Below are 223942 nucleotides of genomic sequence, written 5' to 3' on the forward strand. Positions count from 1 at the left end.
CTGCTCCATGTGCGGGCCGCATTTCTGCTCGATGAAGATCACCCAGGATGTGCGCGATTACGCTGCGCAGCAGGGTATTGACGAGCAGGCTGCGCTCAAGCAGGGGATGGAGGTGAAGGCGGTGGAGTTTGTGAAGCAGGGCGCTGAAATCTACCGGAAGCAGTGACATGAACACGATCCAGATCGAACTCAACGGTCGGCCGCATCCGGCCGATGCCACATACACCCTGGCCGACCTCGTGGCCAAACTCGGGCTGGCCGGAAAGAGCCTGGCCATCTCGATCAACCGCGAGGTGATCAAGCGCGGCGATTGGCCGCAACGCCGCATCGAAGCGGCCGACCGTATCGAAATCGTCCACGCCATTGGCGGCGGCTGAACCGGAGACACCAGCATGAACCTGAACGATCTGCCCGCGGGCGCTGACACTGATCACCAGCTGACCGTTGCTGGCAAAACCTACAACTCCAAGCTGCTGGTCGGCACCGGCAAGTACAAGGACTTCCAGGAAACCCGCGACGCGGTCGTGGCCAGCGGCACCGGCATCGTCACCGTGACGGTGCGCCGGGTGAACATCGGCCAGCATCAGGACGAGCCCAACCTGCTCGACTTCGTGCCGCCGGGCGAATTCACCATCCTGCCCAACACCGGCGGCTGCTATAACGCGGCCGACGCGGTCTATACCTTGCAGATGGCGCGCGAGATGCTGGGCGGCCATTCGCTGTGCAAGCTCGAAGTGCTCGGCGACGAGAAGACGCTGTTCCCCAACATGCCCGAAACCCTGAAGGCGGCGGAAACGCTGATCAAGGACGGTTTCGACGTGATGGTCTACTGCAGCGACGACCCCATCCAGGCCAAGATGCTCGAAGACATGGGCTGCGTGGCGATCATGCCGCTGGCCTCGCTCATCGGCTCGGGCATGGGCATTCTCAACCCGTGGAACCTGTCGCTGATCATCGAGCAGACCCAGGTGCCGGTGATTGTCGACGCCGGCGTCGGCACCGCCTCGGATGCCGCGATTGCCATGGAGCTGGGCTGCGACGGCGTGCTCATGAACACCGCCATCGCCAAGGCACGCGACCCGATCCGCATGGCGCTGGCGATGCGCGACGCAGTACGTGCCGGGCGCAACGCCTATCTGGCCGGGCGCATGCCCAGGCGCTTTGCCGCCTCGCCCTCGTCGCCGATGGCCGGTCTGATGACCTGAGCACCGCGCTGCGCCGAGACACAGCAGTTTGCGAGCGCAGCGCAAAGCATTACTCTCGGAGCCTGCTCACACGGAACCGCCAACGCGAGTCAATGCCATGTCCTTGAAGCCGCACACCACGCAATGGCATCAGTTCTTCCAGCGCTGGGCCAACACCGGCCTCAGCCTGCAGGGGCAGATTCGCCAGATGCTGGTGTCGGTCATTCTCGACGAACAGCACCCCGTTGACGCGCCGATTCCGTCCAGTCGCGAGATGGCGGCGCAACTCGGCGTGGCGCGCAACACCGTGGTCATCGCTTACCAGCAACTGGTCGACGAAGGCTACCTGGTCTCGCGCGAGCGCAAGGGCTACTTCATCAACACCAACATCCTGGCCGGCCGGGTCGAGCGCACCGCTGGCCCGCGCGAGGCGCCGCTGGCGCCGCCGGAGTGGTCGCGCCGCTTCCGTTTCCGACCCACCGAACAGCGCAACATCCAGAAGCGTGCTGACTGGCAGCGCTTCCCCTACCCCTTTCTGTACGGCCAGTTCGACAGCTCGCTCTTCCCCATCGCCGACTGGCGCGAATGCTGCATGAAGACCCTGAGCGTGCTCGAAATCAACGAGTGGGCGCAGGACATGATCTTCCGCGACGACGCCTCGCTGGTCGAACAGATCCGCACCCGCGTACTACCACGTCGCGGCGTGTGGGCCACCAACGACGAAATCATCATCACCGTCGGCGCACAGCAGGCGCTGTATCTGCTGGCCGACCTGCTGGTCAGCAGCGACACCCCGGTGGGCCTCGAGTCGCCGGGCTACCCGGACGCGCGCAACATCTTCAGCAGCCGCAGCCAGCGGATCGTCAATCTGCCGGTCGACGACGGCGGCCTGCAGGTGAGCGACACGCTCTATACCTGCGACTACATTTACGTGACGCCCAGCCACCAGTGCCCGACCACGGTCACCATGCCGATCGAGCGCCGCCATGCCTTGCTGGAAATGGCCGAGAAGGCCGACTTCATCCTGATCGAGGATGACTACGAAAGCGAAAACCGGCTGCACGGCGACCCGCTGCCCACACTCAAGAGCCTGGACCGCAGCGACCGGGTGATCTACGTCGGCAGCCTGTCCAAGAGCATCGCGCCGGGTCTGCGCCTGGGCTATGTGGTCGGCCCGGCGGAGCTGATCACCGAGTTGCGCGGCATCCGCCGGCTCAACCTGCGCCATCCCACCGTCTATATGCAGCGCGCCTTTGCGCTGTTTCTATCGCTGGGCCATCACGACGCGCTGCTGCGCCGGCTCTCGGCGGCCTACCGCCAGCGCGCCCAACGCCTGCTCGAGGCACTGAAAGAACACCTGCCCGAAGTGCAGGCCACGCCGGTGTCGGGCGGCGCCTCGTGCTGGGTACGCGGCCCCGGCTGGCTGGACGCGGCCGAACTCGCCCGTGCTGCCGCCGAACTCGGTGTGCTGATCGAGCCGGGCAGTGTGTTTTTCAACCAGGACACGCCGCCGACCAACTACTTCCGGCTGGGTTTCTCGTCGATCGACGATGAACAGGTGGCGCCTGGCATTGCCTTGTTGGGCCAGGCGCTTCGCGCCTTGGCACCACGCGAAAAAGGCTGATGCAACGCATATTTTTCGCGTTTTTCATCAATGCATTACGACGCATCTCTGCCGTCATCGCCTCGCCCTCAGCGAGCCTGATCGGCCGGACGGCAACACCTCTGGCCATGTCGGCGCATCGCGCTGGACCAAACGATTCCATCCAACTGGCTCTAAGCGTTTGGGCCAGCGCCCCGTAGTCTGAACTCCACAACATTCCGGCGATGTCGCCAGAGCGCCCCCACAGAAGCGCCCGGCCATCGTCGCAGCCCAAGGAGATTCAGATGTCGAACACAACCCAACCCACCGCCGAATTTCTCGCCGCCTTTGCCGAGGCCTGGAACCGTCACGACCTCGACGCCCTGATGACTTTCATGGCCGACGATTGCGCCTTCCACGCCACCGCCGGCCCCGATGAACTCGGCCGCAGCTTTGTCGGCCGCGACGCTGTCCGTCAGGGCTTCGAGCTGGCGTGGCAGACCTTCCCCGACGCCGCCTGGCTCAATGGCGACCATTTCGTGGCGGGCGACCGCGGCGTGTCCGAATCGACCTTCTGCGGCACCAAGGCTGACGGTACCCGCATCGAGGCGCGCATGGTGGATGTGTTCACCTTCCGCGACGGCAAGATTGCGGTAAAGAACGCCTTCCGCAAGGATCGTCCGCCGGTCGCCACGGCCAGCCGCTAAGCCTCGCCCCCGACGCACCGCCAAGGACACCATCATGGATGCCAACGCTGTATTGCGCGACGCTGCCGCCGGCAACGCCACCGCGCCGTCCCGCCCCTACGATCCGGCCTACGATCCGCTGGTCAGCCCGACCCCGGGCCAGGGCACTGACTATGCGCCGACCTACTGGATCGGTACCGCAGGCGAGCCGCCGGCCGATGATGGCCCGATCACGCATGACATCGACGTCGATGTGGCGATCATCGGCTCCGGCTTCACCGGCCTGACCACCGCCATCCATCTGGCGCAGGAATACGGCATCAAGGCCACCGTGCTCGAAGCCAACCGCTCCGCCTGGGGTTGCAGCACGCGCAATGGCGGTCAGGCGCAGTGCGCCTCGGGGCGCCTCAAGCGTTCGCAATGGATCACCCGCTACGGAATGGAAGGCGCGCTGGCCCTGCACCGCGAATGCGTCGATGGCATGGAGACCTTCAAAGGCCTGATCGCCGATATCGACTGCGATCCGCAACCCGGCGGTCACCTGTACATCGCTCACCGCCCGCGCATCATGCCGATTCTTGAAAAAGAAGCGAAGCTGCTGCGCGAGACTTTCAAGTACGATGCGCGCATCTTTGACGCCGCCACGGTCAAGAACGAATGGATTGGCGACACCGAGGCCTGCGGCGCCATGCACGAGCCCGAAGGCATCGGCATCCACGCGGGCAAGCTGGCTTTCGGCTATCTCAAGAAAGCCCGTGCGCTCGGCGCCACGGTGCACCCCGCCAGTCCGGTACAAGGCTGGGAGACCCGCAACGGTGTGCATTACCTGAAAACGCCGGGCGGCATCGTCCGCGCCCGTGCCGTAGGTGTATGTACCGGGGGCTATACCTCGAACCAGCTGCACCGCGAACTGAAGAACCGGTTACTGCCGATCCTCTCGAATTCGATCGTGACCCGGCCGCTGACGGCAGCCGAGATCGAAGCCTGCGGGCTGCGCACCACCCAGGTGATCACCGACACCCGCGTGCTGCGGCACTACTACCGCCTGATGCCGGACAACCGCCTGCAGATCGGCAGCCGCAGCGCCATCACCGGTATCGATGCGCCGCAGAAGCAGTATGAGCTGCGCCTGATTGCCGACATGGAGCGCAAGTTTCCCGCGCTCAAGGGCATCCAGGTCGACTACTCATGGTGGGGCTGGGTGGATGTGAGCCACGACATGATGCCGCGCATCCATCAGCCCGACCCGAAGGAGACGATCTACTACGCCCTCGGCTATGGCGGCAACGGCGTGATGTATTCGGCCCAGGCCGGCAAGCGCCTGGCGCAGTGGATCGCCGGCAAGGGACAAGAACTGACGCTGCCGATCTTCACCTCGCGACTGCCCTTCCCAAACGTACGCGAGATGGTTGAATCGCAGGCCTTTGCCCCCTTCCGTCGCTTTGGCCAGCGCTTTTTGTACCGCTGGTACGCCTACAACGACGAGCGCCCGTAAACCGCACTGCGCTCACTCACACGGAGATCCTGGCAACACCGACGATCTACACCGCGCGGCCACCGCAGCGGAAAAGGCATTCAGACCCCGTAGCGAAGCAACACAAACACAACGCAACAGACAATACTCAGACCCTTGCAGGAGACAAACATGAACATCAAGAAAACCGTATTGCTGCCCCTGATCACCGCCGGCCTGCTGGCCGCCGCACCGGGCGTGATGGCCGCAAAATTCAAGATGGCGCTCGGCGACGCTGCCGGCGGCACGCAGTGGGAACTGGGCCAGACCTTCAAGACCCTGTTCGAACAGAAGGCCGCCGGCAAGCACACCGTGGATCTGTTCCCCAACGGCCAGTTGGGTGACGAGCAGAACACCGTCAACAACGCCGCACTCGGCACGCTGGACTTCTCGGTGCTGGCCATCAACAACGTCACCCCGTTCTCGCCCTCCGTTGGCGTGCTGACCCTGCCCTATGTAATCCAGAGCGCAGAAGACGCGAAGAAACTGACCCTGGGCCCCCTGGGCAAGGAGCTGACCGAGAACACCATTCGTGACGCCGGTGTGCGTATCGTCGGTTGGGCTTACTCGGGCTTCCGCGTGCTGACCAACTCCAAGCGTCCGGTGACCACCCTGGCCGACCTGAAAGGCATGGTTATTCGCGTTCCGAAGAACGAGATCATGATCGCCACCTATCAGTCCTGGGGCATCAACCCGACGCCGATGGCCTGGTCCGAAACCTTTACCGCCCTGCAACAAGGCGTGGTCGACGGGCAGGACAACCCCTACATCACCGTCTCGGCGATGAAGTTCAACGAGGTACAGAAATACATCACCAACGTGCGCTACCTGTTCTCGCTCGAGCCGCTGATCGTGAGCGAATCGGTGTTCCAGGAGCAGAAGCCTGACGTGCAGAAAGCCATTCTCGAAGCCGGCATGGAAGCGACCGAGCACAGCTACAAGTACCTCCTTGAGACCGAAGACAAGATCAAGAAGGAGCTGGCCGCCAAGGGCATGCAGATCAGCGACGCGGCCGATGGCGAGAAAGAGTTCATCGAAAAGGCCACCAAGGCCGTGTGGCCGAAGTTCTATGAGAGCATCGGTGGCAAGGCAAAACTCGACCAGGCGCTGAAGAGCCTCGGCCGATAAGCATCGATCGCCGGGGCGTCCGCCCCGGCCCGGTTGCCCGCCGGAGGCCATCCCGCCGGCGGCGCCACCGAAACGGATTGATCGACGCATTCGCGTATTCACGACACCGTGGAGCCTGCCATGTCCATCAAGAAATTCATCCTCAATCTGCTAGGCAACATCGAGGAGTATCTGGCAGAAGCCCTGCTGGCCTGCTTCGTGGTGCTGTTGTTCGTCCAGATTCTGTTGCGTCAGTTTTTCCAGTACTCCCTGCCCTGGGGCGAAGAGCTGGCCACCTACATGTTTGTCTGGTTCGCCTATCTGGGCGCCACCGTGGCGGCCAAGATGTCGGCCCACAACCGGGTGACCTTCCAGTTCAACTACACCCCACCCATCGTACGCAAGGTCTGCATGGCCCTGGCCGATCTGCTGTGGGTGTGCTTCAACCTGTACTTCGTCTACCTGAGCTACATCTTCGTGTTCAAGAAGATGAACCTGTTCTGGAAGTCGCAGACCCTCGGGCTGCCGATGAAGTACTTCTACATGATCCTGCCGATCGCTTTCACGCTGATGTCGATCCGCATTCTCTGGAACAACTACCTCACCCTGGTCAAGGGCGTGAACCTGGTGGATCCGGAGACCGAAGAGATCGAGAAGCTCAAGCACAGCGCCACAGCACAACAATAAAGCGGCCCACCGCAGAGAGACAGTCATGGAAGCCTATATCGTAGAGATCCTGTTCGGCAGCTTCTTCTTCCTGATGCTGCTGGGCGCGCCGATCACCATTGCCCTCGGCGGCGCAGCGCTGGCCACCTTCATGGTGGTGGAAAAGAACCCGATCGCCTTCGTGCAGATCGCCTTCACCTCGGTCGGCAGCTTTCCGCTGATGGCCCTGCCGGCCTTCGTGCTGGCCGGCGCACTGATGGAAGCGGCCGGCATTTCGAAACGCCTGGTCGACATCGCCGAAACCCTGGCCGGCCCGATCACCGGTGGCCTGGGCGCCGCCACCGTGATGGCCTGTCTGTTCTTCGGCGCCATCTCGGGCTCGGGACCTGCCACCACCGCTGCGGTCGGCATGTTGATGATCCCGGCGATGACCAAGCGTGGCTACGCCCGTCCGTACGCCTCTGCGGTCACCGCGGCGTCCGGCGGTTTGGGCATCATCATTCCGCCCTCCATCCCGATGGTGATCTTCGGCATCGCCGCGCTCGGCCTCGCCCCCCCGCCCGAAGCCATTGCCAAGCATGGCGAATTCGCCTCGATCTCGATCCCGAAGCTATTCATTGCGGGCGTGATTCCGGGCATCGTCATGGCCGGCAGCCTGCTGATCATCAACTACTTCACATCGAAAAAGCACGGCTATGTCGGGCTGACGGACAAGTGGTCCTTTGGCGATGTGCGCACATCGCTGCGCAAGGGCTTCTGGTCCATCCTGGCGCCGATCATCATTCTGGGCGGCATCTACACCGGCATGTTCACGCCGACCGAGTCGGCCATCGTCGCCATTTTCTATACGCTGTTCGTGGGCATCGCCCTGCACCGGGAGCTGAAATTCCCGGCGCTGCTCAACTCGCTACGGACCACCACCTGGATTACCGGCCGCGTGCTGCTGATCCTGTTCACCGCCACCGTCTTCGGCCGGTTGCTGGTCGAGCAACGCATTCCGGCGATCATCGCCGAGTCCATGCTCAGCTTCACCGACAACCTCTACCTGATCTGGGCCATGATCATCGTCTTCCTGATGTTCGTCGGCATGTTCATGGAAACCCTGGCCGCCATCATGATCCTGGTGCCGGTGCTGCTGCCGGTGATGTACACCATCGGCGTCGATCCGACACACGTGGGCATCGTCGTTATCTGCACGCTGTCGGTCGGCTTCATGACGCCGCCACTGGGGGAGAACCTGTTTGTCGCCTCCGGCATCGGCGGATCCAGCATCGAGGAGATCGTCTCCCGCATTCACCCCTTCGTCTTCGTGTCGGTGATCGCCATTTTCCTCATCGCCTACGTACCGCAACTGTCCCTCTGGCTACCGAGCCTGCTGGGCTATTGATGAGCGCATCGCCGCCGGGTCTGACCCACACCCCGGCGGTGACGCGCAACTTACTTCAGTGCGCTCCGGCACGGCCCGCGAGCGCACGCTCAGGGAGAAACACCATGCTCTCAATCGTGCGCCAGTCTCTTCATTCAGCGCTGATAGCCATTAGCTGCGCACTCGCGCTGGGCGCCTCCGCGGCAATGGCCGACACGCCGCCACGCGAGGCTCTGCACGGCACCAGCGTCGAACGACGCGCCATGGCGCTCCTCGACCGCGCCGTCGCCCATATCGAAGCCACCGGCGAAGCCGGCACGGCCGCCTTCAACCACGGGCCGGCATTCATCGACCGTGATCTCTACGCCTATGCGCTGAAAACCGACGGCAGCTTCCTGGCCAGCGGCGGCGGCTCGGCGGCCCTGGTGGGGCAGAATGTGCTGAACGAGGTCGACCTGAACGGCAAACCCTTCTTTCGCGAAATCATCGAACAGGCCAAGGCTTTTGGCGCAGGCCGGGTGGAATACCGCTGGTTCAATCCGGCCGATGCCCGAGGCGAACCCAAGGTGGCGGTGTTCCGGGCGGTTGGCGATGTCATCGTCGCCGCGGGCTACTATCCACCGCGCGCCACCGCCATGCAGGCCAAAGTACTCCTGCGCGACGCGGTGACCGCCATGGCCGCCAATCCGGCGGCCGCGCTGGAACACTTCCAGCGTCTGAACGGCCCCTTCATCCGCGACGATCTGTATGTCTTTGTGGTGCGCCTGGCCGACGGCATCTTTCTCGCCCATGGCGCCACACCCTCGCTGGTGGGCACCAACAGCTATGAACTGATCGGCCCGGACGGGCACCACATCGTGCGTCGGATGGCCGAGATCGCCAGAAAGGCGCAGGACGGCGAAACGGAATACGCCTGGCGCAATCCGGTCAGTGGCAAGGTGGAAACCAAGCACACCTATTTCAAGACAGTGGGCGATACGCTGGTGGCGGTGGGCTACTACCGCCGATAAGCACCAGCGGCCTCAGCAGACTCAGTAAAGCAGGTCATTCAGATACCGGACCGGGATCGCATAGCTGATCCCGGACGGCTTGCTCAACACGTTTTCCTTGGTGTCCTTCACGAAAACCATGTTGAGCACACCCAGCACCGCGCCCGACACGGGGTCGAACAAGGGGCTGCCGCTGTTCCCCGGGTACGCCGTCGCATCCAGTTGATAGACCGAAAATGGATCACTCCCCAGGCTGCGGATCTGCCGTGCGTTGAGTTCGCGAGCATTGCCCCGCGGTATGCTGATCGGCGTAATCGCCGACACGATGCCACGGTGCGTGGCCGGCTTGAGCCCCAGGGCGCTGCCAATCGGAAAGCCGGTAAACGCCACCGACTGCCCCTCTTCGGCCTCACCCGACGACAGCACCAGCACCGGCAAAGCCGGACCAACAATCCGCAACGTGGCCAGATCATGCGACGGATCGGAGCGTAGCTTTTCGGCCGAGCGCACATTCACCTTGTCGCCCAACGGAATCGCAATAGCCAGGGTCTCTCGCCGGTTGGCGTCAACACTTGCGGGCAATACATGCGCATTGGTGGCCACGGTCAGTCCGTCGCCGACGACAAAACCCGTACCCAAAAAACGGAAGGCCGGACTGCGGGTCGGTTCATACGTGCCAACAGCCACGATCGATGGCTTGACGCGCGAGACGGTCGCCGGCAAATCGGCCTGTACGGAGACGCTTGCAAGCATCATCAGTGCCGAAACGGCAAAACAGAGCCAACGGCTCATGGGCGTGCTCCCTTATCGATCAGCCATGAACAAGGGCGCCATGACCGCAGACGATTCAACCACACTCGCGTCGTATGGGTGCGTCTGTTCGCTGAAATAGGCTTGAATTCGAGTCACGTAAGCCTGCGTCTCAGGGAACGGCGGTACGCCTTGATAGCGCTCGACGGCGCCCTCACCTGCGTTGTAGGCGGCGGCGACCAAGCGCACCTCGCCCCGAAAATAGGCCAGCAGCCAACGCAGATAGGCCAGCCCGCCGCGGATGTTCTGCGCCGGATCATAGGCGTTGCGCACATTGAAACGCGCCGCCGTATCGGGGATCAGCTGCATCACGCCCATGGCATTGCGCGGTGACAAGGCCAATGGATTGAACGCCGACTCGGTCGACGCAATGGCCAGCGCAAAGCGGGCATCCACGCCGAACTCCGGCGCGGTACGCGCGACCTGCAAAATGATGGCGTGGCGATCGGCGGGCAGGCGGGCCATTAAACGGCCCACCAAACCTTCGTCTTGCTCCCAAGCGGGCGCCAGCAAACACGACGGCACCGCTCCCGTATAGGGGCCGGTATAGCGCATCATGCGCTCAGCCTGGGGGTGCGAGAGCATCGACGCCATGGCGAACAGCGTCCCGGCGTAGGCGTCGTCGCGCGGCACGCCTCGACCGTTGGCATACATCCAGCCCAGGGCGTACATACCCTCCGCGTTGCCCTGCCGGGCAGACTCGCAATAACACGCTGCCGCACGCTCGGGCTCTCGCGGCACGCCTTCGCCATGCTCAAACGCCAGGCCGGCCTCGTGGAGATAGCCGGCATGCTGGCTCAGTGCCGCCAGCTGCGCCGGCGACAGTGGCTGCTCGCCCGTGGCCGCCTGCACCGCGCTGGTCAGCGATAACAGGGAACCACACAGGACGATGGCGCGCCACATCGCCACATGCCTCAGAGGCGCCAGACGCGCAGGCCGGCATCCGCCAGCGCCTTGCGGTCGAAGGCCGACTTAACGTCGATGAACACGCCCTTGTCTTCAAGCACGCCGGTCAACGTCGACAGCGGCATCTCCGAGTACTCCCGGTGCGAGACCGTCGCCACCATGGCCTGCGCACGCGGCAGATCAGCCCAGTCGACCAGTTTGACGCCGTATTCGTGCATGGCTTCGGCCGCCTCGGCCACCGGATCGTGCACCACCACATCGCAGCCAAAACTCTGCAACTCGCGGATGACGTCGATAACCTTGCTGTTGCGCAGATCGGGGCAGTTTTCCTTGAAGGTAAGACCCAGCACGATCACCTTGCAGCCCTTGATCGAATGGCCCGCCTGAATCATCTGTTTGACGGTCTGCTCGGCCACATACTTGCCCATACCGTCGTTAATGCGCCGTCCGGCCCGGATCACCTCGGGGTGCAGACCGAGCATTTCCGCCTTGTGGGTCAGGTAGTAGGGATCGACGCCAATGCAGTGACCACCCACCAGACCGGGACGGAAAGGCAGGAAGTTCCACTTGGTGCCAGCCGCTTCAAGCACGTCCAGCGTGTCGATACCGACTTCATGGAAAATCACCGCCAGCTCATTGATCAGGGCAATGTTCAGGTCGCGTTGGGTATTCTCGATGACCTTGGCGGCCTCGGCCACCTTGATGGTCGCGGCCGGATAGACGCCGGCGGTAATCACCGCGCCGTAAATTTCCTTCACCTTTTCGAGCGTCTCGGGCGTGTCACCCGATACCACCTTGACGATCTTGGTGACCGTGCGCTCCTTGTCACCCGGGTTGATCCGCTCCGGCGAGTAGCCGACGAAGAAGTCCTGCTTCCACTTGAGCCCCGAGGTCTGCTCGAGAATGGGAATGCAGACCTCTTCGGTGGCGCCCGGATAGACCGTGCTTTCGTACACGACGATCGCGCCCTTCTTGAGGTATTTGCCCACCGACGCCGATGACTTTTCGAGCGGTGAGAGATCCGGCTGGCGCGCTGCGTCGACCGGGGTCGGCACGGCCACGACGATAAAATCGGCCTCAGCGATCACGGAGGGATCGGAATGGCAGCTCAACTGGCTGGCGGCACGCAGATCCTCGGTGCTGACTTCTCCGGTCGGATCCCGGAAGTCGCGATACGCCGCGACTTTTTCCTTGGACAGGTCAAAACCCAGCGTTTTGAACTTCTTGCCAAACTCAACGGCCAGCGGCAATCCGACATAGCCCAGCCCAATCACGGCAACGGTGGTCACGAATAGTTTCCTTCTGAAACAGATAGTAAATTATGGCTCAAAGCGTCTTGCGGAGCGTGTTGGCTTCTTCGTAGAAGCGGTTTCCGACCGGGTACTCCCCCGTCAATGCGTTCAACACGGTACGCGCATCTTCCTTGCGCCCCGCCTTGATATACGCTTTGGCGAGATTCAAGGAAATCATCGCCGCCTTCGGCGCGAGCTTGCTGGCCTTCTCAAGCTTCTTGACGCCGGCCTCGACGCTGCCGCTCTCAACTTCAATCATCCCGACGGTGTCCAGAATCGCAGGACTCTCCGGTGCCAACTCAAGTGCGCGTCGGCCGAACTCCATCGCTTTCGGGTCTTTGTTCTGACTCGCAATCCACGCCAGATTGTTCAGCACCAGGGGCTTGTCTGGCGCCATCTCGTTGAGTTTTTTGTATAGCGCGTAGGCCGTTACCAAGCGCCCTTGCGTCAGGTCATACTCGGCAACATACGCGGTCATCGGCGTATCGTTGGGATTCGCCTTGAGCCAGCTATCGGCCAGCTTGTCCGCCTCTTTGCCGTTCTCTGTGCGCGCCAATGCAGCGTGCAACTTGACGGCCGTCTGCGAATTGGGCGTCAGCGCATGCGCCTTGCGGAACAACGGCAGAGACGCCTTCCAGTCATTCCTGGAGACGTGGACATCGCCCTCGAAAATGTACCCCAGGCCCGACTCCGGCAGTTGCTTCTGAAGATCGCGCGACATGCTCAGCGCCTCGTCGAAGCGCTTGTCGTCAATCAGGATGGAAATCAGGACGCGCTGCACTTCGTACAAATCCTGGCGCATGGCCAGTGAGCGCCGCAAGTTCGCTTCAGCACTCTTGGGGTCCTGGTTCATGAACTGCGCGCGCCCGAGATCCATGAACGCCTCGGCATTTTCCGGCTCGAGCGACGCGCGCTTCTGGAATGCTGACACCGCCTGCTGGACGTCGCCATTGGCGATCTGGGCATGTCCGAGCAGCTTGAGCACCGTTGGGTGTTCAGGCGAAAGCGCCGCGGCTTCACGCGCAACAACCAGCGCTTCTGTCTTGCGCTGACTGCGCAGCAGAAAGTCGGCGAGTTGCAGTTTGGGTACCAACAAGGTTGGCGCATTGCTCACGGCTTTGCGCAGCAGCGCTTCAATGGTCTCGAAGCTGCCGCCGGCGGCCTTCTCCAACTCAGCCGACGCGAGGTAAACATCAGCGCGTGTGGGTGACTTTTCGATAATCCGCTTGTAAATGGCACGGGCGGCATCGATCTTGCCGTCTCGGAAATCGAGCCGTGCCAAATTGGTGGCGGCTGGCAAGAAGTCCGGCTGAATCGCGAGCGCTTCTTCAAACGCCTTGCGCGCGCCGGGCAGATCGCCCTTGCCCAGCAAAATGCCGCCGCGCAAATTCTTTGCCAACGGATTGTCCGGCATCTTCTTTTCAAGCGTTACCTGCGCACTCAAGGCCTCGTCGAACTTGCGCTCACGCAAAAGCGCGGTGACGCGTGCGAAGTCGGCATACCCGCCGGTGCTGTCCAGGTCGCTGGCCTTGCCCAGGTCCTTCAAGCCTTCCTGCACTTCGCCGCCCGCAAGGCGGCTGATCCCGAGCCGGGTGCGTGCGCGGGCGTCATCCGGTTGTTTGTCCACCTGTTTGGCGAAATAAGCGGATGAGCGCTCGAAATCGCCGGCGAGCAGGTAGGCCTGCCCGGCCAGGGTCAACACTTCAGAAACATTTCCGTGTGACTCAAGCAAGGGCTGCAAGGCTTCAATGGCCCGCGTGCCATCGCGCTGTGCCAGATAGGACATCACCAGCAGACGCCGGGCGACCGGGTTGGCGTGGTTGGCCTCTAGCACCTTATTGAGGTTGACCTGTGCCTGCAACTGGTCGTCCAGGCGGTAGAAGATGGAGCCCGCGAGCAGGCGGCCCGGCAGATACTCCGGTGCCAACTTGATCACCTCCTGAATGCCGTCCCGAGCCGCGGGAAGGCGGTCTTCAAGAAAATCGACATAGGCCTGCAGGTAGGTCACCACCGGTGACGCACCGATGGCCGTCTTCATCTCGCCCAGTTGCGTCTTGCCCTCATCAACGCGCTGCGTCTGGAGCAGCGTGTTCACCAGGGCGAAGCGATAGTTGGCGTCTTTAGGCTTGAGCGCGATGGCCTTTTTCAGTGCTGCCAGACCCTCATCGAGTTGCCGGCGCGCAAACAGAATCTCGGCCTGTGTCGCATGCGCCTCGGGCACATCCGGCGCTTTGGCCAGCACGGCTTCGATGGCCTTGAGCGCCTCGTCATACTTGGCGTCCAAGGCGAGCACCCGGACCAGGCCGACGCTGGCCAGCGCGTTATCCGGATTGGCCTTCAGCGCTTCGGTATAGTCGCGTGCGGCCTCGTCGCGGTTGACGCCAATCCGCGCATCCCCCAAGACCGTCAGCAGATCCGACAGCGCCTTGGGATCTTTCAGCGCCGTGCCGGTGTAGGTTCGAATCACCTCCTCACGCTGCCCCTGGCGCACCAGCGCCCGCGCCAGCATGGGCGTCACCTGTGATTCGTCGTAGCCCAGGCGGAGGGCAAGCTGGAGTTCCTTGACCGCCCCGGCCATGTCGTCCTGCGCGTAGTAGACCTTACCCAGCAAATAGCGCGCCTCGGGAAAATCCGGCTTTTCCTGCAAGGCATTCTTGAGCTGGATGACGGCCGCGCTGGCATCGTTTTTCTCCAGGTAGGCACGCGCCGAAGCGACCATTTCATCAGGATTGCTTCCGCACCCGGCCAACAAGGCAGCGGTCAACAGCAAGGTCATCAACCGGCTGGGTCGGACACGGCGAGACTGGGTAAGCGCTAAAGGCACGATCAGGCCTCCTTCTTGATTCCGTATCGGTTCATCAGGTCGTACAGCGTCGGCCGGCTGACGCCGAGCACCTCTGCTGCACGTGCAATATTTCCATTGACGCGCGACAACACCTTGGTGACCGCCGAACGCTCGGCCGCTTCGCGCACCTGGCGCAAATTCAGCACATCCAGGTCATCTTCGACGGCCTCCAGCCCCAGATCATCGGCGGCCACACGATTGCCGTCCGCCATGATCACGGCCCGCTTCACGCAGTTTTCCAGTTCGCGCACATTACCCGGCCACGGTTGCGCTTCAATCGCTGCGATCGCGTCATCGGTCAGACGCATGCTGCCCCGACCGTTTTCTTCGGCAAAGCGCTGGACAAACGCATGCGCCAGCAAGCTCGCATCGCCCGGACGATCACGCAGCGGCGGAATTTCGATCACGATCTCGGCCAGTCGATAATAGAGATCCTCGCGGAACCGGCCCGCTTCGATCAAGCGTTTGAGGTCCTGGTGCGTCGCACACACAACACGCACATCGACCGGAATTTCGCTACGCCCGCCAATGCGCTCGATGACGCGCTCCTGCAAGAAACGCAACAACTTTGCCTGCAATGGCATCGGCAGATCGCCGATTTCGTCCAGGAACAGCGTCCCCTTGTCGGCCGTTTCGATCTTGCCCTGCGTTTGCTTGATCGCCCCCGTGAAGGCGCCTTTCTCGTGGCCAAACAACTCGGCTTCAAGCAAGGCATCCGGAATCGCAGCGCAATTGATGGCAACGAAACGCTGCTTGGCGCGCGACGACAAGGCATGCAAGCCCCGGGCAATGACTTCCTTGCCGGTGCCACTTTCACCGAACAAGGCGACTGTCACGTTGTTGGCCGACGCCACCTTTTCGACGGTACGGCAAACTTTCAGCATACCGGGGTCGCGTGTGAGCATGCCGCTCAATGCCGAGCCCAATTCTTCTTGCAGGCGAACATTCTCCCGCTGCAGATCGTAAAGCCGGAAAGCCCGATCGATCGTCAGCGTTAGAAACTCCGGCTCAAACGGTTTGGCAAAAAAATCGTAGGCGCCCATGCCAATTGCGCGGACCGCATTTTCGCGGTCATGCTGCCCGGTGAGCACAACGACTTTGGTGTCCGGCGCCAAGGTCAGCATTTCCTGCAGCAACTGAAACCCCTCACTCACACCGTCCGGATCCGGCGGCAATCCCAGGTCCATGGTCACGACAGGCGGCTCATGCCGCCGCAACTGCGCCAGGGCACTTTCACGGTCACTGGCCAGAACGGTTTCATAGTCGCCAAACGCCCAGCGCATCTGCTTTTGCAGCGCCGGGTCGTCTTCAACCACCATCAGGGTGCGTTGTTTCTCGGTCATGGTTCTGAGTCTGAATGAGCAAGCGCCACAGCGTCGGCATCTGGCCGCGGCTGTGTCGGGAGTGTGAGTTGCATCGTGGTGCCAACACCGGGCGTACTTTCAACACGGATGTCGCCGCCCAGCTCTCGCACGTATTGTCGCGCCTCGAAAACGCCGATGCCCATGCCGCTCGCCTTGGTGGTCTGGAATGGCCGGAACAGTTGGTCGCGCATGAACTCAGGCGACATGCCGCATCCGGTATCTCTGACCTCGATCAGTGCCTGGGTCTCGTCGAGACGACGAAGACATGCCGTTACCATACCATCGTCACCGGTCGCGTCGAGGGCATTTTGCACGATATGCCCCACGACACGCTCAAGTCGTTCGGCATTCGCGCGCACCTGAATGGCGGGCGCTTCGACACGGACCGACACGGCCGGCTGAAGATGCGCTCTCTGCTTCCGGATCCGCTCCAGCAGCTGCCCCAGATCCACTTGCCGGTCGCGTTCGATTGCGGTCTTTTTCTGGAGTTGCTGCATCAGGTCGCGCATCTTCTGCTCGACATGCGCCACGGTTTCGAGCATGTCAGCCTGAAATTCAGGGTTGTCCTTGTGACGCTCGGCGTTCTTGAGCATCAACGACATCTGGGCGACCAGGTTTTTCAGATCATGCACCACAAACGCCGACATCCGATTGAAGGCATCGAACTTACGCGCTTCGATCAAGGCTTCGGCCGCCTGCATCCGGGCCAGATAGCTCGCCGCCTGACGCTGGGCACTCTTGAGCAAATCGAGCACTTCCCAGTTGATATCGACGGGCGTACGCGGGGCCAGCAGCACAACAAAACCGATCAATGTTTCGCCCGCGGTCAGCGGCACCACCAGCCAACCGTCATCCAGCTCTGACAGCCAGCGTGGCGGGGTCAGCTCGCCGTAGGTCTTGGGACGCATTCGATACTCTTCGAGGTTGAAGACCCAGCCCTCGTCGGCCAAAAAACGGCACAGCGGCCCGTCGGCCGACTCCTCAATCGAAGACTCAGCCATATTGAGGCGGGCCCGCATCACGAACCGCCCCTGCCCGTCGTCAAGCCACAAGCCGCCACCCGAACTCTCCACCAGATCCGCCAATGCCCGAATCGTCGTCTGGCCAAGATCCTGGTGGTCCCCGTGGGTCGATAGCGCACGGGTGAATTTCAGCCACTCAATCCGGTAGTCGTAGCGGTAGGGAAACAAATGCTTGTTGAGCCAGACCCGCAGCCGGGCGCGCTGCGTGCCCGACACGGCGACGACCCCCAACAGCAGCAAAGCCGCAAAAAACAGTGTGACCTGAAGCGCCCGCCCCCAGTCGCCGCCAAAATAGCGTACGTAGTAGCCCGCCGCGGCCACCAGCAGCAGATACAGGCCGGACGCCGCCAGGGCCGTCGAATGGAACACCATTTCCCGCGACACCGACAGCCGGATCGCCCAACCTGGTACCCGCGACGCCGAAATGGCAATCAACGGCAAGACCAGCGCATGGGCCAGACCGCGAATACTCCAGATGTCGCGATCAATGGCGCCGAACAGGAAGGCATCGGCATACAGGTAGAGGTCGAAAACCGCCGAGGCCGCCATGGCCAGACAAAATGGCTTGAGCCCCCAGCGCGACGCCGCTGGCAACAAGCGATAGAGCTGCTCAACCAACACCAGCGCATACACCGCCGCGACAAGGTGGAGGAAAATCAGGGCGCGCTGAGGGTCAATCGGCCAAGACAGGTCCAGCACGGTCATCAGTGCTGTCAGCAGACGCAACGCGATCACGGCAATTGCCACCCGCGCGGGCCAGGCGCGGCGACTGCCATCGATCTGATGAATCAGCCCGACCACGAACGCGAGCCAGGCGGCGTCACGTGCCACCGCCAGCAACACAGCGGCGGCTCCTGCAAAGGCGAGGCCGGAAATCATGGCGGCATTGGCAACACACCAGGCCGCGCTGACCCCGACCGCCAGCAGCAAGCGGCCACCTGCCCCCTGCCCACGCCAGGCCGCCGCGAGATACACGCCGAACAGCCCGAACGCCGCCGCAGCGAGGGCATAACCCCAGACTGCCACGCTCGTCAGTTCAAGCATCTCGAATCACCTTGGCCACAGATCCGGCCGGAAGAGTCAGATGCGCCCTACTGCGCACCTTCGCCGGTAAGCACCACGCGCACCGTTTCGGCCAGCACAACGATGTCCAGCAACAGGGTGTGGTTTTTGACGTAATACAGATCGTACTGAAGTTTTTGCACGGCATCATCCACCGATGCGCCGTACTGGTAGCGAACCTGCGCCCATCCGGTCACGCCAGGCTTTACGCAGTGACGCACGGCGTAAAACGGGATCTCTGCGGTGAGCTGATCGACAAAGAACGGCCGCTCTGGGCGGGGTCCGACCAGGCTCATTTCGCCCAGAAAAACGTTGAACAACTGTGGCAACTCATCGATACGCAACTTGCGAATCAGCCGGCCGACGCGGGTCACCCGATTGTCGTTCGACTGCGCCCAGCGCGGCTTGCCATCCTTTTCAGCGTCGGTGCCCATGCTGCGAAACTTGATCACCTTGAACTGGCGGCCATTCTGCCCGACGCGCAGCTGGCGATAGAACACCGGCCCGCCGTCTTCAAGCAAAATAAGCAAGGCGGTCAGCAGCATCACCGGCACAGCCAGAATCAACAACACTAGGGATGCCGCCAGATCAAAGCACCGCTTGACCAGCGAGCGAAAAAACCCCTGACGAAAGCCGTCACCAAAAATCAGCCAGCTGGCTTTGAGCGCGTCGATACGCACCTGACCGCGCACGCGTTCATAGAAGGTCGACAAGTCGTAGACCTTGACGCCACGCATCTTGCAGTCGAGCAACTCACGCAGAGGCAGCACGCCACCACGACGCTCACGCACCGCAACGATGACCTCATTCACCCCAAGCTGATCAACCACATCGACCACCGCGCCACGATTGCTCAGAATCAGGTCAGGCGCGACCGCCCGATCATCATCATCACCGGTGGGCAAAAAACCTACGAATTTGAGCCCTCGGGACGCCGGATCGCGCAGCACCCGCTCGACCGACTCGGCCTCGCTTCCGGTCCCCAGGACCAACACCCGACGCGACATGAAAGCACCAAGACGCCCACGATTGGCAAACCCGCGCATCACCAAGATCAACCCCAGCAAGAGGATCACAGACACTTCGGCGGCCTCGGAAGCGAATTCGCCCCACGGCAACACGCGAAACACGCCATAGGCCACAGGAATACTGACGATCACGCCGACCAGAACGCGCGCCAACACATCCTTCAACTGCCGACCCGCGACAGGCCGGTAGAAACCGGTGATGGTATTAAGCACGATCATGGCGATCGCAAAGAGCAGCGCCGACGGCAGAATCATACGCCACGACTCGATGCCGACATCAGGCTGCAACACAATGGCAACAACGACGCCCGCAAACAGTACGAATGCATCGAAGATGATTTGATACAAGGTCGTCGCGGGAAAATAGTGGCTGAACACTTTGAGCATGATTCGTCCTCTCCGGTCCACCCTGCCCTCGCATGAGGCGAGGCGCGGAAGAAACCTGATACGGACTGAACAATACCCGAGCCCGGATAAACAAGGCGTGAATCACATCACACAAGACAGCGCCATGCGAGAATGCCGGCGGACCAAAGACCGCCAGCAAACCTCAAAAGCCTTTTATAACAAAGACTTGAAAGCCACCTCGCTCAGTGGCTTGTCCCTGACGAACGTGTGATTTTGTTGTGGAGGTTGTACTTTCCCACTGGCCGACGGGCCGGCAGCCGCTTGACCTCCTTGAGCGTGACAGCGTCATAGATGATCAAGGCGCCGTCGTCCTCCCACAGACTGGCAATCGCGTAGCGCCCGTCGCGGGTGAACTCGATATGCGCCAGCGTCTTGCCGGGTTCCGGCTTGAGCTGTGCGACCACCTCAAGGGTTTCCTTGTCGATCACCTGCAAGGTGTCACGCGCGGTCGGGCTCATCATCGAATCCGTCCAGGCATAGCGCGAATTTTCGTGACTGCGCATGAAGAAGCCGGGGCCGAGCGTCTTGATCTCCTTGACCACCGACCAGTCCTTCACGTCGATCACCGTGATCTTCCCGTCCTCCAGGTTGGGGGAGGCCATCACTGTGCGCCCCTGCCACTCCCAGGTAATGCCAGAGCCCAGATGCGGCATACCACCCAGATCCAGGTCGGCAATTTTCTTGCGCACGTCGAGATGAACAACCTGCCCCTTTTTGCCCACGCGGGTGGCGCCAATCAACTCGGAGTAATCCTGTGTGAAGAAAAAGTCATCCAGGATGTCGTCCAGCGGTGTGCGGCGCGGATTCAGGTAGCCGCGCAGGAAAGCACCTTCCTTGTATTTGAAGTCATGAATCAGCCCAACGGGGATGTCCTCGACGGTCGGGTCGTAGCTGATCTCCCACACCTCAGGCACATCCTTGAGCGCGGCCACAAAGCTCTTGCGCGGCGCCGCATCATAGACGGCCGACACGCGGGACGACGTCTTGCCCGCCTTGTCGGTCACGTCCATCACCTTGATCATGTTCAGATCGCTATCGAGCAAGACCAGCGAATGCGGCAGATAGTTGGCCACCGCCACCACCTTGCCGTCGGACGATACGGCGAGGTTGCGCGTATTGATCCCGGCGCGCACCTCAGCCACCAGCGTCAGGTTCCAGATGTCGTATTTCGACACCCAGCCGTCACGCGAGGCGAAATACACAAACCGCCCCTCGGGGCTGAACTTGGGTCCGCCGTGCAAGGCGAAACGCGAGGGGAAGCGGTGGATGCGCTCCAGCTTGTCGCCATCGAGAATCGACACATGATGGTCGCCCGCCTCAACGACGATGAACAGATTCATCAGGTCGGCGTCGAACTTCGCCTTGGCCGGCAATGTGGCGACATCCGCATGCACGATACGCGATGCCACGATCTGTTCGACATCCCACTTGGGCGGGGTCAAGGTCGGCTGGTAGATCATGGCCACCAAGGCGTCGATCTGCGCATCGTCGAGCGCCGCGCCAAAGGCCGGCATTTGCGTCGCGGCGCGGCCATTGACCACCACCTCGCGCGCAGCCTTCTTGCGCAGGCGAGAGAGGTTGTCCGGCAGCAGCGCCGGCCCCATTGCTCCGAGGCGGTCCGCGCCATGACAACTGGCGCAATGCTGGGCAAACAAGGCTGTCGCATCGGCGGGCGCTGCCGATGCGTGGCTGACGAATAGCGACACCCCGAGCAGGATGATGACGTGAATCAATGTATGCATGGCGAACTCAGGCGCGACGGCGCTCAAAGGGCGTAACGGTCAGCCGCGGGCGAACGGCATCATCCGGGCTCAGGCCGATTTCGGCATCGTCCAGATAGCAGGCGGGATCCTCTTCCCACGGATCGCCACTCGTTTGCTGAGCGCGTACGCGGGTATTACCGCCGCAGATATCGAAATGCGCACAGGCGCCGCAACGCCCCTTGACCTGTCGCGGGCGGGCCTTGAGGCCAGCCATGAGCGGGTCGGAGGTATCGGACCAGATCTCCGAAAACGGCCGCTTGCGCACATTGCCAATGGTGTGGTGCCACCACATGGTATCGGGGTGCACATTGCCGAGGTTGTCGATGTTGGCCACATTGACGCCGCTGGCATTGCCGCCCCACTGCACCAGCTTGGCGCGGATGTGCTCGGCCTTGTCGGGGAAGCGCCGTGCCACCCATTGGTAAAAGTACACGCCATCGGCATCGTTGTTGCCCGTAGTGAACTCGCGCACGCGGCCGGTTTTGACGTCGTCCAGACAGGTCTCGAACAACAGATCCATCGCCCAGCGGGTGAGCTGGTGCTGGGCGTCATCCTTGCGGTTCTTGTTGCCGCGCCCCGCGTAGTTCAGATGGGAAAAATAGAATCGATCGATGCCCTCGTCGGCCACCAGTTGCAGCAAGGCGGGCAGATCGGCCGCATTGTCCTGTGTCATGGTGAAGCGCACGCCAACTTTAAGACCGCGATCGCGGCACAGGCGGATACCCGCCAGCGACGCCTCAAACGCGCCTTTCATGCGGCGGAATTCGTCGTGGGTATCGCGGATGCCATCCAGGCTGACGCCAACGTAGTCGTAATCGATCTCGGCGATCTGATCGATGTTCTCATCCGTAATCAAGGTGCCGTTCGATGACAGCGCGGTATAAAAACCCATCGCCTTGGATCGGCGCGAGATCTCGAAAATATCGGGTCGCAGCAAGGGCTCGCCGCCCGACAGGATCAGCACCGGCACCCGGTAGGCCTTGAGGTTGTCCATGACCGAAAAGACGTCCTGGGTATCGAGCTCACCCGGAAAATTGGTGTCGGCGGAAATCGAGTAGCAGTGCTTGCAGGTCAGGTTGCAGCGCCGGATCAGGTTCCAGATCACCACCGGACCGGGCAGGTCACGACGCGGCCCCACGGGCGTGGGGTGCTCAAGTTCATGCATGTATTGCGACAGTCGGAACATCGGTGGGACTCCAATTTCGGGCTTCGGCCATTCTTGCCCGCCCCCCATTCGCCCGCGTTGATTGCGGTCAACCGCATGGTCAGAAGCCCGCGTTGGTGCTACCGTACTGCAAACTCAACAAGACGTATTCGCAGTACGGGACCCCACTCCACCATGGACTCACGGCGCCTGTCGCCCATCGACCACATCGATAGCACGCTGCTTGACGCCTTCGTCCAGAACGCGCTACCCGATCTGCTCGCGCCACTTCAGCGCACACTGGTCGAGCGCCTGCCCCATCCGTGCCGGCTGGCGGCGATCTGGCTGGGCGACAACGCAACCCGCATTACGGCCAGCGTCGACTCGATGGGCCGGCGTAAAACGCCGGGCGAGAACGAGCTCTCGCATGTCATCGACAGCCCCACGCTGCACCAGTGCCTGAGCCGCAATGCCGTTGTACGCTCACCGGCGATGACCGACCCGCTGGTCCGCTGGGTTGCCGAAGACACCTGCGAACCCCTGCTCTGCCTGCCACTGATACGCAACGCAGAACGCCTTGGCGCGCTGATGATCATGCAGCGCGCGGGCTTCGAGACGCCTGAAGCCAAACTGACCGAACTGGCCAGCTGGGCCCCTTTGATGGCCAGTTTGCTGGTGCACGAAATCGACGCCATTCACGGCCTCTTTGGTGCCGTGCGTTTCGCGCGCGATTTCACCCTGATGCGAGATACCGAAACCGGCCAGCACCAACTTCGCATCGGCGGCTACGCCGGCCTGCTGGCCCAGGTGATGGGCAGCGCCAACGGACTGGACGACGGCTTCGCCCAGGAGATCGCGCTTTACGCGCCGCTGCACGACATCGGCAAGATCGGCATCCCGGACGAAATCCTGCTCAAACCCGGAAAATTTGACGACGCCGAGCGCGAGCGCATGAAAGCACATGTCACCAATGGCGCGGCACTGATCGACCGACTGGTCGAAGACTTCCGGCTAGAGGGCAATCCACGCGTCAACGCGCTACGGGCCGTGGTGGCCTGGCATCACGAATACATCGACGGCAGCGGCTACCCGGAGGGCCGCGCGGGCGACCAGATCCCGCTGGAGACGCGGATCATCACGGTGGCCGATATTTTTGACGCGCTCACCAATGTGCGTGCCTACAAGCAGCGCTGGTCGCTCGACGAAGCTTTCGAGCTGCTCCAGTCGATGGCGGGCAAGCAACTGGACAAAGAATGCGTCCAGGCCTTTGTCAGTGAACGCAAGCAAATCACCGAAATATGGGGGCATTACGCCGCTAACGGCGCGTAATACGCTTCCGCCTCAACCGACGAGACGCAGGCCGGTCTTCTTCAGAATCTTCGAACTGAACAGCACGTCACGCGCGCGCACGGCCGCGCCGAGTCGCTCGGCGATCTGCTCGGCCTGCGCCAGCACCTCGGCCCGATCATGGCCATGTACCATGGCGAACAGGTTGTACGGCCAGTCCGGCATATGGCGCGGCCGCTTATAACAGTGCGTCACACACGCCATCTGCCCGACCGCCTCGCCCAGCGCATCGATCTGTGCGTCGTCGACATCCCACACCGTCATGCCATTGGCCACATAACCCAGCGCATAGTGATTGGGCACGGCGCCCATGCGGCGGATCACGCCGGTCTCAAGCAAGCGCGCCATCCTGGCTTGCACCTCACTGGCCGGCAAGCCGAGTGTTTCGCCGAGTGCGTCATAGGGGCGACTCACCAGTGGCAAGCCGCCTTGGGTTGCCACAATCAGCGCGCGATCTATCGAATCAATGACTTCCATTCTCAGGCCTTGAGCTTCATTTCGACGAAGTATTCCTTCAGCTTCGGGAAGGGGTAAACCGGCAGTTCGGTCTCGGCCTCGATCCGCGCAATGGCCGCGTCGATGCCGCCGGGCGTTTCAGTCGCCAGCACAAACCACATATTGAAGGCGTGATCCCGGCGATAGTTGTGCGCCACCTCGGGCAAGGCATTGACCTGCGCATTGACCGCCTCAAAGCGCGACTCGGGCACCGCCATGGCCGCCAGGACAAAGCGGCCGCCCATGCGCTCGACCTGAAACATCGGGCCGAAACGGGTCAGTACCCGCGTCGCGAGCATCTCCTTCAATCGATCGAGAAGCGCCGCTTCCGAAATACCCAGTGTCGCCGCGACATCGGCATACGGCGTATCGGTCAGCGGAAAGCCGCCCTGCAAGGCGTTGATGATGTTGCGATCCAGGTCGGACAGGGCGACAGGTGCCTGGCGTTCAGTCATTCGTCGACTTCTCCGCAACGTATCGCGCCCCACACTGCTTGAAGCGGCGGGTCGAAAACAAGACTTCGGACGGGAAATCGGCCAGCTCACATTGGGCGACGATTTTCGCCAACTGCTCGCGCACCTCGGCCTGATCATGGCCGTGAATCATGCAATACAGGTTGAACGGCCAGCCCTCCGCGCGCGCCCGGCGGTAGCACAGATTGACGCCATCAGCGGCCGCCAGGCGTTCGCCCAGCGCATTGGTCTGATCATCCGGCACATCCCAGACGCACATCGCGTTCGCCCGATAGCCCAGCTCGTGGTGGCGCACCACCACGCCGAATCGCTTGACGATGCCACGGGCAACCCAATCACGCACCGTGCTCAGCACCTCCGACTCGCTCACCCCGGCTGAGTTGCCCACACTGGCAAACGGCCGGCTGATCAGCGGCAGTCCGGACTGCAAGACCTGCATGATCGCCACTTCGGCGGGGGTCAGCACCTCCGGCGTCACGGGCCCATAGCTTACCTGGGTGGTGGTTCGCCCCTTTCCTGCCAGATCGAAGCCGAGGTCGATGTGGTACTCCTCGCGCAGCGGCAGCGCGATGACCGGGCAGCCGGTTTCACGGCGAATCTCGCGAAGGACGCGGGCCAGCGCGACCGCATCGGGCGCCGCCACCACAAACCACAGATTCCACTCGTGCTCACGCGCATAGTTGTGGTTGATTTCGGGGTGGGCGCTGACGACCGCCGCCGTTTCTTCGAGATGCTCGGGGGGTGCTTTGAGCGCCGCCAGCGTGCTCGCGCCAATGCGTCGCGGCGAAAACACCGGGCCGACCCGGCTGACGGTGCCGCCCTCACGCAGGCTGGTGAGCCGCGACAGCACGCCGGCCTCCGTCACGCCGAGATCGTTCGCGATCCGGGCGAATGGCCGGGTCATCAGCGGAAAATCGCGCTGAAAATCATTCAGCAAGCGGAAGTCGGCTTCATCGGAGAAGACCGGCTTCAAGCTCATGATCGGCGCACGAGGATCTAGCAGCATGGCGGCCCCCTTAGAACCCGATCCGCGCAGCACGATGGCTGAAGAAGATCCCGGAAGGTGCCGTCGCCGGCAAGGTCTTGCGCACTTCAAACGTATCGGTGTCGAACACCGTCACGCGATTGTCGTCGCGCGCGGACACCCAGACGTTGTCACCACGCGGCGTAAATTCCATGTGCAGCACAGCCTTGCCCGGCGCCAGCGTCTTGATCACCTCGCGCGTCGGGGTATCAATCACCTGCACCCAGCCATTATCGGGGAAGGCGAAATTCACCCACACCTGGCGACCATCCGGCCGCGCCATCACAAACACCGGCTGCCCCTTGACCGGCACGCGCGCGGCTTCGGTCCAGGTCTTGGTATCGACCACCAGCACCTCATGACGCCCGATCGCAGGCAAGAAGGCAAAGCCCCCCGCCATCGCCCAGCCGCGCAGGTGCGGCATTTTGTATACCGGCAGCTTTTCTTCGCCGCGGCCGTAGCCATCGAGAATCTTGCGCACCCCTTTCTCGGGATGCCACAGATCGAGCAGGGCAATGCCATCCTCACCAAACAGCCCGGCCATGAAGTAGCGTCCATCTGGCGTCACCAGGCCGTCGTAGGGCTGCTGCCCGGCCGGAAAGCGCGTGGTCTTGGGATGCTTGGGATCGGAAAAATCCGTCACCCAGATTTCACCCGCATCGAACAACGCATAGACAAACTTCTGTCCAGGCACATCCGCCAGACCCACCACCTTGGAGAACTTCCCCGGCGCGTACTCTGCGGGCACTTCGGACACCAGTTCCAGCGTATCGGCATCAAAGGCCTTGATGCCGCCCGGCTGATAATTCTGAGCGACCACCAGGCGGCCATCCTGCGACACCGAACCGCCAATCGAATTGCCGGCCTGGATGATCCGCTTGACGATGGTCCGGGTCAGCAGATCAACCTTGGTCAGCCCACCGTCCCGGCCAAACACAAAGGCATAGCGCGCATCGCGCGAGTAGGTCACATGGGCATGCGACAAGTCGCCCAGGCCCGGCACCGAACCGAGGCTCGTGCGCCCCGAGTGCTCAACCACCTGCACCGATCCCGTTGCCCGCTCGATCACCACACCCAGGTCGCCCGTGCCGCGCAGCACCGGCGTTTGCGCGCATCCTGCCAGCAATCCCAAAGACAAAAGGCTGGCACCCAACATCCGAACCGTCATTTCGACAACTCCATCTGTGCAGCAACCGGCGGGAAACCCTGCATCAACCGCTGCACGATCCACGCTGCTTCGCTTTCATTCATAAACGGTGCCCAGCCCGGCATCGCCGTGCCTGGGCGTCCCATCATTACCGTGGCAACCAGAGCGTCCGCCGGCTTGTCGCGCAGCGTCTCCGGCAACAAAGCCGGCCCGAGGCCGCCCTTGAGCGTCAGCCCGTGGCAGGACCCACAGTCCTGCCGCACCATATTGACCAGTTCGCGCTGCCGTTCGGTGGCGGGCTCGGCCTGCGCGGACGCGGCCACGGCAGCCACCCCGAGCAACACCAGCACATGCAACCACAGCGATCGATCAAAGCCCATTGACGCCTCCTCTCCTTCAATGTCCGCCACCTTAGGCCATGCCCCACCGGCCGCCCTTGACAGTTGTCAAAGCCCCCTCTTTTGCCGTGGATATCTGCCACCAAGGCCCTGATTGCACAATAAAAAAGGCGCCCGAAGGCGCCTTTTCAACACACTGCAGACAGGTCGCTTACTGCTTCGCAGCGACGATATCTGCCTTGGCATCAATCCCCAGGGTGTAGCCCATCGACACCTGGTGGAAACGACCCTTGGCGTGGTCGTCATGCACCGCGAAGCCGAAGTTATAGGTCTTGCCCGTGGCCAGGGCGATATCGCCCTCGCCACCACCGGCCAGCTTACGAGTGAACACCACGGTCCAGGTATCGCCGTCCTTCTTGCCCTCGGCCTTCACCAGCCCCTTGCCGCCGTCCATAACGCGCTTGTCGGCGACGTAGCCGTCATGGGCTTCGCCCTTGCCGCTGCGCCACTGGATCAGGTCGTAGAACTTGCCGCTGGCCAGGTCGCCGCCTTTGACATACTTGGTTTTCTTGTCGTCAGCGCCCGGCATGGTGCGGGCGTCGCCGTGACAGGTTTCCCAGCAGCCGGACTGGTCCGCACGCTCGACCTTGTTGCCTTCAAGCATGACAGCCACTTTGACCTGGTTGTCGGCATCCATCTTGGCGGCGCCAGAGGCCTTCGGTTCTTTCCAGTTAAAGCGCAGATAGAGATTCTCGCCGTCGTGAGCGGCCTGCACATTCACAGGAATGGCCGGGGCCTTGCCGGCGATGGGCGTCGGTTCGATCTTGCTGCCGCTGGCCATTTTCTGGCCCATATCGGCGAGCTCTTCTTCGTGACAGCCGACACAGGTCTCGCCCTTCTTCAGCAGACGGGCACCACCGTGGTCGCTGCCCTTGGTGATCCACTCAATCGGCGACACACCCGGATAGAACACGGTGATCTTCTTGGCAGCGACCTTGCTCCAGTCGGCAGGCTCGGCGGCACTGGCCACGCCGGCACCGAAAGACAGTGCGACGCCCAGTGCGATTGCGGAAAACTTCATGCTCATGTTTTGTCCCCTGTAGGTCATTGGGTTTGCTACAAACCAGCGGTTGCCCGCCGATCAACCTTCATCTTCTTCGGTCATGCCTTCGGGTTTATGGTGTGCAATTCCCTTGTGGCAGTCGATGCAGGTCATGTTGTCTTCGATGGCGTACGTATGACTCTTCTGCGCACGCTTGGCCTGCGCTTCCGGATTCATGCCATCAAAACTGTGACAGTTGCGGCACTCGCGCGAATCGGAGGCTTTCATTCGGGCCCACTCGTTACGCGCCAGACGCAAACGATTCTCTTCGAATTTTTCCTTGGTGTCGATGACGCCGGTGATCTTGCCCCACACTTCCTTGGAAGCCTGGATCTTGCGGATCATCTTGTGTGTCCAGTCCCTGGGCACATGACAGTCGGAGCACACGGCACGCACGCCGGTGCGGTTCGAGTAGTGAATGGTCTGTTTGTATTCTTGATACACGTTGTCCTTCATCTCGTGACACGAGATGCAGAACTCCAGCGTATTGGTGGCTTCCATGGCGGTATTGAATCCGCCCCAGAAGAAGACACCCGAGAAAAACCCGACGACAAGGAGTGTCAGGAGGGAATACTTGGCACTCGGACGGCGCAAGCTCGCCAGAAAGCCCGTTTTCCGGCCCGAGTTGTCGCTGGATTGATCCGTCATTTTCTATCCTTCTTGGGCTGCCCGGAACGGCAACCGTTGCAATCGCTATCAGTGATAAACCGGGGGCCGAAGCCCCCGGAGTCAAACGTCTACCCGATGTTGCTTAGTAGATATCGTGCTGCGTGTTGTGCAGGTTGAACTTGCCGGTCGGGGTGATCATCTTCGGATCGGTGATCACTTTCTTGACCTTCAGCGTGGTGTCGTCATACACAACGATGGCGGACTGGTCAGCCTTGCCGCCCCACAGGGAGATCCACACTTCGTTGCCGTCGGCGTTGTATTCCGGATGCACGGCACGACGAATGGCCTTGGTTTCCGGCAGACCGGAATCCTTGGCAACGTTCAGCATGACCGGCGGCTTCGACAGGTCGGCGATGGAGTACACCGCGACCGATTCAGCCAGTGACTTTTCCGGGTTCTGCGGCGCGTCAGCCCACAGGTGCTTGGACTTCGGGTGGGTCTTGACGAACAGGTTGCCAGCACCGACGTGCTTGATTTCCTGAACGACTTTCCACGCGTTGTCCTTGTGCTTCTCCGGATCGGTACCGATCAGAGTGATCACGTCGGCACCCAAGTGACCGGTGGTCCACACGGGGCCATAGGTCGGATGCACGAAGTTGGCGCCGCGACCCGGGTGGGGGATCTTGGCGGTATCGACCAGCGCGGCCAGCTTGCGCTCGACGGTATCAACCACAGCCACCTTGTTGGAGGCGTTGGCGGCCACCAGGAAGTAACGCTGAGTGGAGTCCCAACCGCCGTCGTGCAGGAACTTGGCGGATTCGAAGGTGGTTTCCTTCAGGTTCTTCAGGTCAGAGTAGTCGACCAGACGAATCTGACCGGTTTCCTTGATGTTGACAACCCATTCCGGCTTGGTCTGCGAAGCCACGATGGAGGCCACACGCGGCTCCGGGTGATACTCGCCATCAACGGTCATACCACGGGTGCTGACGATCTTGAGCGGCTCAAGCGTTGCGCCGTCCATGATCGAGTACTGCGGCGGCCAGTAACCACCGGCGATCGCGTAGGTGTCCTCGTAGCCCTTGAACTTGGAGGTATCCACCGAACGTGCGTCGAAAGCCACCTTGACTTCAGCCACAACAGCAGGCTTCTCGAGCCACAGGTCGATCAACGACAGACGACCGTCGCGGCCGATCACGTACACGTAGCGACCCGATGCCGAGATACGCGAAATGTGAACCGCATAGCCGGTCTTGACGATGCTGGTGATTTCCTTGGTGTCGCCGTCAATCAGAGCCACTTCGCCGGTATCACGCAGGGTGACCGAGAAGATGTTCTTCAGATTGATCTTGTTCATCTGCTTGGTCGGACGCTTGTCGACCGGCATCATGACTTTCCAGGTGGCCTTCATTTCGGCCATCGAGAACTCAGGCGGGACATCGGGCACGTTCTGGATGTAACGGGCCATCAGGTTGATTTCATCCTTGGTCAGGATGTCGTCGAAGTTCACCATACCGCCTTCGGTACCGTAGGCGATGATCTTCTCAAGACGATTCTGACCCAGCTTCAGCGTACCGCCTTCCAGCTTGGAGCCATCCTTCAGGGTCTTTTCCCAGTGCGGCTCGAGGTTCTTGCCGGTTGCGCCTTTACGCAACACACCGTGACAGCCGGCGCAACGCTCAAAGTAAATTTTCTTGGCGGTTGCCTTCTCGGCATCCGTCATGCTCGGTGCATCAGCTGCAAAGGCACTGCTGATGGCAAACGGCATTGCCGCCATCGCCAGCGCGCTCGCCAGCCAGGTTCCACGGGTCTTCATGCTCGGTCTCCCTTCTAAGAAAACGCAGTTGCGGGTCATTCCGCTGGAGACGAAGGTTGAACCTCGTAAACCGCTGCGTCTTTGACTCCAATCAATCTTGATCCGATAGAAGGGTTGTTACAGTCATACCCCATCGAACCCGAGGATGACGAACATGGCCGGCCAAAACACCAGTTTGACCTGTAACAGTGGATTGACCGCCCCGGCCCTGTCGTCGCTACTGCAGCGCATCGTCGACCGACTCGAAGCCCGCGGCATCAGCGGCCGACCCATTCCGCCGCGAGACCGACGCATCACACCACCAGACGACACGCCCGCACAACAAGACAAGGCGCCCGACGGCGTCGTCAGCCTGGTCGGCGCGGGCCCGGGTGACCCCGAACTGCTTACATTACGCGCCGCCCGGCTGATCGCGGCAGCCGATGCGGTGGTCTATGACCATCTGGTCGGCGAACACATCCTGACCCTGATCCGCGACGACGCCGAGCGCGTCTACGTGGGCAAGGAAGCCGGCAACCACACCCTGCCCCAGGGTGAAATCAACACCCTGTTGGTACGCATGGCACAGGCCGGCAAGCATGTCGTCCGCCTCAAGGGCGGCGACCCGTTCATTTTTGGACGTGGCGGCGAAGAAATTGAAGAACTGGTGCAATCCGGCGTGCGCTTCGAGGTGGTACCCGGCATCACCGCGGCCTCCGGGGTGTCGGCCTACGCCGGCATTCCGCTCACGCACCGCGACTACGCCCAATCCTGTACCTTCGCCACCGGCCATCTCCAGGACGGCACCGCCGACCTGGACTGGGCCGCGCTGGCGCGACCGCATCAAACGGTGGTGATCTACATGGGGATCGGCGCGCTGCCGCAGATATCAAAGCAGCTGATCGCGCATGGGGTACCGGCTGACACGCCAGCGGCCGCGGTACAAAACGGCACCACCGATCATCAGCGCACGGTCGTGGCCACACTCGGCACGCTGGCCGACGCGCTGGCCGACGCCGGCCTGCGCCCGCCGGCACTGCTCATCGTCGGGCAAGTGGTCAAACTGCATCACCGCCTGGACTGGTATCAGCATGCGCTGGCCGAAGAAACCGCCTGATCCGGGCGCGTCGTCCAGCCATCAGCGCCGCACCGATGTGCGGCGTTTTTATGTGAGCGACAGCGCCTCGGCCAGATCGGCGGCCACTTGCGCCACCGCGACATTGGCTTGCGGGAAGTAGCCCCCCAACGTGAAGAAGCCGTGCACCATGCCGTCGTAAGCATGATGGCGCACCGTGACGCCCTCCGCCTGGGCCCGCTCGGCAAACGCGAGGCAGTCGTCAGTCAGGGGGTCACAGCCTGCCGTCACCAGCGTCATCGGCGGCAAACCGGCCAAAGACGAGGCGCGCATCGGCGAGGCGCGCCAGTCTTCGGACTCACCATTGGGCAGATAGCGCTCAAAGAACCACTGCAGGGTTGCGCGATCCAGAAAATAACCATCAGCATAAGTCTCGCGACTGGGCCGCGTGCTGTGGATTTCGGTGCACGGATAAATCGCTGCCAGATAGCGCAGCGGCGGCACGCCGGCGCGGTCGCGCCAGGCCAGTGCCACGCCCAGCAGCAAGTTACCGCCGGCGCTGTCGCCACCCAGGGCGACGCGGTCAGGATCGACTTCCAGCAAATCGGCATGGTCGATGGCCCAGTCCGGCGCCAGCAAGGCATCGTCAAAAGCCGCGGGAAATGGGTGCTCGGGCGCCAGGCGGTACTCCACCGACAACACCGCGCAACCCGCCTCATTGGCCAGCTCGCGGCACACCACGTCGTAGGACGGCACATCGCCCACGCACCAGCCGCCGCCGTGATAGAAAACCAACAGGGGCAGCACCTGACCGGACTTAGCCTGCAAAGGGCGGTACAGCCGGGCCATCAACACCGATCCGTCGCGACGGCCGATCGGCACCTCGGTGACCGAAGCGACCGGCGGCGCATCAGGCCTGAAGGCAAACAGCAGCTTTTCAGAGGCGCGGCGCGCCTGAGAAACATCCAGCTCATGAAAGCGCGGCACACCCACACGCTGAACCATGTCGAGCAGTCCCCGGGCTTTGGGGTCGAGCGCCATGAAAGCATTCTCCGCTGGATTCCGTCAGGGCCTGTGCCGCTGTACTTGGCAAGGCCGTCGTGTGACGGATAAGATTCGGGGCTTTTCGCCCACGATGAAGCGCTGGTGCCGGGAGGGGGACTCGAACCCCCACAGTGTCACCACCGGCGGATTTTGAATCCGCTGCGTCTACCGATTCCGCCATCCCGGCTGGCTAGCGGCGCATTATCACCAAAACATGACCCCGTATCAAGCACATGACACTGACTCTCGACGATTTTGATTACGCGCTGCCCGACGCGCTGATTGCTCAGGCCCCGCTCGCCGAGCGCAGTGCCAGCCGTTTACTGGTGGTCGGCGACGACGCATTGAGTGATCGCGGCATCACCGACTTGCCGGAACTGCTCGGCGCCGATGACCTGCTCGTCTTCAACGACACTCGCGTCATTCACGCCCGCCTGTTCGGCCAGAAAGCCACCGGCGGTCAGGTCGAAGTGCTGATCGAGCGCCCGGTGGGCGAGCACGAAGCCATTGCCCAGGTACGCGCCAGCAAGTCGCCCAAGGCAGGCAGCACGCTGCGACTGGCCGATGCCTTCGACGTCGAGGTGCTCGGCCGAGTGGGCGACTTCTTTCATCTGCGCTTTCCGGCCGACGCCACGGTCATCGACTACACCGAGCGCTACGGCGCCCTGCCCCTGCCGCCCTACATCACCCGCGCCGCCGGCGAGGCCGACGAGGCGCGCTACCAGACCGTGTTCGCGCGCCACCCCGGCTCGGTCGCCGCGCCGACCGCCGGCCTGCATTTCGACGACGCGCTGCTCGCGCGCATCCGCGACAAGGGCGTACGCACCGCGGCGGTGACCCTGCATGTGGGCGCCGGCACCTACCAGCCGGTGCGCGTGCAGAACCTGGCCGAGCACCAGATGCACCGCGAGCAGTACATTGTGCCGGCCGAAACCGTGGCTGCCATCGAAGCCACCCGAGCGCGCGGCGGCCGCGTGGTCGCCGTTGGCACCACCAGCCTGCGCGCGCTGGAATCCGCCGCGCAGTCCGGCCTGCTAGTGGCCGGCTCGGGCGAAACCGAGCTGTTCATCATGCCGGGCTACCGCTTCCATGTAGTCGATGCGCTGGTCACCAATTTTCATCTGCCCAAATCCACGCTGCTGATGCTGGTGTCGGCGCTGGCCGGCATGGGCCGCATCCGCGCCGCCTACGCCCACGCCGTGGCGCAGCGATACCGTTTCTTCAGCTATGGCGACGCCATGTTTCTTTCCCGGAGGGCGTCATGAGCCTGAATTTTGAATTGCTGGCCACCGATGGCGCCGCACGGCGTGGCCGGATGACCCTCAACCACGGTGTGGTCGAAACCCCCGTCTTCATGCCGGTGGGCACCTACGGCACGGTCAAGGCGATGACGCCCCAGGCGCTGAACGACATAGGTGCGCAAATCTGCCTGGGCAACACCTTCCACCTGTGGCTGCGCCCCGGCACCGAGGTGCTCGACACCTTCGGTGGCCTGCACGGCTTTATGGGCTGGGACAAACCGATCCTGACCGACTCGGGCGGCTTTCAGGTGTTCAGCCTGGGCGCGCTGCGAAAGATCACCGAAGAAGGCGTCAAGTTCGCCTCGCCCATTGATGGCAGCAAGCTGTTCCTCACGCCCGAAGAGTCGATGCGCATCCAGCGCTCACTCAACTCCGACATCGTGATGATCTTCGACGAGTGCACGCCCTACCCCGCCACGCTGGATGAAGCGGCCAAGTCGATGCAGCTGTCGCTGCGCTGGGCGAAACGCTCGCGCGACGCCTTCGACACGCAGGAGAACCCCAACGCGCTGTTCGGCATCGTCCAGGGTGGGATGCATGAAACCCTGCGCGACGACTCGCTGGCCGGCCTGATGGACATCGGCTTTCATGGCTTTGCCATCGGCGGCCTGTCGGTCGGCGAGCCCAAGGAAGACATGCAGCGCATCCTCGCCCACACCGCACCGCGCCTGCCGCAGGACAAACCGCGCTATCTGATGGGCGTGGGCACGCCGGAGGATCTGGTCGAATCGGTGGCCGCCGGCATCGACATGTTCGACTGCGTGATGCCGACGCGCAACGCGCGCAACGGCTGGCTGTTCACCCGCTTTGGCGACCTCAAGATCAAGAACGCTAAGCATCGCAACGACACCCGCCCGCTCGACCCGACCTGCAGTTGCTACACCTGCCAGAACTTTTCGCGCGCCTACCTGCACCATTTGCACCGCACTGGCGAGATCCTCGGCGCCATGCTCAACACCACCCACAACCTGCATTACTACCAGGCGCTCATGGCGCAAATGCGCAAAGCACTGGAGGCCGGCAGCTTCGCCGAATTCGTGCGCCGCTTCCAGGATGAGCGCGGGCGCGGTGCCGAGGTGTGAGTTGCCTGCAACTGCTATACTTGCCGCCTTTTCAATGAAACGTGATCGGAGTCCAACGTGCTGATTTCCAATGCCTACGCTCAAGCCGCCGGAGCGGCAGATCCCAGCGGCGGTCTGATGGGCCTGCTGCCCCTGCTGCTGATGTTTGCAGTGCTGTACTTCGTCATGATCCGTCCGCAGATGAAGCGCGCCAAAGAGCACAAAGGCATGGTCGAAGCGCTGGCCAAGGGCGACGAAGTCATCTTCGCCGGCGTCATCGGTCGCATCACCAGCGTGGGTGACACCTACTGCGAGGTCGAGGTCGCTGAAAACGTGAATCTCAAGATTCAGAAACTCGCCGTTGCCAATGTGCTGCCAAAAGGCACCATCAAGAGCATCTAAGTCTTTGCATCGTACGGGCGGCCTGGCCGCCCGCTCCGTTTCTGATTCACGCCAGACCAGGCGACTCGCCCATGAACCGTTATCCCCTCTGGAAAAACCTGCTGATCGCCCTCGTGCTGATCTTCGGGTTCATCTACACCCTGCCCAACTTCTACGGCGAAGTGCCTGCCGTTCAGGTCTCCAGCGGCAAGGCAACCCTCAAGCTCGAACCGGCGCAGGTCGAAGCGCGCGTGGCCGAGATCCTGAGCGCGGCGAAGCTCCCGCACACGGGCATCTTCTCCGACGCCAACAGCGTCCGCGCCCGTTTCGAAACCACCGATCTGCAGTTGCAGGGCAAGGACGCCATTGAACGCGGCCTGAACCCGAACGCCACCGACCCGAGCTATGTGGTGGCGCTCAACCTGCTCTCGGCCTCGCCGAACTGGCTGACCGCCATCGGCGCCCTGCCCATGTACCTCGGCCTCGACCTGCGCGGCGGCGTGCACTTCCTGCTCGAAGTCGACATGGACGGCGCGCTCACCAAACGCATGGACGCCACCGCTGGCGACCTGCGCACCCTGCTGCGCGACAAAGACGTGCGCCACTCGGGCATCCGCCGCATCAGCAGCGCGGTTGAAATCCGCTTCCGCGACACCGACGTCCGCGAAGCCGGCCGCAAAGCCATTCTGGCCAGCACGGCGGATCTGCTCCTGGTCGATCGCGATGAAGACGGACAGGCCAGCCTGACCGCCACACTGACCCCGCAAGCGGCCAAAACGCTGCAGGAATTTGCGATCAAGCAAAACATCACCACCTTGCACAACCGGATCAACGAGCTCGGCGTGGCCGAACCGGTGATTCAGCAGCAAGGCGCCAACCGCATCGTGGTGCAACTGCCCGGCGTGCAAGACGTGGCCAAGGCCAAGGACATCCTCGGCCGCACCGCCACCCTCGAAGTGCGCATGGTCGACGACACCGCCGGCCGCCTCGAAGAAGCCCTGGCCGGTCGCGTACCCTTCGGCACCGAGCTGTACACCGAACGCGGCGGCAGCCCGCTACTGGTCAAGAAGCAGGTCGTGCTCACTGGTGAGCGACTCACCGACGCGCAACCCGGCTTTGACGGCCAGACCCATGAGCCGGCAGTCCACCTGACGCTCGACTCGGCCGGCGCCCGCATTTTCCGGGACGTCACGCGCGAGAACGTCAACAAGCGCATGGCCATCCTGCTGATCGAAAAGGGCAAGGGCGAAGTCATCACCGCGCCGGTCATCCGCGGCGAAATCGCCGGCGGCCGGGTGCAGATTTCGGGCCGCATGAGCACCCAGGAAGCCACTGACGTCGCCCTGCTGCTGCGCGCCGGCTCGCTGGCCGCGCCGATGGAGATCATCGAAGAGCGCACCGTCGGCCCCAGCCTGGGCGCCGAAAACATCGAAAAAGGCTTCAACTCCACGCTGTGGGGCTTCGTCGCCATCGCGGTGTTCATGATCGCCTACTACGCTCTCTTCGGCCTGGTGTCGGTGCTGGCGCTGTCGGCCAACCTGTTGCTGCTGGTCGCGCTACTGTCACTGCTGCAGGCCACGCTCACCCTGCCCGGCATCGCGGCCATCGCGCTGACCCTCGGCATGGCCATCGACGCCAACGTGCTGATCAACGAGCGCATCCGCGAAGAACTGCGCAACGGCTCCAGCCCGCAAGCGGCCATCACCGCCGGCTACGACCGCGCCTTCGACACCATTCTCGACTCCAACGTCACCACGCTGATCGCGGGCATCGCGCTGCTGGTATTCGGCTCCGGCCCGGTGCGCGGCTTCGCCGTGGTGCATTGCCTGGGCATCATGACCTCGATGTTCAGCGCGATTCTGGTGTCGCGTGCGCTGGTCAACCTGATCTATGGCCGTCGCCGCAAAGTCGCTGCCCTGTCCATCGGGCAGGTGTGGAAGCCGAGCAACAACTGATAACACTGGCCGGCGCTTGCGCCGGCAGCAAGGACTGCGAACATGGAATTCTTCCGCATCAAGAACGACATCCCGTTCATGAAGCACGCGTTGATGTTCAACATCATCTCGTTTGTCACCTTCGTGCTGGCGGTACTGTTTTTGCTCACCCGAGGGCTCAACCTGAGCGTTGAGTTCACCGGCGGCACGCTGATGGAGGTGAACTACGCCGAAGCGCCGCAAGTGCAACTGATCCGCGACGCACTGGGCGAAGGCGGCTACCCTGACGCCCAGGTGCAGAACTTCGGCAGTGCCCGCGACATCCTGATCCGCCTGCCCAACCGGGACGGTCTGGACTCCAACCGGGTCTCCGAACAGGTGCTCGGCATGCTCGCCACCGTCGACGGCCCCAAGGGCGAGATGCGCCGAGTCGAATTCGTCGGCCCTCAGGTGGGTAAGGAACTGGCAGCCGACGGCGGCATGGCGCTGCTGCTGGTGGTGATTGGCATCATGATCTACCTGGCCTTGCGCTTCGAGTGGCGCTTTGCCGTGTCGGCCATCATCGCTAACCTGCACGACGTCATTATCATTCTTGGCTTCTTCGCCTTCTTCCAGTGGGAGTTCTCGCTGGCCGTGCTGGCCGCCGTACTGGCCGTGCTGGGCTATTCGGTGAACGAATCCGTGGTGGTCTTCGACCGGGTGCGTGAAACCTTCAAGAAGAAGCGCGCCATGGAAACCCCTGACGTGCTCAACCACGCCATCACCCGCACCATTTCCCGCACCGTCATCACCCACGGCAGTACGCAGGTCATGGTCTTGTCGATGCTGCTCTTCGGGGGCGAGACGCTGTACTACTTCGCCCTGGCGCTGACTATCGGCATCCTGTTCGGCATCTACTCCTCGGTGCTGGTCGCCAGCCCGCTGGTGATGTGGCTGGGCGTGTCCCGCGAGCAATTCATCCAACCGAAAAAGACCAAGGAAGAAGCTGTCGTTTAAGGACGACGCGCTAAGATTCCGCGACAAGGAAGCGCCCGATGGAAGTCAATTTCTACGTTCTGCCGCTCTATCTCGGTTTGTTTGCACTGGCCGGCCTGATGCTGTCCCGCGCCTGGCGCATCGGCAAACGCAACCGGCTCGACCTGGTCGCCAACTGGAGCAGCGTGCAACTCGAGAACCCCGAGCGCTACAAGCCGATCTACATCACCATCAACCTGATCGGCGGCGTCTTGCTGATCGCCCTCGCCGGTTTGGTGCTGCTGGTGGGTCTGCCGTTTGCCACCTGGGTATCGCTCGCCGCGTTCGTCTTCTGGAGCTACTTCTTTGCCTACCAGTTCCTGTCGTGGAACGCCAAGAAGAACGCGCAGAACGAAGCCAAAGCGGCCGAAGAGGCCAAGAAACAGAAAGCGTGAAGACAAAGCAATACGAAAAAATGGGATGCCTCGGCATCCCATTTTTTTCGACTCAAGCTCGCGCAGGCAACGCCGCCATCAAACGGCAAACACCTGCTTGACCCGTAAAGTCTCATCCCGCTCGATCAAACCAATCAGTCGATCGATATTCGGATGCTTGCCAGGATTGGCGCGGGCGTCGTCCGTATGCTCGGCATATAGCTCCAGCCCCTTCTTCGCCGCATCGGGCGAAATCGCGCCGTACAGCTGCGCCAGATGGTTGTAGACCACCAACGAGCCGGCCTGCCCCGCCTTGTTTTCGATGCTCGCCACCTCGCCGCCGTCCGCATCGATCAGCGTCAGTGCGGCCAGATGCGAGACTTTGGGCAGTTGCTTGAGCGTATCCGCAAAGCTCATGTTTTCTCCATTGCATCAAAAGAAACAGGCGCCCGTGGGGCGCCTGTAGTGGTATCGAATGCGCTCAGATCGCGCGTGCGAGCTGCGCCGCAATACCGATGTAGCTCGCCGGCGTCATGGCCAACAGGCGCGTCTTCTCGGCATCCGGAATCGCCAGCGTCTGAATAAACGCATGCAGGCCTTCCCTGGTGATGCCCTTGCCGCGCGTGAGCGCCTTGAGCTGCTCATAGGGGTTCTCGACCCCGTAGCGACGCATGACGGTCTGCACCGGCTCGGCCAGCACTTCCCACGCCTGATCGACATCCGCCACCAGTTTGGCCGGATCGGCTTCCAGCTTGCCCAAGCCCTTAAGCAAGGAGTCGTAAGCCAGCAGCGTGTGCCCAAAGGCCACACCCATGTTGCGCAACACAGTCGAATCAGTCAGATCGCGCTGCATGCGCGAGATTGGCAACTTCTCGCTGAAGTGGCGCAACATCGCATTCGCCACCCCCAGGTTGCCCTCGGCGTTCTCGAAGTCGATCGGGTTGACCTTGTGCGGCATGGTAGAGGAACCGACCTCGCCCTCCTTCAAGCGCTGCTTGAAGAAGCCCAGCGAAATGTAGCTCCAGATATCGCGGCAGGCATCGATCAACATCGTGTTGCAACGCGCGGTCGCGTCAAACAGCTCCGCCATCGCATCATGCGGCTCGATCTGGATCGTGTAGGGGTTGAAGCTCAGCCCCAGCGACTCGACAAAGCGCTGGTTAAAACCGGCCCAGTCAAAGTCGGGGTAAGCCGACAGGTGCGCATTGTAGTTACCCACCGCGCCGTTGAACTTGGCCGTCATCTCGACCTCGGCGATCAGCTTGCGCGCCCGCTTGAGGCGGTACGCGATGTTCGCCATCTCCTTGCCCATCGTCGTCGGGCTCGCCGGCTGACCATGGGTGCGCGACAGCATCGGTGCGTCCGCCAATTCATGCGCCAGCGCCACAAAACGCGCGATCACCCGATCCAACGTCGGCAGCATCACCTGCTTGCGCGCATCGTTCAGCATCAGCGCATGTGAGGTGTTGTTGATGTCTTCGGAAGTGCAGGCAAAGTGAATGAACTCAGACGCCTTCGCCACCTCGGCGTTGTCAGCAAAACGCTTCTTCAGCCAGTATTCGACCGCCTTGACGTCATGGTTGGTCGTCGCCTCAATGGCTTTCACCGCCTCGCCATCCTGCGGCAGGAAGCTCTCGACAACACCGTCGAGCTTGACCTGGGTCGAAGTTGAGAACGGCGCCACCTCGGCAATCGCCGGTTCGGCAGCCAAGGCTTTCAGCCAGGCGATCTCGACCTTGACGCGATTGCGGATCAAGCCGAATTCGGAAAAATGGTCGCGGAGGTCGACGACTTTGGGGGCGTAGCGACCATCGAGGGGGGAAATAGAAGAAAGACTAGTAAACATTAGCTTATTGGCGGCAAATGGAATTGCCAATTTTAGCGTCATTGGCGACGCTCCGCTTAACCATGATAAAACGCATCCACAAAAGTCAGTCGGCGGGCTAAAGCCCGCCGACTGACTTTGTTTCGCGCTACTTACAGGTTAGGCTCCGATACGATTCCGGCCGCAACCTGCTGTGGCGCTGGCAATATTCCATTGAATTGCAGACCCGCCGCCAGCGACTGCCGGCGTCAGAGTAACTACGCAAGCACCTGCGGCTGCCGCACCCGTAACCGTGATAGCCGCGCCATCCCAAGCAACCGCGGTGGCAAATCGACCAATACCGGTAAAGCCCGCCGGCAAAAATGCGTTGGCGGCCGCACTCATCGTGGCAATAGCATCACATGGTGCTACTGCTGGAATAGCTGTTTGGGCGTTCGTTTGCATACACTCAGCAATACCCAATTTCAGCGGCTGAACAGCCGCATAGTTGTCGGCCCACCGCGAACGCGTCACATAATCCTGATACTGCGGAATCGCGATGGCGGCCAAAATACCGATAATCGCAACCACGATCATCAGTTCGATCAGGGTGAAGCCTTGCTGGGCGCGCTTGATGGTCTTGTTCATGATCATGCTCCTCAGAGAGAGATTCAGTCAGTCACGGATTGGATCCGCTCGGGAACATATACGCACTGTGCGTGCCAGTTTTCGCAAAAAACATTTTTTCTCAATATTTACAACTAGTTAAAACTTGCCGCCAAATTTTATCGTGAGAATCGTCACAGCCGATTCGGCGAGGAGTGACGATTTTCGTCACCCATGTTGACGTCATACGTCAGCGCACGCAGACCTTGCGGACCTGCTTGATGTCGGTGGTGCCGTCCAGAACTTTCTCGATGCCGTCCTGCCGCAGCGTGCGCATGCCTTCGTCGAGGGCGAGCACCAGCAGGGCTGCAACCCGGGCGTGCTCCTGGATGAGTTTTTTGGCGCTATCCGAGCCGAGCATCAGCTCGTGCAGGCCGACGCGGCCGCGGTAGCCGTTGGTGCAGTCGTTGCAACCGACAGGCTTGTAAAGCGTGAAGTGCCCGTTTTTATCGGCGAAGTCTTGCTGCCAACGACGGGCGACGGCCTTGCGGGCGGCTTCGGCATCGGTGATGAAGGGCGGGGTACCTTGCAAGTCAATGCAATATTCGTCGAGGAGGTTGGAGAGTTCTTCGCTGTCGGGGTGGTAAGCGCTCTTGCACTTGGTACACAGCCGCTTGGCGAGGCGCTGGGCGAGCACGCCGAGCAGGGCGTCGGCGAAGTTGAAGGGATCCATGCCCATGTCGAGCAGGCGGACGATGGACTCCGGGGCGCTATTGGTGTGTAGCGTGGAGAACACGAGGTGGCCGGTGAGCGAGGCCTCGAGGCCGACCGAGACGGTTTCACGGTCGCGCATTTCACCGACCATGATCACATCCGGGTCGGCGCGGAGGAAGGCGCGCATCATGGTGGCGAAGTCCAGCCCGGCCTTGCGGTTGACCTGCACCTGGCGCAAACCTTTCTGGGTAATCTCCACGGGGTCTTCGGCGGTCCAGATCTTGGTCTCGGGTGTGTTGATGTGGCCGAGGATGGAGTGCAGCGTGGTGGTCTTGCCGGAGCCGGTGGGGCCACACACAAAGAAGATGCCGTAGGGCTGGGCGATGGCGCCTTTGAGGCGCTCGAGGTTATGCGGCGACAGGCCGAGTTTGTCGAGCGGAATCGGCTCGCTGTTGGCGAGGATCCGCATCACCACGTCTTCCATGCCGCCAGCGGTAGGAATGGTGGCAACCCGCAGTTCGATATCGAGCGCGGCGTATTTACGGAACTTGATCTTGCCGTCCTGCGGCTTGCGACGCTCGGAAATGTCGAGGTCGCACATGATCTTGATGCGCGTCACCAGCGGGTTGCGGTAACTGGCCGGCACTTCGATGTAAGGCACCAGCGTGCCATCCTTGCGGAAACGGATGAGGGTTTTGACCTTGCCAGGGCGTGGTTCGATGTGGATGTCGGATGCGCCCTGCTTGTAGGCGTCGATAATGACCTTGTTTACGAGTTTGACCAGCTCGTTGTCGGCGGCGGCAGAGATGTCTTCGGCCACCGAACCATCCTGCTCTTCGTCGCCGAGATCCAACAGCAGATCGTCCACCGACCCGAGATCGAGACTGGCTTCAAAGAACTGATCGACCGTGCGCCGAAAATCGCGGTGGGTAGTGGCCCGGAACGCAATCTTCTTGTTCGGGAACACATTGTGCGCGACGCGCGATGCGCGGGTCTGCTCGGGGTCGATCGCCATGACGACGATCCCCTCCTCCGTTTCTTCGAGCGGCAGCCAGTGGCTTTGCTCAACGAAGTCACGCTTGATGTTCCGCAGCAGATCGACCGGCTTGATGCGGTCTCCGCGGAAGGGCTCGTAGGACACGTTGAAGCAGCGCGCAACAGCATTGCCGACATCAGACAGCGCCAGCCCCATGTCATCGAGCAGTACATCTTCTGTATTTACTTTTCGGTCACGCGCTTTGCGCCCGGCGGCATCGAGCTCCTGAGCCGACAGGTGCCCGTCAGTGACCAAGGAATCGTAACGGCTCCGGGGTTTTCCCTGTGTGCGCGCGCGCTGGGCAAAGGCCACCCCGAGCGTTTGCGCCAGGCCCAGCAGCCCCTCTTCGGCAACGGGTGAAAACGGTTTGCTGTCGACGGCGTTGATGAGTTGAAGCACCCCGACCAACTCACCATTTTCACCAGTGAGAATCGGAGCGACCAGCATCTGTTTGCTGCGGTAGCCGGTGACCTCATCAACCTCGTTGCGGAATTCCAGGCGCGGCGAGATTTTTCTAAGCGCCGGCGCATCGTACACGTCCGGCAGATTCAACATCTTTTTTGTGTGCGCGACATAGCCCGCAACACTGTTTTCAGAAATCGGCAGGCGAATGCTATTGACCGAATGCAACCCGGTCTTGACCTTGGAGACAATGGCGGTACGCGACTCGTCGAGCGTGTAGATTGTGAGCCGCTCCGCGCCGAACAGCTCACACAGGTCAGCAGACAGCTCGAAGATGATCTCGTCGATGTTCTGGGTGGCGTGAATGCGATTGGTCGCGGCCTGCAGGCCTTTGAAGAAGGCGAGGCGGCTGCTTACATCTCCGCTCGAAGGGCTTTTGCCAGCAGCTTTCATGGCGTTTGATCCCTGCTCAATGTCGTCGGTCCGATCGGCGCAAGCGCGCCTACCTGCGCCATTCTAGCGGCATCCGGAGAATGCGGCAGCGCTCAGAACTCCAGTTCTTGGCCATTGACCAGCATATTCGGTCGAAACGCGCCACCAGAAACACCGATCTCGGCCATGGTTCGCTCACCATGCCCGGGCTTGAGATGGCTGATGTGCACCTCGGGGCGACACGTCAGCGCCTCCAGGAAGCCGGACAGCAAACTGGGGCACAAATGCCGCGACGCCATGGCCAGCGCATGCTGCGCATCGGAAAAGGCGGTCTCCACCACCAAATGTCGTAGCGCCGGCTGCTGATTGATTGCCGCGATCAACGCCGGGCAATAGGTTGTGTCGCCCGTGTAAATCAGCTGTCCGTCGCCGCTATCCAGGCAATAGGCCGCCGCGGGGACGGTATGCAGGGCCGGCAGCGCTGAAATCTTGCGACCGTCGAGTGCAATGGTTTCGCCCACCTTGAGGACCTGAAACCGCATGAAAGGCCGATGGCGGTCCGGGATGGCGCTGAAGTCGGGCCACACCAGCCAGTTAAAGATATGGGAACGCAAGATTCGGATGGTTTCGACCGTGCCGTACACCGTGATCGGGGAACGACGATCATTCCCGACGGTATCGACCAGCAACGGGATGAAGCCAATGTGATCAAGGTGGGCGTGGGTCACGAAGATATGGTCGATACGCAGCAGCGCGTCGTACTCAAGCGCACCCACGCCTGTGCCGCCATCGATCAGCACATCATCGTCGACCAGAAAGGCGGAGGTCCGCATTTCCTGACCACCGATGCCGCCGCTACACCCCAATACCCTGAATTTCATTGCTGAAGCCCGCGCCCGGCACGTATTGCCGCCCTTCGGGAATACCCCGTACCTGTCGAGGCTAGCATTGCCGCAGCACCACGACCGAGAACTACGTCACGGCCAGGCAAGGTCCTTGCCGAAGCCGGTGGGGCTCAGGCGGTGTTGCGCAGGAAGAATTCCATTTTTACGCCAGCGATCTCGATGATGTCATGATCGCTCAGGTGATGCGCCTGCGCCCCCAGGGGGCTGCCATTGACCACCGGAAAGGTCGAGCCTTCCACATGCGTAATGAAATAGCCATGCGGCCGCCGTGTGATGACCGCCACCTGCACACCGGGCTTGCCCAGCGTCGTCAGCGACTTGGTGAGTTCCAGCTCACGACCGACGTTCGGCCCGGACAACACCTGAATCATCCCGCCAGCGCCTTCGCCGCTGGGCGCAGGTGCGGCGGCCTTCGCGGGCGACACCGCCCGCTCTGCGGCGGCTCCCGCCCCCGCACGGTCGAGAATCTGCGTAGCTTCAGCGTCAATGGCGGGAATGGCGTCATCTCCGCCCACAACCGTATTGGTGGCGCCCACATCAGATTCCGACACATCCACTTCGGGCTCAGCCATCACCGGCTTGAGCGCTGCGGTATCGACAAAGTCAGTCAGAGGGCCGGAGGCCGCCACGGCATCGGCAACAAACTTGATGCGATATTTACCCAGCTCCACCACATCGTTGTTCTGGAGCGCGCACTTCTTGACCGGCTGACCATTGACATAGGTGCCATTGGTGCTGTTGCGGTCTTCAAGAAAGGCATCGTCGAGAATCGCGGTGATCACCGCATGCTCGCCACTGATCGCCAGATTGTCGATCTGGATGTCATTGTGCGGCTTGCGCCCGATGGTCGTTCGCTCCTTGTTGAGCGGAATTTCCTTGAGCACCAGCCCGTCCATGCTGAGGATCAACTTCGGCATCGTATCGTCCTGTCCCTGTTGTTGCCCTGCTACGTTCTGCGCGCCGGGAAGGGCTGCAGAACCTTGATCAAAACCACGGTGATGTTGTCACGACCACCCCGGTCGTTGGCAAGCTGGATCAGATGATCTGCCGCCAGCGTCAGATTAGCGGACAAGGTCTCGCACACCAGCGCGATGTCTTCGTCATCAAGCATATCGGTCAAACCGTCGGAGCACATCAGATAGACATCACCCACCCGCGCCTCGTGAAGCGCCACATCGGGCACAACGGCAGGCTCCACACCCAGCGCGCGCGTCAGCAGACTGCGCCCCGGCGCTACCCGCGCTTCATCAGCGCTCATCATGCCGCCATCGACCTGCTCCTGCAACAAGGAGTGATCGCGCGTCAGCTGCACGAGTTCGTCGGGCCGATAGCGATACATCCGCGAATCGCCGACGTGAGACACCAGCAAGGTGTTGTCATGAAAACGCGAGGCCACCACGGTCGAGCCCATGCCGTGCAGGTCCCGGTCTTTTCTCGCTGCAGCAATCACATCCGTATTGGCACGCATCGTTGCCTGACGCAATTCGGCCAGCATCTGGGAGACCGACGTTGCTTCGCTCCCCCGCAGACTCGCCGCCAGACTATCGACGACCAGCCGGGAGGCCACATCGCCCCCCTGGTAGCCACCCATGCCGTCGGCCAGCACCGCCCAGCGAGACGCATCGTCGAATAGACACGCATCTTCGTTGCGCTGACGCATCCTCCCCGTATCGGTGCGCGACGCCATTTGCAAAGCAGACTTCTCCCGATCCAGTGATTCCATCAACACGCCACCTTACCAGCGCGCATGGCGCGTCACGCCTGGCCGCTAACTTGACTCGGCCATCGCCAAAACGGCTTCGACCACGAGGTCTACGGCATCCGACCGCAAGACTTCACCCGCCTTGCTCGACGAGAGTGACACATTTTCACACAACAATTGGCCATCGGGCGGCCAACAATATAACGAAAGTAGAATATCCAGTCGAAAAAAAACGCCGGCCAAGGCCGGCGCTTTTTCATCTGGCGACGCTCAGAGCATGGCTTTGAGCAGCTTAGCCATTTCCGACGGGTTGCGCGTCACAGTGAAACCGCATTCTTCCATGATGGCAAGCTTGGCGTCAGCCGTGTCCTCACCGCCCGAAATCAACGCGCCGGCATGGCCCATGCGTTTGCCCGCAGGTGCAGTCACACCGGCAATAAAGCCAACCACCGGCTTCTTCATGTTGTCCTTGCACCAACGCGCCGCTTCGGCTTCGTCCGGACCGCCGATCTCGCCGATCATGATGACCGCATCGGTATCCGGGTCATCATTGAACATGCGCATCACATCGATGTGCTTGAGGCCATTGATGGGGTCGCCACCAATACCGACAGCAGACGACTGGCCCAGACCGATTTCGGTCAGCTGACCCACGGCCTCATAGGTCAATGTGCCCGAACGGGACACCACGCCAATCCGACCTTTGCGGTGGATGTGGCCCGGCATGATGCCGATCTTGATTTCGTCCGGCGTGATCAGACCCGGGCAGTTGGGACCGAGCAGCAGCGTTTCCTTGCCGCCGGCAGCAACTTTCTGCTTCATCTTGTTGCGCACTTCCAGCATGTCGCGAACCGGAATGCCCTCGGTGATGCAGATCGCCAGATCGATATCGGCTTCGCAGGCCTCCCAGATCGCAGCAGCAGCGCCCGCAGGCGGCACATAGATGACCGACACGGTCGAGCCGGTTTCAGCCGCGGCTTCCTTGACGGACGCGTAGATGGGCACGCCAAAGATGGACTCGCCCGCTTTCTTCGGGTTCACACCAGCGACAAAGCAGTTCTTGCCGTTTGCGTACTCGATGCACTTCTCGGTGTGGAACTGACCGGTCTTGCCCGTGATGCCCTGGGTGATAACCTTGGTGTCTTTGTTGATCAGAATAGACATTCGAAACTCTCCTTACTTGACCGCTTCAACGACTTTCGTCGCGGCTTCGGCCATGCTGTCGGCGGAAATGATGGGCAACCCGGACTCGGCGAGAATCTTCTTGCCGATGTCTTCGTTGGTACCCTTCATGCGCACCACCAGCGGTACGGAGAGATTGACTTCCTTGGCTGCTGCGACCACGCCGGTGGCGATGGTGTCGCAACGCATGATGCCGCCAAAGATGTTCACCAGAATGCCCTTCACCTTGGGGTTCTGAAGCATGATCTTGAAGGCTTCGGTCACCTTCTCGGTCGTTGCACCACCGCCAACGTCCAGGAAGTTGGCCGGCGAAGCACCGAACAGCTTGATGGTATCCATGGTCGCCATGGCCAGACCGGCGCCGTTGACCAGGCAACCGATGTTGCCGTCCAGGCTGATATAGGCCAGGTCGTACTTGGAGGCCTCGACTTCGTCTGCGTCTTCTTCGTCCAGATCGCGGTACTCGACGATCTCCGGGTGACGATACAGCGCGTTGGAGTCGAAATTGAATTTGGCGTCCAGCGCCTTGATGTTGCCGTTACCTTCCAGAATCAGCGGGTTGATTTCCGCCAGCGAGGCATCGGTTTCCATGTAGCAGGTATAGAGCTTCTTGAGCGCGTCGACAGCCTTGTCGACGGAGCCGGCCGGAACACCAATTCCGGTCGCCAGTTCGGTCGCTTGCGCATCGGTCAGGCCGACGAGCGGATCGACGAAGACCTTGATGATCTTCTCCGGCGTCTTGGCAGCCACTTCCTCGATGTCCATGCCGCCCTCGGAGGAGGCCATCATGGCAACCGACTGAGTTGCACGGTCGGTCAGCGCCGCAACGTAGTACTCTTTCTGGATGTCAGCACCTTCCTCGATCAGCAGACGACGGACCTTCTGGCCCTCTGCGCCGGTCTGATGCGTGATCAACTGCATGCCCAGAATCTCTCCGGCCAGCGCTTTCACCTCGTCGATCGACTTGGCGAGCTTCACACCACCGCCCTTGCCACGGCCACCGGCGTGAATCTGTGCCTTGACCACCCAGATCTTGCCGCCCAGCTCTTCGGCCGCTTTGACCGCATCGTCCACCGAGAAGCACGGAATGCCACGCGGGGTGACGACGCCATACTTTCTCAGCAGCTCTTTTGCCTGATACTCATGAATCTTCATGGTTGCCCTTCGATAGAAGCCGCGTCTCCACACAGAGAACACGGACATTAGGTTGAACGGGTCAATTCGGGGCACTCACCCCACGACATCTGCCGATCTCCCTCGTCCGGCATATGCCGTTGCCTCAGCGACAAAGCGCCGATGCGCGACACGCATCCGCGGCGTGCGCGAACCCACGCACGGCGAAAGCCCTGTAATTATAACCGAATTCCGACCGACCGCGCCCCCTTGCCGCGGCCCGAAATCAAGCACCCAACGCTCACCTCGCGTCCGCGCCTAGACGTCGCCGTCTTCGGCGTCGCCCGAACCCGCTGCTGGCGGCCGATACCACGTCGGGTAATACTGACGAACCGTCTCGCCGTCGGTCGCCAGCGCATGGCAACGGTCCAGCTGAAATGGTTTCTCGCCCGCGTCGGCGGAGTCCTTCATGAACGTTGCAAAGGTCTGCACTGCAGCGGTCGGCAAGCTCAACAGCAATTCAGAGACATGAGTACACCCCCTGGTGCCAAAGAACGCCGCGCGAATGGCTTCGCGAAACCCCTTCATCAGGTTCATTCCGACCAAGGCATCGTAAGCCGGTCCGATGCGCTCACACCCGCCCGGATACGGCACCCACGCCAACTCGGCATGGGCATCCAGAATGGTGAAACCATGATCGATCAACACCGACACATGCATGCGATGCACCGGATCACCCTTTTTGCGAACGCCGGCGGCGAGGGGGTAATCGACATCCTTGAGATCGACCAGTGTTGCGTCGAGCTCCACGAGGCCGTCGTCCCGAAAAAAACCTTCAACCTCAATGCGCCGAACCTGCGCGCGCTGGCGACCAACGCCGCCTGACAATTTGGCATTCATAAAAACGTACGCAATCGTATGGAGACCGCTACATGATACCGCGTCTTCACAGCGCCCCCTGCCGCTCGCAATCACCCCGATGTGTGCAATTTTGTGCACGAGCCCATGACAAAGGGCCAAAACGCGCGCAAGTTCATTACAATGTTCTTCAAATAATTTCGCGATCGCCAGAATTCATAAGGCTTTTCCGACTGAACGATGAAGTCGTTATCGAGCAAGTCCTCACTGCTGCTTTGCGCCCTCGCGTCGATTCCCGGCGCGTCGCACGCTATCGGGTTTGGCGAAATCCTCAGCCAATCGGCCATCGGAGAACCCTTTCGCACCGAGGTCCGGCTCTACGGCGTCGGCCCCAAAGACGACAGCAGCTGCCTGCGGGTCATCCCGGGCGCCGACCCAACGGACGGCATCCCCGCCGTGCGCAATGCGCTGGTCAGCCTCCAGATGCGCGCCGGCAAGCCCGTCGCTGTCGTCACACGGACGCAAGCCGTTCTCGACCCCATCGTCCGGCTCACGCTTGAAGAAACCTGCCAAGCGCGCCTGAAACGCACCTATACCCTGCTGCTGCCCTCACCGGTCCGCACCATTGCAACCCCACAGGTCGCAGTTCCGGCATCTCGCCCAAGCCCGCCCGCAGCGCGCGCACCCGCGTCGCCCGCCTTGTCGGCGAGCGAACTCGGTGGCACCTGGACGCTGCCTGATAGCGCCTCCATCAACCAGCTTGCGCGCCAGCTATACCCGTCAAGCCGAAAAGACCGGATCGGTTTTATCCGGGCAACACGCAAACTCAACAGCGGTGACCGCAGCATTCGCTCATCGCAGCAAACCCTTGGCGCGGGCACCACGCTCGTCCTGCCAGACCGTGAAGCGATCATCGCAGCCCATCCGGCCCCCACTGCGCCAAAGCCTGTCGCACGCGCACCTGAGCCCGCGCCCGTCGAGCCCCCGGCACCTGAGCGTGCCGCTACACCGCCACCGGCGCTTGCGGCCGAACCGGCGCCAGCGCCGGTCGAGCCCCCCGCCGCCGACAGCGGCGACCGACTGACGCTCTCCGGCGATGTGCCGGACTTCGGCGGCTTCAAGCTGTCCCGCCAACTGGGCGACCCCGGCCTGATTGATCGCACCTCCGACGCCGAGCGCGATCTGCTGCGCCGCGAGCAGCAACTGATCATGTTGCTTGACGAACAGATTACCGCCCGGCTCGAACTCACCGACCGCATCGAACGTATCGAGGCCTTGCACAAAACGCTGTCCGACGAGGTCGTCAAACAAGACGCCCCGGCGCCGGCTGCGCCAGCGAGCACACCAGCCCCGACCGCACCCACGGTACCAGCGGCTGCGCCGGCGCCCGCACCCGCACCCGCCGCCGACTGGCTGGCGACCGCCCAATCCTGGCTGCCTGCCGGCCTCGCCGCGCTTCTGGCCGCGTGGGTGGTCATCTGGCTGCTCCGCCGACGACGCGCGAGCGAAGACGCAGACGGCTTCCTGAACGAAGACAGGGCGACGAACGCCGAGCCCCGCTCCGTCAAGCCCCTCGTGACCCAGCCAGCGCCGAGCACCGAGAGCTTTGATTTTTCGCCAATCGACTGGGACGGATCCGCCCCCGCCGAACTGCAACACAGCGTTGCCCCCATCACGATCGAAGAAGCCGATCTTTCCGAAGAACACGAATCCGCTGTCGAGCTCGCCGACATCATGATGTCTTTCGGCCGCATTCAAGGCGCCGCCGAAACCCTGGCCGAGTTCATCCGCAACAACCCGAAGCAGGCGGTTGCGCCGTGGCTGAAGTTGCTGGAGGTCTACCGTACTGCCGACATGCGTGAAGACTTCGAAGTCATCACCCGCCAGCTCAACCAGACCTTCAACGTCAAGGTTGTGGCGTGGGACGACTTCGACCTTGCACGCCAAACGAGTGAGTCGGTCGAACAAATGGCGCACATCGTCAAGGCGCTCACTAGCAGCTGGATGACCGTCGACTGTCAGGCGTATATTCAGCGCCTGCTGCGAGACAATCGCGATGGCGCGCGGCAGGGCTTCCCCATCGCCGTGATTGACGATCTGCTGATGCTCATGGCGGTACTCGAAGACCAACTTGGCCCCTATACCGGCGCCGTCGACATCCCGGTGGCAGCTGTCGACGCCGAGCCCAATGCAGAAACGCCGGAAGTGGCGACGTCAGCGTCAGACGCGCCGGAAGCCAACGAGGCGCCAATCGATTTCAGCACGCCGCTCGACACAGCCACCGCGGAGCCGATCTTCAGCCTCGACGACGCCGACATCACGCCTTCGATGACCGAAACCACACTCCCCGATCTCGACTTTGCACTCGAGTCAGGCGATACACCCACGCTCGAGGACGACGAAACGACCGTGCCCGAGGACGAAGAAAAGACCAAGGCCGACATTCCGCCGCGGCCGGAATCCGACGAAACACCCCCGCCCGCCAGGCCAAAAGGGCTGGATACCGACGCCAATGCTGATGACGGCTTCACCGCCACCGAACTGCTCGGCGGCTTCAACCGCAAGCGCGACGACTGAGCCAATCCGCCCGCGCATGCGCGGCGATCCCGCGGCTGCCGCCACTCTTGACTTGCGGCACTCAGACCGGATTGTCGATATCCACAAACGGGCAGTCCAGACCGAATTGCTCGGCCAGATGCTCGCCTAGCGCCTGAATCCCATAGCGCTCGGTGGCATGATGTCCCGCCGCGATATAGGGCACACCTGACTCCCGCGCCAGGTGCACCGTCGGCTCGGAGATCTCCCCCGACACGAACGCATCGCAACCCGCCGCCACAGCAGATTCAAGAAAAGACTGCGCCGCGCCAGTGCACCACGCCACCCGCCGCACGATCCGGCCACCATCGCCGACCAACTGCGCCTCACGCCCCAGCGTTGCGCCAAGCTGCGCTGCGAGTGCGCTGGCGGGCTGAGCCACTGGCACATCACCGATCAGGCCCAGCGACTGCTCACCGAAGCTTCCGGTCACCATCCAGCCCATTCGACGGGCCAACTGTGCGTTATTGCCCAAGTCAGGATGCACATCCAGCGGCAAGTGATACGCCAGCAAGCTGATGTCATGACGCAACAGCGTGCCCAGCCGCCGCTTGCGCAGACCGACCACCCGCGCGTCTTCACCCCGCCAGAAATAGCCGTGATGCACCAGCACCGCATCGGCCTGCCGTTCGACCGCCGCATCAAGCAAGGCCTGACTGGCTGTGACACCACAAACCACGCGAGCGACCTCAGCCCTTCCTTCCACTTGCAAACCGTTTGGGCAATAATCCTTCATCGCGGCCACATTAAGCAGCACATCCAGATAGCGCTGAAGCTCCGTCAATTGCATATGTCCGTCCTCCTTCCCGTCGTTCGCGCGGCCAAGCTGGCGCGCCACCCATGATTCATCGTCTCTGGTTGACCTTCGCCCAGGCGGTCACCATTGCAGTGGCGGTCGTATTCGTGCTGTCCACGTTCAAACCTGACTGGCTCAGACCACAAGCCCCGGTGGTTGTAGTGCAAAACGAGGCGCCAGCCGCCGCGACCCTGGGCGCAGCGACAGACTCCCCCGGATCGTATGCCAAAGCCGCCCGCACCGCGCTCCCCTCCGTGGTGCATATCTTTACCAGCAAAGAGATGCAGTCACAGCGCAGCCCCTTCCTCGATGACCCGATTTTCCGTCATTTCTTCGGCGACCGTCTCGGTCCGCGGCAAGAACAACGTACTTCGGGTCTCGGCTCGGGCGTCATTGCCAGCGCCGATGGCTACATTCTGACCAACAACCATGTCATCGAAGCCGCCGATGCCATTGAAGTCGCGCTGAACGATGGGCGCAAGTTCGAGGCAAAACTGGTAGGCCGCGACCCCGAAACGGATCTGGCCGTCCTGCGCATTGAAGCCGGCGGCGCACTGCCGGCAGTAAGCTTCGCTCCCACCGAGTCGCTGTCCGTCGGCGACGTTGTGCTGGCCATCGGCAATCCGTTTGGCGTTGGCCAAACCGTGACCATGGGCATCGTCTCGGCGCTGCAACGCAGCCATCTGGGCATCAGCACTTTCGAGAATTTCATACAGACCGATGCGGCGATCAACCCCGGAAACTCGGGCGGCGCGCTGGTCAATAGCGATGGCGCCCTGGTGGGCATCAACGCCGCCATCTATTCCCGCTCGGGCGGCTCGCTCGGCATCGGCTTCGCCATACCGGTCACCTTTGCCAAGGATGTCATGGACCAGATCATCCGCACCGGTCGTGTGACGCGCGGCTGGATCGGTGTCGAAATTCAGGACATCACGCCGGAGCTGGCCGAATCTTTCAATTTACCTGACACCGAAGGCGCCTTGATCGCCGGCGTCATGCGCGGCGGCCCCGCCGACAAAGGTGGAATTCAGCCCGGCGACGTATTGATCGGCATTGGCACTCACCCCATCGCCAGCCCTCAACGCATGCTTGAACTGGTGGCTGCGCTCGCACCGGGGGCGGACGCGCGCTTCACGGTCCGCCGCAAAAAAAAGGTGATTGAGCTGCCGGTCAAGATCGGCCGCCGACCGACGATTCCCCGCCCTCAGTAGGGCAAGGCTCCCCAATCGACCGATCAGTTCCGGCTCACGTCGCTGGCTGGCTCGGCCTCGTCGGGCGCACCCTCTTCGCGCACCGCAACAAAGCGGGCGCACAAAATACCGACCTCATACAGCAGCCACATGGGCACCGCCAGCATGAACTGCGAGATCACATCGGGCGGGGTCACAATGGCCGCGATGACAAAGGCTCCGACGATCACGTAAGGGCGCGCTTCTTTCAGTTTGGCCTGATTCACCACGCCAAACTTGGACAACAGCACCACGGCAACCGGCACCTCGAAGGTGAGCCCGAAGGCCATGAACAAGGTCATGACAAAAGACAGGTACTGCTCGATATCCGGCGCGGGCGTAATGCTCTTCGGTGCGAATTCGTTGATGAACGCAAACACCATTTTGAACACGAAAAAGTAGCAAAACGCCATGCCCGCCAGAAACAACAAGGTACTGGCCAGCACCAACGGAACGCCGAGACGCTTTTCATGGGCGTAGAGGCCCGGCGCGATGAAAGACCAGGCCTGATACAACACGACCGGCAAGGCGCAAACGAAGGCGACCATCAGGGTCACTTTCACCGGCACGAAGAAAGGCGTGACCACACCGGTGGCGATCATGCGCGTGCCTTCGGGCAACGCCTGCATCATTGGCAGGGCGAGCAAGTCGTAGATCTGACCGGCCCAGGGCATCAGGCAGAAGAACACCAGCAAGACTGCGCCAACCGCGCGCAAAAGGCGGTCGCGCAGCTCGACGAGATGCGCAACAAAGGTTTCCTGGGTCTCGGTCACGCCTTGGACTCCTTGGGCGCACCGGCGGGCGCAACATTGTCGAGGCCGAGCGCCATCTGGTTGTCGTCGCGCGGGGTCACAGCGTGGCCGGCCGCGATATCGTCGGCGACGGTCTGGGCGATCGCCCGTTCGGCGTCCTTGAGCGCGGCTTCGGCATCGGCGTCGGCGGTGGCCGTATCGATCACTTTAGGCGCCGCCTCTCCGCTCACCGCGGAATTCACCGATTTGGCGGTGTCGTCAAGGTCCGCCTTGACGGCCGCGGCCTGCCCACGCAGCCCGCTTTCGAGATCGCGCGCCGAATCGGTCATTTCTTTCTGAAGCTTCTTGAGGTCTTCCAGGTGCATTTCGCGCTGGATATCGGACTTCACATCGCCGACATAGCGCTGCAAGCGCCCCAGCATGTGACCGACGGTTCGCGCCACTTTCGGCAGGCGTTCGGGACCGATCACCACCAGACCGACGATGGCGATGATCATGAGTTCGGTGAAACCGATATCAAACATGACGTTCCTGCGCAGACGAAAGCAAAAACGAGGGGCCGACCTGCTTCGCCCCTCGTGTCAGACCTGGGGTCAGATCAAGAATTGTTGATCTTTTCTTTGGCTTCCGCGTTGATGGTCTTGCCATCGAGCTGCTCAGGCTTGGCCGACTCGCTGGTGTTCTCGGCCTCACGCACGCCGTCCTTGAAGCCCTTCACCGCACCACCCAGATCCTGGCCGATATTGCGCAGCTTCTTGGTGCCGAAAACAAGCATCACGATGACCAGAACGATCAGCCAGTGCCAGATACTGAATGAACCCATTAATAACTCCTCAACGCTTCAACATGGGGGGCAATACGTCCGGCCCGCCAACGAAATGAATGTGCAGATGATACACCTCCTGCCTTCCGACCCGCCCCGTGTTGATCAGCGTCCGGAACCCCTCGGTGCAACCCTGCTCGACGGCCAGGCGGGCACCGGTCTGCAGCAGCTTGCCCATCACCAGCGCATCCGCCGGCGCGGCGTCGGCCAGCGACGCGATGTGCTTCTTCGGGATCGCCAGCAGATGCACTGGCGCGACCGGGTTGATATCGTGGAAAACGACCATGTCGTCATCCTCGAAAGCCTTTTTGGCCGGGATGTCACCCGACGCAATTTTGCAGAAGATGCAGTCAGACATAAGCGTGGTTTACCCTGCTGTGCGTGATTTTTTTTCGTCGATGCCCGATACGCCTTCACGACGACGGAGCTCGGCCAGCACATCATCGACCGTCAGACCGAAGTGCGCCAGCAACACCATGGTGTGAAACCACACGTCGGTGATCTCCCAGACCAGATGCAGGCGGTTGCCATCCTTGGCCGCCATGATCGTCTCTGCAGCCTCTTCGGCCACTTTCTTGCAGATCGCGTCCGTGCCCTTGGCGTACAGGCTGGAGACGTAGGACGCGTCCGGGTCAGCGGCCTTGCGTTCGGCAAGCGTCGCGGCTACACGGTGCAGCACTTCGATATCGATCATCCGTAAATCTCCTTCGGGTCTTTCAGAACCGGGTCTGCCGCTTCCCACTGCCCGGACTCGCCGAGGCGCTGGAAGAAACAGCTCTTGCGTCCAGTGTGGCAGGCGATGCCGCCCGTCTGCTCGATCTTCAACAGCACCACGTCGTTGTCACAGTCGGTGCGGATCTCGAGCACCTTCTGGGTATGACCGGACTCTTCGCCCTTGTGCCACAGCTTACGCCGCGACCGCGACCAATACACCGCCTCGCCACGTTCGGCGGTCAAGGCCAGCGCCTCGCGGTTCATGAAGGCGAACATCAGCACGTCGCCGGTCGCCGCGTCCTGGGCGATGACCGGCACCAGGCCGTGGTCGTCCCAGACAATGTCGTTGAGCCAGCGATTGGGCAGTTCGATCACAGGCGCACCTCGATGCCGCGCTCACGCATATAGGTTTTCGCCTCGTGCACGGTGTGTTGGCCAAAGTGGAAAATGCTGGCGGCCAGCACCGCATCGGCGCGCCCCTCGGAGACGCCCTGCGCCAGATGCTCGAGCGTCCCGACACCGCCGCTGGCGATGATGGGGATGCGCACCGCGTCGGAGATGGCACGGGTCAGGCCGAGGTCAAAGCCGTTTTTGGTACCGTCACGGTCCATGCTGGTGAGCAGGATCTCGCCAGCGCCCAGCGCTTCGATGCGCTGCGCCCATTCGATGGCGTCCAGCCCAGTGTTGCGGCGGCCGCCGTGGGTAAACACCTCCCACTTGCCCGGCGCGGTCTGCTTGGCGTCGATGGCGACCACGATGCACTGACTGCCGACCTTGCCACTGGCCTCGGCGACGATCTCCGGATTGGTCACGGCCGCGGTGTTGATGCTGACCTTGTCGGCGCCCGCGTTGAGCAAGCGGCGGACATCCGCCACGGTGCGCACGCCCCCCCCGACGGTCAGCGGGATAAACACCTGCTCGGCCACATGCTCGACCATGTGCAGGATGATGTCGCGGTCGTCCGAACTGGCGGTGATGTCGAGAAAGGTGATCTCGTCAGCCCCCTGCTCATCGTAGCGACGCGCCACTTCGACCGGATCGCCCGCATCGCGCAGTTCGACAAAATTCACGCCTTTAACGACGCGGCCGGCACTGACGTCCAGACAGGGGATGATCCGTTTTGCGAGCATCTCTAGCCTGCCAGTTCGTCGGCGCGGGCCTGTGCGGCACGGAAATCGAGCGTGCCTTCGTAGATGGCCCGACCGGTAATCGCACCGGTCACGCCCTCGTGCTCGACCGCGCACAGCGCCTCGATGTCGGTCATCGACGCGATGCCGCCGCTGGCAATCACCGGAATGCGCAGCGCCTGGGCGAGTCGCACCGTGGCCTCGACGTTCACGCCGGAGAGCATGCCGTCGCGGCCGATGTCGGTGTAGATCACGCCTTCCACGCCGTAATCCTCGAATTTCAGGGCCAGATCCACCACGTCATGGCCTGTCAGCTTCGACCAGCCATCGACCGCGACTTTGCCATCCTTGGCGTCGAGGCCCACGATGATGTGACCCGGGAAGGCGCTGCAGGCATCCTGCAGAAAGCCGGGATTCTTGACCGCAGCGGTACCGATGATCACGTAGCTGATGCCGTCGTCGAGGTAGCGCTCAATGGTTTCGAGGTCGCGAATACCGCCGCCGAGTTGCACCGGAATGTCATCGCCCACGGCCTGAACGATCTGCTTGATCGCCTTTTCGTTGACCGGTTTGCCGGCAAACGCACCATTGAGATCTACCAGGTGCAAACGACGCGCGCCCTGGTCGAGCCAATGCCGGGCGGTCGCGCCCGGATCTTCGGAGAACACGGTGGCATCGTCCATCTCGCCCTGTTTGAGGCGGACGCAATGACCATCCTTGAGGTCGATAGCAGGTATGAGCAGCATACGAGTAGGGCCGTCTAGACGTGAGAAGAAATCGTGCTGGCGCCCGCTTACGGGTTCCAGTGCATGAAGTTGGTGAGCAGTTGCAAGCCGGCGCGTGCGCTCTTTTCCGGATGGAACTGCACCGCAAAAATGTTATCCCGTGCCACGGCACTGGTAAAGCGCACGCCGTAATCCGTGTGGGCTGCGATCACCGAATCGTCGGCCGAATCGACGTAATAACTGTGCACGAAATAAAACCGGTCACCATCGGGGATGTCGCGCCACAGCGGGTGTTCGCGGTGATGCCACACCTCGTTCCAGCCCATGTGCGGCACCTTCAGGCGCAGCCCGGCGGCATCCACCATTTTTTCGTCGGGGAAGCGGCGCACCTGGCCGGCAAAAATGCCGAGGCCGGGGACGTCGCCTTCCTGGCTGTGATCGAACAACATCTGCTGGCCGATGCAAATGCCGAGAAACGGCTTTTTTGCCGCCGCCTCGACCACGGCCTGATGCAGACCGCGGCCTTCAAGCTCGGCGATACAGTCGGGCATCGCGCCCTGACCGGGAAACACCACGCGCTCGGCACGCATGACCACCTCCGGATCATCGGTCACCCGCACGATCGCGCCACCGGCAACGTGCTCAATTGCCTTCTCTACCGAACGCAGGTTGCCCATGCCGTAGTCGATGACGGCCACATCAGTCATGGTTTTGCTCGCACACAAATAAGGAGGGGCAGAAAATCAGAGTGCGCCCTTGGTTGAAGGCACTACGCCGGCCAGACGCGGGTCCACCTCGGCCGCCGCACGCAGGGCGCGGCCAAAGGCCTTGAAGATGGTTTCGCACTGGTGATGCGCATTGTCACCGCGCAGGTTGTCGATATGCAGCGACACGCCAGCGTGATTGACGAAGCCCTGGAAGAACTCACGTGCCAGGTCGACATCGAAATTGCCGATGCGGGCTCGGGTGTATTCAACGAAATAATGCAGCCCGGGGCGGCCGGAGAAATCGACCACCACCCGCGACAGCGCCTCGTCGAGCGGCACATAGGCGTGACCGTAGCGGCGAATGCCCTTCTTGTCGCCCAGCGCCTTGGCAAAGGCCTGACCCAGGGTGATACCAACATCCTCAACGGTGTGATGATCGTCAATGTAGGTGTCGCCGTCGCAATGGATGGCCAGGTCGATCACGCCGTGGCGGGCGATCTGGTCAAGCATGTGATCCAGAAACGGCACGCCGGTGTTCAACTCGGCCGCGCCGGTGCCATCGAGATTGATCCGCACCGAAATCTTGGTTTCGAGGGTATTACGGGTAACGTCGGCTTGCCGCATGATGGTGGCTTCCGGGCGTTGGGGCACCCGGCCAATACTGATGATTAAGGCGGCCATGATACCATCGCCTACGCCGAGTTTGTCTCTTTCACTGCCCGCTAAAACCCACGCCATGAGCCGATTCTGGAGCGACACCGCCCGCCGTTTGACACCCTACGTCCCGGGCGAGCAGCCCAAGCTGGACAAGCTGGTCAAACTCAACACCAATGAAAGCCCCTACGGCCCGTCACCGCGCGCCGTCGAGGCGATCCAGCACGCCGCCAGCGAGGATCTGCGCCGCTACCCCGACCCGAACTCCGACGCGCTCAAAGCCGCGCTGGCGCGCTATCACAGCGTCAGCCCGGCGCAGGTGTTTGTCGGCAATGGCTCGGACGAAGTGCTCGCGCATGCCTTCATTGCGCTGCTCAAGCACGCCGCGCCCCTGCGTTTTCCCGACATCACCTACAGCTTCTACCCGGTGTATTGCGGGCTGTTCGACATCGCCCACACGCCGATCCCGCTAACCGACAGCCTCGAAATTGACCCCGCCGACTACGCCGCCGGCGGCCCCATCATTTTCCCGAACCCGAATGCGCCGACCGGCCGTCTGCTGGCGATCGACGCCGTCGAGGCCATCCTCGCGGCGAACCCGGACGTACCGGTGGTGGTGGACGAGGCCTATATCGACTACGGCGGCGAGTCGGCCATCCCGCTGGTCGATCGCCACCCCAATCTGCTGGTCACCCGCACCTTTTCGAAGTCACGCGCACTCGCCGGATTGCGTGTCGGCTATGCCATCGGCAGCGCCGAGTTGATCGAGGGGCTGGAGCGGGTCAAGAACAGCTTCAATTCCTACCCGCTGGGCCGTCCGGCGCAGGCCGGCGCGATCGCCTCGGTCGAGGATGAACCCCATTTTCGCGACAGCTGCGCCCGCGTCATCGCCACCCGCGAGTGGCTCGACCAGGCGCTGACCGCGCTGGGCTTCGAGGTGCTGCCCTCGGCGGCAAACTTTGTCTTTGCCCGACACCCGGCGCATGCAGGCGCCACGCTGGCCGCCGCGCTGCGCGAACAGGCGATCATCGTTCGTCACTTCAAACTGCCGCGCATCGACGACTACCTGCGCATCACTGTCGGCACTGACGAGGAATGCGCCGCGCTGGTCGACGCACTCAAAGCGCTGGTGTAACGCCGCCGGCGTCAACGGCAACAGGCCGCATGCAGCGGCCTGTTGTGTGATCGGGGCAAGCCGAATCAGCCTGCCGTAGCCCGGATGCAGCGCAGCGGAATCCGGGGCCACCGGCCCGGCCGGGCACACCGCCCCGCATCGAAAAACCCTTCCCGACCACCACACCAGCCCCGGATTCCGGCCTTTGGCCTGTATCCGGGCTACGCTTTCACCCGATAGCGCGCCGACGCCGCGTGCGCCTGCAAGCCCTCGCCGTCGGCGAGCGTCGCCGCGATTGGGCCCAGCGTCTGAGCGCCCGCCTCGGACACCTGAATCAGGCTGGTGCGTTTCTGGAAATCGTACACCCCCAGCGGTGACGAGAAGCGCGCGCTGCGCATGGTCGGCAATACATGGTTCGGGCCGGCGCAGTAGTCGCCCAGCGCTTCGACCGACCAGTGACCGACAAAGATCGCGCCGGCGTGGCGGATCTTGCTGATCCAGTCTTCCGCGTTTTCCAGCGAGAGTTCGAGGTGCTCTGGCGCGATACGGTTGGCAATCGTGCAGGCCTCGTCCAGATCGCTGACCTTGATCAGCGCGCCGCGATTGGCGAGCGACGTCGCGATGGTCTGGCGACGCGGCATTTCGGGCAGCAGCTTGGCAATCGAGGCGGCCACGGCGTCAATGAAGTCGGCATCGGTGCACAGCAAGATCGACTGCGCCAGATCGTCATGCTCGGCCTGGGCGAAGAGGTCCATGGCCACCCAGTCGGGGTTGCCGCTGCCGTCGGAAATAACCAGCACTTCGGACGGCCCGGCCACCATGTCAATGCCGACCGTGCCAAACACGCGCCGCTTGGCCGACGCCACATAGGCATTGCCCGGGCCAACGATCTTGTCCACCTGCGGAATGGTCTGCGTGCCATAGGCCAGCGCGGCGACCGCCTGGGCGCCACCGATGGTGAACACGCGATCGACGCCCGTGATGGCCGCCGCGGCCAGCACCAGCGGATTGCGTTCGCCATCCGGCGTCGGCACGACCATGATCAGCTCGCCCACCCCGGCCACCTTGGCCGGGATCGCGTTCATCAGCACCGAACTCGGATAGGACGCCCGACCGCCGGGCACATACAGGCCAACACGGTCCAGCGGGGTCACGATCTGCCCCAGACGGGTGCCGTCGGCTTCGGTGTAATCCCAGGATTCGGCGATCTGCCGGCGGTGATAGGCTTCAACGCGGCTGGCGGCCACTTCGAGCGCCGCACGCTGCGCTTCGGGCAGCGTTGCCAGGGCATCGTCCAGCGCATGCCGGGGCAGCTCGAGCGCCGACATGTGATTCACATCCAGCCGGTCAAAGCGGCAGGTGTAGTCGATCACGGCCGGATCGCCGACCGTGCGCACCGCCGCGAGAATGTCGGTGACCGCGTTTTCGATCTGCGAGTCGGTGCCGCTCTCGAAAGCCAGCAAGGCGTCGAGGGTGGCGAGAAAATCGGGGGTGCGGGAATCGAGACGGCGGATCTGCGATGCGTTCATGGTTTGACCGCTCCGGCAAAGGCGTCAATCACCGGCTGCAACAGCTCGCGTTTGACCTTGAGCGCCGCCTGATTGACCACCAGGCGAGAGCTGATCGTGGTGATGTCTTCGACCGCTTCAAGGTTGTTGGCGCGCAACGTGTTGCCGGTGGAGACCAGATCGACAATCGCGTCGGACAGCCCGACCAGCGGCGCCAGCTCCATCGATCCATAGAGTTTGATCAGATCGACGTGCACGCCCTTGCTGGCGAAGTGCTCCCGTGCAATTTTGGTGTACTTGGTCGCGACGCGGATGCGGCTGCCCGGCTGCGAGGCGCGGGCATAGTCAAAGCCCTTGCGCACCGCCACGCACACACGGCAGCGCGCGATGTTCAGATCCAGCGGCTGATACAGGCCGGCGCCACCGTGCTCGATCAGCACGTCGCGCCCGGCAATGCCGAGGTCGGCCGCGCCGTATTGCACATAGGTCGGCGTATCGCTGGCGCGCACGATGACCAATTGCACATCCGGCCGGTTGGTGCCGATGATCAGCTTGCGGGACTTCTCCGGATCGTCGGTCGGCGTAATACCCGCCGCCGCCAACAGCGGCAGCGTCTCTTCGAAGATGCGACCCTTGGACAGGGCGATCGTGATGCCGGACACAGGAATTCCTCGAGTTCGTACAAAAAACGGATTTTACCGGAGCCTCAGGCCTGCCGCCTGACCTGCGCGCCCAGCGCGCTGAGCTTCTGCTCCAGATGCTCATAGCCACGGTCGAGGTGATAGATGCGCTCTATCAACGTCTCGCCCTCAGCCACCAGCCCGGCCACCACCAAACTCGCAGAGGCGCGCAGATCGGTGGCCATCACGGTGGCACCGTCGAGGCGCGCCACGCCAGTCACTACTGCAGTGTTGCCGTCGATGCGGATATCGGCGCCCAGGCGTTGCAGCTCGACCGCATGCATGAAGCGGTTTTCGAAAATCGTCTCGCGAATCACCGCCGTGCCCTCGGCCACGCAATTGATCGCCATGAACTGCGCCTGCATGTCGGTCGGGAACGCGGGATACGGCGCAGTGCGCAAACTGACGGCCTTGAGGCGCTTGGGCGCGCGCAGACGGATCTCGTCGCGCTCGACATCGATCTCGCAACCGGCGTCGAGCAGCTTGTCGACCACGATATCGAGGTAAGCCGAGGAGGTGCCGGTGAGGCGAATATCGCCGCCGGTGGCCGCCGCCGCGCACAAGTAGGTGCCGGTCTCGATGCGGTCGGGCATGATCTGGTGGGTTGCGCCATGCAGCGCATCCACGCCCTGCACCCGGATCACATCGGTGCCGGCGCCGGAGATGCGGGCGCCCATGGCCATCAGGCACTTGGCCAGATCGACCACCTCGGGTTCGCGTGCGGCGTTTTCGATCACCGTCTCGCCGTCGGCCAGGCAGGCCGCCATCATCAGGTTTTCGGTGCCGGTCACGGTCACCATGTCGGTGAACAGCCGGGCGCCCTTCAGGCGGGTGACTTCAGCATGGATGTCGCCGTGCTCGACCTTGACCTGCGCGCCCATGGCCTGCAGGCCCTTGATGTGCTGGTCCACCGGCCGCGCGCCGATGGCGCAACCGCCGGGCAGGCTGACCCGCGCCTCGCCGCAGCGCGCGACCAGCGGGCCGAGCACCAGAATGGAGGCGCGCATGGTCTTGACCCGCTCGTACGGGGCGACCGGATTGTTCAGCTCGCCGGCGTCCAGCGTGACCGTGCCAGCGGCTTCATCGCGGTCGATCTTGACGCCCATCTGGGCGATCAGCGCGAGCAGCGTGCGGATGTCCTGCAGCTGCGGCACATTGGTGAAAGTCACCGGCTCGCGCGTGAGCAAGGCCGCGCAGAGAATCGGCAGCGCCGCGTTCTTGGCGCCTGAGATGCGCGCCTCGCCGGTCAGGCGCGTGCCGCCAGTAATCAGCAACTTGTCCATGTGCGCTTACAGCCCCAGTTCCTGACGCACGCTCGCCCACTGCTCGGGCGTGTAAGTCTGCAACTGGAGGGCGTGGATTTCGTTGCCCATCAACGGTCCCAGCGTGGCGTACACCGCCTGATGCTGGCGCACTTTCGGCTTGCCCGCGAACTCGGCACTGACCACCACGCCGGTGAAGTGAACGCCGTCGTCGCCCTGGATCTGGACGTAGTCGCAGGGCAGGCCCTGCTGGATCAGGCGGGTAATTTCGGTAGCTTCAAACATGTCAGGTCTTCCTGCTGCGATCGATCAGACCGCGAATGGTAAGGCATCGGGCGCTCAGGCGCGCAATTTGTAGCCGCGCGCGAGCATCGACAAGGTAAGGATGGCCAGCACCACGAAACAGGCCGAGACCACGCCCAGGCTGACCCAGGGCGACACATCGGACTGGCCGAAGAAGCCATAGCGGAAACCGTCAATCATGTAGAAAAACGGGTTCAGGTGCGACACCGTCTGCCAGACGGGCGGCAAGGAGTGAATCGAGTAGAACACGCCGGAGAGCATGGTCAGCGGCATGATCAGGAAGTTCTGAAAGGCCGAGAGCTGATCGAACTTGTCGGCCCAGATGCCGGCGATCATGCCGAAGGAGGCCAGAATCGCGCCGCCGAGCAACGCAAACACAATGATCCAGGCCGGTGCGACCACCGGCAGCGACACCATCAGCAGCGAGACCAGAATCACGCCCGTCCCAACGAAGGCGCCCCGCACGATCGCCGCCAGCACATAGGCGGCAAAGAACTCGCGATAGCTGATCGGTGGCAGCAGCATGAACACGATGTTGCCGGTGATCTTGCTCTGGATGAGCGACGACGAGGTGTTGGCAAAGGCGTTCTGCAGCACCGACATCATCACCAGGCCCGGCACCAGAAAGACGGTGTAGGGTACGTCGCCATAGACCGTGACATGACGGTCGAGCACATGCGAAAAAATCAGCAGATACAGCACCGCGGTGAGCACCGGCGCGCCTACGGTCTGAAAAGACACTTTCCAGAAGCGCAGCACTTCCTTGTACAACAGGGTGCGAAACCCGGCGAAACGCACGGTCTCAGGCCTCATGCATGACCCCCATGAAGACTTTTTCGAGATCCGGCTCGCCGAGCACCATGTCTTCCACCTGCCCACCGGTCAAACGAATGCGCGACAGCATGTCTTCGACTTCACCGTAGGACTCGAAGGGAATCTCGACCCAGCCATGCCCGGCATCGCGGGCGCCGGGCAGAAAGTCCAGCCCGACCGGGGCGCTCAGACGCACGCGCAGGACACGCGAGGCGAAGCGCGCGAGCAGGTTGTCGGTGGTGTCGAGTGCCACCACCCGCCCCGCCTTGAGCATGGCGATTCGGTTGCACAGCGTCTGTGCTTCTTCGAGGTAATGGGTGGTCAGCACAATGGTGTGACCATCACGATTGAGCCGGCGAATGAACTGCCACAACCCCTGGCGCAACTCCACATCGACCCCGGCGGTCGGCTCGTCGAGCACGATCACCGGCGGGCGATGCACCAGCGCCTGCGCCACCAGCACCCGCCGCTTCATGCCACCCGAGAGCATGCGCATGTTGGCGTCAGCCTTGTGGGCGAGGTCGAGACTGGCGAGGATTTCATCGATCCAGGTGTCGTTGCGGCGGATACCGAAGTAACCCGACTGCAAGCGCAGCGCCTCACGCACCGAGAAGAAGGGGTCGAACACCAGTTCCTGCGGCACCACGCCCAGCTTGCGGCGCGCCTGCCGGTAATCGGCAACCACGTCGTGCCCCATCACGGCGAGTTCGCCCTCGTCCACACGGGTGAGCCCCGCCAACGCGGAAATGAGCGTGGTTTTGCCGGCGCCATTGGGGCCGAGCAGGCCGAAAAACTCGCCCTGCTGCACCTCAAGATCAATCCCGTCGAGCGCTTTGAGCTGACCGTAGCGCTTGCGCACCCCGGCGATACGAATGGCGGGTGCGCTCATGCCGCGGTCGAGTCGCCCGTCGGGAGCAGTTCGGTCACGCCATACAAATCGGCCAGACTGCGCAGCCCTGCCGGCATGCTGACGATGTCGATAGCCTGATGCCGCGCTGCGGCTTCGCGACAGACATCGAGCAGCAACGCGAGCGCGGCCGAATCGGCCTCCGGCACACCGGAGAGATCGATTCGCAGCGCGCCGTCGGTCAACACGCGACGCGCATCTTCGCGCATGGCGGCGGCGGTATCGAAGGTCAGCGCCGTCGTCGGCTGCCAGCAAGACTGTGGCACCGCCTCACTCACTTCGCGTTGCCAGCCAGGCCAGCGTTCTTGGCTTCCAGCGCCTTGATCAGGCCGTCGATACCGCTACTGCGAATTTCACTACTGAAGGAACTGCGGTAGTTGGTCACCAAGGACACGCCGGCGACGACCACGTCATAGACCTTCCAGTGATCGCCCTGCTTTTCGAGCGCGTAATCGATCTCGATCGACTTGGCGCCCGGCTGGCGCACTTCGGTGCGCACAGTCACATCCGTGTCATTGGGCTTGGCGCGCAGCGGCTTGAAGTCGATATGCTGGTCGCGATACTGGGTCAAGGCATTGGAGTAGGTCCGCACGAGCAGCGTACGGAAGGCTTCGACGAGGCGATCGCGCTGTGCCGGGGTGGCCTGACGCCAATCACGGCCGACGGCCAGCGAGGTCATGACCCGGAAGTCGAAATGCGGCAGCACTTTCTCATCGACCAGACCTGCGGCGCGCGAGGCATCACCCGACTGGATGGCCTCGTCCGAGCGCACGATCTCGAGCACCTCGTCCATCACGGTACGCACCAGCGCATCGGGCGAAGGCGCCGCCCATGCCGTCATGCTGGCCAGACAGATCAGCCCCGTCATCAGGGTATTACGTCCAAACATCTTCATTTCACTTAAGTCCCGCATTTGCTTCAATCAGGGGCGGCTTCCCGTCAGCCCCGCCAACTCCAGACGCATCGCGCCCACTGCCACACCATCAGCTTCGATGGCGTGGATCGCATGATGTTCCACCGCCGGCGCACGCGCGTCATCAAAACGCTCCCGCGGCGGCTGGCCGTCGTAGACTTCGTAGCGGCGTTGCTGCAAATAGAAGTCACGGATATAGACGTATTTATCGAGGCTGCCCTGCGAGGCCGCCCGATCGGCGCCCAGCAGCGTGGCACGGGTGTGCACCAGCTTCAGCCCGGTCGCCGAATTGCGCGCAGCGATATCGGCGGGCTGCGCCCAGCTATTGCCGTAGAGGTCCGCCGGCAGGGCTGCGGCATCGCGCAGCGTGCGCGGGCCGAAGAAAGGCACCACGAAGTACGGACCGTCACCCACGCCCCAGACCGCCAGCGTTTGTCCGAGATCCTCATCGTGCTTCTCGATGCCCATCTCGGTGGCCACGTCAAAGACGCCAAAAATACCCAGTGTCGAGTTGATCAGCACGCGGCCAAGATCCGACATGCCATCGCCACCCTTGCCTTGCAGCAGGTTGTTCAAGCCGGTCCAGACGTCCTCGATGTTGCCGAAGAAATTGCCGATCGTGACCTTGACCGGTAGCGGCGCCACCTCGTCATAGCCAATCGCGAGCGGCTTGAACACGGTCTTGTCCACGCCCTCGTTGAAGGAGTACATGGCGCGGTTGTAAGCTTCCCACGGATCACGCGGATCGTCGCTCGTGGAGGCGCAGCCGCCCAGCACCAGCGCGCCCATCACGGCCAGCAGTGGCTGTCGTAGCGTTTTGGTTATTGTCATTCGTTCACCCGAATTCACTGCTGCGGCGCTTCGGCCGCTTTGTTAAACAGAAACTGGCCAATCAGTTTCTCTAGAACGACCGCTGACTGCGTAATCTTGAGCGAATCGCCCGCCTTTAGTGCGCGCTCGTCGCCCCCCGGCTCCAGGCCGATGTACTGCTCCCCGAGCAAACCCGAGGTCAGGATTTCGCCAATCGTGTCGCGCGGAAAGCTGTAACGGCTGTCGAGCGTCAGACTCACCACGGCCTCGAAGCGTTCGTTGTCGTAGCGAATATCGGACACCCGCCCGACCACCACGCCCGCCACCTTGACCGGCGCGCGGACCTTGAGTCCGCCGATATTGCTGAAACTGGCCTCGATCGTATAGTTCTCGGCAAAACTCGACGCGGACAGATTGCCCACCTTGAGCGCCAGAAACAAAATGGCGGCGCAGCCCATCAAGACAAAAATACCGACCCACAGGTCGATGGTTGAGCGGCTCATGACTAGCCCCGGAACATGAAAGATGTCAGTACAAAATCCAGCGCCAGAATGGCCAGCGCCGAACTCACCACAGTGCGGGTAATCGCCCGCGAAACCCCTTCGGCCGTGGGCACGCAGTCGTAACCCTCGAAGACGGCAATCAGCGACACCGCCACACCGAACACAAAACTCTTGATCACACCATTGATGATGTCATAGCGAATGTCTACCGCTGCCTGCATCTGCGACCAGAACGCGCCGTCATCGACGCCGATGAAGGCCACCCCGATCAACCAGCCGCCAAGAATGCCCATGGCAGAGAACAGCGCCGCCAGGATGGGCATCGAAATCACCCCGCCCCAGAAGCGCGGCGCAGCCACACGGGCGATCGGATTGACCGCCATCATGTCCATCGCCTTGAGCTGCTCGGTGGTTTTCATCAGGCCGATCTCGGCAGTCACCGCCGACCCCGCCCGACTGGCAAACAGCAAGCCGGCCACCACCGGCCCGAGTTCACGGGTCAGCGACAAGGCCACCAACACCCCCAAGGCCTCGCTCGAGCCGTAACGCTGCAGCGTTTCGTAGCCCTGCAAGCCCAGCACCAGCCCCACAAACAGGCCGGACACCAGAATGATCAACAGCGACAGCACACCGCTGAAGTAAATCTCGCGCAAGGTCAGGTGCAGGCGCAGAAAGGACTGCCCCGAGTAGCGCAACAGCAAGAACAGAAAACGGGTGGCAAACCCCAGGCGCCAAACGCCGTCAATAACCATCGCCCCCAGCTTGCGGATCATCGCGCCCCCTCGCCCATCAACATCTCACCGATCGGCGCGGCCTTCATGTGGAATGGCACCGGACCGTCGGGTTCGGCGTGGACAAACTGATGCACGAAATCATCCTTCGACGCCCGAATTTCCTCCGGGGTGCCCTTGGCCACGATGCGCCCGTCCGACACGAAATAGACATAGTCGACAATCGACAAGGACTCGGCCACGTCATGGGTCACCATGATGGAGGCCGCACCCAGCGCGTCGTTGAGACGACGAATCAGCTGACCGATGACGCCCAGCGAGATCGGGTCGAGGCCGGCAAAGGGCTCGTCGTACATGATCAGCATCGGGTCCAGCGCAATCGCCCGCGCCAGCGCCACCCGCCGCGCCATGCCGCCGGACAGCTCCGTGGGCATCAGCGCATGGCCGCCACGCAAGCCAACCGCCTGCAGCTTCATCAAGACCAGGTCACGCAGCATCGATTCGGGCAGGCGTGCATGTTCTCGCAGCGGAAACGCCACGTTGTCGAACACCGACATATCGGTGAACAAGGCCCCGAACTGGAACAACATGCCCATGCGGCGACGCAAGGCATACAGTTGCCCCGTATTCAGGGCACCGATGTCCTGCCCTGCGACCTGCACGTTGCCCGCCGAGGCCTTGAGTTGACCACCGATCAGACGCAGCAGCGTGGTCTTGCCACAGCCGCTGCCACCCATGATGGCGACCACTTGCCCGCGATGTACGGTCAGATCAATGCCCGACAGGATTTCGCGATCGCCGTACGCGAATCGCACCTGCCGCAGATCGACCAGCGCTTCTTGCCCGCTATTTGCCACCAAACGCTCTGATATCCTTGGAAAAGCGGCATTCTATCAGAGCCCTCCCTGCATGCCGTCAAGATGCGGCAGCGCATCACGACGACAGTGTGTCGATTCCGCTACACTGAATCGTCCGCAGCCCTTGCCCCGGAAAGCCCAAAACCCATGCCGCCGCTGCCTGACCTGCTTATCGTCGACGACGACGCCCTCATCGTTGAAACGCTCAGCGCCTTGCTGGAGTCGGACTTTCACATCCTGGCCGCGCCCACCCGGCGCCAGGCCATCGATCTGGTGCGCGCCCTGCCGTCACCGCCGCCACTGGCGCTGGTAGACCTCGGCCTGCCGCCGGCGCCGCATCGCGCCGACGAAGGCTTCGCGCTCATTGGCGACCTCCTCGCCCACGCCCCGCGCATGCAGATCATCGTGCTCTCGGGGCAAAGCGACGACGGCAACGCCCGCCATGCCCGCACCCTGGGCGCGCTCGAATTCGTTGCCAAACCGGCCGACCCGGCCTATCTGCGGAAAATCCTGCACGACGCGCTCGAGGCCGGCGGCGCCCCCGGCGCCCGAACCACCGACGAAGGCCTGATCGGCTACAGCCCGGCCATGCACACGGTGCTCGACCGGATCCAGCAGTTTGCCGACGCGCCCTTTCCGATTCTGATCGAAGGCGAGTCCGGCGCCGGTAAAGAACGCGTTGCCAAACAGCTTCACGCCGCCAGCACCCGTCGCGAAAAGCCCTTTCTGACCCTTAACTGCGCCGCCATCGCCCCCACCCTGATCGAAGCGGCGCTGTTTGGGCATGCCCGCGGCGCTTTCACCGGTGCGGCCGGCCAGCGCGCGGGCTATTTTGAAGAGGCTGGCGACGGCTGCCTGCTGCTCGACGAAATCGGTGAGCTCCCGCTCGAGCTGCAACCCAAACTACTGCGGGTGCTCGAAAACGGCGAATTCCAGCGCGTCGGCGAAACCCAGCCCCGATTCAGCCGGGCGCGCGTGCTGGCCGCCACCAATCGCGACCTGCGCGCCGAAGTCCATGGCGGGCGCTTCCGCGCCGACCTCTACCACCGGCTCAGTGTATTTACCCTGCGCGTGCCCCCGCTGCGCGATCTGGGTCGCGACCGTCTACTCCTGCTCGACCACTTCCGTGCGCGCTTCGCCGCCCAAACCCGACAGCCCGCCTTCACGCTCAACGAAGCCGCCCGCGCGCGGTGGCTCGACTACGCCTTTCCCGGCAACGTGCGCGAGCTGAAAAACATCGTCATCCGCCTGCAGACCAAGCACCCGGGCGCCAGTGTCACCCCCGCCCAACTGGCCGACGAGCTTGACCAGAGCGGCCACGACGACGCCCCCAGCGCCGCGCCGCTCACCAGCGACTTCGACGCCATCGTGGCCGACGCCATGCAGCAGCTCGAAAACCACGCCGACTTCAGCCTCGACGACGCCTTGCGTGAGCAGGAGCGCGCTTATGTCGAAGCCGCCCTGCGCATGGCCGACGGCAATGTCAGCAAAGCCGCCCGCCTGCTGGGCATCAACCGCACCACCTTGTACAACCGCATGGACTCCCTCAGCCTGCCCCGGCCGCAGGGCACCGTCGTTCAGTAAGCCACCGCCATGTACCTCGACCACTACGGCCTGCGCGAAGCCCCCTTCCGCCTCACCCCGCTCACCGACTTCTTCTTCACCGGCGCCCAACGCGGCGCGACGGTCGATGCCCTGGTCTATGCCGTGCTGCACGACGAAGGCATCGTCAAGGTCAGCGGCGAAGTCGGCGCAGGCAAGACCATGGTCTGCCGGGTGCTGATCGAACGCCTGCCGGACACTGTGGATACGGTCTACCTCGCCAACCCCAGCCTGGCCCCCGATGACCTGCTGATCGCCATTGCCGCCGAACTCGGCCTGTCGCTGGGTAGCGAGCGCTCGGGCGCGGTGCTCGGCGCCGTGCAAGAAGACCTGGTGCGCCGCCACGCCGACGGTCGGCGCGTGGTCGTGCTGATCGACGAGGCCCACGCCATGCCGGCCGCCTCGCTCGAACAGATCCGCCTGCTGTCCAACCTGGAGACCGGCCGCCACAAACTGATGCAGCTGGTGCTGTTCGGCCAGCCCGAGCTCGACACCCTGCTCGACACCCGCGACATGCGCCCGCTCAAGGATCGCATCACTCATCATTTCCGGCTCAGCCCCCTGGCACCCGACGAAGTCGCCGCCTACCTCGATTTTCGGATGCATGCCGCCGGCTACCGCGGCCCGGCCGTGTTCAGCCCCGCCGCGGCGCGCCAGATCGCCCGCATTGCCGCCGGCCTGACCCGCCGGGTGAACGTGCTGGCCGACAAATCCCTGCTCGCCGCCTTCAGCCAGAACCGCCATGTCATCGCCCCCAGCCATGTCACCGCGGCCGCCCATGACGCCGAGTACGCACCGCCAACGCAGCGCCGTGCCGTCTGGCCGCTGATCGTTGCCGCCGCCGCGGGCGCGATGGCCGCAGTCGTCATCCCCCGCTGGTTGAACGACACCCCGCTGAGCACACCGCCAACAACAAGCGTCGCGACCAGCGCGCCATCCGAGGTCGCACCACCGGTTGAAGCACCGGCCCCCGTGGTTATCGCCACGGCCCCCAGGGCACCCAACAAGCCGGCAGCCGTCGTCACGCCACCGACTGCCACGCCGCAGCGCACGCCCGCGGTGGCCGTCGCCCCGCAAGCGCCCGTGCCTGCCGACACCAGGGCGCACCCGGCCAACGAGCCGACCGTACGCGCCGCCACCCCGCCCCCAGTGGCAGCACCCGCAACATCAAAGGAAATCACTGCGCCACACGTCACTGAACCAACGGTCACCCTGGCCACGGTCACCGAGCGCTCAACGGCGGCCATGGTGACCGCCGCCCCGGCCCTAGCTATCGAGCCTGCAAGCGCGTCTGCCGTGCCGGAATTCGGCCCGCTCGCCCAAGCCGCGCTGACGGACCAGGCGGCCTGGATGGCCAGCGCACCGGACACACAGTGGTTCATCCAGCTCCATACCAATACCAATCTGGACTACGGCGATCTGGAGCGGCAGCTCGAGGCCGCCCGCAACGCCCTGCCGTCAGAACAGATCCGTATCTACAGCGCACACCTTGGCGACCGTCACCGTGTCGGCGTCATCATGGGCAGCTACGCCACCGAGCAAGAGGCCTTGGCGGCGATGCGGGCGCTGCCGGGGAGCTATCGCGACAACGCCTACATCCGCCAGGCACGGCGCCTGCGCTAATGCCAAACGATTGTTTCATTGCCGCACGAAAGGATTGAAGTTCAAGCACAAACGTTTAACATGAGCGGGCTATCCACGACGGCACCTGAATGAAAACACGCACCGCGCTGGCCCTGTTGCTGCCCACTCTGCTTGCCGCGTGCGCGCAGGCTCCCAAGCCGGCGACGCCGCGAGGCCATCTCAAGACCGAAGATGTCCAGGCCGCAGTCACCCCCATCGCCGCGCCGATTCCGGCCCCGGTCCAGCGCAGCTTTACGCTGCCCCCGCCCAAACCCGCCGTCAAAGCCGACACCTACTCGGTGGTGGTGCGCGATGTCGATGTGCGTGAATTGCTGTTCGCCCTGGCGCGCGACGCCAAGCTCAATGTCGACGTCCACGCGGGTCTGGCCGGCCGGGTCACACTCAACGCCATCAACCAGACGCTGCCGCAACTGCTCGAGCGCATCAGCCATCAGGTCGACATGCGCTACGAGCAAAACGGCCCCAACCTGGTCGTCATGCCCGACACGCCCTTCCTGCGCGCCTACAAGATCGACTATGTGAACATCAGCCGCGCGGTCACCGGCACCGTTGCCACCAACACTCAGATCGCCACCCAGTCGGGCACGGCCGCAACGACTGCGCAGGGCGGCGGCAACATCTCGAGCATCCGGATCGAGAACACCTCGCTCAACCAGTTCTGGGTGTCGATCGAAAAGAACATCCAGGATCTGCTCAAGGAAACCGACAAGGTCCTCCCCGCCACGCCCGCCACCAAAGAAGGCGACACCCCGGGCGGTTTCCGCGAGGCCGCGTCGGTCATCATCAACCGCGAAACCGGCGTCATCAACGCCCGCGCCACGGCGCGCCAGCACGCCCGCGTGCGCGACTTCATCGACCGCGTGGCGGCCTCCGCCCGGCGTCAGGTCATGATCGAGGCGACCATCGTCGAGGTCTCACTCAACGATGGCTACCAGCAAGGCATCGACTGGTCACACCTGGGCGGCACCAACTTCGGCTTCCAGCGCCCCAGCCTGGGCAGCAACGTCGGCAGTTCGACCACACCGTTCTCGATCACCTATCTAAGCAACAACCTGTCGATCGATATCGACCTGCTTGAAGCCTTCGGCACGGTCAAGGTGCTGTCCAGCCCGCGGCTGTCGGTGCTCAACAACCAAACCGCCATGCTCAAGGTCGTCGACGAATTCGTGTACTTCAATGTCAAGGCCGAGACCGTCTCCACCGCCAATGTCGACAGCCGCACCACCTTCACCACCACGCCACAGTCGGTGTCGGTCGGGCTGGTGATGTCGATCACCCCGCAGGTGTCCGACACCGGCGAGATCACGCTCAATGTGCGCCCGACCATCTCCAGCATCTCTGACCTCAAAGAAGACCCCAACCCCAATCTGGCCGCGGCCAACATCAAGAACCTGGTGCCACAGATCCGCACCCGCGAAATCGAATCCGTGCTGCGCCTGCGCAGCGGCCAGGTCGCGGTGCTGGGCGGCCTCATGGAAGACCGCATCGACTACAAAACCGGTCGCGTCCCGCTGGTCGGCTCGGTGCCCCTGTTCGGCGAAGTATTCACCTCGCGCGACAACGCCACCCAAAAAACCGAACTCGTGATCTTCCTGCGCCCGATCATGGTCGGCGACGGTCCGCTCCCCGCCAATCTGGCTGAACACCTGCCCGACGCCACTTTCTTCGCCCGCAACCCCGTGCCTGGCAACCGCAATTTCGACAGCGAACCCAGCGCGCCGCTGCCGCTGCGTCCATGAGCCTGCTGATCGACGCCCTGCGCAAGGCAGAACAAGACCGCACCCAGGCGCGCGACACCGACGCGCAAGCGACGATCGACGAACTCAGCCTCGAACCCATCGCGCCGATTGCCCTGCCCGAGCCCGCCGCGGCCGACGCGCAAGCCAACACCGATCGCGCCGCAGCCGCCAATCTCTTTGCCGTCAAACAGACGAGCGGCGAGCACACCCACCTGCGCTGGATCGGCGGCATCGGTCTGCTCGCGGCGCTCGGCATCGTGGCCTATGTGTGGTGGCAATGGCCCAGCCCCCGGCCTGCGCCCGCCCCGATGGCCGCCCGAACGCCGCCGCCGACGGCACACGCCATTGCGCCGACACCTCCGCCGGCCGCGGCCGCGCCGCTGCCGGCGCCGCCTGTCGCGACGGTCGCCGCCGCCCCCGCGCCCATTCGCCAGCCGCAGCGTGGCGCCCTGGGGGCCGCTGCCACGCCGCCCCAGGCCGCCGCGCCGGATAGCGCCACCACGCCACAGTTTCGTCGCACCCAGGCGGCCGCCCCGGCCGTCCCCGCGGGCCTGTCCAGCGCTTACGAGGCCTACGCTGCGGGCGATCTGGCCACGGCACACCGGCGCTATCAGCAGTATCTGAAACAAGACCCCAACAGCACCGACGCCCTCAACGGGCTGGGCGCCATCGCCCTGCACCAAGGCGACAACGACCGGGCAGCGCAATGGTTCCGGCGCGCGCTGGCGGCCAACCCCAACAACGCCCATGCCGTCGCCGGCCTGAGCGCGGCGGGGCAACGCCCGGCCGAAGACCGCGAAGCCAGCCTGCGCCAGGCGCTGGCCAAGCAGCCCGAATCGGGCAGCGCCGCGTTTTCGCTGGGCAATGTGCTGGCCGAACAAGGCCGCTGGGCCGAGGCACAGCAAGCCTATTTTCAAGCCCACACGCTAAACCCCGACAGCCCGGACTACCTGTTCAATCTCGCGGTCAGCCTCGATCAGCTCGGCGAACGCCGGCTGGCGCGGGACTACTACAGCCGCGCACTCGACGCCGCACAGGACCGTCCCACGGTATTCGACCCGGCGCCCGTGCGTGCGCGCCGCGATGCCCTTGCCGAGGCGCTGCAATGAACGCCCCGCAAGCACAGGGCCACGCGCCGCTGGGCCAGACCCTGATCGCCACCGGGCTGATCAGCGAAGACCAGCTGCGCATTGCCTTGCAGGAACAAAGCCGCGTCGACCACCCGCTCGGGCGCTTGCTGATCGAATTGGGTTTTGTCTCCGAAGCCGCCCTGCGCGACGCCCTCTCCGAGAGTCTGGGCAAGCAAAGTGTCGATCTGGCCAACACCATCGCCGACCCCGACGCGCTGGCCCTCGTGCCGCAAGAGCTGGCCAAGCGCCATCGCCTGCTGCCGCTGCATTTCAATGCCGCTGAAAACCGCCTGACCGTCGCCATCGGCGACATCAACGACGTGGTCGCGCTGGACATCCTGCGCGGTCTGCTGGCGGAAGACATCATCATCGACACGCTGCTGGCCGGCGATTCGGAGATCTCCCGCGCAATCGACCAGTACTACGGCCACCAGCTGTCGATCGACGGCATCCTGCATGAGATCGAAACCGGCGAGATCGACGTCCGCTCACTGTCGGCCACCACCGACGAGTACAGCCAGCCGGTAGTTCGGCTGATCGACGCGCTGCTGGCCAACGCGGTCAAGCGCGACGCCTCGGACATCCACTTCGAACCTGAAGCCGCCTTTTTGCGCATCCGCTACCGTATCGACGGCCTGTTGCGCCAGGTACGCTCGCTGCACAAGTCCTACTGGGCGGCCATGGCGGTGCGGGTCAAGGTGATGGCCGGACTCAATATTGCCGAAACGCGGGCGCCGCAAGACGGTCGCATCTCGCTCAACATCAGCGGCCGTCCGGTGGATTTTCGCGTCTCGGTGCAACCCACCATCCATGGCGAAAACATCGTTCTGCGCGTGCTCGACCGCCACAAAGGCATTGTCCCGCTCGATGGCCTCGGCCTGTCTGATGCGCAGCTCGACCTGCTCAAGCTGATGATCGCCCGCCCCGAGGGGCTGATCCTGGTCACCGGCCCCACCGGTAGCGGCAAAACCACCACGCTGTATTCGATCCTCAGCCATATCAACGCCGAGGGGGTCAACATCATGACCCTCGAAGACCCGGTCGAATACCCGATGGGAATGATTCGTCAGACCTCGGTATCCGAGGCAGTCAAACTCGATTTTGCCGACGGCATCCGCGCCATGCTGCGCCAGGACCCGGATATCATCCTGGTCGGCGAAATCCGCGATACCGACACCGCGAAAATGGCCTTCCGCGCCGCCATGACCGGCCATCAGGTGTATTCCACCCTGCACACCAACTCGGCCATCGGCGCAGTGGCCCGCCTGATGGATGTGGGCATCTCGCCCGAGCTGCTGGCCGGCAACATCATCGGCATCGTGGCGCAGCGGCTAGTCCGCAAACTGTGCCCCCACTGCCGCGAAGCCTATGCGCCCGAGGCATGGGAAAACCGCCTCATCAACCATACGCAGGAGCGCGGCCTGCCCACGCTCTATCGCGCCAAGGGCTGTGCCCGCTGCGAGTTCCAGGGCTACCGCGGGCGCACCGCCATCATGGAGCTGGTGCGCATGGACAGCGACATGGACGATCTGGTCGCCCGCCGCGCCAGCATCCGGGAAATCCGCAACGCGGCGCGCGCCAAGGGCTTTCGCGCGCTGGCCGAAGACGGTATCCGCCGGGTACTCGACGGCGTCACCTCCCTCGATGAACTTGCCCGCGTGGTCGATCTGACCGAGCGGATGGTCTGAGCGGGCGGGGCCGATGGTGATGTTCGCCTATAAAGCGATCACCCCCGACGGGCGCCATGTGCGCGGCGAAATGGACGCGGCGAATCTGGTCGATCTGGAGATGCGCCTCAAGCGCATGGATCTGGATTTCATCAATGGCAACACGCTCAAGGGCGCACGCGCCTGGCACAACGCCCCCATCCCGCGCCGCGAACTGATCAATTTCTGCTTCCACCTCGAACAGCTGACCCGCGCCGGCGTACCGATTCTCGAAGGCCTGGCCGACCTGCGTGACTCAACCGAACACGCCCGCTTCCGCGAGGTCGTCGCCGGTCTGGTCGAAAGCATCGAGGGCGGCCGCAACCTGTCCGACGCCGCCGAAGACTACCCGCACGTGTTCGACACCGTGTTCTGCGCCCTGCTGCGCGCCGGCGAAACCTCGGGGCAACTGCCTCGCGTGCTGCGCGAAATCATGGAAAGCATCAAGCGCGAGGACGAACTCGCCGCCTTTGGCCGACGTGTGGTGATCTACCCCATCATCGTGTCCACCATCATCCTCGCCGCACTGGCCGTCGCGCTCTTGTTCCTGGTGCCGCAACTGGGCAGCCTGTTCCGCCTTGCCGGCCAGACGCTGCCGCTGCAGACCCGCTTGCTGATCGGCGCCTCCGAGCTGCTCGCCGACTGGTGGTGGCTGCTGCTGCTCGTCGTAGCCGCCACGGCCACCGGCCTGCGGCTCGCCATTCAGCGCAGTCCGTCAGCAAAGCGCAGCTGGGACGGGCTGATGCTCGCCCTGCCGCTGATTGGCCCCATCCGCAGCAAGATCATCCTGGCCCGCTTCGCCGGCCTGTTCTCCATGATGTACGGTGCCGGCATTCCCATCGTCAACGCGCTCAAATCGGCCGAAACCGTGGCCGGCAACACCCTGGTCGCCGACGCGCTGAGCCGTGTGCGCGATCGCATCGCCGAAGGCCATAGCGTGTCCAGCGCCTTCGCCGCCACGCCGCTGTTTCCGCCGCTGGTGGTGCGCATGCTGCGGGTCGGCGAAAACACCGGCGCGCTCGACACGGCGCTGGCCAACGTCAATTATTTCTACGACCGCGACGTCCGCGAAGCGGTCGACCGCCTGCAAGCGATCATCGAACCCTTGCTGATGGTCGTGCTCGGTGCGATCCTGCTGGGCATCATGATGGCCGTGCTGGGCCCGGTCTACGACATCATCACCCAGCTCCCCCTATAGCCCATGCCTGTTCGCCACCTGCTCTATCTCGACGCCAACGCCCTGCACAGCTTCCGCTGGCAGCACGGCAGTGTGGTGCCGACCGGCCGCTACACCGCCGACGACGAGGGCATCAAGGCCTTTGCCGAGGCCGTGCGACGCGCCGGCTCGGGGCTGTATACCTTGCTGGTCGACGTGGTCGAAGAAGGGTTTCACGCTGACACCCTGCCCAGCGTGCGCGGGCCCGATCGCACCGCCATGCTCGAGCGCAAGCGGAGCCAGGCCTTCTTTGGCACCCCGTTCAGCGGCGCGCTTTCCCGCGGCATCGATCGCAACGGGCGGCGACGCGACGAGCGCTTCCTATTCGTTGCGCTGACCCGGCCGGCCGTCGTCGAGCCCTGGCTGCAGGTGCTGCGCGTGGTCAACGCGCCACTGACCGGCATCCATTCGGTCGCGCTGGTCATCGACAGCCTCATCCAGCGCCTGGCCGCCCCGGCCGAGCGCTGCCTGCTGGTCACCTACGCCCCCGGCGGCATGCGCCAGACCTTCGTTGACCAAGGCCATCTACGCTTCAGCCGGCTCGCTCCCAACCTGAATGCCATCACACCCGACACCGCGGCGCGCTGTGCAGGCGAGATCCTCAAGACCCACTCTTACCTGATCAGCCAGCGCATGCTGCCGCGCAACGGCCAGCTCCCGGTGTATATCCTCAGCGACGCGGCCGACCACGCCCACCTGGCGCCGATTCTGAACACCTCCGACGAGCGCATCTATCACCGCGCCGACATCGCCGAACTGAGCCGCAAGATCGGCCTGAACGCGCCCGTCAGCGGCAGCGACGCAACCCCCTTGATGCTGCACTGGATCGCCCGCGAGAGCGGTTTGCTGCAACTGGCGCCCGCCAACGAGCGGCGCTTCTTCCGCGTGTGGCAGGCCCGCCAGGCCATCGTCGGCGCAGGCGTGGCGCTGTTTGCGGCGGCCCTGCTGTTTGCCGGCAAGCTCTGGTTCGACACCGAATCGATCAAGGCAAGCACCGAGCAACTGCGCAGCGACGCGGCATCCACACAGCACAACCTCAGCCAGCTTCAGGCCGCCCTGCCCACGCTGCCGGCGCCGCTTGACGATCTGCGCGACGCCTTCCACGCCCTCGATGCGTTTCAAGCCGGCAAGGCCTCGCCGCGACCCTGGCTGAATCATCTGTCGGCAGCGCTGGACGCCACGCCGGAGCTCGCACTGCAAAGCATCCAGTGGCAATCGGATGCAGGCGACACGCCATCGAAGGGCACCGCCAAACTGAGTCTGCCCCCGCAAATGGCGGTCGACCGGCGCGTCATGGTCGACACCGCCGAGCAGTTTCTGGCTGACCTCGCCCGTCGGCCGGGCATGGCGGCGCGTGTCACGCGCATGCCGGTCGAGCTGCAATCCGATCGCGCCTTCCGCAGCAGCACCGACCCGGCCGGACAGCCGCAAGCCCCCACGCTTGAAGTGAGCTTTGCGCTGGGAGCCGGCCAATGATCCGCGGGCAGGACATGCGTCTGCTGCGCTGGCCACTGCTGCTGGCCAGCGCCCTCATCGCGCTCGGCGGCGCGGCGGTGTGGTACGCCCAGTCTGAATCGCGGCTCGCCACGCGGGCACACGAGCTCGCCGAGCAGCGGCACAGTCTCGCCAATCGCCAGCTCCTGCAAGCGCGCACTGATGAGCACAGCGTGCGCGACACCCTGGCCCGCTACGAGACACTGGCCCGGCGCGGTCTGATCGGGCCCGAGCACCGGCTCGACTGGGTGGAGATGCTCGACGCCACGCGCCGCCAGCTGGGCATCGACGTCATCAGCTACGAGATCCTGCCCCAGCGCAAACTCGACAAGGACGCCCATGGCGCGCTGCTCTGGATGGAAAGCCGCATGCGCCTGACGCTGCGGGTCCGCCATACCGACGTGCTGCTCGGCATGCTCGATCAACTGCGCCGCGTCGACACCGCGCTGGTGTTGCCCTTGAGCTGCGATCTCAGTCGCCGCGCCGACAGTACCGATCTGGACGGCGCGTGCGAGCTGCGCTGGCTCACGCTGTTGCCGAAGGCGCCCGCATGAGCGCCCGCCGCATACCACTGCTCGCGCTGGCTTTGGCGCTGATGGCGGCCGGCAGTGCGCAGGCCGACACGCCGTTGGGCCGGCTGTTCTTCACCCCGGCAGAACGCAGCGCCATGGATCGGCACGAAGTCCCGAGCGCGCAGATTCCGCCGGCACAGGTCAACGGCATCGTCCGCCGCAATGACGGCCGGGCAACGGTATGGGTCAATGGCGAAGCACGTCAGGACATCCCCGCCAGCAACCATCAAGCCCGGGTCATCGACCCGCGTGGTGTGCCCGTGTGGCGAAAGGTGGGCGAGCCCCTCGACGACGCGCCGCCGGCCATGCATATCAAGCGGCACCGGTGATGCACTCACGGCAACGCGGCCTCATCCTCCCGGCGCTGCTGGTGCTGCTGCTCATTGGTGGCCTGTCGGTGGTGCTCGGCGGCACCACACTGTCCGACCGGGTCGCCGCCCAGCGCCAGCAAACCACCACAGCGGCGCTCGCCCAGGCCCGCGCCGCGCTGCTGGGTTACGCGCAAAGCTACCACCTCACGCACCCCGGCCAGAGCGTTGGCTACCTGCCCTGCCCCGACACCAACTCCGCCCTCAGCGATGGCAACGCCGCGCCGGTGTGCGGCAGCCAGGACAATTTCGCCATCGGCCGCCTGCCCTATCGCACCCTGGGATTGCCGCCGCTGCGCGACGGCTACGGCGAGTGCCTGTGGTACGTCGTGTCAGGCCCCTTCAAGAACAACCCCAAGGGCGCGCGCATGGATTGGGACACCCCCGGCCAGTTCGACATTTCGGACGGCAGCCGGACGCTCAACCCTGCCATCTATGGCGATCAATTTGCGTCGGCGGTCGTTTTTTCCCCGGGTCGCCCACTCACCGGACAAGCCCGCAGCAGCTCCAGCCGCCGCTGTGGCGGCGACGCCGATGCCGCGACGGCCTTACAGGCCTACCTCGAAGGCGCCACCAGCTCACCGTCTTCGGTCATCACCACACTGACCCGCGGGCGACCAGCCGACGAGACAAACAACGACAGCGTCGCCTGGATATCGGCAGACGACATCTTTGACGCCAAGCTGCTGGCGCGCGCCGATTTCGCCGCCTTTCTCAACACCATGAACACCAATCTGAAAACCGCGCTGACCAACGTCAAGACCGCCTCGCCCATCGCGGCGCTTCCGCCAGTCGCTTTCACTTCTGTCGGTTTGATCGATATCGGCGAGCTTCCCGCGCCCTTTTCAACGCCAACTGTAAACGCCGCCGAGCAGGCATACAACGATGCACACGCACTCGCCAAAAGCTGGCAAGGCCAGATCCGCTACCTGCGCTGCGCAGATGGCAGCGCCTGCCTTCAGTGGGACGACGGCTCGGGCATCCCGCGTCAGTGCATCGCGGCCGTGGCCTTTGCCGGCCACCGCTTGCCCACCCAGAATCGCTCGGACGGCATCGTCGATACCGCCGCATTCTTTGAAGGGGGTAATGTGTCCGCCGTCACAGCGGGCACCCCGCTCTCTGGCCCGAACGTGTACGACGGCGCCTTCCCCGCCACCGATGTGATCCAATGCGTGCAATGAGTCCGACACCATCGCACCGCCAGGCTGGCTTTACCCTCGCCGAGCTGGCCATCGTCCTGCTGATCCTCACCGTCCTCGCCGCGGCGCTGGTCGTGCCCTTCAGCGCACGCCTGGCCGCCGAGCGTCGCGAGCAGACGGCGACAATGCTCGACAACATCCACGCCGCACTCATCGGCTACGCCATCGTCCACGGCCGGCTGCCCTGTCCAGGCACCCGCAAGAACCCCCTCGACGCCCGTTATGGCGAGGAAGAGTTCGACGCCGCCACCAACAACTGCGTCGTCACCACCGAAGGCATACTGCCGTGGCGAACACTCGGCCTCCCTGCCTTTGACGCCTGGGGCCTGCCCCGCCAAGCCGAATCGGACCCGTGGACCGGCCACTTCCGTTACCGCGTCGATCTCGGCTTCAGCAGTGCCCAACCGGGCGCCAGGATCCGCGCCAACACGGCGTATCAGGACGAAATCAAAGTCATTGATCACAACGGTAACGAGATCACCGTCTCGTCCTATACCGGCAGCGACGTACTGAAAAACACCACCGCTGTCGCACTGGTCTACGCCACCGGCCCCGACCTGACCCCCAACGGCGCCAACACCAGCTACGAGTCCGGCAGCGACGCGACTTACGAGGCCGGCGATCCGAGCACCACCTTTGATGATATGGTTATGTGGATTGGCCGCCCCTTGCTGATCGCCCGCATGGCGCAAGCTGGCGCCTTGTAGCCAACCCTTCTCGCGATGCCCATGGACACTTCGGACGACCTGTCCTACTACGCTCAGAGCTTTTCGGCCCGACTGCGCAACGCGGGCGTGCGCCCGGACGACGACGAGCAGACGCGGCTCGGCAAGTCGCTGCTGGTCTTCGCCACGGGCTTGATGAGCATCGCCTCGGGCGTCTGGCTGCTGCTCTACTGGCTCACCGGGCCGAAGCTGTCCTCGACGCTGCCGTTTCTGTTTCAGGTGCTGCTGGCGGCCAATCTGGCCTACTACATCCAGAGCGGCAACTTCAGTTGGTTCCGGCTCAGCCAGTTCACCCTGTTCCTGTTCTTCCCCTTTGTCGCGCAGTGGAGCATGGGTAACTTCATCACCGGCTCCGGCGTTATCCTGTGGGGTTTGATCGCGCCGGTCGGTGCCGTTTTCGTGATGGGCCTTCGCGAATCCATGCCTTGGTTCTTTGCCTACATTTTCTTCACCGCACTCACCGGTTTTTTTGACTACCTGCTGGTGGACGTGGGCAATCCGCTCGACGCCGCCACGGCGGTCTCCCTGCGCACCTCGGTGCTGTTCTTCGCCCTCAACTTCATCGCCATTTCGGGCATCGTCTACGCGCTGGTGCGCTTCGCGCTCGAAGAAAAACGCAAACTGCAGACCCGGCTCGAAGAAGCCATGAACCTGCTGCGCTCCGAGCAGGAGCGCTCCGAACGCTTGCTGCTCAACGTGCTGCCGGGCGCCGTGGCCGAGCGACTCAAAGCCAGCGACGACATCGTCGCCGACGACTTCCCCAGCGTCTCGGTGATGTTCGCCGACATCGTCAATTTCACCCAGATCGCCAGCGGGCTGAGCGCGCCCCAGGTCTTCAGCATGCTCAACGAAGTCTTCTGCCGCTTCGACGCGCTGGCCGAAGAGCGCGGCCTGGAAAAGATCAAGACCATCGGTGATGCCTACATGGTGGCCGGCGGTCTGAACAGCCGCTGCAAAGACCCCTGTGCCGCCGTCGCCGAGCTCGCGCTCGACATGCGCGACAGCCTGGCCGCCTTGTCCGAAAAGGTCGGCGTCCCCCTCGCGCTGCGCATCGGCATCGGCACCGGGCCGGTGGTGGCCGGCGTGGTCGGGCGCAAGAAATTCATCTACGACCTGTGGGGCGACACCGTCAATCTGGCCAGTCGACTCAGCAGCGAAGGCGCACCCGATGGCATCCAGTGCGACCGGCGCACCCACATGCACCTGTCGCAGCGCTTTGTCTTCGACGAGCGCAGCATCCTGCGCATCAAGGGCAAGGGCGAGGTCATCACCTATCGCCTGCTCGGGCGCGCCTCAAATCACGCCAGGGGGCCGCATCAGCCCGCCGCCGCCTGACGCAAGCAAAACTGAACGCGGCCATCCAGGTTACTCGACAGGCCAAGTTCATAACCCGCCTCTTCAGCCAGCCGCGCCGCCTGGTACAAGCCCATCCCCAGGCCACTTTGCGACGCCACCGGAGCGCGCATCAACTGCCCCGCCAAGGCATCGGGCAGAGCTGCACCATCGTCGCCAACCGTCAAGGTCGCGCCCCCGTCCTGCTCGCCCAGCTGAACGACGACGTCCAGACCGGGCAGGAGCAAACGCTTGTCCAGCGCGTTCTGAATCAGGTTGTCCAGCACACTGTTGAACACCCCCGGCGGCACCTCAAGCGCCGAGATATCACCGCTGAGCTCAAAGCGAATACCCGTGCTCGCATGGCGAGCAGCGCACTCCTGCCACCACACGCTGGCGGGCATCGCCTCACCCGGAGATCCCTCCGGGTGCCGCAGCTTCTCCAGGGTTTGGGCCAGCCGACGCGTGATCACCGGCAACTGACGAGACACCAGCGCCCGTAGCGCGGCCTCGTCAACCTCCGGACGTGCCGCGGTGTAGCACAGCGTATTGAGTGACTGCAGCAAATTCTTGATGTCGTGCGTCAGGCGCGCACCGGTCTCGTGGATGGCGCGCAGATACGACAAGGTTTCCAGCTGTTGCGAATGGCGCTTCTCCCGGCAGAACTCAGCCAACATCCGCACCATGAGGCTGAAGTGCCAGCTCAGCGCCGGGCTGGGTGCGCGCCGAAGGTAGAGCGTGACTGTCAGCCCTTCCTGCGTGAGCTGACGTGCCACCGCCGCCACCTCACCGAAGCTGCCCTCACCTTCGGCCAGCCGCCAATGCCCACCACACACGCCGGGAATACGCAGCATGCGCTGGCAGGCCTGGTCGGCCAGGGCCTCTGGCGTATCGGCCGACACCGACACGCTGGCCACCTCATGTAACCACTCTTCGAAGGACAAACCGACCGACAGCACACGCCGGGCGAACACCATGCCCAGTTGTGGCCCGCTGGCACTCGGATGCCACGCCCAGGCCAGCACGAGCAATACCACCGCCATGGAAAACAAGGCGGTCACCAGCGCGACCAGGTAGGGCAGATGCATCAACCACATGAACGCAAAGCCGCCCAGCGTGCTGATGGCCAGCGCGACAAACAGCAAGATGGTCGACAGAAAGTCGATCGCGCCGGCCCGCCTGACAGACTCCGGCGCCGAGGGCTGCAGCATCACCACCAGGGTCAGCGCGGGCAACACCGTGAGCGCCAGCACGTCGAACAAGGGCCGCTCGGCCACCTCCACCGGCACCACGCGTGGCAACACCATCATGAACAGGCTGCACACCAGATACGCAACGGCGAGTTGATAGGGCAGACGACCCCGTGCGCCGATCTCAACAAACGCACCGCCCCCGATGACGCCGGCCAGCACCATCAACCAGATCCCCAGCGCGCCCCAGGACATGGCCAGCAAGAACAGCGCGATCACCGCCACCATCACCAGCAGATCCCGCGACACCAAGCGATGGGCGCCGCGCACCACGGGCTGCCAGATCAGGAACAGACCCAGATGGGCAAGCACCAGCGTCCGCCCGACCAGCGAATCAATCCCCTGCAGCATGCCCAGGTGCAACACCAGCAGGGAAGCGCCCAACAGTCGGTTCGGCACGCGGCTGAACCATCGCCACGGCGCCCTGAAACCGCTTGCCATCCCCACGTCGTTCGTCGTCATGCCGCCATTGTAGTGAATGTCCAGAAAATCAATCAGGTCACCCGATGCACCACAAAAAGTGACGAATCAATGACACCCGCTGTCAACATTTCGACACCTTGCCGTCAGCTATCGGTCACTTTCCCGCGCCATTCCATACGAATCGCGCCTATCACCTTGGAAATACGGCGGCACACAACTTGCTTACCCTAAGCGTATTGTGGAGATCTTTCAATGAAAAGCACCCCCCGGAAATACCAGCGTGGCTTCACCCTCGTGGAGATCGCAGTCGTCCTCGTCATCATCGGCCTGCTGCTCGGCGGTGTGCTGAAGGGACAGGAGTTGATCAACAACGCCAAGGTCAAGAGCCTGGTGCAAGAGTTCAAGAGCGTTTCGACCATGGTGTATGGCTACCAGGACCGGTTCCGCTTTCTGCCGGGGGACGATCCGCAAGTAGTCAATCACGTTGCCGGCACTCTGGCCACCACCACACCGGCCGATGTTGGCAACGGCCGCATTGATGGCGCGTGGGACTCCGCCACGAAGACCGACGAATCCTTTTTGTTCTGGGAGCATGTGCGTCTCGCCAATCTGGCAAACGGCAGCACTGACATTGATGATGCCGTCAACTACCTGGAGCGGAATGTCGAAAACGGTCGCATCGGGGTGACAAGCAACCCCGCACCAATCACCGGCCTTCCTGGCCAGTTCTTTATCTGCTCTGGCAATCTCACAACACGTTTCGCACGCCAGATCGACACCACCATGGACGATGGCATCACCAATACCGGCACCGTCCGCGTCAGAGCCGGCGCTGCACTGGCGGCCGTCAATCTCACCGCGGCAGACGAAAACGACGGCAATGTCTACACCGTCTGCGTGGGCTACTAAACGCCCCGCATCAGCCGCTGCTCGGCCAGTTCCAGATTGCCTGGCACACCGAGCAGCACCACCACATCGCCGGCCTGGATGTCGGTTTCCGGCCCCGGGCTGAGCCCACGGATGTTTCGTCGGCGCACGACCGACACCGTCACGTTCAGCAACGCAAAATCCATGTCGCCGATGGTCTGCCCCACCGACCCGGCGCCCGGCGGTATCACCACCGAATGCAGCCGTGACTGCTGAGACTCCGGCCCCTCCGGCGCGTCATCAGCGCCATGAAACAAGCCTTGCATCAATGCGTAACGCTGACGGCGAATCTCGCGGATGCGGCGCAGCACGCGATTGAGCGGCACACCGATCAGCGCCAGGGCATGCGAAGCGAGCATGATGCTGCCCTCAAAGGCCTCGGTGACCACTTCAGCCGCCCCTGCATCCGACAGCTTGGTCATTTCCGCCTCATCCACCGCCCGCGCCACAATGGGCAAATCGGGCCGAATCGTCTGCACATGATGAATCACCCGCAAGGCCGCATCCACACCAGAGAACGACACCACTACCGCGCTGGCCCGCATCACGCCTGCCGCCTGCAGTGTTTCGTGGCGGGCGGCGTCGCCGTACACCACAGTGTCGCCCGCCGCGCCAGCCTCCCGCACCCGCTCGGGGTCGAGGTCCAGCGCCACATAGCTGATGCCCTCCTGCTCAAAGAAACGCGCCAGATGCTGACCGCTGCGACCGTAGCCGCAGATCACGATATGCCCGGTGGTATTCAGGCTCTGCGCCGCGACCCGGGTCAGCTCCATCGAGCGCATCAGCCACTCAGACGCCACAAAGCGCATCACCAGCTTGTCGCTCACCTGCACGATCAGCGGCGCCACCAGCATCGACAACACCAACGCCGCCACCGTGACCTGCAGCAACACCGGCGACAACAGATCCAGTCCATCGATCTGCGAGAGCAGCACAAACCCGAACTCACCGCCTGCGCACAACCACAGGCCGGTACGCATGGCGGTGCCAGGCGTCCCGCCAAACAAGCGTGAGGCGCCACCGGCAATCAATAGCTTGAAGACCAGCAAGGCGGCCACCATACCCAGCACGGCAGGCAGGTGAAGCAGGATTTCGCCCACATCCAGGAACATGCCGACCGTGACGAAGAACAGGCCAAGCAACACGTCCCGGAACGGCTTGATGTCCTCCTCCACCTGATAGCGATACTCGGTTTCGGAGATCAGCATGCCCGCCAGAAAGGCGCCGAGCGCCAGCGACAACCCCACCAGCTCACTCAACCAGGCCAGGCCGAGGGTGATCAGCAGCACATTGAGCATGAACAGCTCACCCGAGCGCCGCCGGGCCACCAAGGTAAACCAGGCCCGCATCAGACGCTGGCCAAACACCAGCACCAGGGCCAGCATGGCCGCCGCCTTGATCGCCGCCACCGACAGCGTCGCAAACAAGGCGTCGCCGGGCTGCGACAAGGCCGGGATCAGGATCAGCAGCGGCACCACTGCGATATCCTGAAACAGCAGCACACCAATGACTTCCCGACCATGCCGGGATTCAAGCTCCATCCGGTCGGTCAGCAATTTTGACAGGATCGCGGTCGACGACATGGTCAGAATGCTGCCCAGGGCAAAACTGGTCAGCAGGCTCAGGCCGAGCGCCCAACCTATCAGCATCACCAGCGCAATCGATCCGGTCACCTGCACCGCCCCCAGACCAAACACGATGCGCTTCATCGCCACCAGGCGGGGCAACGAAAATTCCAGTCCGATCGAGAACATCAGGAAGACCACGCCGAATTCCGCCAGGTGGCGCGCGCCGGCCGAGTCTTCCATCAAATTCAGCGCATGCGGCCCCACCGCCGCACCAACCAGCAGGTAACCGAGCACAGGGGGGAGGTTAATACTACGAAACAGGCCGACCACCAGCACGGCGGCGGCAAGCAACAGCAGAACCAGTTCCAGGGTATTGACCATGCGCGACGCCAGTTGTCCTCAATCCGCGGGGCATCAGGCCGAAAGGGCGGCAGCGGCCTTCTGATATACTTTTTCGTCCAAGTTTAACCGCAATCTTCGACCCACCCCAATGTCCCGCCCCACCTCATTTTCGCCGGAAGCCTCTCTGGCGCAGGCGCGTCGTGTCCTCACCATCGAGGCCGCTGCAGTCGCTGCGCTGATTCCCCGTCTCGACGCGGCGTTTCCGCGCGCGGTGGAAATGATTCTGGCCGCGCCGGGGCGTGTCGTCGTGACCGGCATTGGCAAAACCGGGCATATCGGGCGCAAGCTCGCCGCCACGCTGGCCAGCACCGGCACCCCGGCCTACTTCGTGCACGCGGCCGAAGCGGCCCATGGCGATCTGGGCATGATCACCTCGGCCGATGTGGTGATTGCGCTCTCTCATTCCGGCAGCAGCGCCGAGCTGCTCACCATCGTGCCACTGGTCAAGCGCCAGGGCGCGCGCCTGATCGCCATCACCGGCCACGCCAACTCGCCGCTCGCCAAAGAGTCCGACGTCCATCTGGATGCCGGCGTCAGTGAAGAAGCCTGCTCGCTCAACCTTGCACCCACGGCCAGCACCACTGCCGCGCTGGCCATGGGCGATGCCCTGGCCGTCGCCCTGCTCGACGCGCGCGGCTTTGCCGAAGCCGATTTCGCCCGCAGCCACCCCGGCGGCTCGCTGGGTCGGCGCCTGCTCACCCATGTGCGCGACGTCATGCGCAGCGGACCGGCGCTGCCAATGGTCCGCCCGAACGCCAGCGTGACCGACGCCTTACTCGAAATGTCGCGCGGCGGCATGGGCATGGCCATCGTGGCCGACGCCAACGCGCAGCCAGCCGGCGTCTTTACCGACGGTGACCTGCGCCGCGCGCTGGCCGGCACCGACGACATCCGCCACGCGGCACTCACCACGCTGATGACCCGCAATCCGCGCAGCATCGGGCCGGAGGCCCTGGCAGCCGAAGCGGCCGAACTGATGGAGCGCCACCGCATCAACCAGTTGCTGGTCGTTGATAGCGACGGCATGCTCGTTGGCGCGCTCAACATGCACGACCTGATGCAAGCCAAGGTCATCTGAGCCCGCCGCATGCGCCTGAGCCCCCAGCATCTCTATCCGATCATGGCACTGGCGGCGCTCGCCGCCGGCAGCATCTGGCTCGAGCGGATCAGCACAGACCCCAACGCCTCGCCCGAACCCAAAGCCATGCTTGGCCCCGACGTCATCGTCGAACACATGGCCTTGACCCGCTTCGACCTCACCGGCACGCCGCAGTACTACATCGACTCGCAACAGATGCGCCACCTCCCCGCCCAGGCGCAATCCGAACTCATCGAACCCATCGTGCGCTACGAACGCGACGGCATGCATTTGCGCCTGACCGCCGACCACGGCATCACACGTGACGATGGCGAGCGCGTCGACCTCAAAGGCCAGGTCCGCGCCCAACGTACACTGCCCGACAAACCCGAATCCACCTTCGCCTCGGACACCCTGGTGCTGTGGCCCAATACCGAACAAGCCAAGTCCATTGATCCGGTCGTGCTGACCCAGGACGGCGCCATCGTCCACAGCAAGGGCATGACCGCCGACAACCTGTTTGGCGAAATCACCCTCACCGGCGGCGTCGTCGCCAACCTGCCCATCAAGCGGAAGCAACCATGAACACACGCCTCTGTCTGCTCGCCCTCACCGCCAGCCTCTGGGCGGGCCACGCGATCGCCGAACGTGGCGACCGCAGTCAGCCCGTCAACATCGAAGCCGACAAGGTCACAGTGGATGAGCGTAAGAAAATCCACCTGTTTGAAGGTAAAGTCGTCCTCACCCAGGGCACGCTCGAAATCCGTGGCGACACCCTCACCGTCACCCAGGATGCCGACGGCTTCCAGAAAGGCGTTGCCACCAGCCACGGCAAAGGCCTGGCCCGCTTCAAGCAAAAGCGTGACGGCACGGGCGATTACGTCAACGGCACGGCCGAGCGCATCGAATACGACGGCCGCACCCAGATGACCCACTTCTACATCCGGGCCCATGTCACCAGCGGCAAGGACGAGGTCCAGGGCGAATTCATCGAATACGATGGCTACACCGGCCAGTATGTGGTCACCAACAGCGGCTCCAAATCGGCCAACACGGGCGGCTCGAGTCGCGTGCGCGCGGTCATCCAGCCCAAGACCACGCAGTAAGCCCCCACAATCAAACGACGGGCAGCGCCCGATCGATAACACAAGGAGAAATGCAGTGAGCTACGAGAACATCCTGGTTGAAACACGCGGCCGCGTCGGCCTCATTACCCTCAATCGTCCCAAGGCACTCAATGCACTCAACGATGTGCTGGTCGACGAAGTCGGCGCCGCGCTCGACGCCTTCGAGTCGAACGACGACATCGGCGCGATCGTCATCACCGGATCGGAGAAAGCCTTTGCCGCCGGCGCCGACATCGGTGCCATGGCCACGTTCTCGTACATGGACGCCTACCTGAGCGACTACATCACCCGCAACTGGGAGCGCGTCAAGACCTGCCGCAAACCCATCATCGCAGCAGTCGCCGGCTACGCGCTGGGCGGCGGATGTGAAATGGCCATGGCCTGCGACATCATCATCGCCGCCGACACCGCCAAATTCGGCCAGCCCGAGATCAAGCTCGGGATCCTGCCGGGTGCCGGCGGCACGCAGCGCCTGCCGCGTGCGGTCAGCAAGGCCAAGGCCATGGACATGTGCCTGACCGCCCGCATGATGGACGCCATCGAGGCCGAGCGTGCCGGCCTGGTATCCCGCGTCGTGCCCGCCGACAAACTGCTGGACGAAGCCCTCACCGCGGCCGAGACCATCGCCGGCTTCTCGCTGCCCGTGGTCATGATGATCAAGGAGTCGGTCAACCGCGCCTACGAGTCCGGCCTGTCCGAAGGCCTGCTCTTTGAGCGTCGCGTCTTCCACTCAGCGTTTGCACTCGAAGACCAGAAAGAAGGCATGGCCGCCTTTGTCGAAAAACGGGCTGCAGACTTCAAGCACCGTTAAGCTCGCCCCGGGGCGGCGGCCGCTCGGCCACGCCCCTCGCGCCCGCCTGCGGCGCCCTCGCCCCACCCCGGCCGTCACATGACGGCAACATCCAGCTGACACACTGCAACAGCCGAATCACTGCGACATTCGCATCGGCTATCTATCGCGCAGATGACGGGATCAGCCATCCATCAAACAGCTTTCAGCAAGCCGATGTTTTGTATCAATATTTTTCTTGAAAATGAAGTTGTGCGACGCAACATTTCGGTTGACAGCAGATTTTTTCTGCCTATAATCCAAACTATGCCGCACCGCAGCATTACGTGGCCACCAACTTAACTCAGGAGAAACACATGTTCGCCACCCCCGAGCAATTCGCCGCTACCAACAAAGCCAACATCGAAACCGTGCTGACGCTGGCTAATGCCGCTTTCGCCAGTGCCGAGCGCCTGGCCGCCCTGAACCTGAACACCGCCCGTGTCTTCCTGGAAGACGGCGTGGCCAACACCAAGGCCCTGATGGCCGTCAAGGACGCACAAGAGTTCGTGACCATTCAAAGCACCCTGGCTCAGCCGGCTGTCGAGAAAATGGTTGCCTACGCTCGCAGCGTTTACGAAATCGCCACCCAGAGCCAGGACGAAGTGTCCAAGCTGATGGAAGGCCAGATCGCTGAAGTGAACAAGGGTGTTGCTGAAGCCCTCGACAAGGCTGCCAAGTCCGCACCGGCTGGTTCCGACGTCGCTGTTGCTGCCGTCAAGTCCGCCATCGCCGCCGCCAACTCCGCTTACGACAGCATGAACAAAGCTGCCAAGCAAGTGGCCGAGATCGCTGAAGCCAACGTTGCCGCTGCTACCAGCGCCACCGTCAAGGCTGTGGGCACCGCTCAGAAAGCCGGCACCAAGAAAGCTGCCTAATCAGCACGCTACTTGATGTTGAAGAGACCCCGCTTCGGCGGGGTCTTTTTTTGTCCGTACCGCCAGGCAACGGCATACGAACACGGCACGAAACGCATTGTCCAAGAAGCAGCAAAGCTCACTTGGCCCCGCGGCACCCACCCTTACCACCCCAGCTCGCCCAACCGACGACAATACCCCGCCGTCTCGACGCACCACGCTTCGGTGAGGTGCTTCGGCGAGGTGCTTCGGTGAGGTGCTTCGGTGAGGTGCTTCGGTGAAGTGCCTCGGTGAAGTGCCTCGGTGAAGTGCCTCGGTGAAGTGCCTCGGTGAAGTGCCTCGGTGAAGTGCCTCGGTGAAGTGCCTCGGTGAAGTGCCTCGGTGAAGTGCCTCGGTGAAGTGCCTCGGTGAAGTGCCTCGGTGAAAAAGCCGCGGCCAGGTGAGCAGGACTCACCGACACGGCGACCGTGAAACCATCAGACCATCCCGCCGGCCATCCATGCCGGCCTGGCTAGCGACACCAAGCCTCGCATGAAAAATCAGGCCGTGCCCTGCACCGCCTCATCGGGATAGTGCGACGGAAACAGGCGTCGCATCTCGCTCTCGATCCACGCCTCGGCGCGACGGTTGACCTCATCCGGCGCCAGGCCGGTCGGGTCGATTTCCGGACCGATGCTGACCACGATCTCGCCGGGCTGCTTGACGAAGGCGTTGCGGCGCCAGAACTCGCCGGCGTTGTGTGCAATCGGCAGCACCGGGACACCCGCCTTGATGCCCAACCATGCGCCGCCCGCCTTGTAGCGACGGGTCGCGCCCGGTTCGACGCGCGTCCCCTCGGGAAACACCACCACGTAAAAGCCTTCGCTCAAACGGGCCTTGCCCTGCTCCACCACCTGCGCCAGTGCGTCTTTGCCCGCCGCACGGTCAATGGCGATGTTGGGCATTTTCCCGAGCCCCCAGCCGAAAAACGGCAAGCGAAGCAACTCGCGCTTGAGCACAAAACAGATCGGCGGCAGGATGCGTTGCAGCGCGATGGTCTCCCAGGCCGACTGGTGTTTGCACAGCACCACGCAAGGATCCGCAGGAATGTTGTCCGCACCGATCACGCGATGACGAATGCCCAGCAAATGCTTGATGAACCACATGGCCAGCGTCGTCCAGCCACCGATGAGTCGATAGCGCATCTGCGGCGGCAGCGGCGTGCTGAGCATGCCGACCAGGGCAAACACCGGCGTGATGAACACCAGCACCACGGCAAACAGGGTTGAACGAATCAGGGGCATGGCCAGCTCAGTCCAGCAAAAGAGTGTCCGCAATCGCGGACAGATCGGGGAAGATCAAGGTGTCGGGCGGCAGCTCGGGGTCTTCACGGGTACGCTCGCCCTTGCCGGTCAGCACCAGATAGGTCTGACAGCCGACGGCACGACCGGCTTGCAGGTCGCGCAGACTGTCGCCAACCATCGGCACGCCGGTCAGATCGATATTGAAGCGCGACTCGATCTGCTTGAACAGGCCGGGCTTCGGCTTGCGGCAATCACAGGTCGAGTCCGCCGCATGGGGGCAGAAAAAAATCGCATCCAGCCGCCCGCCAACCTGCGCCAGGGACTCCACCATCTTGGCGTTGATGGCGTTGAGCGTATCCATGCCAAACAGGCCACGGCCCACGCCGGACTGATTTGACGCGAGCACCACCCGCCAGCCCGACTGGTTGAGCCGGGCAATGGCTTCGAGCGAACCGGGGATGGGTATCCACTCTTCGGGCGACTTGATGAACTGGTCGGAGTCCTGGTTGATAACCCCGTCCCGATCAAGAATGATCATTTTCATAGGCCTGCCTCCCGGCGGGTAATGACACTCACACGGACAGTCGTGACAAATCGGCCACGCGATTCATCTGGCGCGCCAGTGCCGCGAGCAAGGCCAGACGGTTGGCGCGAATGAGCGGCTCCTCGGCCATCACCATGACGTCCTCGAAGAAGCGATCGACCGCCGCACGCAAGCCGGCCAGCACACGCAGGGCTTCGGCGTCATCCTCGTTGTCGAAGTAGGCATCCACTTGCGGCGACACCTGATTGAGCTGTTCGAACAGCGCTTTTTCTGCCGGCTCTTGCAGCAAGGTGACATCGGGCTGACCCGGGACGACATCGGTTTTCTTGAGGATGTTGATGATCCGCTTGTTGGCCGCGGCCAGCGCTTCGGCCTCGGGCAGCGCGCGGAAGGCCGACACTGCCGCCAGTCGTGCCGGCACGCGGTCGATGCGCATCGGATTGAGCGCCAGTACGGCGTCGATCTCTTCACCCGCATGACCGGCCTCGCGCAGCAGGTGACGCAGACGGTCCTGCATGAAGCCGAGCAGCGCCTCGGGCACCGGCTCGGTCAGCTGACCGGCCGCAAAGCCCTGAACGGCATCGGCGATGAGTGCCGACAGATCCAACGGCAACGGGGTTTCCATCAGGATGCGCAGCACGCCGAGCGCGGCGCGGCGCAGACCGAAGGGGTCTTTGTCTCCGGTGGGCACCTGGCCAATGCCAAAGAAGCCGACCAGCGCGTCGAGTTTGTCGGCCAGCGCCACCGCGGCGGCCACATTGCCTTGCGGCAGCGCGTCACCAGCGAAGCGCGGCAGGTAGTGCGCCTGCACGGCATCGGCCACCACCTCGCCCTCGCCGTCGTTGAGCGCGTAGTAGCGGCCCATCACGCCTTGCAGTTCGGGAAACTCGCCAACCATGTCGGTGACCAGATCGGCCTTGGCCAGCCGTGCCGCGCGTGCGGCGGCGGTTTGGTCAGCACCGAGTCGCGCCGCGATCTTGCCGGCCAGCACTTCGAGGCGCTCGACCCGGCTCAGCACGCTGCCGAGTTTGTTGTGATAGACCACGTTGGCAAGACGCTCGACACGAGTGGCCAGCGGCTGCTTGCGGTCGGTGTCGAAGAAGAAGCGCGCATCGGCCAGGCGCGGGCGGACCACGCGCTGGTTGCCGGTGATAATGTTCGTCGGATCCTGCGGGCGCATGTTGGACACGATCAGGAAGCGATTGAGCAGCTTGCCCTCGGCATTGAACAGCGGGAAATACTTCTGGTTGGCCCGCATGGTAAGGATCAGGCATTCCTGCGGTACGGCCAGGAAGCCGGCCTCGAACTCGCCCACATACACCGTCGGATGCTCGACCAGCGCGGCCACTTCGTCGAGCAGATCGGCGTATTCGTCCAGGCTGGCGTTTTGACGCGCGGCCTCGGCGGTGAGCTGGGCGTCGATGTCGGCGCGGCGCTCATCGAAATTCGGGATCACCTTGCCTTCGGCCAGCAGCGTGGTTTCATACGCATCGGCATTGGCCACGCTCAGCTCGCCACGACTCATGAAGCGGTGCCCCATGGTCAGGTTGCCTGACTCGAGATCCAGCACCTGCCCCGGCACGACGCGATCACCGTGCATCATGATGAGCTTGTGCACCGGTCGCACGAACTGCGCCTCGCCCGCGCCCCAGCGCATCACTTTCGGAATCGGCAGCGCCTTCACGGCGATGCCCACCACCTCGGCCAGCACCGCATCCAGACTCGCGCCCGGCACCAGGCTGGTATAGAACAGCGCCTCGGCCTTGCCGTCCATGCGGCGTTCAAACTTAGGCACTTCGCTGGCGTCGATGCCCTTGGCTTCGAGCTTTTTTAGCAGCGGTGCTTTCGGCGTGCCATCAGCCTCCAAGGCCACCGCCACCGGCATGAGCTTTTCGGTGACTTCGCGTGCTGGCGCCGTCGCGCGAACACCGGCAATGGTCACGGCCAGACGGCGCGGCGAGGCATAGGGACGGAAGCCGGCGTCAGCATCGGCCAGCCCGCGCGACACCAGTTCTTCCTGAATACGACGGGCAAAGGCCTCGCCCAGACGCGGCAACGCCTTGGGCGGGAGTTCTTCGGTCAGCAGTTCGACGAGCAGGGTCGCGTTGGACATCACGCGGCCTCCTTGGAGTTCGGTTGTGATTCAGCCAGCATCGGAAAGCCGAGGGCTTCACGCGAGGCAAAGTAGGCGGCCGCGACGCTACGCGACAGATTGCGGATACGGCCGATATAGGCCGCGCGTTCGGTCACCGAAATGGCGCCACGCGCATCAAGGAGGTTGAAGGCGTGCCCGGCCTTGAGCACCATCTCGTAGGCCGGTAGCGCCACGCCAACGTCCATCAGGCGCTTGGCTTCGGACTCGTAGCCCGAGAACAACGAGAACAGAAAGTCGACGTTCGCGTGCTCGAAGTTATAGGTCGATTGCTCGACCTCGTTCTGGTGATAGACATCGCCGTAGGTCACCGGCCGGCCATCGGGCGCGATCGACCAGATCAGGTCATACACGTTCTCGACGCCTTGCAGATACATCGCCAGACGCTCCAGGCCATAGGTGATCTCGCCGAGCACCGGCTTGCAGTCGATGCCGCCGACTTGCTGAAAATAGGTGAACTGCGTCACCTCCATGCCGTCCAGCCACACCTCCCAGCCCAGGCCCCAGGCGCCGAGCGTGGGGTTCTCCCAGTCGTCTTCAACAAAGCGGATGTCGTGCGCGTTGGTGTCGATGCCCAGCGCGCGCAGCGAATCGAGATACAGCTCCTGGATATTCAGCGGCGAGGGCTTGAGCACCACCTGAAACTGATAGTAGTGCTGCAGGCGGTTGGGATTTTCGCCGTAGCGGCCATCCTTGGGGCGGCGCGAGGGCTGCACATAGGCCGCGTGCCACGGTTCCGGGCCGATGGCGCGCAGGAAGGTGGCGGTATGCGAGGTGCCGGCGCCCACTTCCAGATCATAGGGTTGGAGCAGCACACAGCCCCGCTCGCCCCAGAAATGCTGGAGGCGGAGGATGACTTCTTGAAACGTCGGTTTTTTTACGGACATGAGCTTGGCGGTCGGGCGACGACCGCGTAAGAAGCAAAACGCCGATTTTACTGGCTAAACGCCCGATGTCGAAGCCGGATCGTGCCTTTTGTCATGTTGAGGGCCAAAAGGCCCCCGCGCCAGGCGCTCAAGCTGAGGCCTCGCGCACCGGGTTGCGCCAGCGCGACCACATCGCCGGCAGCAAGGCGAGCGCGGCCAGGCTCAAGGCCAGCGCGTCGCCCCAGCGCAGATACGGTGTCAGACCGGCCATGCCCTGCACCATTACGGTCAGCACATCGCGGGTAAACGGCGCCAGCGCGCCGGCCACGCGGCCATCGGGCAAGATGGCCGCGGTCATGCCGGTATTGGTCGCCCGCAGCATCGGCCGACCGGTTTCCATGGCGCGCACCCGGGCAATCTGCAGATGCTGGGGCTGGGCAAAGGAGTCGCCGTACCAAGCGAGGTTCGACAGATTGACCAGAATGCTCGCCTCGCCCGCCCGGCGACGAATCTCTTCGCCAAACGTATCCTCGTAGCAAATGTTCAGCGCCAAACGCTGGCCGGCCAGATGCATCAGCGGCTGATCCGCCGCCCCGCTGGTCTGGTTCGACATCGGAATCTTGGCGAGCCGGTAAAACCAGTCGAAACTGGGTGGCGAGTATTCACCGAAGGGCACGAGATGCTGCTTGGCGTAAGTTTGGGTTGGCGAAGCGCCCACGCTGAGCGCAGCGTTGTAGATGTGGCCTTCGGCATCGCGCATGAACACGCCGACGATGGCGTCGCCCTTCCGAGCGGCCGCACTGGCCCCCATTTGCGCCAGATAGCCCGCCGGCAAACGCTCGGCGAGCATCGGCAGTGTCGACTCAGGCAACACCACGATCTGGGCCGGATGAGTGCGCACCAGTTCGAGGTTCAGATCCAGCCATTGCTGGAGGCGCTCGGGCTGCCATTTGAGATCTTGCTCGATATGCGTTTGCACCAGCGCGGCGGTCACCGGCTCGCCGTCGGGCACCGTCCACGCCACTGAACGCAGGCTCTGACCGAGGCCAAGCAAGAGCACGGCCGAAACGGTCCAGGGCATCAACCGCCCGGGCCCGCGCTGAATCATGATGCCAAAACCCGCCGCCAGCGCGGCAACCAGGGCACTCACGCCATACACGCCCAGGACCGGGAAGAAGCCGGCCAGCGGGCTGGGCGGCGTTTGGGAATAACCAATCGCCAGCCAGGGGAAGCCGGTCAGCACCCAGCCGCGCAAGTATTCGGTGAGTGCCCACAGACCGCCGGCGAGCAAGGCGTCACGCGCCGTTCGACCGCTACGAAAGCGAACAAACAAGGCCCCGGCCACCGCCGGCCACAGCGCCAGATAGGTGCAGAACAGAAAGATGCAGAAGGCAGCCAGCACCGAGGGCATGCCACCGAATTGGTGCAACGCGACGTACAGCCACGACACCCCGCCCAGAAACGAACCGAGCCCCCAGGACAGGCCAATGGCAAAGCCGATGCCCGCCTGATGCTGCCGCACCAGCAGACCGAACAAGATGGCCAGACTCAGGACGGCCGCCGGAAACAGCTGAAAAGGGGCAAACCCAAGCACCGAGACGACGCCGGCGAGCATCGCCATCAGCGGCACACGAACGCGCATCAGGACTCCGTGGGAACGGGCTTTGGCGCAGCCTCGACCTGCAGGGTGTGAACCCGCCGGCTATCGGCGCGCAGCACCTGAATACGCAAGCCTTCGATGTTGACCACCTCGCCGCGCTTGGGCAGACGGCCGAGGTGCCGAATGACCAGCCCGCCGATGGTGTCGCAATCCTCTTCGCTGAAGTCGCGATCGAAGGCTTCGTTGAAGTCCTCGATCTCGGTGGTGGCCTTGACCCGGTAGCGGCCCTGCTGGTCGAGGCGGATGTTGTCTTCGACCTCATCAAAGTCGAATTCGTCCTCGATGTCGCCGACGATCTGCTCCAGCACGTCTTCAATCGTCACCAGCCCGGCCACGCCGCCGTATTCATCGACCACGATAGCCATGTGATTGCGGCTGACACGGAACTCGCGCAGCAACACGTTGAGGCGCTTGGACTCGGGCACGAACACCGCGGGGCGCAGCATGTCGCGCACGTCGAGCTCTCGCCCGGCGAAGTAGCGCAGCAGATCCTTGGCCATCAGGATGCCGACCACATCGTCGCGGTTTTCACCCACGGCAGGGAAGCGTGAGTGGGCGGTGTCGATCACCACATTGGCAATGGCATCGATCGGGGAATCGAGCTGGACGATGTCCATCTGGGCGCGCGGCACCATCACTTCGCGCACCTGCATGTCGGAGACCTGCAGCGCGCCTTCGATGATGGACAGCGCATCGGCATCGAGCAGATTGCGCTCGAAGGCGGAATGCAGCAGGCCGATGAGTTCGTCGCGATCCTCGGGCTCAGGTGACAGCAAGGCCGAAAGACGGTCCAGCAAACTAGGTCGACTCGGGGGGTTATCCATTCAGGGGTTCAGACTCACAACAAAAAATAAGTAACAGCAAAACGGTCATTCAGCATACGGATCGGGGTAGCCCAGACTGGCGAGAATCTCGCGCTCCATGGCTTCCATGCCCTCGGCGTCGGCAGCGTCTTCATGATCCATCCCTTGCAGGTGAAGCATGCCGTGCACCACCAGGTGCGCCAGATGCGCGGTCAGCGATTTGCCCTGCGCCTCGGCTTCGGCCACCACCACGGGCAGGCAGATCACCAGATCACCGGTCAGCGCGCCGTCCGATTCATCGTAGACGAAAGTCAGCACATTGGTCGCGTAATCCTTGTCGCGGTAGTCGGCGTTCAGCTTGCGGCCTTCGGCCTCGCCCACCCAACGCAGCGTCACATTGGCGTCGCGCATCAAGGCGGCGTTCGCCCATTCACGAATCAGTTTCTTCTTGGGACGCACACGCTTGGGCTCTTCTTCGGCCGGCACCGCGTTCTGCACGGTCAGCGTCAGCACCGGCTCGGCGTCCGCATCGACGCCATCGATGAGGGTGTCTACATCCAGCATGACCAGATTGCAGGCCGCCGGTTTCAGCGTAATGACAGGCACGCCGGCGGGCGCCTCGGCTTGCAGTTCGATGTCGCCCTCATCGGCAAACGGCAGGCTCAGCGTCAGCGTGCGGCCGTCCGGCCAGCGCACTTCGATGGCCTCGGCCTTGAGCGCACGGCTGCGACCGCGACTGTCGATGGCGTTGAAGGTCGGCAGATCATTCGTCGTCATTCGTGCGCTCCTTGTTGCGCGCCCGCGCGGCTTTGTCGCGGCGTTTGTTCATCTGTTCGTAGGCTTCAACGATGCGTGCCACCAGCGGGTGACGCACCACGTCTTCCTTGAGGAATTCGGTAAACGCGATGCCGCGCACACTGGCCAGGATATCGCAGGCCTCGCGCAGCCCGCTGTGATTGCCGCGCGGCAGGTCGATCTGGGTCAGGTCGCCGGTCACCACCGCCTTGGCGCCGATGCCGATACGGGTGAGGAACATCTTCATCTGCTCGGGCGTGGTGTTCTGCGCCTCGTCGAGGATGATGAAGGCGCGGTTGAGCGTGCGCCCGCGCATGAAGGCCAACGGCGCGATCTCGATGATGCCGCGCTCAAACAGCTTGCCCACCCGCTCGAAGCCGAGCAGATCGTTGAGCGCGTCGTAAAGCGGTCGTAGATAGGGGTCAACCTTCTGGTTCAGATCGCCCGGCAAAAAGCCCAGGCGCTCCCCCGCCTCGACCGCCGGCCGGGTCAGGATGATGCGCTCGACATGCTCGCGCTCCAGCGCATCGACCGCACTGGCCACGGCAAGAAAGGTCTTGCCCGTGCCCGCCGGCCCAATGCCGAAGGTAATGTCGAACTCCTGGATCTGATTGAGATACTGCACCTGGCGCGGCGTGCGCCCGTGCAAGTCGGCCTTGCGGGTCAGCAGGGTCGGCGCCTTCTGGGGCATGTCGGCCGCATTGGCCAACTCGACCAGCCCGAGCTGAATGTCATCGACGCTCAGATGCTCGCTCGACTGGGCATAAAAATGCCGCAGCGCCTCCATCGCCAGCTGCGCCTTGGCCGGCGTGCCGAGCAAGGTGAAATGCTCGCCGCGACGGGCAATCGCAATCTCGTAGGCCGTTTCGATCTGGCGCAGGTTCTCGTCCAGCGTGCCGCACAGATTGACCAGCCGGGCGTTGTCCAGCGGCTCGAGGACCAACTCTAGTGATTTGGCCACTCAGACTTCCCGCGTCACGATGTCGCCGCGCAAACTGTGCGGCAAGGCCGAGGTGATGGTCAGATCGACAAACTGACCGATCAGGCGCGGATTGCCCACAAAATTGACCACCCGGTTGTTGTCGGTACGCGCTGCCAGCTCCTCGGTCGACTTCTTCGACACGCCCTCGACCAGCACCCGCTGCACCGAACCCACCATGGACTGGCTGATCACCTGTGCCTGCTCGTCGATACGCTTTTGCAAGCGCGACAGCCAGGCCAGCTTCTCGGTGTGCGGCACCGGGTCGTCCAGATCCGCCGCCGGCGTGCCGGGGCGCGAGCTATAGACAAAGCTGAAGGACGAATCGAAACCGACCTCGTCGATCAGCTTCATGGTCTTTTCAAAATCCGCCTCAGTCTCGCCGGGGAAACCGACGATAAAGTCGGACGACAGCGACAGATCCGGCCGCGCCGCGCGCAACTTGCGCACCACCGACTTGAACTCCAGCACAGAATAGCCGCGCTTCATTGCGGCAAGAATACGGTCCGAACCCGATTGCACCGGCAGATGCAGATGCGACACCAGCTGCGGCAACTTCTCATACACCTCGAACATGCGCGGCGTCATCTCGCGCGGATGCGAGGTGGTGTAGCGCAAGCGCTCGATGCCGGGGATCCCCGCCACGCACTCGAGCAAGAACGCGAAGTCGCCAATTTCGGTGCCGCCCTTGGTCAGCGTGCCGCGCCAGGCGTTCACGTTCTGGCCCAGCAGCGTCACTTCCTTCACGCCCTGCGCGGTCAGCGTCGCCACCTCGGTCAGCACATCGTCCAGCGGACGCGAGACTTCTTCACCGCGGGTGTAAGGCACCACGCAAAAGCTGCAGTACTTGGAGCAGCCTTCCATGATCGACACGAACGCGCTCGCGCCCTCCACCCGGGCAGGCGGCATGGCGTCGAACTTCTCGATCTCAGGGAAAGAAATATCCACCTGTGAGCGACCGGAGCGTTTGCGCTCGGCAATCATCTGCGGCAGGCGGTGCAGGGTCTGCGGGCCAAACACCAGGTCGACATACGGCGCGCGCTTCACGATCGCGTCGCCTTCCTGGCTCGCCACACAGCCGCCCACGCCAATGATCAAGCCCGGCTTCTGCTCCTTGAGCAGCCGCACCCGGCCCAGATCATGAAACACCCGCTCCTGCGCCTTCTCGCGCACCGAACAGGTATTGAACAGAATCACATCGGCGTCTTCCGGGGAGTCGGTCTTGACCAGCCCCTCTTCCGCGCCCAGCACATCCACCATCTTGTCCGAGTCGTACTCGTTCATCTGGCAGCCAAAGGTGCGGATATAAACCTTCTTCATCGCCGCCCCTTACTTCTTGCGCTTGGCCAGCGCGGCCTGCTCTTGCGGCGAGAGGATCCAGATGCGGTTCACCATGCCCTGAAAGTCCGTCTTCACGCCCACCACATGGCTGCCGTACAGGTTCGACGGCATCACAATCATGTTATTTGCGTTGCGCACCTGCGCCGCCGGCGACAGCATCACCTTCTTCTCGCCGAGCATCACCGCGGCGCCTCCCTGGGCCACCATGGTGGTCACCACGACGTCGTCCGGCAACTGCCGCAGGCTTTGCGCCAACGCAACAGAAGACAAGAGGCATGCCGCCAACGCGGCAAACAAGGCAGTAAAACGAGAAATCAAAACAGGACCCGAACCGTTTCGCCGGAGGCGAAACCCTTTGTCAGCAAGGCAAAGATGGTCGCCGAAGCCCCCCGAAAAGTCAATGCAAGCACCTGATTCAACACGCCAAATCAAGCCCGAAAACAGCCGCCCCCACACCAACAATTCACGCCGCAACCCCTTGACAATACACAGGCTCTCTCATAGGATGCCGGGCTCGGCGGTGATGTAGCTCAGACGGTTAGAGCGATGGATTCATAACCCATAGGTCGGCGGTTCGATTCCGCCCATCACCACCAACAAATACAAAAGCCGCTGGCCCGCGAGGATCAGCGGCTTTTTCCGTTGTGTGTAACCGCGCGCGCTTTTTGACACCGTTTCGCGCTTTTTTTGTCACTGCGGCCGTGGCTAGAAAAGCTGTCCGTTACCAGCACCTTCCCAGTTCACGATGACCGGCTTCTTTGACGCCTACTGCGCACCTCCGGCCTGGTGCGCTAACACCGGGCCGGTCGCCCTCTTTCTGATCAATACGTGAAGCGGATCTGAATGCCGTCGACGCCGGTGTTTGGCTGGTGGATGCCTGCCGAGCTGTAGTGGAAGTACTCCAGCTGCATCACGCTCCACTCCAGGCCGATTCCGAGGCGAAAATTGCTGTCGCCGATGAGGGCTGATCCATCAACGTAGGCCACTCCCAAGCGAAGGTAGTTGTTGGCGCCGAACACACGCCACGGCGGCCGGACGATCCGGGAAAACGATAGCGCCCTGACCTCGCCTTGCGGGCCGTTGTGGGTATCGCCGGCCCCGGTGATTGCTGCGGCGATTTCCCACCCGTTGGGCAGCTCATAGCCGAACTCCCCCCAGGGCGCCGATGAATTCACGACAGTTCGGCCAAGGCCAACACGGATGCCTGGTGCAGCCTCGGCTTCCTTGATCAGAAACGCGCCATACGCAATAGCGACAATGAAGGCGGCGACGGCTACGCGGGTCCATTTGATCTTCATGGCCACACCACCAGTGCGAGCTCATCGGTATCCGCCGCATCATCAATCGCGCGCATCAGCGTCTGCTTGGTGGCAAGTGCCGATTGGAACGCCCCGGCGACCGCGATAACGATCTGCAGCGCGGCTGAAAAGCTCAGCACGTGAGGCAGGTTGTCACTTGAATAGAACGTCACGTCAGACAGGCCTGCGGACTCAGCCAAGCGCTTTGCGGCATCGAGCTTGATAGCGCTGTCGAAACCGCCATCCCAAGTGACGCCGTCGGCGATCACTGGTGCCTCGGCGGACAGGGCGTAGGCGGCGCGGATATCGGCGCGCTTAGACTCCTTCATCTCCTCGAACGTCGGGGGCGGCGGATCGATCAGGGTCGGTGCGCCAGTCAGGTCGGCTGCGATGATTTTTCCAATGGATTGACCGTAGAGCAGAGAGAGGTGCTCTGCGGGAGTGATGGCGACAGCATCGGGGGGCATTGCTGCGTGGATGCTCGGGCTGTAGAACCCTCCAGCAGAAGCCGAATAGTGCATGTCCATTTTGCGAGACCTCCTTAGTGACCAATGGCGAAGAATCGCGCACCGGCAACAGTGGATGACGGGTCAAATGCGATCGTGATCGATGCCGCATTGACGGCTGATACGCCGACCTCCGCGGTGCCGTTCACGTCGACGTTGCTTGCCAGCGCTTCCAGGCAGGCCGTCGGAAACGCAATTGGAAGCGTAGCTACGGTGGCCGTGCCTGACCGGGCCACATACCCCCACTGGAGGATCAGCCCCCCAGGCCACTTCTGGTAGCCGTTTCCAGCAAGGCTCTGATTTGCACCCTGCATAGACTCAGCCAAGCGCAGCGGGGTCAGGACTTTCGCGTTGTCGGTCTGCGCTTGGGCATCTGCCGTTGATGCAATCGACACCGATGCGGCCGGGTTCTGCAGCGACCACTTATCCAGCACCGAGTCATACCGCAGTACGACCCAATGCCCTGCGCCGGCGACGTCTCCAGCGGCCAGAGCAAGATTGTTGCCCTTGACGATGGTCTTGGCCGCAATCGTGCCGCTGGCCGGGGTGAACGTCGGCGTGGTCGTGGCATTCGCGGCGGCGGCGCGCACGCACAGCGTCATGCCATCGATCAGCGCTGATACTTCCGGGTCGAAAACGGCGGTGATCGCGTCAGCCGTACCGCCGGCCGCAGCAGCGCCGAGGGTGCCGATCTGGATGGCGGTGGCGAGCTGGTCGAGCGTGCCGTTATCTGGCGTGAGCCCGGCCGCGGCAATGGCGGCGACGATTTCGCGCTGGGGGTCTTCGATCGCGGCCGCGGGCGGGATGCTGCCCTCGGTGCCGGTGGTGGGGTTGCCATCGATGTACGGATCGCCGGGGTCTCCACCGACGGGTGGGTTGTAGTCCATTGGTTATGCTCCTTCGTAGGATACAAATAGCCGGGTGTGGGCGGGCTTGAGCCGCTGGAACGTGCACTCCAGGTCTTCTGCCCGGGTGATCTTGAGCAGCGGGTCTGTGCCAACTTGCGACTCGCCACAGCGGAAATAGGTGACGCGTGGCCCAGCCAACCGAACCCGCCAGACAAATCGCATCTGAGCCGGGTTCAGCGCCTGAACTCCGCACTGGCTGATGCCGCAGATAAACGGGCGGTACTCTTCGATTTCGACGGAGTAGCCAAGCCGCTCGGCGACACCCATGAAGTAGGCGCGGCTCGCGCCGCCACCGCCTGCAATCCGGGCCACCAGGGCGGCGCGGCGCTCTTGCAGCGTGGTGGCCAGTGCGGCGCTGCACTTGTCCGGCAACCCGGCGACGCGCTCCCAATCGGTGATCAGCGCCAGCGTGTTGCGCGGGTCGGCTTCGTCATGCAAGGCGCTGGCGGCCAGCTGGGCCGCATCGAGGCGCGCGCCCTCGGCGTCGGCCTCGGCGCCGAGCAGCTCGGCATTGGGGTCGATCGCGCCGGGCGGCAGCAGGCGGCGCAGGAGATCGGCGTGCATCACGACAGGCTCACCGTGCCGAGAACGGCGAGCTCGACGGCGGTGTCATCTACCGTGGTGGTGACATTGGCCGCCGGCGACGTGAGGGTAAAGTCGACAACGCCGTCGATATCGCTGATCAGTGCCGCGATCTTGCTCCGGTAAACGGTGTCACCCGGCGCCAGCGTGGCGAAGTACGAAACCAGGGCGCCCTGGATGGCGTCACTGGTAGCGGCCAAGGTGATTCCGTCGAGCACCAGCGCAGCCGTTACGTCGACCTGCACTTCGGCGGGGCCGAAGGCAAGGAAGTCCGCGGTCGCTGGTCGCTCCATGTCGATATGGGTTTGCACACTCGCGATCAGCTGTGCGCTTGGTTGCCCCGACGCTGGCAGGGGCACGACGTCGACCGTCCCGTCCCCGCGACGCAAGGAGAAAACATAGGCTCGCTCGACGCCAGGCACCTCGCGCGCCCAAGCCTCGTAGTCGTGCTTCGCCCCACCATGTGGCGGCTTCCGGATGCGGTAGAGCAAGCGATCGAGCAGCGATGCGGGGGTTTCCACGTCGGTGCCGCCGGTCATCAGGGTGATGGTGGCTGCGCTGTCCACGCCGGAGGGGGCGCTGGTGAGGGTGAGCTGCGTCGCGGCGTCGGCGTTGCCGGCGGCGCCCGGCACCACGGCCTGCGCGGCGATGGCGATGCTGCCGCCGCCGGGGATGGTGTCTGCCGCGGTGGTGACATAGGCCACCCCGGCCGATGTGCGCGCCTCGGTACCGACAAGCACGGGTGCGCCAGGCGTGCCGGTGAAGGTGATCGTTCCGCTTGCCACGCTGGCGGCCTTTAGTTGGATCTCGAACAGGCTGGCCCAGCGCTCCAGGTAGTCGTCATCGGCGGTGTCTGGCAGGATCTGGCGGGCGATCCACTGCTGGTGCTGATAGAGACCTTCGATCGCGGCCGCCACCGCGTTGGCGCGGATGGCGTAGTCGGAGTCCGACCCCACGGCGGCGCCGGGCAGCTGGTTGGCGATGTCGCGCAGGATCGCGTCGCGGATGTCGGGGTAGTCGGGCGTGGTGAAGGGCATATCAGATCACTGTCACGGGGTGGGTGAAGGTCTGGCGGCCGCCGCCGGCATCGGTCACTTCGATGCGCAGATGCAGGCGGCCGTTACCGGGGCGCTCGGTGGTGATGTCGATGGCCGTGGCGCGGCCGTCGTCGAGGATGGGCTGCAGTGCCACTTGGGCGTACTGGCGCGCCAGCACTGCCACGCGGGCCAGATCCTTTTCGCGCGCCAGCTCGTGCAGTCGGCTGCCCATGGTGGGCTCGGCCCAGTAGCTGCCGCGCGGGGTCATCAGGCGCAGATAGACGGCGTTGGCCAGGCCCGCGGCGGGGTCGCGCTGCGCGGCGCCGGCGCTCAGGCGGTAGTCGCGGGTATCGGGGTCGATCCAGGCGTCGGTCATGGTCAGGTCTGCTGCGTCGGCGTGTTGGTTTCGCCGTTCGTGTCGTTTTCGTGGTGGGTGTGGATGTCGTACAGGTCGCGCATGGCCGACATCGACTGCCCTCCGGTGGCGAACAGGTCGGTGATCTCGCCGTCGGCCTGCACCTGCGCCGTGGTGGTGATCAGCGGCGTGTCGATCTGCACCTTGGTGGCGGCCGTGATCTTGAGCGTGTTCGTCGTCACCTCGATCAGCCGCCCGCGCTTGAGCACGATGCTGTCGCCCTCGTCGGTGTAGATGGCCACCTCGCCATCCTTGAGCCCCTTGATGCGATACGCGCCGTGCTCGGTGCCAATCACGATGCCATGGGCCGTCTTGCCACCGATTGGCAGCACCACCGCCATGGTGCCGGGCGGCGGTACAGACGTGAGTCCGTAGTGCTGGAACAGCTCGGCGTCGCGGATCGGCTCGCCGGCCAGGCCCTCAGCCTGCACCAGCGCCACGGCCGGGGCGGCGTTGACGCGCGAGATGACGGCGCGGAAGGCCTTTCGAACCTGGCCCATGGCGCGCTGGACGCGGGCGTCGATGGTCTTGATCATTGCGCGCCACCGGACAGGTCAATGATCTTGCCCGGCAGGCTGTTCTTGCCGCGCCGGTGTTTGCGCTTGTGCGGATGCGCTTCGATCGCCCACACGCCGTCCTCGGCCAGCGTCAGCTCGGTGGAGGTGCCGGCCGCGCGTGAGGCGCTGAAGCGGCGCGCCATGATGAACATGGGCGCGTCGATGCCATGCGGCTCGCTCACCACATGCACCCGCTGGCCCGCCGCCCACAGAAGGCCGTTGCCCGGCTCGCCCGGCGCCACGATGCGAAAGCCCTTGACCGTGGCCGTGAGCGAGTAACCGCCCAGGCGGCCGTCGGAGATGATTTTGCGCGCGCGCGACGCGCACACCGCGGTGTTGTCAGCCTCGTGGTCGATTGCGATGCGCGGCCGGTACCACGACACGCCAGTGTCCTCGACGGTGGCGCGCAGCGCATGCTTGCCCGATTCGGTCTCGGTGCCGTGGGTCTGGCCCAGCACAGTCACTCGCGAGTGGCGCCCCGCGATGGAGCGACGCTCCTCGAGGCGCTCGACGTTGGTGGTGCCGTTGGTGCGCAGCACCAGCGTGGCCACCGGCGCGGTGGTGTAGTCCGGCCCGCCCACCACCAGGGTGCCGTCGGGTTCGAACCACGGCCACAGGCCATTGGCTGCGGCCACGTTGGCCAGGGCGTCCCATGCGGTATCGCCGGGCTCGACATTGACCTTCTCGCGTGTGCGCGTGGCCACCGCGTCAATGCGGACGCGTGTCACGCCCAGGGGCTTGACGATCTTGGCCGCCACATCGGCCAGGCCCACTTGGCGGGCGGAGAAGATCGGCGCGCTGCAATCGACCAGCACCGCCGCGCCGTCACGGCCCGACAGCGACAGGTCATGACGGCCACGCTCGACCGAGCGGGTCACTGCATCCACACGCCCGGTCATGATGCGTTCGCCGTCGATGCGGATCTCGACCGGCGCGCCCGGCGCCACCGCTGTCGGCAGCGACTGCGCGCTGGTAGTGCCCAGCGATACGTGCCAGGCGTCGGCCGGCACCAGCAGGTCGCTATCGGCCTCGGCGCGGTCCCAGCTGTCGTGCACGCGGCCGCCAATCAGCACCTGGAGGCTGTCATTGCGCGTAGGCATTGATGCGGTCTCCGGTGTTAAGCGCGTTGGGCGTGCGCAGGGTGTTCAGGCGCCACAGCTCGGGCGCGCGGGTGTGGTCGCCATACAGGCGATGGGCGATCAGACGCAGGTTGCCCGGCGCCGTGAGCGTGCGCACCACCAACGGCGGGCGCGCTTCGATGATGGCCTGCGCGGCCTCCTGCACCGCCAGCGCCTGGGCGCGCAGCGGCTCGACGATGCGGCGGGCCGTCTCCAGCGGGTAGAGCGCGCGCACCGCCTCGATCGCCGCATCCAGTGCGGCGCGGGCGGCGTTGGCCACCGTCTCGATATCGACCGGCGTCAGGGTGGGGGTTTCGGCCTCGGCGCCGAGCAGCGCGGCGGCGTTCTCGGCCTGGCCGGTGGCTACCGTCACCTGCGTGGTTACTTTTGCCGCCTCGGCGGCCTGCGATTCGGTCGGAGTAACGGACGCGCTCACCGAGGAGGTGCCCGAGCCGAACAGCGCATCGAAGCGCCCGAAACCGGTGGAAACCGCGCGCCAGTCGGTCATCACGTCGCTGGTGAAGTCGCGCGTATCGACCATGCCATCGACCAGCGAGGCCAGGTCGTTTGCCCACGCGCGCGGCTCGGTCAGCACGTCGGCGCCCGAGAGCACCACGCCCTGCACCTCGGCCAGCCCCTGGGTGATCGGCGCCAGCAGGGTCTCGCGCAGTTCGTTGAAGGCCTTGAGCGGCGCCGAGGCGCGCAGGCGCTCGATCACGCCCGCCACTGCACCGGCGGCGGCGCTTCGCACCACGGCGCTTTGCGCCGACACCGCTTGTGCCTGCTGCACCGGCAGCGCGCGCGAATAGAAGGGCTGGGGCTGATCGCGCGCCTCGACGAACTCCAGCGACACGCGGGCTTGATCGACCCCGTCCGCCTCGTGTTCGATGCCGTAGCGGCGCAGATGCACATTCATGGCGCCAAACACCGGATGCACCAACTCGCCGGCGCCGGCCTGGTCGAATACGGCAATAGCCGCCTTCAGGCGGGCCTCGTAGTCGTCACCATAGAACAGCGCGGTCAGCGTCGGGCTGCGCGGTTCGCGGCCCATGTCCTCCACGTCGGCGCCATCCACCCACGGATAGGTGTGCAGCGCCAGCGCACGGGCGGCGCCGTCGCTGGTGCTAAGCACCTCCAGGGCGACGCCGCGGAAGGTGCATTCGAGGAGGGAATCTGCCCATGCCATGGGCGCACGTTACGCGCGCGCGCGGGGCCGGATCAGGCGGAAGGGGTTCCGCCTGAGGCTCAGTTGCGGCTGGCTTCTCGGGCGTTGCGGTCGTTGACCACGGTGGCGATGGTGCGTCCATCGACCTGGATATTGATGGTCTGCGACTGGGCGGCCATCATTTCCATGTAGCGCGCCTCGGCCTCGACCGCGCGCTTGGCGTCTTCGTTGCCGAAAAACGCCAGGGCCTTGGCCACGCCCCGCCCGATCGAATCGCCGAACTCGGTGCCCTCGATCATGGTCTTGTTGATCAATGTGCCGGCGCCGTAGCCCGCCGCGCCGGCAATGCCGACGCCCCCGGCAATGGTGCCGATGCCGGTCGCCCCCAGGCTGGCCATCTGGGTGAGCGATGCGCCACCGGCAAAGGCGCCGGTCACACCCAGTTTTGTCAGCAGCCGGCTACCGAGGCCGCCGGCCGCACCCGCCGCACCAGCGGCAGCACCGCCGCGCAACATGCCAGACAGGCCAGCCGCACCACTGGCCACCGCCAGCGCCGTCAAACCCTTCGTAGCCGCCGACAGCGCCGCCGTCAGGCCGGGGTATTCGCGGGCGTATTCGGTCAGCTTCTCGGCCGCATCGCCCACCGCCGGCGCCAGCTTCTCGAAAGCGGTATTGCTGGCAATGGCGGCCTCGTTCGCTGCCTGTTGCGTCTTGAAGCCGGCCTCCTGGGCGATCACTGCAAAGTTCGCCTCGCCGGCGCCGCCGCCGGCCATCACCTGGCGCTGCACGTCGGCCATGTAGCCGCCGTTGTTCATCAGCGCCACCAGCGCCATCATGGCCTGGCGGTCTTGCACCAGGGCGCCCAGCGACGAGCCCTGCAGAATGTCCGCCTGGCTGGCCAGCAAGGTGCGCTTGTCGCCGGCCGGGGCGCCGGCCAGCTGGCTCTGCAGGCGCTTGAATTCCGGGTTGGCGTCGGCCATCTGGCGGGCCAGCGCCACGAAGGCATCCAGGCTATCCATACCCTTGCCGCGCGCGGCAGACAGCGTGCCCGGCAGGTCGATGCCCATCTTCTTGGCGTCGAGCGCGGTCTCACGGCTGTTGATCTTGGCCAGCAGGTTGACCAGGTTGTTACCGGCCTCGTCCTTTGTGCCGGCGGTGATGGCGCTGGCCTGGTTGGCGGCCAGGATCTTGGCCAGCCCGTCGATGCCATTGAGGCCAGACAAGCGCCCGGCCGCCATCTGCTGCGGTAGCCAGCGGGCCATGTCGCGCAATTCAAAGCCGCCCGCCTGGCCGGCGGTAATCGCCATGTCGATGGCGCGGCCGATCTGGTCCGGTGCAATGCCAAAGGTCTGCATGCCCCGGATGCCGATGTTGGCCAGCTCGGTGGGCGCGGCGCCGCTGGCGGTGGCTTTGCGCATCAGCGTGGGCAGCTGGCGCATGGCGTCGCTCACCGGCATGGCGCCGGAGGCGATCAGGGTGTCGAGGGTTTCGGCGGCGCTGTCGCGGGTGCCGCCGCCCTGGCGCACGGCGCGCACGATGGCGGCGTCCAGCTCGCGCTTGCCGGCGATGCGCCCGAGGGTGTCGCGGCCGCTGAATGCGGTGTTGGCCATGCCGGCCAGACGCATGCCGTAGTCCATGGTCTGGCCGAGCGGGCGGCCCACTACATAGGCACCGGCGGCGGCGCCGGCGGCCAGGTCGCGCATGCGGCCGAGCACCCGCACTGCGCTGCCGCCGTTGTCGACCACCGCGCGCAGGGTATTGACCAAGGCCACCGGGCCGCGCTCGTTGGCCATGCGGCGCACCGTGCCCAACAGCCCGCGCGACTCGCGCTCGGCGCGCTTGGTGTTGCGCTCGTACTCCAGCATGCTGCGACCGAGCTGATTGACCGCGCGGTCGGATTGGCCCACCGCCGTGCGCATGTCGCGCATGCCGCGCTCGACCTGCTTCGAGGCCTGGTCGCGCAGGCGCATCACCAGGCTGAATTCGAGGTTGTTGCTCATGAGCGCACCTTGCGCGGATTGATGAAGCGTTTGCGGCTCACGCCGGGGCTGGCGGCGGCCACCGCGGCGCCCAGACTGGGCAGTGTCACACCCTGGGGCAGCGCGGCCAGCAGGGCATGCACTTCGGCCTCCGGCAAATCGAGCACGCCGGCGGGGTTAAGCCCGGCGCGGGCAAACAGAACCTGCGCCAGGCGGATGGGCTTTAGTCGATCTTCAAATCGTCGAGTTTTTTTTCGAGCTCGTCCGACGTGTTCTCCAGCACCACGCCGTCGCGGTCTGTCAGGTCCATAACCACGTCGGTGGTGATCTGCTCGACCCCCGACACAGTCAGCCGGCGCGCCAGCGTGGCGTAACGCAGGCGGCTGGGCGACGCATCCGGCCCGCACTCCTCGAGCGCCTCGACCGAGTCGCGCACCGTGCCGGCACGCAGGGTGAAATCGGTGGCGCGCTTGACGCCTTTGCCCATCGGGACGCCATGCACGAACTTGCCTTCGACGGTAATCATTCGCTCACCTCGCGCAGCGCCATCATCGACAGGTCGCGCTTGGCGTCGCCATCCACGCCATACTTGCCGCCGGTCTCGGTGACAAAGCAGTCGAGGTAGCTGGTGCGCTTGCCGCCGCCCAGCGGCGACACGGTCACCTTGGCGCCCTGGATGTTCTTCCAGTCGGGCTCGGAGCCGTCCGCCGGGATCGACACCGTCAGCCGCAGGCTGAACTCTTCGATGCCCTTGGAAAAGCCCTTGGCTCGACCGGTCTTGTTCATGGTCTTGACCAGGCGGCGGCCGGTGTTGTGGGTCACGTCGAGGCTGTCGACCTCGATCTCCTGGCCATCGATCTCCATCACGATGGCGCCCAGGTATTCTTGCAAAGCCATGGTGGCCTCCTTTGATTACAGCAGCAGGTCGATGCGGCCGGCGAACACGTGCAAGCCATTGACCACGTCGACCGGGATCTTGCAGTTCAGGCGATTGGGATCTTGGGAGTCGCGCTCGCAGATCACGCCGGGCAAGTTCTCGGTCACGTTCTCGACGATCTCCAGCTCCTCGAGCTTGTAGAGGACGTCGATGATCTCGCCTCGCACCTTGTCCGGCGTGCGGGAGGAGAGCTTCTCACGCGGGAAGCGCAACGAAATGCGCTCGCGACACGCCTTGCGGACGTAGTCCAGCGTCCGAATAGTGGTCAGATCGAGCAGCGAGATATCGGGAATGCTCTGCGGGTTCAGCGTGTAGGTGGTGATGGCGCGAACGATCTGCACTTTCTCGCCTGGCCCGACTTCGGTCGGCGTCACGCCGTTGTACAGCGAAGACTCCTGCTCGGTGCGGGACATCCGGTCTTCAAGCGGGGGGGCCAGAATCCCGGTCAGCGGTAAATCGTCCAAGGGACGCGCCGGGTCTTCCTCCCCAGCGACCACAGCGCCATAACTCGCAGCGACAGCAAACGACGGGTTCGCGCAAGCCGGCACGAGGATCTCGCTGATGCGGCCCATGTTGATCGTCCCTGCGAGCGTAGTTGCCTGCGCTAGCGTGCCTACATGCGCACACACGCCGATCGCGCCGCGTTGCTCGAGCGGGCCGGACACGTTGTCCAGGTGCGTGCGCAGCGCCGTGAGGCTGGTGCTGTCATTGAGCGACGAGATGATCACGTCGTGACCACCCGCAAACACCGCTGCCAGCGGCGTGGCAATGTCCGGATCGACCGAGCCACCGCTCATCGCCACCGTCGTGGCGGTGATGCCGGCCGCGGTGCTGGTCGCGGTAACGGCAATCCCGTTGCCCAGCGTGCCCTTGTTGCGTGCCGTGGGGGTGATCACCGCGCCGGCCACCGAGGCCGTCACCGGCAGGTCGCCCAGGGCGTCGAGCTTTGCCTCCATGGCCGCAGCCACGTCGGCGGCCGTATCGCCCGAGGCAATGGCCAACTCGGTGCGCATGCCGGCAATCCACACCGTGAGCACGCCGGTGCTCGTGGCGGTGCCGGCCAGGGTGATGGTGCCGGTGGCCGCGGCCGAGCCGACGGCGTCGTCCATGGCAATCACGGACAGCGCCAGGTAGGGGTTGGCGACGAGCGCGGCGCGCACCATCAGGTGGGCGATCGAGCCCTCGCCGAAGTACTCGGCGGCCTCATCGTCGCCGAACACCTCCACCGCCACGCCGGCGGCCTGGCTGCCGGCGGCCAGCTTCTGGGCCACGATCAGCGTTTCCTGGCGGTTACCCGGCAGGGTGCGCACGGCCAGCTTTGTGTTGAACTCGAAGTACTTGCCCGGCTTGCGGATACTGCTCGGGATCTGGTCGAAGCTGATATTGGGCGATGCCATGATCAGGCCTCCTTACGCTTGGCCGGGGTCTTTGCCTCGGCCTGGATAATCAGGTCGCCATCGCGCAGGCGACGGCGGTAGTACGCGGTATCGGGCACGTCGGCGGTTTCCGCCTCGGTGATGTATTTGCGCGGCTTGCCTTCGATTGGCACGCGCACGCCCGGTTTTGCGGTCACGATCATTGCGATCCCTCCAGGGTGATCAGGTCGGACGCATCGGCCGTGCCGTCGTCCGGGGTGAGGTGGTAGTTGATGCCGACCTTGAGCAGGCCGCCCACGATTTCTTCGGCGGGTTTTTCGACGAGCCAGCGGGTGTGCCATTCCTGGGCATAGACGGCGATCGACTTGCCGCGCAGCTGAGCGTTGTAGAGGGTGCGCTTGCGCCCCGGCTCGAAGGCCTCAATGGCGATGCCGAAGTCCTGCCCGATCAGCAGGGACTGCACGTCATCCAGCATCTGATAGGCGCCCGGTTCGCTCACGCTGCCATGGCGCGTCTCGCGCTCGCCGCGCACATTGCGGGCGGCCACCAGCACCGCGAAGGTGTTGGCCTCGACCCACCGGGTGCGCGAGGTGCCGAATCGTGTCGGCTTTGCGGACCCCGTCCATGTAATCCAGCAGGCGGGCCACTTGCGCACCACCTCGTCGAGCTGGCCGTCAAGCTCGCCCGCGTAGCTGGCCACCGTGCCGAACTTGTAGCCCAGCCCGGCCGCGCCGGCCACGCGGGCAATGACCGCGTCTTCTACCTGGGCGACCATGGGGGCCGTCATACCAGCCCGCCCTTGCCGCGCCCGAACAGCTTGGCGCCGGTGGAGATCTCGACCAGGTGCTCGGCTTGCTCGCCGGCGTCGGCAGCGCCGCCCAGGTTGGCGCGCCCATCGGCCACCCGCGACAAAAACCCGATCGCATCCTTGTAACGCGCGCGGATCTCTTCAGTCACCGGGGTCGGGCCGCCGCACAGGCGGTAACGGGTAATGTCGCAGGCGATGTCCTGCAGCATGCGGCTGGCCGCCACCGGCGTGGTGTACCGGCCAGACAGATAGGCATCGATCTCCGCATCGGCACCGACCAGGGCGTCATCGAGAATGGCATCGTCGATCGCGCCGGCGTCGGTGCGGTCGGACAGCATCACCACCTCGGACTCACCGAAGCGGGAAATCATCGCCGCACGGTCTGCATAGCTCACATCACACCCTCCGCTGCGTTAATCGACCCAATGGGTTTTACTCAATGAGTCCGCAGTTTCGCGCGCGCGCGAAGTGGGCGTCAGGCGGAAGGGGTTCCGGCTAAAGCCAGTGTTCGATCAGTCCGATCACCCGATCCAGCAGGGTACAAAGCAGGGAATACAGCAGAAGATCGCGCAGACCGGATGCGGCCTTGGCCTGGGGCGTTTGCGTTTTCTGGCCACGATGGTTCCGGGGTGGTTTCGATGCCAACCACCTTGTCACGGCAAAATCGAGGTACGCGCACCCCCGTGTTGTGTCGTTGCGCCTTACAACATCCGGTCAGAAAACCCGGCGAACCGATTGCACGGCCGGCAGCTCCCGGCTCTGACCGTCGGACAGCACCACGCGCGCAACCAGCAGATAGTCGACACCCACTGCCCCACCCGACACCCGCTGTAAGACCTCGACTCCCACCAGCGCGGGAGCGCCCACTAGCACGGCCGCGGGGTTGGCATCGGTGCCGCGCAGGACGCTCGCGTCACACGGATCGACCGATACGATGGTGACGCCGGCGGGGATCTGGCCCGTATAGTCGAAGGTCAGGGTGACGGCTTCGCCGGGGCGGCGGGGTTCGAACGCTCTCATAGGGATACCTTGAATCGACGCGATGGGGCGGAAACGGAAAACCGGCGATCTGGCGCAGACACAACAAAGCGAGGCGACTTGATCAGCACCAGGGCCGACGCATCGACCAGCTGCGCCGCGCCGCCCGCGTCAGCTGCGCCCTGCGCCGACAGCGCGCCCTGGATGACCAGGTAGCCCGCGCCCATGGCCTGGACAAAGCCGGCCGCCGACACGCGCGCCTCGATCCGGGCCTGCGCCTGGCCGGCGGCCTGGCTGCCGCCCGAGGCGGCCAGCTCACCGGCCGCGCCGCCCTCGATCGCCGCCGACCCACCGGCCTGCGCAGCGCCGGTAGCCACCAGCTCGGCCACGATAGTGAGCAGCGCAGCGCCGCCGGCCGTTGCGCCGCCTGCAGCGTCCAGCTCGCCGGCCGCACCGCCCGCCAGCGTGGCGCTACCGCCGGCCTGGGCGGCCCCGGCTGCCAGCGCCGACAGCGTCGCGGCCAGTGTGCCATTACCCGCAGCCTGCGCCGCGCCGGCGCCGGCCAGCAGCACATCGGCCGACAGCCCGGCCGACCCTGCCGCCGTGGCCAGATCGGCCGCGCCGATGGTGACACTGGCCACCAGGTCGGCACTGCCGCCAGACTGGGCGGCGCCTGCGGCCGACAGATCGGCGCTGGCAGAACCGTCGATGGTCGCGGCGCCGCCGGCGAGTGCATAGCCAACGGCGGTAACGGACACGTCGGCGCGAGACTGCGCGGTGCCGGAGGCGACGACAACGCCGACCGCGGCCAGGGCGTAGATGGCGGACACCTCGGCGCCGCCGCCGGCGTTGGCGGCGCCAGAGGCGGCCAGATCATGAGCTGATCCGCCGCCAGATGACACAACAAACGACACTGCTGCCATCCACGACGCGGCCGTAGCTACGTAAGTTGCGGATATTGTCCCTGTCGATCCAGCGGCAGACTTGATCGCATCTCCAATGGCTAGCGTCGTAGCCACACCGCCAGCAAATCCGCGTACATATCTATTTTGCCAAGATGTGTCAGAAGCGTCAGCAGTGCTCAGGCTCGCGCCAGATGCTCCAGACGGGGCTGCTGCAACAAGATCAGATACAGCGGTGGAGGCACGTATCGCGTTAAACGCAACAACAAACTCACCGTCATTCGTGGTAGTCAATCCAGAGGGGATGTAACCCGCCGAGTCACTAGCAGTTACATCGCTCGCCGCGACAGAATATGTCGCCACTGAGTCCGGCCGCCAGGCCAAGATAATCGAGTCTGCGTTAGCGCCGCCCGTCCGGGAAAACGTTGGCGTCCCCATCCCGCTTGTATAGGTCGCGTACGCGACAAATCCGCCAATATCCGGACTGCCTGGAATCCGCTTTGCTGCGAAAGCCCACCCAGGCGGGGCCGTGAAGTCCGCAGCGCCAGTCGCCGTACAAAACGCGCAAAGGATGTCCCCATCAACAAGGCCGGGGGGCAACGTGGGGGATACGCTACCGCCAGATCCACCTTTATAAGAGTTTATGCCGGCGCCGATGTACTGGACGGGCATGCTTACTCCAATATCTGCACGTCAACCACGACTGACGCAGACTCACCCCCGATCACGCGGACACGTATGGCAGCACTATGCTGGCGCACGAGGACACCCCACATAGCGACTGCGAGCGGGTCTGTGCTGGAATGTCGTGTCGCGATTGGATACCAGTCAGCCCCATCCGGCGATACCTCGACGATGACAATGGCCGATTTCGTCGGGCCAACGGCACCGTTATCCACTTTGATGTAAACGGTCTGTTCGGCAGTCGTCGTCGGATGCTCAGAACTGATGTACTCACCAAGCGGCGGCACTGTTTTGTTCTTTACAATGTTCATGCCGCGCTCCCGTCCGAGTTGAGCAGTGCTTTGCGCACATCAATGCTTGTCGTTGATCGACTGACATCACCAATTCCCAGCAATGCATCGACCACCTGCTGCGCACCCAGGCCGGTGATGTTGCTGAAAACACCCATCTGCCCGAGCTGCTGGATCATCCCGCGCGTGCTGGCACTGCCGAAATCCAGCTCGCCACGATTGATAAGCACCCACGCCCACTTAACGGCACTGATAGATGCCTTGAGTGCATCAAGGGCGTCGAGCACCTCAGCACCCGCGACCGGGCCAAGGGCCTCCATGACCGCGCCCACACCGCCGAGTGTCGTTTGCGGTACGCGCTCGGCGGGCAGCGCGGCGGCAATGGCCGCGAAATTGCCCGCATCGCGCAGGGCAATCAGGGTCGGGTCCGCCGCGATCGCGTCGCGGATCTCTTGGGGCGTCATGATCAGTTGTCGATCTGGAACTGAAGTGTGCCGGCGTTGAACTTGAGCGTTACGCCGGCGCCGCTCACGTTGAACGCACTCGACAGGTCAATGCAGATCCACGCATTGCCGGCGGTACTGGCGTCGTACCAGCGCACCGACTGCATGTTCCCCCAGCTGGCAGTCGACTCCGGGAACGAGATCAGCGCGTTGTTGCTTGTCGTGCCGCCGGTGCCGGTACTGGCCACCGTGGTGCCTGCGCCCTGGGTGCCCGCCCAGTTGGCCAGGCTGGATGTGACCGCGACGCGCGCATAGGCGCCGCCGGCCGGCTCCGTGCCGTTGCCCACATCGGTGCATGTGTCGGTGGTCAGGCCGATGTACATCGTTGCCGGGGCGCCGAGCGACTGGCCGCGCAGCAGCGCGTCGACCGTTTTGTTCTCGGCGTAGTTGGTCAGCACGCCGGCCTGGGCCGGGCCGCCGAACAACATGCCGGCGCACATGATCATCAGGCCAATCATGGCGGCCCACAGAGAGGGGGATCGGGTCACACGGTTCATGGCGGTTACTCCTCGTCGTCGGCCGGACGCACATCCAGCTCGCGTTCGTTCATCAGGGTGTCGAAATCGCCGGGGGCGAGTTCGTCGAGCGAGACGGTTTCGCCGGCATGCGGCCAGTGGCGGCCGCAGCGGCGGAAGCCTTGCGGCGATCGGGCGCGGATGGTGATGCGGACGGCGGCGATGGGCGGCAGGCCCGAGTCGCCGATCTGCTCACCCTGGCCGATCGGGCCGGCGGTCTTCTCTTCCGTCGCGGGGATGTCGATCACCGGCGCGTCGCCGACGGGGGTGGCGGGCGCGGCGACTTCCGGGGTTTTTGCCTCGCCTTCCGGCGACGGGGTAACGGCGGCGGCTTGCGCCACCGACGCGGGGATGTCGATCACCGGCGCAGCGACGGGGGCGGCGGCTTCCTTGGCTTTCGCCTCGGCCTTGGGCGCGGCGCTCTTGGCGCCGGGGGTACGTTTGTTCACGAGTCTTCTCCTGGGTGAGAAAAAGCCGGCACAGGACGCCGCCGGCTTTTGCGCTTGGCTCTGACCGGCAGGCTGCGTCCTGGCCTGCCGGTCTTCATCGCCCATCGCTCACGGGTTATTCGTCAGATCAGTCCAGCCACGGGCAAACGATCAGCTGCGCGGTGTTGAACCAGATGTTGTCGCCACCGCCTGCGATCTGCTGGGTGTTGAGCAGAGTGCGGGCCTTGGCTTCGTTGCTGGCGCCAACCACCAGGTGCGTGCCCTTGATAGCCATCTTCTGACCGTCCGGGCGGCGCTGACTGGCGAGGGCAACCTTGGCCGCCTCATAGGTGGTGGCGTCCAGCGCCTGCTTCGAGCCATAGGCCAGCTGATGGAAACCGTACCCGGCGTTGTAACGGGCGTCCGCGCCGAACAGGTACTTGTTCTCCATGAACACGTTTTCGTCGTTGTCTTTGTTCATGGGGGTGAACTTGACACCGGCGCGCTTCTGGAACACAACCGGACGGGTGAAGGTGCGCGAGAGGTCAAGCAGGAACCACGGTGCGCCGCTGCCGCCGCCGGTGTTGCTCCAGCTGATCTCGGCGCCGGCCTGGTTGTGGGTAACGTGGTCGGTGTCGAAGAAGTACTGGCCGTCAAAGCCCTTGGCGGCGAAGCCGTTGGGCAGCAGGTTCCACACCAGGCCGTCCGGATGGCTTGCCGCGATCTCGCCCTGCTGGGCGAACATGGTGGTGTAGATGCCCAGCCGGTCGTCGGCGATGTCGTTTTTATTGACACCGATCGTGTGCTCGAAGTGCTTGTTGGCGATCTGGTAATCGACCGACTCGAGGTTGTTGATGACGCGCTTGCCGACCCACTCGCGCATGCCGGGCAGGTCTTTCATCCAGCCGTAGTTTTCGGCCGAGCCCATGGAATTGACTTCCATGGCCACCTGCATATAGGTGGGCGGCGCGGCCTCGATGCCGCGCATGAAGGCCGCGTTGAAACCCTGCGCGAGCAGGATGAGGTTCTGAGTGTTGATAATCATCGGGGCTGTCTCCTGTTAAACGCCCAGGCCCATGCGGACCCATACACCGTCGGCATCGACGGCCTCGATCTTGCCGGCGCGCGAGCGGGTGCTGCTGCCGTTGGTCTTGGCCACCGTCTGGTCATCGACGATGTAGCAATCGGCGCCTGCGTCGGCCTGGGCGATCAGGTCGCCCGCGCTCGAGTTGGCGAAATGGAAGGTGCCCTCGGACACCCGCACCTGCTTGTCGCCGGCGGCGCCGGCGCTGTTGTCGACCGTCTCTTCGAAACGGCCGATGGCCACCAGCGTGGTCGCGGCGCGGCCCGGGCCGGCATAGCCGCCGTCGAGCACGGCGAGGCCGCCCTGGTGGCAGACGATCGCGGCCTTCACCGGGTGGCCCGAGACCTCGCCCGAGCGCATGCGGGTGTTACGTGCTTTGGTCAGTGCAGTCATGGTTTAGCCCACCTTCGCTTTGGAAAACTCGTCGGCGCTCAAGCCCAGGGCTTTGCACACCGCCAACTCGGCGTCGGTCTGGCTGCCGCCGGCACCGCCTTCAGGTGCCGCGCCGCCGGTTTGCGTGCCGCGCAGGGCGGCCACCTGGGGGGCGCTATCGATGTAGGCGGTGAGTGCGGCGAGGTCTTTCTTGCCCAGCTCGGTCGCCCAGTTGGTTTGCGCGGGCAGCAGCTTGCCGGCGGCGAGCGCCTGCTCGACGGCCTTGCCCACCTTGTCGGCGGTAATGCCGGCGGTGAGCGCGGCCACTTCGGTTTGCAGGGCGTGCATGGCCTCGACCGGCACATACTTGGCCGGGTCGGGGGCGGTCGGGGTCTTCGCCTTGAGGGCGGCGACTTCGGTGGTCAGCGCGTCGGCAGTGCCGGCCTTGGCCTTGAGCGCGGCGACGGCAGTCAGCGCCGTCTCCTCGTTCGCGTCCGCAGCCAGGCCCAGCGTCGCGAGCAGCTTGGTGAGCGTCTCGTTCACAGGTGTCTCCTGGGGGTGGGGTGAGTCGGAAAACAGTCGGGTCAGCGCCACGGCGGCCATGCCGTCGAGGCCGGGGTTGTTGGTGAGCGCGCCCATGCGCAGGGCAACGACGTCGCCCGACAGCTCGGCGTGCTCGAACACGGGCGAGAAGTAGCGGTACTCGTCGGCATCGACCATCTGCGCGGCGCGCGGCGTCCAGCGCACCCGGCGGGCCACCAGGCCCACGCCCTCGCGCCACTCGACGTCGGCGGGGTCGATCCAGCCGGCGGCCGGCGCGGGCTGGCCGTTCTTCTCGGCCAGCAGCGTCTGGTGTTCGTAGTCGATCACGATGGGGTTGATGCGCGAGCGCAGCTCGGCGATCACGCGGCCGGCAATGGCGGCGTCAATGCGCCAGGCCGGGGCCTTTTCGGGGCGACCGTCCCATGAGCGGAACTCGCCGGCGGGCAGGATCTGCAGCTCGCCGACGGCGAGCGCGGCATTGCCCATGGCCACGGACAGCGCGGCAACGGCAATGCGGGGGGTGGGTTTGTGTGCTTTCGCCATGCCGCCATGATCAGGCGGGGGCGAGGAGTAAAACAGGCGGAAGGGGTTCCGGGGGCTGACCGAGAGCGGTCTTTTTTCACGCTAACCGGGGTCGCGGGATGCCGTCAAGCGATTCCGGCACCCATCGTACGGGCGCGGAATCGAAACAGACCCCGTTACAACCCCGTTACTTTTGATTTTTGGCATGCCGCCCATGCCAGCGGATGCGCCGCAGTGGAGTAACGCCTTACAGGGGCTGTATCGCGCTCAACCGAAAGTGCGCGACAGGTAGCGGCTGACGATATCGCCGATCTCGCGCTCGTCGCTGTCGGAGATACCCAAAAACGGACGGGCCGGGATGTCGCCCCACAGGTGGCCGAACTCGCTCTTGCGGCCGCCGAAGTGCTGCATGGCGGCGTAGGCCATGGGGCTGCCCACGCGCAGGCTGTCGCCGTCGACGTCGTAGTAGATCTGTGTCGAGAGCGCGCCGACTATGCCAATGAGCGGGCGCTTGCCCTGCACCACGGCAGCGCCGCGGGCGTTGATGCGGCCATCCTTACGGGTGGTGTTGCGGTAGCGGCCAAGGTGCGCTTCGATCGTGGCGCGGCTGTTCATCACCCAGCGCACGCCGTCCGGGCCGGCGCTGTCGGCAAAGCGCTGCTTGGTGGTGTCGACCAGCATTTCGCCGATTTCGACCAGGTAGGGCTGCGGGCCGCGCAGGGCTTGCGCCAGCTCGGCCAGGGTGTCGAAGACGCGGCCTTCGTTGATCTCGATAGTGACGGGCATGCTCAGGCCTCCGGCGCGAGATTGGCGATGGTCAGCGCGCCGTCGGCCGTCGCCAGGCGCAGGCGATCGCTACCCGCGTCGAGCAGCGCCTGCACTGCGCGCCATCCATCGGCGCTCACACTGCCGCGCTGGGCGGCGTCGAGCCACACCACTTCGTTGCCACGCACGGCCACCGGCCAGCGGCCGTCACGGCCCTCGGCCAGCCAGCGCTCGAAGGGTTCGCCGCCGGTCATCTCGGCCACATGGGCGCGGGCCAGTGGTGCGTCGCGCGGCGCCAGGGCGCGGGCCTTGTCGGCCACCATGCGCGCCACGTCGTCGGCCACGCCGGCGCCGGGCATGTATGCCCAGCCTTCGTCGATGCCGGCCGGGCCGCCGGTGGTGGGGTCGAGGCCGTCATCGGGCGGGGTGTCGGTGCGTGCGTCCATGCGGCCGGCGCGCTCGGGGCTTACGGCGGTCACGTAGCACTTGCAGCCCCAGCCGTTGGGCGGGTAGTGGGTTTGCCACCAAACATCATCGGCCGGGCGGGTGATGCGGTTCCAGCTCACATGCAGCGGGCGCGGGTGCAGCACGCTGTCGCTGTGGCGGTACATCCACACCATGCCGTTGCGGGCCGCGTCGCGCAGCTGCACCAGGCGCCCGGCCGAGTAGCTGCTGAGCATGTTGGTCTGGTAGATCACCCGGCTGCGCCAGGCGCGCCCGCCGGTGTGGTCCCAGCCATGGCGCGCCACGACCTTGTCGAAGTCCTTGCGGAACGCGCCCAAGCCCGTGCCTTTGCTGATCGCGTCATCCACCGCCTGGCGCAGATCGCCCAGCAGGTCGGCCTTTGCCGCGCCGGCCACCACAAAGGCGCGGTCGTGCGCGCCGTGCATGATGTCGCGCCAGCTCTCGGTGGGCAGGTTCAGCTTCTGGCGAAAGAAGGTTTGCTGCTCGGCGAAGGGCTGCTGGGCGAAGTCGAGGGCTAGGGGCATGAGGGCGGGCCGGGTTTGTCTTGGCGGCTATCCACGGCCGTCAGGGCGCACCAGGTGCGTTCTTTGCGGGCCCGCACTTCGGCGTCCAGCTCGGCCCCCTCTTTGCTCGCGCCAACGGCGAGGATGCTACCGGGGTTGGCCGGGTCGGTGACTATCCAGCACCGCCGCACGTTGCACCAAATGGCGTTCATTCGCCGTTACTCACGTCGAAGCGGCCGGCCAGTTCGGCGGTGGCCATGCCAGCCGCCATGACGCGCTGCAGCTCGCTGGCGGGCAGGCTGCCGTAGGCGTCGAGCAGGCGATCGCGCACGTCTTCGAGCGAGCCGGCCTCGGCTACCAGGGCGGCGATGGCGGTGAGCCATTCGCCCAGGGGGGCGGCGGCGTCCTGCGCCAGGCGATCGGCGGCGGCGTCGGCATAGCGGGCTGGGCTGGGTTCTTGTGCGGGCAGCGTGGCGCGCAGCGCGGCAGGCACGGCGTCGGGGGGCGTGGCCTGTCCGGTCGGCGCGGGCTCAACCTTCGGCGGCGCGGACGGTGCGGCGGTAGCCAACACCTCTTCAGTGCCGTCGGGCAGCGGGATGCGCAGCTTTTCGTGCGCCCAGGTCGCCGGGATCTTCATGCCCACCCCCACGAGCTTGGGCAGGGCTTCGGCGTAGGCGGCCACGTCTTCGGACTCGCCCAGGTCAAACACCCAGCGCGGGCAGCGGCGCAGGCTGTCGACGCCGGTCTGGCTGAGCGCGATGAGCGGATACACCAGATCGCGCGTGAGCGTGCCGGCAATCTGGCGGGCGTCGGCGGCGAGGATGTCTTGCCGCACTTCGCGGTGCAGGTCGGCCACGCCGCTGCCCATGCCGGTGGCGTGCGCTTCGCTGGAGAGCACTTGCCCGAGGATGGCCTTTGATTCGGCCGAGTCCGCCCAGGCGGACATGGACAGGTGCGGCGTGCCGCTGCCGGTGCCGGTGATCTTGCTGATCTCGATCTGCATCTGCTCGGGCATGATGGCGCGGGCGTCGTGCCCCAGCGCGGTCACGGCCCGCAGCAGGCTGGCTTTCTCGGCGTTGTTGCTGGCCTGGCCGTATTTGCCGATGATGATCGGCAGGCCCCAGGTCTCCAAAAACTCGGCGAAGTCGCCGATGCTGTAGGCCTTGTAGATGAACGGCCAGATCAGCACGCGCAGGATGCCGGCGCGGGAGAGGTAGCCGGTCTTGACCTTGCCGGGCTGGTGCATGATCCAGCCCATGGGGTTGAGCAGCGCGCCGTCGGGCGAGTTGTCGCGCAGGCGCAGCTCGCGGCGGTCGGTGGAGGTACGGAACCAGGTTTGCGGGCGCGGGTGAAAGGCCGGCAACCACTCGGCGCCATGGCGCCGCCACTCCAGCTCGATGGGCGCAAAGCCGTGGCCGACGCCATCCATCATGGCCATGATCACGTCTTCGAGGTCATCGACCACGTCGCGCAGGATCTCTTCGACCCAGGCGGCGAGCTTCTTTTCGCGGGCGCTGGCGTTGGCCGGCGGTTCGATGGACCAGTCCAGCCCAACCACTGCGCCGGCGCGCTTGCCGAACTCGCACTGCATGTGCGCGTCGCGGTCGAGCATGTCGTCGAACAGCTGGTGCTGCGCCATGATGTCGCCCTGGTCGGCCTCGCGCAGGATGCGCACGGCGCGCGCCGGGGTGATGCCGTCCATGTGGCTTTGCAGGATCTCGTTCTGCAGCGCGGCCACGCGGGCGGTTTGCGGCTCGGAGAGGATGGCGCGGTTAATCGGGTTGCCGTGTTGGTCGAGGATGGTGGTCATGGGTTATTCCTGATAAAGCGCCGGCTGCGCACGCTTCAGTACAGCCTCGCATGCGGCTTCTCTGACTAATGCTTTGACATGCAGGTGTGCTACCGAGAGCCCGCTTTCGACGGCGCGAAGAACGTCATCGCGCGGCAGCTCTGGCGAGGTGGTGACACGGATCGCAACGCTGTCGCGCCGGTCAATGCGTGTGGCGAGACGGCGCAACATGTCTCCGAGCGCATCGCGCCACGATTTGGCCGGGCCGTTGGCCATGAATGACGTTTCCGTCTCGACGTGGTAGCCGCCAGGGACTTTGGCGATCAGCATCAAAACATCCTGCGCGAGCGGTACCCGCCAAAGTCGTCGTCATCGAAATAGCCCTCGGGCGCCTTGCCGTTGCGCGGCACCGAGACAAAGCCCTGCGCGCCGATGAGCCCGTTGGTGGCCACCTGCCACAGCATTTCGAGCGCGTCGGGGCCGTCGTCGTGGTCGGCCTTGGGGAAGTGGCGCAGCTGCTCGACCAGGGTGTTCTGGCTGGGGTGCAGGCGGATCAGGCCGTTGGTCATGTGCGGCTGCAGGGTCTCGATACGCAGCAGCTTGTCGGAGTTGGTCTTGATGGCGCGCGCCGGCACGGGCACGCCGCGCGCCGCGCTGCGCTTGACCAGCTCGGAGTACAGAAACTCTTGAAACTGCACCGTTTCCACGCCCCACAGCAGGCAGCGGTATTCCATCTGTAGGCTGATCACGTCTTCGATGATGCGATCGGGCAGGCGCTTTTTGATGAGCGCTTCGACCACGTCGAGCACGCCGGTCTGGCGGTTGAAGCCGCCGATGAGCAGCGCCGAGGGGTCGCGGCTCTTGCCTTCCTTGCCCAGCGAGGGGTCGCAGGCGCCGTACATGAGCCAGTCGGGCAGCCGATTGACCCAGAACTGGATGCACTTGGCAAAGGGCGCGTCGTCGCCCGACAGCGGGTCGTTCTGCAGCTCGCTGTCAAAGGCGTCGTGGCCGTCGCGGGCGCGGATCTGCATTAGCGCCAGCAGCGGGCGGCCGGCGGGCCAGCTCACCACGGCGCCGGCGTTCATTTCCGCCGCGTGCTCGGCGTAGTAACGGCCGGCGCGCTCTTCGCCCTCGTTGCGGTAGAGCTCCTCCCAGCGGTCCCACAGGGCCATGTTGTCGGGCCAGGTGATGAGGGCCTTGAACTTGCGGCTCTTCCACAACGGGTTCTTGAGTAGGCGCGCCAGCACCGAGTCGTAGTGCAGGATGGTGCCCACGATCACGGCGTCGAACTTCTCGCCCGCGCCGCCGAGCTTGAGCACCGCCTTGGTGATCCAGCCCATCAGCTTGTTGCGCTGATCGGGGGTCTTCACGTTCTCGTCGTTCTCGAGGTCATCGCCCACGAACAGGTCGGGCCGGTGCGGGCCGTGGCGCCGGCCGCGGATGCGCTTGCCGCTGCCCACAGCCTCGACCTTGCGGCCGTTGCGGGTGACGATCACCCCGGCCTGCCACACCGGCCCCTGGCCGCAGGCCTCGGGGAAGTCCATCACCAGGCGCGGGTTGGCTTCGAGCTCCGCTTTGATAGCCTCCAGCATGATGGCCGCCTGGTCGAAGGCGTCCATGCCGATCATGGGGTACCACTTCATCTCGGCGATGAGGCACCACAGCACGAACAGCTGGCTGGTGATGGTCGACTTCGCCTCGCCCCGTGGCGCGGCCAGCGCGTCCGTCTCGCTCTTGGCGCTGCGCGCGATCGCCTCGAGGCGGTCATACAGGTATTCGTGCAGGACGCTGGGCGCCTTGGTGACGTAGTGCGGAAAGTAGGTCTGCACGAAGAAGCGGAAGCCGCCTGCACCCAGCACCCGGCGGCGGCGCTCGGCCACGGCGTCCGGGTCCGGGTCGAAGCCGGACACCTCCGCCTCGATGCGCGAACGGAAGTCCGCCGCGAGTTTGGCGATGTCGGCAAGGAAGGCTTTGCGGTTACTTGCCATTTGTGGATGCTCTATGATCCGCAGCCATTTCAGACTTCTTCATCGTCCGGGTAGCGGTAGTAGCCGACCACATTGCACAGCGCCTCCACCAGGCCGGGCGCCTCCTCATACACCCGGTCATCGCAGGTTGCCTCCGGGCAGCTCACCCGCTGCTTCTCGACGAACTCACGCACGATGGCAGCAAGCTTGGCCTCGGATTCCTGGACGACCGAGACGCCCGCGGATGCGGTGTCGATGGCGAACAGCGGCGACGCCAAGCGATCGCGCAAGGCGTATCCCATCAACGGCCAGATCTTCGCGAAGGCGTTCTGGCGCGCGATCTTCCGCCCGAGCGCAGCGTCGAAGTTCTCCGGGCTGACACATGCGGACTCGCCGGTTACGGTGAAGCCGTTGCACAGCACCAGGACGCAGAAGGTCAGTAGCTTCAAGGCTTCGCTGTTGGCAGGCTCGTCGCGAATAACACACCCATACTTTGCACCGCCGTAGGCCGTGAAGTAGTGCTCGCTGGCGATGTTCGCCTCGATATCGGCCGGCGTGATGCGCGGTGCAGTCAGGCCCTTGGCCTGGATCTCGTTTTCGATTTTCGGGTCAGTCATGATGCAAGTCCTTATTCAAAGTACTCAGGGAATCGGGCCACCAGGTCGGCGCGATCGCCGCCGGCGGTCTCGTACAGATAGGCCAGGCGCTCGAACACGGTTTCACCGTCGGTGAGCCACACGGTGTCGGTGGCGCCTTCGACCAGGTCGGCCATGGCGGCTAGGATTTCGGCCTGGGTGATGCTCAGGCGGCGTTCGGCGGCGTTATCCATAGGTGCGCACCACTTCCTCGCCGAAGGGCTCCAGCACCGCGGCCACGGCGGCGCCGTGTTGCGGGTGGTGCTTGCGCACGTAGTCGAGCAGCAGCTTGATGACGCCCATGGCCACGCCGAGCTGGTCGGTTTGCGGCATGAGGCGGCGGCTGGCGGCCATCAGCTTGTTGTAGCTGTCGGCCAGGCTGGCCAGCGCCTGCACCTTGGCGGCGGCGGGCATGTCGTCGGCCGCTTCGATGGCGTCCATGGTGGCCTGCGTCTGGCGCACGATCACGCCCAGGGTCTGGCGCATCACCTCCTCCAGCCCGCCGCCGGCGATCATCTGCGCGCCGCGCGCCTTGTCCCAGTCGTCGCCGGCCTTCTTGGCTTCGCTCTTCCAACGCCGGGCGGTGGCCACGGGCACGCCCTCCTTGGCCGCAGCGACCTCGAGGCCGAGCTGGTCGAACACAAAGGCGGCGCGCACGGCGCGGCGGGTCTCTTCACCGTGGGCCATCAGATGCGCTCCTTGCCATCGCTGGCCGGCGCGGTGGGCGCAGCGTCCGCTGCCTCTTCCACGGTGATATTGCAGTTGAGCTTGATATTCATGTTCTGGATCGCCGCGCCGATCCGGTCAGCGCCGGCAACGAGCGCGACTGCGAGCACGATTGCATGGCCCCAGTTCATCACGCCTCCCCCGGCATCACGGCGCGATCCATCACCACATCGCGGCCGCGCTCGGTAATGCTGGCGGTGTCGGCGGCGTGGCTGATCAGGCCCACGTCGGCCAGCCACAGCAGGTCGGCGCGTACCTTATCGACGGTGGCCACCTGGCCGTGTACGGCTTCGAGCTCGTCGCGCAGGGCGCGGGCGGTGAGTGTTTGGCCGGGGGCGAAGAACAGCAGCGCGATGATGGCGCGGCGGCGGGTGAGCTCGGCCTGGCGTTCGGCGATGGTCATGGCATGCCCTTTTCTGCGATGCGGTTGAGGATCAGGCGCAGGTTGTCGTTCATCGCGTCGAGCTGGCCGCCAATCTTGGCCACGCCCTGGGCGGTGAGATTGACCTTGTCGTGCAGGGCGCCGAGGTCTTCATGCGTGGGGGCGCGCTCCAGCGAGCCTTCCACCCGCGACAGGCGGCGGTCGTGCTCGTCGGCGCGGCGGTCGAACTCTTCGCTGAGCATGGCGAACTTGCGGTCGACCTCCTTGTTGCGGTCGCCATAGCGCACGTACAGCCACATGCCGCTGGTGGCGACGGCGTTGACCACCTGGAAGCCCACCACCGTCCAGAACTTGGCTTCTTCAAAACTCATGCGCGGGCCTCCAGCTCGGCGGGGAGTACTTCATAGATATCGAAACGGTCGCCACTGCTGACCAGGCGGCCAAGCGGCACGCGGTGGCCACGGCGCCGCTTGATGAGGATGCGGGTGACGCCCTCGGCGCCCAGGCCGGCGACGATGTCGCGCAGGTCGGCACGGTTGAGCTGGCCCATGGTGGCCATGACCTCCACCTCGCCACTGTCACGGCGATTGACCACGCCAACGGCGATGGGCTCGGCGCCGGCGGCAAAGGATTCGCCGGGCGCGTAGCAGCGGAAGACTCGCGTCAGGGTTTCAAAATGGACGCTCACCGGACATCTCCTTGGGTGATTGGGTGCCAGCCCCTGCCGCTGTTGCCCGGCCGAATGGCACCGGAAGGAAGCTCGTCTAAACACATGGCTGGCTGCCGGCGTTATTACCCCGCAAAGCGGGCGCCCCACTGGGCCGGCGATGGGTCGAGATTGGATTGCGCCCCGCGCTTGCCGCCATGCGGCTGCGCTGCCCACCAATGGGGCGGCGGGCGGCCTTGGTGCGGCCCTGCGGCTGCCCGTGCGTGCGCTGCAGGCGGCTCACTTCGTTACACCCTTGCGCTTTTCGATCGCGCGGGCACCGGAGTAACCGAGGTAGCCGGCGCCAAAGAGCCACCACAGCTCTTCGGGGATGGCGGCAAGCCAGGCTTGCACGCCGGCCGTAAAGGTGAGCACGGCCGCCGGGTTGATGACATGTGCGATGCCGATGGGGATGGCCATCAAGATCATCACGTACATCACGTACAGGAAGCTGGGGCGGGCGCGGCTGGTCCAGGGGTCGGCGCTGTTGGCCTCGGCGAGGATGGCCGACAGGCGGATGCGCATCTCTTCGAAGCGACCGTCCTGCTCCATCTTGAGCAGCTCCAGCTTGGCCTTGTCGCGCGCCTCGGGGTCCGGTATCACGCGGTCGAGGAGCTCGCTACCGAGCGAGAACAGGCCCTTGCCGACGGCGGCGATGGTGACGGGGTCCATAGCTCAAGCCCCCTCGAAGATATGCCCGGCCAGCGGCACCATGCCGCCGCGCAGCCAGTCGGCCACGGCAAAGCCGGGACAGGTTTTGGGAGCGCCCAGGTCGCGATGGCCGCACACGCCGGTGTAACCGTTTCCGGCATGCGCGAACTGGCGTGGCACGCCGTATTTGCCGCACAGAAACTCCACCTGATCCTTGAGGGCATACCACTGCGGCAGGGTGAATTTGTCGGTGCCGATCAGGCACAGGCCCAGGCCGCGATGGTTGGCGCGCTGGTGCGTGGCGTGAGCGCCGTCCTCGAGCGGGCCGCGCCCGGTGGCGCGGGCACCGTTGGTGTAGATGGCCCAGTGGTAGCCGATGGCGGTCAGGTCGGGGTTAAGCAGCGAACGCGCCCTGTCGCCGCGACGGAAGCCGGCCTGGCGGTGCCAGTGGTCGATGTCGAGCGTGCTGGTCCATCGCCCGTTGGGCGTGGCCGAACAGTGGATAACGATGAGGTCAATGGCGCGAGACATGGCGGGTTCCGGTACGATGGACAGCGCCCATCTTCCGCGCGCGCGCGAGGCTCAGTTAGGCGGAAGCGGTTCCGCCCGGACGTAAAAAACCCCGCTCGGGGCGGGGTTGGTGGGGATTGGTGCCGGCTACTTCTTTGCGGGATAGAACACCATCCCCTTCCTGGCATCCATCCACATGGTGTGTTTCTTGCCGTTCCTGAGTGTGCCAGCGACGGCGAGCTGATTGTTTGCGACGTCATCCATTACCGCGCCGATGATTGTCCCTGGCTGAGCCTGGAATCGATCCACCTTGATTGTGTCGCGCAGGTAGTCTTCATCAACGAACGTCATGCCCTTGACGAACTGGCATGGCACCTCGCATTCCATCACGGTAACGACGCTTCCGTCGCGAGCGAGCACCTGGTGCTTTCCTTCCCTCGACCCGAGGTACATGAACGCGATGATCTGCTCTCCGATCTGTCCCGCCTGGCGCTGTTCGTCTGTCAGCGCCATGGTGTAGCCGTACTCCATGCCATCACGCATTACATAGTTGTGATCTTGTGCGGCCACAGTGAGCGAGAGCGCGGCCAGTAGCGCAAAAACCATTTTTTTCATGACTGCCTCCATTGAATGACGCAAGGATTGTAACGCGTTAAAACAGCCCGTACTGCACGTCATCGTCACCCGCTTCGCATTGCCTTTCAATCATCCGGATGCCGCGCTCGGTCATGCCGTAGCGGCGGGCCACGGCGGGCTGGGGGGTGCCGCTGCGGCGTTCGTGCATGATGGCGGCGTTGCGCATGGCGCGGCGCCAGCCGTGGGCGACGGGGATGTCGATGCGGTCGCCGCCGTAGCGCTCTGCGAGCAGCAGCGCCTCGCCGTGGCCAAGGAGCGTGACCAGGGCGTGGCCACGGGGGATCTGCTCGGGCACATACAGGCGGGTGCCGCCGTGCCGATCGATGAGCTTGAGCGCGCCGGGCACACCGATCAGCCGGGCGATATCGGCCAGCAGCGCGGGCAGCAGCGCCAGCAGCGCTTCGTTGTCGGCGGGGGTGGCGGGCTTCACGTTACTCGCCCTTGGCCAGCACACGGGCGCGGATGGCGGCGCGAAGGCGGTTCATCACCGTCTTGTTGCGCTCCCACTTGTCCAGGTGCACGCCGCTGTAGGTGGGCAGCAGGCGGGGGATGTCCGCCTCGGCAAAGCCGGCCTCGGCCAACTCGGCGCGCACGGCGGCGGCCAGGTCGCGCTTGCCCTGTTCGTAGGCCAGCGCGGCGATGACCTTGTGCAGCTGGGTGGGCGTGGCCCATTCAAAGCGATCGACGCCGGCGCGGCCCGTGGCCTTGTCGGCCGATACGCGCTTGAGCACGGCTTTGGCGTAGGCCCAGGGCAGTTTCATGTCGGCGAGCTGGGCCTCGACTTTGGCGATCATGTCGGCGGTGCCTGTACGGCCTGTTTGCGGTTTTCCGGGGTGCTGGCCTGCGGCTGGCTTCTTGTGGGCACCCAGGCGGCGCAACTCGTCGAGCACGGCGTACAGGCCGGTCATGGGCATTTGAGTGCATGATTCGATTTCGCGGCCAAATCGCGACAGGCTGACGCGGCGCAGCAGGGCGCGATAGGTGTCATCGTCCATGTCCAGATCGCGCTGGCATGCCTTGATCGCGCGGATGCGGCCATTGCGTTCGAAGGCCTCATTTTTGGTCATGGCAGCACCTCGATCGATTTGCACACCTTGCACAGGTGGTTGATGGCGGCCTTGCCGTTGGGCCAGTCAGGGGTGTAGCTGTGATGCTTCCGGTCGTAGTCCTCTGCTGCGTACCGCCGCTTGCCGAGCAGCTTGAGCATGTCGCGGCGGAACTTTGCCGGCCAGAAGTAGCGGCTCACGGGGCGCATGAACCGCTGCTCTGGGTGGGCTTCTTTCGCCGAAAACCAGGTGCACCGCCATTCGCCATTCACGTAGGTCATGACGCGGTAGGACAACCCCTTGGCGCGCTCGACACACAGCGTCACCCGGTATCCATCGCACATCAGCTCAGCACGCCCATAGGGCATCGACAGTTTCTCGGCCAGGGAGGCCTTCTGTTCTTTGGTCAGGGTCATGGCCGATCTCCACCCTTGCCGAACAGGTACTCTCTGCCGTTCATGCCGTCGATGAGCGCGTAGGTCAGCAGCATGGTCAGCATCTGATCTATTTCGGCCGGCGAGACAATGCGGCCGCCCAGCCAGGCTTCGGCGGTGACGCCCAGGGCGAGCCATGCGACCAGCGTCACGACGCGGATGATGAGCGTGCCCCAGGCCGCCAAGCGCCGGTCAAGCTCGTCGCTGAATATGCGTGACTCTCGGCCAAACAAGCGCCATTCTTCTGTGCGCGAAACAGCCAGTGCGATGAACAGCGCTAGGGTGATGTAGTTGATTGAGTTCATTCGCCCCCCCTTTCAGAAAAGCCGGCCGGTGGCCGCCCGCTCTTCGGGCGTGGCCGGCTGGCTGAGCGGGTCGATCTCGATGGCCGCCTTGGCTTCAGCGCAGCACTCGTCGGCCGCCTCTTCGCGTCGGTGCGTCTTTTGGCAGACGGCGCACTCGTACCAGTACGAGACGCGGTCGCAGCAGTCGGCCGCGATGTAGTAGTTGTCGTGCATCTCTTCGCAGATGCCGCACTGGTAGCGTTCTTTCGATTTCATGGCGTTCCTCGCTTGTGGTGATGACAGGAGCGGCACCGCGCCACCCCCTGGCCGGATGACCCCGCCGTAGCGGGGCCATCGAGCCAGGAGGCGTTACGCGTTGAGGAAGTCCTTCAGTTGCTTGGCGGGCACGAACTTGACCGCCGTGCTGGCGGCGATCTGCACCGGCTCGCCGGTTTGCGGGTTGCGGCCGGTGCGGGCCGGGCGCTCGACGGCTTTGAACTTGCCGATGCGCGGCAATATGGCTTCGCCGGCACTGATCCCGTCTTCGATCACGTCGGCAATGGCCGTCAGCACCTGTTCAGCTTCCTTCTTGGTGGTGCTGCCAGCGGTTTGTTCGCGGCGGTGGTCGAGGGCGATTTGCAACTGGGTGATGAGTTCAGCCTTGTTCATGGTTTTCTCCATGGGTGGTGGTAAAGCGGATGGTGTCGCGGGTGACAGGCGGGTAAAACGAGCGGCCGATCACGCCGAGAAAGAAAGCTCCGGCGGCGATGGCCAGTAGCGCGAGGGGGTGGATTGCGATGGTCATTGGCTCAGCTCCCCGCCAAGGGCTTCGATGAGCGCAGGGACGAGTTGGCGGAGCTCGCCTGCCATCAGGGAAAAGTGGGCGTCGGCCAGTTCGGCGGCGTCTTTGCTGTCGGTGGCGGCTTCCTGCACGACGTCGAGGAACTGCAGGCGTTTGATCTCGCCGCGCTCGGTGAGCACGAAGGAGACGCGGTCGTTCCAGGTGAGCGCCAGGCGGGCGGGCAGCTTGCCCTGCGCCAGGTGGCTCTTGATCTCGTCGCCGTCGAGGCTGTGGTGCTGGTAGCGCACGGACGCTCGATCTTCGGTGGTGGCCTTGAGCTCGCAGTCCATGTCGATGGTGAAGCCGGCGGGCTCGTCGCCGGCAAGCCAGTCGGACATGGCACTGATCGGGCTGAGCTCGGTGCGCAGCAGCTTGACCGGGAAGCTGTCGAGGCTCTGACGCAGGGCTTCGAGCACGTCCTCGGCGCGGGTCGGGCTGGGCGCGTCGATGGCGAGCCAGCCGTCTTTCGGGTCAATCCAGGCGAACACCTTGTGGCGCTTCTGGAAGGCGCGCGGCATGAGCTCGCGGGTGACTTCGTCGCGCAGCTCTTTCATCAGCCGGCGGCCGGGCTTGAAGCCTTGCTCGTGTTCGATCATGGCGGCGCGCGCTTCGGCTTCGTCGCGCACCACCGTGGCGGGCAGTAGCCGCCGCTCAACACACAGGGCGATCAGCCACTGGCCGCCGACGTTGTGCACCAGGGCGTCGGTGCCGCCGACGGGCGGCGTCCAGCCGCGGGCCTCGGGGTCTTGCGATCCGCAAGGCATGAAGCGGCGGCGGGCGAGCTGCGCGTCGAGCTGGTCGACACACAAGGCGATGGACCACGGCTCGGGCAGGCGGTAGAGCTGGAGGTTTCTGAACCAGGTGAAATTCATGCTGCAACCCCCGCTTTGGCGGCCTTGGCCTTGCCCTTCTTGGCCTTTGGCGTGTCGTCTTCGCCCTGGCGGCGCATGGCGTCGGCGATGAGGGCCTTGGCGGTTTTCTCGACGTCGCTGTCGCCCACGGTGATGTAGCTGCGGTCCGCGCCGCTGATGCGGTTGATGCCGAGCTGGCGCATCACGGCGGCGTCGAGCTGGGGGATGGCGTCGAGTACGAGGCTTTCTTGCGAGCGGATCAGCAGGGCGACCAGGTCGTCGGGCAGCAGCGCGTGGATGCGCTCGATGAGGATCTCGTCGCTGGGCCAGTCGAGGGTGTCTTCGCCCTTGCGGTAGCCGGCCTTGACGCCGTCGATCGCCACGGAGCGCGGCTGCACGAAAAGGTGCGGGGCGGCGTCGATCATCTTTTGCAGGCGGGCCGTGGTGGCGGCTTCGGCGGCGGCGGCGGTGTCGAGCTCGACGCGACGGCGATCCATGACGGGGGCGATGGCGGCGCGGATTTCGTCCTGCATCTGCGCGGCGATGCCGGTGGTGACGACATGCGCGGCGGCCAGTGCGGCGGCGGCTTCGCGGATGGCGTCGAGGGTGATGCCGGGGGTGCTCATTGGGATTTCTCCTGTGTGGGTTTTGGTTTGCGGAAACTGGCCATGAAGGCTTTGATGTCCTCGGGCATTTCGGACTTGGGTTGCGACACGCGGGGCGCGGCGCTTGGCGGCTGCGGCGGGGGCAGGCCTTTGGCGGTGTGCCCGGCGCGGGCAGCTTCGGCGCGGCCTTCGGCCTTGGCACTGGCGCGGTCGGTCATGCCGGCGACGATGCTCTTGAGGTAGCCGTGGCTGGTGAGCGGCAGGCGCAGGCGATCGCGGTTGGCGAGCATGTCTTCCATGGCGTTGATCCAGTAGTCGACCGGGGCGGCGGCGCTGATGCCCTTGTGCTCGATGCGGCCGGCGCGCACGGCCTCGCCAAGTTCGTTGAGCAGGCTGGCGATGCGGTCGAAGCGCATGGTTTGCTTGGCCGGGGCGAACAGGGCGAGGTAACGGACGGCGGCGCCGACGAGCTTTTCGCCGGGGTGAAGGTAGGCGAGCGCGAGGATGGCGTCGCGCGCGCCCTGGTGGCCGAGTAGCGCGTCGAGGCTCATCTGGGCGTTACACGCCGGGCATGAGACGAGGGGCAGGCCGCTCATTGGGCGATGACCTCGGCGGCGAGGCGCAGGCCGGTGAGCGGGTGCGGGGCGAACACGGACAGGCCGGCCTGAGCGCAGTCGATCATGACGGCGGCGTCTTCGATCAGGGCGGCGTCGGCATCGTGTCCGTCGGCACGCAGGGTGGCGGCGCGCGCGTGCAGGGTGGCGGCCATGGCCTGAAACTTGGCGCGTTCGGCGTTGGGCTGGGCGTTGAGGCTCATTGTGCGACTCCTTCAAGGGCAACCAGGAAGCGGGTGATTTTTCGGGTGGTGACGGCGGGCACGGTGATGCGGTGGCCGCCGGACTCGATGACCAGGGTGGCGTCGTCCCACAGGCACAGGCGGACGTCATCGCCCAGGGCAATGTCGCCGGTGGCGGGCGCTGTGGCTTGTGTTTTGGCCTGTGGTGCGATGTCGGCGCGTACGGGGGCAGGCTTGGCGGTGGCGTCCCATACCAGCCATCCAGCCCGCCCCCCGCTGGCCGGCTTGCGCTTGGCGCGGCAGACCACCCCGGCGTCAACCAGGCGATCTAACGCGTGGGTGAGCATGGGCGTGGCGGCGGATGACGCGATGCCGAGCGCGGCGGCAATCTCGGTGAGCTTGATCGGGTTGTCTCCGCCGCGGCCGGCGACGTGTTTGCGGATGGCGTCCATCCGCGTCTGAAATGTGGTGGTGTTCATGGAAGCTCCTTTGGAGGCGGGTTTCGGGGTGATCGGCGACGGCACCATGGCGTGGGGCTGCGGGGCCTGCGGGAAGCGGCGCGGGGTCCGCGGGGCGAACAGGCCGGAATGGCTGTCGCTGACCCAGCTGCCAGAGGGCACGACGGTGTCGGTGGGCCAGATCAGCAGCGCGGTGGTGCCGCTGCGGGTGACCGAGCAGCTGTAGAGCCGGCGCTGGGCGGTGAGCTGGGCGATCGCGCTATCGAACTGCGCGGCCGGCACGTCGCCCAGGCCTGAGCGCACCTCGGCGGCGTTGCGCGGCTGTCGGCTGCTGGCGCCGGCGATGGCGGCGAGGATGCGCTCGGCGGTGGTCATGGCCGGGCGGCCTCGGGCAGTTCGCCGGCGGCGGCCATGCGCAGGCACTCGGTGTGGGCGGTGGCGCGCAGTTGCTCGGCGGCAATCTGGGCGTCGCGGCGCTCGTGCATGGTGTTGCTGACGATGACGCCGGCGGCGAAGGCGAGCACGATGGGCAGCAGGATGCGCTCGGTGATCTGGGTGGCGAGGCGTTCGCGGTTCATTATTCGACCTCCGGTTTGTGGGGGCAGCGCTGGCAGGTTTTCCAGATGCGCATGGACAGGGGGTTGTGGGTTGGCGCGGCGCCGCGCGACAGCCGGCGGCATTCGCTGCGCGGTTGCTCGCGCTCAGTGGCCGGGCATTCGGCGACGACGAAGTAGCGGTCGATGACGCGCTGCTGAAACTTGCCGCTGCCCGGCACATGGCCATTGGCAATGCGCGAGACCAGGGTGTGGTTGTTGTAGCCAAGGCGCGCGGCGACACGCACCGCGCCGTCCTTTTCTACGGCGGCGTCGAACAGGGCGCGCCAGTCGGGGGTGGCGTTAGTTGCCATAGATGCAGTCCTCTTCGGTAACCGTTTGCTGTTGCCAGACCACGGCGTTTTCGTTGGGGTCGAACACGGCGCCGACGCGGCAGACCATGGGTGGGCGCGGGCCGGTGTTGCGATCGGCGCGCAGGCGGTAGCGGGCTTGCTGGCTGCGGCGCTGCGGGTCGCGCACGCATTCGGCGGTGATGTCGAGGTAGCCGGCCAGGTCGAGCATGCGCAGGTAGGCGCCGGCGGCGCTCTCGGCCACGGGGATGGCGGGCGTGCTGGCGTGGGCGGCCAGCTCGCGGGCGTTGGTGTCGCCGCTGAGCATGCGCAAGGTGCGCCACATCTGCTCTTGCGCCAGGCCTTGGGTGACGCGCTCGCCATTGCGGCGCAGGCGCGGGGCCTCCAGCCCTTCGTCACGCGCCAGACGGTAGCGGCCGGGGCTTTGTTTGACGGGCTGGCTGGTTTGCACCAGCACGCCGGCGGCGATCAGACAGCGGCGGTAGTCGACGATGGCGGTCATTTCGAGCTGGTCGCGCCCTTCGGCAGCGCCCCAGATCTCGCGCTCGGTGAAGTCGCCGGCATCGGCTGCGGCGGACAGCCTGCGGATGGACTCCCAGATGCGCTGGCGCGGCCCCTTGCCGCCGACCATGGAGAGGGTGACGGGCTTACGGGGCATGGCTGGCCTCCGCTGACAGGTCTCGAAGATCGGCGGCGATCTGCAGCATCTCGTCGTGCTCGGCCTTTGCCTCGTCCGATCCGGCCCCCGCCCACTCACCTGCAAAGGAGTGGCACATAAACAAGGTTTGCGCCTCGCTCTCCAGCATCTCGGCGGCGCGGCGCATGACGCGCTTGGCGCGAAGGATTCGTCGCATTGCGGCCATCACACCCCCCTGCGCGGCGCTTCGCCGGTGTAGAGCGGGCGGTTGCCCCAGGTGCTGCGATCGATGGCGAGCCAGCCTTCGATGGCGGCGGCTTCGGCGATGGCGGCGAGGTTGACCGAGACGCGGCGCACCGAGCCGTTGGACAGGCGCACCAGGTGCTCGAGCATGTCGCTGGCGACATGAATGCCGGGGCAGTAGATGGGGGCGAGCAGCTCGGCGTCGGCGGTGCTGACGGGCTGTGCGGGAATCCACGACAGCACGCGGCTGTGGAAGCGCTCCCAGCGCTTGAGCTTTTGCGGCAGCATCTCTTCGCCGAGCAGCAGCAGCGTTGACTGGCTGCCTTCGTAGATGTCGCGCACCAGCTCGATCATGGAGTCGTTGCGGGTGCAGTAGTCGAACTCGTCGATGATCAACATGCGGCCGCTGGCGGCGAGCTGGCTGCATACCTGGTCGAGCAGCGCGCCGATGGTGCCGGCGGGCTTGAGGCCCATTTCGTGCAGGATCTTTTCGAGCAGCACCTTGCGCGTCCAGGCGCTGCGCATCTGCACGAAGTAGCTGCGGTTTTCGTTTGAGACGGCCAGCGCGGCGGTGGTTTTGCCGTAGCCGGCCGGGCCGTAGAGCGCAGCCATGCCGGGCAGGCCTGCCACGCGGCCGGTGAGACGCTCGGCGGCGGTGCGGGCCATTTCAAGGTTTTGGATCTGTGCGGTTTGGGTCATGGGGTTCCTCGGGTCGGTGAGTGGATGGGTTATGCCGCGTTGCTGCGGGCGGCGAGCTTCTTGCTGTGCGCCTTGAACTGGGCGCTGGTGGGGTAGCTGGCGTGCCAGCGGGCGTCGGCCTCGCTGACGGGTTCGTCGCGGTTGATGCGTTCGTCGAGGGCGAGCCACTCGGCGTAGTTGTCGGCGGCGCTGCGCTCGGAGCGCGATAGCGCGGGGGCCGGTTTGGCGGCGGGCTGGCTCAGCGCGATGGGTTCGGCGTCGGCAACGTCGGCGGTGCGCTTGGCCAGGGCGGCTTCGCGCTGGATGACGCGCCCACCGATGACCACCGGGGCGGCTTCGAGAGCGGGCAATGCTTCGGCGCCGTGCAGTTCGGCGAGGATCTCCTCGCGCTTGACGTCGACCCGCGCCAGGCGGCCTTTGGCGCGCTTCTGGCGGGCCTGCTCGATGACCGGTGTGGGGAAGTAGTGTTTGGTGTTGCCGCTAACCTGGGCGCGGCAGATGAGGCGGCCGTCGGGTAGATAGACCCACACCTGGTCGGCGTTGTGAATGTCGAAGGCCACATGCACCTCGGTGCCGTGAAACTCTTCGAGTTCGCGGGCGAAGTAGATGTTGTTGAACAGGCGGATCTCGGCGCGGGCCAGCGTGCGGGTGACGCGAGGGCGGAACAGGGTGTCGAGCTCGGCCGGCGCCATGGTGTGTGGCACCCAGTCCTTGGCTTCGAAGTTGGCCCAGGCGAGCGCGGGCGATAGCCCTTTGAGGCTGCGATGGACGCGGGCGTTGTATTCGTCAATGCGCGTTTCGCACCACTGCACGAACAGGTGCCATGGCATGAGGGGCATGACGCCGCCTTGCTTGAGGGCGCGGCGCGAGAGCTTGAATTGCTCCAGCCGGGCTTCGCGGTCCATGGCGGCGCCGATGAAGCCGGGAAGTTGCTTGGCGCCGCTGACCCACAGCGTTTGGTGCAGGCGCTCGATAACGCCGCGGGCCTGTGAGTTGTAGGGCAGCGAGTGGGTGAGCGTGGCGCCGATGCGGCCGACCAAGCCGGTGGCGGCGTCGTTCATGAAGGCGTTTTTGTAGCCCGAGCCGTTGTCGACGTAGATCAGCGCCGGGATGCCGTAGCGCTCAACGCCGCTGCGCAGGGCGTCGGCCACGGCCATGGAGGATTCGGCCAGATCAACCGACCAGCCCACGGCGCGGCGGGTGGCGATATCGACAAAGGTGGTGATCTCTGGGCGGAAGGGGCGCCCGTGCATGGGGTGCTGAACCTCGGCGTCGAAGGTGTGGCCGTCGGCGGACCAGACGTCATTTGGCACCAGCAGGGAGAAGTCGCGGCGGACGAAGGGGCGGATGTTTTTCAGTTCGCGATCGCCCATGCGGCCGCGCTCCTTGGTGACGGCGCCGAGCTTGTCGAGGAAGCGGCGCACCTGGTGGATGCTGGGGTGCTGACCACGCGGCAAGGTGGCGAGGAAGGCGTCGTACGCTTGCTGGACGGTGGGTTTTTCTGGCTTTTGGTAGTGCGCCAGGAAGGCTTTGGCCCAGGTCGGCACCTTCATGGATGTGCGGGGCCCTTTGGGGGCCAGGTCGGTGGCCGATAGCCAGCGCTTGAGCGTGCGCACCGAGGGGTAGCCGTCGCCGGCGCGGCCGCGCGGATCGCGCGCCAGGCGTAGCAGGCGGTCGACATGGGCGTCGAGCTGGCCGGCGCGGGCGTTGATGAGCAGCGTGGTGAGCGCGGCCTCTTGGCTGCACCCGGAGCCGGCCTGCAGTTTGTGGATGGCGGTGAGCACACCGGCGCGGGCATCGCGCTCGAGGCGCTGGCGGTCGGTGAGGTCAGAAAGATCGGGGGCAGCATGGACGACAACCGCCCCCGACAAAACCGCGGGGGTCGGAGGAGTGACCGTAGCGGTGGAGACACTGGTGAGCGCGAGGTCGAGCTGCTGCGACTGCAGGGCGCGGCGGGTATCGGCGGGCAGCGCGGAGACGGCGTATTCCATGCCTTTGCCTGCCTGGCGTTTCCGGGCTTTCCAGCCCTCGCGCTCAGCGGCAACACGAACACCACGGTCTGTTCCAGGCATGCCGGGCAGGCCGGCCAGATCCTGGGCGGAGTACCACTCGCGCACGGAGTTCATTCGTCGTCGCCCCCTTCAAACAGGGACAGCTCGGGCGCGCCGGTGCGTTCGACATTGGCGCGATGCCAGGCGACGGCGGCGAGCGTGGTGTCGAGCGCGGCGAGCGTGCTGGCGGCGTCGGCTTCGCCTTTGTAGAAGTGGATCAGCAGGGCCAGGGCGTCGCTGAACCCGGCCTGCAGCTCCATGACGTCCGTCTCGTCGGCGGGGCGGCCTGTCGGCATGCGGATGGCGAGCAGATGCGCGGACGCGGCGAGGTATTCGGAGACGTACGTGGCGCCGCAGGCATGCTCAAACGGGCGGATACGCACCGCCGGCAAGCGGCCGGTGGCCAGCCACTTGTAGACGGTGCTGGTGGAGTGCTCGCCCATCAGGTCGCACACCCGGTCAATGCTCAGGTTGTGCTTGGCGCGTGCGTGCTCGAGGCACAGCTCCATCGCGTGAATGAGTGAGCGGGCGCGGATGCGCTTCCAATTTCTGCGCGTCATTGCGCCACCCCACGACGGGCGTGGCGCAAAAAAATGCTTCCGCTGCAGCTATCGGAGGCACTGGCCGGGCCTCTACGATGGGAAGCGTCAAACATGGAGAACAAAGTCATGACAATCACTCCCCCGCTCTCAGGCCGCAGCCCGGTCACCAGCCGTTACACGACGGCGGGAACGGCCGTTACTTCTGGCGGTAGAATCGGAGGGGTAGCGGGACGGCCAGATCTCGTCAGGGCGCTTGCCGATGGCTTCGGCAATCAGTCGTTCGCCCTTTGGCCAGGGACGATGGAGCGCATGACTAAGAGTGTGCCTAGAGGCGTAACTGTGATGCAGAGAGAGGCTGGATATCGACCAGCCGGCCATTTTCAGGGCGCATAGGATTTGCGCGCGATGCCAGTCGTTTGGACTGGTTTTTTTGGTGCCAGAGTTTTTGCCCATGGTTCAATCCTTTTCTGGTCACGAGTGTGACGCATGGGCAAAACTTTACTCTAGTTTGTTCTTGTTGCGCAAGAACAAACTAGAAGAAATCTCTGGGTTCCGATTCAGTTCCGATTTGGCAGTTTTCGAAATCGCAACCCGCTTTACGTAAGCCTTTGAAAAACAGGTGATTTATATGGAATCGGAAAAGAAAAAAAAGATTGGCCGTCCAGTTCCGATTCTGGCGCCAGGATTCGGAACTAGAGTAAAGGTGGCGGCAGACGCCTTCGAGACAAGAAAAAAGGCAGCGGATGCTGCCGGAGTCTCTCCTGACATGATTCAGCGCTACATAAGAGAGGCGAGCGTTCCAGGCCTTGAAAAACTTGAGTGCTTGGCATCCGGCTCCGGCGTCCGCTATCGCTGGTTGGCCTATGCCGAAGAGCCAGAACGCATCTCTCACGGTGGCGGCGGAAGTTGGCTTGATGGCCTGACGATTGGGCACCGCATTCGTCTTGTTCGTTGCGGCGTGGAAAACCGCACTGAAGCAGCTTTTTCGAGTCACCTCGGCATTCCACTCAATCACCTTAGGCAGCTGGAGTCTGGCGAGGACAGCGCCGACACGGAGCTCTTGGATGAGATCGCAAGGCATGCCGGGGTGAGGAGGGAGTGGCTGGAGACGGGGGAGCCGCCAATGCTAGAGCCAAACAATCGCGGCTTTCGACAGATCGTCGATGCGAGGCTTAAGCGAGCCGAGGCGGCAGAAGATAGGTCTCTTTTGGTGTCGGCGGCTCAAAAGCTGTCGCCCTACCCATCCGCCCTGGATTCAGCGGCAGAAGGCATGCCGCCGTCCGCAGCAGTGAAAACCGGGCGCGTATCGCCAGAGCTGCTGGCGAAGGTGGTCGATAGCGTCGAACAGTGGCTGGCCGAAAACCGCGGCAAAGTGAGGGTCGCGCCCGACAAGCGGGCCATGCTGATCGCCGTCTGCTACGCGCACTTCGAAGGCCGAGAGTTCCGAAAGCAAGAGATGGAGCGGTTTTTCAAGCTTGTTGCATGACGCGAGGGCTTTTTGCATACCTGATTGGTATGCGCTGGCGGGTATCATCCCCCGCCCATGGACGACGACGACCTGACCCTGCAACTACGCGCCGCCATGAGCGGCGCCGTCAGCTTCGTCAACATCGGCGGCACCTGGGTGTCGCCGGCAGCCGCGCCCCCGGTCCCCGCTGCAAACGACGCCGAGTGGTGCCACGATCAATCGGCGATCACTCCTGTGACAAAAAAATCGCAAAAACCACCAGATCACGCGCATTTTTGCGCATTCCTGCGTTATTCCGGTATCTGCCCCATTCCCGTGCAAAACAGGGCTTTTCGCGACTTTTTTTTCTTCTCTCTAAGTGACAAAACGATCACCTCCCCACATTGTGGCACGGCACACGCAGTCCGTCTGGGGCGCTTTTTAACAAAAACTTCTTTTGCCCCCACCCCGCCTCGCTTCATAGACTCGCGCCTTCTCCTCTCCTTGCGGGGTGCGTTTGCGCATGGTGTTTCGACGAGCGGCAGTCCTGACGATGGTGGCGTGCACGCTGAGCGCCTGTTCGGTGCAGCAGCTGGCCGTCGATCGGTTGGGCGATGCGCTGGCGGGCTCGGGGGCGACGTTCAGCGCCGATGATGACCCCGCGCTGGTGCGCGACGCGGCGCCGTTTTCGCTCAAGCTGATGGAGAGCCTGCTGGCCGAGCGACCGGCGCACGCGGGTTTGCTGCTGGCGGCGGCGCGGGGCTTCACGCAGTACGCCTACGGCTTTGTGCAGCAAGGTGCGGACGAGATCGAGGCCGAGGACGTCGGCGCCGCCTTTGCCCAGCGGGAGCGCGCGCGGCGCTTGTATGTGCGCGCCAGAGGCTACGGCCTGCGCGCGCTGGCGGTGGCACATCCGGGCATCGATAGCGCGCTACGCACCGACCCGGCGCAAGCCCTCGCCCCGACCACGGCCGCCGATGTGCCGGCGCTGTACTGGACGGCGGCAGCCTGGGCGGCGGCGATTGCGCTGTCCAAGGACGATCCGGAGGCGGTCGCCGACCTGCCAGTGGTGGGCGCGATGATGGACCGCGCGCTGGCGCTCGATCCGGGTTTCGACGCCGGGGCGCTGCACACCTTCATGATCACCTTCGCCATGGCGCGCGCCGGCGAGCCGGATCCAGCCGGCACCGCACGCGGGCACTTCGACGCCGCCGTGGCCCTCTCCCACGGCCGCCAGGCCGGACCGTATCTGGCGCTGGCCGAGGCGGTGGCGGTGGCCGAGCAGAACCGCGCCGAATTCCTCCCCCTGCTCGACACCGCGCTGGCCATCGACGCCGACGCTGACCCCGCCCATCGCCTCGAAACCCTGATTCTTCAACGCCGCGCCCGCTGGTTGCAGGGGCGTGTCGACGACCTCTTTCTGGAGTAATGCATGCCCGACCGGATTCGCCGCCTCCTCCTGATCCTGCTCCTGCTCGCCACCGGCCCGGCCCTGGCCGAGAAGGTGACGCTGCGCCTGGGCACGCTGGCGCCCAAGAACTCGCTCTATCACCGCGCGCTGCTCGAAATGGGTGAGGCGTGGCGGGTGGCGCAGGGCGACGGTTCGAAGCTGATCGTGTTCACCGACGGCGCCCAGGGCGGCGAGGCCGACACCGTCAAGCGCATGCGCATCGGCCAGCTCAACGGCGGCCTGCTGTCGGTGGTCGGGCTGCGCGAGATCGATCCGAGCGTGTCGGCGCTGCAGACCCTGCCGCTGATGTTCCGCAGCTGGGATGAAGTCGACTACGTGCGCGAGCAGCTGCGCCCGGCGATGGAGCAGCGTTTCTTCGACAAGGGTTACGTGGTGCTGTCGTGGGGTGACGCGGGCTGGGTGCGTTTCTTCTCGCAGCGGCCGGCCGCCGCGCCGGAGGACTTCAAGTCGATGAAGATGTTCACCTGGGCCGGCGAGCCGGAGCAGATGGAAGTGATGAAGGCGCTCGGCTACCAGCCGGTGTCGCTCGAGACGGCCGACATCCTGCCCGCGCTGCAGACCGGGCTGATCGAAGTCGTGCCGGCCACGCCATACTACGCGTTGGCGGCGCAGTTCAACGGCCCGGCGCCGTACATGCTCGAACTGAACTGGGCGCCCATCGTCGGTGCGCTGGTGGTCACCCGCAAGGCCTGGGAGGGCATGAGCCCGGCCGGCCAGACGGCGCTGCGCGAGGCGGCCAGAACAGCGGGCGAGAAGATGCGCGCACAGGCCCGCACCGAGGTGGATGAGGCGGTGGCGGCGATGGTCAAGCGCGGGCTCAAGGTCACCCGGCCGAACGCCGAGCAGATGGCCGCCTGGCAGGCGCTGGCCGAGTCGGTCTATCCGCAGATCCGCGGCCGGCTGGTGCCCGCCGAGACCTTCGACACGGTCACCCGCCTGCTCGCCGAGTACCGCGCACGCCACAAGTAAGCCCCACCCCGGGTGCCGCGCCAGGCGCCCCGCCGGACTCGCCCATGCCCCAAGCCGCTGACACCCCGCCGATCTACCACGCCCCTTCCGAACGCGCCGGCCCGTGGTGGCGCGTGCATCGCGTCGAAGACACCGTGCTGTCACTGGTGCTGGCGACCATGGTGCTGCTGCCGGTGCTCGAGATCGTCTTGCGCAGCACGCTGTCGATAGGCGTGGCCAACGCCGCCGCGCTGGTGCAGCACGGCGTGCTGCTGGTCGGCATGCTCGGCGCGGCCGTGGCCGCACGCGAGGGGCGGCTGCTGAGCATCGCCGGTCTGGGCCGCTGGCTGCCCGAGCGTCTCCACTGGGTGCATCGCGCCGCGGCCGGCGGCCTGGCGATGGCGGTGACCGGCGTGCTGGCCAGCGCGGCATGGGACTTCGTCGCTGTCGAGCGCGAGGGCGGCAACCTGCTCGCCTACGGCGTGCCGGTGTGGTGGGTGGAGGCGGTGATGCCGGCCGGTTTTGCGCTGATCGCGCTGCGGCTGTGGATCCGCTCGGGCGAGCGTTTTGCCGACCGGGCGCTGAGCCTGGCGGTGGCGGCCGGCCTGCTCGGCGTGGCAACCCTCAGCAGCACCGCCACACCGGTGGTCGCGCTGCTGGCGTTGGCGGTGCTGCTGGGCGCGCCGGTGTTCGTGGTGCTCGGCGGGGTCGCGCTGTTGCTGTTTGCCGGCGACGACCTGCCGCTGGCAGCGATCCCGCTCAACCACTACCAGCTCACCGTCAATCCCTCGCTGCCGGCGATCCCGCTGTTCACGCTGGCCGGCTATTTCCTCGCCGAGGGCGGCGCGCCGGCGCGGCTGATCCGTGTCTTCCGCGCGCTGTTCGGCCGCTTTCGCGGCGGGGCGGCGCTGGTCACGGTGCTGCTGACCGCGTTCTTCACCTCCTTCACCGGCGCCTCGGGCGTCACCATCCTGGCGCTCGGCGGTCTGCTCATGCCGCTGCTGCAAGGGGTGCGCTACCCGGCGCGCGCGGGCATCGGGCTGATCACCAGCGGCTGTTCGCTCGGCGTGCTGATCCCGCCCGCGCTGCCGCTGATCCTCTACGCCATCATCGCCCGCCAGCCGATCGAGACCATGCTGCTCGCCGCGGTGGTGCCGGCCGCGGTGATGACCACGATGCTGGTACTGCTGGGCATCTGGCGCCAGCCCAAAGACACGGCGCCCACGCCCTTCGATGCGGCCGAAGCATTCGCTGCGCTCAAGGCGGCCAAGTGGGAACTGGCGATTCCGCTGGTGACCTTCGGCGGGCTGGCCAGCGGCCTGGTCACGCCCACCGAAACCGCCGCGCTGACCGCACTGTATGCCTTCATCGTCGAGGTGCTGATCTACCGCGACCTGTCACTCACCCGCGATGTGCCGCGGGTGATGGCCGAGTGCGGCCTGCTGGTCGGCGGCATCATACTGATCCTGGGCATGGCGCTGGGCTTCACCAACTACCTGATCGACGCGCAGATCGCCGACCAGGTGTCCGAGTGGGTGCAGGCCAGCATCGCCTCGCCGTGGGTCTTCCTGCTGGCGCTCAACGGCTTGCTGCTGCTGGTCGGCGCCTTCATGGACATCTACTCGGCGATCATCGTGGTGACGCCGCTGATCGTGCCCATTGGCCTGGCCTTTGGCATCCACCCGGTGCACCTGGGGGTCATCTTCCTGGCCAACATGGAGCTCGGCTTCCTGACCCCGCCAGTGGGCATGAACCTGTTCTTCGCCTCCTACCGCTTCGGCAAGCCGATCGGCGAGGTCGCCCGCGCCGTGCTGCCGGCGCTGGCGGTGCTGGCCGTCGGCGTGCTGCTGATCACCTACATCCCGGCCTTCTCGATGTGGCTGCCGGGCGTGCTATTGCGCTGATCAGCGGTAGCCGGCGCGGTCGAGCAGCTTTTGTGCTGCCACGAGATTGTTGGCCAGCGTGGGTAGCGCCAAGGTGTCGGCGGTGAAACTGCCGAGTTCGTCGAGTTCGGGGTTGTCGATCTTCACCCCCGGCACGGCCGGCCACTCGTTGTTGGCGTTGGCGAAATAGCGCTGGGCCGCGTCGCTGGCGAGGTATTCGAGGAAGGCCACGGCCGCTGCGCGGTGCTTGCTTGTCTTGACCATGCCGCCGCCGGACACATTCACATGCGTGCCATACGCGCCCTGGTTGGGCCACACGATGCCAACCCGCTTGAGCAGGTTGCGCTCTTCGACCCGCTCGGAGGCCATCATGCGGGCCAGGTAGTAGCTGTTCGACACGGCCACGCCGCACTCGCCCACCGCCACCGACTTGATCTGATCCGAGTCGCCGCCCTTGGGCGCGCGCGCAAAGTTGGTCACCATGCCGCGCGCCCAGGCTTCGGTGGCCGCTTCGCCATTGTGCGCAATCTGCGAGGCGACGAGCGACAGATTGTAGGGGTGGGCGCCCGAGCGGCTGCACAGCAGGCCTTTGAGCTTGGGATCGGCCAGCGATTCATAGGTCGGCACATCGGCAGCCTTGAGCTTGCGGGCGTTGTAGATGATCACCCGCGCGCGGGTCGAGAAGGCGAACCAGTGCGACGAGCGCAGGTGCGCGGGAATGCGCGCCTCCAGCACCGCCGACTGCACCGGGGCGAAGATGCCGTAGGCCTCGGCTTGCGCCAGGCGCGCGGCGTCGACGGTGATCAGCACATCGGCCGGGCTGTTGTCGCCCTCGGCGAGGATGCGTTCGAGCAGCTCCTGCTCGTTGCCTTCGATGCGGTTGATGCGGATGCCGGTCTGGCGGGTGAAGTTCTCGTACAGCGCTTCGTCGGTCTGATAGTGGCGGGCGGAGTAGAGGTTGAGGACCGCCTCTTCGGCGAACGCCCCCTGACTAACAAAGACCACGGCGAGCACGGCGGTAAGCTTGCGAAGCATGGATCGCATCCTTTCAAGTCGCGGCATGCAGCCGCAATAGGTTGTGGTAGACGGCGGTCAGCTTCAGCAGATTGGCGTCATCTGCCGCCACGGTGGCGTTGAGGCCCTGAATGGCCTGATCGAGGTCGAACAGCACGGTGCGCGCGGCGTCGTTGTGCACCAGGCTCTCGATCCAGAAGAAGGAGGCCACCCGGGCGCCGCGGGTCACCGGGGTGACGCGGTGCAGGCTGCTCGACGGGTAGAGCACCATGTCGCCGGCCGCCAGCTTGACCGCCTGGATGCCGAAGGGGCCTTCGATCTCCAGCTCGCCGCCGTCGTACTCGTCCGGCTCGGCGAGGAACAATGTGGCCGACAGGTCGGTGCGCAGCGACACGCCGGTGCCGGGCACATGCATCACCGCGCTGTCGACATGCGCGCCATAGGTGCCGCCGTCGGCATAGCGGTTGAACTTGGGCGGGTAGATCTTGCCGGGCAAGGCGGCGGACACGAACAGCGGCGTCTCGCCGAGGCGGCGCAAGATCGCCTGCCCCAGTTCCACCGCCAGCGGTGCGGCGTCATCGAGTTGGGTGTTGCGCTTCACATGGCGGGCCAGCGTGCCCGCGGTGGCCAGGCCGTCCTGCCAGTCGGCGGCATCGAGGCGTTCGCGGAAGCGGCACACTTCCGCCTTGCTCAATACGTTTTCAATCGGGATCAACATCAGGGTTCTCGCAAATCAGGGAGGAATCGATCTCGGCCAGCGTGGCGCAGCCGGCCATGGCCATGCACAGCTCAAGCTCTTGGTGCAAGGTGCGCAGCAGGTGCGCCACGCCCAGCGCACCGGCCACGCTCAGGGCGTACACCTGCAGGCGGCCAACCAGCACCGCCGAGGCGCCCAGGGCCAGCGCCTTGAAGATGTCACTGCCGCTGCGCACACCGCTGTCGAGCAGCACCGGCAGGTCGCGGCCCACCGCCCGGCGGATGGCCGGCAGCGCAGCCAGGCTGGCGGGCACGCCATCGAGCGCGCGGCCGCCGTGGTTGGACACCACCAGCCCGGCCACGCCCGCCTCGCCCAGCGCCAGCGCATCGTCGGCACGCAGCACGCCCTTGACCAGCACCGGCAAGCGGGTGGCCGACAGCAGCCAACGCAGGTCGGCCCAAGTGGGCGCCTCGCGCATCGCGCCCTGGAAAATGACGCTCGCGTCGGCGGCCAGCGCCCGCTGCGGCGCCGCGCCGTAGCGCGCCAGATTGACCGCGTCCGGCAATGACACGCCGGTGCGGAGTGCCCGCCGGCTGGGGCTTTGCACCGAGGCGTCGAGTGTGACCACCAGCGCGGTATAGCCGGCCTGCTCGGCGCGCTGGATGAGGTCCAGCGTGGCCTCGCGCTTGGGCTGGAAGTACAGCTGAAACCACTTCTCGCCTTCACTGGCGCGGGCGATGTCTTCGATCGGGCAGGTGGCGAGCGTGCTCACCGTCAGGCAGGCGTCGGCGGCAGCGGCACCGCGCGCGGTGTCGGTCTCGCCGGCCGGATGCACCAGCGTCTGGTAGGCCAGCGGCGCCAGCGCGATGGGATGCTGCCACGCACGCCCGAACAGCGTGGAGCGCGTGTGCCCAGCGGTGACATCGCGCAGCAGCCGCGGCAGGATCTGCCAACGATCAAAGGCTCGGCGGTTGGCGCGCAGGGTGCGCTCCTCGCCGCTGGCGCCGGCGATATAGGCCAGCGCGGGCGCGGCGATGAACTGCGGCGCCAGCGCTTCGTAGTCGGCGGCGCAGAGAATCTCGCGCGGGATGTGGTCCAGCGTGGCGTGTGCGGTCATGACGCTCCCATCAATGCAAGAACGCCGGGCCACGCGGCCCGGCGCGGGACACCCGCTGTGCTCAGAAGTCGTAGTTGAGCGTCAGGCGGGCGTTGCGGGCATCGCCCATGTAGAGCATGGCGCCGGAGCGATAGGCCGCGAGGTAGTAGGTTTCGTCGGTGACGTTGCCGATGTTCAGGCGCACGCTGGTGTTGCGGTCGATCTTGTAGGCCGCAAACAGGTCGAGCACGGTGTACTCGGGCACCTTGATGTTGAGCGACTCGGGCGACTCGGGCGTACCGGAGAACTTCTTGCTCTGGTAGGTCACGTTGCCGCCAAAGCTGAACTTCGGCGTGGCCTGGTAGTTGAGCAGCACCGAGGCGGTGGTCTCGGGGAAGTTGGACAAGCCGTTGCCGACACGCGTGCTGTCCTGCGAGCGCAACCACTTGGCGTTCATGAAGGCCACCCCGCCCTGCGCGGTCAGCTTGGGCATGACTTCGCCGGCCAGCGAGAACTCCACGCCGCGCACCCGGTACTTGCCCGAGTTGATGGCGCCGATGTCGGTGTAGCTGGCGCCGCCAATCACTTCCATCACATCGCGCTTGGTCACCTGGAACACCGCCGCCGTGGCCAGCATGCGACCGTTGTTGAGGTTCCACTTGGTGCCCAGCTCAATGTTTTCTGACAGCTCCGGGCTGCTCTGCGCGAACAGCGCCTGACGCTCTGCGGTGGTCAGCGCACCGCCCGGGCCGTTGGCCGGCACGCAGATGCCACCGTAGTCGCACGAGGTCACGTCCGACTCGCCGCCGTTGAAATCGCTGGCGGTGCTGTAGGTGAAGTACACATTGGCGTCGGGGCGGAACTTGTAGGTCAGGCCAAGGTGGCCATTCCACAGGCCGTCGTCGAGTTCCCACTCGGTCTTGGTGGTCGTCCCCGCCAGCGTGCGGTAATCGAAGTGGTCATAGCGCAGGCCGCCGAAGAGCGTCCATTTGTCGTTCAGGTCGACGGTGTCCATGGCCGACAGGGAGATCGTCTTCACGTTCCAGTCGATGTCCGAGGGGCCGCGGCTGACCTGGCGGTTGAGCAGGCGGTCGATGCCCGCCACGTAATTGCCCGAAGCGTCGGTGAGGCATCCGCTGTTGCTGGCGCCGCCACCCCGGCCGCTGGTGACGCAGTTTGACGCGTTGCTGGTCTGGTACTGACCGTTGAGCACGCTATGGTCGGAGAACTCCAGGCCGAAGATGAACTCGTGCTTCATCCCGGCGATCTCCTCCTCCACATACAGATTGGTCTGGTTGGCGAAGTACTCGACCTCCTGCCAGCCCTGGTGGGTGCCGAGCACCACGGTGTCGTACACACCGCCCGGGTTGGTGGCGTGGGTGGTGGTAGCGCGGGCGCTGGTGGCGACATAGCCGTTGTCGGTGGTGCCGTAGCGGGTCAGGTTGGTGACGCGCACACTGGGATTGACCTGGTATTTGGCGCGCACGGTATAGGTATCCACCGTCGATTCGAGGAAGTCGCCCGACTGCGCATACACCGGAATATGGGTCTGCGGCTTGCCGTTGACCAGCCACGAACCGAGGTCCGGCTTGTCGATGGCGTCGAGGTGGTAGTAGTCGGCCGTGATGTCGAGCTTCTCGGTCGGCTTGATGTTGAATGACAACGCCACGCCATTGCGCTCGCGGTCGGCCGGCGCGCGGTCGGGCACGTCCTGGTAGCCGTGCAACAGGTTCACCCGGATGGCGGCAGTGTCGGTCAGCACATAGTTGGTGTCGGCCGTCAGGCGGCGGTAGCTGTCGGTGCCGATGCCGGCCGACAGCTTGGTGAAGTCCACATCGGTGGTGGCCTGCTTGGTCACCGCGTTGATCGCACCACCGGTAGCGCCACGACCGGCGAAGGTCGAGCTCGGCCCCTTGGTGATCTCCAACTGCTCGACGGCGAAGCTCTCGCGCACCGTCATGCCGGGGTCGCGCAGGCCATCGACAAACACGTCACTGCGCGCTTCCTGGCCGCGGATGATGTAGCGGTCGCCAAAGGCGTTGCCGTTCTCGCCGGTGCCCAGCGTGATGCCCGGCTGGGCGCGCAGGATGTCGCGCAAGTCGCTGCGGCCGGTATCGAGCATCTGCTGCTGGGTCAGCACGGTGATGGTCTGCGGCGTCTCGGCCAGCGGACGGGTGTGGCGCTCATCGCCTGAGGTCCTGGCCTTGTAGGGCACGCCCGGTTCGGCATTGGGGTTGGGGTCGATCGCAGTCTCCACCACGGTCACCGGCGCGAGCTGTTGTGTTTCGTTCGACTGCGCAAACGCGGCCGGCATCAACACGGCGGTGGACACCCCCAGCGCCAGCCCGGTACGCGCCACGGCGCCGGACTGGGTGCGGGTCTGAACGCGAAAACTCGCGGGGATCTTGGTCTTGACGGTCTTGTTTTTCATGTCGCCCTGCAGCAAAAGCGCCAAAGCCCGGCGACAGGGACAACACAAACCGGCGCTCCTGCCACCTGCACCATCGCACCCACTGCAAGCGATACGGCGATGTGTCAGCAAGAGACTTCCAACACCCGGCAAACATGCGGGCATGGGCGCTCAGCCTGTGCGCCACCTGCGCACCATCCTTCAGCGAAGGGGTTGAGTACGATTGGCTGGCGATGGCTGGCTATCGGGGAATTTTGTTCTGGATCAAGCGCGCTCGATCCGGGCGCAAACGCGGCTCCGCACCGCACAATGCAAATGCGAATCTATCTTATTTACAAATTGAGATCAAGGCTTTTCGACAGCGCATGTGCGCAAGGCAACGACAGACGCGTCAAGGCCGCCCACACACAGCAGACTCGACCCAAACACGTCGATTGAATTGCGCCGGCCGCTGACCGGCGCACCAGCCCTCAGCCGCCGGGCAGGTTGTCCAGCATCGCCCGCAGCAGCATCTCGGCGGGCTGCGCACCACTCAGACCCACCGAGTCATTGAGGATGAAGAACGGCACGCCATTCACCCCTCGGGCGCTGATCGCGTGGTGCCGGCGCTGCACTTCGTCGGCCAGCTCATCGCCATCCAGCCAGGCAACCAGGTCCGGTGCGCCGAGGCCGGCGTCGGCTGCCAGCGCGGCCAACACCTCGCTGCGGCCAATGTCCTGCCCCTGCTCGAAGTAAGCGCGGAAGATCGCTGCCACCAGCGCATCCACCCGACCGGCCTCGGCCCCCGCGTTTTGCAGACGCAGGATCAAGCGATGTGCCTTGACCGTCGACGGCCGGCGACTGATCGCCGCGAAGTTGAAGTGCGCGCCACTGCCCTCGGCCGCCGCGCTCACCTGCGCCTGCAAGCCCTTCACCGCGTCCATGCTGCCAAACTTGCGCACCAGATGCTCGGGGTAGGCATGGCCCTCCGCTGGCATGTCGGGATCGAGCATGAAGGGCCGGTGGCGTACCACCACTTGCGCGTTCGGTCGCTGCTCGGCCAGCGCCGCCAGCGCCGTGTCGAGTCGCGCGGTGCCCACATGGCACCACACGCACACGAAATCGGCGACCACATCGATGCTCAGCACGGGCGTATCTACAGAGGCATTCATCGTCTGGCTCAAACTGCATTCTCCTGAAAGCACGCTCGGTCGCGCTGACCATTGTAGGCCGGGTTTCAACCCGCCATGGTCGGCTGAAGCCGACCCGACACAACATCGAGACGCTGCAAACCTGACAGACACAGGCAGCCATTCAAGGTTCCACGCCGGACCCCGTCGCGCGATCCTGATTCCGCGCCTCAAACACAAATTTTATCTACGCCGACGCCCCCCGCGCCGCCATTGGCATCGCGCCCGAAAGCGCACTTTTCCCGCCCGACAAGTCGCTTGACACCCACGCCTCAGCGACAACAATGAGAGCATTCCCCCGCGTGTTTTGATGCCCCATGTCCGCCACCCCCGCCGCCCTCGATGACCTGCTCCAACGTGCCGATCTCTGGCGCGGCGGCGCCTGCGCGCATCACGCCGAGGCGACGCTGGGCAGCGGCTTTGCCGCGCTCGACGCGGTGCTGCCCGACGGCGGCTGGCCCTGCGGCGGGCTCACCGAAGTGCTCAGCGGCGGACTCGGCATTGGCGAGCTCAGCCTGTTTCTGCCCGCGCTGCGCCAGCTCGACGCCGAGGCCGGGTGGATTGTCATCGTCGCGCCACCGGCGCAGTTGCACGCCCCGGCCTGGCAGGCGCTCGGCTTGCCGCTGTCGCGCCTGCTGGTGGTCGAGGCCGAGGGCGCGGACGCCGCCTGGGCTTGCGAGCAACTGCTCGGCAGCGGCGCGCTCGCCGCGCTGCTCGCCTGGCTGCCCAGCGCCGACACCCGCGCCCTGCGCCGCCTGCAACTGGCCAGCAGCAACACCCGCTGCCTGAGCCTCATCTTCCGCCCCGAGCGCGTCGCCACCCAGCCCTCGCCCGCCCCGCTGCGCCTCGCCCTGCGCGGCAGCAACACCGGCCTGCAGGTCGACATCCTCAAGCGCCGCGGCCCGCCGCTGGCGCAGGCGATCAGCCTCGCCATCGAGCGGCCGCTGCCGTGGTCGCGTCTGGTGCGCCGTGTCCGCCCGGCCGCGCCGGTGGTTCGGGAGCCGCACGTCGCCTGACGGCCCTGACCCATGCAGTGGCTGGCGATTCATTTTTTCCGACTCCCCGTCGAGGTGCTGGCGCTGCCCGCGCCGGCCGCTGCCATTGCGCAGCAGCGCATCGTGGCGGCCGATGCCGCGGCGGCCGAGGCCGGCATCCGCCCCGGCCAGCGTCTGGCCGACGCTCTCGCCCTGCTGCCCGGCCTGCGCCCGCATGAACGCCAGGCCGAACGCGAACTCGCCGCGCTCGAATCGCTGGCCTGCTGGGCCGGCAACTTCACCCCAACAGTCAGCCTCGCCCCGCCCGACACCTTGCTGCTCGAAATCGGCGGCTGCCTGCAATTGTTTGGCGGGCTGACCCCGCTGCTGGGCAAGATCCGCGACGGCGCCGAGTCGCAAGGGCTGAGCCTGCGCCTGGGCCTCGCCCCCACGCCACTGGCCGCGCGCTGGCTGACCCACGCCGACAGCATCACCGAACACTGGCAAGCCGCGCTCGCCACTTTGCCGGTCGAGGTGCTTGGCCTCAATGACGCCGCCGAGCGCCGGCTACACGCCCTCGGCCTGCGCACGCTGGCGCAGCTCTTCGCCCTGCCCGGCGCCACCGTTGGCCACCGCTTCGGCAAAGCCCTGCCGCTGCAACTGGCACGCGCACGCGGCGAGCTGCCCGACCCGCAGCCGCCCTTCGCCTTCCCCGAGCGCTTCGTCCAGCGGCTTGAGCTGCCGGCCAAGGTCGAGGTCGCCGATCATCTGCTCTTCGCCGCCCGCCGCCTGCTGATGGCGCTGGCCGGCTGGCTGCAGGCGCGCATGCTCGGCATCACCACCTGCACCCTGGTGCTCGACCATGAAGACATCCCCGCCACGCACCTGCCCCTTGGCTTTGCCTCGCCCACCCGCGACGCCGAGCGCCTGATCCGCGTCGCCCGCGAGCAGCTCGAACGCCACCGCCTCGCCGCCCCGGTCACCGAGCTGCACCTGCAGGCCGACGCGCCGCAGGCGATGGCCGGCAGCAGCGTGGCGCTGTTCGGCCAGCACGACGCCGGCAACATCGCGCCGGTTATCGAACGCCTGCGCGCCCGCCTCGGCGACGCCGCCGTGCATGGCCTGGCGGCGCACGACGACCACCGCCCCGAGTGCGCCACCCGCGCCGTGCCCTGGCCCGAGCCCAAAGATGCGCCCGACACCGCCTCGCCGCCACGTCCACTGTGGCTGCAAGCCCAGCCGCAGTCACTGCACGAAGTCGCCGGCCGGCCCACCTACGCCGGCGCCGCGCTCAATCTGCTGACCCGCGCCGAACGCCTGGAGAGCGGCTGGTGGGATCAGGACGAAGCCACCGGCGACCTGCGCCGCGACTACTTTGTCGCCACCACCGCGCAGGGCGCGTGGCTGTGGATCTACCGCGACGCCCAAGGCTGGTGGCTGCATGGCCAGTTCGCTTGATTCGGCAAAACGGGCACCGCGGCCGGCCTTCGCCGAGCTGCACTGCGTGTCCAACTACAGCTTTCTGCGCGGCGCCTCGCACCCGGAGGAGCTGGTCGAGCGCGCCTGGCAGTTGGGCTATCGCGGCCTGGCGATCACCGACGAATGCTCGCTGGCCGGCGCCGTGCGCGCGCACGAAGGCCTCAAGCTGGCAGCCGAAAAATTCAACGCGGACCCGGCCGATTTCAAACTCATCTACGGCGCCGAATTCACCCTCGCCTGCGGGCTGAAGCTGGTGGTGCTGGCCTGCAACCGCGCCGGCTACGGCAACCTCTCGGCGCTCATCACGCTCGGCCGCCGCCGCGCCGACAAGGGCGACTACCACCTCACCCGCGGCGACATCGACGCCCTCGCCCCCGCCGCCGCGCTGCCCGACTGCCTCGCGATCTGGCTGCCGCACGAGGCTGCCACCGAGGTAGACGCGCGCTGGTTTGCCGAGCGCTTTGCCGGCCGTGGCTGGGTCGGCGTCGAGCTGCACAGCGGGCCGGACGACACCGCCCGCCTCGCCCGCCTGCGTGCCCTGGCCGACGCGGCAGCCCTGCCGCTGGTAGCCGCCGGCGATGTGCACATGCACCGCCGCCACCGCCGCCCGCTGCAAGACACGCTCACCGCGCTGCGCCACAAAGTCACGGTGTTCGACGCCGGCCGGCGGCTCTTCCCAAACGCCGAGCGTCACCTGCGCCACCCGCTGCGCCTCGCCCGGCTCTACCCGCCCGAGCTACTCGCCGAGACTACCCGCATCGCCGATCGCTGCCAGTTTTCACTCAGCGAGCTGCGCTACGAATACCCGCAAGAGATCGTCCCCGCCGGCGACACCGCCACCACGTATCTGCGCCGCCTCACCGAGGCCGGGCTGCTCACCCGCTACCCCGACGGCGTGCCCGCCGAGGTGGCCCGCACCGCCCACAAGGAGCTCGCGCTCATCGCCGAGCTGCGCTACGAGCCCTTCTTTTTGACGGTGTACGACCTCGTCTGCTTCGCGCGCGGCGAGGGCATCCTGTGTCAGGGGCGGGGCTCGGCAGCCAACTCGGTGGTGTGTTTCGCGCTCGGCATCACCGAGGTCGACCCGCAGCGCGCCTCGCTATTGTTTGAGCGTTTCCTCTCGCGCGAACGCGGCGAAGCACCCGACATCGATGTCGACTTCGAGCACGAGCGGCGCGAAATCGTCATCCAGTACATCTACCGCAAATACGGGCGCGAGCGCGCCGCGCTGGCCGCCACCGTCATCCGCTACCGCACCCGCGGCGCGCTGCGCGACGTGGGCCGCGCGCTCGGCTTCAGCCCCGAGCAGATCAGCGCGCTCACCCGCTCCATGGCCTGGTGGGACAAGCGCGACCAGCTGCCCCACCGCCTGCGCGAGATCGGCCTCGACCCCGCCAGCCCGCGCGTGTCCAAATGGCTGGCGCTCACCGAGCAACTCGTCGGCACGCCGCGCCACCTGTCGCAGCACGTCGGCGGCTTCATCATCTCCGACGGCCCGCTGGCGCGGCTGGTGCCGGTCGAAAACGCCGCCATGGCCGAGCGCTCCGTCATCCAGTGGGACAAGGAAGACCTCGAATCGCTCGGCCTGCTCAAGGTCGACGTGCTGGCGCTGGGCATGCTCTCGGTCATCCGCCGCGCGCTCGATCTGGTCAGCCAGCGGCGCGGCACGCCGGTGACGATGGCGGACATCCCCGCCGCCGACCCCGCCACCTTCGAAGCCCTGTGCAATGCCGACTCCATCGGCGTGTTTCAGGTCGAATCGCGCGCGCAAATGAGCATGCTGCCGCGCCTCAAGCCGCGCCAGTTCTACGATCTGGTGGTGCAGGTCGCCATCGTGCGGCCCGGCCCCATCCAGGGCGACATGGTCCATCCCTACCTCAGCCGACGAAACAACCCTGCCGAAGCCGCGCGCAAAATGGCCAAGCTGCCCGCCGCCGTGCGCGCCGTGCTCGAACGCACGCTGGGCGTACCGATCTTTCAGGAGCAAGTCATGAAGCTGGCCGAAGTGGCCGCCGGCTTCACCCCCGGCGAGGCCGACGAGCTGCGCCGCGCCATGGCCTCGTGGCGGCGCAAAGGCCACATGCAGCAGTTCAAGGACAAGCTGCGCGACGGCATGGCCGAGCGCGGCTACACGCAAGAGTTTGCCGACGCCCTGTGCCGGCAGATCGAAGGCTTTGGCGAATACGGCTTCCCCGAATCGCACGCCGCCAGCTTCGCCCTGCTCGCCTACGCCTCCGCCTGGCTCAAGTGGCACGAGCCCGAAGCCTTCCTGTGCGCCCTGCTCAACAGCCAGCCCATGGGCTTCTACCGCCCCGCCCAACTCGTGCACGACGCCCAGCGCCACGGCGTGCGCGTGCGCCCGGTCGACGTCACCCGCAGCACCTGGGACAGCACGCTCGAAGCCACCGGCGCCCTGCACGAACGCCCCGCCGTGCGCCTCGGCCTGCGCGAAATCGCCGGCCTCAGCCACGCCACCGGCGCCCGCATCGACACCGCCCGCGCCCAGGCGCCCTTCACCTCGCTGCACGACCTCGCCCACCGCGCCGACCTGAGCCGCGCCGACCTCGACCGCCTCGCCGCCGCCGACGCCCTCAAAGCCCTCAGCGGCCACCGCCGCGCTGCGCTGTGGCAAACCAGCGGCCTGCACCGCCAGGGCGACCTCTTCGACACCGCCCCGCCGCAAGAAGCCGCCGTGAGCCTGCCCGAAGCCAGCGAAGGCGAAACCATCCTCACCGACTACGCCAGCCTCGGCTTCAGCCTCGGCCGCCACCCCCTCGCCCTGCTGCGCGAGCGCCTCACCGAGCGCCGCTTCCTCCCCGCGGACACCCTCCAGCACCTCCCCCACGCCGCCCTCGTGCGCGCCGCCGGCATCGTCACCTGCCGCCAGCGCCCCGGCACCGCCAGCGGCATCGTCTTCGTCACCCTCGAAGACGAAACCGGCATGAGCAACATCGTCGTCTACTCCGACCTCGCCGAACGCCAACGCCAGATCCTCCTCGGCGCCCGCCTCCTCGGCGTCTACGGCCAGCTCCAACGCGAAGGCCGCGTCGTGCATGTGCTGGCGAAACGACTGGTGGATTTGACGGACTGGATGGCGGAGCTGACGACGCAGAGTCGGGATTTTCATTGAGAGAGGGGTGTAGATCGGCAGAGCCTGCCGGCGGGGGAGACGCCAGAACAACCGCACTCGCTCGCCAACCATGACGCGGGGGTGGCGCCTTCCATATGGAATGGTGTAGCGTTCGTGCTATCCGGCGTGGCGGTGAAGACGTGTCGATCTTGGTGCGCGTGACGTTGCGAAGAGTCGTGGCCTGCACCCGACTTCTCGAAAATGCCGAATTTCACAACTTCAGCCTAGCCTTCGCGCCGGCACCTTTCTGTCGCGTCTTTGCCCCAATCATTCCACTGAGCCAACGAAAAATTTCATAACCCGGTGACTTCGCACGATAGATCTAGGTTTGGAGAACACATTGAATCAACGCGAGATAACATCTTTACAGTCATTGCTGGAGGCGCTCGGCGAAGACAATGATGGGTATACAGGTGCCGTCTGGTATCGAGGTCAAGCCAGGGCGGAATGGACGCTCACACCCGGATACGTACGACTGGAAACCCCCCCTTCAGAAGCGACGCTCCTAAAACGCTTCAAACAAAGCGCGGCCATGCTTATCGAAATGGCTCCACGCGAGTCTTTTGATTGGCTTTTCCTAATGCAGCACTACGGAGTGCCGACACGTCTTCTTGACTGGAGTGAAAGCCCGCTTGTTGGGCTATATTTTGCGGTGGAGGATCTCGTCAACGATCCCGATCACGACGGCTCACTGTGGTTACTTCGCCCTTCCGAGCTAAACAAGAATGCACGTATAAACAACCGAGATGAAGAAGGTTACATTCCTTCTTTCGAAGACGAAGAGTTGCAGAACTACTCCGTAGAAAGCCTAGCTCAGAATCGCAGAATTCAACTTCTACCCGTCGCAACAATTGCGACCAGAAACAATGCACGAATTCAAGCACAGCTCGGTGTATTCACAATTCATCACCATGAAAACACTCCCATTGAAGAAGTCGGCGACTCGACTCATGTTATCAAATACGTCATCCCAAAATCCGCAAAGCCGCTCATATACAAGCAGCTACAACTTCTCGGATTTAGCAGATTTCAACTTTTCCCTGAACTTGCAAGTATTGGGGCGATCATCAAGGGTGGTATCCAATGAGCTACATCGAAACTTTTGCCCTCAAAAATAGCACCATAATGCTTCTATATTCTGAAAAAGAGGAAATACAACTTGATCCTCAATATCAAAGAATGGGCGGAGTGTGGACAAAGGAAAAAAAGCAGCTTCTCATTGATTCAATACTGAACGACTACGATGTTCCCAAGCTATATTTTCACGAATTCTCAAGAGATCAAAAAGCAGCAACCGGGTCGTCCTATGCTGTAGTTGATGGCCGTCAACGGCTGCAAACCATCTGGGATTTTATCGATGGCCGCTTTCCGCTTTCCCAGGATTTTGAGTTCCAAAGAGACGATTCGATAAACCTCGCCGGGCTCACGTATGAAGACATTGCCAAGGCTCACCCAAAAATCCGGATTGCATTCGACTCTTTTGTACTTCCAGTTGTTGGCATCAGAACGGACGATGAAGACCTAATCGAAGACATGTTCTCACGACTCAATGAGGCGGTTCCACTAAATGCAGCAGAAAAGAGGAATGCGATTGGCGGCGATTTGGTAGCGGCGATTCGCGACATTGCAGCCTCCGATCTTTTTTTTCGTTGTGTGAAATTTGGCAACAATCGTTATCAACATCGTGAGGTTGCGGCCCGGATGCTACTTGTTGAGGAGAGCCTTAAAAGCACTGGCCGTTTAATCGACACAAAAAAGGTCTACCTAGATGCTTTAGCCAGAAACTATCACTCTGGAGAATCAGCGCACGTAGAAGAGCTGAGGCGTGCATCCGAGGAGGTCTCGCGCGCGATGTCTGGAACGTTTTCTGAAAAAGATGAACTACTACAGGCTCAGGGAAACATGATTGTGTATTACCTTGTTTTTCGCGCTGGACTACGAACGAACGAAGTGCACAAAATAACCCGAAGAAAACTCCTTAGTTTCCGGGAGCGCCTCAGAGAAAACCGAATCATGGCTGCCGAAGAGTACGCAGAATCATCATTTGAGCTTCTTGAATATGATCGATTGAGCCAGCAGGGCACTAACGACTCATCCAACATCAAAGAACGCTTCGGTATATTGGCAAAAGAGCTCGGTTTGAGTGCGATCGAAATCTAACGATTAAGGTTAGATCGTGATCGCGAAGCGAGCCACGATCTGAACCGGTTGTTGGACCGACGTCCCCCCGGTTTTGAGTAGCAGCGGGCTTTAGAGTCCGTGGGTCAAGGTGCCGGGGTCAGGTTTTCAAGGTGCCGGGGTCAGGTCTTGAAATACCACATCGCCATTAGTCAACCAACGAGAAGCCAGTGACCATCACCAAAGTGCAATCCCCCGACCAGATCTCCGCCGTAGCCAATCTGGCCCGCGAGATATGGACGGAGCACTACGCGCCGATCATCGGGCTGGCGCAGGTGGATTACATGTTGGCGACGTTCCAGAGTGAGCAGGCCATCGCGGGTCAGATTGCTGGCGGGTATACGTACTACCTGGTGACGCATGACGGGCAGTACGTCGGCTATTTGGCGCTTGTTGAGAACGCGGATGGCACCACGCTGATGATCAGCAAGATCTATGTGACCAAGGCCGGACGCGGTGGTGGGTTTGGGCGAAAGCTGCTGGACTTTGCGGAGGACGTTTGCCGCGAGCGGCAGATTCCGGCGCTATGGCTGACAGTGAACAAGAACAACACGGGCTCCGTCGCGTGGTACACCCGCATGGGGTTCAAGAACGCTGGGGCGATCGTTCAAGATATCGGGGCAGGATTCGTGATGGACGATTACCGGATGGAAAAGACGATCAGCTCGCACGCGCCGGGGGTCTGAGCAAAAAGCGGGGGAAAACCACGGTTTTTGGGCACGTGCGCCAAGGCCGACGCACCTTCGATCAAAACGGGGGCCGCCGCTGTTTTTCACATTGCGTTCGGCACTGAATAGCGTTTTGCCCCACCCGTACAGGCGGTGCGTACTCACACCAAGGCGGGCGGCACCTCGGCCACTGTCCGGCCGCTTCAATCCTGAAACTTTTCTGCGGTGCGTCGCGGCGACTTCTTCGTTTCGATGGATGCCTCGGTTGCGGCTCATTCGCAAGGCGGCGGAGAGTTCAGAAAGCCGAGGGGTGATTCACGGCGTCGGGCTGCGCCTGCCTTGACGATTAGAAGATCGACTTTTGCGTTAGCGAAGTGAGTGCTTCGAGCGCCAGCGAACCGGCCAGCGAGTTGCCCGACACCTCCAGCGCCGGCGACCACACGCAGATGCCGCACTCGCCCGGAATCAGCGCCACGATGCCGCCACCCACCCCGCTCTTGGCCGGCAGACCGACGCGGAAGGCGAAGTCGCCCGCCGCGTCATAGGTGCCGCAGGTGAGCATCAGGGCGTTGAGCCGCTTGGTCGGGCTGACGCCGAGCACCCGCTCGCCGGTGGCGGCGACGCAGCCATGGTTGGCCAGCAGGGTCATGGCGCGCGCCAGATCGACACAGCTCATTTCGATCGCGCACTGCCCGCAATAGGCGTCGAGCACCGCAGGCACCGGGCTGTGCAGATTGCCGAAGCTCTTCATCAGGTGCGCCATGGCCGCGTTGCGGTCCGAGCAGCCCAGCTCCGACAACGCCATGTGCCGGTCGAGGTTGAGCCCCGGGTTCGCCGACAGCTTGCGCAAGAATTCGAGCACTGCGTTGGCCGGCACCGCGAAGCGCTGGCACAGGATGTCGGTGATCACCAGCGCACCGGCGTTGATGAAGGGGTTGCGCGGCTTGCCGTGCTCGTATTCGAGCTGCACCAGCGAGTTGAAGGCCGAGCCCGAGGGCTCGCGCCCGACACGGGTCCACAGCGCATCGCCTTCGGCAGTGAGCGCCAGGATCAGGGCAAACAGTTTGGAGATGCTCTGGATCGAAAACGGCTGGCGCGCCGCACCGATCTCGAACACCTGGCCGTCGAGCCCGACGATGGCCATGCCGAACTGGTCGGGGCGCACCCGCGCCAGCTCGGGAATGTAGTCGGCCACCCGGCCCTGGCCGAGGATGGGCGTGACCTGCGCCAGAATCGCGTCGAGCGCGGCGGCGTAATCGGCGGGCCCGGCCGCCTCGGGGGGTGCCAGCGTCATCGCTCAGCCCCCCTGGACGGCCGTCTGGCCATGCAGGCGATGCCGCAGCCGGCGCAGGCCGAACCAAGTGGCCCCGAGCACCAGCGGCAGCACCACGCCGATCAGGCCGTCGACATTCAGCCCGGCCCCCCAGCCCTTGACCGCCTTGAGCCCGTAAGCCGCGAGGCCGACGCCGTAGTAGGACACCGCCACCACCGACAGCCCCTCGACCGCCTGCTGCAGGCGCAGCTGCATCGCGGCGCTGTGGCTCAGGCGTTCGAGCACGCGCTGGTTCTGGCCTTCCTGGGCGATGCTGACGCGGGTACGCAGCAAGTCGTTGGAACGGCTGATCTTGTTGGCCAGCGCCTCCTGCCGCGCCGCCACCGACACACAGGTGTCCATCGCCGGCGCCAAGCGCCGCGCCATGAATTCGCCCAGCGTGGGCACGCCTTCGATGCGCCGCTCGCGCAGCTCACCGATGCGGTCTCGCACGATGCGGTAGTAGGCCTGGGCGGCGCTGAAGCGGTAGCCGCTGTCGAAGGACATCGAGCGCACCCGGGCGGCCAGGCGCGAGATGTCTTGCAGCAGCCGGGCCTCGTCGGCGCTGTCGCCCGCCGCCTGCATCTGCAAGCCGAGCCGGGTCACATCGGCTTCGATGGCGGTCAGCCGCGAGGCATGGTCACGCGCCAGCGGCAGCGCCAGGAGCGCCATCAGGGTGTAGGTTTCGATTTCGCAGATGCGCTGCACGATGCGCCCCAGCTGCATCTCGCGCAGGCCGGTGTCGCGCAGCAAAAAGCGCGAGAAGCCGTCGGGGCCGACCTGCAGGTCGGTCCATAGCTCGCCGCCGGCCAGTACTCGGCTGCCGACCAGCAGCGGCGCCGGGAAGATCCGGCGCAGGCGCGGGTTGTCCAGTTCGTAGGCGTCGCCCTGCTCGGCCAGGATGTGCGAGGCCACAATCACCTGCCCCGACAGCGCCTCCAGCCAGTCGCGCGGCACATGGCGCATCGGCGTTTCGGCAAAGGCTTCGCCCGACACGCCCTGCTCGATGAAGCTGAAGGTGCAAAACTCGGTATGACGCTCCCACTTGAGGCGGAAGGCACCGAAGTCATGGAAGAAGTGCTGCGCCCCCGGCCTCGGCCCGGCCACGCCGAAGCGTGCACACAGCGTGCTCAGGATGCGCTCGTCGGGCGCACCGCCGTTCTCGCCATGGATGGCCAGGTGCGAGACGCAGGCCGGGGCACTCAGGCGGACAAACGGGCGCGCATGCAGCTCGGCCGCGAGTGTCAGGCGCAAGGGGTGATTCAAGCCGGCAGCCAGCACCGTCCGCTCGGGCATATCGAGAACCAAGGCGTGTCCGATCAGTTGTAACCCAGGTCAACCACCCGGTCGAGCTCGGCCGGTTCGGTGCGCAGCGGCACCACAACGCCACGCGGTGCCAGTTGCGGCATACGCTTTGCGGCGGTCTGTGGCGTGTTGGCCGGGCGGAAAGCATTGGAAGGAACGGACTGGCTAGCCTGCATTGTCTCTGTCTCCGGGGATCATCTATCGGGAGCATCGCTACCCCCATTTAATATCGGCAAGCACACGCACGCACCGAATCATGCGTCGCAACAACGACTTGCCTCCTTTGGCGGGCGCCATTCTCTCGGCTGGGCAAGGCTTTATCAAACGAAATACACTACGAAGATTGTGAGTTTGAGGAATGATCCATGCGTCGACGCGTCCCGAGCATCGAATCGCTGTCGGCCTTCGAGGCCTCGGCCCGTCATTTGAGCTTCACCCGGGCGGCGGACGCGTTGTCATTGACCCAAAGCGCGGTGTGCAAGCAGGTGGCGGTGCTGGAGGCTTATCTGGGCGTACGCTTGTTCAACCGCATCAAAAAACGCATCTCGCTGACCGAGGCCGGTCAGGTATATGTGCGCCAGATCAGCGACGGTCTCGACCGACTGGAGCGCGACACCGCGGCGATCATGACCCACCGCGGCGAGGGCGACGTGCTCGAACTGGCGGTGATCCCGACCTTTGCCACCCGCTGGCTGATCCCGCGCCTGCCGGACTTCCAGCGCCGGCATCCGGGCATCACGCTCAACCTCACCACCCGCGCCGAACCCTTTCTGTTTACCGACACGGTCTTCGACGCCGCGGTGCATTTCGGCTCCGCACAGTGGCCCGGCGCGGTCAGCAACTATTTGTTCGACGAGGAGATGGTGCCGGTCATGGCCCCGGCCTTGCTGCATCAACAGCCCTGCCCGAATCCGGCCGCACTGGCCGGTTTTCCGCTACTGCACCAGTCGGCCCGCCATCACGCCTGGCGGCGCTGGTTCGAAGTGGCCGGCGCCCCCGACATGGAAGCCATTGGCGGCCCCCGCTTCGAGCTCTTTTCGATGCTTGCCGAAGCCGCCCGTGCCGGGCTCGGCGTGGCCTTGGTGCCGCGCTTTCTGGTGCAGGGCGAACTGGCCTCGGGCGAGCTTGTCGCCCCCTTCGACATCGCCCTCACGGGCGATCTGGCCTACTACCTGATCTGCCCCGAAAACCGACAGGACCGGGCCGCCCTGCAGCACTTCTCGCACTGGCTGATCGCGCAGGCCAGCGACTATCGCGGCGAGCCGTCGGATGACACTACGGCAGCTTAAATGTCGCCCGCCGCGACCTCTGCGCCTGCGCAAGCCATACGAGTCGGCAGGCATCGAACCATTCGAGTCGTATGGCCTCGCAGGGCGCACTGCCAACGTGCCGTGCCCTCCGCGCAATGGTTTCATGGGCGGGACTTATTGAATCTGGGCAGACGACGTCTGCCGGGAACGGCGGATTCCTACCCTATGGCTGACCATCAGCAAGGGCAACGCGGGTGCCATCGGTTGGTCCGCACCCATGGGGTTCAAGAACGTCGGCGTGATCGCTCAAGATGTCTGGGCGGGATAGGTGAAGGACGATTTCCGAATGAGAAAACGACCGGCCCACACGCGCCAGCGCATTGAGGAAAAACTGGGCTTTGCCCCCGATTATTTCCCTTGCCGGCTTTTTCAAACGGGCCCAAGGCGCCCGGGCAATTGAATGACGGCCTGCCCGGCAGACCGAAAGCGGGCTAGAGTTCCTCTTGGTGGCCAAGGTGCAAAACAGACAGGGAGGGCAAGGCGTGTCGATTCTCATGTCGGCGGACCGTTTCAGAATGCTTGTTGCGCGCTTTCGCGAGCGCTTGTGGGTCAAGCCACTGTTGATGTGCGTGGTGTCGATTGCGGCCGCGGTCGGGGCGAGCCTGGCCGATGGCACAGGACTGGCGCATGTAGTGCCGGCAACAGCATCGGTGGCACTCGAGACCTTGCTGTCGATCATGGCCTCCAGCATGCTGGTGATTGCGACGTTCTCCGTCGGCTCGATGGTGGCGGCCTACGGTGCCGCGAGTAACACCGCAACGCCCCGGTCGTTTGGTCTGGTGGTCGCCGACGATGTGTCGCAAAACGCGCTATCGACCTTTGTCGGCGCGTTCATTTTCAGCATCGTGGCGCTGACCGGCGTCAAGAATGGCTATTTCCTGGCGGCAGGCCTGTTCGTGCTGTTCATTCTGACGGCGGCAGTCTTCGGCCTGGTGATCGTGACCTTCGTGCGCTGGGTCGACAACATCGCCCGACTCGGGCGGATGAACTCAACGATCGAGAAGGTCGAGCAGGCGACGGCGGATGCCCTGGTGCGACGGCGTAACAGGCCAACGCTCGGCGGTGTGCCGGTGCGCGCCCTTCCGCGCGGGGTGCCGGTGCATGCCACCGAGGTGGGCTATGTTCAACAGATCGACGTCGCTCGGCTTCAAACGTGGGCGGTTTCAGTTGATGCGCGAGTGGTTGTGGCCGCCTTGCCCGGCGCCTTTGCGTTCCCCGATCGCGTGCTGGCCTATGTGAGCGTGGCAGCGGAGGGCGACGCGACGCCCGAGCTTGGTGAAGTGATGGCGAGTTTCACTATTGGTCGCGAGCGACGCTTTGAGGATGACCCCCGCTTCGGGCTGGTGGTGTTGTCGGAGATTGCCGGCCGGGCGCTGTCACCGGCGGTGAACGACCCCGGCACGGCGGTGTCTATCCTTGGCGCGCTGGTCCGGCTCTTTGCACAGTGGTGCCAGCCGGCGGCGGACGATGACGCGCCGGCATGTGATCGTATCGAGGTGCCCGAATTGTCGGTCCACGACATGTTTGACGATGCCTTCACGGCGATTGCCCGAGATGGCGCCGGCTCGATCGAAGTGGCGCTTCGTTTGCAGAAGGCCTTGCAATCGCTGGCAACGCTTGGCGGTCCGGCAATGCGTACAGCGGCCGAAGATCACGCACGACGTGCCTTGGAACGCGCGACATCCCGGATGGATCTGCCCTACGATCTGGCGCAGGTTCGCAAGGCGGCTGCGTTTGCCACGCCAGCGCTGCGTGACGATTGACTCGGCACCAGACGACAACCGAGACCAGGGACCCCACGCCACCGGGCGAGGCGATGATCAAGCCTTGAAACCCGACATTTCACCCATCGCCTATCTGTACCAGGAGACCCCTCACCATGCTGATCCAGGGCAGTTGCCACTGCGCCAACATCTCCTTCCAGCTCGACTGGTCGCCCTCGCCGTCCGACATTCCGGCGCGCGTGTGCGACTGTTCTTTTTGCGTAAAACACGGCGGCGTGTGGACGGCGCATCCACAAGGCACGCTGACGGTCAGCGTCAAGAACGACGCGCGGGTGTCTCGCTACACATTTGGCACGCGCACGGCGCGCTTTCATGTTTGTCAGCAATGCGGCGTGGTGCCGGTTGTGACGAGCAGAATTGAGGGGCGAGAGCTTGCGGTGGTCAATGTAAACACGTTCAACAATGTGCCAGCGGCGATGCTCCGGCTCGCCCCGGTATCGTTTGACGGCGAGGACACGTCGGACCGTCTGGCGCGGCGCGCGCGCAACTGGATCGGGGATGTCAGGTTTGTGACGGGCGACGTCTAACGGCGTGTTTTTGCTGGGCCGTCAGCAGCCGCGGTTTGGCTGACAAAGGAAGACCTCCATCGGCCGGACGATGTCTGCATGCGGAGTGTTGGGCTTCGCCACGCTCAACCCAACCTGCGTCCGGGACGCAATGACGCGATGCCGTCACTGGCACCCACAGGCCGGGCTGATTCAAATGGCCTGCGCGCTACCGCCGACTAAGCACCACGCTCGCCCCGGTGCTGGTGATGGAGCCGAGCGTGCCGCGCCGGTGTTCGTCGCGCGAAGCGAGGAAGTGCCGTTTGTCGAGAAACAGGGCGCCAAAGAAAACGCCGATGACGATATGACAGAAATGTAATATCGCCGGGCCGTTTTCTCCGGCGATGTCTCGCGCTGTGGGCGATGCTCAGGCTGCTGTCGTGCCGGGTCGACACAGCAACACATCCGCTTGCCACGCAATCACGAAAAGCGCCACGCAATCCATTAAACTACGGGGTTTCGCTCAATCCCTCTTTCGGAACGGGGGATTTACGTCATGCAAAGCTCGGGGGCACCCATGATCTCGGTTGAAAAAATCGGCGGCACGTCGATGTCGGCTTTTGGCGATGTGCTGCGGCACATCATGCTGTACGACAAGGCGCGCATTAACGGCCGCATTTATGTGGTGTCGGCCTATTCAGGCGTGACCAACCAGTTGCTCGAGCACAAGAAGACGGGCGAGCCCGGCATTTACGCACTGTTCGCCAATGGCGAGGATTACCACGAAGCGCTCAATGGCCTGGCGGTGAGTCTGAAGCAGCTGAACGCGGGCTACGCCGACATTGGCCTGCCGCTGGATGTGGCCGATGCCTTCGTCGATACGCGCATCAGCGAGGCCAAGCGTTATCTGGAGGCCATGCACCATGTGCTGGCCAGCGGCTACCTCAATCGCAGCGACGTGCTGCTGGCGGCACGCGAGGTGCTGGCCTCGATTGGCGAATCGCACAGCGCCTTCAACGCGGTCGAGATGCTCAAAACCTACGGCGTGAACGCCATCCTGCTTGACCTGGCCGGCTTCGACGACGACGAGCCGCTGAGCATCGACGAGCGCATTCGCAACAGCTTCAAGGGGCTGGACCTGGCCAATAACGTGGTGGTGGCCACCGGTTACACCAAGGGCGTCGAAGGCATCATGCGCGAGTTCGACCGCGGTTACTCCGAGGTGACTTTCAGCAAGATTGCGGTCGAAGTGCGCCCCGCCGAAGCGGTGATCCACAAGGAGTTCCACCTGTCCTCCGCCGACCCCAACATCGTCGGCCTGGAAAACGCAGTCATCGTCGGTGCCACCAACTACGACGTGGCGGACCAGCTGGCCGACGTGGGCATGGAGGCCATCCACCCCAAGGCCGCCAAGCCGATGGAACGCGCGGGCATCCCCATTCGCCTGAAAAACACGTTTGAACCCGAGCACCCGGGCACGCTGATCACCAAAGATTACGTGGGCGAACGCGCCCGCGTGGAGATCGTGACCGGCAGCGACAAGGTGACACTGGTCGAGATTCACGACCCGAGCATGGTCGGCACGGTGGGCTTCGATCTGGGCATCATGGAGATCTTCCGCCGCCACAAGGCGTCGTACATCCTCAAGGCCACCAACGCCAACTCCATCGCCCACCTGCTGTGGGACCGCGCCGTGACTCGCGCCCTGATCGACGAGCTCGAGGCCAACTACCAGGTGGTCACGGTCAAGCCCAGCGCGGTGGTGTGCACCATCGGCTCGAACATCAGCATCCCCGGCGTGCTGGCCCGCGCGGCGCAGGCGCTGGCCGATGCACAGGTCAATGTGAACTGCGTATCGCAAACCCTGCGGCAGGTGAACATGCAGTTCATCATCGAGCGCGAAGACTACAAAAAGGCAATCATCGCCCTCAACCATTCGCTGTGCGTCAATTCGGGCACGCCGGTGCCGGTGGCCTGAAACAACACTCGGTAAAAAGCGCAGAGGCGGCCCGCGGGTCGCCTCTTTTTTTGCCGCGATTGCGCGAGCACCGCCTACTGCAAAACGGCGTGAGTGCTCAACAAAATCAGCACGCAAATGGCCAGCACGAAGGACAGCCCCTGCCAGAAGCGCAACGGATTGCGTTCGATCAGCGGCGGCGGGCGCTCATTGAGCAGGCTGCGATTGGGATGCCGGAGGTCGTAGGTGAATTCCGACAGCTCCTGATAGCGCTTGTCGGGGTTGGGATGCACCGCCTTGGCGAGCGCAGCGTCGACCCAGGCGGGGATCTCGCGATCCTCGTCGAGCACACTGTCGTAGCGCAGTTTTTTCTGCGCCGCGCGGCTGCGGGTCTTGGCCACTTCGGCGCCATAGGGCAGCCGCCCGGACAGCATCTGATAGGTGATGACGCCCAGCGAAAACAGGTCGGAACACGGCCGGCCAGCCTCGCCCAGAAAATACTCGGGTGCAGTGTATTGCGCGGTGCCGAGAATCGGCGGCGGCAGGTTATCGGTCTCGGCTTCGGCCAGGCCGGCCACGCGGGTGGCGCCGAAGTCGATGATTTTCACCGTGCCGGCGGTGTCGATCATGATGTTGTTGGGCCGCAAGTCCTGATGCAGCATCTCGAGCCGGTGGAAGGCGAGCAGGCCTTTGGCAATCTGCTCGACGATGCCGCGCACGGTTTCGAGCGAGGGCGCCGGGTTGTCGCGCATCCACTGCGCCAGGGTCTGACCGTCGATGTATTCGGTGGCCACATAGAGAAAATGGCGCTTGCGGGTTTGCGTGCTCGGCTTGAGCACATGCGCGCTGTTGATGCGCCGCGCGATCCACTCCTCGAGCATGAAGCGTTCGAGATAGGCGGGATCGCCACGCATGTCGACCGACGGCGTCTTAAGCACTTGCAGCGCGCCACTGTCGATGTCTTCCGCCAAATAGATATGGCTGCGACTGCTGCCGTGCAGCGCGCGAATGACCCGGTAGCCTTCGAACACCTGCCGGGGTTCGAGCACCGGCGCTGGCGGCAGCTCGGCCCATTGTGAATAAATCGCGCTGGCGTCGCCTTGCGCCAGGCTGTCGACACGCAGGATCTGGATCGTCAGATTGTCATCACTGCCCTGCGCATAGGCTTCCTGCGCAATGCTTTGCGCCGCCGCACCGAGATCGTCGGGCGAGCGAGTGATGGTGTCGATGATGAAAGGCGCCGCGGCAAATTCATACACGCCATCGGTGGCCAGCACAAAACAGTCGCCCACTGCCAACGGCACGGCCTGGTAATCGATGTCGAGCTGATCGCTGATGCCGAGCGCGCGCGCCAGATAGCTGGTGTCTTCGGACACCACGAGCCGGTGATCTTTGGTCAGTTGCTCGAGGGCGCCGTCGCGCAGCCGGTAGATGCGGCTGTCGCCGACATGAAAAATGTGCGCGGTGGCCGCCTTGATGACCAGCGCGCTGAAGGTGCACACATAGCCGCGATCGCGGTCGTAGCGATGCTCGCTGTGGCGGGTTTGCGAATACAACCAAGCGTTGCTTGCGGTGATGACACGCTGCGCCGCCGTCTTGACCGACCACGCCTCCGAGGTGCAGTAGTAGTCATCCAGAAAACTCTTGACCGCCGACGCGCTGGCAATATGGCTGACCGCGCTGCTGCTGATGCCGTCGGCCAGCGCAATGGCAATGCCCTTGGCGCTGAGCTGCGGCTCGTCCGGCATGCACAGGCCATGAAAGTCCTGATTGCTTTCCTTGCGGCCCTTGTCGGAATACTGGCCGGTGGCGACGGTAAGTTGAGATGGCATTGTCAGGATGAAAGCGCCTCGCCCCACGCGGGGCAAGGCGCTCGCATCGAGGCAGATCAGGCGGCGTTGCGCTTGGGCGCGGTACGCACGTGGGTCGAGTAGAGCGTGAGGCCAACGAAGGCCAGGCCGCCCACCAGGTTACCGATCACGGTCGGGATCTCGTTCCAGACCAGGTAGTCATAGATCGAGAAGTTGCCGCCCAGCATCAGGCCCGACGGGAACAGGAACATGTTCACGATGGAGTGCTCGAAGCCCATGTAGAAGAACAGCATGATCGGCATCCACATCGCGATCACCTTGCCCGACACATTGGTCGACACCATCGCGCCCACCACCCCGGTCGACACCATCCAGTTGCACAGCACACCGCGGATGAACAGCGTCAGCATGCCGGCGGCGCCGTGCTCGGCGTAACCCACCGTCCGGCCTTCGCCGATGTGGCCGATCTTCTGCCCGACGACATTGGGATCGACGCTGAAGCCGTAGGTAAAGATGATCGCCATCATCACGGCAACGGTCAGCGCGCCGGCAAAGTTGCCAATGAAGACCAGCCCCCAGTTGCGCAGCACGCCATTGAGCGTGACGCCCGGCCGCTTGTCGATCAGCGCCAGCGGGCACAGGGTAAAGACGCCTGTCAGCAGATCAAAGCCCAGCAAATACAGGATGCAGAAACCGACCGGAAACAGCACGGCACCGGCCAGCGCCGAGCCGGTCTGCACGGTGATGGTGACCGCAAAGGCGGCGGCGAGCGCAAGAATGGCACCGGCCATGTAAGCGCGAACGAGGGTGTCGCGGGTGGACATGAAGATTTTCGCTTCGCCCGCATCCACCATTTTGGTGACGAACTCTGTGGGTGCTATGTAGGACATGTGATTTCCCCGTAGGTAAGTAATGAATCGCGCTGGCAAGAGAGCACCCGTCTCCTGCCCCGCTCTGCGGCAGGGTCAAGGATGTCTTGTCCGTGATCGCGTCGGTGCCGCCTGCTGGATGCGCGGCGCTTCAAGCAGGCTGCGCACCGACTTGGCACCGATAAAGCATGTCTCATGCCAGCGGCGCCAAAGCCATGAAGCAACTCGGTTTCGCCCCCTTCGGCATCACCACTCGCCGCACTCATCGCCCCCAATTGGGGCGCGCGGGTCACCGCTTCGCCTTGTCTCAGTGCGGCGGCGCAACAAAACGCCCCCGTCCGGCCCTGCGCCCACCGCGCCAGAACGTGGTCGCCACGGGGCATCCCGGCGCAAGCGCAGCGCCGAAGCCTGACTCGGCACGCATGCTGCTTTACGCAACAAGGGAAGGAGGCTTGCCTCCGACACCGACACCACCCAGCACACAAGGAGCACCCCGTGAATCGACTCGAAGTCACCGAAATGATCGTCGCCGCCAAGATCCAGAAAGGCATCAGATGGACGGATGTCGCCAAGGAAATCGGCCTGTCCAAGGAATGGGTCACCGCCGGCTGTCTGGGCCAAATGGCGTTTGACGCGAACCAGGCCAGCATCATCGGCAAGGTCTTCGATCTGCCGGCCGAGGCAGTCGCCCTGCTGCAGGCGGCGCCCTACAAGGGCTCGCTGCCCACCGCCGTCCCAGCCGACCCGCTGATCTACCGCTTCTACGAGCTGATCAACGTCTACGGCTCAACCTTCAAGGCGCTGATCCACGAAGAGTTCGGCGATGGCATCATGTCGGCCATCGACTTCAACATGAATGTCTCGCGCGAGCCCAACCCGGCCGGCGACCGGGTGAACATCGTCATGTCGGGCAAGTTCCTCCCCTACAAGACGTACTGACGCGCCATTGGCGGCGCCCCAAAACAGGATCGCCCGACACGAGGTGTCGGGCGATCCTGTTTTCAGCGCACGTACTGCACTCCGATACGCTTACTCTACCGTCACACTCTTGGCCAGGTTGCGCGGCTTGTCCACGTCGGTGCCTTTGACCAGCGCGGCATGGTAGGACAGCAGCTGCAGCGGGATCACATGCAGCACCGGGGAGAGCATGCCGTAGTGCTCTGGCATGTGCAGAATGTGCACGCCTTCGGATTCTTCGATGGCGCTGCCGGCGTCGGCGAACACATACAACTCGCCGCCGCGGGCGCGCACTTCCTGCAGGTTGGACTTGAGCTTCTCGAGCAGCTCGTCGGCCGGGGCAACGGCGATGACGGGCATGTCCTTGTCCACCAGCGCCAGCGGGCCGTGCTTGAGTTCGCCGGCGGCGTAGGACTCGGCGTGGATGTAGGAGATTTCCTTGAGCTTGAGCGCGCCTTCCATGGCGATGGGCCAGTGGCGGCCACGGCCGAGGAACAGGGCGTGCTGCTTGCTGGCGAAGCGCTGGGCCCATTGTTCGATCTGTGGTTCAAGTTCAAGCACTTTGCCGACGGCAACCGGCAGGTGGCGCAGGGCGGTGAGGTAGCGGGCTTCGTCTTCGTCGCTCAGGCGGCCATTGAGCTTGGCCAGCGACAAGGTGAGCATGGCCAGCGCGGCGAGCTGGGTGGTGAAGGCCTTGGTGGAGGCGACACCGATTTCGGGGCCTGCGCGGGTGATGAAGCGCAGCGCGGTTTCGCGCACGATGGCCGACTCGGGCACGTTGCAGATCGCCAGCGTCTTGCCCATGCCGAGGCTCTTGGCATGCTTGAGCGCGGCGAGGGTGTCGGCGGTTTCGCCGGACTGGGAGATGACGACGACCAGGGTGTCGGCGTCGGGCACCGATTCGCGGTAGCGGTATTCGCTGGCGATTTCAACCACACACGGAATGCCGGCGATGGATTCAAGCCAGTAGCGGGCGACCAGACCGGCATGGAAGCTGGTGCCGCAGGCGATGATGAGCACGCGGCGCGTGGCGCCGAGAATTTCACCGGCGTGGGCGCCGAACACCTGCGGCGAAATGGTGTTGCCACCAGCGATCATCTCAAGCGTGTTGCCCAGGGCCTGCGGCTGCTCGAAGATCTCTTTTTGCATGTAGTGGCGATAGGTGCCCAACTCGACCGCATCGGCCGACAGCGAGGACAGATGCACCGGCCGTTCGACCACGGTGCCGTCGGGGCGCACGATGCGATAGCTGCCCAGCTTGAGTTCGGCCACATCGCCGTCTTCGAGATAGACCACCTTGCGCGTGACCTGCAGCAGCGCGGAGGTGTCGGAGGCAGCGTACATGCCGTCATCGCCCACGCCCAGCAGCAGCGGCGAGCCACGCCGTGCCACCACCAGACGGAAGGGGTCGGACTCGGTCACCACGCCGATGGCGTAGGCGCCTTCGAGTTCGTTGGTAGCGAGGCGGACGGCTTCGGTCAGATCCAGCCCGGCGCTGAGTTTGTGGTTGATGAGGTGCGCAATGGCTTCGGTGTCGGTCTCGGAGGTGAAGACATAGCCCTTGGCGGTCAGATCGGTCTTGATGCGCTCGAAGTTCTCGATGATGCCGTTGTGCACCACCGCCAGGCCGCCCGACACATGCGGGTGGGCGTTGCGCTCTGAGGGCTCGCCATGGGTGGCCCAGCGGGTGTGGGCGATGCCGATGTTGGCGCTCAGGTGGCGGCTGTCGGCAATGGCGGCCAGTTCGGCCACACGGCCGGCCGAGCGGGCGCGGACCAGGTCGCCTTCATGCAACACGGCGAGGCCGGCGGAGTCATAACCCCGGTACTCAAGCTTGCGCAGCCCTTCGAGCAGCACGGGAACGACATTCTGGGTCGAGATAGCGGTGACGATGCCACACATGGTGTTCTCTCCTGAGGCCGACCCCGAGAGCCGGCAGGGACGCTTTATTTGGGTTTTTTGATCGGGCGTTTCCAGCCCGGGATTGTGATCTGTTTGGCCCGCGAAACGGTGAGCTGGTCGGCCGGCGCATCTTTGCTGAGCGTGGTGCCGGCACCGAGCGTGGCGCCTCTGCCGACGCGCACCGGCGCGACCAGCTGCGTGTCGGAGCCGATGAACACATCGTCTTCGATGATGGTGCGGAATTTGTTGGCGCCGTCGTAGTTGCAGGTGATGGTGCCGGCGCCCACGTTGACCCGCTGGCCGATGTCGGCATCGCCCACATAGGCGAGGTGGTTGGCCTTCGAGTGATTGTCGATGCGGCTGTTTTTGACTTCAACGAAATTGCCCAGATGCACATCTTCGCCCAGCTCGGTGCCCGGGCGGGTGCGCGCATAGGGGCCGATCACGCAGGCCGGGCCCATCACGGTGTCTTCAATATGCGAATACGGGTGGATTCGGGTGCCGGCGCCGATGCGCGCGTTGCGAATGACGCAATTGGCGCCGATCTGCACGCCTTCGCCGAGGGTCACGTTGCCTTCAAACACGCAGTTCACGTCGATGCGCACATCGCGCTCGCAGGTGAGCTCGCCGCGCACGTCGATGCGCGCCGGGTCGGCCAGGGTCACACCGGCGTCGAGCAGGCGCTCGGCGCAGGACTGCTGATAGCTGCGCTCGAGTTCGGCCAGCTGGCGGCGATTGTTGACGCCGAGGGTTTCGACCACAGTATCGGGCTGGGTGGCGACCACCGGCACACCGGCCGCGACGGCCATGGCGATGATATCGGTCAGGTAGTACTCGCCCTGGGCGTTGTCATTGCCCAGGCGGCCCAGCCAATCGCGCAGCAGCGCGGCGGGGGCGGCGAGAATACCGGTATTGACCTCCCGCACGGCGCGCTCGGCCTCGGTGGCGTCCTTGTGTTCGACAATACGCTGCACCTGCCCATCAGCGCCACGAACGATACGGCCGTAGCCGGTCGGGTCGTCGAGTTCGACGGTCAGCAAGCCGAGGCAGTCGCCTTCGGTGGCGTCGAGCAGGCGGCGCAAGGTGGCCTCGCCGATGAGTGGCACATCGCCATAAAGCACCAGCGCGAGCTGCGCGTCGTCGAGATGCGGCAAGGCCTGCTGTACGGCGTGTCCGGTGCCCAGCTGGGGGCTCTGGAGTGCCCAGGCCAGATCAGGCGCGGCCAGCGCCTCACGCACCGTCTCGCCGCCATGACCGTAAACCACGCAAATCTTGCTCGCACCCAGAGTACGCGCGGTGCCCAGCACATGCGCCAGCATCGGCCGGCCGGCGAGCGGCTGCAACACCTTTGGCAGCGCGGAACGCATCCGGGTGCCCTGTCCGGCAGCGAGGACCACAACTTGCATGACAACTCCATTTTTACGGGATTTGCGGCGGATTCTAGCATGTGCCACATGGCAGTTCCGTGAGCAGTTCCGCGCCAAGATACAACAAGACATGTATCGTATATTGCAACGCACCAAATATTGACCAGCATCTAACTTTTGAAATACCCCGAAGACTAGAATGCGATTTGCTGCAACGCATAAAGGAAAAACAAACATGCAACGGGCCGTCCATCAGTACATCGAGAATCGCACCTTTGACGAGATCGCCATCGGCGATCAAGCGCGCCTCATCCGCACGCTCAAGCCCAACGATATTCACCTGTTCGCCGCCATGTCCGGCGACGTCAACCCCACCCATGTGGACCCGGAATTCGCGCGCTCCAGTCAGTTCCGCGAAGTGGTCGGTCACAGCATGTGGGGCAGTACGCTGTTTTCCACCATCCTGGGCACCGAGTTTCCCGGCCCCGGCACGGTGTACATCACCCAATCGCTGAAGTTCTGGCGCCCGGTCGGCATCGCCGACACGCTGGAAGTCACGGTGACCTGCCGAGAAAAGTTTGCCCACAACTCGCACATCATCTTCGACTGCGTGGCCATCAACCAGGATGGACTGAAGGTCATCGACGGCACGGCCGAAGTCGCCGCCCCGACCGAAAAGATCAAGCGTCCGCGCATCAGCTTGCCGGAAGTCACCATCTCCGACAAAGAGCTGCGCTACCAGCACCTGCTGTCGCTGACCACCGGCCTGGCCCCCGTGCCGACGGCAGTGGTCCACCCCTGCGACGCGGCATCGCTGGGCGGCCCGCTGCAGGCGGCTGACGAAGGGCTGATCATCCCCATCCTGATCGGCCCGGAGGCCAAGATTCGCGCCGTCGCCGAAGAAGAAGGCTTCGACCTGACCGGCATTCGCATCGTCGACGTCCCGCACAGCCATGCGGCGGCCGAAACCGGCGTTGCCATGGCGCGCAAGGGCGACGTCGAAGTGCTGATGAAAGGCTCGCTGCACACCGACGAGCTGATGAGCGCGGTCGTGAACCGCGCCCACGGCTTGCGCACCGCGCGCCGCATCAGCCATGTGTTCATCGCCGAAGTGCCGACCTATCCGCACCCGCTGCTGATCACCGACGCGGCCATCAACATCGAGCCGACGCTGGAAGAGAAGGTCGACATCGTCCAGAACGCCATCGAGCTGGCGCAGATCATGGGCATCATCGAGCCCAAGGTCGCCATCCTGTCGGCGGTCGAAACGGTCACCTCCAAGCTGCGCTCGACCATCGACGCGGCCGCGCTGTGCAAAATGGCCGATCGCGGCCAGATCAAGGGCGGCATCCTTGACGGCCCGCTGGCTTTTGACAATGCCATCTCACTGGTCGCCGCCAAAACCAAGGGCATCGTCTCGGCGGTGGCCGGTAACGCCGACATCCTGTTGGTGCCCGATCTCGAGTCGGGCAACATGATGGCCAAGCAGCTCGAATATTTTGCCGACGCCGTCCTGGCCGGCGTGGTGGTCGGCACCAAGGTCCCCATCGTCCTCACCAGCCGCGCCGACACCGCCGAGGCGCGCGCCGCCTCCTGCGCCATCGCGCAACTGATGGCCCACCACCGTCGCGGGGTCATCGTCCAATGAAGGCGCTCTGGGTTCTCAATGCCGGTTCGTCGAGCCTGAAGTTTGCGCTCTACCCGGTCGAGCCGGACCTGGCCGACGCGCCCGCCCTCGCCGGGCAGATCGAAGGCATTGGCACACACCCGCGCCTGCACGCACGCGCCGCCACCGGCGAGCGCTTCGAATCCAGCGTGCCGCACCCGGCCGGCAACGATCAGGACAGCCACCACCAGGGCGCGCTGGATTTTCTACTCGACTGGATGAAGACGCACACCCCGCGTCTTGACCTGATCGGCGTGGGCCACCGGGTCGTGCATGGCGGCGCCGCCCACAGCGCCCCCATTCAGCTCGACGCCGCCTTGCTGACCGAGCTGGCCGCGTTCGAACCGCTCGCACCGCTGCACCAACCACACAACTTGCGCGCCATTCGCGCCGTGGGTCGAATCATGCCGCAACTGCCGCAAGTGGCCTGCTTCGACACCGCCTTCCATCGCACACAACCCGCCCTCGCGCAGCGCTTCGCAATCCCGCGCGCCTTGCACGACGAGGGCGTTCGCCGGTATGGCTTTCATGGGCTGTCGTATGAGTACATCAGCCGGCAGCTGTCGGCGGTCATCGGCCCCGAGCGCGCGCATGGCGCGGTGATCGTCGCCCATCTGGGCAACGGCGCCAGCATGTGCGCCATGCGCGACGGCAAGAGCGTGGGCTCCAGCATGGGCTTCACCGCCATCGACGGCTTGATGATGGGCACCCGCAGTGGCAGCATCGACCCGGGCGTGCTCCTGTATCTGATGGATCAGAAAGGGCTCGACTCATCCGCCTTGACGCGCTTGCTGTACAAGGAATCCGGCCTGCTGGGCGTATCCGGCATCAGCGCCGACATGCGCGACCTGCTCGCCTCGCCGGTACCCGAAGCGCGCGAAGCGATTGACCTGTTCTGCTACCGCGCCGCACGCGAACTGGGCTCACTGGCCGCGGCGGCCGGGGGTTGTGACGCCGTCGTGTTCACAGGCGGCATTGGCGAACACGCCGCCGCGGTGCGCGAAGCGATCGTCGCTCACTCCGCCTGGCTCGGGTTGAATCTGGACACGGCAGCCAACGCCAAGGACGCCCGTCGCATTGATCAGGCCGACAGCCAGGTGGCGATTGCGGTCATCCCGACCAACGAGGAATGGATGATTGCCCGGCATACGCTGGATTTGATCGGCGGCTGATTCCTTGTCACGGCGATCCGTAGCCCGGATGCAGGCCAAAGGCCGGAATCCGGGATCATCGGTTGAATCGCCACCGTTCCCGGATTCCGCTACGCTGCATCCGGGCTACCCATCTACCACCCGATTCGCGCAACACGTTGTTTTAAATAGAAAAAGGCGGCCGCGGCCGCCTTTTCCATTACACACGAGATGTCGCTTAGCGCGGCAGCTCGGACGACCCCATCAGGAACGCGTCCACTTCACGGGCACACTGGCGACCTTCGCGAATTGCCCAGACCACCAGCGACTGACCGCGACGCACGTCGCCGGCCGCAAACACCTTGGCGACGTTGGTGGCGTAGCACCCCTCACCGTCCGTGGTGGCCTTGGCGTTGCCGCGCGGATCCTTGTCGACACCAAAGGCGCCAAGCAGTGATCCAACCGGATTGGTAAAGCCCATGGCGAACAGCACCAGATCGGCCGGGTAGGTTTCTTCGCTGCCCGCCACGCTGAGCATCTTGCCGTCCTTCCACTCCAGACGCGCGGTGCGCAGTGCCTTGACCTGCCCGTTTTCGCCGACGAACTCCTGGGTGGAGATGGCGAATTCGCGGCGGGTGTCGCCTTCCTTGTGCGAGGACGAGGTGCGCAGCTTGAGCGGCCAGTACGGCCAGGTCAGCGCCTTATCTTCCTGCTCGGGCGGCTGCGGCATGACTTCGAATTGCGTGACCGAAGCCGCGCCGTGGCGATAGCTGGTGCCGACGCAGTCGGAACCGGTGTCGCCACCGCCAATCACCACCACATGCTTGCCCTTGGCACTGATCGGGTTGGCGCCGTCGCCAGCGACTTCCTTGTTCTGCGGGATCAGGAACTCGAGCGCGAAATGCACGCCGCCAAGCTCACGACCGGGGGCCGGCAGGTCGCGCGGGACTTCGGAGCCGGCGGCCAGAATCACCGCATCGAACTCGGAGGTGAGCTGCTCGGCCGAGACCATTTCCTTGCCGTCGTTGGCCACACCCGGCACACCCGGCATGGCGCCCACACACACGCTGGTGCGGAATTCGACGCCTTCGGCCTGCATCTGTTCGATGCGCCGGTCGATGACCGACTTTTCGAGCTTGAAGTCGGGGATGCCGTAACGCAGCAGGCCGCCGACACGATCGCTCTTTTCGAACACCACCACGTCATGACCGACACGGACCAGTTGCTGGGCGGCGGCCAGACCGGCGGGGCCGGAGCCGACCACGGCAATCTTCTTGCCGGTCTTGCGCTGCGGCAGCTGCGGCTTGACCCAGCCGTTTTCCCAGGCCTTGTCGATAATCGCCCGCTCGATGGACTTGATGCCCACCGCGTCGGTGTTGATGTTCAGCGTGCACGCCGCTTCACAGGGCGCCGGACAGATGCGGCCGGTGAACTCGGGGAAGTTGTTGGTCGAGTGCAGGACACGGATGGCCTGCTCCCACTGCCCGCGATAGACCAGGTCATTCCAGTCCGGAATGATGTTGTTGACCGGGCAGCCGTTGTTGCAGAACGGAATGCCGCAGTCCATGCAGCGCGCACCCTGCACCGCCGACTCCTCATCGGAGAGGCGGGAGAGGAACTCTTTGTAGTTCTGCACCCGTGCGTCGGCCGGCGCGCTGGCCTCGGAGAGGCGGTGAAACTCGAGAAATCCGGTGGGCTTACCCATCTTATGCAGCCTCCAGTTGCTTCTTCTGCGCGGCCATTTCGGCCAGCGCGCGACGATACTCGTGCGGCATTACCTTGACGAACTTGGCGCGATAGCTCGACCAGTGTTCGAGAATCCGCTTCGCGGTGGTGCTGCCCGTGTATTGGGCATGTTTTTCGATCAGCCCCTTGAGAATGGCCTCGTCGGCCAGCCCCAGGTGACGCACATCGACGCGGCCATGCGATTCCAGGTCATCGCCTTCTTCGGTGCCCTGACGGGCGACGAACTCTTCTTCGACCGGCTCAAGCGCGACCTGCGCCATGTTGCAGCGGCCAGCAAAGCTGCCATCCTCGTCGAACACGTAGGCCACGCCACCGGACATGCCGGCGGCGAAGTTGCGACCTGTTTCGCCGAGCACCACCACCGTACCGCCCGTCATGTATTCGCAGCCGTGGTCACCCACGCCTTCGACGACGGCGGTGGCACCGGAGTTGCGCACCGCGAAGCGCTCACCGCCCACGCCGGCGAAGAAGGCTTCGCCTTCGATCGCGCCGTACAGCACGGTGTTGCCGATGATGATGTTCTCGGCGGTGTCGCCACGGAACTTGGCATCCGGACGCACGACGATACGGCCACCCGAGAGGCCTTTGCCGACGTAGTCGTTGCCTTCACCGACCAGATCCAGCGTCACGCCACGGGCCAGGAAGGCGCCGAAGCTCTGCCCGGCCGTACCGGACAGCGTGATGTGGATGGTGTCGTCCGGCAGGCCGGCATGACCGTACTTGGTCGCCACCGCGCCCGACAGCATGGCGCCGACGGTGCGGTTGAGGTTACGCACGGGCAAGTTGATCTTCACCGCTTCGCCGCGCTCCAGGGCCGGGGCCGCCTGCTTGAGCAGCTCCTGGTCCAGCGCCTTCTCCAGGCCGTGATCCTGATCTTCGGTGTGGTGACGCCCCACCGTGGCCGGCACGTCCGGACGATAGAAGATGCGGCTGTAGTCGAGACCACGCGCCTTCCAGTGACTGATGCCTTTACGCATGTCGAGCAGGTCCGAGCGGCCGATCAGGTCGTCGAACTTGCGAATGCCGAGCTGAGCCATCAGCTCACGCACTTCTTCGGCAATGAAGAAGAAGAAGTTGACCACGTGCTCGGGCTGGCCGGTAAAGCGCTTGCGCAGCTCCGGGTCTTGCGTGGCCACGCCGACCGGACAGGTGTTGAGGTGGCACTTGCGCATCATGATGCAGCCTTCGACGACCAGCGGTGCGGTCGCAAAGCCGAATTCATCGGCGCCAAGCAGCGCACCGATCACCACGTCGCGACCGGTCTTCATCTGACCGTCGACCTGCACCCGCACCCGCGAGCGCAGGCGGTTGAGCACCAAGGTTTGCTGGGTTTCGGCCAGGCCGAGTTCCCACGGCGAACCGGCATGCTTGATCGACGACAGGGGCGAAGCGCCCGTGCCGCCGTCATGACCGGCGATCACGATGTGATCGGCCTTGGCCTTGGTCACACCAGCGGCCACGGTACCGACACCGATCTCGGACACCAGCTTGACGCTGATCGACGCCTTTTTGTTGGCGTTTTTCAGGTCGTGGATCAGCTGCGCCAGATCTTCGATCGAGTAGATGTCATGGTGCGGGGGCGGCGAAATCAGGCCAACGCCCGGCACCGAGTGACGCAGGAAACCGATGTATTCCGACACCTTGTGGCCGGGCAGCTGACCGCCCTCACCGGGCTTGGCGCCCTGGGCCATCTTGATCTGGATCTGATCGGCGTTGGCCAGGTATTCCGTCGTGACACCGAAGCGGCCCGAGGCCACCTGCTTGATGGACGAACGCAGGCTATCGCCCGGCGACAGGTCGAGATCGCGCTCGATACGACCCGCACCGATCAGCTCGGAGAGCTTGGTCGGCTTGGTGACCGGCATGAAACGCTTCGGATCTTCGCCGCCTTCACCGGTGTTGGACTTGCCGCCGATGCGGTTCATCGCCACGGCGAGGGTGGTGTGCGCTTCGGTCGAAATCGAACCGAGCGACATGGCGCCGGTGGCAAAACGCTTGACGATTTCCTTGGCCGACTCGACTTCGTCGAGCGGCACCGGCGCACCTGCGACCTTGATCTCGAACAGGCCGCGCATGGTCATGTGGCGCTTGGTCTGGTCGTTGACCAGGCGAGCGTATTCCTTGAAGGTATCCGCCTTGCCGGCGCGTGTCGCGTGTTGCAGTTTGGCGATGGTGTCCGGCGTCCACATGTGCTCTTCGCCGCGCACACGGTAGGCGTAATCGCCACCCGCATCGAGCAATTCGGCCAGCACAGGGTCGTCACCGAAAGCCTTCTGGTGCAGACGCATCGTCTCTTCCATGACCTCGAACACGCCAACGCCTTCGACCTGGCTGGTGGTACCGGTGAAGTACTTGTCGAGCAGGCTCTGCTTGAGACCGACCGCTTCGAAGATCTGCGCGCCGGTGTAGGACATGTAGGTCGAGATGCCCATCTTGGACATGATCTTGCACAGACCTTTGCCGACTGCCTTGACGAAGTGAGCGATGGCCTTTTCGCCGGCCTCGGCGTCACCGGCCAGCGTCTGCAGGGTTTCGAGCGCGAGGTAGGGGTGGACCGCTTCCGCACCGTAGCCAGCGAGCACGGCAAAGTGATGGTTTTCGCGCGCGGTGCCGGTTTCGACCACCAGGCCGGCACGTGTGCGCAGGCCCTTGCTCACCAGGTGCTGGTGAATGGCGGAGGTGGCCAGCAACGCGGGAATGGCGACATTCTGGGCGTCGACATTGCGGTCGGACACCACCAGGATGTTGAAGCCCTGCTCCACCGCATCTTCGGCTTCGGCGCACAGCGAGGCGAGACGCGCCTCGACGCCGGCCTTGCCCCAGGCCACCGGGTAGCAGACGTCCAGCTCGGCCGAGCGGAACTTGTTGCCGGTGTAGCGCGCAATGTTGCGGATCTTTGCCATATCGGCAAAGTTCAGCACCGGCTGCGTCACTTCGAGGCGGTACGGGGGGTTGATCTCGTTGATTTCGAGCAGGTTGGGACGCGGGCCGATGAAGGACACCAGCGACATCACCAGTTGCTCGCGGATCGGATCGATCGGCGGGTTGGTCACCTGCGCGAAGAGCTGACGGAAGTAGTTGTAGAGCGGCTTCTCTTTGCTCGACAACACGGCCATCGGCGCGTCGTTACCCATCGAACCCGTGCCTTCTTCGCCGGCGCGGGCCATCGGCTCGAGGATGAACTTGATGTCTTCCTGCGTGAAACCAAAGGCCTGCTGGCGATCCAGCAAGCTGGCGCGGCATTCGGTCGCGACTGTCGCATCGGACTTTTCAAGGCCATCGAGCTTGATGTTGATGCGCTGGTTCCACTCGCGATACGGCTTGGCCGTGGCGAGCGACTCCTTGAGCTCCTCATCGTTGATGATGCGGCCCTGCTCCATGTCGATCAGGAACATCTTGCCGGGCTGGAGGCGCCATTTCTTGACGATCTTGCTGTCCGGAATCGGCAGCACGCCAGACTCAGACGCCATCACCACAAGGTCGTCATCCGTCACCAGATAACGCGCCGGACGCAGACCGTTACGGTCGAGCGTAGCGCCGATCTGCACGCCGTCGGTAAAGGCCACCGCGGCGGGGCCGTCCCACGGTTCCATCATGGCGGCGTGGTATTCGTAGAAGGCGCGGCGCTGCTCGCCCATCAGGGTGTGCGACTCCCAGGCCTCGGGGATCATCATCATCACCGCGTGAGCCATGGTGTAGCCGCCCATCACCAGCAGTTCGAGCGCATTGTCGAAGGCGGCGGAGTCGGACTGCCCCGGGTAGATCAGCGGCCAGATCTTTTCCAGATCCTTGCCCAACAACGGCGAGGCAACGCCTTTCTCGCGTGCGCGCATCCAGTTGTAGTTGCCGCGCAGGGTGTTGATCTCGCCGTTGTGCGCGATCATGCGGAACGGGTGCGCGAGGTTCCACTTGGGGAAGGTGTTGGTCGAAAAACGCTGGTGCACCAGCGCCAGTGCCGACACCGTGCGCGGATCGACCAGGTCGAGGTAATACTCACCCACCTGGTTGGCCAGCAGCAGGCCCTTGTAGACGATGGTGCGCGCCGACATCGACACCATGTAGAACTCTTTGGCGTGCTCGAGCTGCAGGCGCTGGATGGCGTTGGCGGCGCGACGGCGGATCACGTAGAGCTTACGCTCGAGCGCGTCGGTCACCATGATGTCCGCGCCGCGGCCGATGAAGATCTGACGGATGATCGGCTCGGTCTTGCGTACCGTCGGCGACATCGGCATGTCGGGATTGACCGGCACATCGCGCCAACCGATCACCACCTGCCCTTCGGCACGGATGGCGCGCTCGATTTCTTCTTCACAGGCCATGCGCGAGGCGTGCTCTTTGGGCATGAACACCATGCCGACGCCGTAGTCACCCACAGGCGGCAGGGTCACGCCTTGAGCGGCCATTTCCTCGCGGTAGAGCTGGTCGGGCAGCTGAAGCAGCAAGCCCGCGCCATCGCCCTGGAGTGCGTCCGCACCCACGGCGCCCCGGTGATCGAGGTTTTTAAGGATCTCGAGACCCTGAATCACGATATCGTGGCGTTTTTCACCCTTGATATGGGCAATAAAACCGACACCGCAGGCGTCATGTTCGTTGGCGGGGTCATAAAGGCCCTGCTTGTGGGGAATGCTCATACTTTTTCCTCGACACTTCGTGCCTGCCCGTCATCCGGCGTCAAACCGGTGGGGCTCGGCAACGCGATTACGGCAGGCGTCAAAAAAGCCGGTCGCTTGCGCACCGGCTCTACACGACGCACTTGGCGGCGCCGTTACGAACACACTTGGCGGACTCTCGAATATACAGCCCGATCCTCAGGCCTTCAAGTACTTTTTTGCAGTGCGCAAAAAGGGAAATGCTTAGTGAATCTCGCCAACGGCAAACAGGCGCCGGTGTTCTTTCATGGCGTAGCGATCGGTCATGCCGGCGACGTAATCGGCGATGGCGCGCGCGGCATCGGCGTCGGCCCGCCGCTGATACTGCGGCGGCAACAGGCGCGGATCGGCCAGAAAGGCACCGAACAGATCGACGATGATGCGCCGCGCTTTATCGGTCATGCGCAACACCTGATAGTGGTGATAGAGGTTCTCGCGCAGAAAAGCCTTGAGACGATTGAGGGAAGGCCGCAGGGTGTCAGAATAGGCCACCAGGCGCGGCGCGGCATGTACGTCCTCCAGCGTTTGCACCCCTGCAGAGGCAATGTTCTGCCGCGTCTGGTCGATCAGGTCTACCGCCATCAGGTTGATCATGCGACGAATGGTCTCGTGAATCAGCCGACGACCGGCGAGCCCCGGGTAACGCGCCTCGACCGCTCGCCGTTGCACTGCGAAGATTTCGACATCGTCGAGTTGCTCAAGCGTAATGAGCCCCGAGCGCAACCCGTCGTCAATGTCATGGTTGTTGTAGGCAATTTCGTCCGCGAGGTTGGCCAATTGTGCCTCGACGCTCGGCTGGGTGCCGTCGAGAAAGCGTTGACCGAGCGCGCCGAGCGCCGCGGCATTTTCCCGCGAACAATGCTTGAGAATGCCCTCGCGGGTTTCATAGGTGAGATTCAACCCGTCGAACTCGGCGTAATGCTCTTCAAGCACATCGACCGTGCGCAAGGACTGCAGGTTGTGCTCGAAGCCGCCGTAGGCCTTCATGCAGGTGTTGAGCGCCGTCTGACCGGCATGACCGAAAGGCGTGTGGCCGAGGTCATGCGCCAAGGCAATCGCCTCGGCCAGATCTTCGTTCAGCGCCAGCGCACGCGCGATGGTGCGGGTTATCTGGGCGACCTCGATGCTATGCGTCAGCCGGGTCCGGAACAGATCGCCTTCGTGATTCACGAACACCTGGGTTTTGTACTCCAAGCGCCGAAACGCGGTGGAGTGGATGATACGGTCCCGGTCCCGCTGGAACTCGCCTCGCGCGGTCGGCTGGGCCTCGGCCTGCCGACGGCCCCGTGAGTTTTCTTCGGTAATCGCGTAGCCGGCCAACATCATGCGCTCTCGCAGCAGGCGTCAATCGCCGCAGCGATATCTGCGGTGGGCACATCGGAAAAAATCTCGGCGTCGCCGATGTCGCGCAGCAACACCAGTCGAAGGCGTCCGGCCTCGACCTTCTTGTCATGCGCCATCAGCTCAAGATAACGGGCCGCACCAAGCCGCGGACCAAGCACCGGCAGGCCAGCGCGCGCAATCAGCGCGACCGTCCGCTCATATTGCTGCATCGACAGCCAGCCCTGGCGCTGCGACAAAGTCGCCGCCATCACCATGCCGGCACCAACCGCCTCGCCATGCAGCCAGACACCAAAGCCCATCCCGGCTTCGATGGCATGTCCAAACGTGTGGCCAAGATTGAGCAGGGCGCGCACACCACGCTCGGTTTCATCTTCCGACACGATCTGGGATTTGTTGGCGCAGGAACGCTCGATGGCCTCGGCCAGCGCCAAAGGATCGCGCCCGAGCAACTTGTCGATGTGACTCTCCAGCCAGTCGAAAAACGCAGGGTCGCGAATCAGACCGTACTTGATCACCTCTGCCAAGCCCGCTTTCAACTCGCGATCGGGCAATGTGTTCAACACCGCGGTATCCGCCAGCACCAACTGCGGTTGGTGAAACGCGCCAATCATGTTCTTGCCGAGCGGATGATTGATCGCCGTTTTTCCACCAACGGAGGAGTCCACCTGCGAGAGCAGAGTGGTCGGGATTTGAATGAAGGGAATGCCGCGCTGATAGGTTGCTGCCGCAAAACCGGCCATGTCACCCACCACCCCGCCGCCGAGTGCGACCAGGGTTGTGCTCCGGTCGAAGTGCCCCGCCAGCAAGGCATCAAAAATCGTATTCAGCGTCTGCCAGTTCTTGTGGGCCTCGCCGTCGGGCAAGACCACGCTATCGTAGGCAATGCCGGCCCGGGCCAGGGTCGCGGTCAGACGATCGAGGTAGAGCGGCGCCACCACATCATTGGTCACGATGGCCACGCGCGGCGTATTTACGGCAGCCGCGATCGCGTCAGCGCTATCGAGCACACCTTCGCCAATCAGAATCGGATAACTACGCTCACCCAGTGCAACCGTCAGTTTTCGCATGCAAGTTCCAGAGCCTTCTCGATCTTTCGAAGCATCGATTTTGCGCTACCACGGCCCCCGGGGACAACCACATGCGCAACGGCGCGATAAAGCGGATCCCGCTCATGATAGAGCGACTCGATCCGACCACGCGGATCTTCGACCTGCAACAGCGGTCGATTCCGGTCGTGGCGTGTGCGCTCCCAAAGCACGGCAGGCGGCACATCAAGGTAAATCACAAGGCATCGCTCACGCAGCACCTTGCGATTTTCTTCCGCAAGAACGACGCCACCGCCGGTCGCCAGAACAAGATCCTGCTCCAGCGATAGGTCTTCAATCACCTGCGACTCACGCCGACGGAAGCCCGGCTCGCCCTCGACATCAAAAATCACCGGCACCGACACCCCGGTTCGTGCGCAGATCTCATGGTCGCTATCAACAAAACGACGGTGTAAGCGCCGAGCCAGCTCGCGCCCCACCGTCGTCTTTCCTGCGCCCATCATCCCCACCAATACTATGCAGGGGGTCAAACGCGTCACCAAGGTGTCGGCCTTTGCCGCGCCAGCCGACACCATGGGCTTACCGCAGCGACAACGCTTGCGTCACGATGCGCGGCGTAATGAAGATCAGCAATTCGCTGCTATTGGAGACTTGCTGAGTGTTACGGAACAAGGCGCCAAGCACCGGAATCTCGCCCAAGAAGGGAACGCGCTCAATCTGCTTGCTTTCCACTTCTTCATAGACGCCGCCAATCACGACCGTACCGCCGTTTTCAACCATGACCTCGGTCTTCACGTGCTTGGTGTTGATTGCAACGCCGCCAGGCACCGTGTCGCCAACCGAGTCCTTATTGACGTCGACAAACAGCTGAATTCGACCATCCGGCGTAATGTTCGGCCGCACCTTGAGTGCCAGCACCGCCTTGCGGAACTGCACACTGGTCGCACCGGAACTGGTCGCCGATTGATACGGAATCTCCGTACCCTGCTCCATGATCGCCTCGACCTGGTTGGCGGTCAGGACGCGCGGGCTCGACACAATCCGGCCACGGTTGTCGACTTCGAGTGCGCTCAGTTCAAGATTGAGGAAGCGAGTCGCCGCGCTGTTGAACAGGATCAAGGACAACTGGGAGGCCGTGCCGGTCGAAGGCGACGCGGGCATATTCACGCCAAGACTGTCGTTGAAAAAGTCCGGCGTCGTGGACGTCTGCCCCGTGTGAAAGCCAGTGTCACCCAAGCCACCGCCGATCACTGCGCGAGAGCCCCCCGGGCCACCGAACGGCTGGCCGGGCATGTGGATACCCATTCGAACGCCGATATCCCGAGCAAAGCCTTTATCTGCCTCAACAATACGCGCCTCGATCAGCACCTGACGGGGCGGAATGTCGATCTCCTGCACCAGTCGGCGCAGATCATCAAGGCGGGTTGCCACGTCGGTCACAAAGACCTTGTTGCTACGTTCATCGACAATCACGCTGCCCCGCTTGGACAATACCGTCTGGTTCTTGTCCTTGAGGAAGTCGAAGATCTCCTTGGCTTTGTGATAGTTGATCTGGAAGCTCTCAGTTTTCAAGGGCTCCAGGTCGCCGATCTGGGCAAGGGCCTCAAGCTCCAGCTTCTCACGCGCAGCCAATTCGTCACGCGGCGCAATCCAGATCACGTTGCCATGCTTGCGCATGTCCAGCCCCTTGGACTGAAGGATGATATCCAGTGCCTGATCCCAGGGAACATCCTTGAGCCGCAGCGTCAGGCTGCCTTGCACGGTATCGCTGGTGATGATGTTGAAATCGGTAAAGTCGGCAATGACCTGCAGCACCGACCGAACGTCAATGTTCTGGAAGTTCAGCGACAGCTTGTCACCCTGGTACTTCCCGCGTGCGCCCTGGACGAGCTTCTTCGGATCTTCGACAACGCGCTTGATCTCAACCACGAACTGATTGTCGCTCTGATAGGCGTTGTGCTCCCACAGGCCATTGGGCTTGACCAGCAGGCGCGTGTTGGCGCCTTGCGGCTGCACCACGAACTCGGTCACCGGCGTGGCAAAATCGGTCACATCCGACTTGCGGCGCAGATTCTCTGGCAACGTGGTCTTGAGGAAATCAATCGCCAAAGCGTCGCCTTGCTGGCGGATATCGATACCGGTATCCGGATCGCTCAGTTCAACAACGATCCGACCCTCGCCTTCGGTGCCTCGACGGAAGTTGATGTCGCGTACGAACTTGCCCTCGGGCGCCGATGCGGCACGATTGCTTTCGGCAAAGCTGGCAAAGGGGCGATCATTGGGACGCAGTTCCGACGGATCGCGGCGAACCGGCGAGAGCGCGATCACCACATCCTGCCCTTCTACCGTGGTGTCGTATGGCGTCATCTTGAGCAGGTTCAGCACGAGTCGCGTGCGATCGCCCACCTGGACGATGTTCGCGCTGCGCAGATCGCCCTCGTCAATCGTCTGAAGGCTGCGACCGAGCTCGTTGCCCGTCCCCGGGAAATCGAAAGCGATGCGCGCGGGGCTGGCAACGCTGAAACTCGCCGGCGGCTGCGCCAGCGGTGTTTTCAGGCGCACCTTCACGTAGATGCTCGCCCCTTGACGGGACACATCCAGCGCTTCAATCGCATTGTCTGTTGTGACAGATTCGGCCATCGTGGCCTGGGCCATCACCGGCGACGTCGCCTGCGCCATCCACAAGCCCGCAGCGACCACAAAGTAACCCATATTGAACTTCATTGCGTCGTCTCCTGCTGCTCTTGCAAGTACAGCGCACTCGTTCTCTCGACCCAGTCGCCGTTCAAATCTTCAACCAGTTCCGTCAGCGTCACTTCCGACTCCGAAATGCTGGTCACAACGCCAAAATTCTGGCCCATGTAATTCCCCGAGCGGACTTGATAAATGCTGCCCCCCGCGTCAATCAGCGCGTGCGAGGCGCCTGTCTTGAGCAATACACCCACCATCTTCAACGACTCCAGTGGATAGGACTCAAGGGGTTCTCTCTGACGATTGATGTCAGGCGCCCGTCCGCCGCCCACCACTACACGCGCCGCAACGAATTTGTCGGCGTCATACGGATTGATCTGCGCAAAGGCATCGTAGTCGACCACCGGAAACGGTTTGATCTCCGGAAGGGGCTTCACCTGCCCTTTCATGCCGGCCTCCTGCTGGGCCATCCAGGATCGCAGGTCGTCCTGCTCGGCCGTACATGCGGCCAAGATCACGGGAATTAGGAATATCCACTTTTTCATGGCGCCCTCACCTCGGCTTCTTGGCTTGCGCCGCGGCTTGTTGTTGCTGAGCGAGTTCCTCTTCGTCGAGATAACGATAGGTCACCGCTGTTGCATCCATCTTCAGTGGTTCGCCGGGCTTCGGCCGCTCGATGGCCAGATTGTTCAAGGTCACAATCCGCGGCATTTTCGCCACGTCACCCGCAAACGCACCCAAGTCATGGTACTGACCAACCAGTCGAATCGCGATCGGCATCTCGGCGTAGAACTCCTTGATGACATCGCCCCCCGGCTTGAAGAGCTCAAACTGCAAGCCTCGCCCCAGGCCGGCCTGGTTGATATCGGCGAGCAAGGAATCCATCTCCGCCCGGTTGGGCAGCTGACGAAGCAAGGCACCAAACTGGCGGTCGATCTCGGCGAGCTGCTGCAAATGCTCATCCAGATTGACTGACTGACGTTTTTTTCCAACCCAGTCGGCCCGCAGCGTCACCTCTTCCGCTTCGCGCTGCGTCAGCGTATCCATCTGGTCCTGCCAGAAGAACCACCACGCACCCGCTACGGTCGCGACCAGAATGGCGACCAGAAAAATTACTCGCGGCGCCAGTGGCCACACGCCAGGATCGTTCGGGTCGAGCCCACGAAAATCATCTGCGATTCGATTCAGATCGATCGATGGCTGCCGACGGGTCTTAGGTGTCGATGATTTCATTTCACCGCCCCTCCTGCCACGGCGACCTTGTCTTCTTCCTTGGGCCGCTCAAGACTGATATCAAGCGTAAATTCACTGACTCGGCGATCATCCATTTCTTTGAGTGTCGCGGTCTTGATTTCAACCAGCGTCGGCTGTCCAAGGTATTCGGAACCGTCCAGGTTACGCATCAAGGTCGACACCCGCGCATTCGACTGCGCATAGCCAATGAGCGTCACCTTCAGGCCGTTTTGCTTGATGGAACGAAGGAAAACGCCTTCGGGGGTCTGGCGCACCAGTTCGTTGAGCAAATGAACCGTTTCGGCGCGATGCCCCTGCAAAGATTCGATCACCTGCTTGCGTGCCAGCAAGGAATCGATCTGACTCCGAAGCCGTTTGATCTCGGCGATATCCTTGTCGAGTTTGGCAATTTCGGTTTTCAGAAAGTTGTTCTTGTCTTCCTGAGCTTCAATAACGCCGCCAATAATGGTGCTGACCAACACACCAATGAGCGCCCCAAGTACCACCATCGCACCCGCGAGCAGATAGAACTGCTGACGCCGTTGACGGCGTTTTTCTTCACGGTGGGGCAGCAGGTTGATTCGAATCATCAATCAAACCTCCGCAAAGCCAGGCCGCACGCCACCAGCAGCGAAGGCGCATCCGCCATCAAATTTTTGGGGCGAACCTTGGAAGACAACTGCATCTTGGTAAAGGGGTTGGCGACCACCGTATCGACCTGGGTACGCCCACCCACCACTTCTGCCAGCCCGGAGATCACGGCACAGCCGCCCGCAAGGACGATGTGATCAACCTGATTGAACTGTGTGGAGGTAAAGAAGAACTGCAGCGCGCGCGACACCTCAAGTGCCAGGCTGTCCATGAAGGGGCGCAGCAACTCACTGGCGTAGTTTTCCGGCAGGCTGCCGGAACGCTTGGCCGCCTCGGCCTCTTCGGCGCTCATGCCGTAGTGCCGGGCAATATCCTGAGTCAGCTGGTGACCACCAAAGGCCTGCTCGCGGGTATAAACCTGCACCCCGTCGCGCAACACCGTGACGTTGAGTTGATTGGCGCCGATATCGACCAGCGCGATGATCGCGCCCTTGCCCTTCTCCGGTAGCTGCTGGCAGACGAAATCGAACGCCGACTGTGCGGCGAAGGACTCGACATCCATGATCACGGCCTTCAGGCCTGCCGCCTCGGCCGCGGCCACACGGTCTTCAACCTTTTCTTTGCGGGAGGCCGCGATCAGGACGTCCATTTCGCCGGGCACGTCGTGAGACTCCTCCAGCACCTGGAAGTCCAGATTCACCTCATCCAGCGCAAAGGGGATGTATTGGTTGGCCTCGCTCTCGACCTGCACCTCCATCTCCTGCTCACGCAGGCCGTCGGGCAACAGGATTTTCTTGGTGATGACCGCCGATGCCGGCAAGGCCATGGCAACTTGCTTGACCCCAGCGCCCATGCGCCTTAGCGCGCGCTTGATCGTCTCGGCGACTGCTTCGAGATTGGCAATGTTCCCGTCTGTGACCGCGTCACGAGGCAGGGGCTCGACCGCATAGCGCTCTATTCGAATCCCTTCCTTGAGGCCGCCAGAGAGCTCAACGAGCTTGACCGCCGAGGAAGAAATATCGAGCCCCACAAGTGGGCGCGCCTTCGGGTTAAAAACCGATAAGTTGATCACAAAGAAAACCCTTAAATTTCTTCATGTTAGGCGCAACATGTGAAAAAACGCTTCAATGCTAGCAACAACGATGGCATGTGTAAAGAATCGCTTTCCAGCGTCATTCATTGGAGCCGTTGCGCCTGCGCCCGTATAATCGCCACGACTCATCTACAGGACATTTACGACGCATGCGCTGGGTTCTTTACCCGTTTTTCGCCCTGATGGGGCTGGCGGTCATGGGTGTCGCCACTTTGGCTGCAGTGGCGGCATTCGCGTGGCCGAAGCTTCCGTCGCTTGAAATCCTCACTGACTACCGCCCAAAGATCCCCCTCCGAATCTACACCTCGGACGGGCATCTCATTGGTGAATATGGCGAAGAGCGCCGGACATTTGTCACGATCACCGATGTGCCGGCGGTACTCAAGCACGCCATTCTCTCGGCCGAAGACGAGCGCTTCTACGAGCACCCCGGGGTCGATCTGCTGGGCATCGCGCGCGCCGCATCCGCCAATCTGATCTCCGGCGGCAAGGCGCAGGGCGCGTCGACCATCACCATGCAGGTGGCGCGAAACTTCTTCCTGACGCGCGAAAAGACCATCACCCGCAAGCTCTACGAAATTCTGCTGTCACTCAAGATTGAACAAAATCTCAGCAAAGACCAGATTCTTGAGCTGTACGTCAATCAGATCTACCTCGGCCGCCGCGCCTACGGCTTCTCCGCCGCCGCACGCACCTACTATGGCAAGCAGCTGAGCGAGCTCACCGTCGGCGAAGCCGCCATGCTGGCCGGCCTGCCCAAGGCACCATCGGCCTACAACCCCGTCGTCAACCCGAGTCGCGCCCAGCTGCGCCAGCACTATGTGCTGCGCCGCATGCACGAGCTGCGTTTCATCGATGACACCACGCTTGAAGCCGCCCGCGCCGAGCCGATCCGCACCGCCAAAGCCTCGGCCGCCGATCGCAATGAAACCTCGTTCTTCCACGCAGACTACGTCGCCGAGATGGCCCGTCAGATCGCCGTTGAGCAGTTCGAGGACAAGGCCTACGAGCTGGGCATCCGTATCATCACCACGATCACCCGGGACGAGCAGGAAGCCGCCTATCAAGCGCTGCGCGATGGTCTGTTGGCCTACGATCGCCGCCATGGCTATCGCGGCCCCGAAAAATTCATGGAGCTTCCGCCCGCCGGCGACCTGCGCAATGAAGCGATCGAAACCGCACTTGGCGAGGTGCCCGACTATGGCGACATGCTCGCCGCCGTCGTGACACAAGCCAGCCCGAAATCGGTCACGGTCTATCGCGGCGGAAAGAGCATCACCATCGGCGACAAGGGCTTGCGCTTTGCCGCCCCCATGCTCAGCGAGAAGGCCCCGGCCGCCAAACGTATCCGGCCGGGCGCCATCGTGCGCATCCGCGACGAAAAGAAGGACGGCTGGCAGCTCACTCAACTCCCCGACGTCGAAGGCGCGCTGGTGGCCATCGACTCCGACACCGGCGCTGTCCGCGCGCTGGTCGGCGGTTTCGACTTTTACCGCAACAAGTTCAACCACGCCACGCAAGCCATGCGTCAGCCCGGCTCCGGCTTCAAGCCCTTCATCTTCTCCGCCGCGCTGGAACGCGGCTACAGCCCGGGCACCTATGTCGAAGACGAGCCCTTGTACTTCCCTGCCGGTGTCACCGGCAGCCAGGAGTGGGAGCCCGGCAACTACGATCACAAATATGAAGGCCCGATCACCCTGCGCCGTGCGCTGGCCAAATCGAAAAACATGGTATCGATTCGCTTGCTGCAATCGGTCAGCCCGAACTACGCGCAGGACTACATCAGCCGCTTCGGCTTCCCGCCGCAAAACCACCCTGCCTACCTCACCATGGCACTGGGCGCCGGCGCCGCCACGCCCTGGGAGATGGCCACTGGCTACGCGGTGTTCGCCAATGGCGGGTATCGCGTGCAGCCCTATGTCATCAAGGAGATCCTCGACGACGCCGGCAACACCATCGCCAAGGTCGACCCGCCGGTGGCCGGCAAGACCGCCGCCAAGGTCATCGACGAGCGCAACGCCTTCGTCATGGATTCGATGCTGCAGGAAGTCGTTCGGGCAGGCACGGCCACGCGGGCGCTCAAGCTCAAGCGAGGCGACCTGGCCGGCAAGACCGGCACCACCAATGACTATGTCGATGCCTGGTTCTGCGGCTACAACCCGGAGGTCGTGGCGATCTCCTGGGTCGGCTTCGACCAGCCCAAGAATCTCGGCCGCGGCGAAACCGGGGGTGCCACCGCACTACCGATCTGGATTGACTACATGAAGGTCGCGCTCGAAGGCCGACCCGAAACCAAGATTCCGCAGCCGAGTCGCCTGAACCACATCAGCGCACGGCCCGATGTCGAGCCCGACTGGGTCTATGCCGAAAACGAAGCGCCGATGCCGCCCGAGCTGCCCGAGATGATGCTCGAAGACGGAAGCGTGGCGATGGAAGCGCCCAACGAAGCGATTCCGGCCTTCCCGGCAGAGCTCTTTGGTGGTCGCCGCAGCGCCCCGCCGCCGATGCCCGTGGTGCCCAGAACGCAGGCGCCCGCGCCGGTAGAGGATCTGCGCCCCACGCCCGCGCCGGTCATCAATCGTCGGCCGAATTCAATCAGCGCCATGCCGCAGCGCTGACGGCGGGCGCACGCCGTAGCGGCGGCGCGTTCCAAACGCGCGCGGCGGGGCGACACCCTCATGTCGCCCCGCCTTTTTTATTGATCAGGCCGCCGGCATCACCGTTACCGCACGGCCGCCCTGGTCGCTGGTCACCCGCGACAGCACGATATACAGCTCCTCGCCGCCGCGCGTATCCACCCACTGCCCATTCTGCAGCCGAAAGTGAAAGCCGCCGCTGCGTGCCGCCAGCCAGATTTCCTGCGCGGCCACATGGCGATTGATCACCAGCTTGCTGTCATCGTCAAAGCTCACCTCGAGCACACCGCCCGGCTGCACCTCGACATCCAGCTCCGCGCCGCAGGCTTCCAGCGCGTATTCGATCTTTTCCAGTTCCCGCTCTGCCACGGCAACAAACGTCGATTCATCCATGCCTCACCCCCTTTCTGCTACGATTTTGCTTTTTTTCCGGCCCATCAATGACGATCCGACGCGCCGTCCTGTTTTTCGCCCTGCCCTTCCTGCTGGCTGCCTGCGGCATCAAGGGCGATCTTTATATTCCGGAACGACCCGCTGCCAACGCTGCGGATAGTACCAAACCCCAAGCCCCCCGCTCCGCACAATGACCGCCTATCCCATGCCGACCCTCACGGGCGACGCCGCCCTGCAGGTCGAAGCCGTTCCGCTGACCGCCATTGCCGAACAATTCGGCACGCCCACCTACGTATACTCCCGCGCTGCGCTGACAGAAGCCTTTCAAGCCTATCAGCACGCGCTGGCCGGTCGTCGGGCGAGCATCTGCTATGCCGTCAAGGCCAACTCCAACCTCGGCATCCTCAACGCCTTCGCCCGCCTCGGCGCCGGGTTCGACATCGTCTCGGGCGGCGAGCTGCAACGCGTGATCGCCGCCGGCGGTGACGCCGCCAAAGTGGTGTTCTCCGGCGTGGGTAAAACCTCGGTCGAAATGCGTCAGGCGCTGGACGCCGGCATTCGCTGCTTCAACGTTGAATCCGCCGCCGAGCTGGATCGCCTGGCCAGCGTCGCCGCCGAGTGCGGCAAGGTCGCGCCGATCGCCTTCCGGGTCAATCCCGACGTCGACCCCAAGACCCACCCCTACATTTCCACCGGGCTGAAGAACAACAAGTTCGGGGTCGCTTTCGACGATGCCATCGCGCTCTACCGCAAGGCCGCCACGCTGCCAGGCATCGCCATCAAGGGCATCGCCTCGCACATCGGCTCGCAACTGCTCGACCCGGCCCCCGCCGGCGAAGCCGCCGAGCGCGTACTCACGCTGGTCGAGCAACTGGCCACCGAAGGCATCACCCTCGCGCACATCGATATCGGTGGCGGCATGGGCATTCGCTATTCCGACGAAACCCCACCGGTCGCCGACGACTACCTCGCCCCCGTGCTCAAGGCACTGGCCGACCGCAGCGAAGAAATCCTGCTCGAGCCGGGCCGTTCGCTGATCGGCAACGCCGGCCTGCTGCTGACCCGCATCGAATACCTCAAGCCGGGCCAGGAAAAGCACTTTGCCGTCGTCGACGCCGCCATGAACGACCTCGCCCGCCCCGCGCTCTACGACGCCTTCCATGAAGTCGTGCCAGTCATCGCGCGCGACCTGCCCGCCCAGACTTACGATGTGGTCGGCCCCATCTGCGAAAGCGGCGACTTCCTCGCCCGCAACCGCGCACTCAAGGTCGCCGACGGCGATCTGCTCGCCATCCTCTCGGCCGGCGCCTATGGCATGACCATGGCCAGCAACTACAACACCCGCGCCCGCGCGGCGGAAGTCATGGTCGACGGCAAGCAATGCCATCTCATCCGCGAACGCGAGAACATCGCCGACCTGTTTGCGCTGGAGCGGCGCCTGCCAGACTGAAACCACGCCGACGTGCAGCAACGCGTAAAAAGGGCGCTGAATCGTAGAGATTCAGCGCCCTTTTGCCATGCATTTAAACCGCGTCAGATGCTACCCCACGTGCTTGCGACGTCGCGCCACCGCAGAGACCACCCCCAAGCCAGCAAGCAGCATGGCGTAGGTCTCGGGCTCCGGCACCGGCGCCATCACCGTGAACGCCGTCAGATTGGGCGCCATCAGCGACACATCGCCGCTCGACAGTTTGGCCCACTGCGACGGATCGCCGACGCTCTCCGCATAGCCACCAAAGCCACCGGCGCTGCTGCGGTCACCGGTGTATTCCGCAAACTTGACCGTCCCGCCAAGCGCAGTCGCCTTCGCCTCAAGGCCCGACCCGGCAATCTCACTGGCAAAGCTTGTGCCATAGCCCAGCGCCGCCAGTGGCAGCACTCCGCCAACACCGTCGTCGCGATACAGCATCACGCTCTCGTTGGTTTGCGCCAGCGAAAAGCTCCCGCTTCGCGACACCGTGCCATCCGACACTGCCACATTCGCGGCCGAGTCCACCGCCGAAAAACGCACCACACTGCCGGCCGATAGCGCACTCGACAAGGTCCAGCTGAGCACGCCCTCACCCGAATCAAACGCCCCGCCAGCCCCCAACGCCGAACCGTTCCAGCTTTTGTCGGTCACGAAAAGTTGCGTACCGGCGACCAGATCAACAAATGATGCAAGGGCAAAGCCATCTTCACTGGCGTTGATCGCCACAAACGACAGATCACCCACGCGAGGCACTGCAGCAGACGCCGGAATGGCAACCATCGACAACCCAACCGAAAGCGCCACAAAGTATCCGTTTTTCATTGTTTTTTGACCTCTAATCATGTGGAGGCCAAACCTTACAGCAACGCATATGTCATATGCAAATGGATTTTCGCTGCGCCTGACTCGGCGCCGTCGCACTCTGGGTAAAGCGGCGGCCATGTCAACGTCGTAGAGTGGTCAGCTTTGATGCCCACCAAACAGGCGGTGCCGCGCAGGACGGTGCCGGTCGGTTGGATTGCTTGGCGGGTGGTGATCGGTGGTGGACATGCCCGATGCGGATGATCTGGGCTCGAGTCGGTCGTTGCTGGTGGGCGGCGAGCCGCCGAGCCTACGTGGCAGGGGGTGTATCGGGCGTTTCGGCGCGGGCGATGTCGCTGAGTTGGAGGAGCGCGTGGCCGAAGGCTTTCCAGGCGTGGCCGCCGTGGGAGTGGATGCCGATGGCGGCGCTTTCGGCCATGGTTTTGAGCATCAGCACGCCCAAGGCGAACAGTTCGCCCTTGGCTTTGAGGCGGGGGTTGGGGTCGCGCGCCAGGGCTTCGATGTGTTTCGGTGTGCTGCTCAGGGCTTCGCGTGCGAGGGCCATCATTTGGGCCTCGTCGTCCCAGTCGAGGCCAAGCACCAAGCCGCGCACCACCATTTCGCGATCAAGCGCGGTGGCGTCTCTTTGATAGTTTTCAAATCCGCTCATCGGGATCCGGCTTTTCGACAAACGTCGGGCGGATGCGCCTGCGGCTTATCCGCCCTACGCGGTGCCGACATCGGGGTTTGGCGTGATCGGCAATCGCCGATCGATGCGCGCCCGGGTCCGCCCGACGCGATTCATGGGGCGATCCGTTCTTCGAGGCAACGTAGCAGCGCGTCGCGCCAGTGGGGCATAACGATGCGGGTTTCTTCCGCGAGCCGGGCACCGTCGAGCCGCGAGTTGTGGGGTCGCGCGGCGGGGGTTGGGTAGGCGCTGGTGGGGATGGATTCGATCTCGCGCAGCTTCCACGGGTGATCGGGCCAGCGCTGCACGGCGAGGCGGTGGATCTCTTCGGCAAAACCGTGCCAGGTCGTCTCGCCGGCGGCGCTGAGGTTGAAAGTGCGCTGCACCGGATCGCCTGCGGCGGTCGCCGTTTGCGCCCAGCAGATCAGCCCGGCGGTGGCATCGGCGATGTTGCGGGCCCAAGTCGGCGCGCCGTGCTGGTCGCCGACCACACGCAGGGCTTCGCGCTCGGCGAACAGGCGCAGCATGGTGGCGACAAAGTTTTGCCCGCGCGCGGCGTACACCCAGGTGGTGCGCAGGATCAGGTGATCGCAGCCGGAGGCGGCAATCGCCGCCTCGCCGGCCAATTTGCTGGCGCCATAGACATTGAGCGGCGCGGTGGCGTCGGTTTCGGTATAGGGCGTGGCCTTGCGGCCATCGAACACATAATCGGTGGAGTAATGCACCAGCAGCGCGCCCAATTCGCGAGCGGTGTCAGCCAACGCCCCAACCGCTTCGGCGTTGATGCGGTGGGCCAGCTCGGGCTCGCTCTCGGCTTTGTCGACCGCGGTGTAAGCCGCGGCATTCACGATCACGTCCGGCGCGTAGCCCGCCACCACGGCGGCGGCCGCTTGCGGGTCGGACAGATCGCAGGCGGCGCGGTCGAGCGCCACCACTTCGCCCAGCGGCATCAGGCTGCGCGCCAGTTCCCAGCCCACTTGCCCGGTCGCGCCGGTAACGAGCAGCTTCATGCGAACACCTCGGCGTCCTTGAGCAACACCCCGGCCTTGTCCTTGCCCGAGAGCAGCGGCTCACCGGTCAGCGGCCAGTCGATGCCGATGGCAGGGTCGTTCCACAACACGCTGCGCTCATGTTCGGGCGCGTAGTAGTCGGTGGTTTTGTAGAGGAAGTCGGCGCTGTCCGACAGCACCAGAAAGCCGTGCGCAAAACCCGGTGGCACCCACAGCTGGCGGTTGTTGTCCTCGCTCAGCTCGACGCCCACCCAGCGGCCGAAGTTGGGCGAGCTGCGGCGCACATCCACGGCCACATCAAACACCGCGCCGCGCACCACACGCACCAGCTTTCCCTGCGCCTGCTTGATTTGATAGTGCAGGCCGCGCAACACGCCCTGCGCGCTGCGCGAGTGGTTGTCCTGCACAAAGGGCAGTTCCACGCCGGTGGCCTCGGCAAAGGCTTTGGCGTTAAAGCTTTCGAGAAAGAATCCGCGCGCATCGCCGAACACTTTGGGCTCGATGATCATCACTTCGGGCAAATCGGTGGCGGTCACTTGCATCAGAACACCCGGTCTTCGAGCAGTCGCTTGAGGTACTGACCGTAGCCGTTCTTGGATAGCGGCGTGGCCAGTTCGGCGAGCTGTTCGCCGGTGATCCAGCCTTTGCGCCAGGCGATTTCTTCCGGACAACCCACCTTGAGGCCTTGCCGTTTTTCCAGCGTCTGGATGAACATGCCGGCTTCGAGCAGGCTCTCGTGGGTGCCGGTGTCCAGCCAGGCGTGGCCACGGCCCATCACCTGCACGTCGAGTGCGCCCCAGTCGAGGTATTGGCGGTTCACATCGGTAATTTCCAGCTCGCCACGCGGGCTGGGCTTGAGATTGCGGGCTACGTCGACCACGCGTTCGTCGTAGAAGTACAGACCGGTGACGGCGTAGCGGCTCTTGGGCTTGGCGGGCTTTTCTTCCAGGCTCACCGCGCGACCTTCGGCGTCGAACTCGACCACGCCGTAGCGCTCCGGGTCGAGCACCGGGTAGGCAAACACGCTGGCGCCGGCGGCGTTGGTGCTGGCCGAGGCCAGGCCCTTGGCAAAATCGTGGCCGTAGAACAGGTTGTCGCCCAGCACCAGCGCGCTCGGCCCGCCGTCGATAAAGTCCGCGCCAATGATGAATGCCTGCGCCAGCCCGTCGGGGCTTGCCTGCACGGCGTATTGCAGGTTGAGGCCCCAGCGCGCGCCGTCGCCCAGCAACTGCTCGAAGCGCGGCGTGTCCTGCGGGGTGGAGATGATCAGGATGTCGCGAATGCCCGCCAGCATCAGCGTGCTCAGCGGATAGTAGATCATCGGCTTGTCGTACACCGGCAGCAGCTGCTTGGAGACGGCCAGCGTGGCCGGGTGCAGCCGGGTGCCCGAGCCACCGGCCAGGATGATGCCCTTGCGGGCGCGGGTATTGCTCATGTCGAGCTCCTGCGATTGGATGTATCTTTGCGGCGTTGCTGACCGGATGCATCCGGCCCTGCGGTGAATCGGTCGTGGGGTCGTAGTGCCGGATTCATCCGGCCAACGCCCTCAACGCACCGCGTAATTGGTTGCCACCCACTCCCGGTAGGTGCCACTTTGCACGTTGGCGATCCAGGTGGGGTTGTCGAGATACCACTGCACCGTCTTGCGAATGCCGGTCTCAAAGCTTTCGGCCGGCCGCCAGCCCAGTTCGCGTTCGATCTTGCGCGCATCAATCGCGTAGCGCCGGTCATGGCCGGGGCGGTCGGTCACATAGGTGAGCAAGCGCTCATACGGGCCGGCCTCGGACGGGCGCAGCTCATCGAGAATGGCGCAGATGGTCTTGACGATGGTGATGTTGGGCATCTCGTTCCAGCCGCCCACGTTGTAAGTCTCGCCCAGCCGGCCGTCGGCCAGCACGGTGCGGATCGCACTGCAGTGGTCGGTCACATACAGCCAGTCGCGCACGTTCATGCCGTCGCCGTAGATCGGCAGTGCCTTGCCGGCCAGCGCATTGACGATCATCAGCGGGATCAGCTTCTCGGGGAATTGATACGGCCCGTAGTTGTTCGAGCAGTTGGTGGTCACCACCGGCAGGCCGTAGGTGTGATGCCAGGCGCGCACCAGGTGGTCGCTGGCCGCCTTGCTCGCCGAGTAGGGGCTGTTGGGCTCGTAGCCGTGGGTTTCCGTAAAGGCCGGCGCGTCGGGCGCCAGCGAACCGTAGACCTCGTCGGTGCTCACATGCAAAAAGCGGAAGCCCGCCTTGGCCGGCTCGGCCATGTCGCTCCAGTAGGCACGGGCCGCTTCGAGCAGGGTGAAGGTGCCCTCCACATTGGTGCGCATGAACTCGCCCGGGCCATGGATGGAGCGGTCTACATGGCTCTCGGCCGCAAAATGCACGATCGCCCGCGGGCGGTGCTCGTGCAGCAGGGCGTCGACCAGCGCGCGGTCACAGATGTCGCCCTGCACAAACACATGGCGCGCGTCGCCCTGCAGCGACTTGAGGGTTTCGAGGTTGCCCGCGTAGGTGAGCTTGTCGAGGTTCACCACCGGCTCGCCGCTATTTGCCAGCCAGTCGAGCACAAAATTTGCACCGATAAAACCGGCGCCGCCTGTTACGAGAATCACGCGTTTCACTCCCCTGCCTGCACCGCCATGTGGGCGCAACTAAATTTCAAATTTGGCCGTAGTTTACCGGACCACGGCGTCATGCCGGTGATCGTAGGGTGGTCAGCTTTGCTGCCCGCCAACAACCGTCCGAAGCACCCTCAACCGCCTGCCGGCGCTTCAACCGCCGATGGTGGGCAGCAAAGCTGACCACCCTACAAACCCCTTGTCGCGAGCCCGTTGTCCAAACGCCCAAAGCTGCGTAAGGTAATACCTGACACTACCCGCCCACAGGAGGCGACCATGCCCAGCGCTTCAACTCGCCCCGTCGCGATCAAGATCGACGACGCAACCCGAGACCGCGTCAAACGTCTGGCCGAGGCCCGACACCGCACGCCGCACTGGCTGATGCGCCAAGCCATCGAGGAATATGTCGATCGCGAGGAAAAACGCGAGGCGTTCCGGCAAGACACGCTCAAGGCCTGGAACGAATACCAGGAAACGGGCCTCCATGGCACCGCCGACGAGGTTGAAGCCTGGCTTGCCAGCTGGGGCACCGACGACGAAAGCCCGGCCCCCGAATGGCACAAATAAGGTACGCATCGGCCGCCCTCCGCGACCTGCAACGCCTGCGCGAATTTCTGCGCCCCAAAAACCCACTCGCCGCACAAAGAGCCGCGCAAGCCATTCTGGATGCGATGCGCGTGCTGGCTCGCCAACCGCACATCGGCCGCCCGGTTGACGACCTGCCCGAAGCCTACCGAGAATGGCTCATCGACTTCGGCGACAGCGGCTACGTCGCGCGGTATCGGTTCGATGGCGACACCGTCGTCATCCTGGCCTTGCGACATCAAAAAGAAGTTGGCTACTGAGCCCATAAACCACGCCTCCTGTCCTCAACCGTCTGCCGGCGCATCGAACCACCGATGGTGGGCTGCGGAGCTGACCACCCTACAAAACCGCTTCGTCGCGTGACGGACCGTCGTCGGGTGGGCGGCTTGCCGCCCACCAAACACCGCATCAGAACCGGCAACACCCATCACCCATTCAACACCGCTACCGCCCCGCCCGTCTCACACGCCAGGCGCTCGGCCAGGGTGCGACGGGCGTCGTCATCCCCATGAATCAAACGCACCTCGGTCGGCAGATGCCGCATGCGGGTCACAAAACGCACCAGACCATCCTGGTCCGCGTGCGCCGAATAGCCCGACAGCGTATGCACCGCGGCGCGAATCTCGATGCGTTCGCCGTCCAGATCCACATAACCGCCGCGCGGCCCGTAGGTCTGGATCGCCGCGCCGGCCGTGCCGCGCGCCTGGTAACCCACAAACACCACATCGTGCCGCCCATCGTGCAGCATCGCCTTGAGGTAATTGACCACCCGGCCGCCCGCGCACATGCCGCTGGCCGCAATCACGATCGCCGGCTCGCCGCTGCGCGCCAAGCGCCGCACATTGGCCTCGTGCGCCTTGTGATCATCAATGGCCACCAGCTGCTCAAACGACAGCGGACGCCGCCCCGCCTTGACCCGGCGCTGCGCCTCGGCATCCCAAAACGGCTGCAGCTCGCGATACAGCTGCGTAAACCGCCCCGCCAGCGGCGAATCCAGATAAATGCGCAGCTTGGCCCAGCGATCCGCATAGCGCCCCGGCCGCAGCCGCTGGCGATGCAGAATGTCTTCAAATTCGTAAAGGAGTTCTTGCGTGCGCCCGATGCTGAAGGCCGGCACGATGACCGTGCCGCCATTGCCCAGCGCCCGCTCCACCACCGCCTGCAGCCGCTTGCGACGGCTCGCCCGGTTCTCGTGGTTGCGGTCGCCGTAGGTACTCTCAAGCACCACCACATCCGCCCGGTATGGCGACTTGGGCGCCGGCAGCAGCGGCGCATACGGCGCGCCCAAGTCGCCCGAAAACACCACCCGACGCACCGGCTCGCCCGGCCGGGTCAGCTCGCACTCCACATAGGCCGAGCCCAGAATATGCCCCGCCCGCTGCAACCGGATGCGGCACCGCCCCTGCGGCCCGCTCGCCACCGTCTGCCAGGTGCGCCACGGCAAGGGCCGAATGCGCGACTCCACCAACTGCAGGTAACGCTCCACCACCCGCCGGTCACGGCTCACCGACAACGCAAACGCATCGGCCAGCACCACCGGCAACAGCTTGGCCGACGGCTCGCTGCAATAGATGGGCCCCTTGAACCCCGCCGCCAGCAACCACGGAATACGCCCCACATGGTCGATATGCACATGCGTGGCCACCAGCGCCTGCACCCCGGCCAGATCAAACCCGATCTCCAGCGCATCCGCCCCACCCCGCCCGTCCGGCGACGTCTCCGCCCCCTGAAACAGACCGCAGTCAATCAACATACTGCGCGCATCGTCGATGAACAGCTGATGGCAAGAGCCGGTCACGCCATGGAAGGCGCCGTGGTGGGTGATGTTGATGGGCATGTCGTTGGCCTATTTATCGACAAGCCGGCATGGTAACGCACACTGGCTCAACGATCAGCCTTCGTAATGCTGCCGCCCACAGCGTCCGTATCTCACAAGCCACCTACCCCTCCGACGAACTACACGATCGGCGCCCGGCATCTGCGGCATGCTTCTCCCATTCGAGATCAACGAACGCTTTCAAACTCACTCTAAAATGCTCTGGGGAGAAACGCTCCGCATTTGCCCGGCAAGCCTCGGGGCGAATGGCATTGTCAGCGCTTTCGAATCGAGCAACTGCGCCCCGAATTGCCTCGACCGTCTGCTCGTGAAAGAACAGACCCGTTCGCACCGCTGCGTCGCCTTCTGCGCGTACTGTCTCGAGCGCCCCCCCTTTTCCATAGGCGATAACCGGCGTACCGCAGGCCTGCGCCTCGACCGGGGTAATGCCAAAATCCTCTTCAGCCGCAAAAACAAATGCCCGCGCTCGTTGCATGTGGTCGATCAACACTTCCGTTGATTGATAGCCCAGCAACTGCACATTTGAAGTTGCCACAGCTTTGGCTTTTTCGAACTCGGGGCCTTCTCCAACAACAATAAGTTGCTTGTCCGGCATGCCGGCAAACGCTTCTACAATGAGCGGAATCTTCTTGTAGGGCACCATCCGCGAGGCGGTGAAGTAGAAAGACTCCTTCTCGACGCGCATCGCAAATCTCGCGACATCCACCGGGGGATGAATGACCACTGAGTCTCGGCGATACGCCTTGTAGATACGCCGCGCAATAAAACCAGAATTGGCGACGAAGGCATCAACGCCATTTGATGTGCGCAAGTCCCACATGCGGATGTAGTGAAGAATTGCGCGAGCGATTGCCCCCTTAAGCCCCTTCACGAGCCCCGCCTCTGCAAGATACTGATGCTGCAGATCCCACGCGTAGCGAATCGGTGAATGTACGTAGCTGACGTGCAGCTGATCCGGCCCGGTAATCACGCCCTTTGCCACTGCATGGCTACTCGACACCACCAAGTCATACGCTGACAGATCAAGCTGCTCAATCGCCATTGGCATCAAAGGAAGATAGCTTCGATACTTGGTCGTTGCCTTCGGCAGGCGCTGAATGAATGTTGTAGTCGCTCGCTTGCCTTTGACGCAATGTCGCAAATCGGCGGGTAAATAGTCGATTAACGAGAACAGATCAGCCTCTGGCCATATTTCGAAAATCTGCTCCAAAACCTTTTCTGCGCCCGCATAAACTGTAAGCCAGTCATGCACCACAGCCACTCGCCGCGGCGTCGCTCTAGCGTTTCTATCGCTCATGCCGCCGCCCGCCTGATTACACTAAGCAACTCTAGAGCCGCATCACGCCAAAGCAAAGCGCCGGCCCGCGCCAAGCCCCTCTTGCGTAGATCTTCACGCAACAGTGGCTCAGTCATCACCCGTGCTAAAATCGCAGCAAGAGAAGACGGATCATGTGGATCGAAATAAATCGCAGCCTCACCGCAAACCTCTGGAATCGACGCTGCCCCCGCGGCTAAAACAGGGCAACCGCAAGCCATTGCTTCCGTTGGCGGCAAACCGTACCCTTCATAGATTGACGGAAAAACAAAACAAGCCGCATTCTCATACAGCGCTTTAAGCTCTTCATCGGTCACATACCCCACGTATTTCACAGACGACGACAGACCACCTCCAGCCCCCGCAAATACGCGCGGGTTCTGCCCCCCAGCGACCACCACATCAAAATCAACATCGCCAAGCAACTCCACTGCCCTGACAACGGCGGCAAAATTCTTGTGGGGCGAGAGGCTGCTTACAGCGAGAACATATGGCCGCGCCCCCAATCCATTGCGCACGAGTACAGTCGCGTCTGCCCCTAAACGGTCCATGTGATCCGTACCTTCCGGCAAGACAGCAACACCATCGCGAGCCCCATAAATGGATGCCAGCTCAGACTTTGAGAACTGAGAAACCGTACAAATACATTTTGAACGCCGATAAAGCGCTGGGGTCAATAGCGAATACCATGTACGAAACAGCCGGCCATATGACGCAGGAACTCTCTCGATAGCGACGTCATGAATAACGGTTACTTGCTGACGCACAAAAAACGGTGCCGTATTACAAAGATTCACCAAAAAGCTATTTATGCCGAGCATAGCCAGTTCAATCTGCTCCCATGCTTGCCCTTGCAAACGACCAAATTGGCGCACTGGAATATTGGCAAACTTCTGCACAACACTTCCCCGCGGCACAACCACCTCAAAATGTAGGCCGTCGACGCTAGGATCTCTCGTCTCGACCGCATGATCAAGCGCGCGAACAACCTCGATCGCAAAGCGATCTACTCCAGTAGGCCTGCGCGAGAGAAACCGTCCGTTAATCAGAATTTTGCTCAAAATCGAGTCCAGTGCTAGCTAAAAGTTATAACAAACAATCTATAATGCCAAATTAATAACCACTAACGCCGAAACCTACCAACCAGTTCATTGACCTCACCAAAATGCTCTTTTGGATTCCCTTCAAAATCAAATAGTCCAAAATTGGCTTCGTAGTCTGAGGAGCTTCTGTACCGACTCGGATGATCGTCTACTAGCTGGTACACCCACACGCCACGCACCACGGGGCTTTCAGCTAACGCCTCCAGCCCATCTATAAGCTCCGAGCGCATCTCTCGGGAAGCCCCCCCCTTCAGCGGCACCCCAAACTCTGTCACATAAACACCTTTTTGACGCACCGCATCACCAAGAGGCGAAGTCTCTTCGGAAATATTTTCGAGCCACGATTTTAGCCGGGAAGCTGTCCAGCTCGGTTTGTTAAAAATATATAAATGCAAACCCAAACCATCGACGATCGATGCACCGCCAAGTGAAATGAAGCGACGCAACCACTCCATTTCTTCAACCCCTCGAGCAAGTCCAGTTGAAACAATCGTTGCGTCGGCTGCAGCCGATCTAATTGCCGGTATAACGGCCCTCAGCAATTTCACATACTCTGAAGGTGAACCGGCCCCTCCGCCCTGCGGAACACCCAGCTCACTATTCCACTCATTCCACACCTCAAATACTACCCGATAACCAGAAAACGCTTTTGCAACGAATCGGCAGTAATTAGCATACGCGACAATTGCAGCATCGCTTCTTGGGTGCCTCCCGTTGTCATAAAATTTATTACCATAACCGAGAACTACGACCAATCGGCCACCCTTCACCGCCAGGGTGCGCGCAAGTGCCTGCAGCTCACCGATCTCTGCTGGATAACGCAACTCACCCCGCACTAGTTCCACGCGTGACCAATAAACCTCATCCCTAAGCGACACAAATTCAGTCTTGGCGAAGATTCCATTTGTAAGCGGCAACCTCTGCCAGCGCTGCCCTAAATGCGTATTAACGCCAAGCATAACGTCTCTGGCATCAGATGCCGGAACCTCAGCAGCCGCCAAACTTAACAAACACATCCATATCACGCCAGCCAATTTCATAATTTCTCACGCCCTTTTTACTGCGACGCCAGCCCCAAGAAGAAAGAACATCAGAAACTGATTATCAGGAAGGGAAAGGATAAAGAAGAACGGCACAAAGCCTACAATCGCACAAGAAAGAAAAAAGTATTCGCGCCATTCGTCAGCGGATATCACCATCGCCTTTCGCCAGCAAATAATTAGTGAGGACAAGAAAAATCCAACATATCCTGAAAGCGCGAGCAACCCGGAGTCCATCATCAATGAAATCATATGACTATCAACCGTAAGCTGTCCGCTTGCTGTTGATATTCCAACCTTGTCAATCGCGCCGCCTGGTCCAAAACCCAGAAGAGGGGACTCTACAATCCACCGAAGCGCCCCCTCGTACATAAGGGCACGCATCGAATTACTCACCCTATCTGCTAACGCACCGAATGAAAGCTCATAGACATACCCGACAGAGAAGTATGCAGCAACACCGACTAATAAGCTAAGCCCAATAGCGAGGATTAAATGAGCAATCTCAACTCGCCCTTGCAAGGCTCCTCGAAGCATGAGACTAAAAAAAGCAAACATCCCAACAAAAAGGAGGCCAACATATCCAGACCGAGACCCAGAAACATATACGCCCATCCCTGCGAGTAGAACAACGGCAACCACGAGGGCATATCTAAGAAATACACTCCGTTTGATTCCCAGAGCCCCAGCCACGGCGAGGGGGAACGCTACAACAACAAACTCAGCCAACGTAATTGGGAACCCAAAGGTTCCCTGTGCTCGGTACCCACCACCTCTCGCCTTATCACTAATCGCCCACTGAACATAGCTATTCGCAGGATCAACAAATCTCGCAAACAAGTTATGCCCTAGGGCAGCTTCAAACAACGCGATACTGACAACCATCACAAAAAGGACGCATGCTGCGAAAGTCAGCGCACCTCCAACTCCATAGCGCGCGCCGTACACTACCCCGAAAATAATACATACGGCGTGAACACCAAATTCGTTAAACACTGCGTACAGCGAAGAGGCGAGGTCACTAGACACCCCTATCGACGCAATTCGCGCAATCAAGTACAAAAAGATGAAGCAAAAAAATATCTTCGAGTTTTCAGCAGCGGCAAAAATGGAATCGCGAACTGATTTTGCACCAAAAATAGAAATCAAAATAATCACCAGAAATAGCATATTCGCTATCCTTGGTGGATTAATCGACGGCAATCCAGGCAGCCAAACGGCGACATACCGTGGCCAAAGAATAGAGAGAGTAATATATAGAGAGCCTACTAAAACCAAGTACCACTCTATACGCGCGTTAGGCCCCACTAAAAATCCGGAAATAATTACAAGCAGGCCAAGTGAAGCAACGATGGCGCTAACTAGGTGAGCCTGCAACGCAATCGCCGCGCCCCCTCCTACAGCTAGCAGCATGAAGGCAAGAACCGCGAACATTGTGGGGCGGGCATCACCCAGGGCGCCCCGACTACCTGTCATGCGCTCCCAATTCATGCCTTTAGTCCTTCGATCAATGCACTCACGACGATACCGGCATTTCGAAAGCGCCCCTTAAGTACTCGTGACAGGGCTGACAACAAAACCATACAAACAACCGGCAGGAGTGCAGCCAATTTATGCTTGCGAGTAAAAATAATTTTGTTCCGAGCCGAGTAATGCTCGGCAATATAGCCCTTAGGACCACTAGAAACGGTCTTACCTCCAATCACAGCCCCCTCTTTGTGGTAAACGACAGCCTCAGATGCGTACCCAATTCTTAGATCGGGAGGCATTCTCACAGCCCAGTCAAGTTCCTCGTAGTAAAGAAAGTAGATTTCTTCCATGAAGCCTACTCGATCAATAAATCTCGCTGATATCGCAAGAGATGCGCCACTCACATATGACACTCTTTTCTCAACGGCTAGTTCGAAATGATCAACTGATTGACCTGAGCGTTTTTTTTCTAGAACGGGCTTGATAGTTGCAAGCCATTTGTTTGCCTCAGCACCGCATGCATACTGTATTTCACCAGAATCAATGTAATGAAATATGGTTGTTCCAACCATTCCACACGCCGGATTTTTACCGAATTTTTTCGAAATTAGCGAGAGGGATGCAGGGTCAACTACGGTATCGTTATTTAAAAGCCAATAAATATCGCCATCCTGAGCTTGTTGAGCGTAACGCAACCCGACGTTATTTCCACCCGCGAAACCAAGATTCTCCGGAATTCTGACGAAAACAAACTGACTATGAATATCAAGGGCTACATCGGCGGGCACTGAATAGGCACCATCAATAATCTGTGCGTCAAGAAAACCAATGGTTGGCGGCTTGGCTTCACAAGGCAGAGTCGCGTAGCGCTCACCCGGTGTACCGCGCGAAAGACATAGGCTCATCCGACCTTCAGCCCAAGCGTGAAAAACATCCATCGAATTATCGGTCGATCCATTGTCACAAACGACAACGCGGAAGTCTGGATAGTCGAGTTGAAGGAGACTCTGGACGCACTCTAGCGTATCAAACGGATTACACCAGTTAACTAGCACGATATACGCTTTCGGCGTCACGTCCGCTGCGCTCATCCGATACCCCTCATGCAGACGCCGCCGCAAGCGCTACAAGCTGATCCGCATTCTTTCGTGCTCTGGAGCGAACAACCTCAAGATCTGTCAACATCTGCTCGCCAATCCGACTCTTAGATTTAAGTGCGAGCTTTACCAGATCCACGACGCCACTCTCCGTCACTTCGTCGATTCTGATTACAAATGCAGACAACCCGATCGAGTCCATAAAATCGTCCACTTTGTAAAAATACGAAATGGCAACACAGGGCACACCCGCCGCAGAAGCGAGAATGATGGGGTGCATATTCGTACTAAGCATCAGATCAACGGATCGACAACATTCAAGATACTCAGCCACAGGCCGGTCCACGACGAGCTCAAACGTTTTATCGAGTTTTTCCTGCACTCTCTCTCGAACAGAGTTGCAGAAATCGATGTCCCAGGTTGTACTCGGAAGAAAAACGTAATCCGTGCAGAGATCACGACCCAGTGAAACAAGGGCATCCACAATGGTCGCAAAATAGACACCCTCATCAGCGACCAGCGAAAATGGTTTGGTCCCATCCGCCCCCTCATACGGGCGGAACTTCTGAATCATTACCCCGATACGCGGCAGAGCAGTTTGTGATTGGGTGCCAATGCGCTTCTCTTTTTCTGCAACTGATATGAGGTTAGCCTCATCTGCCGTCAGGACGGCGCGTGACATCGGATACCTAAATGAGCGAAGCACCTGTTCGGACTGAACGTCTCGGTAGGCGACTCTATCCACGAATTTTAAGACGCGGGGCATTAGAATCCGTGCAAACTTGGAAGCAAAGGGCCCCACGGTCTGTCCATAGACAATGACTGGCTTCCCGGCAGCCTTGGATGCACATATCTCGGCAATTCTTGCTAGGAACGACCCTCTCCACCGATCATTGAAATACCCACCTCCTGCCATCAATACAAGATCGGCGTTTTCGAGTTGGTTAAGAAGTTCAGCAAATCCTTGCCCAACGAGCCCAGGCGCTCGGATTCCGAATAGGCGAAGCGCTAGCCAGATCGTGAATCTGATAAAGGTTAGTCGGCCACGCCAATTGCGTAAATCAAGATAGTAGTGAAACGAGTAAATGGAACCAAGAGAATGATGAAACTTTGTTTCCTGAGGATTAAAGGAGGTCAGATGTAGGGCTGCATCGGGAAGACGCTCATGCACCGAATTCAACGTGGCGAGTAGAATCGCATCATCGCCGATATTTCCGTATCCCCAGCCGCCTGTTACGAATATATTTATTTTTGGAGTACTATTTTTTTTACCCATACTTATTCCTTGAAAGGCGTGCTGATCTGAGTCTGCAAGCCTCGACCCAAAAATATATAGGCTGCGAACTGAACCCCAGCACCCACAATCATCATGAAACAAAGATCAAGCGGCTGAATAACTGCTGTCATGCTATATGCAATGCCTATATACATGAACGCAGCTAACACACCGAGGGATGTCGCCAACGCGCGCGCGCTTTGGCGGCCCAATGCCGTTAGCAACAGACTAGGACCGGCCGCGAAGTACCGAATGCATAGGTAGCCTCCAAAGAACGGCATGAGGTCGCCAAGGGCAACGAAAGCGTCGCCAAAAATAATCGAGGGGGCAACCGATTGCAGCGCAACGAAGCCACCCAGGATGGATAGTCCAGCTAAGCAAGAAATCAGAATCGCCTTCTTTCGCAGGGTCCACAAGTCGCCTAAGCTCGTGCGCTGGGAAGACAACATTGGCAAGAAAATGCTGGCAATAACCGGCAGGCCCGCCAACGATGCTTGGGTTAATCTGGTCCCCGCTAGGTACACGCCCGAAGACTGGGGTCCTAACAGAAACTTAACCATCAGAACGTCTAGATTTGCAAAGAGTTGTAGGGCAAGGTTGTCAAGCGCAAACGGCAGGCTTCGTTTTAGGGTCGACCGCGGCGAGTTTTTCGCAACACGTAGTTGAGGCTCAACGTAAAGGACGGAACCAAACAACAGCCGGGCCTCCACCACGACAAAGGCGATACGAACTAAGAAGAGCGCAATCGCCGCGATCAAGATGCTGGAGGAAATATATGCAGCTAGCCCAGCCATGACGCTCGCGCCAATTGATGCCCCTGCGGCAAGAGCCGACTCCGCCCGCAATGCCGATCGCGATCTGAGGACCATTGCGAGGTAGTCAAAGAAAGAACCTGCCATACCTGAGGCAATCAACACTGCACCGGCAACTGCCTCGGATGCGCTAGAGGATGATGCGAAGGCAAAAACGAGGGCTGCGCCGAAAATCCCACCCGATATCCAGCCCTTAGCGCATAGAAGCGAGAGTGCGTGACTTCTTGCCTTCGGTAGCTCAGCCCCAGCAAGGTCTTTGAGCACTTGTTGACCGAATCCGTAGTCCGAAATCGAGGCGCCAAGTGTGCCAATTGCATACCAGTAGGTAAAGACTCCAAAGTCCTCTAGCCCCGCGCTCCTAGCCACAAGGGCGAATAGCAGCACAGAGGCAACAAGCCTTGACAAAGTTGAAAGCCCAACAACAACCAACTTATAAAGCAGTCGCGGCTCCACCCTATTCTGAACAGATGCCCCAATGTCGACAGCCAAACCGCCAGGAGATGAGTCTTTCCCGAGGCTCATATTTCTATTCAGCCGGAACTGTCCCGATGCTTCCGATTAACCGCGCACGCACAGACGGATCAAGAGCGCCGAGAAGGTCAGCAACAAATCTAGACTGCTGCGCATAAGCTCGCTGAGCATCCTGATCAATCGAAGAGACCCGAAATAGAAGTCCATCAGGAATTGCACCGTCTAGGCCAAAACTGATCCGAGCGATGTTCTGCTCAAGAGCCCCACGGACAACCTTGTTTCCGATGAGAATCCAGTAGGTCACGGGTTCATAACGGCGCCCCATTCGAGTTGCCAGATGCATAACTGGAATGGAACCGTTGGCCGTTTCAATGTAGCCCTTTCGTTCACTAAGAATCGAGAATCCTTGGGCGGGGTAACAAATTTCTGGCTTGTGTACTTGGTTCGTTCGAGACTGATCCTCGCCGTAGGCAATTGAAACCATGACCCGTTGACCGCCAGCGCCAACATAGGTCCGCGTGAGAATATCCGAATAGTATCTATCCAGATTCGCCTGTACATCTTGCGCAACAACGACTGGAGCAGAGGTTGAATCCGCAGCCCATGTACCAAATTCTTTTGGAATAATTTTGGCCAGACTCGCTTTACCGCCTTCCCTCGGAACTTGTAGCGGCGTCATAACGTGGGCGATCACCGCGGATGCCATGAAGAATAAAAATAGAAAAATAGAGCGCCGAAGCATTGTTAAATCCGTAGTCATTCATGTGGCAGAGCGAACTAATTTGAAGAGAGGGAAGAAGCCTTGGGCCGCGCACCATCGGAACGGAGCACGGATTAACGGCAAACGTCATCGCCCAGAGGAGGTGCTACGGTCTCCAGCGGTGCCGACGACATGAGAACCGCGCTTAAGACCCAGCCTAAGCAACGAATCCACCCCAATAATTAGAAGCAACGCACTAATGAACAGAACCATTCCCGCAAATCCGTGCAGAAACCCCTGTCCTGCTGCATCACCAAGGTGGTACGTAATGAGCGTGAGCACCATCACCCGAATCACGTTGGCGGTAAAGGAGATCGGCACGATAAGGACGGCGAGGGTCACATTGCGAGCTATCGATTCGTGCCGCACCAGATTGAGATACAGCAGGCCAAGCGCTTCCAGCGTGAAGAGCGTGTGCAGGCCGGCACAAGCATCCGCCACCAACAGCTGGTACTGGCCGATCTGAAGAATGACCCCGCTACGGGCGATGGGATATCCCACCCCGTAGAGCACGATCTCAGCAACATACGACACAGCCATTTTCATAGGCATGGTCACGGTATCGACCACCACGCCCGGCAGCGGGATCATGAACAGCATGAAGAAGAGCGGAAACCACATGGCCTTGACCGCCGCCGTGCCGCGCAGCAAGAGCATGATTGCGACGAGCACCCACAGCAGCGAGCCGATCTCGAACAGCAGAATGTCTTGCGAGCGGCCGAGGATGTAGAGCAGCAGTCCAAAGACAAGCACCGGCCAGCCTGCGGCGGAGGTGGGCTTGCCTTCGCTGGCGGCAATCATCTCGGACCATTTACGGTACAGCAGCCAGATAGAGATCGCGAACACGATAGGACCGTGGGCCTGCTGGTCTGTACTCCAGACGCCACGAAATAGATCGATAAAGCTAGGCACATACATGACGGCCAAGCCAAGCAGGACGATCAGCCACGGCGCAAGTTCGGCGCGGCGGTTGTCGATCAAGGCGGGGGCGCTGGGGGCAGTCATGGGTGATTTGCGGCTGGTCGGCTGGCGGGTTGAAACCCGCCCTACGGTTTCTCGTTGAGAATCACGCCAACCACGGTGGCGCTGGCCTGGCGGAGCATGTCGGTGTAGCTGCGCAGCAGGCTGAGGCGGCTGGCGTTGCGCTGGGCCACGACGAGGGCGCCGCTGGCGCGCACGGCGATGGTCTGGCCGTCGGCAAACAGGCTGCCGGCGGGGGTGTCGATGAGGATGACGTCGAATTCGTTGGCGAGTTGGGCGAGCAGCTGGGCAAACACGGGCCGGGCGAGCAGCTCTTGCGGGTTGGGCGGCACGGTGCCGGCGGGCAGCACGGAGAGGTCGCGCAGGGCGGGAATGCGCTGGATGCTGTCGGGGCCGCCGCGGCCGGAGAGGAAGGCGGAGAGGCCGGCGCGGTTGTCGATACCAAACAGGTGGTGCTGGCGGGGGTTGCGCAGGTCGGCGTCGATGATGAGGGTGCGCTCGCCGAGTTGCGAGAACACGACGCCGAGGTTGGCGGTGATCCAGGAGCGGCCTTCGTGCCGGCCGGGGCTGGTGATGGCGAGCGTTTTTTGCTCAGCGCTGGCGTCGAACCAGCGCAGCATGAGCTGGCTGCGCAGGGCGCGGAGCGCTTCGACCTGCGGGGAGAACGGCTGGTAGGCGGCCACGACCGAGGCCTGGACGGTGCTTTGCCCGGCGGTGAGGTAGGGGTAGTCGAACTGGCGCAGCAGGGCTTGTTCGATGTCGGCGTCGGTGATGAGGCCGAGTTGCTTGGCGGCGTCGCCAAAGCGGAGATTTTGCTCGCGTTGCAGGCGCAGCACGCGCTCGGCGTCTTCGGGCTTGAGTTTGCCGGCGTCGATGAGGAGCGCGCCAATGGAGCGGTCGGCTTCGGGGCGGATCTCGGCGGGCGCCTGGGCAGCGGTGTCGATGACGCGGTGGAGTGTGGTCATGGTCATTGGGCTCGGGCGTGCGGGGCGGGTGCGTGGGTTTGGTTGCCGGCCACGTAGGACGGACGATGGCGGGTTGAAACCCGCCCTACGGTGGCGAGACCGAGCGCGTTGGGCGGCTTCGGTAGGGCCGGATTCATCCGGCCGGGTGTGGATTGAGGGCTCATGCGGCGGCGTGGCGGAAGGCGCCGGTTTTGCCGGTGGCGGGAATGGTGCCGAGCATGGGGACGCCGTCGAGCAGGGAGAGGTCTTCTTCGCCGCGCACGCGCTGGTCCATGAGTTCGAGCAGCAAGGCGGCGCCTACGCCGAGCAGCATGCCGAGGAAGACGGCGAGCGCGGTGTTGAGCAGTACCTTGGGGCTGGAGGGCTTGAGCGGCGCCACGGCCGGCGACAGAACAACCACGTTGGTTTGCTGGGTCTGGCTCTCGAGGCTGGTTTGTGCGAGGCGCTGGGTGACGAGGTCGTAGGCGCGCTGGGCGTTTTCAACGTCGCGCTGGAAGACGGCGATCTGGTCGCGCTGGGCTTTGAGGTCGAGGATTTTTTGCTTTTGCGCTTCGAGCGCGGCTTCGACTTCGGTGACACGCTGGACGTTGACCCGGTTGGTGGTGCCAAGCGAGCTGACGACACGGCGGGTTTCGGTGGCGATGCGGTCGCGCAGGCTGCTGATTTCGGCGTCGATGCGGGCGAGCTCGGGGTGGTTGGCGCCAAGCCGGCCGGCCATTTGCATGCGGGTGGCTTCTTGCCGCGAGAGGTCGGACTTGAGGCTCTGGATGAGGCCGTTTTGCATGACCTCGGGCAGGCTCTCGGCGCTGCCGCCCTGCGTTTGACGGGAGCGGCTGTCCACCCGCTGTGCCTGGGCCATCGAGAGCTGGGTAGAGAGTTCGGCCAGACGGGCGGTTTCAACGTCTAGGCGTTCGTCGGTGTTGATGATGCCGCGCTCTTGTTGGTATTCGGAGAGCTTCTTTTGGGCGACCTCGAGGTCGGCGCGCAGGCTGTTGGTCTGGCCGTCGAACCACTTGGCGTACTGGCGGGCGGGCTCGACCTTGAGTTCGAGGCTGACGTCGATATAGGCCTGGGCAAAGGTGTTGGCCACGCCGGCGGCAAAGCCGGGGTCGGTGCCCTCATAACCGATGGTGATGACATTGCTTTCGCGCGAAGGTTTGACGTCGAGCTTTTTCTTGAGCAACTCGGCCAGCCACACCTTGATACTGCCCTCGCCGTCGGTGTCTTCACGCCATTGTTCTTGTACGACGGGCGACTGGTCCATCTTGAGCAGGCTAACCACACGCTGGGCGACGCGGTCGGACGAGATGATGTCGACCTGGGTGGCCATGTAACCGGGGATCATCTGCGCCGGCAGCAGGCCGCCGAGCAGCGGGTCGGCGCTTTTGGCGTCGACCACCAGCGCGACTTCGGCGGTGTATTGCTTGGGCAGGATCAGGCTGACGGCGAGCGTGGTGCCAACGACCACGGCCAGGGTGGCGAGCACGAGCCAGAGCCGAGCGCGGAGAATGAGCAAGAATTGCTGGAACGACATATCAACGACCCCGGGCCTAGAACAGGCTTTCTTTCACGAAAATGACATCGTTGGGCTCAAGCGCTTGCTCAAGCTGCGGCTCGATGACGTGCTGCTGGCCGTCTTCGCCACGACGATGGATCTGCATGCCGCGCGTGGTGCCGCGGATGGTGACGCCACCGCCGGTGGCGAGGCCTTGCATGACGGTCATGCCGCGCTCGAGGCGGAAGGCGCCGGGGCGGTTCACTTCGCCATAGATATAGAAGGTGGGCGCGCGGTGCACATAGATGACATCGCCGCCGGAGACGATCACGTCTTTGGCCAGATCGCCCTTCATGAACAGCTCGGGCACATCAATGCGGGTGCGCTCGATCTTGCCTTTGCGTACGCCGATCAGCACCAGCTCGTCGGCACCGGCACCGGAAATGCCGCCAGCCATGGCGAGCATGTCGGACAGGCGCATGTTGAAGGTTTCGAGCGGGTAGCGGCCGGGGCGATTAACCTGCCCGAGCACGGCCACCTGGTTGCCGCGAATCTGCAGCGGCAAGATGCCGATCTGCGGTTGCAGCACGAAGCCACCACTGCGCAGTTGCTCGGCAATGCGCGACTCGGCAGCGGGTACGGTCAGCCCGCCGACGTCGACATTGCCCACCAGCGGAAAGGTAATGGCGCCGTTTTCAGAGACCCGGGTTTCGGTGGTGAGGTCGGGGTTCTGGAAGACGGTGATGCGGATGATGTCGCCGGGGCCGAGCACGTATTCGGCATCGGCGGCCTGGGCGCTGGACAGCACGCCCGCGAACATCAACAGGCACAGCAGGGACTGGAGCAGTCGGCGGAAGGACATGGGCTGGCGGTGTGGAGTCATCGTGGGTGTCTTGTGGTCGGCGCCTTACTTGAGGCCCGACACGCCTTTTTCGAGAGCCTGGGTGCTGATCGCTTCAGTGGCCGGGGCGACGGCAGCCGGCGCCGCGTCAGCCTCAGTGGGTAGCGATGTGGCGGCGGCATCGAGCGCGGTGGCCGGTTGCGCCGCGTCTGCCTGGGCGGCGACGGTGGGCGCTGTGAACTTGCCCATGTATTCGATTTGCGCCACGTCGCGCAGGCGCTTGAGCTCGTCGCGCGCCATGTCGGCTTTGGTGCGATTGAGCAAGAAGCGCTCAATGAACGGGGTGGCAGCGGCCAGATCAAGCGGCTGGGGGCGCGAGGCGGCGAGGTAGATGACGAGCACGCCTTGCGGGGTTTGCACCAAGCCGGTCTGACCGTCTTTCATGCTGGCGAATCGCGGCAAGGCCTCGAGCGGCAGCTGCTCGGCTGCGCGGACACCACCGCCAACCTGGAAGGGCAGATTGTTATCGCGTAGCCAGGTGACGACATTGTTGAGGTTGCCCGCGGCGGCAACCGCTGCGCGCAGCGCCTCGACCTTGTCGGGCCCGACGGTGATGTTGAGCTCTTGCAGGGTGTAGATGCGGCGCTCGGCGAAGAGCGCGGGGTTTTCGTCGTAGAAGGCCTGGATGGTCGCCGGGGCGGGCGGCTCGGCGGTGGCGGCGAACTGCTCCATATAGCTGCGCGAGAGGATTTCTCGGCGGGAGGTTTCGATGGCCTGCATGACTTGCGGGTTGCGGTCGAGCTTTTTGTCGATGGCGCGCTGAACCAGCAGCTCCTGGTCGATCAGGCGTTCGAGCACGCGCGAGCTGGCCAGTTCGACCTGCTGGGGCTTGAGGTTGGGGGTGCGCGCCAGCACGTTGTTGATTTGATGGACGGAGATTTCGTCCGAATTCACACGGGCGGCGACCTGGGTCGGCGATTTTGCGTCGTCCGACTTGCCGCACCCTGCCAGCACGAGTGCGCTGGCAACCAATACCGCCGCTCCGACTGCGCGACCTCCGACCTTTTGAAACGCCATGAATCCAACTCCGCTCAGGCGCACGCACCAGTTTGGCGCACGCACCACATAAAGGGACGTTCGCGAGTGCATGACAATCGCGATGTGCAGTGCATCAATGTATGCCGCGATTGTTACACGAAAACATTTCATTCCATCGGGCAGTAACATCCGCATAACAACTTATGCCCATTTACTAGCGCCAGACGAGACTCGGGCCCGGCAAGCCGGGCCCGAGGTGTATTACTGCACTGGCTTAGCGGCCGACGCGACGACGCGCGATCAAGCCAATCAGACCGAGACCGGCCAGCAGCATGCCGTATTGCTCGGGCTCGGGCACCGGCGACACACTGGCTGCCCAGCTGTACACACCGCCCGTGGCGCCGATTGTGGTGCCGCCGACCTGGAAGAAGTAGTTGCCGGCGGCAAGCTGGAAGCTGCCGCTGAGCTGCTCGCCCGAACCGAAGGTGGTGATTTGCGAATCGACGCCGGCATCAAAGCTGCCCACCGTGCCGAGGTCAGCCCACAGACTGGCGGTCAGGCCGCCGATATCGAAACCCACCATGGTGGGCCCAACCACATACGACAGCTCAATATCGGACGCCCCCAGGCCGCCAACAACCGGCTGACTGAGGCTGAAAAAGTAG

At 63.6% G+C, this 223942-nt stretch carries 229 protein-coding genes and 2 tRNA genes (1 of these 231 cut by a window edge); 62 read left to right on the plus strand and 169 right to left on the minus strand.

All coding sequences use genetic code 11. The features are described from left to right. Nucleotides 1–167 precede the first annotated feature (167 nt). From thiS to FHP91_RS07025, 9 genes are all read left to right on the plus strand, one after another. A complete protein-coding gene (gene thiS / locus FHP91_RS06985; protein ID WP_222105133.1) occupies nucleotides 168–377 on the plus strand; it encodes a sulfur carrier protein ThiS in 210 nt (69 codons plus the stop codon). A gap of 15 nt (nucleotides 378–392) precedes the next feature. Then, entirely contained in the window at nucleotides 393–1205 is an 813-nt protein-coding gene (locus tag FHP91_RS06990; RefSeq protein WP_144308907.1) for a thiazole synthase, read from the plus strand. 97 nt (nucleotides 1206–1302) lie between these two features. Beyond that, complete coding sequence (gene pdxR, locus FHP91_RS06995; protein WP_144308908.1) at nucleotides 1303–2808, plus strand: MocR-like pyridoxine biosynthesis transcription factor PdxR; 1506 nt, start codon at nucleotides 1303–1305, stop codon at nucleotides 2806–2808. Nucleotides 2809–3071: 263 nt separating this feature from the next. Further along, entirely contained in the window at nucleotides 3072–3473 is a 402-nt protein-coding gene (locus FHP91_RS07000) for a nuclear transport factor 2 family protein (protein WP_144308909.1), read from the plus strand. Between the two features lie 34 nt (nucleotides 3474–3507). After that, the gene (locus FHP91_RS07005; protein ID WP_144308910.1) at nucleotides 3508–4947 is read left to right on the plus strand and encodes an NAD(P)/FAD-dependent oxidoreductase; all 1440 of its coding nucleotides are present in this window, start codon (nucleotides 3508–3510) and stop codon (nucleotides 4945–4947) included. 150 nt (nucleotides 4948–5097) lie between these two features. After that, nucleotides 5098–6093, plus strand: a complete 996-nt coding sequence (locus FHP91_RS07010) for a TRAP transporter substrate-binding protein (protein WP_144308911.1) — start codon at nucleotides 5098–5100, stop codon at nucleotides 6091–6093. Between the two features lie 120 nt (nucleotides 6094–6213). Then, entirely contained in the window at nucleotides 6214–6759 is a 546-nt protein-coding gene (locus FHP91_RS07015) for a TRAP transporter small permease (protein ID WP_144308912.1), read from the plus strand. A 25-nt stretch (nucleotides 6760–6784) separates the two neighbouring features. Continuing rightward, the gene (locus FHP91_RS07020; protein ID WP_144308913.1) at nucleotides 6785–8125 is read left to right on the plus strand and encodes a TRAP transporter large permease; all 1341 of its coding nucleotides are present in this window, start codon (nucleotides 6785–6787) and stop codon (nucleotides 8123–8125) included. Nucleotides 8126–8229: 104 nt separating this feature from the next. After that, nucleotides 8230–9114: a cache domain-containing protein gene (locus FHP91_RS07025; RefSeq protein ID WP_246116245.1), complete on the plus strand. Its 885-nt coding sequence runs from the start codon at nucleotides 8230–8232 to the stop codon at nucleotides 9112–9114. Between the two features lie 21 nt (nucleotides 9115–9135). On the opposite strand, the gene FHP91_RS07030 is transcribed toward FHP91_RS07025, so the two are convergent. The 9 genes from FHP91_RS07030 to nirJ all read right to left on the minus strand — a co-directional run bounded on the left by FHP91_RS07030 (nucleotide 9136) and on the right by nirJ (nucleotide 22779). Beyond that, nucleotides 9136–9885, minus strand: coding sequence for a S1 family peptidase (locus tag FHP91_RS07030; protein WP_144308914.1), 750 nt, complete (start codon nucleotides 9883–9885; stop codon nucleotides 9136–9138). Between the two features lie 12 nt (nucleotides 9886–9897). After that, entirely contained in the window at nucleotides 9898–10806 is a 909-nt protein-coding gene (locus FHP91_RS07035; RefSeq protein ID WP_144308915.1) for a transglycosylase SLT domain-containing protein, read from the minus strand. Nucleotides 10807–10817: 11 nt separating this feature from the next. Next, nucleotides 10818–12098 carry a nucleotide sugar dehydrogenase gene (locus FHP91_RS07040; protein ID WP_144308916.1) on the minus strand — a complete coding sequence of 427 codons (1281 nt, stop codon included), beginning with the start codon at nucleotides 12096–12098 and terminating at the stop codon, nucleotides 10818–10820. A 37-nt stretch (nucleotides 12099–12135) separates the two neighbouring features. Beyond that, nucleotides 12136–14925 (minus strand): XrtA/PEP-CTERM system TPR-repeat protein PrsT, encoded by a 2790-nt coding sequence (gene prsT / locus FHP91_RS07045; protein ID WP_144308917.1) that lies wholly within the window; start codon nucleotides 14923–14925, stop codon nucleotides 12136–12138. A 2-nt stretch (nucleotides 14926–14927) separates the two neighbouring features. Then, complete coding sequence (prsR, locus tag FHP91_RS07050; RefSeq protein ID WP_186301472.1) at nucleotides 14928–16289, minus strand: PEP-CTERM-box response regulator transcription factor; 1362 nt, start codon at nucleotides 16287–16289, stop codon at nucleotides 14928–14930. Then, the gene (gene prsK / locus FHP91_RS07055) at nucleotides 16286–18376 is read right to left on the minus strand and encodes an XrtA/PEP-CTERM system histidine kinase PrsK (RefSeq protein ID WP_246116246.1); all 2091 of its coding nucleotides are present in this window, start codon (nucleotides 18374–18376) and stop codon (nucleotides 16286–16288) included. The genes prsR and prsK overlap by 4 nt, the downstream gene beginning before the upstream one ends. A 47-nt stretch (nucleotides 18377–18423) precedes the next feature. Continuing rightward, nucleotides 18424–19809 carry a TIGR03013 family XrtA/PEP-CTERM system glycosyltransferase gene (locus FHP91_RS07060; RefSeq protein ID WP_144308918.1) on the minus strand — a complete coding sequence of 462 codons (1386 nt, stop codon included), beginning with the start codon at nucleotides 19807–19809 and terminating at the stop codon, nucleotides 18424–18426. Nucleotides 19810–20012: 203 nt separating this feature from the next. After that, the gene (locus FHP91_RS07065; RefSeq protein ID WP_144308919.1) at nucleotides 20013–21572 is read right to left on the minus strand and encodes a nitrite reductase; all 1560 of its coding nucleotides are present in this window, start codon (nucleotides 21570–21572) and stop codon (nucleotides 20013–20015) included. Nucleotides 21573–21579: 7 nt separating this feature from the next. Next, nucleotides 21580–22779, minus strand: a complete 1200-nt coding sequence (nirJ, locus tag FHP91_RS07070; protein WP_144308920.1) for a heme d1 biosynthesis radical SAM protein NirJ — start codon at nucleotides 22777–22779, stop codon at nucleotides 21580–21582. Between the two features lie 153 nt (nucleotides 22780–22932). Between nirJ and FHP91_RS07075 the strand changes: the two genes are divergently transcribed. After that, complete coding sequence (locus tag FHP91_RS07075) at nucleotides 22933–24066, plus strand: HD-GYP domain-containing protein (protein ID WP_186301473.1); 1134 nt, start codon at nucleotides 22933–22935, stop codon at nucleotides 24064–24066. Between the two features lie 12 nt (nucleotides 24067–24078). On the opposite strand, the gene ahbB (FHP91_RS07080) is transcribed toward FHP91_RS07075, so the two are convergent. The 8 genes from ahbB (FHP91_RS07080) to FHP91_RS07115 all read right to left on the minus strand — a co-directional run bounded on the left by ahbB (FHP91_RS07080) (nucleotide 24079) and on the right by FHP91_RS07115 (nucleotide 31085). Further along, nucleotides 24079–24561 carry a siroheme decarboxylase subunit beta gene (gene ahbB / locus FHP91_RS07080; protein WP_144179376.1) on the minus strand — a complete coding sequence of 161 codons (483 nt, stop codon included), beginning with the start codon at nucleotides 24559–24561 and terminating at the stop codon, nucleotides 24079–24081. A gap of 2 nt (nucleotides 24562–24563) precedes the next feature. Next, the gene (locus FHP91_RS07085) at nucleotides 24564–25034 is read right to left on the minus strand and encodes an Lrp/AsnC family transcriptional regulator (RefSeq protein WP_144308922.1); all 471 of its coding nucleotides are present in this window, start codon (nucleotides 25032–25034) and stop codon (nucleotides 24564–24566) included. Continuing rightward, on the minus strand, nucleotides 25027–26058 hold the full coding sequence (gene ahbB / locus FHP91_RS07090) for a siroheme decarboxylase subunit beta (protein WP_246116247.1): 1032 nt from the start codon (nucleotides 26056–26058) through the stop codon (nucleotides 25027–25029). Before ahbB (FHP91_RS07090) ends, FHP91_RS07085 begins: the two co-directional genes overlap by 8 nt. A 10-nt stretch (nucleotides 26059–26068) precedes the next feature. Beyond that, nucleotides 26069–27244 carry a cytochrome D1 domain-containing protein gene (locus FHP91_RS07095; RefSeq protein ID WP_144308923.1) on the minus strand — a complete coding sequence of 392 codons (1176 nt, stop codon included), beginning with the start codon at nucleotides 27242–27244 and terminating at the stop codon, nucleotides 26069–26071. Further along, nucleotides 27241–27603 (minus strand): c-type cytochrome, encoded by a 363-nt coding sequence (locus FHP91_RS07100; protein WP_144308924.1) that lies wholly within the window; start codon nucleotides 27601–27603, stop codon nucleotides 27241–27243. The genes FHP91_RS07095 and FHP91_RS07100 overlap by 4 nt, the downstream gene beginning before the upstream one ends. Before the next feature lie 169 nt (nucleotides 27604–27772). Next, nucleotides 27773–28648, minus strand: a complete 876-nt coding sequence (locus tag FHP91_RS07105; protein ID WP_144308925.1) for an ethylbenzene dehydrogenase-related protein — start codon at nucleotides 28646–28648, stop codon at nucleotides 27773–27775. Nucleotides 28649–28702: 54 nt separating this feature from the next. Beyond that, nucleotides 28703–29311, minus strand: a complete 609-nt coding sequence (locus FHP91_RS07110) for a NapC/NirT family cytochrome c (RefSeq protein ID WP_186301474.1) — start codon at nucleotides 29309–29311, stop codon at nucleotides 28703–28705. Nucleotides 29312–29414: 103 nt separating this feature from the next. Beyond that, entirely contained in the window at nucleotides 29415–31085 is a 1671-nt protein-coding gene (locus FHP91_RS07115) for a cytochrome D1 domain-containing protein (RefSeq protein ID WP_144308926.1), read from the minus strand. A gap of 292 nt (nucleotides 31086–31377) precedes the next feature. On the opposite strand from FHP91_RS07115, the gene cobA reads away from it, so the two are divergent. Continuing rightward, entirely contained in the window at nucleotides 31378–32181 is an 804-nt protein-coding gene (cobA, locus tag FHP91_RS07120) for a uroporphyrinogen-III C-methyltransferase (RefSeq protein ID WP_391527565.1), read from the plus strand. A 48-nt stretch (nucleotides 32182–32229) separates the two neighbouring features. On the opposite strand, the gene FHP91_RS07125 is transcribed toward cobA, so the two are convergent. Together FHP91_RS07125 and FHP91_RS07130 are read right to left on the minus strand one after the other, a co-directional pair. Next, nucleotides 32230–33180 (minus strand): alpha/beta hydrolase, encoded by a 951-nt coding sequence (locus tag FHP91_RS07125; protein WP_144308928.1) that lies wholly within the window; start codon nucleotides 33178–33180, stop codon nucleotides 32230–32232. A 103-nt stretch (nucleotides 33181–33283) separates the two neighbouring features. Further along, nucleotides 33284–33370 (minus strand) — tRNA-Leu (locus FHP91_RS07130). A gap of 46 nt (nucleotides 33371–33416) precedes the next feature. Between FHP91_RS07130 and queA the strand changes: the two genes are divergently transcribed. The 6 genes from queA (at nucleotide 33417) to FHP91_RS07160 (ending at nucleotide 39269) form a co-directional block, all read left to right on the plus strand. Beyond that, a complete protein-coding gene (gene queA, locus FHP91_RS07135; protein WP_144308929.1) occupies nucleotides 33417–34448 on the plus strand; it encodes a tRNA preQ1(34) S-adenosylmethionine ribosyltransferase-isomerase QueA in 1032 nt (343 codons plus the stop codon). 2 nt (nucleotides 34449–34450) lie between these two features. Then, on the plus strand, nucleotides 34451–35566 hold the full coding sequence (gene tgt / locus FHP91_RS07140) for a tRNA guanosine(34) transglycosylase Tgt (protein ID WP_144309330.1): 1116 nt from the start codon (nucleotides 34451–34453) through the stop codon (nucleotides 35564–35566). A 57-nt stretch (nucleotides 35567–35623) separates the two neighbouring features. Further along, nucleotides 35624–35947: a preprotein translocase subunit YajC gene (gene yajC / locus FHP91_RS07145; protein ID WP_144179367.1), complete on the plus strand. Its 324-nt coding sequence runs from the start codon at nucleotides 35624–35626 to the stop codon at nucleotides 35945–35947. A gap of 71 nt (nucleotides 35948–36018) precedes the next feature. Further along, a complete protein-coding gene (gene secD, locus FHP91_RS07150) occupies nucleotides 36019–37881 on the plus strand; it encodes a protein translocase subunit SecD (RefSeq protein ID WP_144308930.1) in 1863 nt (620 codons plus the stop codon). A 42-nt stretch (nucleotides 37882–37923) separates the two neighbouring features. Continuing rightward, nucleotides 37924–38856 carry a protein translocase subunit SecF gene (gene secF, locus FHP91_RS07155; protein WP_144308931.1) on the plus strand — a complete coding sequence of 311 codons (933 nt, stop codon included), beginning with the start codon at nucleotides 37924–37926 and terminating at the stop codon, nucleotides 38854–38856. Nucleotides 38857–38894: 38 nt separating this feature from the next. Next, complete coding sequence (locus FHP91_RS07160; protein ID WP_144308932.1) at nucleotides 38895–39269, plus strand: hypothetical protein; 375 nt, start codon at nucleotides 38895–38897, stop codon at nucleotides 39267–39269. Nucleotides 39270–39347: 78 nt separating this feature from the next. Here the strand turns inward: FHP91_RS07160 and FHP91_RS07165 are convergent, their stop codons facing one another. From FHP91_RS07165 to FHP91_RS07210, 10 genes are all read right to left on the minus strand, one after another. Further along, nucleotides 39348–39665 (minus strand): DUF2322 family protein, encoded by a 318-nt coding sequence (locus FHP91_RS07165; RefSeq protein ID WP_144308933.1) that lies wholly within the window; start codon nucleotides 39663–39665, stop codon nucleotides 39348–39350. A gap of 64 nt (nucleotides 39666–39729) precedes the next feature. Then, complete coding sequence (gene purB / locus FHP91_RS07170; protein WP_222105135.1) at nucleotides 39730–41094, minus strand: adenylosuccinate lyase; 1365 nt, start codon at nucleotides 41092–41094, stop codon at nucleotides 39730–39732. 138 nt (nucleotides 41095–41232) lie between these two features. Continuing rightward, a complete protein-coding gene (locus FHP91_RS21665; RefSeq protein WP_144309331.1) occupies nucleotides 41233–41688 on the minus strand; it encodes a pilin in 456 nt (151 codons plus the stop codon). Nucleotides 41689–41908: 220 nt separating this feature from the next. Next, nucleotides 41909–44263 (minus strand): GspE/PulE family protein, encoded by a 2355-nt coding sequence (locus FHP91_RS07180; RefSeq protein WP_144308935.1) that lies wholly within the window; start codon nucleotides 44261–44263, stop codon nucleotides 41909–41911. A gap of 92 nt (nucleotides 44264–44355) precedes the next feature. Continuing rightward, a complete protein-coding gene (locus FHP91_RS07185; protein WP_144308936.1) occupies nucleotides 44356–45123 on the minus strand; it encodes a 3',5'-cyclic-nucleotide phosphodiesterase in 768 nt (255 codons plus the stop codon). A gap of 134 nt (nucleotides 45124–45257) precedes the next feature. Beyond that, nucleotides 45258–46064, minus strand: coding sequence for an FHA domain-containing protein (locus tag FHP91_RS07190; RefSeq protein WP_144308937.1), 807 nt, complete (start codon nucleotides 46062–46064; stop codon nucleotides 45258–45260). A 29-nt stretch (nucleotides 46065–46093) separates the two neighbouring features. Next, nucleotides 46094–46870 carry a Stp1/IreP family PP2C-type Ser/Thr phosphatase gene (locus tag FHP91_RS07195; protein ID WP_222105136.1) on the minus strand — a complete coding sequence of 259 codons (777 nt, stop codon included), beginning with the start codon at nucleotides 46868–46870 and terminating at the stop codon, nucleotides 46094–46096. A gap of 249 nt (nucleotides 46871–47119) precedes the next feature. Then, entirely contained in the window at nucleotides 47120–48013 is an 894-nt protein-coding gene (gene sucD, locus FHP91_RS07200) for a succinate--CoA ligase subunit alpha (protein WP_144308938.1), read from the minus strand. 12 nt (nucleotides 48014–48025) lie between these two features. Next, entirely contained in the window at nucleotides 48026–49186 is a 1161-nt protein-coding gene (gene sucC, locus FHP91_RS07205; protein WP_144308939.1) for an ADP-forming succinate--CoA ligase subunit beta, read from the minus strand. A gap of 276 nt (nucleotides 49187–49462) precedes the next feature. Continuing rightward, a complete protein-coding gene (locus FHP91_RS07210) occupies nucleotides 49463–50044 on the minus strand; it encodes a DUF2889 domain-containing protein (protein WP_144309333.1) in 582 nt (193 codons plus the stop codon). A gap of 198 nt (nucleotides 50045–50242) precedes the next feature. Here FHP91_RS07210 and FHP91_RS07215 point away from each other — a divergent pair, with 198 nt between their 5' ends. Continuing rightward, the gene (locus FHP91_RS07215) at nucleotides 50243–52579 is read left to right on the plus strand and encodes a FimV/HubP-related protein (RefSeq protein WP_144308940.1); all 2337 of its coding nucleotides are present in this window, start codon (nucleotides 50243–50245) and stop codon (nucleotides 52577–52579) included. 61 nt (nucleotides 52580–52640) lie between these two features. Here the strand turns inward: FHP91_RS07215 and FHP91_RS07220 are convergent, their stop codons facing one another. Continuing rightward, complete coding sequence (locus FHP91_RS07220; RefSeq protein WP_144308941.1) at nucleotides 52641–53387, minus strand: Nif3-like dinuclear metal center hexameric protein; 747 nt, start codon at nucleotides 53385–53387, stop codon at nucleotides 52641–52643. 53 nt (nucleotides 53388–53440) lie between these two features. Here FHP91_RS07220 and FHP91_RS07225 point away from each other — a divergent pair, with 53 nt between their 5' ends. Next, nucleotides 53441–54604 (plus strand): Do family serine endopeptidase, encoded by a 1164-nt coding sequence (locus FHP91_RS07225; protein WP_144309334.1) that lies wholly within the window; start codon nucleotides 53441–53443, stop codon nucleotides 54602–54604. 23 nt (nucleotides 54605–54627) lie between these two features. On the opposite strand, the gene tatC is transcribed toward FHP91_RS07225, so the two are convergent. The 10 genes from tatC to hisB all read right to left on the minus strand — a co-directional run bounded on the left by tatC (nucleotide 54628) and on the right by hisB (nucleotide 60094). Beyond that, complete coding sequence (tatC, locus tag FHP91_RS07230; protein WP_144179354.1) at nucleotides 54628–55395, minus strand: twin-arginine translocase subunit TatC; 768 nt, start codon at nucleotides 55393–55395, stop codon at nucleotides 54628–54630. Beyond that, a complete protein-coding gene (gene tatB, locus FHP91_RS07235; protein ID WP_144308942.1) occupies nucleotides 55392–55898 on the minus strand; it encodes a Sec-independent protein translocase protein TatB in 507 nt (168 codons plus the stop codon). The genes tatC and tatB overlap by 4 nt, the downstream gene beginning before the upstream one ends. Before the next feature lie 74 nt (nucleotides 55899–55972). Then, nucleotides 55973–56197, minus strand: coding sequence for a Sec-independent protein translocase subunit TatA (gene tatA / locus FHP91_RS07240; RefSeq protein WP_144179352.1), 225 nt, complete (start codon nucleotides 56195–56197; stop codon nucleotides 55973–55975). A gap of 10 nt (nucleotides 56198–56207) precedes the next feature. After that, nucleotides 56208–56555: a histidine triad nucleotide-binding protein gene (locus FHP91_RS07245; protein ID WP_144308943.1), complete on the minus strand. Its 348-nt coding sequence runs from the start codon at nucleotides 56553–56555 to the stop codon at nucleotides 56208–56210. A gap of 9 nt (nucleotides 56556–56564) precedes the next feature. Beyond that, nucleotides 56565–56891, minus strand: coding sequence for a phosphoribosyl-ATP diphosphatase (locus FHP91_RS07250; protein WP_144179350.1), 327 nt, complete (start codon nucleotides 56889–56891; stop codon nucleotides 56565–56567). Continuing rightward, complete coding sequence (gene hisI, locus FHP91_RS07255; RefSeq protein WP_186301491.1) at nucleotides 56888–57277, minus strand: phosphoribosyl-AMP cyclohydrolase; 390 nt, start codon at nucleotides 57275–57277, stop codon at nucleotides 56888–56890. The genes FHP91_RS07250 and hisI overlap by 4 nt, the downstream gene beginning before the upstream one ends. 5 nt (nucleotides 57278–57282) lie before the next feature. Next, nucleotides 57283–58041: an imidazole glycerol phosphate synthase subunit HisF gene (gene hisF, locus FHP91_RS07260; RefSeq protein ID WP_144308944.1), complete on the minus strand. Its 759-nt coding sequence runs from the start codon at nucleotides 58039–58041 to the stop codon at nucleotides 57283–57285. Nucleotides 58042–58043: 2 nt separating this feature from the next. Next, complete coding sequence (gene hisA / locus FHP91_RS07265) at nucleotides 58044–58784, minus strand: 1-(5-phosphoribosyl)-5-[(5-phosphoribosylamino)methylideneamino]imidazole-4-carboxamide isomerase (RefSeq protein WP_144308945.1); 741 nt, start codon at nucleotides 58782–58784, stop codon at nucleotides 58044–58046. A gap of 47 nt (nucleotides 58785–58831) precedes the next feature. Next, nucleotides 58832–59470: an imidazole glycerol phosphate synthase subunit HisH gene (hisH, locus tag FHP91_RS07270; protein WP_144308946.1), complete on the minus strand. Its 639-nt coding sequence runs from the start codon at nucleotides 59468–59470 to the stop codon at nucleotides 58832–58834. A 36-nt stretch (nucleotides 59471–59506) separates the two neighbouring features. Then, entirely contained in the window at nucleotides 59507–60094 is a 588-nt protein-coding gene (hisB, locus tag FHP91_RS07275) for an imidazoleglycerol-phosphate dehydratase HisB (protein WP_144179394.1), read from the minus strand. Between the two features lie 112 nt (nucleotides 60095–60206). On the opposite strand from hisB, the gene hisC reads away from it, so the two are divergent. After that, on the plus strand, nucleotides 60207–61259 hold the full coding sequence (hisC, locus tag FHP91_RS07280) for a histidinol-phosphate transaminase (protein ID WP_144308947.1): 1053 nt from the start codon (nucleotides 60207–60209) through the stop codon (nucleotides 61257–61259). 200 nt (nucleotides 61260–61459) lie between these two features. Here the strand turns inward: hisC and hisD are convergent, their stop codons facing one another. From hisD to FHP91_RS07340, 12 genes are read right to left on the minus strand one after another with little or no spacing between them, the layout of a single operon-like run. Next, nucleotides 61460–62767, minus strand: coding sequence for a histidinol dehydrogenase (gene hisD, locus FHP91_RS07285; protein ID WP_144308948.1), 1308 nt, complete (start codon nucleotides 62765–62767; stop codon nucleotides 61460–61462). Continuing rightward, nucleotides 62764–63408, minus strand: a complete 645-nt coding sequence (gene hisG, locus FHP91_RS07290) for an ATP phosphoribosyltransferase (RefSeq protein ID WP_144308949.1) — start codon at nucleotides 63406–63408, stop codon at nucleotides 62764–62766. Before hisG ends, hisD begins: the two co-directional genes overlap by 4 nt. Nucleotides 63409–63452: 44 nt before the next feature. Continuing rightward, entirely contained in the window at nucleotides 63453–64709 is a 1257-nt protein-coding gene (gene murA, locus FHP91_RS07295; RefSeq protein ID WP_144308950.1) for a UDP-N-acetylglucosamine 1-carboxyvinyltransferase, read from the minus strand. 6 nt (nucleotides 64710–64715) lie between these two features. Beyond that, nucleotides 64716–64973, minus strand: coding sequence for a BolA family protein (locus FHP91_RS07300; protein WP_144308951.1), 258 nt, complete (start codon nucleotides 64971–64973; stop codon nucleotides 64716–64718). Nucleotides 64974–65027: 54 nt separating this feature from the next. Further along, the gene (locus FHP91_RS07305; protein WP_144308952.1) at nucleotides 65028–65804 is read right to left on the minus strand and encodes an ABC transporter permease; all 777 of its coding nucleotides are present in this window, start codon (nucleotides 65802–65804) and stop codon (nucleotides 65028–65030) included. Continuing rightward, nucleotides 65794–66693 (minus strand): ABC transporter ATP-binding protein, encoded by a 900-nt coding sequence (locus tag FHP91_RS07310; protein WP_144308953.1) that lies wholly within the window; start codon nucleotides 66691–66693, stop codon nucleotides 65794–65796. Before FHP91_RS07310 ends, FHP91_RS07305 begins: the two co-directional genes overlap by 11 nt. Beyond that, entirely contained in the window at nucleotides 66690–66977 is a 288-nt protein-coding gene (locus FHP91_RS07315; RefSeq protein WP_246116248.1) for an STAS domain-containing protein, read from the minus strand. Before FHP91_RS07315 ends, FHP91_RS07310 begins: the two co-directional genes overlap by 4 nt. 8 nt (nucleotides 66978–66985) lie before the next feature. Beyond that, a complete protein-coding gene (locus FHP91_RS07320; RefSeq protein ID WP_391527563.1) occupies nucleotides 66986–67600 on the minus strand; it encodes an MlaC/ttg2D family ABC transporter substrate-binding protein in 615 nt (204 codons plus the stop codon). A gap of 33 nt (nucleotides 67601–67633) precedes the next feature. Further along, the gene (locus FHP91_RS07325; RefSeq protein WP_246116249.1) at nucleotides 67634–68413 is read right to left on the minus strand and encodes an MlaA family lipoprotein; all 780 of its coding nucleotides are present in this window, start codon (nucleotides 68411–68413) and stop codon (nucleotides 67634–67636) included. 56 nt (nucleotides 68414–68469) lie between these two features. Continuing rightward, the gene (gene mlaD / locus FHP91_RS07330) at nucleotides 68470–68937 is read right to left on the minus strand and encodes an outer membrane lipid asymmetry maintenance protein MlaD (RefSeq protein WP_144308956.1); all 468 of its coding nucleotides are present in this window, start codon (nucleotides 68935–68937) and stop codon (nucleotides 68470–68472) included. A gap of 2 nt (nucleotides 68938–68939) precedes the next feature. Beyond that, nucleotides 68940–69710, minus strand: coding sequence for a lipid asymmetry maintenance ABC transporter permease subunit MlaE (gene mlaE / locus FHP91_RS07335; RefSeq protein ID WP_144308957.1), 771 nt, complete (start codon nucleotides 69708–69710; stop codon nucleotides 68940–68942). Continuing rightward, nucleotides 69707–70525, minus strand: coding sequence for an ABC transporter ATP-binding protein (locus FHP91_RS07340; RefSeq protein WP_186301477.1), 819 nt, complete (start codon nucleotides 70523–70525; stop codon nucleotides 69707–69709). Before FHP91_RS07340 ends, mlaE begins: the two co-directional genes overlap by 4 nt. A gap of 147 nt (nucleotides 70526–70672) precedes the next feature. Between FHP91_RS07340 and FHP91_RS07345 the strand changes: the two genes are divergently transcribed. The 12 genes from FHP91_RS07345 to FHP91_RS07400 all read left to right on the plus strand — a co-directional run bounded on the left by FHP91_RS07345 (nucleotide 70673) and on the right by FHP91_RS07400 (nucleotide 85255). Further along, nucleotides 70673–72109 (plus strand): sigma-54-dependent transcriptional regulator, encoded by a 1437-nt coding sequence (locus FHP91_RS07345; protein WP_144308959.1) that lies wholly within the window; start codon nucleotides 70673–70675, stop codon nucleotides 72107–72109. 9 nt (nucleotides 72110–72118) lie between these two features. Beyond that, the gene (locus FHP91_RS07350) at nucleotides 72119–73750 is read left to right on the plus strand and encodes an AAA family ATPase (protein ID WP_144308960.1); all 1632 of its coding nucleotides are present in this window, start codon (nucleotides 72119–72121) and stop codon (nucleotides 73748–73750) included. Between the two features lie 89 nt (nucleotides 73751–73839). Beyond that, nucleotides 73840–75510, plus strand: coding sequence for a pilus (MSHA type) biogenesis protein MshL (mshL, locus tag FHP91_RS07355; RefSeq protein ID WP_144308961.1), 1671 nt, complete (start codon nucleotides 73840–73842; stop codon nucleotides 75508–75510). Next, nucleotides 75507–76619 (plus strand): tetratricopeptide repeat protein, encoded by a 1113-nt coding sequence (locus FHP91_RS07360; protein ID WP_144308962.1) that lies wholly within the window; start codon nucleotides 75507–75509, stop codon nucleotides 76617–76619. The genes mshL and FHP91_RS07360 overlap by 4 nt, the downstream gene beginning before the upstream one ends. Continuing rightward, the gene (locus FHP91_RS07365; RefSeq protein WP_144308963.1) at nucleotides 76616–78328 is read left to right on the plus strand and encodes a GspE/PulE family protein; all 1713 of its coding nucleotides are present in this window, start codon (nucleotides 76616–76618) and stop codon (nucleotides 78326–78328) included. The genes FHP91_RS07360 and FHP91_RS07365 overlap by 4 nt, the downstream gene beginning before the upstream one ends. A gap of 19 nt (nucleotides 78329–78347) precedes the next feature. Further along, a complete protein-coding gene (locus FHP91_RS07370) occupies nucleotides 78348–79544 on the plus strand; it encodes a type II secretion system F family protein (protein ID WP_246116250.1) in 1197 nt (398 codons plus the stop codon). 3 nt (nucleotides 79545–79547) lie between these two features. Further along, nucleotides 79548–81038, plus strand: a complete 1491-nt coding sequence (locus FHP91_RS07375) for a hypothetical protein (protein ID WP_144308964.1) — start codon at nucleotides 79548–79550, stop codon at nucleotides 81036–81038. Then, nucleotides 81035–81610, plus strand: a complete 576-nt coding sequence (locus FHP91_RS07380; protein WP_144308965.1) for a hypothetical protein — start codon at nucleotides 81035–81037, stop codon at nucleotides 81608–81610. Before FHP91_RS07375 ends, FHP91_RS07380 begins: the two co-directional genes overlap by 4 nt. Next, entirely contained in the window at nucleotides 81607–81957 is a 351-nt protein-coding gene (locus tag FHP91_RS07385) for a hypothetical protein (protein WP_144308966.1), read from the plus strand. The genes FHP91_RS07380 and FHP91_RS07385 overlap by 4 nt, the downstream gene beginning before the upstream one ends. Next, nucleotides 81957–83177 carry a hypothetical protein gene (locus FHP91_RS07390; RefSeq protein ID WP_144308967.1) on the plus strand — a complete coding sequence of 407 codons (1221 nt, stop codon included), beginning with the start codon at nucleotides 81957–81959 and terminating at the stop codon, nucleotides 83175–83177. Before FHP91_RS07385 ends, FHP91_RS07390 begins: the two co-directional genes overlap by 1 nt. After that, nucleotides 83174–83902, plus strand: coding sequence for a type II secretion system protein (locus FHP91_RS07395; RefSeq protein ID WP_246116251.1), 729 nt, complete (start codon nucleotides 83174–83176; stop codon nucleotides 83900–83902). Before FHP91_RS07390 ends, FHP91_RS07395 begins: the two co-directional genes overlap by 4 nt. Before the next feature lie 21 nt (nucleotides 83903–83923). Beyond that, nucleotides 83924–85255 carry an adenylate/guanylate cyclase domain-containing protein gene (locus FHP91_RS07400; protein WP_144308969.1) on the plus strand — a complete coding sequence of 444 codons (1332 nt, stop codon included), beginning with the start codon at nucleotides 83924–83926 and terminating at the stop codon, nucleotides 85253–85255. Here FHP91_RS07400 and FHP91_RS07405 read toward each other — a convergent pair. After that, on the minus strand, nucleotides 85237–86964 hold the full coding sequence (locus FHP91_RS07405; protein WP_144308970.1) for an ATP-binding protein: 1728 nt from the start codon (nucleotides 86962–86964) through the stop codon (nucleotides 85237–85239). The two genes, FHP91_RS07400 and FHP91_RS07405, sit on opposite strands and share 19 nt — an antisense overlap. A gap of 213 nt (nucleotides 86965–87177) precedes the next feature. Here FHP91_RS07405 and FHP91_RS07410 point away from each other — a divergent pair, with 213 nt between their 5' ends. Next, nucleotides 87178–87834: a prepilin-type N-terminal cleavage/methylation domain-containing protein gene (locus FHP91_RS07410; RefSeq protein ID WP_144308971.1), complete on the plus strand. Its 657-nt coding sequence runs from the start codon at nucleotides 87178–87180 to the stop codon at nucleotides 87832–87834. On the opposite strand, the gene FHP91_RS07415 is transcribed toward FHP91_RS07410, so the two are convergent. After that, complete coding sequence (locus FHP91_RS07415) at nucleotides 87831–89801, minus strand: monovalent cation:proton antiporter family protein (protein ID WP_144308972.1); 1971 nt, start codon at nucleotides 89799–89801, stop codon at nucleotides 87831–87833. The genes FHP91_RS07410 and FHP91_RS07415 overlap by 4 nt on opposite strands. Before the next feature lie 109 nt (nucleotides 89802–89910). On the opposite strand from FHP91_RS07415, the gene FHP91_RS07420 reads away from it, so the two are divergent. From FHP91_RS07420 to phaP, 5 genes are all read left to right on the plus strand, one after another. Beyond that, the gene (locus FHP91_RS07420; protein ID WP_144308973.1) at nucleotides 89911–90900 is read left to right on the plus strand and encodes a KpsF/GutQ family sugar-phosphate isomerase; all 990 of its coding nucleotides are present in this window, start codon (nucleotides 89911–89913) and stop codon (nucleotides 90898–90900) included. A gap of 9 nt (nucleotides 90901–90909) precedes the next feature. Then, entirely contained in the window at nucleotides 90910–91485 is a 576-nt protein-coding gene (gene lptC / locus FHP91_RS07425) for an LPS export ABC transporter periplasmic protein LptC (RefSeq protein ID WP_144308974.1), read from the plus strand. Then, complete coding sequence (gene lptA / locus FHP91_RS07430) at nucleotides 91482–92006, plus strand: lipopolysaccharide transport periplasmic protein LptA (protein WP_144308975.1); 525 nt, start codon at nucleotides 91482–91484, stop codon at nucleotides 92004–92006. The genes lptC and lptA overlap by 4 nt, the downstream gene beginning before the upstream one ends. Before the next feature lie 55 nt (nucleotides 92007–92061). Then, nucleotides 92062–92838, plus strand: a complete 777-nt coding sequence (locus FHP91_RS07435) for an enoyl-CoA hydratase (protein WP_144308976.1) — start codon at nucleotides 92062–92064, stop codon at nucleotides 92836–92838. 335 nt (nucleotides 92839–93173) lie between these two features. Beyond that, nucleotides 93174–93734 carry a phasin family protein gene (gene phaP / locus FHP91_RS07440; protein WP_144179315.1) on the plus strand — a complete coding sequence of 187 codons (561 nt, stop codon included), beginning with the start codon at nucleotides 93174–93176 and terminating at the stop codon, nucleotides 93732–93734. Nucleotides 93735–94252: 518 nt separating this feature from the next. On the opposite strand, the gene FHP91_RS07445 is transcribed toward phaP, so the two are convergent. From FHP91_RS07445 to FHP91_RS07490, 10 genes are all read right to left on the minus strand, one after another. Next, nucleotides 94253–94996 carry a lysophospholipid acyltransferase family protein gene (locus FHP91_RS07445; protein ID WP_144308977.1) on the minus strand — a complete coding sequence of 248 codons (744 nt, stop codon included), beginning with the start codon at nucleotides 94994–94996 and terminating at the stop codon, nucleotides 94253–94255. Nucleotides 94997–95003: 7 nt separating this feature from the next. Continuing rightward, a complete protein-coding gene (gmhB, locus tag FHP91_RS07450) occupies nucleotides 95004–95540 on the minus strand; it encodes a D-glycero-beta-D-manno-heptose 1,7-bisphosphate 7-phosphatase (protein ID WP_144179443.1) in 537 nt (178 codons plus the stop codon). Nucleotides 95541–95568: 28 nt separating this feature from the next. Then, nucleotides 95569–97653, minus strand: a complete 2085-nt coding sequence (glyS, locus tag FHP91_RS07455; RefSeq protein WP_144308978.1) for a glycine--tRNA ligase subunit beta — start codon at nucleotides 97651–97653, stop codon at nucleotides 95569–95571. Next, the gene (gene glyQ / locus FHP91_RS07460; RefSeq protein WP_144308979.1) at nucleotides 97653–98579 is read right to left on the minus strand and encodes a glycine--tRNA ligase subunit alpha; all 927 of its coding nucleotides are present in this window, start codon (nucleotides 98577–98579) and stop codon (nucleotides 97653–97655) included. Before glyQ ends, glyS begins: the two co-directional genes overlap by 1 nt. Nucleotides 98580–98706: 127 nt before the next feature. Beyond that, nucleotides 98707–100200, minus strand: coding sequence for an apolipoprotein N-acyltransferase (lnt, locus tag FHP91_RS07465; RefSeq protein WP_144308980.1), 1494 nt, complete (start codon nucleotides 100198–100200; stop codon nucleotides 98707–98709). After that, nucleotides 100200–101042, minus strand: a complete 843-nt coding sequence (locus tag FHP91_RS07470) for an HlyC/CorC family transporter (RefSeq protein WP_144308981.1) — start codon at nucleotides 101040–101042, stop codon at nucleotides 100200–100202. The genes lnt and FHP91_RS07470 overlap by 1 nt, the downstream gene beginning before the upstream one ends. Before the next feature lie 45 nt (nucleotides 101043–101087). Further along, nucleotides 101088–101798 (minus strand): rRNA maturation RNase YbeY, encoded by a 711-nt coding sequence (gene ybeY, locus FHP91_RS07475; RefSeq protein ID WP_144308982.1) that lies wholly within the window; start codon nucleotides 101796–101798, stop codon nucleotides 101088–101090. Further along, nucleotides 101785–102777, minus strand: coding sequence for a PhoH family protein (locus FHP91_RS07480; RefSeq protein ID WP_144308983.1), 993 nt, complete (start codon nucleotides 102775–102777; stop codon nucleotides 101785–101787). The genes ybeY and FHP91_RS07480 overlap by 14 nt, the downstream gene beginning before the upstream one ends. Then, on the minus strand, nucleotides 102778–104115 hold the full coding sequence (miaB, locus tag FHP91_RS07485) for a tRNA (N6-isopentenyl adenosine(37)-C2)-methylthiotransferase MiaB (protein ID WP_144308984.1): 1338 nt from the start codon (nucleotides 104113–104115) through the stop codon (nucleotides 102778–102780). A 9-nt stretch (nucleotides 104116–104124) separates the two neighbouring features. Then, nucleotides 104125–104610 (minus strand): hypothetical protein, encoded by a 486-nt coding sequence (locus FHP91_RS07490; RefSeq protein WP_144308985.1) that lies wholly within the window; start codon nucleotides 104608–104610, stop codon nucleotides 104125–104127. Between the two features lie 45 nt (nucleotides 104611–104655). Here FHP91_RS07490 and FHP91_RS07495 point away from each other — a divergent pair. Next, nucleotides 104656–104732: transfer RNA gene (locus FHP91_RS07495), tRNA-Met, on the plus strand. Nucleotides 104733–104957: 225 nt separating this feature from the next. Here the strand turns inward: FHP91_RS07495 and FHP91_RS07500 are convergent. The 61 genes from FHP91_RS07500 to FHP91_RS21710 all read right to left on the minus strand — a co-directional run bounded on the left by FHP91_RS07500 (nucleotide 104958) and on the right by FHP91_RS21710 (nucleotide 144222). After that, nucleotides 104958–105434, minus strand: coding sequence for an acyloxyacyl hydrolase (locus FHP91_RS07500; RefSeq protein ID WP_144308986.1), 477 nt, complete (start codon nucleotides 105432–105434; stop codon nucleotides 104958–104960). Continuing rightward, nucleotides 105431–105961 carry a hypothetical protein gene (locus FHP91_RS07505; protein WP_144308987.1) on the minus strand — a complete coding sequence of 177 codons (531 nt, stop codon included), beginning with the start codon at nucleotides 105959–105961 and terminating at the stop codon, nucleotides 105431–105433. The genes FHP91_RS07500 and FHP91_RS07505 overlap by 4 nt, the downstream gene beginning before the upstream one ends. Before the next feature lie 14 nt (nucleotides 105962–105975). After that, a complete protein-coding gene (locus FHP91_RS07510) occupies nucleotides 105976–106827 on the minus strand; it encodes a gp53-like domain-containing protein (RefSeq protein ID WP_144308988.1) in 852 nt (283 codons plus the stop codon). A 3-nt stretch (nucleotides 106828–106830) separates the two neighbouring features. Then, the gene (locus FHP91_RS07515) at nucleotides 106831–107412 is read right to left on the minus strand and encodes a YmfQ family protein (protein ID WP_144308989.1); all 582 of its coding nucleotides are present in this window, start codon (nucleotides 107410–107412) and stop codon (nucleotides 106831–106833) included. Beyond that, nucleotides 107412–108467, minus strand: a complete 1056-nt coding sequence (locus tag FHP91_RS07520; RefSeq protein WP_144308990.1) for a baseplate J/gp47 family protein — start codon at nucleotides 108465–108467, stop codon at nucleotides 107412–107414. The genes FHP91_RS07515 and FHP91_RS07520 overlap by 1 nt, the downstream gene beginning before the upstream one ends. A 1-nt stretch (nucleotide 108468) precedes the next feature. After that, entirely contained in the window at nucleotides 108469–108843 is a 375-nt protein-coding gene (locus FHP91_RS07525; protein ID WP_144308991.1) for a phage GP46 family protein, read from the minus strand. 2 nt (nucleotides 108844–108845) lie between these two features. Continuing rightward, a complete protein-coding gene (locus FHP91_RS07530) occupies nucleotides 108846–109418 on the minus strand; it encodes a phage baseplate assembly protein V (RefSeq protein ID WP_144308992.1) in 573 nt (190 codons plus the stop codon). Next, entirely contained in the window at nucleotides 109415–110539 is a 1125-nt protein-coding gene (locus FHP91_RS07535) for a phage baseplate assembly protein (protein ID WP_144308993.1), read from the minus strand. Before FHP91_RS07535 ends, FHP91_RS07530 begins: the two co-directional genes overlap by 4 nt. After that, a complete protein-coding gene (locus FHP91_RS07540) occupies nucleotides 110523–111743 on the minus strand; it encodes a DNA circularization protein (RefSeq protein WP_144308994.1) in 1221 nt (406 codons plus the stop codon). The genes FHP91_RS07535 and FHP91_RS07540 overlap by 17 nt, the downstream gene beginning before the upstream one ends. A gap of 59 nt (nucleotides 111744–111802) precedes the next feature. Beyond that, nucleotides 111803–113722, minus strand: a complete 1920-nt coding sequence (locus tag FHP91_RS07545; RefSeq protein ID WP_144308995.1) for a phage tail tape measure protein — start codon at nucleotides 113720–113722, stop codon at nucleotides 111803–111805. Continuing rightward, nucleotides 113719–113868 (minus strand): hypothetical protein, encoded by a 150-nt coding sequence (locus FHP91_RS21110; protein WP_186301478.1) that lies wholly within the window; start codon nucleotides 113866–113868, stop codon nucleotides 113719–113721. The genes FHP91_RS07545 and FHP91_RS21110 overlap by 4 nt, the downstream gene beginning before the upstream one ends. Before the next feature lie 56 nt (nucleotides 113869–113924). Then, on the minus strand, nucleotides 113925–114227 hold the full coding sequence (locus FHP91_RS07550; protein WP_144308996.1) for a hypothetical protein: 303 nt from the start codon (nucleotides 114225–114227) through the stop codon (nucleotides 113925–113927). After that, nucleotides 114224–114598: a phage tail protein gene (locus tag FHP91_RS07555; protein WP_144308997.1), complete on the minus strand. Its 375-nt coding sequence runs from the start codon at nucleotides 114596–114598 to the stop codon at nucleotides 114224–114226. The genes FHP91_RS07550 and FHP91_RS07555 overlap by 4 nt, the downstream gene beginning before the upstream one ends. Nucleotides 114599–114613: 15 nt before the next feature. After that, nucleotides 114614–116035, minus strand: a complete 1422-nt coding sequence (locus tag FHP91_RS07560) for a phage tail sheath C-terminal domain-containing protein (RefSeq protein WP_144308998.1) — start codon at nucleotides 116033–116035, stop codon at nucleotides 114614–114616. Between the two features lie 2 nt (nucleotides 116036–116037). Further along, entirely contained in the window at nucleotides 116038–116217 is a 180-nt protein-coding gene (locus FHP91_RS07565; RefSeq protein ID WP_144308999.1) for a DUF2635 domain-containing protein, read from the minus strand. Further along, entirely contained in the window at nucleotides 116214–116789 is a 576-nt protein-coding gene (locus tag FHP91_RS07570) for a DUF1834 family protein (protein WP_144309000.1), read from the minus strand. The genes FHP91_RS07565 and FHP91_RS07570 overlap by 4 nt, the downstream gene beginning before the upstream one ends. An 8-nt stretch (nucleotides 116790–116797) precedes the next feature. After that, nucleotides 116798–117217: a gp436 family protein gene (locus tag FHP91_RS07575; RefSeq protein ID WP_222105137.1), complete on the minus strand. Its 420-nt coding sequence runs from the start codon at nucleotides 117215–117217 to the stop codon at nucleotides 116798–116800. Between the two features lie 319 nt (nucleotides 117218–117536). Next, nucleotides 117537–117842 carry a phage fiber-tail adaptor protein gene (locus FHP91_RS07580; protein ID WP_144309001.1) on the minus strand — a complete coding sequence of 102 codons (306 nt, stop codon included), beginning with the start codon at nucleotides 117840–117842 and terminating at the stop codon, nucleotides 117537–117539. Beyond that, nucleotides 117839–118714 carry a hypothetical protein gene (locus tag FHP91_RS07585; protein WP_144309002.1) on the minus strand — a complete coding sequence of 292 codons (876 nt, stop codon included), beginning with the start codon at nucleotides 118712–118714 and terminating at the stop codon, nucleotides 117839–117841. Before FHP91_RS07585 ends, FHP91_RS07580 begins: the two co-directional genes overlap by 4 nt. A 662-nt stretch (nucleotides 118715–119376) precedes the next feature. After that, entirely contained in the window at nucleotides 119377–119697 is a 321-nt protein-coding gene (locus tag FHP91_RS07590; protein WP_144309003.1) for a hypothetical protein, read from the minus strand. After that, entirely contained in the window at nucleotides 119694–120140 is a 447-nt protein-coding gene (locus FHP91_RS07595) for a hypothetical protein (RefSeq protein WP_144309004.1), read from the minus strand. The genes FHP91_RS07590 and FHP91_RS07595 overlap by 4 nt, the downstream gene beginning before the upstream one ends. Nucleotides 120141–120142: 2 nt before the next feature. Beyond that, nucleotides 120143–120676: a phage tail fiber protein gene (locus FHP91_RS07600; protein ID WP_144309005.1), complete on the minus strand. Its 534-nt coding sequence runs from the start codon at nucleotides 120674–120676 to the stop codon at nucleotides 120143–120145. Nucleotides 120677–120681: 5 nt separating this feature from the next. Beyond that, nucleotides 120682–121143 carry a hypothetical protein gene (locus FHP91_RS07605; RefSeq protein WP_144309006.1) on the minus strand — a complete coding sequence of 154 codons (462 nt, stop codon included), beginning with the start codon at nucleotides 121141–121143 and terminating at the stop codon, nucleotides 120682–120684. A gap of 127 nt (nucleotides 121144–121270) precedes the next feature. Beyond that, on the minus strand, nucleotides 121271–122167 hold the full coding sequence (locus FHP91_RS07610; RefSeq protein ID WP_144309007.1) for a Mu-like prophage major head subunit gpT family protein: 897 nt from the start codon (nucleotides 122165–122167) through the stop codon (nucleotides 121271–121273). A gap of 15 nt (nucleotides 122168–122182) precedes the next feature. Further along, nucleotides 122183–122599 (minus strand): hypothetical protein, encoded by a 417-nt coding sequence (locus FHP91_RS07615; RefSeq protein ID WP_144309008.1) that lies wholly within the window; start codon nucleotides 122597–122599, stop codon nucleotides 122183–122185. A 3-nt stretch (nucleotides 122600–122602) separates the two neighbouring features. After that, entirely contained in the window at nucleotides 122603–123664 is a 1062-nt protein-coding gene (locus tag FHP91_RS07620; protein WP_144309009.1) for a phage protease, read from the minus strand. Between the two features lie 246 nt (nucleotides 123665–123910). Beyond that, a complete protein-coding gene (locus tag FHP91_RS07625; protein WP_144309010.1) occupies nucleotides 123911–124429 on the minus strand; it encodes a phage virion morphogenesis protein in 519 nt (172 codons plus the stop codon). Between the two features lie 2 nt (nucleotides 124430–124431). Continuing rightward, nucleotides 124432–125397 carry a phage head morphogenesis protein gene (locus tag FHP91_RS07630; protein ID WP_144309011.1) on the minus strand — a complete coding sequence of 322 codons (966 nt, stop codon included), beginning with the start codon at nucleotides 125395–125397 and terminating at the stop codon, nucleotides 124432–124434. Nucleotides 125398–125584: 187 nt separating this feature from the next. Next, on the minus strand, nucleotides 125585–127186 hold the full coding sequence (locus FHP91_RS07635; protein WP_144309012.1) for a DUF935 domain-containing protein: 1602 nt from the start codon (nucleotides 127184–127186) through the stop codon (nucleotides 125585–125587). Nucleotides 127187–127189: 3 nt separating this feature from the next. Further along, the gene (locus FHP91_RS07640) at nucleotides 127190–127495 is read right to left on the minus strand and encodes a hypothetical protein (RefSeq protein WP_144309013.1); all 306 of its coding nucleotides are present in this window, start codon (nucleotides 127493–127495) and stop codon (nucleotides 127190–127192) included. After that, nucleotides 127495–129153 (minus strand): phage terminase large subunit, encoded by a 1659-nt coding sequence (gene terL, locus FHP91_RS07645; RefSeq protein ID WP_144309014.1) that lies wholly within the window; start codon nucleotides 129151–129153, stop codon nucleotides 127495–127497. The genes FHP91_RS07640 and terL overlap by 1 nt, the downstream gene beginning before the upstream one ends. Before the next feature lie 29 nt (nucleotides 129154–129182). After that, nucleotides 129183–129749, minus strand: a complete 567-nt coding sequence (locus FHP91_RS07650; protein WP_144309015.1) for a Gp49 family protein — start codon at nucleotides 129747–129749, stop codon at nucleotides 129183–129185. A gap of 11 nt (nucleotides 129750–129760) precedes the next feature. After that, nucleotides 129761–129961, minus strand: a complete 201-nt coding sequence (locus tag FHP91_RS07655; protein WP_144309016.1) for a hypothetical protein — start codon at nucleotides 129959–129961, stop codon at nucleotides 129761–129763. Continuing rightward, entirely contained in the window at nucleotides 129954–130454 is a 501-nt protein-coding gene (locus FHP91_RS07660) for a DUF1804 family protein (RefSeq protein WP_144309017.1), read from the minus strand. Before FHP91_RS07660 ends, FHP91_RS07655 begins: the two co-directional genes overlap by 8 nt. Further along, nucleotides 130454–130624, minus strand: a complete 171-nt coding sequence (locus FHP91_RS21115; protein ID WP_186301479.1) for a hypothetical protein — start codon at nucleotides 130622–130624, stop codon at nucleotides 130454–130456. Before FHP91_RS21115 ends, FHP91_RS07660 begins: the two co-directional genes overlap by 1 nt. Further along, entirely contained in the window at nucleotides 130624–130896 is a 273-nt protein-coding gene (locus tag FHP91_RS07665) for a hypothetical protein (protein WP_144309018.1), read from the minus strand. The genes FHP91_RS21115 and FHP91_RS07665 overlap by 1 nt, the downstream gene beginning before the upstream one ends. Beyond that, a complete protein-coding gene (locus tag FHP91_RS07670) occupies nucleotides 130893–131246 on the minus strand; it encodes a hypothetical protein (RefSeq protein ID WP_144309019.1) in 354 nt (117 codons plus the stop codon). The genes FHP91_RS07665 and FHP91_RS07670 overlap by 4 nt, the downstream gene beginning before the upstream one ends. Next, nucleotides 131243–131563, minus strand: coding sequence for a hypothetical protein (locus FHP91_RS07675; protein ID WP_144309020.1), 321 nt, complete (start codon nucleotides 131561–131563; stop codon nucleotides 131243–131245). The genes FHP91_RS07670 and FHP91_RS07675 overlap by 4 nt, the downstream gene beginning before the upstream one ends. Nucleotides 131564–131821: 258 nt before the next feature. Next, nucleotides 131822–132253, minus strand: a complete 432-nt coding sequence (locus tag FHP91_RS07680; protein ID WP_144309021.1) for a holin family protein — start codon at nucleotides 132251–132253, stop codon at nucleotides 131822–131824. A 3-nt stretch (nucleotides 132254–132256) separates the two neighbouring features. Beyond that, nucleotides 132257–132763: an N-acetylmuramoyl-L-alanine amidase gene (locus FHP91_RS07685; protein ID WP_144309022.1), complete on the minus strand. Its 507-nt coding sequence runs from the start codon at nucleotides 132761–132763 to the stop codon at nucleotides 132257–132259. Nucleotides 132764–132889: 126 nt separating this feature from the next. Further along, on the minus strand, nucleotides 132890–133357 hold the full coding sequence (locus FHP91_RS07690; protein ID WP_144309023.1) for a hypothetical protein: 468 nt from the start codon (nucleotides 133355–133357) through the stop codon (nucleotides 132890–132892). 37 nt (nucleotides 133358–133394) lie between these two features. Further along, complete coding sequence (locus tag FHP91_RS07695; RefSeq protein ID WP_186301480.1) at nucleotides 133395–133808, minus strand: Mor transcription activator family protein; 414 nt, start codon at nucleotides 133806–133808, stop codon at nucleotides 133395–133397. 1 nt (nucleotide 133809) lies between these two features. Then, nucleotides 133810–134445: a regulatory protein GemA gene (locus FHP91_RS07700; protein ID WP_144309025.1), complete on the minus strand. Its 636-nt coding sequence runs from the start codon at nucleotides 134443–134445 to the stop codon at nucleotides 133810–133812. After that, nucleotides 134442–134840 (minus strand): hypothetical protein, encoded by a 399-nt coding sequence (locus FHP91_RS07705; protein WP_144309026.1) that lies wholly within the window; start codon nucleotides 134838–134840, stop codon nucleotides 134442–134444. The genes FHP91_RS07700 and FHP91_RS07705 overlap by 4 nt, the downstream gene beginning before the upstream one ends. Next, nucleotides 134837–135163, minus strand: coding sequence for a hypothetical protein (locus FHP91_RS07710; protein ID WP_144309027.1), 327 nt, complete (start codon nucleotides 135161–135163; stop codon nucleotides 134837–134839). The genes FHP91_RS07705 and FHP91_RS07710 overlap by 4 nt, the downstream gene beginning before the upstream one ends. A gap of 12 nt (nucleotides 135164–135175) precedes the next feature. Next, nucleotides 135176–135418 carry a hypothetical protein gene (locus FHP91_RS07715; RefSeq protein ID WP_144309028.1) on the minus strand — a complete coding sequence of 81 codons (243 nt, stop codon included), beginning with the start codon at nucleotides 135416–135418 and terminating at the stop codon, nucleotides 135176–135178. 93 nt (nucleotides 135419–135511) lie between these two features. After that, nucleotides 135512–135811 (minus strand): HU family DNA-binding protein, encoded by a 300-nt coding sequence (locus tag FHP91_RS07720; RefSeq protein WP_144309029.1) that lies wholly within the window; start codon nucleotides 135809–135811, stop codon nucleotides 135512–135514. Beyond that, entirely contained in the window at nucleotides 135798–135947 is a 150-nt protein-coding gene (locus tag FHP91_RS21120; RefSeq protein ID WP_186301481.1) for a hypothetical protein, read from the minus strand. The genes FHP91_RS07720 and FHP91_RS21120 overlap by 14 nt, the downstream gene beginning before the upstream one ends. Next, entirely contained in the window at nucleotides 135944–136855 is a 912-nt protein-coding gene (locus FHP91_RS07725; protein ID WP_144309030.1) for a recombination-associated protein RdgC, read from the minus strand. Before FHP91_RS07725 ends, FHP91_RS21120 begins: the two co-directional genes overlap by 4 nt. After that, entirely contained in the window at nucleotides 136852–137460 is a 609-nt protein-coding gene (locus FHP91_RS07730) for a hypothetical protein (protein ID WP_144309031.1), read from the minus strand. Before FHP91_RS07730 ends, FHP91_RS07725 begins: the two co-directional genes overlap by 4 nt. After that, a complete protein-coding gene (locus FHP91_RS07735) occupies nucleotides 137457–138035 on the minus strand; it encodes a hypothetical protein (protein WP_144309032.1) in 579 nt (192 codons plus the stop codon). The genes FHP91_RS07730 and FHP91_RS07735 overlap by 4 nt, the downstream gene beginning before the upstream one ends. Then, nucleotides 138032–138256: a hypothetical protein gene (locus FHP91_RS07740; RefSeq protein WP_144309033.1), complete on the minus strand. Its 225-nt coding sequence runs from the start codon at nucleotides 138254–138256 to the stop codon at nucleotides 138032–138034. Before FHP91_RS07740 ends, FHP91_RS07735 begins: the two co-directional genes overlap by 4 nt. Beyond that, on the minus strand, nucleotides 138253–139068 hold the full coding sequence (locus FHP91_RS07745) for a hypothetical protein (RefSeq protein WP_144309034.1): 816 nt from the start codon (nucleotides 139066–139068) through the stop codon (nucleotides 138253–138255). Before FHP91_RS07745 ends, FHP91_RS07740 begins: the two co-directional genes overlap by 4 nt. Then, nucleotides 139065–139271 (minus strand): hypothetical protein, encoded by a 207-nt coding sequence (locus FHP91_RS07750; protein WP_144309035.1) that lies wholly within the window; start codon nucleotides 139269–139271, stop codon nucleotides 139065–139067. The genes FHP91_RS07745 and FHP91_RS07750 overlap by 4 nt, the downstream gene beginning before the upstream one ends. After that, nucleotides 139271–139600 carry an XRE family transcriptional regulator gene (locus FHP91_RS07755; RefSeq protein ID WP_144309036.1) on the minus strand — a complete coding sequence of 110 codons (330 nt, stop codon included), beginning with the start codon at nucleotides 139598–139600 and terminating at the stop codon, nucleotides 139271–139273. The genes FHP91_RS07750 and FHP91_RS07755 overlap by 1 nt, the downstream gene beginning before the upstream one ends. Next, nucleotides 139590–140255, minus strand: a complete 666-nt coding sequence (locus tag FHP91_RS07760; protein WP_144309037.1) for a hypothetical protein — start codon at nucleotides 140253–140255, stop codon at nucleotides 139590–139592. The genes FHP91_RS07755 and FHP91_RS07760 overlap by 11 nt, the downstream gene beginning before the upstream one ends. Then, the gene (locus FHP91_RS07765) at nucleotides 140245–140451 is read right to left on the minus strand and encodes a hypothetical protein (protein WP_144309038.1); all 207 of its coding nucleotides are present in this window, start codon (nucleotides 140449–140451) and stop codon (nucleotides 140245–140247) included. Before FHP91_RS07765 ends, FHP91_RS07760 begins: the two co-directional genes overlap by 11 nt. Nucleotides 140452–140459: 8 nt before the next feature. After that, nucleotides 140460–141176: an AAA family ATPase gene (locus FHP91_RS07770; protein ID WP_144309039.1), complete on the minus strand. Its 717-nt coding sequence runs from the start codon at nucleotides 141174–141176 to the stop codon at nucleotides 140460–140462. 29 nt (nucleotides 141177–141205) lie between these two features. After that, a complete protein-coding gene (locus FHP91_RS07775; protein ID WP_144309040.1) occupies nucleotides 141206–143302 on the minus strand; it encodes a Mu transposase C-terminal domain-containing protein in 2097 nt (698 codons plus the stop codon). Next, nucleotides 143299–143787 (minus strand): helix-turn-helix domain-containing protein, encoded by a 489-nt coding sequence (locus tag FHP91_RS07780; protein WP_144309041.1) that lies wholly within the window; start codon nucleotides 143785–143787, stop codon nucleotides 143299–143301. The genes FHP91_RS07775 and FHP91_RS07780 overlap by 4 nt, the downstream gene beginning before the upstream one ends. Nucleotides 143788–143916: 129 nt before the next feature. After that, nucleotides 143917–144222: a helix-turn-helix domain-containing protein gene (locus FHP91_RS21710; RefSeq protein ID WP_144309042.1), complete on the minus strand. Its 306-nt coding sequence runs from the start codon at nucleotides 144220–144222 to the stop codon at nucleotides 143917–143919. A gap of 175 nt (nucleotides 144223–144397) precedes the next feature. Between FHP91_RS21710 and FHP91_RS07790 the strand changes: the two genes are divergently transcribed. The 5 genes from FHP91_RS07790 to FHP91_RS07805 are packed head-to-tail and all read left to right on the plus strand — an operon-like array spanning nucleotide 144398 to nucleotide 149539. Continuing rightward, complete coding sequence (locus tag FHP91_RS07790) at nucleotides 144398–145255, plus strand: helix-turn-helix transcriptional regulator (RefSeq protein WP_144309043.1); 858 nt, start codon at nucleotides 144398–144400, stop codon at nucleotides 145253–145255. A gap of 57 nt (nucleotides 145256–145312) precedes the next feature. Beyond that, entirely contained in the window at nucleotides 145313–145870 is a 558-nt protein-coding gene (locus FHP91_RS21125) for a hypothetical protein (RefSeq protein WP_186301494.1), read from the plus strand. Further along, nucleotides 145800–146645 (plus strand): TRAP transporter TatT component family protein, encoded by an 846-nt coding sequence (locus tag FHP91_RS07795; RefSeq protein WP_222105138.1) that lies wholly within the window; start codon nucleotides 145800–145802, stop codon nucleotides 146643–146645. Before FHP91_RS21125 ends, FHP91_RS07795 begins: the two co-directional genes overlap by 71 nt. 3 nt (nucleotides 146646–146648) lie before the next feature. After that, nucleotides 146649–147656 (plus strand): TRAP transporter substrate-binding protein, encoded by a 1008-nt coding sequence (locus FHP91_RS07800; RefSeq protein ID WP_144309044.1) that lies wholly within the window; start codon nucleotides 146649–146651, stop codon nucleotides 147654–147656. 44 nt (nucleotides 147657–147700) lie between these two features. Further along, entirely contained in the window at nucleotides 147701–149539 is a 1839-nt protein-coding gene (locus tag FHP91_RS07805; protein WP_144309045.1) for a TRAP transporter large permease, read from the plus strand. Here the strand turns inward: FHP91_RS07805 and FHP91_RS07810 are convergent, their stop codons facing one another. From FHP91_RS07810 to FHP91_RS07830, 5 genes are all read right to left on the minus strand, one after another. Beyond that, complete coding sequence (locus FHP91_RS07810) at nucleotides 149540–150553, minus strand: extracellular solute-binding protein (protein ID WP_222105139.1); 1014 nt, start codon at nucleotides 150551–150553, stop codon at nucleotides 149540–149542. Between the two features lie 13 nt (nucleotides 150554–150566). Continuing rightward, nucleotides 150567–151250 carry a Fe2+-dependent dioxygenase gene (locus tag FHP91_RS07815; protein ID WP_144309047.1) on the minus strand — a complete coding sequence of 228 codons (684 nt, stop codon included), beginning with the start codon at nucleotides 151248–151250 and terminating at the stop codon, nucleotides 150567–150569. After that, nucleotides 151234–152346: an alpha-hydroxy acid oxidase gene (locus FHP91_RS07820; protein ID WP_144309048.1), complete on the minus strand. Its 1113-nt coding sequence runs from the start codon at nucleotides 152344–152346 to the stop codon at nucleotides 151234–151236. The genes FHP91_RS07815 and FHP91_RS07820 overlap by 17 nt, the downstream gene beginning before the upstream one ends. Before the next feature lie 61 nt (nucleotides 152347–152407). Beyond that, the gene (locus tag FHP91_RS07825; protein ID WP_144309049.1) at nucleotides 152408–154756 is read right to left on the minus strand and encodes a TonB-dependent receptor; all 2349 of its coding nucleotides are present in this window, start codon (nucleotides 154754–154756) and stop codon (nucleotides 152408–152410) included. Between the two features lie 449 nt (nucleotides 154757–155205). Next, nucleotides 155206–155886 carry a DsbA family oxidoreductase gene (locus FHP91_RS07830; RefSeq protein ID WP_144309050.1) on the minus strand — a complete coding sequence of 227 codons (681 nt, stop codon included), beginning with the start codon at nucleotides 155884–155886 and terminating at the stop codon, nucleotides 155206–155208. Between the two features lie 335 nt (nucleotides 155887–156221). Here FHP91_RS07830 and imuA point away from each other — a divergent pair, with 335 nt between their 5' ends. The 6 genes from imuA to FHP91_RS07860 all read left to right on the plus strand — a co-directional run bounded on the left by imuA (nucleotide 156222) and on the right by FHP91_RS07860 (nucleotide 164351). Then, nucleotides 156222–156920: a translesion DNA synthesis-associated protein ImuA gene (gene imuA / locus FHP91_RS07835; RefSeq protein ID WP_144309051.1), complete on the plus strand. Its 699-nt coding sequence runs from the start codon at nucleotides 156222–156224 to the stop codon at nucleotides 156918–156920. Nucleotides 156921–156932: 12 nt separating this feature from the next. Further along, entirely contained in the window at nucleotides 156933–158336 is a 1404-nt protein-coding gene (locus FHP91_RS07840) for a Y-family DNA polymerase (RefSeq protein WP_144309052.1), read from the plus strand. Beyond that, entirely contained in the window at nucleotides 158320–161487 is a 3168-nt protein-coding gene (locus FHP91_RS07845; RefSeq protein WP_144309053.1) for an error-prone DNA polymerase, read from the plus strand. Before FHP91_RS07840 ends, FHP91_RS07845 begins: the two co-directional genes overlap by 17 nt. A gap of 340 nt (nucleotides 161488–161827) precedes the next feature. Beyond that, nucleotides 161828–162574 (plus strand): FRG domain-containing protein, encoded by a 747-nt coding sequence (locus tag FHP91_RS07850; protein WP_222105140.1) that lies wholly within the window; start codon nucleotides 161828–161830, stop codon nucleotides 162572–162574. Next, on the plus strand, nucleotides 162571–163647 hold the full coding sequence (locus FHP91_RS07855) for a DUF262 domain-containing protein (protein ID WP_144309055.1): 1077 nt from the start codon (nucleotides 162571–162573) through the stop codon (nucleotides 163645–163647). The genes FHP91_RS07850 and FHP91_RS07855 overlap by 4 nt, the downstream gene beginning before the upstream one ends. A 188-nt stretch (nucleotides 163648–163835) precedes the next feature. Continuing rightward, nucleotides 163836–164351 carry a GNAT family N-acetyltransferase gene (locus FHP91_RS07860; protein WP_222105141.1) on the plus strand — a complete coding sequence of 172 codons (516 nt, stop codon included), beginning with the start codon at nucleotides 163836–163838 and terminating at the stop codon, nucleotides 164349–164351. A 328-nt stretch (nucleotides 164352–164679) separates the two neighbouring features. On the opposite strand, the gene FHP91_RS07865 is transcribed toward FHP91_RS07860, so the two are convergent. The 3 genes from FHP91_RS07865 to FHP91_RS21130 are packed head-to-tail and all read right to left on the minus strand — an operon-like array spanning nucleotide 164680 to nucleotide 167126. Then, nucleotides 164680–165627 (minus strand): glutaminase, encoded by a 948-nt coding sequence (locus FHP91_RS07865; RefSeq protein WP_144309056.1) that lies wholly within the window; start codon nucleotides 165625–165627, stop codon nucleotides 164680–164682. A 3-nt stretch (nucleotides 165628–165630) separates the two neighbouring features. Next, nucleotides 165631–166953, minus strand: coding sequence for a DUF3422 family protein (locus FHP91_RS07870; RefSeq protein WP_246116252.1), 1323 nt, complete (start codon nucleotides 166951–166953; stop codon nucleotides 165631–165633). 11 nt (nucleotides 166954–166964) lie between these two features. After that, nucleotides 166965–167126, minus strand: a complete 162-nt coding sequence (locus FHP91_RS21130) for a hypothetical protein (protein WP_186300230.1) — start codon at nucleotides 167124–167126, stop codon at nucleotides 166965–166967. 189 nt (nucleotides 167127–167315) lie between these two features. Here FHP91_RS21130 and gcvA point away from each other — a divergent pair, with 189 nt between their 5' ends. The 4 genes from gcvA to FHP91_RS07890 all read left to right on the plus strand — a co-directional run bounded on the left by gcvA (nucleotide 167316) and on the right by FHP91_RS07890 (nucleotide 172507). Next, nucleotides 167316–168239, plus strand: coding sequence for a transcriptional regulator GcvA (gene gcvA, locus FHP91_RS07875; RefSeq protein WP_144309057.1), 924 nt, complete (start codon nucleotides 167316–167318; stop codon nucleotides 168237–168239). A 536-nt stretch (nucleotides 168240–168775) separates the two neighbouring features. After that, nucleotides 168776–170023 carry a DUF2254 domain-containing protein gene (locus FHP91_RS07880; RefSeq protein ID WP_222105142.1) on the plus strand — a complete coding sequence of 416 codons (1248 nt, stop codon included), beginning with the start codon at nucleotides 168776–168778 and terminating at the stop codon, nucleotides 170021–170023. A 116-nt stretch (nucleotides 170024–170139) separates the two neighbouring features. Beyond that, on the plus strand, nucleotides 170140–170571 hold the full coding sequence (locus tag FHP91_RS07885; protein WP_144309058.1) for a GFA family protein: 432 nt from the start codon (nucleotides 170140–170142) through the stop codon (nucleotides 170569–170571). Nucleotides 170572–171106: 535 nt separating this feature from the next. Continuing rightward, a complete protein-coding gene (locus tag FHP91_RS07890) occupies nucleotides 171107–172507 on the plus strand; it encodes an aspartate kinase (RefSeq protein WP_144309059.1) in 1401 nt (466 codons plus the stop codon). Between the two features lie 74 nt (nucleotides 172508–172581). Here the strand turns inward: FHP91_RS07890 and FHP91_RS07895 are convergent, their stop codons facing one another. Next, nucleotides 172582–174318 carry a bifunctional protein-serine/threonine kinase/phosphatase gene (locus FHP91_RS07895; RefSeq protein ID WP_144309060.1) on the minus strand — a complete coding sequence of 579 codons (1737 nt, stop codon included), beginning with the start codon at nucleotides 174316–174318 and terminating at the stop codon, nucleotides 172582–172584. A 56-nt stretch (nucleotides 174319–174374) separates the two neighbouring features. Further along, on the minus strand, nucleotides 174375–175187 hold the full coding sequence (locus FHP91_RS07900) for a formate/nitrite transporter family protein (protein ID WP_144309061.1): 813 nt from the start codon (nucleotides 175185–175187) through the stop codon (nucleotides 174375–174377). A 474-nt stretch (nucleotides 175188–175661) separates the two neighbouring features. Here FHP91_RS07900 and cynS point away from each other — a divergent pair, with 474 nt between their 5' ends. Continuing rightward, nucleotides 175662–176105 carry a cyanase gene (gene cynS / locus FHP91_RS07905; RefSeq protein ID WP_144175499.1) on the plus strand — a complete coding sequence of 148 codons (444 nt, stop codon included), beginning with the start codon at nucleotides 175662–175664 and terminating at the stop codon, nucleotides 176103–176105. A gap of 90 nt (nucleotides 176106–176195) precedes the next feature. Here cynS and glmS read toward each other — a convergent pair whose 3' ends face one another. Together glmS and glmU are read right to left on the minus strand one after the other, a co-directional pair. Beyond that, nucleotides 176196–178025 carry a glutamine--fructose-6-phosphate transaminase (isomerizing) gene (gene glmS / locus FHP91_RS07910; RefSeq protein ID WP_144309062.1) on the minus strand — a complete coding sequence of 610 codons (1830 nt, stop codon included), beginning with the start codon at nucleotides 178023–178025 and terminating at the stop codon, nucleotides 176196–176198. A 44-nt stretch (nucleotides 178026–178069) separates the two neighbouring features. Beyond that, the gene (glmU, locus tag FHP91_RS07915) at nucleotides 178070–179431 is read right to left on the minus strand and encodes a bifunctional UDP-N-acetylglucosamine diphosphorylase/glucosamine-1-phosphate N-acetyltransferase GlmU (RefSeq protein WP_144309063.1); all 1362 of its coding nucleotides are present in this window, start codon (nucleotides 179429–179431) and stop codon (nucleotides 178070–178072) included. Between the two features lie 196 nt (nucleotides 179432–179627). Here glmU and FHP91_RS07920 point away from each other — a divergent pair, with 196 nt between their 5' ends. After that, a complete protein-coding gene (locus tag FHP91_RS07920) occupies nucleotides 179628–181040 on the plus strand; it encodes a bifunctional enoyl-CoA hydratase/phosphate acetyltransferase (RefSeq protein ID WP_144309064.1) in 1413 nt (470 codons plus the stop codon). After that, on the plus strand, nucleotides 181037–182230 hold the full coding sequence (locus FHP91_RS07925; RefSeq protein WP_144309065.1) for an acetate/propionate family kinase: 1194 nt from the start codon (nucleotides 181037–181039) through the stop codon (nucleotides 182228–182230). The genes FHP91_RS07920 and FHP91_RS07925 overlap by 4 nt, the downstream gene beginning before the upstream one ends. Nucleotides 182231–182426: 196 nt before the next feature. Here FHP91_RS07925 and FHP91_RS07930 read toward each other — a convergent pair whose 3' ends face one another. The 10 genes from FHP91_RS07930 to FHP91_RS07975 all read right to left on the minus strand — a co-directional run bounded on the left by FHP91_RS07930 (nucleotide 182427) and on the right by FHP91_RS07975 (nucleotide 196560). Continuing rightward, nucleotides 182427–183893 carry a glutamate synthase subunit beta gene (locus FHP91_RS07930; RefSeq protein ID WP_144309066.1) on the minus strand — a complete coding sequence of 489 codons (1467 nt, stop codon included), beginning with the start codon at nucleotides 183891–183893 and terminating at the stop codon, nucleotides 182427–182429. 1 nt (nucleotide 183894) lies between these two features. After that, nucleotides 183895–188565 (minus strand): glutamate synthase-related protein, encoded by a 4671-nt coding sequence (locus FHP91_RS07935; RefSeq protein ID WP_144309067.1) that lies wholly within the window; start codon nucleotides 188563–188565, stop codon nucleotides 183895–183897. 222 nt (nucleotides 188566–188787) lie between these two features. Then, entirely contained in the window at nucleotides 188788–189909 is a 1122-nt protein-coding gene (locus tag FHP91_RS07940; RefSeq protein WP_144309068.1) for a deoxyguanosinetriphosphate triphosphohydrolase, read from the minus strand. Then, nucleotides 189906–190994 (minus strand): 3-dehydroquinate synthase, encoded by a 1089-nt coding sequence (gene aroB / locus FHP91_RS07945; protein ID WP_144309069.1) that lies wholly within the window; start codon nucleotides 190992–190994, stop codon nucleotides 189906–189908. The genes FHP91_RS07940 and aroB overlap by 4 nt, the downstream gene beginning before the upstream one ends. Beyond that, nucleotides 190982–191548 (minus strand): shikimate kinase, encoded by a 567-nt coding sequence (locus FHP91_RS07950; RefSeq protein ID WP_144309070.1) that lies wholly within the window; start codon nucleotides 191546–191548, stop codon nucleotides 190982–190984. Before FHP91_RS07950 ends, aroB begins: the two co-directional genes overlap by 13 nt. 4 nt (nucleotides 191549–191552) lie before the next feature. Next, a complete protein-coding gene (gene pilQ / locus FHP91_RS07955; protein ID WP_144309071.1) occupies nucleotides 191553–193697 on the minus strand; it encodes a type IV pilus secretin PilQ in 2145 nt (714 codons plus the stop codon). After that, complete coding sequence (locus tag FHP91_RS07960) at nucleotides 193694–194209, minus strand: pilus assembly protein PilP (protein WP_144309072.1); 516 nt, start codon at nucleotides 194207–194209, stop codon at nucleotides 193694–193696. Before FHP91_RS07960 ends, pilQ begins: the two co-directional genes overlap by 4 nt. 7 nt (nucleotides 194210–194216) lie before the next feature. Then, a complete protein-coding gene (pilO, locus tag FHP91_RS07965; protein ID WP_144309073.1) occupies nucleotides 194217–194897 on the minus strand; it encodes a type IV pilus inner membrane component PilO in 681 nt (226 codons plus the stop codon). Further along, nucleotides 194894–195487 carry a PilN domain-containing protein gene (locus FHP91_RS07970; protein WP_144175458.1) on the minus strand — a complete coding sequence of 198 codons (594 nt, stop codon included), beginning with the start codon at nucleotides 195485–195487 and terminating at the stop codon, nucleotides 194894–194896. Before FHP91_RS07970 ends, pilO begins: the two co-directional genes overlap by 4 nt. Further along, nucleotides 195487–196560: a pilus assembly protein PilM gene (locus FHP91_RS07975; protein WP_144175456.1), complete on the minus strand. Its 1074-nt coding sequence runs from the start codon at nucleotides 196558–196560 to the stop codon at nucleotides 195487–195489. Before FHP91_RS07975 ends, FHP91_RS07970 begins: the two co-directional genes overlap by 1 nt. 170 nt (nucleotides 196561–196730) lie before the next feature. Here FHP91_RS07975 and FHP91_RS07980 point away from each other — a divergent pair, with 170 nt between their 5' ends. Then, a complete protein-coding gene (locus tag FHP91_RS07980) occupies nucleotides 196731–199199 on the plus strand; it encodes a PBP1A family penicillin-binding protein (protein ID WP_144309074.1) in 2469 nt (822 codons plus the stop codon). Between the two features lie 84 nt (nucleotides 199200–199283). On the opposite strand, the gene cyaY is transcribed toward FHP91_RS07980, so the two are convergent. Then, nucleotides 199284–199610, minus strand: a complete 327-nt coding sequence (cyaY, locus tag FHP91_RS07985; protein ID WP_144175452.1) for an iron donor protein CyaY — start codon at nucleotides 199608–199610, stop codon at nucleotides 199284–199286. 47 nt (nucleotides 199611–199657) lie between these two features. On the opposite strand from cyaY, the gene lptM reads away from it, so the two are divergent. After that, a complete protein-coding gene (gene lptM / locus FHP91_RS21715; protein WP_144309075.1) occupies nucleotides 199658–199804 on the plus strand; it encodes an LPS translocon maturation chaperone LptM in 147 nt (48 codons plus the stop codon). An 11-nt stretch (nucleotides 199805–199815) separates the two neighbouring features. After that, nucleotides 199816–201060, plus strand: a complete 1245-nt coding sequence (gene lysA / locus FHP91_RS07995; RefSeq protein ID WP_246116253.1) for a diaminopimelate decarboxylase — start codon at nucleotides 199816–199818, stop codon at nucleotides 201058–201060. A gap of 90 nt (nucleotides 201061–201150) precedes the next feature. On the opposite strand, the gene FHP91_RS08000 is transcribed toward lysA, so the two are convergent. The 6 genes from FHP91_RS08000 to rfbB form a co-directional block, all read right to left on the minus strand. Then, a complete protein-coding gene (locus tag FHP91_RS08000; RefSeq protein WP_222105144.1) occupies nucleotides 201151–201903 on the minus strand; it encodes a PEP-CTERM sorting domain-containing protein in 753 nt (250 codons plus the stop codon). A gap of 289 nt (nucleotides 201904–202192) precedes the next feature. Next, the gene (locus FHP91_RS08005; RefSeq protein WP_144309077.1) at nucleotides 202193–202552 is read right to left on the minus strand and encodes a hypothetical protein; all 360 of its coding nucleotides are present in this window, start codon (nucleotides 202550–202552) and stop codon (nucleotides 202193–202195) included. A gap of 131 nt (nucleotides 202553–202683) precedes the next feature. Then, nucleotides 202684–203580, minus strand: coding sequence for a dTDP-4-dehydrorhamnose reductase (gene rfbD / locus FHP91_RS08010; RefSeq protein ID WP_144309078.1), 897 nt, complete (start codon nucleotides 203578–203580; stop codon nucleotides 202684–202686). Beyond that, a complete protein-coding gene (gene rfbC, locus FHP91_RS08015) occupies nucleotides 203577–204122 on the minus strand; it encodes a dTDP-4-dehydrorhamnose 3,5-epimerase (protein WP_144309079.1) in 546 nt (181 codons plus the stop codon). The genes rfbD and rfbC overlap by 4 nt, the downstream gene beginning before the upstream one ends. Then, on the minus strand, nucleotides 204122–205015 hold the full coding sequence (gene rfbA, locus FHP91_RS08020) for a glucose-1-phosphate thymidylyltransferase RfbA (RefSeq protein WP_144175437.1): 894 nt from the start codon (nucleotides 205013–205015) through the stop codon (nucleotides 204122–204124). Before rfbA ends, rfbC begins: the two co-directional genes overlap by 1 nt. 111 nt (nucleotides 205016–205126) lie before the next feature. After that, the gene (gene rfbB / locus FHP91_RS08025; RefSeq protein WP_144309080.1) at nucleotides 205127–206185 is read right to left on the minus strand and encodes a dTDP-glucose 4,6-dehydratase; all 1059 of its coding nucleotides are present in this window, start codon (nucleotides 206183–206185) and stop codon (nucleotides 205127–205129) included. A 282-nt stretch (nucleotides 206186–206467) separates the two neighbouring features. Here rfbB and FHP91_RS08030 point away from each other — a divergent pair, with 282 nt between their 5' ends. Both FHP91_RS08030 and FHP91_RS08035 read left to right on the plus strand, forming a co-directional pair. Next, entirely contained in the window at nucleotides 206468–206758 is a 291-nt protein-coding gene (locus tag FHP91_RS08030; RefSeq protein ID WP_144175433.1) for a CopG family ribbon-helix-helix protein, read from the plus strand. Continuing rightward, nucleotides 206746–207036 (plus strand): type II toxin-antitoxin system RelE/ParE family toxin, encoded by a 291-nt coding sequence (locus tag FHP91_RS08035; protein ID WP_144309081.1) that lies wholly within the window; start codon nucleotides 206746–206748, stop codon nucleotides 207034–207036. The genes FHP91_RS08030 and FHP91_RS08035 overlap by 13 nt, the downstream gene beginning before the upstream one ends. Nucleotides 207037–207203: 167 nt before the next feature. Here FHP91_RS08035 and FHP91_RS08040 read toward each other — a convergent pair whose 3' ends face one another. The 15 genes from FHP91_RS08040 to FHP91_RS08110 all read right to left on the minus strand — a co-directional run. Continuing rightward, the gene (locus FHP91_RS08040; RefSeq protein WP_144309082.1) at nucleotides 207204–208613 is read right to left on the minus strand and encodes an MBL fold metallo-hydrolase RNA specificity domain-containing protein; all 1410 of its coding nucleotides are present in this window, start codon (nucleotides 208611–208613) and stop codon (nucleotides 207204–207206) included. 103 nt (nucleotides 208614–208716) lie between these two features. Beyond that, nucleotides 208717–209910, minus strand: a complete 1194-nt coding sequence (locus tag FHP91_RS08045) for a glycosyltransferase family 4 protein (RefSeq protein ID WP_144309083.1) — start codon at nucleotides 209908–209910, stop codon at nucleotides 208717–208719. Beyond that, nucleotides 209907–210989, minus strand: coding sequence for a glycosyltransferase family 4 protein (locus tag FHP91_RS08050; protein WP_144309084.1), 1083 nt, complete (start codon nucleotides 210987–210989; stop codon nucleotides 209907–209909). The genes FHP91_RS08045 and FHP91_RS08050 overlap by 4 nt, the downstream gene beginning before the upstream one ends. Nucleotides 210990–211051: 62 nt before the next feature. Continuing rightward, entirely contained in the window at nucleotides 211052–212071 is a 1020-nt protein-coding gene (locus FHP91_RS08055; protein ID WP_144309085.1) for a glycoside hydrolase family 5 protein, read from the minus strand. A gap of 6 nt (nucleotides 212072–212077) precedes the next feature. After that, entirely contained in the window at nucleotides 212078–213562 is a 1485-nt protein-coding gene (locus tag FHP91_RS08060; protein WP_144309086.1) for an O-antigen ligase family protein, read from the minus strand. Beyond that, complete coding sequence (locus FHP91_RS08065) at nucleotides 213559–214632, minus strand: glycosyltransferase family 2 protein (RefSeq protein ID WP_144309087.1); 1074 nt, start codon at nucleotides 214630–214632, stop codon at nucleotides 213559–213561. Before FHP91_RS08065 ends, FHP91_RS08060 begins: the two co-directional genes overlap by 4 nt. 10 nt (nucleotides 214633–214642) lie before the next feature. Continuing rightward, nucleotides 214643–215914 carry a polysaccharide pyruvyl transferase family protein gene (locus FHP91_RS08070; protein ID WP_144309088.1) on the minus strand — a complete coding sequence of 424 codons (1272 nt, stop codon included), beginning with the start codon at nucleotides 215912–215914 and terminating at the stop codon, nucleotides 214643–214645. Between the two features lie 2 nt (nucleotides 215915–215916). After that, entirely contained in the window at nucleotides 215917–217248 is a 1332-nt protein-coding gene (locus FHP91_RS08075) for a lipopolysaccharide biosynthesis protein (protein ID WP_144309089.1), read from the minus strand. Between the two features lie 4 nt (nucleotides 217249–217252). After that, entirely contained in the window at nucleotides 217253–217957 is a 705-nt protein-coding gene (gene epsI, locus FHP91_RS08080; protein ID WP_144309090.1) for an exosortase-associated protein EpsI, B-type, read from the minus strand. Between the two features lie 87 nt (nucleotides 217958–218044). Further along, the gene (gene xrtB, locus FHP91_RS08085; RefSeq protein WP_144309091.1) at nucleotides 218045–218962 is read right to left on the minus strand and encodes an exosortase B; all 918 of its coding nucleotides are present in this window, start codon (nucleotides 218960–218962) and stop codon (nucleotides 218045–218047) included. 41 nt (nucleotides 218963–219003) lie between these two features. Continuing rightward, nucleotides 219004–219903 carry a chain length determinant protein tyrosine kinase EpsG gene (gene epsG / locus FHP91_RS08090; protein ID WP_144309092.1) on the minus strand — a complete coding sequence of 300 codons (900 nt, stop codon included), beginning with the start codon at nucleotides 219901–219903 and terminating at the stop codon, nucleotides 219004–219006. A 160-nt stretch (nucleotides 219904–220063) separates the two neighbouring features. Then, nucleotides 220064–221437 carry a chain length determinant protein EpsF gene (epsF, locus tag FHP91_RS08095; protein ID WP_144309093.1) on the minus strand — a complete coding sequence of 458 codons (1374 nt, stop codon included), beginning with the start codon at nucleotides 221435–221437 and terminating at the stop codon, nucleotides 220064–220066. A gap of 16 nt (nucleotides 221438–221453) precedes the next feature. Beyond that, nucleotides 221454–222281, minus strand: coding sequence for a polysaccharide export protein EpsE (gene epsE, locus FHP91_RS08100; protein ID WP_246116254.1), 828 nt, complete (start codon nucleotides 222279–222281; stop codon nucleotides 221454–221456). Between the two features lie 24 nt (nucleotides 222282–222305). Next, nucleotides 222306–223316 carry an EpsD family peptidyl-prolyl cis-trans isomerase gene (locus FHP91_RS08105; RefSeq protein ID WP_144309094.1) on the minus strand — a complete coding sequence of 337 codons (1011 nt, stop codon included), beginning with the start codon at nucleotides 223314–223316 and terminating at the stop codon, nucleotides 222306–222308. Nucleotides 223317–223551: 235 nt separating this feature from the next. Then, a protein-coding gene (locus tag FHP91_RS08110) for an FxDxF family PEP-CTERM protein (RefSeq protein ID WP_144175403.1) crosses the window boundary here: on the minus strand, nucleotides 223552–223942 show its 3' portion. Its footprint extends 146 nt past the window's final position; the window shows 391 of its 537 coding nt (coding positions 147–537); its start codon lies beyond the right edge, outside the window; its stop codon occupies nucleotides 223552–223554.

It is taken from the genome of Denitromonas halophila, from assembly GCF_007625155.1.
GTDB classification, from domain to species: Bacteria; Pseudomonadota; Gammaproteobacteria; order Burkholderiales; family Rhodocyclaceae; genus Nitrogeniibacter; species Nitrogeniibacter halophilus.

Excerpts from the sequence above, each read along its gene's own strand:
- thiS (WP_222105133.1), top strand. The coding sequence starts at position 168 with ATGAACACGATCCAGATCGAACTCAACGGTCGGCCGCATCCGGCCGAT.
- FHP91_RS06990 (WP_144308907.1), top strand. The coding sequence starts at position 393 with ATGAACCTGAACGATCTGCCCGCGGGCGCTGACACTGATCACCAGCTG.
- pdxR (WP_144308908.1), top strand. The coding sequence starts at position 1,303 with ATGTCCTTGAAGCCGCACACCACGCAATGGCATCAGTTCTTCCAGCGC.
- FHP91_RS07000 (WP_144308909.1), top strand. The coding sequence starts at position 3,072 with ATGTCGAACACAACCCAACCCACCGCCGAATTTCTCGCCGCCTTTGCC.
- FHP91_RS07005 (WP_144308910.1), top strand. The coding sequence starts at position 3,508 with ATGGATGCCAACGCTGTATTGCGCGACGCTGCCGCCGGCAACGCCACC.
- FHP91_RS07010 (WP_144308911.1), top strand. The coding sequence starts at position 5,098 with ATGAACATCAAGAAAACCGTATTGCTGCCCCTGATCACCGCCGGCCTG.
- FHP91_RS07015 (WP_144308912.1), top strand. The coding sequence starts at position 6,214 with ATGTCCATCAAGAAATTCATCCTCAATCTGCTAGGCAACATCGAGGAG.
- FHP91_RS07020 (WP_144308913.1), top strand. The coding sequence starts at position 6,785 with ATGGAAGCCTATATCGTAGAGATCCTGTTCGGCAGCTTCTTCTTCCTG.
- FHP91_RS07025 (WP_246116245.1), top strand. The coding sequence starts at position 8,230 with ATGCTCTCAATCGTGCGCCAGTCTCTTCATTCAGCGCTGATAGCCATT.
- FHP91_RS07030 (WP_144308914.1), bottom strand. The coding sequence starts at position 9,885 with ATGAGCCGTTGGCTCTGTTTTGCCGTTTCGGCACTGATGATGCTTGCA.
- FHP91_RS07035 (WP_144308915.1), bottom strand. The coding sequence starts at position 10,806 with ATGTGGCGCGCCATCGTCCTGTGTGGTTCCCTGTTATCGCTGACCAGC.
- prsR (WP_186301472.1), bottom strand. The coding sequence starts at position 16,289 with ATGACCGAGAAACAACGCACCCTGATGGTGGTTGAAGACGACCCGGCG.
- prsK (WP_246116246.1), bottom strand. The coding sequence starts at position 18,376 with ATGCTTGAACTGACGAGCGTGGCAGTCTGGGGTTATGCCCTCGCTGCG.
- FHP91_RS07060 (WP_144308918.1), bottom strand. The coding sequence starts at position 19,809 with ATGCTCAAAGTGTTCAGCCACTATTTTCCCGCGACGACCTTGTATCAA.
- FHP91_RS07065 (WP_144308919.1), bottom strand. The coding sequence starts at position 21,572 with ATGCATACATTGATTCACGTCATCATCCTGCTCGGGGTGTCGCTATTC.
- nirJ (WP_144308920.1), bottom strand. The coding sequence starts at position 22,779 with ATGTTCCGACTGTCGCAATACATGCATGAACTTGAGCACCCCACGCCC.
- FHP91_RS07075 (WP_186301473.1), top strand. The coding sequence starts at position 22,933 with ATGGACTCACGGCGCCTGTCGCCCATCGACCACATCGATAGCACGCTG.
- ahbB (WP_144179376.1), bottom strand. The coding sequence starts at position 24,561 with ATGGAAGTCATTGATTCGATAGATCGCGCGCTGATTGTGGCAACCCAA.
- FHP91_RS07085 (WP_144308922.1), bottom strand. The coding sequence starts at position 25,034 with ATGACTGAACGCCAGGCACCTGTCGCCCTGTCCGACCTGGATCGCAAC.
- ahbB (WP_246116247.1), bottom strand. The coding sequence starts at position 26,058 with ATGCTGCTAGATCCTCGTGCGCCGATCATGAGCTTGAAGCCGGTCTTC.
- FHP91_RS07095 (WP_144308923.1), bottom strand. The coding sequence starts at position 27,244 with ATGACGGTTCGGATGTTGGGTGCCAGCCTTTTGTCTTTGGGATTGCTG.
- FHP91_RS07100 (WP_144308924.1), bottom strand. The coding sequence starts at position 27,603 with ATGGGCTTTGATCGATCGCTGTGGTTGCATGTGCTGGTGTTGCTCGGG.
- FHP91_RS07105 (WP_144308925.1), bottom strand. The coding sequence starts at position 28,648 with ATGAGCATGAAGTTTTCCGCAATCGCACTGGGCGTCGCACTGTCTTTC.
- FHP91_RS07110 (WP_186301474.1), bottom strand. The coding sequence starts at position 29,311 with ATGACGGATCAATCCAGCGACAACTCGGGCCGGAAAACGGGCTTTCTG.
- FHP91_RS07115 (WP_144308926.1), bottom strand. The coding sequence starts at position 31,085 with ATGAAGACCCGTGGAACCTGGCTGGCGAGCGCGCTGGCGATGGCGGCA.
- FHP91_RS07125 (WP_144308928.1), bottom strand. The coding sequence starts at position 33,180 with ATGGCGCTCGACCCCAAAGCCCGGGGACTGCTCGACATGGTTCAGCGT.
- queA (WP_144308929.1), top strand. The coding sequence starts at position 33,417 with ATGACACTGACTCTCGACGATTTTGATTACGCGCTGCCCGACGCGCTG.
- secD (WP_144308930.1), top strand. The coding sequence starts at position 36,019 with ATGAACCGTTATCCCCTCTGGAAAAACCTGCTGATCGCCCTCGTGCTG.
- secF (WP_144308931.1), top strand. The coding sequence starts at position 37,924 with ATGGAATTCTTCCGCATCAAGAACGACATCCCGTTCATGAAGCACGCG.
- FHP91_RS07160 (WP_144308932.1), top strand. The coding sequence starts at position 38,895 with ATGGAAGTCAATTTCTACGTTCTGCCGCTCTATCTCGGTTTGTTTGCA.
- FHP91_RS07165 (WP_144308933.1), bottom strand. The coding sequence starts at position 39,665 with ATGAGCTTTGCGGATACGCTCAAGCAACTGCCCAAAGTCTCGCATCTG.
- purB (WP_222105135.1), bottom strand. The coding sequence starts at position 41,094 with ATGTTTACTAGTCTTTCTTCTATTTCCCCCCTCGATGGTCGCTACGCC.
- FHP91_RS07180 (WP_144308935.1), bottom strand. The coding sequence starts at position 44,263 with ATGAAAGCTGCTGGCAAAAGCCCTTCGAGCGGAGATGTAAGCAGCCGC.
- FHP91_RS07185 (WP_144308936.1), bottom strand. The coding sequence starts at position 45,123 with ATGAAATTCAGGGTATTGGGGTGTAGCGGCGGCATCGGTGGTCAGGAA.
- FHP91_RS07190 (WP_144308937.1), bottom strand. The coding sequence starts at position 46,064 with ATGCCGAAGTTGATCCTCAGCATGGACGGGCTGGTGCTCAAGGAAATT.
- FHP91_RS07195 (WP_222105136.1), bottom strand. The coding sequence starts at position 46,870 with ATGGAATCACTGGATCGGGAGAAGTCTGCTTTGCAAATGGCGTCGCGC.
- sucD (WP_144308938.1), bottom strand. The coding sequence starts at position 48,013 with ATGTCTATTCTGATCAACAAAGACACCAAGGTTATCACCCAGGGCATC.
- sucC (WP_144308939.1), bottom strand. The coding sequence starts at position 49,186 with ATGAAGATTCATGAGTATCAGGCAAAAGAGCTGCTGAGAAAGTATGGC.
- FHP91_RS07210 (WP_144309333.1), bottom strand. The coding sequence starts at position 50,044 with ATGAATGCCAAATTGTCAGGCGGCGTTGGTCGCCAGCGCGCGCAGGTT.
- FHP91_RS07215 (WP_144308940.1), top strand. The coding sequence starts at position 50,243 with ATGAAGTCGTTATCGAGCAAGTCCTCACTGCTGCTTTGCGCCCTCGCG.
- FHP91_RS07220 (WP_144308941.1), bottom strand. The coding sequence starts at position 53,387 with ATGCAATTGACGGAGCTTCAGCGCTATCTGGATGTGCTGCTTAATGTG.
- tatB (WP_144308942.1), bottom strand. The coding sequence starts at position 55,898 with ATGTTTGATATCGGTTTCACCGAACTCATGATCATCGCCATCGTCGGT.
- tatA (WP_144179352.1), bottom strand. The coding sequence starts at position 56,197 with ATGGGTTCATTCAGTATCTGGCACTGGCTGATCGTTCTGGTCATCGTG.
- FHP91_RS07245 (WP_144308943.1), bottom strand. The coding sequence starts at position 56,555 with ATGTCTGACTGCATCTTCTGCAAAATTGCGTCGGGTGACATCCCGGCC.
- FHP91_RS07250 (WP_144179350.1), bottom strand. The coding sequence starts at position 56,891 with ATGATCGATATCGAAGTGCTGCACCGTGTAGCCGCGACGCTTGCCGAA.
- hisF (WP_144308944.1), bottom strand. The coding sequence starts at position 58,041 with ATGCTCGCAAAACGGATCATCCCCTGTCTGGACGTCAGTGCCGGCCGC.
- hisA (WP_144308945.1), bottom strand. The coding sequence starts at position 58,784 with ATGCTGCTCATACCTGCTATCGACCTCAAGGATGGTCATTGCGTCCGC.
- hisH (WP_144308946.1), bottom strand. The coding sequence starts at position 59,470 with ATGACTGATGTGGCCGTCATCGACTACGGCATGGGCAACCTGCGTTCG.
- hisB (WP_144179394.1), bottom strand. The coding sequence starts at position 60,094 with ATGCGGCAAGCCGACGTTACCCGTAATACCCTCGAAACCAAGATTTCG.
- hisC (WP_144308947.1), top strand. The coding sequence starts at position 60,207 with ATGAGCCGATTCTGGAGCGACACCGCCCGCCGTTTGACACCCTACGTC.
- hisD (WP_144308948.1), bottom strand. The coding sequence starts at position 62,767 with ATGAACGCATCGCAGATCCGCCGTCTCGATTCCCGCACCCCCGATTTT.
- murA (WP_144308950.1), bottom strand. The coding sequence starts at position 64,709 with ATGGACAAGTTGCTGATTACTGGCGGCACGCGCCTGACCGGCGAGGCG.
- FHP91_RS07300 (WP_144308951.1), bottom strand. The coding sequence starts at position 64,973 with ATGTTTGAAGCTACCGAAATTACCCGCCTGATCCAGCAGGGCCTGCCC.
- FHP91_RS07305 (WP_144308952.1), bottom strand. The coding sequence starts at position 65,804 with ATGAGGCCTGAGACCGTGCGTTTCGCCGGGTTTCGCACCCTGTTGTAC.
- FHP91_RS07310 (WP_144308953.1), bottom strand. The coding sequence starts at position 66,693 with ATGAGCGCACCCGCCATTCGTATCGCCGGGGTGCGCAAGCGCTACGGT.
- FHP91_RS07320 (WP_391527563.1), bottom strand. The coding sequence starts at position 67,600 with ATGTTTGGACGTAATACCCTGATGACGGGGCTGATCTGTCTGGCCAGC.
- FHP91_RS07325 (WP_246116249.1), bottom strand. The coding sequence starts at position 68,413 with ATGGGCGCGCTGGTGCTGGGCGGCTGCGCCTCCACGAGCGACGATCCG.
- mlaD (WP_144308956.1), bottom strand. The coding sequence starts at position 68,937 with ATGAGCCGCTCAACCATCGACCTGTGGGTCGGTATTTTTGTCTTGATG.
- mlaE (WP_144308957.1), bottom strand. The coding sequence starts at position 69,710 with ATGATCCGCAAGCTGGGGGCGATGGTTATTGACGGCGTTTGGCGCCTG.
- FHP91_RS07345 (WP_144308959.1), top strand. The coding sequence starts at position 70,673 with ATGCCGCCGCTGCCTGACCTGCTTATCGTCGACGACGACGCCCTCATC.
- FHP91_RS07350 (WP_144308960.1), top strand. The coding sequence starts at position 72,119 with ATGTACCTCGACCACTACGGCCTGCGCGAAGCCCCCTTCCGCCTCACC.
- mshL (WP_144308961.1), top strand. The coding sequence starts at position 73,840 with ATGAAAACACGCACCGCGCTGGCCCTGTTGCTGCCCACTCTGCTTGCC.
- FHP91_RS07360 (WP_144308962.1), top strand. The coding sequence starts at position 75,507 with ATGAGCCTGCTGATCGACGCCCTGCGCAAGGCAGAACAAGACCGCACC.
- FHP91_RS07365 (WP_144308963.1), top strand. The coding sequence starts at position 76,616 with ATGAACGCCCCGCAAGCACAGGGCCACGCGCCGCTGGGCCAGACCCTG.
- FHP91_RS07370 (WP_246116250.1), top strand. The coding sequence starts at position 78,348 with ATGTTCGCCTATAAAGCGATCACCCCCGACGGGCGCCATGTGCGCGGC.
- FHP91_RS07375 (WP_144308964.1), top strand. The coding sequence starts at position 79,548 with ATGCCTGTTCGCCACCTGCTCTATCTCGACGCCAACGCCCTGCACAGC.
- FHP91_RS07380 (WP_144308965.1), top strand. The coding sequence starts at position 81,035 with ATGATCCGCGGGCAGGACATGCGTCTGCTGCGCTGGCCACTGCTGCTG.
- FHP91_RS07385 (WP_144308966.1), top strand. The coding sequence starts at position 81,607 with ATGAGCGCCCGCCGCATACCACTGCTCGCGCTGGCTTTGGCGCTGATG.
- FHP91_RS07390 (WP_144308967.1), top strand. The coding sequence starts at position 81,957 with ATGCACTCACGGCAACGCGGCCTCATCCTCCCGGCGCTGCTGGTGCTG.
- FHP91_RS07395 (WP_246116251.1), top strand. The coding sequence starts at position 83,174 with ATGAGTCCGACACCATCGCACCGCCAGGCTGGCTTTACCCTCGCCGAG.
- FHP91_RS07400 (WP_144308969.1), top strand. The coding sequence starts at position 83,924 with ATGGACACTTCGGACGACCTGTCCTACTACGCTCAGAGCTTTTCGGCC.
- FHP91_RS07405 (WP_144308970.1), bottom strand. The coding sequence starts at position 86,964 with ATGACGACGAACGACGTGGGGATGGCAAGCGGTTTCAGGGCGCCGTGG.
- FHP91_RS07410 (WP_144308971.1), top strand. The coding sequence starts at position 87,178 with ATGAAAAGCACCCCCCGGAAATACCAGCGTGGCTTCACCCTCGTGGAG.
- FHP91_RS07415 (WP_144308972.1), bottom strand. The coding sequence starts at position 89,801 with ATGGTCAATACCCTGGAACTGGTTCTGCTGTTGCTTGCCGCCGCCGTG.
- FHP91_RS07420 (WP_144308973.1), top strand. The coding sequence starts at position 89,911 with ATGTCCCGCCCCACCTCATTTTCGCCGGAAGCCTCTCTGGCGCAGGCG.
- lptC (WP_144308974.1), top strand. The coding sequence starts at position 90,910 with ATGCGCCTGAGCCCCCAGCATCTCTATCCGATCATGGCACTGGCGGCG.
- lptA (WP_144308975.1), top strand. The coding sequence starts at position 91,482 with ATGAACACACGCCTCTGTCTGCTCGCCCTCACCGCCAGCCTCTGGGCG.
- phaP (WP_144179315.1), top strand. The coding sequence starts at position 93,174 with ATGTTCGCCACCCCCGAGCAATTCGCCGCTACCAACAAAGCCAACATC.
- FHP91_RS07445 (WP_144308977.1), bottom strand. The coding sequence starts at position 94,996 with ATGCCCCTGATTCGTTCAACCCTGTTTGCCGTGGTGCTGGTGTTCATC.
- gmhB (WP_144179443.1), bottom strand. The coding sequence starts at position 95,540 with ATGAAAATGATCATTCTTGATCGGGACGGGGTTATCAACCAGGACTCC.
- glyS (WP_144308978.1), bottom strand. The coding sequence starts at position 97,653 with ATGTCCAACGCGACCCTGCTCGTCGAACTGCTGACCGAAGAACTCCCG.
- glyQ (WP_144308979.1), bottom strand. The coding sequence starts at position 98,579 with ATGTCCGTAAAAAAACCGACGTTTCAAGAAGTCATCCTCCGCCTCCAG.
- lnt (WP_144308980.1), bottom strand. The coding sequence starts at position 100,200 with ATGCGCGTTCGTGTGCCGCTGATGGCGATGCTCGCCGGCGTCGTCTCG.
- FHP91_RS07470 (WP_144308981.1), bottom strand. The coding sequence starts at position 101,042 with ATGGATAACCCCCCGAGTCGACCTAGTTTGCTGGACCGTCTTTCGGCC.
- ybeY (WP_144308982.1), bottom strand. The coding sequence starts at position 101,798 with ATGACGACGAATGATCTGCCGACCTTCAACGCCATCGACAGTCGCGGT.
- miaB (WP_144308984.1), bottom strand. The coding sequence starts at position 104,115 with ATGAAGAAGGTTTATATCCGCACCTTTGGCTGCCAGATGAACGAGTAC.
- FHP91_RS07500 (WP_144308986.1), bottom strand. The coding sequence starts at position 105,434 with ATGAAGATCAAATGGACCCGCGTAGCCGTCGCCGCCTTCATTGTCGCT.
- FHP91_RS07505 (WP_144308987.1), bottom strand. The coding sequence starts at position 105,961 with ATGGACATGCACTATTCGGCTTCTGCTGGAGGGTTCTACAGCCCGAGC.
- FHP91_RS07510 (WP_144308988.1), bottom strand. The coding sequence starts at position 106,827 with ATGGACTACAACCCACCCGTCGGTGGAGACCCCGGCGATCCGTACATC.
- FHP91_RS07515 (WP_144308989.1), bottom strand. The coding sequence starts at position 107,412 with ATGCACGCCGATCTCCTGCGCCGCCTGCTGCCGCCCGGCGCGATCGAC.
- FHP91_RS07520 (WP_144308990.1), bottom strand. The coding sequence starts at position 108,467 with ATGCCCTTCACCACGCCCGACTACCCCGACATCCGCGACGCGATCCTG.
- FHP91_RS07525 (WP_144308991.1), bottom strand. The coding sequence starts at position 108,843 with ATGACCGACGCCTGGATCGACCCCGATACCCGCGACTACCGCCTGAGC.
- FHP91_RS07530 (WP_144308992.1), bottom strand. The coding sequence starts at position 109,418 with ATGATCAAGACCATCGACGCCCGCGTCCAGCGCGCCATGGGCCAGGTT.
- FHP91_RS07535 (WP_144308993.1), bottom strand. The coding sequence starts at position 110,539 with ATGCCTACGCGCAATGACAGCCTCCAGGTGCTGATTGGCGGCCGCGTG.
- FHP91_RS07540 (WP_144308994.1), bottom strand. The coding sequence starts at position 111,743 with ATGGCATGGGCAGATTCCCTCCTCGAATGCACCTTCCGCGGCGTCGCC.
- FHP91_RS07545 (WP_144308995.1), bottom strand. The coding sequence starts at position 113,722 with ATGAGCAACAACCTCGAATTCAGCCTGGTGATGCGCCTGCGCGACCAG.
- FHP91_RS07550 (WP_144308996.1), bottom strand. The coding sequence starts at position 114,227 with ATGATTACCGTCGAAGGCAAGTTCGTGCATGGCGTCCCGATGGGCAAA.
- FHP91_RS07555 (WP_144308997.1), bottom strand. The coding sequence starts at position 114,598 with ATGGCTTTGCAAGAATACCTGGGCGCCATCGTGATGGAGATCGATGGC.
- FHP91_RS07560 (WP_144308998.1), bottom strand. The coding sequence starts at position 116,035 with ATGGCATCGCCCAATATCAGCTTCGACCAGATCCCGAGCAGTATCCGC.
- FHP91_RS07565 (WP_144308999.1), bottom strand. The coding sequence starts at position 116,217 with ATGATCGTGACCGCAAAACCGGGCGTGCGCGTGCCAATCGAAGGCAAG.
- FHP91_RS07570 (WP_144309000.1), bottom strand. The coding sequence starts at position 116,789 with ATGGTCGCCCAGGTAGAAGACGCGGTCATTGCCCGCGTGGCCGGCGCG.
- FHP91_RS07580 (WP_144309001.1), bottom strand. The coding sequence starts at position 117,842 with ATGAGAGCGTTCGAACCCCGCCGCCCCGGCGAAGCCGTCACCCTGACC.
- FHP91_RS07590 (WP_144309003.1), bottom strand. The coding sequence starts at position 119,697 with ATGAACATTGTAAAGAACAAAACAGTGCCGCCGCTTGGTGAGTACATC.
- FHP91_RS07595 (WP_144309004.1), bottom strand. The coding sequence starts at position 120,140 with ATGACGCCCCAAGAGATCCGCGACGCGATCGCGGCGGACCCGACCCTG.
- FHP91_RS07600 (WP_144309005.1), bottom strand. The coding sequence starts at position 120,676 with ATGAACCGTGTGACCCGATCCCCCTCTCTGTGGGCCGCCATGATTGGC.
- FHP91_RS07610 (WP_144309007.1), bottom strand. The coding sequence starts at position 122,167 with ATGATTATCAACACTCAGAACCTCATCCTGCTCGCGCAGGGTTTCAAC.
- FHP91_RS07615 (WP_144309008.1), bottom strand. The coding sequence starts at position 122,599 with ATGACTGCACTGACCAAAGCACGTAACACCCGCATGCGCTCGGGCGAG.
- FHP91_RS07620 (WP_144309009.1), bottom strand. The coding sequence starts at position 123,664 with ATGGCGAAAGCACACAAACCCACCCCCCGCATTGCCGTTGCCGCGCTG.
- FHP91_RS07625 (WP_144309010.1), bottom strand. The coding sequence starts at position 124,429 with ATGCCCGTCACTATCGAGATCAACGAAGGCCGCGTCTTCGACACCCTG.
- FHP91_RS07630 (WP_144309011.1), bottom strand. The coding sequence starts at position 125,397 with ATGCCCCTAGCCCTCGACTTCGCCCAGCAGCCCTTCGCCGAGCAGCAA.
- FHP91_RS07635 (WP_144309012.1), bottom strand. The coding sequence starts at position 127,186 with ATGACCACCATCCTCGACCAACACGGCAACCCGATTAACCGCGCCATC.
- FHP91_RS07640 (WP_144309013.1), bottom strand. The coding sequence starts at position 127,495 with ATGCTGATCGCCAAAGTCCCTGGCGGCTACCACGTCGAGACGGAAACG.
- terL (WP_144309014.1), bottom strand. The coding sequence starts at position 129,153 with ATGGCAAGTAACCGCAAAGCCTTCCTTGCCGACATCGCCAAACTCGCG.
- FHP91_RS07650 (WP_144309015.1), bottom strand. The coding sequence starts at position 129,749 with ATGACTGACCCGAAAATCGAAAACGAGATCCAGGCCAAGGGCCTGACT.
- FHP91_RS07655 (WP_144309016.1), bottom strand. The coding sequence starts at position 129,961 with ATGGATAACGCCGCCGAACGCCGCCTGAGCATCACCCAGGCCGAAATC.
- FHP91_RS07660 (WP_144309017.1), bottom strand. The coding sequence starts at position 130,454 with ATGGCCCACGGTGAAGAGACCCGCCGCGCCGTGCGCGCCGCCTTTGTG.
- FHP91_RS21115 (WP_186301479.1), bottom strand. The coding sequence starts at position 130,624 with ATGAACTGGGGCCATGCAATCGTGCTCGCAGTCGCGCTCGTTGCCGGC.
- FHP91_RS07665 (WP_144309018.1), bottom strand. The coding sequence starts at position 130,896 with ATGACCATCGCCGAACGCCAGGCCGAGCTCACCCGCCGCCGCGCCATC.
- FHP91_RS07670 (WP_144309019.1), bottom strand. The coding sequence starts at position 131,246 with ATGAGTTTTGAAGAAGCCAAGTTCTGGACGGTGGTGGGCTTCCAGGTG.
- FHP91_RS07680 (WP_144309021.1), bottom strand. The coding sequence starts at position 132,253 with ATGGACCCCGTCACCATCGCCGCCGTCGGCAAGGGCCTGTTCTCGCTC.
- FHP91_RS07685 (WP_144309022.1), bottom strand. The coding sequence starts at position 132,763 with ATGTCTCGCGCCATTGACCTCATCGTTATCCACTGTTCGGCCACGCCC.
- FHP91_RS07690 (WP_144309023.1), bottom strand. The coding sequence starts at position 133,357 with ATGAAAAAAATGGTTTTTGCGCTACTGGCCGCGCTCTCGCTCACTGTG.
- FHP91_RS07700 (WP_144309025.1), bottom strand. The coding sequence starts at position 134,445 with ATGACCAAAAATGAGGCCTTCGAACGCAATGGCCGCATCCGCGCGATC.
- FHP91_RS07705 (WP_144309026.1), bottom strand. The coding sequence starts at position 134,840 with ATGACCCTGACCAAAGAACAGAAGGCCTCCCTGGCCGAGAAACTGTCG.
- FHP91_RS07710 (WP_144309027.1), bottom strand. The coding sequence starts at position 135,163 with ATGAACTCAATCAACTACATCACCCTAGCGCTGTTCATCGCACTGGCT.
- FHP91_RS07715 (WP_144309028.1), bottom strand. The coding sequence starts at position 135,418 with ATGAAATCGAAAGAACGCTACCAGTGCGGCATCTGCGAAGAGATGCAC.
- FHP91_RS07720 (WP_144309029.1), bottom strand. The coding sequence starts at position 135,811 with ATGAACAAGGCTGAACTCATCACCCAGTTGCAAATCGCCCTCGACCAC.
- FHP91_RS21120 (WP_186301481.1), bottom strand. The coding sequence starts at position 135,947 with ATGACCATCGCAATCCACCCCCTCGCGCTACTGGCCATCGCCGCCGGA.
- FHP91_RS07725 (WP_144309030.1), bottom strand. The coding sequence starts at position 136,855 with ATGAATTTCACCTGGTTCAGAAACCTCCAGCTCTACCGCCTGCCCGAG.
- FHP91_RS07730 (WP_144309031.1), bottom strand. The coding sequence starts at position 137,460 with ATGAGCACCCCCGGCATCACCCTCGACGCCATCCGCGAAGCCGCCGCC.
- FHP91_RS07735 (WP_144309032.1), bottom strand. The coding sequence starts at position 138,035 with ATGAGCGGCCTGCCCCTCGTCTCATGCCCGGCGTGTAACGCCCAGATG.
- FHP91_RS07740 (WP_144309033.1), bottom strand. The coding sequence starts at position 138,256 with ATGAGCCTCAACGCCCAGCCCAACGCCGAACGCGCCAAGTTTCAGGCC.
- FHP91_RS07745 (WP_144309034.1), bottom strand. The coding sequence starts at position 139,068 with ATGACCACCGCCGAGCGCATCCTCGCCGCCATCGCCGGCGCCAGCAGC.
- FHP91_RS07750 (WP_144309035.1), bottom strand. The coding sequence starts at position 139,271 with ATGAACCGCGAACGCCTCGCCACCCAGATCACCGAGCGCATCCTGCTG.
- FHP91_RS07755 (WP_144309036.1), bottom strand. The coding sequence starts at position 139,600 with ATGGCAACTAACGCCACCCCCGACTGGCGCGCCCTGTTCGACGCCGCC.
- FHP91_RS07760 (WP_144309037.1), bottom strand. The coding sequence starts at position 140,255 with ATGCCCCGTAAGCCCGTCACCCTCTCCATGGTCGGCGGCAAGGGGCCG.
- FHP91_RS07765 (WP_144309038.1), bottom strand. The coding sequence starts at position 140,451 with ATGCGACGAATCCTTCGCGCCAAGCGCGTCATGCGCCGCGCCGCCGAG.
- FHP91_RS07770 (WP_144309039.1), bottom strand. The coding sequence starts at position 141,176 with ATGACCCAAACCGCACAGATCCAAAACCTTGAAATGGCCCGCACCGCC.
- FHP91_RS07775 (WP_144309040.1), bottom strand. The coding sequence starts at position 143,302 with ATGAACTCCGTGCGCGAGTGGTACTCCGCCCAGGATCTGGCCGGCCTG.
- FHP91_RS07780 (WP_144309041.1), bottom strand. The coding sequence starts at position 143,787 with ATGACGCGCAGAAATTGGAAGCGCATCCGCGCCCGCTCACTCATTCAC.
- FHP91_RS21710 (WP_144309042.1), bottom strand. The coding sequence starts at position 144,222 with ATGGGCAAAAACTCTGGCACCAAAAAAACCAGTCCAAACGACTGGCAT.
- FHP91_RS07790 (WP_144309043.1), top strand. The coding sequence starts at position 144,398 with ATGGAATCGGAAAAGAAAAAAAAGATTGGCCGTCCAGTTCCGATTCTG.
- FHP91_RS21125 (WP_186301494.1), top strand. The coding sequence starts at position 145,313 with ATGGACGACGACGACCTGACCCTGCAACTACGCGCCGCCATGAGCGGC.
- FHP91_RS07800 (WP_144309044.1), top strand. The coding sequence starts at position 146,649 with ATGCCCGACCGGATTCGCCGCCTCCTCCTGATCCTGCTCCTGCTCGCC.
- FHP91_RS07805 (WP_144309045.1), top strand. The coding sequence starts at position 147,701 with ATGCCCCAAGCCGCTGACACCCCGCCGATCTACCACGCCCCTTCCGAA.
- FHP91_RS07810 (WP_222105139.1), bottom strand. The coding sequence starts at position 150,553 with ATGCTTCGCAAGCTTACCGCCGTGCTCGCCGTGGTCTTTGTTAGTCAG.
- FHP91_RS07815 (WP_144309047.1), bottom strand. The coding sequence starts at position 151,250 with ATGTTGATCCCGATTGAAAACGTATTGAGCAAGGCGGAAGTGTGCCGC.
- FHP91_RS07820 (WP_144309048.1), bottom strand. The coding sequence starts at position 152,346 with ATGACCGCACACGCCACGCTGGACCACATCCCGCGCGAGATTCTCTGC.
- FHP91_RS07825 (WP_144309049.1), bottom strand. The coding sequence starts at position 154,756 with ATGAAAAACAAGACCGTCAAGACCAAGATCCCCGCGAGTTTTCGCGTT.
- FHP91_RS07830 (WP_144309050.1), bottom strand. The coding sequence starts at position 155,886 with ATGAATGCCTCTGTAGATACGCCCGTGCTGAGCATCGATGTGGTCGCC.
- imuA (WP_144309051.1), top strand. The coding sequence starts at position 156,222 with ATGTCCGCCACCCCCGCCGCCCTCGATGACCTGCTCCAACGTGCCGAT.
- FHP91_RS07840 (WP_144309052.1), top strand. The coding sequence starts at position 156,933 with ATGCAGTGGCTGGCGATTCATTTTTTCCGACTCCCCGTCGAGGTGCTG.
- FHP91_RS07845 (WP_144309053.1), top strand. The coding sequence starts at position 158,320 with ATGGCCAGTTCGCTTGATTCGGCAAAACGGGCACCGCGGCCGGCCTTC.
- FHP91_RS07855 (WP_144309055.1), top strand. The coding sequence starts at position 162,571 with ATGAGCTACATCGAAACTTTTGCCCTCAAAAATAGCACCATAATGCTT.
- FHP91_RS07865 (WP_144309056.1), bottom strand. The coding sequence starts at position 165,627 with ATGACGCTGGCACCCCCCGAGGCGGCCGGGCCCGCCGATTACGCCGCC.
- FHP91_RS21130 (WP_186300230.1), bottom strand. The coding sequence starts at position 167,126 with ATGCAGGCTAGCCAGTCCGTTCCTTCCAATGCTTTCCGCCCGGCCAAC.
- gcvA (WP_144309057.1), top strand. The coding sequence starts at position 167,316 with ATGCGTCGACGCGTCCCGAGCATCGAATCGCTGTCGGCCTTCGAGGCC.
- FHP91_RS07880 (WP_222105142.1), top strand. The coding sequence starts at position 168,776 with ATGCTTGTTGCGCGCTTTCGCGAGCGCTTGTGGGTCAAGCCACTGTTG.
- FHP91_RS07885 (WP_144309058.1), top strand. The coding sequence starts at position 170,140 with ATGCTGATCCAGGGCAGTTGCCACTGCGCCAACATCTCCTTCCAGCTC.
- FHP91_RS07890 (WP_144309059.1), top strand. The coding sequence starts at position 171,107 with ATGATCTCGGTTGAAAAAATCGGCGGCACGTCGATGTCGGCTTTTGGC.
- FHP91_RS07895 (WP_144309060.1), bottom strand. The coding sequence starts at position 174,318 with ATGCCATCTCAACTTACCGTCGCCACCGGCCAGTATTCCGACAAGGGC.
- FHP91_RS07900 (WP_144309061.1), bottom strand. The coding sequence starts at position 175,187 with ATGTCCTACATAGCACCCACAGAGTTCGTCACCAAAATGGTGGATGCG.
- glmS (WP_144309062.1), bottom strand. The coding sequence starts at position 178,025 with ATGTGTGGCATCGTCACCGCTATCTCGACCCAGAATGTCGTTCCCGTG.
- glmU (WP_144309063.1), bottom strand. The coding sequence starts at position 179,431 with ATGCAAGTTGTGGTCCTCGCTGCCGGACAGGGCACCCGGATGCGTTCC.
- FHP91_RS07920 (WP_144309064.1), top strand. The coding sequence starts at position 179,628 with ATGCAACGGGCCGTCCATCAGTACATCGAGAATCGCACCTTTGACGAG.
- FHP91_RS07925 (WP_144309065.1), top strand. The coding sequence starts at position 181,037 with ATGAAGGCGCTCTGGGTTCTCAATGCCGGTTCGTCGAGCCTGAAGTTT.
- FHP91_RS07930 (WP_144309066.1), bottom strand. The coding sequence starts at position 183,893 with ATGGGTAAGCCCACCGGATTTCTCGAGTTTCACCGCCTCTCCGAGGCC.
- FHP91_RS07935 (WP_144309067.1), bottom strand. The coding sequence starts at position 188,565 with ATGAGCATTCCCCACAAGCAGGGCCTTTATGACCCCGCCAACGAACAT.
- FHP91_RS07940 (WP_144309068.1), bottom strand. The coding sequence starts at position 189,909 with ATGATGTTGGCCGGCTACGCGATTACCGAAGAAAACTCACGGGGCCGT.
- aroB (WP_144309069.1), bottom strand. The coding sequence starts at position 190,994 with ATGCGAAAACTGACGGTTGCACTGGGTGAGCGTAGTTATCCGATTCTG.
- FHP91_RS07950 (WP_144309070.1), bottom strand. The coding sequence starts at position 191,548 with ATGGTGTCGGCTGGCGCGGCAAAGGCCGACACCTTGGTGACGCGTTTG.
- pilQ (WP_144309071.1), bottom strand. The coding sequence starts at position 193,697 with ATGAAGTTCAATATGGGTTACTTTGTGGTCGCTGCGGGCTTGTGGATG.
- FHP91_RS07960 (WP_144309072.1), bottom strand. The coding sequence starts at position 194,209 with ATGAAAAAGTGGATATTCCTAATTCCCGTGATCTTGGCCGCATGTACG.
- pilO (WP_144309073.1), bottom strand. The coding sequence starts at position 194,897 with ATGAAATCATCGACACCTAAGACCCGTCGGCAGCCATCGATCGATCTG.
- FHP91_RS07970 (WP_144175458.1), bottom strand. The coding sequence starts at position 195,487 with ATGATTCGAATCAACCTGCTGCCCCACCGTGAAGAAAAACGCCGTCAA.
- FHP91_RS07980 (WP_144309074.1), top strand. The coding sequence starts at position 196,731 with ATGCGCTGGGTTCTTTACCCGTTTTTCGCCCTGATGGGGCTGGCGGTC.
- cyaY (WP_144175452.1), bottom strand. The coding sequence starts at position 199,610 with ATGGATGAATCGACGTTTGTTGCCGTGGCAGAGCGGGAACTGGAAAAG.
- lptM (WP_144309075.1), top strand. The coding sequence starts at position 199,658 with ATGACGATCCGACGCGCCGTCCTGTTTTTCGCCCTGCCCTTCCTGCTG.
- lysA (WP_246116253.1), top strand. The coding sequence starts at position 199,816 with ATGCCGACCCTCACGGGCGACGCCGCCCTGCAGGTCGAAGCCGTTCCG.
- FHP91_RS08000 (WP_222105144.1), bottom strand. The coding sequence starts at position 201,903 with ATGAAAAACGGATACTTTGTGGCGCTTTCGGTTGGGTTGTCGATGGTT.
- FHP91_RS08005 (WP_144309077.1), bottom strand. The coding sequence starts at position 202,552 with ATGAGCGGATTTGAAAACTATCAAAGAGACGCCACCGCGCTTGATCGC.
- rfbD (WP_144309078.1), bottom strand. The coding sequence starts at position 203,580 with ATGAAGCTGCTCGTTACCGGCGCGACCGGGCAAGTGGGCTGGGAACTG.
- rfbC (WP_144309079.1), bottom strand. The coding sequence starts at position 204,122 with ATGCAAGTGACCGCCACCGATTTGCCCGAAGTGATGATCATCGAGCCC.
- rfbA (WP_144175437.1), bottom strand. The coding sequence starts at position 205,015 with ATGAGCAATACCCGCGCCCGCAAGGGCATCATCCTGGCCGGTGGCTCG.
- FHP91_RS08030 (WP_144175433.1), top strand. The coding sequence starts at position 206,468 with ATGCCCAGCGCTTCAACTCGCCCCGTCGCGATCAAGATCGACGACGCA.
- FHP91_RS08035 (WP_144309081.1), top strand. The coding sequence starts at position 206,746 with ATGGCACAAATAAGGTACGCATCGGCCGCCCTCCGCGACCTGCAACGC.
- FHP91_RS08040 (WP_144309082.1), bottom strand. The coding sequence starts at position 208,613 with ATGCCCATCAACATCACCCACCACGGCGCCTTCCATGGCGTGACCGGC.
- FHP91_RS08045 (WP_144309083.1), bottom strand. The coding sequence starts at position 209,910 with ATGAGCGATAGAAACGCTAGAGCGACGCCGCGGCGAGTGGCTGTGGTG.
- FHP91_RS08055 (WP_144309085.1), bottom strand. The coding sequence starts at position 212,071 with ATGAAATTGGCTGGCGTGATATGGATGTGTTTGTTAAGTTTGGCGGCT.
- FHP91_RS08060 (WP_144309086.1), bottom strand. The coding sequence starts at position 213,562 with ATGAATTGGGAGCGCATGACAGGTAGTCGGGGCGCCCTGGGTGATGCC.
- FHP91_RS08065 (WP_144309087.1), bottom strand. The coding sequence starts at position 214,632 with ATGAGCGCAGCGGACGTGACGCCGAAAGCGTATATCGTGCTAGTTAAC.
- FHP91_RS08070 (WP_144309088.1), bottom strand. The coding sequence starts at position 215,914 with ATGGGTAAAAAAAATAGTACTCCAAAAATAAATATATTCGTAACAGGC.
- FHP91_RS08075 (WP_144309089.1), bottom strand. The coding sequence starts at position 217,248 with ATGAGCCTCGGGAAAGACTCATCTCCTGGCGGTTTGGCTGTCGACATT.
- epsI (WP_144309090.1), bottom strand. The coding sequence starts at position 217,957 with ATGACTACGGATTTAACAATGCTTCGGCGCTCTATTTTTCTATTTTTA.
- xrtB (WP_144309091.1), bottom strand. The coding sequence starts at position 218,962 with ATGACTGCCCCCAGCGCCCCCGCCTTGATCGACAACCGCCGCGCCGAA.
- epsG (WP_144309092.1), bottom strand. The coding sequence starts at position 219,903 with ATGACCACACTCCACCGCGTCATCGACACCGCTGCCCAGGCGCCCGCC.
- epsF (WP_144309093.1), bottom strand. The coding sequence starts at position 221,437 with ATGTCGTTCCAGCAATTCTTGCTCATTCTCCGCGCTCGGCTCTGGCTC.
- epsE (WP_246116254.1), bottom strand. The coding sequence starts at position 222,281 with ATGACTCCACACCGCCAGCCCATGTCCTTCCGCCGACTGCTCCAGTCC.
- FHP91_RS08105 (WP_144309094.1), bottom strand. The coding sequence starts at position 223,316 with ATGGCGTTTCAAAAGGTCGGAGGTCGCGCAGTCGGAGCGGCGGTATTG.